This window comes from Cryobacterium breve (assembly GCF_027594785.1).
In the GTDB taxonomy this organism is placed as follows: domain Bacteria; phylum Actinomycetota; class Actinomycetes; order Actinomycetales; family Microbacteriaceae; genus Cryobacterium; species Cryobacterium breve_A.
This window is the reverse complement of sequence record NZ_CP075584.1, coordinates 519,044-749,729: the sequence shown is the minus strand read 5'-3', so window position 1 is coordinate 749,729 and position 230,686 is coordinate 519,044. Positions and strand designations below refer to the sequence as shown.

The following is a 230,686-nucleotide window of genomic DNA, read 5'->3' as shown; positions in this document are numbered from 1 at the left end:
GGTCGGCGACCCCGCCGACCTTGCCGTCTGCGAGACCGACCCGTTCGTCGCGTCCCTCGACGACCTGCGGCGGATGCCCGTCGCCGCGACCCTGCTCGGCGGTCGGTTCACCCACCGCGCGCTCTGAGCCGCCGCGCTGCGGGGGTTTTCCCCGCAGCGATTGGGGCGCAGGCCCGATGGGCCCAGTGCACGATGACGGCGAGGCTGGAGTCATCCACCAAGGAGGACACCATGACCACGACGACACCCGCAACCGTCCCGCACTCCGGGGAATCTGGCAGTCTGGAGACCGTGCAGACAGCTCTGAGCGAAAAGCCCGGCTATCGAGGCCTGTGGCGATCGGTTCCGCGGGAACTCGGCTTCCTCCTGCTCGCCCTTCCCGTCGCTGTGATCGCCCTGAGCGTGCTGAGCACCGTCTTCTTCTCGGGCGTCGGCATGATCGCGATCTTCGTGGGGCTGTTCGTGATCGTCGCCGCCCTCTACACCGCGCGCGGTTTCGGCCTCGTCGAGCTGACCCGCCTGCGCTGGGCCGGCCAGCCGGCCATCCGGCCGCCCCGGTGGGAACGAGACGGCCAGCCGGTCACGCCGCTTCGAACCATGCTCGGCCCGCTGGTCGGCGGCCACTACTGGCTTTACCTCCTGCACGGCATGGTCGTGAACTTCGTCATCTCCCTCGTGAGCTGGACCGTCACCGTCGTGTGGCTCTCGGTCGCCCTCGGTGGGGTCACCTTCTGGCTGTGGGGCTGGTCGGTCCCTCAGGGCGGGGATGGCGGCATGGGCCTGATCGGCCTCGCCGAGCGGATCCTCCCCGGCAGCCAGGCCGTGGACAGCCCCTACCTGGTGGAGAGCCTGCTCGAACTCGCGCTCGGCCTCGCCTTCCTCGCCACCCTGCCATACGTCACCCGCGGGCTCGTGCTGGCGCACCAGTTCATCGGGCAGGGCATGCTCGGCGCCTGGCGCTCCGAGGCGCTCACCCGGGAGGTCGCCGACCTGAGCGCCTCCCGGGGAGCGGCTGTTCTCGCAGAGGACCGCGGCCTCCGCCGGCTCGAACGCGACATCCACGACGGACCGCAACAGCGCCTCGTGCGCCTGCAGATGGACCTCGCGAGCGCCGAACGCAAACTCGACACCGACCCGGCCGCCGCCAGGGCCCTGCTCGCCGAGGCCAGGGAGCAGGCCCACGACACCCTCGAGGAGCTCAGGGCGCTCTCCAGGGGGCTCGTCCCGCCGATCCTCCAGGACCGCGGCCTCACCGTCGCCCTCGAGTCTCTCGCTGCCCGCAGCACCATTCCCGTCGCTCTTGAGTTCCAGCTCGAGCCCGGGCTGCGGCTGCCCTCCGAGATCGAACGGAGCGCGTATTTCATCGCGGCCGAGCTCCTCACGAACGCCGCGAAGCACTCCCGCGCCACCGGCATCCGCCTGCACCTCGCCCTGCGGCGGGTGCCGGACGACGACTCCACCTGGCTCGACGTCTGGGTGATCGACAACGGCATCGGTGGAGCAGTCCTCACAGAGTCGCACGGGTTGTGCGGCCTCGACGAGCGCCTGCGGGGGCTCCGTGGCCTGCTGTCGATCGACAGCCCGGCCGGAGGCCCCACGATTGTCGGGGCGCACATCCCGCTGGCCGAAACCCTGCCCGGTTCGATCGTCGTATCCTGATCGGGTGACCTCGACAGAGCAGACCAGCCCGGAATCCGCGGCTTCGCTCCGGCTCGTTCTCGCGGAGGACTCGCTTCTGCTTCGCGAGGGGCTCGTACGGCTCTTCGACGAGGCCGGCTTCGACTGCGTGGCCGCCTATGGCGACGCGGACGGCCTGCTCGCCGACGTCGATCGTCTCCGGCCCGACGTCGCCGTGCTCGACGTGCGGATGCCGCCGACCTTCCGGGACGAAGGGGTGCGTGCCGCCCTCGAGCTGCGGCGCCGGCTCCCGGGGGTGGGGATCCTGCTCCTCAGCCAGTACGTCGAGGCCACCTACGCGCACGAACTGCTCGCGGCAGGCGACGGAGGGCTCGGCTACCTGCTCAAGGACAGGGTCGCCTCCCTCGAGGAGCTCCAGGACGCGGTGCTGCGGATCCACGCCGGCGGAACCGTGCTCGACCCCCAGGTGGTGCGCGAGGCTCCTCAGCCGGCGCACGGACCCGCTCGAGCGCCTGACGCCGCGGGAACGGGACGTCCTCGGGCTGATGGCCGAGGGCCGGACCAACGTCAGCATCGCCTCCCGGCTCGTGATCGGCGTCGGTGCGGTCGAGAAGAACGTCACCGCGATCTTCCAGAAACTCGGCCTCGACGACTCGGGCACCGACCACCGGAGGGTGCTCGCGGTCCTCGCCTTCCTCCGCCACTGAGTATTCCGCTGCCAAGAGGCGAATTGAACGTAGATAATTCGGTTTAATCTGAAGAAACAGGTGCGAACGCGTCCTGGTGCGGGCAGACTGGAACCATGAGCGCAATCGAGAATTCCAAGCTGGCCATCATCGGAGCGGGCGCCGTCGGCACCTCCCTCGCGTATGCCTCCCTGATCCGGCAGTCGGCCCGCGAAGTGGTGCTCTACGACATCAACGAGCCCAAGGTCGAGGCCGAGGTGCTCGACCTCGCGCACGGCACCCAGTTCACCGGTGCCTCCTGCGTGTCCGGCGGCGCCGACCTTGACATGATCTCGGACGCCAACATGGTCGTGATCACCGCCGGTGCCCGGCAGCACCCCGGGCAGTCCCGCCTCGAAATGTCCGGCGTCAACGTCGGAATCCTCCGCGAACTGATGCCCAAGCTGATCAAGCGCGCGCCGGACGCGATCTACATGATCGTCACCAACCCCTGCGACATCCTCACCTACGCCGCCCTGCACTTCAGCGGACTCCCCTCCACCCGGGTGTTCGGTTCCGGAACGGTCCTCGACTCCTCCCGGCTGCGCTGGCTGCTCGCGCACCGCGTCGGCGTGGCCATTGCCAACGTGCACGCCACGATCGTCGGCGAGCACGGCGACTCGGAATTCCCGCTCTGGTCGCAGGCCAGGGTCGGACCGATCTCCCTGGACCAGTGGGTCGCCGATGACATCTCCCCGGTGACCAACGGACGGGAGAAGTTCTCCGAGGCCGAGTTCGCGGCCATCACCGAGGACGTCAAGACCGCGGCATACCGGGTGATCGCCGGAAAGGGCGCCACCAACTACGCGATCGGGCTCTCCGGCGCCCGGATCGTCGAGGCTGTGCTGCGCGACGAGGGCGCCGTTCTCCCGATCAGCTCGGTGCTGACCGACTACCGCGGCGTGAGCAACGTGGCCCTGTCCGTTCCGACGGTCGTCAACGCCGAGGGGGTCTCCCGGGTGATCGAGGTGCCGTTCTCCGAATCTGAACAGGCCCTGTTCCAGCACTCGGCCGACACCCTGCGGGCCACGCTCGACACCCTCGGCCTGAAATAGGGGCACACCGGCCGGATCGGTTACACCGGCCCGACCGGGGACACCGGCGGCGAGCGGGGCGTCTGCGCCGCTACGGTGGGATGCATGTGGCCTGAAGCACTCGTCATCGTCGCGGCCGGTTTCGCCGCCGGCATGATCAACGTCGTCGTCGGATCCGGCACCCTCATCACGTTCCCGATCCTCGTGCTCCTCGGCTACCCGCCGCTCGTCGCCAACGTCTCCAACAACCTCGGCCTCGTCGCCGGCGGTGTCTCCGGAACGATCGCGTACCGGCGCGAGATCGCGGCCCACCGGAACTTTGCATTCGCCCTGCTGCCGGTCTCCCTGACCGGCGGCCTGGCCGGGGCCGGGCTGCTGCTGGTCCTGCCGAGCAGCGCGTTCAAGGCGATCGTGCCCGTCCTCATCCTCATGGGGATCGTCCTGGTCGCCATCGGACCGTGGATCCAGCGCCGCGTCGCCGCCGGGGCGGCACGCTCCGGCAGAGGTCCTGCCCCAACCGTCACAACCGGTACGACTGCGCCGGCAACCCCTGGCGACCCGGCCGGCAACCGTCCCGCCTCCAGTGGCGGTTGGGGCGCCCTGGGCGGTGCGGGCAAACGAACCGCGATCGTCGTCTGCGTCTTCGTACTCGGTCTGTACGGCGGCTACTTCGGCGCGGCCCAGGGAATCCTGATGATGGGTGTCCTCGGCGCCCTGACATCCGTCTCGCTCGGCTCGCTCAACGCCGTCAAGAACCTCCTCGTCACCGCCGTGAACGTGATGGCCTCGATCGTCTTCATCCTGTTCGCACGCGACTCCATCGACTGGCTCGTCGTCGCCTTCATCACCGTCGGGGCCGGCCTCGGCGGGATCCTCGGTGCGCGCATCGGACGCCGCCTGCCGCCCACGCTCCTGCGTGTGATCATCATCACCGTCGGGATCGTCGCACTGGTCAACCTGCTGCTCCGCTCCTGACTGTTCTACCCGTGGAGGAGCTGTCCGGAGTAGGTTGATCGCGGGGGAATTCACATGACGTCAGCCGCTTCAGCACTGGTCCGCTCCATGAGTCTGATCTGCGCCCTGACCGCGGCATTGGCGCTCGCTGGGTGCACGCAGGGTTCCGGCGGTTCCTCTCCGGGCGCCTCGCCGGAACCCACGGCATCCGCGACGCCGACGTCCCTGCCCGTTGCGCTCGACTGTGGCCTGGTCCTGCCGGTCGACCGGGCCGCGACCGCGCTCGGGCTCCCGGCGAAGAGCCTCTTCGATCCGGCAACCCAGGCAGCAGCCGAACAGCAGCCGAGTAGCGGCGCCACCCGGATCGTCCTGCAGGACGCGGCGGCAGTCCTCGGCGGCCTGGTCGACTGCAGCTGGTCTGCCCCTGACAACGGCACCGGAGCGCTGACCGACGACGGCAGTCGGATGCTCCCGCGAGTGAGCGTCCGTGTCCTCCGGAACGCCGCCGACGAGTTCACCGCCGGCGAACCGGACTCCGATGACGGCCTGCGGGGACTGCACCCGGTCGACCTCGGCGACACGGCGTACGTGGCCTGCCATCCGCCGGAGCACGACTCGTGCCGGGCAGAAATCCTGGTCGGAACCACCTGGGTCAACGCGACGGTCAGCCCGCAACCCACCGAGGAGAGTTTCGTGACCTTCGCCCGCACCGTCGTCGCGGCTGTCCGGACCGCAGACGCCGTTCCGGCCGCGGCGGTCCGTCGTCGTGTCGGTTGTGACGCCCTGCTCGACTCGACGGACCTCGCGAATGCAGTCGACATGACGCAGGCGACATCGACAGACTACGGCACGTCGGAGTCCGGCCGGATGGGCACCCGGGGCGCAGCCGAGCGCCTGGCCGGCCTGGTCACCTGTGGCTGGACGAGCTCCGACACAAGCTCCGCAGCGGGGGCCTCGTCCGGCGGCGTCCTGGTGGACGTCCTGCCCGGCGCCCGGGCGACCTGGCAGGCGACACCTCCGAACCAGGCGAAATCCAGCATCCGCTTCGAGGAAGCGACCGGACTGGGCGACGAGGCATTCGCCGGCTGCGGCGGGGACACCTGCGAGGTCGACGTGCTCTCCGGTGACGTCTGGGTGCTCGTCCAGCAGTACGCGCAGCCGACCGGCAACCTGGACGGTGCGAAGAAGCTCGCGGTCACCGCTCTGGCCAACTACCTCGCGAAGCGATAGCGAAGGTGGAAGAGGCTGACGAGGCCGGGGAATCTGGAGGGGATGACGGGAATCGAACCCGCGCCATCAGTTTGGAAAACTGAGGCTCTACCATTGAGCTACATCCCCATGCGTGCCGAACTGCGCACTCCAATACCTTAGTACAGCCGCGGGGACCTCGCGTACGCGAACCGACCATGGGCATCCGGTCGGTGCAGTAGACTTACCGAGGTCAATCCGCTGTCGCGTGTACCTGCGTGGCGTCAGGCTGACTCCAACGGGTTGAGACAATATCCGGGGCGTAGCTCAGCTTGGTAGAGCGCTCGGTTTGGGGCCGAGAGGTCGCAGGTTCGAATCCTGTCGCCCCGACCATCACCCCCCTCTGAACCAGATCGAACACAGGAGATAACCCACGTGAAGTCCACGGTCGAAAAGCTGAGCCCCACGCGCGCCAAGGTCACCATTTCGGTGACCCCGGAGGAGCCTGAAGCCCAGCATCACCCACGCATATGGTCACATTGCCGAAGACATCAACATCCCCGGCTTCCGCAAGGGCAAGGTTCCGCCGCCCATCATCGACCAGCGCGTCGGTAAGTCGGCCGTCCTCGAGCACGCCGTCAACGAAGGCCTCGACGGTTTCTACCGTGCCGCCGTCGACGAGCACAAGCTCCGCCCGCTCGGCCGCCCCGAGGCCGACATCGTCGAATGGCCGTCCGACAAGGACTTCTCCGGCGACCTCAAGCTCTCGATCGAGGTTGACGTCCGCCCCGAGATCGACCTTCCCGCATACACGGGCCTCAAGCTCGTCGTCGACACGGCCGAGGTCACCGATGAGGACGTCACCGAGGAGCTCGACAAGCTGCGCAGCCGCTTCGGCACGCTCATCACGGTCGACCGCCCCGCCAAGACCGGCGACTTCGTGCAGATCGACCTCGTCGCATCCATCGGCGACGTCGAGGTCGACAACGCGACCGGCATCTCCTACGAGGTCGGCACCGGCGACTTGATCGACGGCATCGACGAGGCACTCGACTCGCTCAGCGCGACCGAGACCACAACCTTCAACTCCACCCTCATGGGCGGCGACCACGAAGGCGAAACCGCGGAGATCACCGTGACGGTCCTCGCCGTCAAGGAGCGCGAGCTTCCCCCGTCGACGACGACTTCGCGCAGATCGCCAGCGAATTCGACACCGTCGCAGAGCTCACCGAAGACCTCAAGGCGCAGGCGCTGCGCTCCAAGATCTTCGGCCAGGGCACCCAGGCCCGCGAACTCCTCATCGAGCAGCCTCCTCGCCTCCGTCGAGGTCCCGATCCCGACCGCGATCATCGAGGACGAGGTGCGTCGTCACCTCGAAGGCGAGAACCGCCTCGAAGACGACGTGCACCGCGCCGAGGTCACCGAGTCGAGCGAGAAGACCTTCCGCCAGCAGATCCTGCTCGACACGATCGCCGAGGCCGAGAAGGTCCAGGTCAGCCAGGACGAGCTCACCCAGTACCTGATCCAGGGCGCAGCCCAGTACGGCATGGACCCGAGCGAGTTCGTCCAGGCGCTCAGCGGAAACGGCCAGATCCCGTCGATGGTCGCAGAGGTCGCCCGCAACAAGGCCCTCGCGATCGCCCTCGGCAAGGCGGAGGTCGTTGATGGCAACGGCGCCGTCGTCGACCTCGCCGAGTTCACCGCGATCGCGGGCGACGAGCCCGAGGCCACGGACGGCACCACCTCCGTCGACGTCGACATCGACTCCGTCACGGTCGACCCCGCCGCGGAAGCGGCAGCCGCCGACTCTGACGACGAGGACGAGGCCGCAGAGGTCCCCGCGAAGCCGAAGAAGAAGGCCGCAGCCAAGAAGTAACACCCGCTGCGCGGCATCCGCTGCCAGCACCCGCTGACTCCAGCGAACAAGGGCCGGGCGTCTCAGGACGCCCGGCCCTTCGGCGTTCCCGGGCTCGGGGAGCCGCGCAATCTGCCGAGGGCGAACACGGCCGTTCTGGCTCTCAGGCTCCTATAGATTCAATCTCAAGCGACAAGTGAAACGGAGCGCGACATGGCCGATATGACCCCAACACCCGGCGTTTTTGACCGACTGCTGAAAGACCGCATCATCTGGCTCGGTTCGGAGGTCCGGGACGAGAACGCCAACGAGATCTGCGCCAAGATCCTGCTGCTCGCAGCAGAGGACTCTGAGCGCGACATCTTCCTGTACATCAACTCTCCCGGTGGCTCGATCACGGCCGGCATGGCCATCTACGACACGATGAAGTTCGTACCGAACGACATCGTCACCGTCGGCATCGGGCTGGCCGCCTCCATGGGCCAGTTCCTGTTGTCCTCCGGCACCAAGGGCAAGCGGTACATCACGCCGAACGCCCGGGTCCTCCTGCACCAGCCGTCCGGCGGCTTCGGCGGCACGGCGGCGGACATCCAGACGCAGGCCAAGGTCATCCTCGACATGAAGAAGCGGATGGCGGAACTCACGGCCGAGCAGACCGGCAAGTCGGTCGAGCAGATCCTGATCGACAACGACCGCGACAACTGGTTCACCGCCCAGGAGGCCGTGACCTACGGCTTCGTCGACCACCTGCGCGGCTCCGCGTCGGAAGTAATCGGCGGCGGCGGCACCGACGACTCAGTGAACAAGATCTAGGACGGGCGTACACGACATGGAATTCACGAATTTTGGTCACCAGGCCGGTGGCCGCGCACCGCAGGCTCCCGAGTCTCGGTACATCCTCCCCACCTTCGAAGAACGCACGGCCTACGGCTACAAGCGCCAGGACCCGTACGCGAAGCTCTTCGAGGACCGCATCATCTTCCTCGGCGTTCAGGTCGACGACGCATCCGCTGACGACGTCATGGCCCAGCTCCTCGTGCTCGAGAGCCAGGACCCTGACCGCGACATCGTGATGTACATCAACTCACCGGGTGGCTCTTTCACAGCGATGACGGCGATCTACGACACGATGCAGTACATCCGTCCGCACATCCAGACGGTCTGCCTCGGCCAGGCGGCTTCCGCCGCCGCCGTGCTGCTGGCCGGAGGAACCCCTGGCAAGCGCCTCGCACTGCCGAACGCGCGCATCCTCATCCACCAGCCCTCCGCCGGCGGACAGGGCGGCGGACAGGCGTCCGACATCGAGATCCAGGCTGCGGAAATCCAGCGGATGCGAGACTGGCTCGAAGAGACCATCGCGCACCACTCCAACCGCACCTCGGAGCAGGTCCACAAGGACATCGACCGCGACAAGATTCTCGGCGCCCCCGAGGCTCTCGAATACGGCCTGATCGACCAGATCCTGACGAGCCGCAAGAACGTTCCGGTCCTCGTCAAGTAGCAGTTCCCTCTCGCGACGGGGCAGGTCCCCGTTCTCCTGTCGCCCGCGCGGCGGCCGGCCGGATGCTCACGCACCGGCCGGCCGCCGCGTTCCGGTTTCCGCCGGTCGGGCACCGCGGCCGGGCCCGCGCGAGGATTGTTACGGGTTTCCACCGATCCGCGTCGCTTGCACCCCAGTGTCACACCCAGAGGCTAGGCTCGGTTCAGCGAGACAAGCATGACCTGCACGACCGATGGAGGAGGCTGACGGATGGCCCGAATAGGCGAAAGCGCCGACCTGCTGAAGTGTTCCTTCTGTGGGAAGAGTCAGAAGCAGGTCCAGCAGCTGATCGCCGGCCCCGGTGTCTACATCTGCGACGAATGCGTCGAGCTGTGCAACGAGATCATCGAAGAGCGCCTGGCCGAGGCCGGCGCCGAAGAAACGACGGGCGAGTTCGAACTGCCCAAGCCCAAGGAGATCTTCGGGTTCCTTGAGGAATACGTCATCGGGCAGGAAGCCGCCAAGCGCGCCCTGGCCGTCGCCGTCTACAACCACTACAAGCGCGTGCGCTCCCGTGCAACGCTCACCGCGGCCGATGCGATCCACGACGACGTGGAAATCGCCAAGTCCAACATCCTCCTGATCGGCCCGACCGGCTGCGGAAAGACCTACCTCGCGCAGACGCTCGCGAAGCGCCTCAACGTTCCCTTCGCCGTGGCGGATGCGACGGCGCTGACCGAGGCAGGCTACGTCGGCGAAGACGTCGAGAACATCCTGCTCAAGCTCATCCAGGCCGCAGACTATGACGTCAAGCGTGCCGAGACGGGCATCATCTACATCGACGAGATCGACAAGATCGCGCGCAAGGCCGAGAACCCCTCCATCACCCGCGACGTCTCCGGTGAAGGCGTGCAGCAGGCACTCCTGAAGATCCTGGAAGGCACCGTAGCCTCGGTTCCCCCGCAGGGCGGGCGCAAGCATCCGCACCAGGAATTCATCCAGATCGACACGACCAACGTGCTCTTCATCGTTGCGGGCGCGTTCGCCGGCCTCGACGACATCATCTCCACCCGCGCAGGCAAAAAGGGCATCGGCTTCGGGGCCCCGCTGCACAGCAAGGGCGACGACGTCAACCTCTTCAGCGAGGTCCTCCCCGAAGACCTGCACAAGTTCGGGCTCATCCCCGAATTCATCGGCCGCCTGCCCGTCGTCACGACGGTCACCCAGCTCGACCAGGTCGCGCTGATGCAGATCCTCACCGTTCCGAAGAACGCCCTCGTGCGCCAGTACCAGCGCATGTTCGAGCTCGACGGCGTCGAACTCGACTTCGAACAGCCCGCACTCGAGGCGATCGCGGACCTCGCCGTGCTGCGCAAGACCGGCGCCCGCGGCCTCCGCGCGATCATGGAAGAGGTCCTCGGGCCGATCATGTTCGAGGTGCCGTCCTCGAGCGAGGTCGCCAGGGTCATCGTGACCAGGGCCGCCGTGCTCGACAACGCGGCGCCGACGATCGTGCTGCACAAGGCCGCCCGCCGCGTCGAGAAGTCCGCCTAGCCCCGAAACCCATCACGACCTGAACCGCCTCCGACCACAGTCGGGGGCGGTTTTTGGTGCAGGCGGGTCCGCGGCGACTTGACAGGGCGCCACGGCCAATATCTAATATATTGCATGCCGGTTCCCGTTCCCGATGCGCTGCATCGCCCAGCCTCCCTGCGCGACTATGCCTACGAGGCACTCCGCACCGCGATCGTCGACGGAACGCTCGCCCCTGGCGAGAAGCTTCGTGACGCCGAGCTCGAGTCCTGGCTCGGGGTCAGTCGCACGCCGATCCGCGAGGCCATCGCCCGGCTCGAAACCGCAGGTCTCGTTCGAACCGAGCGCGCCAGGCAGACCGTCGTCGCGCCGCTGGACGAACGAACTGCAATGAACGCACAGGCGATCGCCGCAGCGCTCCACGAGCTCGCCGCGCGCGAGGCGGTCACCCAGCTCACCGCCGGGGACATCGCCGCGATGAAGGCGGCCAACGACCGGTTCCGGCTCGCCTTGACGACGAACGACGTCGATGCCGCCATCGCGGCGGATGACGATTTCCACGACGTCGCGGTGCGCGCGAGCGCGAACCAGCTGCTTCCGGCGCTGCTCGAGCAGGTCACGCCCACCCTGAGGCGGCTGGAACGCGCCCGGTTCTCCTCGCTCGCGGGGCGGGCATCCGTTGCCGACCACGAGCGCATCATCGGATTCTGCGCGGCCGGGCAAGCCGACCAGGCCGGCACGGCCGTACGCGAGAACTGGCTCACCCTCGGGCGGATGCTGGCCGCGACTGCCAACGTGACCCTGAACCCCTGAACCCCTGAACCCCTGAACCCCTGAACCCCTGAACCCCTGAACCCCTCACCCCGATCCAAAGGACCCCATGGCACTGCGCGATTTTCCCCGTCACCCGCTCACCTTCGGCCCGAGCCCCATTCACCCGCTCGACCGGCTCAGCGCCCACCTCGGTGGCGCCCGTGTCTGGGCCAAGCGTGAGGACGTGAACAGCGGCCTCGCTTTCGGCGGCAACAAGACCCGGAAGCTGGAGTACCTGATTCCGGAGGCCCTTGCCCAGGGTGCGGACACCCTCGTCTCCATCGGCGGCATCCAGTCCAACCACACCCGGCAGGTCGCCGCGGTCGCCGCCCACCTCGGCCTGAAGGCCGTTCTGGTGCAGGAACAGTGGGTGGACTGGCCGGACAGCGTCAACGACCGGGTGGGCAACATCCTGCTCTCCCGGCTCACCGGCGCCGACGTGCGCATCTCATCAGAGGGCTTCGGAATCGGCTTCAAGGACTCGTGGACGCAGGCCATCGCCGACGTCGAGGCCGCGGGAGGAATCCCGTATCCGATCCCGGCCGGTGCCTCCGACCACCGGTTGGGCGGACTCGGCTTCGCGAACTGGGCCCACGAAGTTGCCGCCCAGGAGAAAGACCTCGGTGTGTTCTTCGACACGATCGTGGTCTGCAGCGTCACCGGGTCGACCCACGCGGGCATGATCGCCGGATTCGCCGACCTCGAGGCGAACTTCGGGGGTCGCAAGCGGCGCGTGCTCGGGATCGACGCATCCGCCACGATCGAGGCCACTCGCGACCAGGTCGCCCGCATCGCGCGCAACACGGCGGAACTGATCGGCGTGGGGCGTCCCATCACTGACGAGGAGATCACCGTGCTCGAAGGCTGGGCGGGGAACTTCTACGGGATACCGGTGGAGTCGACGAACGCCGCCATCCGGCTCACGGCGAGCCTCGAGGGCGTCATCATCGACCCCGTCTACGAGGGAAAGTCAATGGCCGGACTGATCGACCTCGTCACGGCCGGCGACATTGCCCGGGACGGAAACGTCCTCTACGCCCACCTCGGCGGCCAGCCGGCGATCAACGCATACAGCGCGCTGTATCACTGAGTCTCTAGGGCCAGCTGTTGCCGTAACGGACAACGGTGGCCCGTACGCCGGCCACAGTTGTCCGCAGCGACCGCATTTGCCGGGCGAGGGGTGAGGGGTGGGTTAGTTCAGGCCGCGCCGGTCGAGCAGCGGCTGGATGAGTGCATCGCGTCCCCGAAAGTCCCGGTACGCCTCGAGAGGGTCGATGCTGCCGCCTCGGGCGAGCAGGCGTTCCCGGAACCGTTCGCCGTTCTCCCGGGTCAGCCCGCCGTGCTCCGCGAACCAGGCGCCCGTGTCCGCGTCCTGCACCTCGCTCCAGATGTACGCGTAGTAGCCCGCGTCGTACCCGCCGGAGAAGGTGTGCGCGAAATAGGTGCTCGCGTACCGGGTCGGCACGGCCGGGTTGTCGAGTCCGGCTGCGGCAAGGCACGCGGCCTCGAAGGCGGCGACATCGGTGACGTCGGTGCCGGCATCCGCTTCGATGCCGTGCCAGGCCTGGTCGAGCAGCGCGGCGGCAAGGTATTCGCTCGTCGGGAAGCCTTCGTTGAAGGTCTCAGACGCGTGGATGCCCGCGACGACCTCCGGGGGCAGCGGTTCGCCGGTCTCCCGGTTGCGGGCGTAGTTCGCGAGCACCTCCGGGTCGAAGCGCCACATCTCGTTGACCTGGCTCGGGAACTCGACGAAGTCCCGGTACACGTTCGTTCCGGCGAATTTCGGGTAGGTGACCCGCGCGAACAGCCCGTGCAGGGCATGCCCGAACTCGTGGAAGAGCGTGGTCACCTCGTCGAGGCTCAGCAGCGTGGCCTCCCCGGCGGACGGCCGCGGCACGTTGAGGTTGTTGCAGACGATCACGGGCGTGCCGAGCAACTCCGATTGCGAGACGAGGGAGTTCATCCACGCGCCGCCGCGCTTGGAATCCCGGGTGTACACGTCGAGGATGTACAGGCCGACGGGGGAGCCGTCCTCCTCGCACACCTCGAACACCCGCGCATCGGGGTGCCAGGCTGCGAGCGAGGGGCGTTCGGTGAAGGTCACCCCGTAGAGCCGCTGGGCGGCGTAGAAGACGCCGTCACGCAGCACGCTCTCGAGCTCGAACCAGGGCCGCAGGGCGGCCGTGTCGACGTCGTACCTGGCCCGGCGCATCCGCTCGGAGTAGAACGCCCAGTCCCAGGCTGCAATGGAGAAGCCCTCGGCGAGAACCCCCGCCGCGACGTCGGCGTCGACGAGGGCCTGCAGTTCGGCCTGCTCGGCGCGCGCATTGCGGGCGGCCGGAATGGCGAGCCGGTGCAGCAGGTCCCCGGCGGCGGCGGGGGTTCTGGCGGTCTCGTCCGCCGTGACCGCGGCCGCGTGGGTCGCGAAGCCGAGCAGCCGGGCACGCTCGGCGCGGAGCCGGGTGATCGACAGCACGAGGGCGCGGTTGTCGTGCTCTCCGCCACGGATGCCCCGGGCGCGGGAGGCGGCGAGCAACCGTTCCCGCACGCCCCGGTTGGTCAGCAGTGCCAGGTAGGGGTGCCCGGTGAAGAGCACCAGGGTGATCACGAAACGGCCGGGCATGCCCCGGTCGGTCGCGGCCTGGGCCGCCGCCGAGAGCTGGCCGGCGGAGAGGCCGTCGAGCTCCGCAGCGTCGTCGACCACGAGCGCGAGGTCGTTGGTGTCGGCGAGGAGGTTCTTCTCGAAGCGGGTGGTGGCGACCGAGAGGCGGGTGTTGAACTCGCGCAGCCGTGCCTTGTCGGCCTCGGACAGTCCGGCCCCGGCGAGCGTGAACTGGGTGAAGTACCGCTCGAGGAGGTACCGGGTCTCCCGGTCGAGCCCGAGCTCGTCTGCGCGCGCGTGCAGCGCCGCGATGCGCGAGAAGAGCTCGGGGCGGAGCCGGATCGCGTCGGAATGCGTCGCGAGCAGGGGAGCGAGCTCCTCCTCGAGGGCGATGGTGAACGGGCTCGAATCGGAGGAACTCCGGTTGAAGAACACCGCGGCGACCCGGTCAAGCAGCCGGCCGCTCCGTTCGAGCGGCAGCAGGGTGTTCTCGACGGAGGGTTCGGCGGCGTCGGAGCAGATCGCCTCCACTTCGGCGAGCTGCTCGACCATGCCCTCGAGGAACGCCGGGCGATAGTGCTCGTCACGGAGGACGGCATACGGCGGGAGCTGGAACGGGAGCGTGCTCGGCCGGGCGAAGGGGTTGTGCTGGTCCATGCCTTAAACCTAGTTCCGAATTCAGGAGTACGACCCGCCGGTGGGGTGCCGGAGCCCGGATCAGTGCGGCGGATGCCGGCCGGCGCTGACCTCCCGGATCCCGACTCCTGAATTCGGTCCAGGTCCTAGGCTGTCAGCATGACCGACGAGCCAACACACTCCCAGCCGGACGACACGGACGCCGACCGGGTCGAGATCGCCCCCGCCCGGCGAGGCGATCCGCGACACCTACACGCACGGACACCACGAGAGCGTGCTCCGCTCGCACACCTGGCGTACCGTCCTGAACTCGGCCGCGTACCTGATCCCGCACCTCACGCCGGGGCTGCGGGTCCTCGACGTCGGCTGCGGGCCGGGAACGATCACGGTCGACCTCGCCCGCCGCGTGTCTCCGGGCACTGTCACCGGCGTCGACGCCTCCGCCGAGATCGTCGCCAGGGCGGCCGGGCTCGCCGTCGACGAGGGCGTGCCCAACGTCGCCTTCCAGGTCGGCGACGTCTATGCCCTCGACTTCGCAGACGACAGCTTCGACCTCGTGCACGCGCACCAGGTGCTCCAGCACCTGGCCAACCCGGTCGCCGCCCTGAAGGAACTCCGCCGCGTGCTGAAGCCCGGCGGAATCCTCGCCGCCCGCGATGTCGACTACGGCGGCGTGGCCTGGTACCCCAAGCTCCCCGGCCTCCAGTCCTGGATGACCGCCTACCGCGCGGTGCACTACTGGAACGGCGGCGACCCCGACGCCGGCCGCGCGCTCAAGGCCTGGGCCAGGCTCGCCGGCTTCGACGCCGTGACGAGCAGCGCGTCCATCTGGTGCTTCGCCACGGATGCCGAGCGCGACTGGTGGGGGGAATCCTGGGCCCTGCGCGCGACCGAGTCCGATTTCGCCGCCCACGCGATCGAATCCGGGGCCGCCGAGCTTTCCGACCTGCGCACCATCGCCGCAGCGTGGCACCAGTGGGCGGGCGACCCCGATGGCTGGTTCGGCATGCCGCACGGCGAGATCATCGCGGTCAAGTAGCACCGTCTCGGTCAGGGGGACCCCGGAAAAAGTAGACTCGAGCGTGCCCTTCCTCGACCGCCTCCAGCACTGGGCCGCCCTGCAGCCGGATGCGAACGCCGTCACGATCGGTGCGGAGCGGCTCAGCTACGCCGAACTCCGCGACCGGGCGAGCATGCGCGCCCGCGAACTGGTCGCCCAGTCGTCCGGCGGTCCGACCGTGCTCTGCCGGCCGAATGGTCTGGACTTCGTCGTGGACTTCGTCGCCGCGGTCGCGGGCACCGGCAGCGTCGCCGTGCTCGACCCGGGTTGGCCGGCCCTGCAGCGTTCCGCCGTCGAGCGGATGCTGCGTGACGCCGCCGCCTCGAGCCCGCCGGACACCCCGCCTGCGCCCGCAGATCTCCGCGACGGCCCACCGGACTCGCTCTTCCTCTACGGCTTCACCTCGGGCACCACCGCGCTGCCCAAGGCCTTCACCCGCAGCAGGGACTCCTGGCAGCGCGCCTTCTCCGCGAGTAGCGCCTGGTTCGACATCGGCGCTGACGACCGGGTCCTTGCCCCCGGACCGCTCTCGGCGAGCCTGACTCTCTACGCCCTCGCCGAAACCCTCTCCGCGGGGGCCGCGTTCCACACCCTGCCGCACTTCGACGTCGGCGATGCCCTCGACTCCGTCGCACACGCCGCCGTGACCCGCATCGTCGCCGTCCCGACCGCTCTCCGCCTGCTCGGTGAACGGGGACTGAGTAACGCGGTGGACGGAAGCGCACTGACCGGCATCGTCAGCGCGGGCGCCCGGCTGGACGGAGCCACTCTCGCCCGTGTCCGCACCTGGGCGCCCCGGGCCACCGTCTACGACTACTACGGCGCCGCGGAACTGAGCTTCGTGACCGCCCGGCGACTCGACCCCGGCGAGCACCGGACCGCGTCGCCGACGGCCGTCGGCCGGCCGTTCCCCGGCGTCGAGGTCCGGGTCCTCGACGACGCGGGCCAGGCATCCGCCCCCGGAGTCACCGGGACCATCTGTGTAAGGAGCCGCCTCGTCAGCGCCGGCTATGCCTGGGGCGACGACGGTTCCGCGTTCGCCCGCGTCGCCGGTGACCACGGGGGCGAGTGGTGCACGGTCGGCGACCAGGGGCACCTCGACGAGGCCGGCGAACTGCACTTCGCCGGTCGCCGGGCCGACATGATCGTCACCTCCGGCCACAACGTCTACCCGCAGGAGGTCGAGGCGACCCTCCTCTCCGGCCTCGGCGTCTCCCCGGGCAGTGCCGTCGCACAGGTCGTCGTGACGGGTGTCGCGGATGCCCGGCGTGGCACGCTGCTCGTCGCTGCTGTCCTCGAGGAAGGCAGCCCCGACGCCCCGGCACTCACCCGTTCCGACCTGAGGACGGCCGCCGCAGACCTCGCCGCCCCGAAACGCCCACGCGGCTACTACCGCCTCAGCGAACTGCCGCTCACCGGGGCGGGAAAGATCAGCCGGCGCCTGCTCGCCGCCTGGATCACCGAAGGAGACCCCCGTGTCGACCGCCTCGACTGAGTCGACCGCCTCGTCTGAGTCGACCGCCTCGTCTGAGGCCGGCGCCGCGACTTCTGCAGCCGACCGCGAGCCCGTCATCGTCTGGGGACGCCGCACGGCCTTCGGCAGGAGGGGCGGAGCCCTGTCCCGGGTCACCGCAGACCGGCTGCTCGCCCCCGTGCTCTCCGCGGTCGTCACCGACCTCGGTCTCGATCCCGCGGACCTCGACGACGTGATCATCGGGAATGCAACGGGTGGCGGCGGAAACCTCGCCCGCCTCGCGCTGCTCGAAGCCGGGTTCCCGGTGGCCGTGCCCGGCCTGACCGTCGACCGGCAGTGCGGGTCCGGGCTGGAGGCGATCCTGCTCGCCTGCCGGCTCGTCGCCGCGGGCGCCGGCGGCCTCTACCTCGCCGGCGGGGTCGAGAGCTGCAGCACTGCGCCGCTGCGCGCGCACCGGATGACGTCGGCGCCCGGGGCACCCGACTTCTTTGACAGGGTGCGGTTCGCGCCGGATTCGGTCGGCGACCCCGACATGGGCGTCGCCGCCGAGAATGTGGCCACGCACTTCGGCATCGGCAGGGAACGCCAGGACGCCTTCGCCGCCCGCAGCCACCGGCTCGCAGTCGCTGCGCAGGGATCGGGTGCGTTCGAAGCCGAGATCGTCGGGATCGTCGGGAGCGATGCGTCAGGCGCGCCCGTCACGACCGACGACGGCCCCCGCCCGAAGCTCGACGCCGCCCTGCTCCGTCGCTTCCCACCGGCCTTCCGTCCGGGCGGCACCGTCACGGCCGGCAACTCCTGCGCCGACGCCGACGGGGCCGTCGTCGTGCTCGTCACGAGCAGTGCCCGCGCCCGGGAGCTCCAGGCCGGCGGCGCGTTCCAGGCCGGAACGGACAGCCCCGGCTTCCTCGCGTTCGTCGACGCCGTCCCTGCCGGAATCGATCCGAACCTCCTCGGCGCCGGCGGCGGCGCGGCGGCCAGCTCCCTGCTCGCTCGCACGGGCGTCCCGGCCGACGGCCTCGCCCGGGTCGAGGTCGTCGAGGCCTTCGCCGCCCAGGTGCTCGCCTCCCTCGACCTGATCGGCGTGCCGGAGGACCGTGCCAACCGGCAGGGCGGCGCACTCGCCCTCGGGCACCCGTTCGGGGCATCCGGCGCCCTGCTCGTGCTGCGGCTTCTGGCGCAGGCCCGCACAGACGGGGTGGAGGGGGCGCACGCACTCGCCATGGTCAGCATCGCCGGCGGTCTCGGGCTCGCCGCGCTCTTCCGTTGGGAGGGCTCGTCTGACTGAGGTCTCGACCGGTTGAGGTCTCGCTCCCGTGCGGGCTCTTCCGCTGGGCGACAGGGCAGGCCAGTATGAAGCTGCGGACGCGGGGCGACGGGAGCACACATGGCCAGGCTGATCTACTCGGGCATCACGTCGCTCGACGGGTACACCGCGGATGCCGCAGGTGACTTCGACTGGGCGACGCCAGACGACGAGGTGCACGCCTTCATCAACGCCCTCGAACGCAAGATCGGCACCTACCTGTACGGCCGGAGGATGTACGAGACGATGGCGTTCTGGGAGACCGCGCGGGAACTCGTCGATCCGCCCGACGTGGTGCGGGAGTACACCGACATCTGGCAGGCCGCCGAAAAGGTCGTCTACTCGCACAACCTCGAGGCGGTCACGACGACGCGGACCCGGGTCGAGCGCTCATTCGACGCCGCCGAGGTGCGTCGCCTGGTGACCGAGAGCAGGCTGAGCGTGTCCGTTGGGGGTCCAGGGCTTGCCGCGCACGCCCTCAAGGCCGGCATCGTCGACGAGATCCACCGGTTCGTGACGCCGATCATCGTCGGCGGCGGTACCCGGTTCCTGCCGGAGCACCTGCGGATGCCGCTCGAGCTCCGCGGCGAACGACGCTTCCGAAACGGAATGGTGTACCTGCGCTATGTTGTGCCGCAGGCCGGATCAGCTCGCCCGGCGGCCTAGTCCCCGCCGCCGGGCTCCGGCGAGCCGGGACCGGCCATGACCGGGCAGAGGCGCCAACGGCTGCTGATCGCACTTGTCCAGGTCCTCGCCATGTCCGCCTGGTTCTCAGCATCCGCCGTCGTCCCTGCGCTCAGCCTGGACTGGAACATCTCGGCGGTCGACGCGGTCTGGCTGACGGCATCCGTGCAACTCGGCTTTGTGGTCGGCGCCGTCGTGTCCGCGGTCCTGAACGCAGCGGACCGGATCCCGCCCCAGCTGTTGATGGCGGGGTGCGCGCTGGGAACGTCCGGATGCATTCTCGCCTTCACCGCGACGGCGACCGACCTCGCGACAGCCCTGCTCCCACGCTTCCTGACCGGTGCGCTGCTGGCAGGCGTGTACCCGGTCGGGATGAAACTCACGGCATCCTGGGCGCCGCCCCGCGCCAGGGGACGGGCCTTCGGCCTCATGATCGCGGCCCTGACCCTCGGCTCCGCCCTGCCGCACCTCATCCGTGGCCTGCCCGACCTCGCCTGGCGGGATGTGATGAACGTCTCCGCGGTGCTCTCGGCGGTCGCCGCGGTCGTCGCTGCGCTCCTGATCCGGTTGGGCCCGCACGGAGCATCCAGCAGCAGCCCGATCAACCCCCGGTACGCCGTGGACATGTTCAGGGACCGACGTTCCCGCCTGGCCAATTTCGGCTACTTCGGCCACATGTGGGAGTTGTTCGCCCTGTGGACCTGGCTGCCCGCGTTCGTCCGCGCCGGACGGTCGATGGCGGGAGAGCCCGTTGCGGCGTGGGACACGCTCGTCATCTTCCTCGTGATCGGAGTGGCCGGCGCGGCCGGCGCCCTGCTGGGCGGGTGGGCGGCCGACCGCTACGGGCGCGGCCCCGCGGGTGCCGGAGCCCTGATCGTGAGCGGCAGTTGTGCCCTCGCGTCGCCGGTGTTCTTCGCGGCGGCGCCGCTGGTACTCGTCATCGCGCTGACGGTGTGGGGCGCATCCGTTATCGCCGATTCCGGCGTGTTCTCCACGTCGCTCAGCGAGTCCGCGGATCCGCGCTACGTGGGCACCGCGTTGACCGTTCAGACCGCAATCGGCTTCCTGATCACGGTCATCACGATCCAGATCGTCCCGGTGCTCGCGGGACTCGTCGGCTGGCAGTTCGCCCTGTTGGTCCTGGTGCCCGGTCCCATCCTGGGCGCCGCAGCGATGATCCGACTCGCCCGCTCGGCGAGAGCGGACCGGCAGGGTGCGACGAACCCAGCGGCCCCGCGGGATTAGAACCCGCGGAACCGCAGGGGCCTAGATCCAGTCCTCGTCGTCCTCGACCTCGATGGACGGCTGCGTGATCGTGGCGCTGTCGTCGACCGGGTCATAGCGGATGACGGTGCCGTCGTCGAGCTCGTCGATCACGGGCTTGGCTTCCAGCCAGGTCAGTGTCCAGCGCCAGGCATCCGTGCCGTCCTTCGGGGCGACCGTGAGGTCCTCCTCGACCGTGCTGACCGCGAGGAGGACGACCTCGGGCAGCCCGGACGGCGCCGTGCCGCCGAACGGCCAGCGGGTTCCCACCTGCATCGGGCTCAGAGCTCGATCTCGTAGGTGACCCAGTCGGTGCGGGTGCCGACGTCGTCGTAGAGACGCTGGGCGGTCTCGTTGTCCGCGGCGGTGATCCACTGCACGGTCGCGAGCTTGTGCCCGGTCGCGTATTCCTTCGCGAACTCGATCAGCGAACGGCCGACCCCGGACGTGCGGTGCTCCGGCGCGACGAACAGGTCGTCGATGAAGAGACCGCGGGTTGCGCTGAGCGTATTCGGCACCTCCCGGTAGTGCGCGAATCCCACGAAGTCGCCGTCGTCACTGACCGCGACCGCGCCGTTCAGCACGTGGTTCCGATCGATGATCCAGCTCCAGACGCGGAGGGCCTTCTCATCGGTCAGTTCGCTCTTGTAGAACTCGCTGTAGCCCTCGAAGAGTCCCAGCCAGGCGAAAAAGTCCTTGTCGCCCAATGTTCGTACGTGTATAGCCATCTGGTTCTCCTTAACTCTCCGACACCGTGGCGAGCACGATTTCCGTGACTGCCAACTCGCCGCCTTCGACAAAAACCAATTCCGAGATCCGGCCGACCGCCTGCAGGTCAGCGGCAGCCTGCGCGAGCAGGGCCACCTCCGCGGCCGTTCCGCTAATTACAGCAGATGCGACGTCGGTTTTCTGGGACGCTTTCGCATCCGTCTTTCCGCGGCGGATGCCGGTGAGTGCCCGACTGGACAGTTCGAGCAGCGCGGGGTTGCCTCCTGCGCCTGCCTCGAGGTCTGCGGCGACGGGCCAGGCCGCCCGGTGAACGGACCCCTCGTTCGACCAGGACCACGCCTCTTCGGTCGCGAACGGCACGAACGGGGCGAACAGACGGAGCAGGGTCGACAGCGCGGTGCGGAGCGCCGCGACGGCTGAGGCCTGCCCGGTGCCGGCTTCGCCGTACGCGCGTTCCTTGACGAGCTCGAGGTAGTCGTCGCAGAAGGTCCAGAAGAAGCTCTCGGTGACCTCGAGGGCGCGGGCGTGATCGTAGCCCTCGAACGCGGTCGTCGCCTGGGCGACGACGCTCGTGAGGCGCGCGAGCATGCTGCGGTCGAGGGGCTCGGTGATCGCGGCATCCGCCGCCCCGTCGAAGCTCAGGATGAACTTCGACGCGTTCAGAATCTTGATCGCGAGGCGACGGCCGATCTTGATCTGGGTCGGGTTCTTGGGGTCGAATGCCGCGTCGGTGCCGAGGCGGGAGGAGGCGGCCCAGTAGCGCACGGCATCCGAACCGTGCTGCACGAGCATGTCCGCGGGGGTGACGACGTTGCCCTTGGACTTGGACATCTTCTTGCGGTCGGGGTCGACGATGAACCCGGACAGGGCCGCGTGCTTCCACGGTGACCGGCCGTCCTCGAGCTCGGCGCGGAGCAGGGTGGAGAACAACCAGGTGCGGATGATGTCCTGGCCCTGAGGGCGCAGCGAGTACGGGTAGACCAGGTCGAAGAGCTGGGGGTCGCGCTCCCAGCCGCCGGCGAGCTGGGGGGTGAGCGAGGACGTCGCCCAGGTGTCCATCACGTCGACCTCGCCGACGAAACCGCCGGCCTGGCCGCGCTGGATGCTTTCGTACCCTGGCGCGGTGTCGGACGAGGGGTCGACCGGGAGCTGGTCCCGGGTGGCGACGATCGGCTGGTCGAAGACCGGGTTCGACTCGGCGTCGAGCGGGTACCAGACCGGGAGCGGCACACCGAAGAAGCGCTGGCGGGACACGAGCCAGTCGCCCGTGAGGCCGTTGACCCAGTTGTCGTAGCGGACCTTCATGAATTCGGGGTGCCACTGCAGGTCGGCGCCGTGCGCGAGCAGTCGGGACCGCAGTGCTTCGTCGCGTGCGCCATTGCGGATGTACCACTGGCGGGTCGAGACGATCTCGAGGGGCTTGTCGCCCTTTTCAAAGAATTTGACCGGGTGCACGATCGGCTTCGGCTCACCGATCATGTCGCCGCTCGCCTTGAGGAGCGCGACGACGGCTTGCTTGGCCGAGAACACGGTCTTTCCGGCGAGCTCGGCGTACGCATTGATTCCGGCTTCGCTCGTGATGACCTCAGGCGCCTCGGCGATGATGCGGCCGTCGAAGCCCATGATCGCGCGGTTCGGCAGGTCGAGTTCCCGCCACCAGACCACGTCGGTCACGTCGCCGAAGGTACAGATCATCGCGATTCCGCTGCCCTTGTCTTTCTGGGCGAGGTGGTGGGCGAGGATCGGAACTTCGACGTCGAAGAGCGGGGTGCGCACCGTGGTGCCGAACAGGTGCTTGTAGCGCTCGTCGTCCGGGTGCGCGACGAGGGCAACGCAGGCCGGCAGCAGCTCGGGCCGGGTGGTCTCGATCTCGATGGTGGAACCGTCGGGCTTCCGGAAGGAGACCCGGTGGTACGCGGCGGGCATGTCCTTGTCCTCGAGCTCGGCCTGCGCGACGGCCGTGCGGAAGGTGACGTCCCAGAGGGTCGGCGCCATCGCCTGGTAGGCCTCTCCGCGGGCGACATTGCCGAGGAAGGCGAGCTGGGAGGATGCGATCGAGTGTGAACCGATCGTGCGGTAGGTCTGGGTCCAGTCGACGCTCAGGCCGAGGTCGCGCCAGAGCGCTTCGAACTGCTTCTCGTCTTCGATGGTGAGGCGTTCGCAGAGTTCGATGAAGTTGCGGCGGCTGATCGGGACCTGGTCGGCGGCCTTGGTGCTCTTGCCGTCGCCGCCCTCGAAGGGCGCGGTGAAGTCGGGGGCGTACGGCAGCGAGGGGTCGCAGCGCACGCCGTAATAGTTCTGCACCCGGCGTTCGGTCGGAAGGCCGTTGTCGTCCCAGCCCATCGGGTAGAACACGTCGCGGCCGCGCATCCGCTGGAAGCGCGCGACGACGTCGGTGTGGGTGTACGAGAACACGTGGCCGATGTGCAGCGAGCCGGACGCGGTCGGCGGGGGAGTGTCGATGGAGAAGATGTTCGCCCGGGTCGTGGAGTCGCGGTCGAAGCGGTAGGTGCCCTCGGTGTCCCAGGTGCCGCCCCACTTGTTCTCGAGGCCCTCGAGGGCTGGCTTATCCGGAACGTTCGGGATCGTCATGTTTCTCCGATTCACTGTCTGCGGCACCGTGTCTGCGGTGAGGTGCCTGAATATTGGCCTAATCCAACCTACCCGATGCCCCGTTCACCGGCGATTCGGGGGCGTCCGCCCTACCACCGTTGCCTGCGGGGCTAACTCAGGAGATCCGATGGGTGCACATGAGTGGACCCTCGGGATTCCGGGGTTTCTTCAGGGGCGCGGGGCAGGTTTCCTGAGTTGGCCCCACCGGGTCTCCGGAGGCAGATCAGGGGGCGGGCAGGCGCGGCACGGCGTCGAGCAGGCGCCGGGTGTACGGATGCGCCGGCGCGGCGAAGACCTGTTCCGTCGGGCCGGACTCGACGACCGCTCCGTTCTCGATGACGACGATCCGGTCGCTGACGTGCTGCACGACGCCGAGGTCGTGCGAGATGAAGACGAGACTCAGGCCGAGGTCGCGCTGGAGTTCGTCGAGGAGGTCGAGCACCTGGGCCTGCACGGTCATGTCGAGCGCGGACACCGGTTCATCGCAGATCAGGATCTGCGGGCGGTTCGCGAGGGCACGGGCGATGCCGACCCGTTGCCGTTGCCCTCCGGAGAGTTCGAGCGGGCGGCGGCCGAGCACGGCGGCGCTGAGCCCGACTCGGTCGAGGAGCTCGAGCGACTGGTCAGCGGAGCCGGCGGCATCGCGGAGGACGGCGCCGACGGTGAGCCGCGGGTCGAAGGAGGCGAGCGCATCCTGGTAGACGGCGCCGACTGCCGCACGTCGGGGTCGTCTGGCGCGCTCGGGGACTCCGCTCCAAGGTTCGCCGAGCATCCTCACGTCGCCTGCGTCCGGGGACTCGAGCGCGAGCAACAGCCGGGCGAGCGTGGTCTTGCCCGAACCGGACTCACCGACGATGCCGAGCGTCGTGCCGCGGTCGAGCGTGAACGAGACGTCGTTGACGGCGAGCAGCCGGCTCCGGTCGGGCATCCGGAAACTCTTGACGAGCCCGGAAGCCTCGAGCACGAAGGGGCTGAGGCCCGCAGGGACGGGCGTGGAAACGGCTGCAGGAGCGACCACAGCTGCCGGCCGGTGCGGGCGGTCCTGCGCCGACAGCCGGGTGCCGCGGGGGCGCCCGGCCGGGACCGCGGCGATCATCTTCCTCGTCTCGGGATGCTGCGGGTCGGCGAGGAGCGCACGGGTCGCGCCGGTCTCGACGATCCGGCCGCCGCTCATCACCGCGACCCGGTCGGCGATCCGGCTCACGACGGCCAGATCGTGGCTGATCAGCACGAGGGCCGTCCCCGCGTGCAGCAGGCTCCTCGAACAGGTCGAGGATCCGCGCCTGCACGGTCACGTCGAGGGCAGTCGTCGGCTCGTCCGCGATGAGCAGCGGCGGGCGCAGGGCGATCGCGGAGGCGATCAGCGCGCGCTGCCGCTGGCCGCCGGAGAGCTGGCCGGAACGCTGACCGACCCTGAGCTCGCCGTCGGGAAGCCCAACCTCGGCCAGGAGCTCGAGGACCCGGCGCGCCCGCGCGGCCGCCGAGAGGTTCGTGTGCAGCCGCAGGCTGTCTGCGATCTCGTGTCCGATCGGCCGCAGCGGGTCGAGCGACACGAGCGCGTCCTGCAGCACGAGTCCGACGTCGCGACCCCGCCTGCGCCGCCAGCCGGCCTCGCCGAGACCGAGCACGGATGCCCCGCCGAGGCTCAGGCTCCTCGGCGCGCAGCCACGAGCCGGGCCCGGCCAGGCCGAGCAGGCTGCGCGCCGTGAGGCTCTTCCCCGAGCCGGATTCGCCGACGATGGCGAGGCATTCCCCGGGCGCGACCTCGAAGGAGACGTCATCGACGAGGGGATTCCGACCGGCGTCGCTGCCGAAGCCGACGCTGAGCCCGCGGACCAGCAGGGCCGGTCCGCCCGTCGGGGCCGCGGCATCCGCTCGACTGACCGCGGAGACTGTTCCCAGCGAGCCCGGCCCGGTCACCTGTGCCCCGGTCATGCGTGCCTCAGTCGTCGTTCGACGGCACGACCGAGGACGGTCGCGGAGATCGAGGTCAGCACGACAAAGAGCCCGGGGAAGAAACTCATCCAGACGGCTGTGCTCAGGTAGGTGCGGCCCGCCGAGAGCATCGCGCCCCATTCGGCGGCCGGCGGTTGGGCCCCGAGGCCGAGGTAACTGAGCGCCGCCGCCCAGATGATGGCCTGGCCGATGCCGAGGGTGCCGAGCACGAGGAGCGGCGCGAGCGTGTTGGGCAGGATGTGCCGCACGAGGATGCGGGCGCGGCTGCGACCGAGAACGGTCGCGGCCTCGACGAAGGCGGAGGACCGCACCGACAGGAGCTGGGCTCGGATGATCCTGGCGTAGCCCGGTGCGGTCGCGAGCCCCACCGCGAAGGTCGCCGTCGCAGGTCCCGGCCCGAAGATCATGATGAACAGCAGGGCGAGTAACAGGCCGGGGAAGGCGAACATGACCTCGAGCAGGCGGTTCACGGTGAAGTCGACGACCGCACCGAGCATGCCGGCCACGGTGCCGAGCACGGCCCCGAGGCCGAGGCCGATCAGGGTCGCCGCCACGCCGATCTGGAGCGAGCTCCCGGTGCCGTGGCTGACCCGGGTGTAGACGTCGCGCCCGGATTCGTCGGTGCCGAACCAGTGCACCCACGAGGGGCCCTGGAACGCCGAGCGCGGGTCGATCGCGAGCGGGTCTCCCGGCGCCACGAGGCCGGGCGCGAAGGCGGCGACGAGCAGGAACAGTACGAAGGCGGCCGCGAGGACCTCGGCGAGGCCGATCTGACCGCCGAACCACTGGCCGAATCTCCGGCCGTCGGATCCGCGGCCGGCGGCGCCCGTCCTCCCGCCAGCAGGACCCGGGCGACCCGCGCCCCGGGGGCGCCGTGCCGCAGCGCCGGCGAGGCCGGCCTGGATCTCGAGATCGCTCATGAGCGTCGCAGCCTCGGGTCGGCGACCCGCTGGGCGAGGTCGGTCAGAAGGGTCATCAGGATGTAGGCGGTGGCGACGAACAGCACGACTCCGATCACGACGGGCACGTCCTGCACGGTGACGGCGTTCAGCAGGGTGCGGCCGAGTCCCGGCCTCGCGAAGATCGTCTCGACGACGACGGCCCCGCTGATCAGCGACCCGAACGCCCACCCGGAGAGACTGATCCCGGGCAGGCTCGCGTGCCGGAGCACGTGCACCCGGCGGATGCCCGCCTCGCTTTCGCCGCGTGCCCGCGCGGAGATGACGAACGGGGCCTCGAGTGCCGTGAGCATCGACTCGCGCATCACCTGGCCGAGGAAACCGGCGAGCGGGAGAGCGAGGGTCAGCACGGGCAGAACGAGTCCGGCAGGGCCGGGCGTGCTGACCGGCGGCAGCAGGCCGAGCCAGCCGCTGAACACCACGATGAGCGCGCTCGCGAGCCAGAAGTGCGGCAGCGCGGCGGCACCGATCTCGAGGCCCGAGCCCAGCATCCGCCCCCCAACGCCCCGCACCGGCCCCGAACAGGGCGAGGCCGATCGCGATCAGCCACGCGAGCACCAGCGAGAGCACGGCGAGAAGGAGCGTGCCGCCGAGCTGCCCGAGCAGGAGTGGTGCGACGGGGACGCGGAGTGCGTATGAGCGGCCGAGGTCACCCGTCACGAGGCGGCCGAGTTCGGCGAGGTACTGCAGGGGGAGCGGCTGGTCGAGGCCGTACTGGGCGCGCACCGCAGCGAGTGCCTCCGGGGAGGTCTGCGAGCCCGGTCCGCCGAGCACGGCCTCAGCCGGGTCACCGGGGACGAGCCTCATCGCGAAGAAGGTGACGGTCGCGACGAGCCAGAGCACGAGAACGGCCCCTCCGAGCCGGGCGGTCGCCCGCAACAGGGCGCGCCGCAGCGCGGCCGGCCGGGAGCGGTCGGCCGGCCTGGACCTCGTTACCGGTTCAGCCACGCGTCGTAGAACGTGGGCGTCGAGACCGTCGGCATCGCCCGGGTGCCGGAAACGACAGAGGAGACCAGGTAGTGGTTCTGCTGGTCGTACAGCGGCAGAATGTAGAAGCCCTCGAGGACCCGGTTCTGCGCCTGCGCGTAGAGTGCGGCGCGCTTGGGTGCGTCAGCCGTCTGGGGAGGCCTCGGTGAGCCAGGCGTCGACCGTTGCGTCGTTCACCTGGGCGTGGTTGGCGAAGTACCCGCTCGGTGCCGGCACGATGCCGGCCGAGTCGAAGAGGGTGCGGAGCACGTCGGGACCGACCTTCGTGTACGGCGCGCTCACGGCGTCGTAGGCGTTCGAACCGAGGGCGGTGTACCAGGCCGACAGGTCGAGCGGCGAGAGCACCACGTCGAAGCCGGCGGTCTTCGCGGTCGCCTGCAGCTGCTCGAACAGGGACTGTTCCGCGGGGATCGACTGGTTGGTGCTCACCGGGAAGACCACGGTGAGGCGCACACCGTCCTTGGTCCGGTAGCCGTCCGCGTCGCGGCCGGTCCAGCCCGCCGAGTCGAGCAGGGTGCCCGCTGCGGCCTGGTCGTAGCCGAACAGGTCCGGCCGGGACACCCCGAGCGGCTCGATGCTCGAGAGCGCAGAGAACGAGCGGGTCGCCGTGCCCTGGAAGAGGCTCGAGACGGCGGAGTCGACGTCGGCGGCACGGACGAAGGCCTCGCGCACGAGCGGGTCGTTGAACGGGGCCCGACCGGAGTTGAGTTCGATCCGGTTGGACGCGCCCGGCCGGGGCGCGTCGAGGTGGCGGATGCTGCTGCTCTTCCCGGCCTGCACGATCGTGTCGGGCTGCGCATTGTCGATCACGTCGACGGCCCCGGACTGCAGGGCGGCGTAGCGGGACGCCGAGTCGGGGATGTACCGCCACACGATGGAGTCGAGGTAGGCGGGCCCGGTGTGGGCGGCGTCGGCAGGCGGGGAGGTGTACGCGTCGTTCCTGACCAGGGTGATCGCATTCTGCTTGGCCCAGGAGGCGACCTCGAACGGACCGGTACCGATGGGGGCCGCGCAGTTCTCGTCCTGGCTGCGGGCGAGGGCCTTCGGCGACTCCATCGCGAGCCACGGCTGGCTGAGCGACTCGAGCAGGGCACTGTCGGGTTCGCTGAGGGTCAGGCGCACGACGGTGGGGGAAACGACGGAGGTCGACACGACCTTCCGCACGGCGAGGTACCCGGTCGACGACCCCGTCTTCGGGTCCTGCACATGCGCGATATTCGCCTGCACGGCCGCGGCGTCGAAGGGGGTCCCGTCTGTGAAGGTCACGTTGCCGCGCAGGGTGAAGTCCCAGGCCAGGCCGTCGGCGCTCTGCGACCAGCTCGACGCGAGCCACGGGATGATCGTGCCCGCGCTGTCGCGGGAGACGAGGGACTCGAGGAACTGGGTGCCGACGAGGGCCTGCGGATAGTTGCCGCCGACGTGCGGGTCGAGGCACGTCGGTTCGGCGTCGCCGGAGGCATAGTTGAGCGTGCCGCCGGAGACGGGAGAGGTGTTCTCCGCGGGTTGCGGGGATGCGCTGCACCCGGTCAGGAGCAGGGCGATGGCGGAGACCACGGCGAGCGAACGCGGCACGTGGGAGTGGTGAACCAGAGGGGTCATGGGGAAGGAATCTCTCTCGGCGTAGCGGGGCCGGGCCGGGTCCCATCGTAAAACATCACGGTCCGGCCCGAAATTCCCGCACTCGCTGCTCCGACGGGATAGAATTGCGCTCGCATGACAGTGATCCGGCCATCACCGGTGAGTCTTCGGAAGAACGGGAATCGTCGCAAGACGGGCCCCTGGTAGAACCGAACGGGTCGGGCCCGTCACAGCCTCTGAACAAGCGGTCGTCACAGCGTTAAGACGGCAAGCGAGGTGGTACCGCGTCGAATCTTCCCGGAGCCGGCGTCCTCGTGGAACAGGGCCTGTCGGCCCCTTTTGTCCAGGAGATGCACGTGTACCCCAAAGCCCCGCCCGTCCCGGCAGCAGACGACCAGCCCGCAGCGCACGACCAGGCCGCGCTCGCCGCATCCGCTCCCATCGTGCCGTCGCCGAACTTCCCGGCCATCGAGACCGAGGTGCTCGCATACTGGGAGGCCGACGGCACCTTCCAGGCGTCGATCGACAACCGCACGGATGCCCCGGAGTGGGTCTTCTACGACGGCCCGCCCTTCGCAAACGGCGTGCCGCACTACGGCCACCTGCTCACCGGGTATGCGAAAGACCTGTTCCCGCGCTTCCAGACCATGCGCGGCAAGCTCGTGCACCGCCGTTTCGGCTGGGACACCCACGGCCTCCCCGCCGAGCTCGAGGCCGAACGGCAGCTCGGCATCACCGACAAGGCCGACATCGAGAAGCTCGGCATCGCCGCCTTCAACAAGGTCGCCCGCGACTCCGTGCTCAGGTACACCGACGACTGGCAGCGTTACGTCAACCGCCAGGCCCGCTGGGTCGACTTCGAGAACGACTACAAGACCCTCGACATCACCTTCATGGAATCGGTGATCTGGGCCTTCAAGACCCTGCACGACAAGGGCCTCGCCTACGAGGGCTACCGGGTGCTGCCGTACTGCTGGCGCGACCAGACTCCTCTCTCCAACCACGAGCTCGGCATGGACGCCGACGTCTACAAGATGCGCCAGGACCAGACCGTCACCGTGACGTTCCCGCTCGTCGGCACGAAGGCGGAAGCCCTCGGCCTGACCGCGGTGCGCGCCCTCGCCTGGACGACGACCCCCTGGACCCTGCCGACCAACCTCGCCCTCGCCGTCGGTCCGGACATCGTCTACGCCGTCGTCCCGGCCGGACCGAACGGCACCCCGGACGCGACCGTGCTCCGCGAGGAGGCCGCCTCCGGCAGTGACGCCGCTCGCGTGGACGTGTCCGTCCTCGGCGCCGAGTACCTGATCGCGATCGACCTCGTCGGCAACTACGCGAAGGACCTCGGCTACGACACGCCCGCGGAGGCCTCCGCTGCCGTGGACCGCACGGTCACGGGACGCGAGCTCGAGGGTGTCGCATACGACCGCCTCTTCGACTACTACGCCGACGCCTCCGTCTGGAACACCCAGAAGGCCTGGACGATCCTGCTCGCCGACTACGTCACGACCGCAGACGGCACCGGCATCGTGCACCAGGCGCCCGCATACGGCGAGGAAGACCAGAAGGCCTGCGAGGCCGCCGGGATCCCCGTGATCATCTCCCTCGACGAGGGCGGCAAGTTCCTCGCCGACGTGCCCGAGGTCGCCGGCCTGCTCTGGTCAGACGCGAACAAGCCGCTCACCCAGATGCTCAAGGCCGAGGGCCGGCTGCTGCGCCAGGCCAGCTACGAGCACTCCTACCCGCACTGCTGGCGCTGCCGCAACCCGCTGATCTACAAGGCGGTGTCGAGCTGGTTCGTGCGCGTCACGGAGTTCCGCGACCGCATGGTCGAACTCAACCAGGACGTCACCTGGGTGCCGGAGAACGTCAAGGACGGCCAGTTCGGCAAGTGGATCGGCAACGCCCGCGACTGGTCGATCAGCCGCAACCGGTACTGGGGATCGCCGATCCCGGTCTGGAAGAGCGACGACCCGAACTACCCCCGCACGGATGTCTACGGCTCGCTCGACGAGTTCGAGGCCGACTTCGGGGTGCGCCCGACCGACCTGCACCGCCCGTACATCGACGAGCTCACCCGGCCGAACCCCGACGACCCCACCGGGAAGTCCACCATGCGCCGGATCACGGACGTGCTCGACGTCTGGTTCGACTCCGGTTCGATGCCCTTCGCCGCCGTGCACTACCCGTTCGAGAACCGGGACTGGTTCGACACCCACAACCCCGCGGACTTCATCGTCGAGTACATCGGCCAGACCCGCGGCTGGTTCTACCTCCTGCACGTGCTCTCGACCGCGCTCTTCGACCGGCCGGCGTTCACCAACGTCGTGAGCCACGGCATCGTGCTCGGCAACGACGGCCAGAAGATGTCGAAGTCGCTGCGCAACTACCCCGACGTCTTCGAGGTCTTCGACCGCGACGGAAGCGACGCGATGCGCTGGTTCCTGATGAGCTCCTCCGTGCTGCGCGGCGGCAACCTCATCGTCACGGAGGAGGGCATCCGGGAGGCCACCCGCCAGGTCATGCTGCCGCTCTGGAGCACCTGGTACTTCTTCTCGCTCTACGCCAACGCCTCGGGGGAGAACGGCTACGACGCCGTCTGGCGCACCGACTCGACCGACGTCCTCGACCGGTACCTGCTCGCGAAGACCCGCGACGTCATCGTCGACGTCACGAGCGACCTCGAGGCCCTCGACTCCACCCAGGCCACCGCCCGGCTCCGCGACTTCGCCGACGTGCTGACCAACTGGTACGTGCGTCGCTCCCGGGACCGGTTCTGGACCGGCGCCGTCGCAGGCGGCACCGCCACAGAAGCCTTCGACACTCTCTACACCGTGCTCGAGACCGTGTGCCGGGTCGCCGCCCCGCTGCTGCCGCTCGTCACCGAAAGAATCTGGCAGGGGCTGACCGCCGGCCGCAGCGTGCACCTGACGGACTGGCCCGACGCCGACCTCTTCCCGTCAGACCACGGCCTCGTCACGGCGATGGACCAGATCCGCACGATCAGGCTCCACCGTGCTGTCGCTGCGGAAGCAGGCCGGCCTGCGCGTGCGGCTGCCGCTCGCGCAGCTCACCGTCGTCACGACCGGAACCGCGGCGCTCGCCCCCTTCGAAGCCATCCTGCGCGACGAGTTCAACGTGAAGAGCGTGAACCTCGTCGAGCTCGCCGAAGACAGCGCGGCGAACTACGGCATCACCTCCCGCCTCACCGTCAACGCCCGCGCGGCCGGGCCCCGGCTCGGCAAGCAGGTGCAGGCCGCGATCAAGGCCGCGCGCAGCGGCGACTGGAGCGAAACCGACGGAATCGTGACCGCGGGCGGCATTGCGCTCGAGGCCGGCGAGTACGAACTCGTGTTGCAGGCGGACACCGGCGCGGGCAGCACCGACGCGGCATCCGCGGAAGGCGCCGCGGCGGGACCCGCCCTCGCCCTGCTCCAGGGCGGCGGCTTCGTGCTGCTCGACACCGTCACCACGCCGGAGCTCGAGGCCGAGGGCTTCGCCCGCGACCTGATCCGCGCCGTTCAGGACACCCGCAAGTCAGCCGGATTCTTCGTGGCCGACCGGATCCGCCTCGACCTCGTCTTCTTCGACCAGGCCGACCTCGACACCCTGCGCCTCGCGCCGGGCGTCGACGTGGCCGCGGAAACGCTCACCGTGCGCTTCGCCGCACACGCCCCGACCGAGGTCGACCCGGTCATCCTCGCGGGCGCCGTGCCCTCCGAATGGCTCGAACACCTCGCCGGCGCCCCCGTCGAGCACTACGTGCGCTTCGAGGCCGGCCACTACGCCAACCGCGGGCCGGTGCTCGTCGCCGTCGCCCGAGAGAACGGAATCGTGAATGTCTGATTCGATGGACCAGAACCTGCCGGAAGACGACGAGTACCGCGACGCGGGCGAGGCCGTCTTCACAGCCCTGCTCGACAGGGTCGGCGAGGCCGCCCCGCGACCGCGCCTCGGCCCGACCCGGCGCGTCGTCGAACTGCTCGGCGACCCGCAGACCACCTACCCGGTGATCCACATCACCGGCACGAACGGCAAGACCAGCACGAGCCGGATCACCGAGAGCATCCTGCGCGCGTACGGGCTGCGCACGGGCATGATGACGAGCCCGCACCTCGTCCGCCTCAACGAACGGATCGTGATCGACGGCGAACCGATCAGCGACCGCGACCTCGCCGCGAACTGGGAGGACATCCAGCCGTACCTCGCGATGGTGGACGCCGAGCTCGCGGAGACGAACGAGGAACCGCTCACCTTCTTCGAGGCACTCACCGTGCTCGCCTTCGCCTGTTTCGCCGACGCCCCCGTCGACGTCGCCGTGATCGAGGTCGGCATGGGCGGAGAGTGGGACTCCACGAACGTCGCAGACGGCCTCGTCGCCGTCGTCACACCGGTCGCCCTCGACCACACCAAACGGCTCGGCAACACCGTCGCGGAGATCGCCCGCACCAAGGCAGGGATCATCAAGCCGGCGGCATCCGTCGTCAGCGCCCGGCAGGTGGAAACCGTGCAGGCCGAACTGGAACGCGCCGTGGAACTGACCGAATCGACCCTCGCGAGCGAGGGCGAGGAATTCGCCCTGCTCGACAGCCAGGTCGGCGTCGGCGGGCAGCTCATCACGGTGCGCGGTCTGGCCGCGACATACTCGGAGCCTGTTCCTGCCGATGTACGGCACCCACCAGGCCCACAACGCGGCCGTCGCGATCGCGGCGGTCGAGTCCTTCCTCGGTGCCGGGACCCGTCCGCTCGACCACGACATCCTCACGGAGGGGCTCGCGACCGCCACCTCACCCGGCCGGCTGCAGCTCATCGGCATCGAACCGACCGTGCTCGTGGATGCCGCGCACAACCCGCACGGGGCGGGCGCCCTGGCCGCGGCGGTCGGCACCTACTTCCACTTCGATGAGGTCGTCGCCGTGATCGGGATCCTCGCCGACAAGGACGCCGCGGGCATCGTCGCGGCGCTCGCCCCCGTCGTGACCCGGTTCCATGTCACCCAGTCGCAGTCCGACCGGGCGATCCCCGTCGACGACCTCGCCGACATCGTTGCCGCCGGAACGAACGAGGATGCCGTCAGTCGCTTCGACGACGTTGCGGACGCCCTCGACGCCGCGAGGACCTGGGCCGCGGACGCTCCGCGCCGCGGCGTGATCGTGACCGGTTCGATCACCCTCGTCGGCGAGGCCCTGTCCCTGGCCGCCGCGAGGGAATGGCTCAAGAAGTGACCGACGCCCCGCGCCCGCGGCGTGCTCGGTCGGTGCGCGAGTCGCTCGCGTCGATCGTCCTCGGCTTCGAGACGATCATCGTGTTTCTCGCGGCGTTGCTCCTCTTCGGGCTCGGCTCGTTGCCGGCCTGGCTCGCACTCGGCGGGGGAGCGCTGCTCTGCCTCGTGATGGTCGCGACGATCGGCCTGCTCCGCTACACCTGGTCATACGCGATCGGCTGGATGGTCCAGGCCGTCATCGTCCTGACCGGGTTCGTCAACCCGGCCATGTTCATCGTCGGCGCACTGTTCACCGGCATGTGGGCATACTGCATGATCACCGGCTCGAGACTAGACAACAACAAGGAGAACTCATGAGCACCCCGGTCCAAGAAACCCTCGTCCTGGTGAAGCCTGACGGCGTCGCCCGCAACCTCTCCGGAGAGATCCTGCGACGCATCGAGCAGAAGGGATATTCCCTCGTCGACATCAAACTCGTCCAGGCCGACCGTTCCCTTCTCGCGGAGCACTACGCGGAGCACGCGGGCAAGCCCTTCTTCGAGCCGCTCGTCGAGTTCATGGAGAGCGGGCCGATCCTCGCGATCCGCATCGCCGGCGAACGCGTCATCGAGGGCTTCCGTTCCCTCGCCGGTACGACAGATCCCACGACCGCAGCGCCCGGCACGATCCGGGGAGACCTCGGCCGCGACTGGGGCGCCAAGGTCCAGCAGAACCTCGTGCACGGCTCGGACTCGCCGGAGTCCGCGGCCCGCGAACTCGCGCTCTGGTTCGACTAGCCCCCGCCAAACCTGCCGAGTGTCGCCGTTTTCGCCGAAAGTAGCCGGCGGAACGGCGACACTCGGCGGTTAAGGCGACAGTCGGCATCCGTTCGGCCGGGCGGATGCCGCGGGTGGGGCGGGTGCCGGGTCAGGTCTAGAGACGGTGCAGGAAGTCCATCTTGAGCCTGGGCGACCGTGGCGGCGACGAGGTAGCACCCGATTGTGATCACGACGATCCACGACGATGCGCCGGCGGCGAAGCGCCGAACCCCCGTCGGAACCGGGAGGGTGCCCGTCCGGAGGTTGTAGAGGGTCACGGCCAGGAACATCGGGATCGTGACGACCCAGGTCACCATGCACCACGGGCACAGCACGTCGAGCACGAAGAAGCTCTGCCCCATCAGCCAGATCACGAAGACGAGCGCGAGCGTCACGCCGGCGTTCAGTCCGATCCAGAACCAGCGGGCGAACCGGGCGCCCGCGAGGATCGCGGATCCGATGGTGATGACGACCGTCCAGGCGATGAGCCCGATCAGCGGATTCGGGAAACCGAACAGCGCACCCTGCCAGGAGCCGAGGTTGGTACTGCAGCCGACGAGCACGCTGAAGTTGCAGGAGAGCTGCGCCTGCGGGTCCTCGAGGATCGCGATCTTGTCCAGGGTCAGTGCGAAGGCGGCGGCGAGGGCGATCGCACCTCCGATGATCATGAAGACGGCGAGCCCGACGGGGCGCTTGGATTGCTCGGTGTGTTGCACCTCAGGATTATGTCATGCGCCTCGCACTCGATCCTGAACAATACATGCGATAATCATCGAGGATGCTTGAGCCGCGCTCGAGCACAGCCAGAGAAGGCTTAATGGGCCGTAACAGCCCAGATTCATTGGTCCCACGACCAAAGGTATTAGCAGCCAGAGCCAAGAGCCGGTTGCGAACGAAGAGGATTCCCGAGGTGGGCGCGCAAGCGTTTTTCTCGCACGAGAGAGTAGCCGGATGGGTGGCGCGGTCGCCCAAAACGGTCAAGGAGCGCACCAGTAATGGTGGAAGACAACGAAAACACCAAAAAACGCAAAGGTCTGTTCGGATCCCGCCGTCGACGGGTAGCCGCCGCGGCGATCGCGCCCGCGGAAGCACCGGCCCCGGCGCCCAGCGCCGCGACCGAGACCGTGGAGCCGCCGACAGCACCATTCCTCGAGGGGGAGCCCGCACCCTGGGCGAACACCGAGACGACCCCAGCCGAACAGGACACCATCGTGGACCAGCCGACTCCGCCCGTCGAACCCGCACAGCCGGTTCGCAGGCCATCGACCTCTCTTCTCTTCCAGGCGCCGAACATCGTGCCGCTTCCGGCCCGTTCCGGGGGCGACGCGACGACTCGCGTGCCTTCGATGACCGTCAGGACGGCAACCGCTCAGACGGAGACCGTCAGGACAACCGTTCGGGCAATCGCCAGGACGGCAATCGATCGGACTCCAACCGCCAGGACAACGGCGCGGACAACCGTCACGACCGCAACCGTTCGGACAACCGTCCCGACGGCCGCTCCGACCGCGATGAGTACCCGGACGAGACGTCGACCGTCCGCCGCCGCGCCCGCCGCCGGCCGGGAGACGAGAACCGTTCCGGTGCGGACGACCCCGCCAACACCGTCGTCCGGGTCCGCGTTCCGCGCGAACCCGAACTCATCACGGAGCCGCAGCGCATCAAGGGCTCGACCCGCCTCGAGGCCAAGAAGCAGCGCCGCCGCGACGGCCGCGACGCCGGTCGCCGCCGTCCCGTCATCACGGAGGCCGAGTTCCTCGCCCGCCGCGAATCGGTCGACCGCGTCATGGTCGTCCGCGCCAAGCACAACAAGATCCAGATCGGCGTCCTCGAGGACGGCGTGCTCGTCGAGCACTATGTCGCCAAGAACCAGGATGCATCCCTGATCGGGAATGTGTATCTCGGCCGCGTGCAGAACGTGCTCCCGAGCATGGAAGCCGCCTTCGTCGACATCGGACGCGGACGTAACGCCGTGCTGTACTCCGGTGAGGTCGACTGGGAAGCTGCCGCGGAACACGCCGCCAACAGCAACCAGGCCCGTCGCATCGAGCTCGCGCTCAAGCCGGGCGACAAGGTGCTCGTGCAGGTCACGAAGGACCCGATCGGCCACAAGGGCGCCCGGCTCACCAGCCAGGTCTCGCTTCCGGGTCGCTACCTCGTCTACGTGCCGAACGGGTCGATGAACGGCATCAGCCGCAAGCTTCCGGACACCGAGCGCGCCCGCCTGAAGAAGATCCTCAAGGAGGTCCTTCCGGACAACACCGGCGTGATCGTGCGTACCGCCGCGGAAGGCGCCACCGACGAGCAGCTGACGCTCGACGTCAACCGGCTCACCGAGCAGTGGGCGTCCATCTCGAAGCTCGTCGACACCGTCCAGGCCCCCGCACTCCTGCACGGTGAGCCCGACCTGCTGATCAAGATCGTGCGCGACGTCTTCAACGAGGACTTCCAGAAGATGGTCATCTCCGGGGACGAAGCCCGCGAGACGATCCAGACGTACCTCGGCCAGGTCGCCCCTGACCTCGTCGACCGGGTCGAGCGTTACGAGGGCGAAAACGACGCCTTCGACGAGTACCGCATCTCCGAGCAGATCGAGAAGGCGCTCGACCGCAAGGTCTGGCTGCCCTCCGGCGGTTCCCTCGTGATCGACCGCACCGAGGCCATGACCGTCGTCGACGTCAACACAGGCAAGTTCGTCGGGTCAGGCGGAAACCTCGAGGAAACCGTCACGAAGAACAACCTCGAGGCCGCAGAGGAGATCGTGCGCCAGGCTCCGGCTGCGCGACATCGGCGGCATCATCGTCGTCGACTTCATCGACATGGTCCTCGAGACCAACCGTGACCTCGTGCTGCGCCGCCTGCTCGAATGCCTGAGCCGCGACCGCACCAAGCACCAGGTCGCCGAGGTCACCTCGCTCGGCCTGGTGCAGATGACCCGCAAGAAGCTCGGACTCGGGCTTCTCGAGTCCTTCAGCGAGAACTGCGAGGCCTGTGCGGGCCGCGGAGTCGTCATCCACCACGACCCCGTCACCAAGCACCGCCAGACGGCCCAGCCGCCCCAGGAGCGACGCCCGCGCAGCAAGGCGGGCAACTCCGGCAACGGCAACGACAACAACGGGAGCAACGGCAACGGTGGCAACAACGGCCACCGCGGCGGCTCCGGCAACAACGGTTCCCAGGCGCCGTCGACCGAGCAGGCGAAGGCCACGTCGGGCACCCACGGGATCACCGAGGATGCCAAGCACGCCCTCGCCCTGATCGCGGCGAGGACCATCCCACGCGCCCTGACCGGGTCCATCCCGATCATCCACGTGCCGGATGCCCCCGTGTCGACCCCCCGCCTCCGCAGAGCCCGAGGCACACGAGGCCACGGCCGAGGCCGCCCCAGCGCCCGTCGCCCCCGTCGAGACGGCGGACATCGCGCACGCCGTCGCGGAGGCCGTCGCCCAGGGCTTCAACCCCGACCCGATCGAGGCGAACACCGGTTCCGTTGAGATCCTCGACATCCCGGTGCGGAAGTCGTCCCGCACGCGCCGCACCGTGAGCAAGCAGGTCACCGACCAGCTGCTCGACTCGGTGCTCGAGTCGCTCCCCGAGCCCAAGCAGCCCGGTCAGGGCCGCTCGCGCAGCCGCCGGGTCACGACGGCAGGCGGCTCGACGTCGAACGCGCAGCCCATCGTGCTTCCGGCACGGGAGACGCAGAACTAGTCCCTCCCGGGAAATGCGGGCGAACGGCGGTCGACTTCGGTCGGCCGCCGTTTTCCGGTCCGCGACACGCCGGGACACGCCGGACTGCTGATGCTTACACGCAGCCGGACCGCTGCTGCTCAGCGGCCCGAACGTTCCCGTCCGGACACGCGGAGCCCGCTCGCGCGCAAGCGCAGCACGAGCTCCCTGTTGCCCACGGGAAGTGCCCCAGCCGCCACGAGGGCCTCGTAGCGGTGCGCGGGCACGTCGTAGTGGTCCAGGTCGAAACCGCGCCGTGGAATGCCGTTCGCGGCGGCGAAATCATGCAATTCTTCGAGCGACACGTCGCTGACGAGGTGCGACCAGACCGTATCGTGCGCGGGCCATGTAGGCTGATCTATCAACACGGTCATCCCATGATTGTATGTTCCCGGCGGCCTTGTGCCGGGGGAGCAGACGATCACCCGGTTGGTCCCAGCCCCAGTTTGACCGGGGGCCGGTCGATCAGCTAGAGTCGACTGTTGGTGTGCGTTGGGCCTGAGTCCGCGCTGACACCTAAGGTTTTCTGACAGAGACGGGCCGACTTGGCCCGTTGACGCAGTAACTTTCCATCATAGGAATCGGGGCCTCGCGGCTCCCCAGAGATAGGTACGTAACGTGGTTTACGCAGTTGTGCGCGCCGGTGGGCGGCAGGAGAAGGTAGAGGTCGGGACCATCGTAACGATGGACCGAATCAAGGCTGACAAGGACGGCAACGTCGAGCTGGCCGCAGTGCTCCTCGTCGATGGCGACAAGATCACCTCTGACTCGCAGTCTTTGGCCAAAGTCACCGTGACCGCCGAGGTCCTCAACGACCTCCGCGGCCCGAAGATCGTCATCCAGAAGTTCAAGAACAAGACCGGTTACAAGAAGCGTCAGGGGCACCGTCAGGAGCTCACTCGCGTTCAGGTCACCGGCATCGCCTAGGCCCGAGGAGCAGAACAAATGGCACACAAAAAAGGTGCGAGTTCCACTCGCAACGGTCGCGACTCCAACGCCCAGCGCCTCGGCGTGAAGCGCTTCGGTGGTCAGGTTGTCGGAGCGGGCGAGATCATCGTCCGCCAGCGCGGCACCCACTTCCACCCCGGCGTGAACGTCGGCCGCGGTGGCGACGACACGCTGTTCGCCCTCGAGGCCGGCTCGGTCGAGTTCGGCGCGAAGGGTGGCCGCAAGGTCGTCAACATCGTGGTGGCTGCCGCCTAGGCATCCACAATCTCTAAGCGTGAGGGCGGGCTTCGGCTCGCCCTCTGCTTGTTTTACGCCACCTGAAAGGGGCACCCCCATGGCCACATTCGTTGACCAGGTCACGCTGCACCTGCGCGCGGGCAACGGCGGCAACGGCTGTGTGTCCGTCAAGCGGGAGAAGTTCAAGCCTCTCGCAGGCCCCGATGGCGGAAACGGCGGAAACGGCGGCGACATCGTCCTCGTCGCCGATCCCCAGGTGACCACGCTCCTCGGCTTCCACCGGTCCCCGCACCGCAGGCTCCGTCAACGGCGGCCCCGGCATGGGCGACCACCGTGCCGGCTTCAGCAGCGAAATCATGGAACTCTCCGTGCCCCTCGGCACCGTCGTCAAGGACGTCGACGGCAACGAGCTCGCCGACATGACCGAACCGGGCTTCCGGATCGTCGTCGCCCCCGGCGGCCAGGGCGGTCTCGGCAACGCCGCACTCGCCTCCTCGAAGCGCAAGGCCCCCGGCTTCGCGCTCCTCGGCACCTACGGCTGGGAAGGCGACGTCCAGCTCGAACTCAAGACCGTTGCCGATGTCGCCTTCGTCGGCTATCCCTCCGCAGGCAAGTCCAGCCTGATCGCGGCCATGTCCGCCGCCCGGCCCAAGATCGCCGACTACCCCTTCACGACCCTGTTCCCGAACCTCGGCGTCGTCGACGCCGGCGAGGTGCGCTACACCGTCGCCGACGTTCCCGGCCTCATCGAGGGCGCGAGCGAGGGCAAGGGCCTCGGCCTCGAATTCCTGCGCCACGTCGAACGCTGCACCGCTCTGCTGCACATCCTCGACTGCGCGACCCTCGACCCCGACCGCGACCCGATCAGCGACCTCGACGTGATCCTCGGAGAACTCGGCGCCTACCCGGTTCCGGAAGGCCAGAAACCTCTCCTCGACCGTCCCCAGCTCGTCGCGCTCAACAAGATCGACGTTCCGGAAGCCCGCGAACTCGCAGACTTCGTCAAGGCGGACCTCGAAGGCCGCGGCTACCGCGTTTTCGAGATCTCGACCGTCAGCCACGAGGGCCTCCGCCAGCTGAACTATGCCCTCGCCGAACTCGTCGAAGCCGGCCGCGTCGAGTCCGCCGCAGCCCTCGCCGCCAAGCCGCGCATCATCATCCGCCCGAAGGCCGTCGACGACAGCGGTTTCATCGTCAAGGTCGAGGGCGGCTCATTCGGCAACATCTACCGCATCATCGGCACCAAGCCCGAGCGCTGGGTGCAGCAGACCGACTTCACCAACGACGAGGCCGTCGGCTTCCTCGCGGACCGCCTGGCCAAGCTGGGCATCGAGAACGAACTGTTCAAGGCCGGAGCCGTCGCCGGCTCGACCGTCATCATCGGCGCCGGAAACGGTGTCGTCTTCGACTGGGAGCCCACGCTCACCTCGACGGCGGAACTCATCACAGCCCCCCGGGGCACGGACACCCGCCTCGACGACTCGAAGCGCCGCACCAGCAGCGAACGCCGCGAAGAATACTTCGGCCGGATGGACGCCAAGGCGGCCGCCCGCGCCGAGCTCATCCGCGAACGCGACGCCGGAATGTGGACGTCCGGCGAGGTCGAGTACAACGGCGAGAGCGCACCGGCCGGCTCCGAAGGCAGCGAGGAAGACTCCGAGTGAGCGTGCTCGAGCGGGATGACATCAAGACGGCCGCACGCATCGTCGTGAAGGTCGGGTCCTCCTCGATCAGCGGTGCGAACGTGTCGCAGATCACCCCGCTCGTCGATGCCCTCGCCGAGGCGCACGCCCGCGGCGCGGAGATCGTGCTGGTGTCCTCCGGTGCGATCGCAACCGGGATGCCGTACCTCAACCTCGAGGAACGGCCCACCGACCTCGCGACCCAGCAGGCCGCCGCCTCTGTCGGGCAGAACCTGCTCATCTTCCGCTACCAGGACAGCCTCCGTCGCTACTCGATCATCGCCGGACAGGTGCTGCTCACCGCAGGCGACCTTGAGAATCCGTCACACCGGTCCAACGCGCGCCGCGCGATGAACCGGCTGCTCGGGCTGCGGATCCTCCCGATCGTGAACGAGAACGACACCGTCGCGACCCACGAAATTCGCTTCGGCGACAACGACCGGCTCGCCGCTCTCGTCGCGACCCTGATCGGAGCCGACCTCCTCGTCCTGCTGAGCGACGTGGACGCGCTGTACACCCGCCCGCCGCACCTGCCGGGGGCGGAACGCATCCCGCACATCGCGGCGGGGGACAGGCTCCCCGGCGTGGAATTCGGCGCGAGCGCCTCCGGCGTCGGCACCGGTGGAGCGGGGACCAAGGTGTCAGCGGCCCGTATCGCCGCGGAGGCCGGAACGGCCGTGCTGGTCACCTCGACCGGGCTCGTCGCCCAAGCCCTGCGCGGCGACCACGTCGGCACCTGGTTCGAACCGACGCCCCAGCCGTAATCCGTCCGGTCCCTGCCCTGCGGGGACCCGCACGGTGCCGTAAACTACCGGCATGTTGCAGTCACCCGTCGACTCCCTCCGGCTCACCCTGACCCTCGATTCGGCACGGCGCGCATCGATCGTCCTCGCGTCCACTCCGACGCTGCAGAAGAACAGGGCGCTCACCGCGATCGCGGACTCCCTGCGCCGCAACACGGCCGACATTCTGGCGGCGAACCGCGACGATCTCACGGCCGGCGCCGCCAACGGGCTCAGCGCGGGCCTCCTCGACCGGCTTACCCTCGACGAGGACCGCGTGGCCGCCCTCGCGGACGCCGTGCTCCAGATCGCTCTCCTGACCGACCCCGTCGGCGAGGTCGTCCGCGGCAGCAGCCTGCCCAACGGCGTGAAGATCAGCCAGATTCGGGTGCCTTTCGGCGTCGTCGGTGTCATCTATGAGGCGAGGCCCAACGTGACCGTCGACATCGCCGCCCTGGCGCTCAAGAGCGGCAACGCCGTCGTCCTCCGCGGGGGATCCGCTGCCGAGAACACGAACCGGGTCCTCGTCGCCCTCCTCCAGACGGCCATCGAATCCGTCGGCCTGCCGGGGGAACTGGTGCAGACCATCGATCCCTTCGGGCGAGAGGGGAGCCACCGAACTCATGCAGGCCCGCGGCCAGGTGGACGTGCTCATCCCGCGCGGAAGCGCCGGCCTGATCGCTGCCGTCGTCACCCAATCCACGGTCCCCGTCATCGAGACCGGCGCCGGTGTCGTGCACATCTTCCTTGACGAGAGCGCCGACCGGGACTGGGCCGTCGAGATCGTGCACAACTCCAAGGTGCAACGCCCGAGCGTCTGCAACGCCGTCGAGACCGTGCTCGTGCACGAGGGCGCCGCCGATCGCCTCCTCCCTGCCGTCCTCGGCCGCCTCGCCGCCTCAGGAGTCACCATCCACGGAGACGCGCGCGTGCAGGCGCTCTTCCCCGACGCCGTCCCCGCGACCGAATTCGACTGGGAAACGGAATATATGAGCCTCGACCTCGCCGTCGCCGTCGTTGGAGGGCTCGACGACGCGCTCGCGCACATCCGCCGGTATTCGACCGGACACACCGAGTCGATCATCACCAACGACATCGTCAACTCCGAACGATTCCTGAACGAGGTGGATTCGGCGGCCGTGATGGTGAACGCGTCGACCCGGTTCACCGACGGCGGCGAATTCGGCTTCGGCGCCGAGGTGGGCATCTCCACCCAGAAGCTGCACGCGCGGGGCCCGATGGGTCTCCAGGAACTCACGAGCACGAAGTGGATCGTGCGCGGCAGCGGGCAGGTGCGGGCCTAGTCCGAACGGCCCCACTAGAATGGTGCGGTACTGCACGTCACGCGTGCCGTCCCGCAGAAATGGAGTGTATATGCCGACGTTCGTCTACGGCCTGATTGCCCTGGCCACCTTCGGCGCCCTCGGCGGGGTCGTCTGGTCCTACCGCGATGTCGCCAACCGCCACGCCGAAAAGGCGCGCGCGTACGCCGCAGCCCACGGCCGCGTCGACCAGCACTAGGGACACCGTCTCCGTGACTGCGCGCCGCCCCCGCATCGGCGTCATGGGCGGCACCTTCGATCCCATCCACCACGGCCACCTCGTCGCCGCGAGTGAGGTGGCTCAGAGCTTCCACCTCGACGAGGTCGTCTTCGTGCCGACCGGGCAGCCGTGGCAGAAGAACGACGTGACGGAAACCGAACACCGGTACCTGATGACCGTGATCGCGACGGCGTCGAACCCCCGCTTCACGGTGAGCCGCGTCGACATCGACAGGGTGGGTCCGACGTACACGATCGACACCCTGCGCGACCTGCACGCGCAGCGTCCGGATGCCGAACTGTTCTTCATCACCGGCGCCGACGCCATCCGCCAGATTCTGAGCTGGAAAGACGTCCAGGAACTCTGGGATCTCGCCCATTTCGTCGCTGTGAGTCGACCGGGACATGAGCTCACCATTTCGGGATTGCCGAACCAGGACGTAAGCTTGCTGGAAGTTCCGGCATTGTCGATATCGTCCACCGACTGCCGTGCACGCGTGAACCGGGGTTTCCCGGTCTGGTATCTGGTTCCCGACGGGGTCGTCCAGTACATCTCAAAGCATCATCTGTATCGGAGTGTGGCATGACGTTGGGTACCAACCCACCGCCACTGACGCGTCGTCAAGCGCGCGAGTTGGCAAACGGGCAGCAGCCCGACGCGCCCTCCGCTGCGCAGAAACACTCCCCGAACCACCCGCAGCCCGCGCAATCTGGCGCCCCGGCGGACCCGTCGGCGGATGCCTCCACCGTCGAGCCGGAGTCCCTTCTGGTCCTGCCGTCAACCGGTGGACCCGCGGCCGAATCCGGACCCGTCATTGTCGCTGAGCTCCTCCCGGAAGCGGAAGCCGAAGCCGAAGCCGAGACCGCAAACGCGACCGCATCCCCGGCCGCGCCGGAATCCGGCGCTGCGACCGATGCCGTCGAGACTCCCGGAGAAACCCGCACCGAGACTCCCGTCGACGTTCCGGTCCGCGAGCACACCCTGACCCGTCGCGAACTCCGCGCCCTGCAGGCCGCCGGTGCGCCTCCGGCAGAGGATTCCCTGCTTGCGGCCGTCGCGACGCTCACCGCTTCCCGCCCCGTCGTTGCACCGGCCGTCCGCACCGAGGTTCCTGACGGCATCCGCCAGCCGGCACGCCCCGTCGAGCCGAAGCCCATCGCCTTCATGGTCGACGCCGTGCCGAGCCCTCTCGGCGAGACCCGTCCCGGCGTCCTGCACCCTCCCGTCGGTCATTGGTCGCTCGACCGCGGCGAAGAGAACGACCTGCTGCCCGGGTTCGACCTGCTTGCCCCGTTCGACCAGTTGATGAACCAGGGCGTGAGCGCCGGCGGCATCCCGACCACGACGAACGCGCTGATCCTCCCGTCGATCCCGCACCAGGGCACCACCTCAGGGCCGCTCACGAGCACCGGCGAAATCATGATCACGGGCTCGATCGACCTGCCGCGCAGCCTCGGCGAAACCGGGGTGCACCCCGACGTCTACGACTCGTCGGAGATGGACCGCATGCTCGACCAGCTCGACGAGGGCGGTCACCGCAGCGGGATCGCCCCGGTCAGCGCGAGCCGCGCCGTGAGCACCCACGCCTCGACCCGTGGCGTCATGGCCCCGCCGAAACAGCGCGGACTCTCCCTGCCCACCGTTCTCACCGTGACCGTCGGCGTGCTCGCCGTCGGCGTGCTGGCCCTGTTCGCGGTCGGCTACTTCCTCCACATCTTCTAATGCCATTTCACTCGCTTTCACTAACACAGGGATTCATTCGATGACCGCTTCTGCCCACGCTCTCGAGCTCCTCAAGCTGGCCGCCGCCGCCGCAGACTCGAAAGCGGGGGAGGACCTCGTCGCGATCGACGTTTCCAGCCCTCTCCCACTGACCGACATCTTCCTCATCGTCACCGGCCGCTCCGAACGCAACGTCGTCGCCATCGCAGGCGAGATCGAGGACCAGCTCACCGCGGCAGGGCACAAGCCGCTGCGCCGCGAAGGCCGTGCCGAGGGCCGCTGGGTTCTCGTCGACTTCGGCGATCTCGTCGTGCACGTCTTCCACGAAGAGGAGCGCGTGTACTATTGCCTCGAGCGGCTCTGGAAAGACTGCCCCGTCATCCCGATCGAACTGCCCGTCCACAAGGTCCAGGACTGACAGTGGTCACAACAGGCTTCCGCGTGTAGTAGCCTAGAGAAGTTGTTTCGGGGGAAAACCTGAAACACAATCTGGGTCCGTGGCGCAGCTGGTAGCGCACCTGCATGGCATGCAGGGGGTCAGGGGTTCGAATCCCCTCGGATCCACCAAAACAGGAAAAGCCCCGACTTCGGTCGGGGCTTTTCCTGTCTCAGGGCCGTTAATCGCGCGACGTGAGTCGCCGACTTTCGGCCGCCGTTGCCCGGCACATCACTCCGGTCTGTCGACGGCGTCGATCGGGGCGAACCGGGGTACCGTCTGGCCGTCGACGGTGACGGATTCCAGGAACATCGCCAGGGGGCGCACCCACAGTCCGTGATCACCGTAGAGGGTCGTGTAGACGACAAGCTCCTCCTCCGTCTCCGAGTGGCGGGCGACGCCGATCACGTCGTACAGATTGCCCTTGTAGTGCCGGTACTGCCCGGGTGTGATCCCTGTCATTTTCGCTCCTGCTTTCCGCACCCAGTATCCGGCATACCGGGCGCAGGCGACCTCACCCGGCCGCACGACAGCCATAGGTAAGGCTTCCCTAACTTCGGCTAGGCTGAGGGTGAGCGCTCCGCACCCTGCGGGGAAGCCGGACGATGCTGAGGAGTACCTGCGGTGAGAATGACCAGCCGGGCTGATGGACCGCGTGCGGCTGTGACACTCCCGTTGCCGGATCCCTGCGGGCTGGAGGCACTCCCGATCGGAGTGCCCGCCCGCATCGTCGACGTAGGGCACAGGGGGACAGCCCCGTATTCCGGCCGCCTCGGCGACCTCGGCTTCGTCACCGGCGCCAGGATCGAACTCCTCCGTCGGGCGCCGCTCGGCGACCCGGCCGTGTACCGGGTGCGTGGCTACGACATCTGCCTCCGCCTGGCCCAGGCTCGCGGTATCCGTGTGACCACGACACTGTGACAGACACATCGAGTGGGGCGGACTGCCACGGCGGTCCGACCGGGGGCACCGTCGTCACCGGTGCTCCCCGCACGGCACTCGTCGGCAGCCCGAACGCAGGCAAGACGAGCATCTTCAACGCACTGACGGGCCTCCGGGCGAAGACCGGCAACTATCCCGGCGTGACCGTGGGCCGGTCCGTCGGCGTCTTCCGCGCTGCCGGCCAGGACTTCATCGTCGAGGACCTCCCGGGTACCTATGGCCTCGAACCGGTGAGCCCGGACGAGCAGATCGTCACCGACCTGCTCCAGGGCAGGCTCACCGGCGTCGAATCACCCGACGCCCTGGTCGTCGTGATCGACGCGACGACCCTCTGGCGATCGCTGCGGCTCGTGTCGCAGGTGCTGCGCCTGCACCGGCCGGTGTGCATCGCCGTGACCCTCACCGACGAACTCGTCACCCGCGGCGGGCGCCTCGACATTCCCGGTCTCGAACGCGCTCTCGGTGTGCCGGTCGTCCGGGTGATCGGCAACCGGCGCGTGGGCATCCCCGAACTCCGCACGAAGATCGCGGGCTGGCGGAGCTGGTCCCGGCCCGTGCTCGATCCACCGACGGACCCTGCCGAGCTCGAAGCCTGGACCGAATCCATCCTCCTGGCGAGTGAGTACCGCCCGGCGCAGCCGGACAAGACCACCCAGCGGATCGACGCGGTGCTGCTGCACCCCGTGTGGGGCACCGCGATCTTCGTCGCGGTCATGGTCGCCTTCTTCCAGATCATCTTCTCCTTCGCGGCGCCCCTGCAGGGACTCGTGGAGACCTTCTTCGGCTGGCTCGCCGACCTGGTCGACGTCTTCGTGCCGGTGCCCTGGCTCGCGGGCCTGCTCGGCGACGCAATCATCGGCGGGGTCGGCGCCGTCGTCGTCTTCATCCCTCAGATCATGCTGATGTTCCTGCTGATCTCCCTGCTCGAGGGCGTCGGCTACATGTGCAGGGCCGCGTTCTTGATGGACCGGATCATGTCGAAGGCCGGGCTCGAGGGCCGGGCGTTCGTCGCGCTGATGAGTTCCTTCGCGTGCGCGGTCCCCGGCATCATGGCGACCCGCACGCTGCCCTCCGCCAAGGACCGCATCGCAACGATGATGGGCGCGCCCCTGATGACCTGCTCGGCACGGCTGCCGGTCTACATCCTCCTGATCGGGATGCTCGTCAGCCCCGAGTCCCGCATCGGCCCGCTGCAGACCCAGGGCGTCATCATGTTCTGCCTCTACTTCCTCGGGGCCGTCTCAGCCATGCTCGCCGCGTGGATCGTGAAGACCGTGCAAGAACGGAACGGCCTCCTGATGCCGTTCTACATGGAGATGCCGCCGTACCGGGTCCCGACGCTGCGGTCCATCTGCCTCACCATGTGGGACTCTTCCCGGGCGTTCCTCCGCAAGTGCGGAACGATCGTGATGCTGACGACGATCGTGCTCTGGCTCCTCCTGAACTTCCCGCTGCACTCGACCGCCGAACTGACGGCCTCCGGCGTCGACGTCACGGACGAGGGCGCGGTGACGTCCTTCGTGATGGACCACAGCGCCGCGGCGTCGATCGGCCGGGCCGTCGAACCGGTCTTCGCGCCGCTCGGCTTCGACTGGCGCGTCAACATCGGCGTCGTCGCCTCCCTCTCGGCGCGGGAGACCTTCGTGGCCACGCTCGGCCAGATCGCGGCCGCCGACGACCCGGACAACCCCTCAGCTGCCCTCGCCGCCATGACATACACGGACGGTGGCCACGCGGGAGAACGAGTCTTCACCGCCCCGACGATCGCCGCTCTCCTGGTGTTCTTCGTCTATGCGCTGCAGTGCATGTCCACGGTGAGCGTGATGAAGCGGGAAACGGGCACCTGGAAGTGGCCGGCCATCGCCTTCGGATACATGTTCGTGCTGGCCTGGGGCTCGGCGTGGGTCGTCCACGGCATCGTCGCACTCGCGACCGGGACGGCCTGAGATGATCCCGCTGCACCCGGAAGCCGTTCATTCCCGCCCCGAGGCGCTCCGCTGGGTGATGCCGCCCGGCACGCTCGCATTCACCGGCGAGGTCCGGTCGGCCCCGGGGGAGCTCGGTCGCCTGGTCGACACCGGTGTGCTCACCGGACTGACGGTCGAGGCAGGGGCCGTCACGACCTGCCTCTCCGCGAGCCTGCAGCTGGGCGTCCCAGGGAGCTTTCGTGAGGAGCGCCTTGCACAACGCCCTCGAGAATCCCGCGGAGTGGGTTCCCGTCCTCCCCGCCACGCCCGGCACGCGTGATGCCGACCTCGCCGCCGCCACCCTGACCGTGCTCACCGGGCGGGTCGGCGACTTCATCCGCTCCCACGGCGGCGTCGTCGAGCTCGTCTCGGCGCATGACGATGTCGTCACGGTGCGTCTCACCGGTTCCTGCAGCGGATGCCCCGCCGTCGGGTTCACCCTGCACGCTCGCGTCGAGCGCGCCCTGCGTGACCTGCACCCGGGTTTGCGCGCACTCGTCGCGGTCTGAACAGGCATTCTCCGCCGTCGCACCCTTGTTCCTCCGGGGCTGCCCGTGCGCCCGGTCCATTCCCGCTGCGGTATGAGTCGGCGTCCGGCCGGGCCCGGCCCGGATCGGCCCTGTTGCGATCCGCCTCACCGGACCATGATGGTGAACGATTCTGCAGTCCAGAGGAGGTGGGGGCGATGGTCCTGTTCAGTGATCGGGTGGATGCCGGCCGGCAGCTGGCCGAGCGGCTCGAGTATCTTCGGGGTACCGACACGATCGTTCTCGGACTGCCGAGGGGCGGGGTGCCCGTCGCCGCAGAGGTCGCGCGGGTGCTGGGCGCGCCGCTCGACGTGATCGTGGTCCGCAAGCTCGGGGTCCCGTTCCAGCCGGAGCTCGCGATGGGGGCGATCGGCGAGGGCGGCGTCCGGGAACTCAACCCGGACATCCTCACGATGGCCAGCATCAGCGACGATGAACTCGCGACCGTCGAACGCCGCGAACGGGGCATTCTCGACTCCCGCGTTGCCGAGCCTGCGCAAGGGCAGGGAACGGATCGACGTGCGCGGTCGCACCGTTGTCATCGTCGACGACGGCATCGCGACCGGAGCGACGGCCCGGGCGGCCGGAGACGTCGCCCGGCTGCACGGCGCCGAGCGGGTGATCCTCGCCGTCCCCGTGGCCTCGGCGGAATCGCTGTTCGACCTCAGCGGCTTCGACGAACTCGTCTGCGTCAATGTCCCGCGGCGGCTCGTGGCCGTCGGCAACCACTACATCGACTTCGCGGCCACGACCGACGACGAAGTCACCGCCCTGCTGGACGCCGCGGCCCGGCGGATCCGCACCGGTCGCCACGCCGGGGGTCGGGCCTGGACCGGGACGTGGAGATCCCGGTCGGCACTGTCGTCCTCGAGGGGCACCTGTACCTCCCGGAGAATGCCCCGGCTGTCGTCGTGTTCGCCCACGGAAGCGGAAGCAGCCGTCACAGCCCCCGGAACCAGTTCGTCGCCGACGTGCTGCATCGCGCCGGCCTCGGCACCCTGCTCCTGGACCTGCTCACGCCCGGGGAGGAATCGGACCGGGCCAACGTCTTCGACGTCGGGCTCCTCGCCGGGAGGCTGGCGGCGGCAACCGAGTGGCTCCTCGGCCGGCCGGACACCCGGTCATGCCGGATCGGCTATTTCGGGGCGAGCACCGGCGCCGGTGCGGCCCTCTGGGCCGCGGCCGACGCCGACGAACGCCTCGCGGCCATCGTGAGTCGCGGCGGGCGCCCTGACCTCGCCGGAGACCGGCTCCCGGAGGTCACGGCCCCGACGCTCCTGATCGTGGGCGGCGCCGACCCGGGAGTGCTCGACCTCAATCGCCGGGCCAGGGCCCGGATGCGGTGCCGCAACCGGCTTGCGGTCGTGGAGGGGGCGACCCATCTCTTCGAGGAACCGGGGGCCCTGGCCACGGCGGCGAACCTCGCGAGCGACTGGTTCGTGTCCTACCTGCTTGCCACGCCGGAGTCCGGTGAAGCCGGAGAGCCCGCCGGACTGCTCGGCGTCGCCGGGGGAGACGATGCCACCGAGCCTGCGCGCCCAACCGGAGTCGGACGTCCAGCACTGAACGGCCGCCCCTGATCCCATTGCCGGAATTCTCCCGCTGTTTTCCGGGAACGGCGATAATGGTGCTGTGCCGAATCCCCGCGACCCCCGCTCCGATCCGGCAGCGCACCGTCCGGAACACTGCCCCTGCCTGAGCGGCGAACGCTATTCCTCCTGCTGCGGTCCGCTGCACGCCGGCGTCACCTCAGCACCGACGGCCGAACGCCTGATGCGCTCGCGCTACTCCGCCTTCGCGATCGGCGACGCAGACTACCTGCTCGACACCTGGCATCCGAGTACCCGGCCTGCGCACTTCGAACTCGACGAGACCCTGCGCTGGACGCGCCTCGACATCGAACGCACCGACAAGGGCGGACCATTCGATTCGGCCGGAGTGGTCGAATTCACCGCACACTGCCGCCAGGGCGGGGTGCGGAGCACCCAACACGAGGCGAGCCGCTTCACCCGCGTCGCCCGGCGGTGGTACTACCTCGACGCCGACGGGTGACCCATCCCGGTCGCTGCCCGGCGGGGGCGTTTCGTCAGGAGTCGCGCGGCGGAAGCTCCTGGAGCGTTCAGTCGCGACGTGGCGGTGAACGACGGATGCTGACACGATAATGCGATCCGGGCGGAATACCAGCGTGGTGCGCCGGGTTCCGGTAGTGAATGCATTTGCATAGACACGTGCAGGATAGATACGTACCCGGTTGGCGCGTGCAGGAATGCGCGGCAGGACCAGACCCGGCACCCCAGGACCGGCAACAGAGGAGCATGGCATGGCACAGGAGATTCAACTCGGACTCGACACCTTCGGAGACGTGACCTGGGACGCCGACGGCGCACCCCTGCACCATGCAGAGGTGCTCCGGAACGTCGTGGCGGAAGGCGTCCTCGCCGAGCAGGTCGGCCTCGACTTCTTCGGCGTGGGAGAGCATCACCGCACGGACTTCGCGGTGTCGGCGCCCGAGGTCGTGCTTGCGGCGATCGCGGGCCAGACCAGTCGCATCCGCCTCGGTTCGGCCGTGACCGTGCTGAGCTCCGACGACCCGGTCCGGGTGTACCAGCGGTTCGCGACCCTCGACGGCGTGTCGAACGGCCGCGCTGAGGTCATTCTCGGCCGCGGCTCCTTCACCGAATCCTTCCCGCTCTTCGGCCTCGACCTCGGCGACTACGAACGGCTCTTCGAGGAGAAACTCCACCTTTTCGCCGAGCTCCTCAAGGAAGAACCGGTGACCTGGGCGGGGGAGACCCGCGCGCCGCTCACCGACCAGACTGTGTACCCGCCGACCGAGTCCGGGTCCATCCGCACCTGGATCGGCGTCGGCGGCAGCCCGCAGTCCGTTGTCCGGGCCGCCCACTACGGCCTCCCGCTCATGCTCGCGATCATCGGCGGCTCGCCGCTCGCCTTCGCGCCCCTCGTCGAGCTCTACCATCGCGCGCTCGGTGAATTCAAGCGCCCGACCCAGCCCATCGGCGAGCACTCCCCGGGGTACATCGCCGCAACGGATGCCCAGGCGCGCGAAGAGATGTGGCCGCACTATGCCGCGATGCAGGAACGTATCGGGCGCGAACGGGGCTGGGGTCCCGTGAGCCGCGAGCAGTTCGAACACGACGCCGGACCGGACGGCGCCCTGTTCGTCGGCTCACCGGAAACCGTCGCGGCGAAGATCGTCGTCATCGCACAGGGACTCGGCCTCTCCCGTTTCGACCTGAAGTACAGCCTCGGCACCCTCAGCCACGAGAAACTCATGACGAGCATCGAGCTGTACGGCACCCGGGTCGCACCGCTGGTTCGGGACGCGCTGCGCTGATCTTCCAGCCAGGGAGGTTCGTGACGCGGTAGCGTACAAGGGGTGTCGCCCGCCCGATGGGGTGAGCGCATCCACCGAAATACAGCATAAGGAGTCCCTTGGAAACCTGGCCAGGCACCGCGTACCCCCTCGGAGCGACGTTCGACGGAACCGGAACGAATTTCGCGATCTACAGCGAAGCGGCTGAACGCGTCGAACTGTGTCTCTTCGACGATGACGGCACCGAGACCCGGGTGGAGGTCATCGAGTCGAGTGCGTTCATCTGGCACTGCTACCTGCCGCTCGTCCAGCCGGGGCAACGCTACGGCTACCGGGTGCACGGGGACTCCAACCCCGCAGCGGGTCACCGGCTGAACGAGAACAAGCTCCTGCTCGATCCGTACGCGAAGGCCACCTCCGGGACGATCGACTGGGACCCGTCCCTGTTCTCCTACAACTTCGGCGATCCCGATTCCCGGAACGACGACGACTCGGCACCGCACATGATGCTCGGCGTCGTGGTCAACCCGTTCTTCGACTGGCTCGGCGACCGACCGCCCCGCACTCCGTACAGCGAATCCTTCATCTACGAGGCCCACGTGAAGGGCCTGACCGAGCTCATGGAGCTCGTCCCCGAGTCCCAGCGCGGCACGTACGCCGGGGTTGCGCACCCCGCGGTCATCGACCACCTGCAGAAACTCGGAGTCACCGCCATCGAGCTGATGCCGGTTCACCAGTTCGTCAACGACGGCACGCTCGAGGAGAAGGGCCTCCGCAACTACTGGGGTTACAACACCATCGGCTTCTTCGCCCCGCACAACGCGTACTCCTCGACGGGCGATCGCGGCCAGCAGGTGCAGGAGTTCAAAGGCATGGTGCGCAGCCTGCACGACGCCGGCATCGAGGTCATCCTCGACGTCGTCTACAACCACACCGCAGAGGGCAACCACCTCGGCCCGACCATCTCGTTCAAGGGCATCGACAACGAGGCCTATTACCGGTTGATGGACGACGACAAGCGGTACTACATGGATTACACGGGGACAGGGAACACCCTCAACGTGCGCCACCCCCACGTCCTCCAGCTGATCATGGACTCGCTGCGGTACTGGGCCATCGAGATGCACGTTGACGGCTTCCGGTTCGACCTCGCCTCGGCCCTCGCCCGGGACCTCTACGACGTCGACAAGCTCTCGACCTTCTTCGAACTCGTCCAGCAGGATCCGATCGTGTCCCAGGTGAAGCTCATCGCCGAGCCGTGGGACGTCGGCCCTGGCGGCTACCAGGTCGGGAACTTCCCCGCCCAATGGACGGAGTGGAACGGGAAGTACCGGGACACCGTCCGCGACTTCTGGCGCGGCGAGCCATCGACGCTCGGCGAGTTCGCCTCGCGGATCACCGGCTCCGCCGATCTCTACGAGCACTCCGGCCGACGCCCGGTGGCCTCGATCAACTTCGTCACGGCCCACGACGGCTTCACGCTCTCCGACCTCGTCTCCTACAACGAGAAACACAACGACGCGAACGGCGAGGGCAACAACGACGGCGAGTCCCACAACCGGTCCTGGAACTCCGGTGCGGAGGGTCCGACGGACGACGCTGCCGTCCTCGCCCTGCGCGCCAGGCAGCACCGCAACTTCCTGACCACCCTGCTCCTGTCCCAGGGCGTGCCGATGCTCCTGCACGGCGACGAACTCGGCCGCACCCAGCAGGGCAACAACAACACCTACGCCCAGGACTCTGAACTCAGCTGGATCCACTGGGACACGGCAGACCAGCCGCTCATCGAATTCACCGCGGCGATCTCCCGGCTGCGCAAGGACCACCCGACCTTCCGCCGCAGCCGATTCTTCGACGGGCACCCCAATGCCCTCGCCGCCGACGGCGATACCCTGAGCGACATCGTCTGGCTGAACAGTGACGGCCAGGAAATGCGCACGGAGGACTGGGACGAGGGCCGGGCAGGCACGGTCGCCATGTACCTCAACGGAGACGGCATCCGCGAACGCGATTCCCGGGGCCAGCCCGTCGTCGACGTCAACTTCCTTGTGTGCTTCAACACGGATGCCGAGGACGTCGAATTCAGGCTGCCCCCGGCGATCTACGCGCCGCAGTGGGAAATCGTGGTCGACACCGCCGGAGAAGGCGCCGACGCGATCCCGCGCCCGGCCGGCGCGATCCAGACCGTCAAGTCCCGGTCCGTCGTCGTGCTGCGCGCATACGAGGCGCCGGAGGTCATCCCAGACCATTCCGTCGCCGCGTCCCTCGCCGGCCTCGCCGGAACGCCTACGGCGCTCGCGCTCAACCCGGACCACCCGGTCGAACCATGAGGATCCCGCATTCGACCTACCGCCTGCAGATCACGGCCGCTTTCGACCTTGCCGCCGCGGAAGGGGTCCTCGACTACGTCGTCGGCCTCGGCGCGGACTGGATCTACCTCTCGCCGCTCCTCACCTCCGCCGACGGCTCAGACCACGGCTACGACGTCGTCGACCACGCGGCCATCGACCCCGCCAGGGGCGGGCCCGAAGGGCTCCGCCGGCTCGCGGCAGCGGTGGCGGATGCCGGGCGCGGCATCCTCGTCGACATCGTGCCCAACCACATGGGCGTCGACGACCCGCACCGCAACGCGTGGTGGTGGGACCTGCTCCGCTTCGGTCAGGACTCCCGCTACGCGGACGCGTTCGACGTCGACTGGGCAGCGGGCGACGGGAAGATCCTGCTGCCGGCCCTCGGCGACGACACGCCGGGAGAGGGCAGCGAACTCGACCGGCTCGAGATCGTCGGCGACGAGCTGCACTACTACGACCACCGGTTCCCGATCCTCCCCGGCACGGCAGACGACGGGGCCGATGGCCGTACGGTGCACTCGCGGCAGCACTACACGCTGGTCAACTGGCGCCGCGCAGACCACGAGCTCAACTACCGTCGCTTCTTCGCCGTGAACAGCCTCGCCGGCATCCGCGTCGAGGTCCCCTGGGTCTTCGAGGAGTCGCACCGCGAGATCGTTCGCTGGGTCAGGGACGACCTCGTCCAGGGCATCCGCGTCGACCACCCCGACGGCCTGGCCGACCCGGGCGGCTACCTCGACCGGCTGCGCCTGGCGACCGACGGAACGTACGTGCTCGTCGAGAAGATCCTCGAGGGCGACGAGACCCTTCCCACGAGCTGGTCGACGAGGGGCACGACGGGCTACGACGCCCTCGCAGACGTCGACCGGATCTTCGTCGACCCGGCGGGCCGGCCGGCCCTCGACGCGCTCGAGAAACGCTTGCAGGACGACTCCCCGGCTCCGGGACAGGGCGGACGCCCGCAGACCTGGGCCGAGCTCGTCTCCGAGCGGAAGCGCGGCATCGCCGACGGCATCTTGAACTCGGAGGTGCGCCGGATCGCCCGCCTCGTCCCCGAGATTCCCGGGCCGGAGGCCATCGACGGCCTTGCAGAACTGCTGACCGCCATGCCGGTGTATCGCTCGTACCTTCCGCTCGGCTTCGAGCCTGCTCGACAAGGCCGCACGGCGCGCATCCGCCCGCAGGCCCGACCTCGCCGGAACGATCGGCAGGCTCCTGACCGTACTGGCCGACCCGCGGAATTCCGCCGCCGTCCGCTTCCAGCAGACCTCCGGCATGGTGATGGCCAAGGGCGTCGAGGACACCGCGTACTACCGTTACAGCCGGCTCACCTCGCTCAACGAGGTCGGAGCAGACCCTTCGGAGTTCTCGATCGATGCTGAGACCTTCCACGCGCGCCAGCAGGCCAGGGCGGCGACCTATCCGGACTCGATGACGACGCTCTCCACCCACGACACGAAACGGGGAGAGGACGTCCGCGCCCGCATCACCGTCATCGCCGAGATCCCCGCGGAGTGGGAGGCGACCCTGGACACACTGCGCACGAACGTGCCACTCGGCGACGGCCCGCTCGAGAACCTGCTCTGGCAGGCGGTCGTGGGGTCCTGGCCCGCCAGCCGCGAACGCCTCGGCGCATACGCGCTCAAGGCCGCCCGCGAGTCCGGAACGTCGACGACCTGGAACGCGCCCGACGCCGTCTTCGAGGCGAAGCTCGACCACCTCATCGACGCGGCCTTCGACGACCCCGCTGTCACGGCCGCCCTCACGGACTTCGTCGAACGGGTGCGGAAGGCCGGCTGGAGCAACTCCCTCTCGGCCAAACTCGTGCAGCTCACCATGCCGGGCGCACCGGACGTCTACCAGGGCAGCGAACTCTGGGAGACGTCCCTGGTCGACCCGGACAACCGGCGCCCCGTCGACTATGCCGTGCGTCGCGGCATCCTCGCCCGCATCGACGACGGATGGCTGCCGCCCGTCGACGAGAGCGGCGCCGCGAAGTTGCTCGTCACGAGTCGGGCCCTGCGCCAGCGCCGGGACGCCCCCGAACGGTTCTTCCGCCATGCGCCCGTTCCGGCATTCGGCGCCGCCGCAGAACACCTGCTCGCCTTCGACCGCGGCGACGCCGTCACGGTCGCCACCCGGCTTCCGCTCGGCCTCGCAGCGGCGGGAGGCTGGCGGGACACCACGATCGTTCTCGCCGCCATCCCGGTGACCGATGTCCTCACCGGGCAGCGGTTCTCCGGCGGCACCCTCCTCGTGAGTGACCTGCTGCGCCGCTACCCGGTGGCCCTCCTCGTCCCGGATCAGGGCCAGGGAATCGAATCACCGATCGTCACGGGTCCGATCGTCACGGGGAAGGCCGACCGATGAGCTCAGCAGAGCCCACTCACGACGCCGGGGACGTCGAGGTCTGGGCGCCGAACGCCCAGGCGGTCGACCTGTTCCTGCGCTCCACCGTCGCCGGCTCCACCGGGGAACCGGTCATCCGGCCCATGGACCGGGCGGACGGCGGCTGGTGGCGCCTGCGCGCGCCCGACGCCGGGGCGGAGCCTCGCGACTACGGATTCGTGATCGACGGCGCCGGCCCGTTCCCCGATCCGCGCTCCCGCCGCCAGCCCGACGGCGTGCACGCCCTGTCCCGCAGCTTCGACCCTGGCGCGCACGCCTGGCAGGACTCGCGGTGGACCGGTCGCCAGCTCGCGGGCGGCACGATCTACGAGCCTGCATCTCGGAACCTTCACCCCGGAGGGCACCCTCGACGCCGCGGCGGCCCGCCTCGGCCATCTGGTGTCCCTCGGGGTCGACTTCGTCGAGCTCCTGCCGGTCAACGCCTTCAACGGAACCCACAACTGGGGTTACGACGGCGTGCTCTGGTACGCCGTGCACGAGGGCTATGGCGGGCCCGCCGCCTACCAGCGCTTCGTCGATGCCTGCCACCAGGCCGGCATCGGAGTGATCCAGGACGTCGTCTACAACCATCTCGGACCGAGCGGAAACTACCTGCCCGAGTTCGGACCGTATCTCAGTGAGGCGGCCGGGAACACCTGGGGTTCCTCGCTGAACCTCGACGGACCGGACTCCGATCCGGTCAGGCGACACATCATCGACAACGCCCTGATGTGGCTCGACGAGTACCACGTCGACGGGCTGCGCCTCGACGCCGTGCACGCCCTCCGCGACGACCGGGCCACCCACCTGCTCGAGGAAATGGCCGGGGAGGTCGCCGCGCTCAGCGCATTCTCCGGTCGTCCGCTGACCCTGATCGCCGAGTCCGACCTCAACGATCCTCGCCTGATCACGCCGGCGGAGGCGGGCGGCTACGGCCTCGACGCGCAGTGGAGCGACGACTTCCACCATGCCGTGCACGTCGCCCTGACCGGGGAGACGACCGGCTACTACGCCGACTTCGCCCCGCTCGGGGCCCTCGCCAAGGTGCTCACGCACGGCTACTTCCACGACGGCACGTTCTCGAGCTTCCGCGGCCGCAGCCACGGCCGTCCGATCGACAGGCAGCGGATGCCGGCCTGGCGTCTCGTCGTCGGCAGCCAGAATCACGATCAGATCGGAAACCGCGCCATCGGCGACCGCCTGACCGGCACGCTCGACGCGGGCCAGCTCGCCATCGCCGCGACCCTGACCCTCCTCGGGCCCTTCACCCCGATGTTGTTCATGGGAGAGGAATGGGGCGCGACCACGCCCTGGCAGTTCTTCACCTCGCACCCGGAACCGGAACTCGGAGCGGCGACCGCGACCGGGCGGATCAGCGAGTTCGCCCGGATGGGCTGGGATCCCGCACTCGTGCCCGACCCGCAGGACCCGGAGACGTTCACGAGGTCCCGGCTGGACTGGGACGAGGCGGAGCGGCCTGGGCCCGCGCGAATGCTCGGCCTCTATCGACGGCTCGCAGAACTGCGCCGCGACGTGCCGTCCTTCACCGAACCGCGCCTCGACCGGGTCGGCGTCGACTTCGACGCAGCAGGGTCCTGGCTGCGCCTCGTCCGTGGTTCCACGGAGATCGTGGTGAACCTTGCAGCGGATGCCCGGCGCATGCCGGTCGGGACCGGCGCCGTGCTGCTCGACTTCGGGACCGACGGGCCTGCGCTCCTCTCCCGCGAGGACGACGGGTCCGTCCTGCTGGCGCCGCACTCCGTCCTCGTCCTCGCCGAGGCGTCCTCGTGAGCAGTGCTGGCCGCTTCCTGTCCGAGGAGACCGGAACGGCCCTGGCCGCACTCGCGGCCCTTGACGTCGCAGCGGACCCGCTCGACCGCGTGCGCGGCATCCGGCGGCTGCTGCTCGCTCTCGATGCCGACCCGGCGACCCTCGCAGCGGTGCGGGACGCCCTCGCCGCCGGTACGGGCTGGGAGGCCATCGCGGAGGCTGCCGGGCTGAAGCCACCGGCGGCCAGATGGCGCTGGAGCGGGTCGGACTCCGAGATCGCAGCCCGCCTCGAGGCCGGCCGGAAGCGATCGGCCCGTCCGAGTTCCGTGCCGACCGAACTGCCCGGATACTCGGTCGCCGAGGCGGCGACGAGACTCGGTCTCACCGTCCAGGCCGTCTACCTCCGGGTGAGCCGGGGTAAACTGGCCAGCCAGACCATCGAGCTGCCGGACGGCCGCTCGTACAAAAGGGTCTTCCTCGATGCAGCGGACGAGGTGCCTGGCCCGCAGGACGCGTCCGGCCAGGCCGACTGAGCCGGATCGGGCGGCTGCCCGCAGCTTCAGACCCACACGGCGCTTCAGAAAAACACAGACGCGCCGAAACCACACACGTGCCGAAACCACAGGGATGACGGAGTACCACCATGACTGACTTTCCGACAGAGAACTTCAACCGCACCACACCGTACAACACGGGGGACAACACGGCCGTGACCCCGGTCGTCGGGACGGAGACCGGGTCCCGGGCCATCTCGGCCCCGCCGGAGAAGCAGCCGCGGCCCGCCCCCGCCGTTTCGGCAAGCGGCAGCGGCGCGTCCCGCACGGCGCTCGTCGTGCTGACCGCCATCGGGATGCTCGGACTCGCGTTCGTCGTGATGATCCTCGTCGGCGTCTCGAGCGAGAGCATCAACGCCCTCGCCGTCTTCGCGACCCCGATCGCGTCGATGGTCGCGGCGTACTACGGAATCACCCTGAGCATCCAGCAGGTCAAGAACGAGCGCGCCGAGAAGGAAACCGCGATCAAGCGGGCCGACGTCGCGGATGCTTCAAGCCGGGAGACCGAGGTCTGGGCGGCCCAGATGGAATCGGGACTCCGCGTGGCGATGGCCAAGCTCACCGCCGCACACATCGGCACCGACGAGGTCACCAAGGCAGCGGGCACGCCGGACGGCTTCTTCTAGGCTGCACTGTCTTCCAGGCCCGGTCTTCTAGGCGCTGAGGAGGCGCCCCGACCTGATCGCTGCGACGAAACCGGAATAGTCCCTCGTCGCCTGCTCGGCGTATGCGACCGCGAAGTCGGCCAACGCCCGGTCGGCCTTGCCGCTCAGGCCCAGGTATGCGGCGATGGGCACCGGGTCGCCCGAGCGTGCGTGGGCCCGGGCGAGCGTCGTTCCGGTCAGCCGGGCATAGGCGAGGAGCCCGGCCGCGGTGAACGTCGCAGGGTCCGGCGACCACTTCATGTCCCGCAGCTGACGCCCGTAGTACTGCCCGCCGAGCGGGGTCGTCGCCCAGCCGAGGAACACGTCTCCGGAGGCCTGCATCAGCCGCTGGCCCTCGACGACGCGCTGGCCGGCGTGGGAGGGCCCACCGGGCGACCCAGGCTCGGAGTCGCTCCGATCGATCACGGACCGCTGGGCCTCCTTGAGCTGGAGCACGAGCACATCGTCAGGTCCGATCCCTTCGAGGAGGGCGACCCAGGAATACAGGCCGACGCTGCCGACCCCGACGACCTTGTGGGCGAAGTCGATGATGTGGAATCGGTCGAGCAGGCGCCTGCGACTGTCGTTGAGCGACTCGCGATAGGCGGCGAAGGTCGTCTCGACGATCTCGGCCGTCGAGCCGGCGAGCGGGATCCTCGTCAGCAGGGGTGGCTGGTCGAGGAACTGCCGGTGCCCGTCCACCACGCGGGTGAGCTTGCGGACGACGGACCACGTGTCGCGGGTCTCCGCCTTGGCGACGCTGTCCCTGACCGCCCGGCGACCGGTCTTGCCCGTCGACGCGGAGATGATGGCCTCCACGTGGCTCGACTCCATCCGGTCGTACCAGACCCGCATGATGGGCATGCTCGCATAGTCCTCGATCGTGCTGCGATAGCTGCGCGCGGCCTCGAGGGCAGCCGCCCTGCCGACGTCGGCCGGCAGTCCGGCATCCGCCGCCGCGAGGACGAACGAGGTTGCCAGGCGCTTCACGTCCCACTCGAAGGGTCCGCGCCAGGTCTCGTCGAAATCGTTGACGTCGAAGACGACACGGCGGTCCTCGCTCGCGAACAGACCGAAGTTGGACAGGTGCGCGTCGCCGCACAGCTGGGTTTCGAGGCCGGTGTCTGGCAGTGCGGCGAGGTCCCGCGCCATCACGAGGGCGGTTCCCCGAAAGAACGTGAACGGCGAAACGCCCATCCGCGCGTGGCGCAGCGGGATCAGGGACGGGTCCCTCGTCTCAGCCTGGCCCAGCAGCAGGCCGACCGGATCCGCGCGATCGGCCGGGGCCTCCCAGGCGGCGAGCGACGAGCGCGGCAGCCGCCGCCGCGCGGCACGGCCGAGCTCTTCGTGCTGCACTGTGGTGGGGCGAACGGTGTCCGTCATGCTGTCCATGGCGAGAGTGTATCGCTCGGCACGGGGGACGCGGGGTCCGGTTCAGCGAACGCGAACCGGGACAGACGACCCGCCGGGGGAGCCGAGGTAGTGGTCGCGCGGCCAGTGCCGGACGCGCCGGGGGAGCAGCGGGTAGAGCCGGGTCGTGAGGCGCAGCATCCGGTCGAAGCGACGCTGCCGGCGGGGGGACCAGGACAGCCCGAACAGGTCGCGCACGGCGGGAGGAAGCAGGCCAACGGTGACCAGCCGGGCCAGGGGCATCACCAGGCGCAGCAGGAACGGCCCACCGTTGGGGTACAGGAGCCGCCTCGCGACCTCCCGCGTGGTCTCGTCCGTCCGGAGTCCCTCGATCCTCCGCTGCCAGTACACCGCGAAGGCCGCCCGATCGCGCGGCCACAGCGCTTCCGGGACCTGGAGCGCCGTGCCGAGCACCGCGTACTCCCGGTACAGGGACTCGGCGGTGGTCTCGTCGAAGGCACCGAACACCTGCTCGTACATGCCGATCGCCGAGTCGTAGAGCGTCGCAGCGACCCAGAGCTGCAGCTCGGGCGTGAAGGCGTTGTATGCGGGCGCTCCGCCCGCCGCCGCGCCGACGACGGGAACGTGGGCTCGGTTCACCCTCCGGACCGCGGTCCTTGCCTGATCGGGAGTGCCGCAGGTCACGGCATAGGCGTAGCTCAGGGTGCCGGCCAGCCGGTCGAGGGGCCGGTTCTCGAAATCGCTGTGGTGGGCGACGCCGTGCCCGATCGCCGGATCCGCGAGCTGGAGCAGGATGGAGCGGCCGCCCGCGAGCAGCATGACGGCCTCGCCCGCGATGTCCCGAAGCTGCAGCATGACCGGCTTCCCCTGTGAAGGCCGAGTGTAGTCCGGCGAAAGTATTTCGGAAGTTTCTCCCCGATCCGGAATAAACCCGCTCTCTATGCGCTTGCATGTATCCGAGGGCGGCGATCCATCCGTCACGCAGACTTGAGGAGCATCATGACCGAAACCACCGCGACGACCATCCCGGGCTACAAGGCCGGAACCTGGACCATCGACCCGACCCACTCCGAGGTCGGCTTCAGCATCCGCCACATCATGATCAGCAAGGTCAAGGGCACGTTCGACAGCTTCGCAGCGACCTTCGTCACCGGCGAGAACCCCCTCGACTCCGTCGTCACCGCCTCGGCAGACGTCGCTTCGATCAACACCAACGAAGCCAACCGCGACGGCCACCTCCGTACCGGCGATTTCTTCGAGGCCGAGACCTACCCGACGATCGACTTCGTCTCCACCGGTGTTCGTGAAGTCAAGGGCGAGTTCCTCGTCGACGGCAACCTCACGATCAAGGGCGTCACCAAGCCCGTCACCTTCGACTTCGAGTTCGGCGGCTTCGGCACCGACCCGTACGGCAACTACAAGGCCGGTGCAACGGCCAAGGCCGAGATCACCCGCGCCGACTTCGGCCTCAACTACAACGCGGCACTTGAGACCGGCGGCTTCCTCCTCGGTGACAAGGTCACCATCACGATCGAACTGCAGGCCGTCCTCAACCAGGCGTAGTCTTCCCGGTTCGTGAAAAGGGGTCCCACTTCGGTGGGGCCCCTTTTTTGAGCCGCTACTCGCCCTTGATCTCTTCGCGAACCCTGCGTAGGTCCTCCATGAGCGAACCGATCAGGATCCAGTGCTGCGGATGCGGCGTCATGATCAGGAGCGGTTCGGTGAGGGCCGGCGGTTCCACCGCGACGGGCAGATGATCCCGGTCGGGATAGTCGGCCTCTGCGGCGAGGAGCCGGAGGTCGTGCGCTGATCGGCTGAGCTCGACGGTGATCGCCAGCACGGTCGGCTCGAGGTGCAGGGAATGGTCGTAGTGGTCCCTGAGCGACCTGGTCATGCCGATCGTACGGGTCACGAGAGAGGTCAGCCGGTTGTAGAACTCCTCATCGACGTCGAGCAGGCGTCGATTCGTCGTATGGCGCGGATTCAGAGTCAGGCTCTCCTCCGCGGACTTGAGCGCCTTCTCCGCCTTGTTCAGCATCGGCCGCAGCAGCCGTGCCTTGATCATCATTTCCTCGATCTGGGTCTGCGTCTGCGGGAAGCGCAGCGCGTCGACGATGCGGTCCAGGGTGTCTGCGACCTCCCGGGCGAGGCGGATGACCGTGTCGTGCGCGGGCGCGAGCAACACCGGCGGCACGATGAGCGCGTTGACGAAAAGTGCTGCCGCAGCGCCGATCATCGTCTCGATGATGCGGTCCCTGGCGTATTCCGGTGTCGTCGCCCCAATGGAGAGCACCATCATGGCGCTGATCGGAATCTGGCTCGCCGAGCTCGGGGCCAGGCGGAGCGCCCAGGCGAGCAGGATGCAGAACACGATCGCGAGCAGCACGATCCAACTCGACTTGCCGAACGCGACGCCGACTCCGTAGGCGACGAGCACCCCGCCGACGACGCCGAGGCTACGCTCGATCGCCCGGCCGAGGGTCTGGTTGATGTTCGGCTGCACAACGAGAAGCGCTGCGATCGCCGCGAAGATCGGGAGGCTCCCGTGTGCAGGAGGCCCTGGGACAGCACCCAGCCGAGCATGACGGCGAGTGAGGTCTTCACAGCCTGGAGCAACGGAATCCGGCTCGAGGATCGAACGCGGGCCGATATTCTCACCCGTTCAGGATATCGTGCCCGCTTCGACGGACGGAGCAAGGGAGGGTCTTATCGTCGCGGGAATCCCGGTGAAGCGTGAATAGTCCCGGATCGCCCGGCCGAAGCCGGTCGATCGCCGTGCGGTGAGGGTCCCGAACGGCGCTGCTTCGACCGCGACGGTCGTTCCGTTCGCCCTCGTGTGCGTCGTTTCCTTCCGCCAGGTGCCGATCACGCGCCCGTCCGCGACGATGAGCGGCAGGAAGATCCCGTTGAGACCGGGGACGACCCGCGGGAAATCGGCGTCGTCCACGACGTACGACCTGTCGCGGTAGCCGAGCAGGTACTCGTCGAAGCCGGGCAGCGCCAGCACGGGGGTGCGCTGTGCCGGCCGTGAGCCGAGGGTGCCGCGTTCCAGCGCCGCGGGCAGGAGCAGGGTCTCGCCGTCCACCTCGAGTTCCTCCAGCCGGTCGCCGGCCTCCGCGAGGGCAACGCGGGCGTCCGTGACCGGGAGCCTGCGACCACGAGGCGAAGTCACGCAGGGAGGCGGGCCCGTGGCCGTCGAGGTAGCGCACCAGGAATTCCGCGAGGCCCTCTGCACGGTCCAGGCGGCGCTGCTCGGGTGCCCACTCGTCGAGCAGGGCAAGGGCAGGCTGGCCGTCCTGGTGGGGACCCCACACCACGAGCCCCGCGAGCGCGAGGGACACGATCAGGTGATAGCCGCGCTGTCCGTCCGGGTCGATTCCGGCCGACCGCAGCCCGGCGAGGAACGGGTTACGGCTGAGGTGTCTGCCGCCGGAGAGGAGGCCGGCGGCCACCTCCGCGGCGGCGGCGATGATGGTGTCGTCGAGCCCGAGCTGTCGCTGCCGCGTGGCCATCGAGGCGACCACCCTCGTGGCGGTGAGGTCCAGCATCCACCGGACGTCGGTCGCGGGGACCAGGTGCAGGGTGCCACGCATCGGATACGAGCGCACGATCGACCCGGCGTCAAGGGCGGCTGTGACGTCTGCGGCGACGGTGCCGGGGGAGCGCACCCCGAGCGCCCAGGTGGCCGCGGGGAGATCCTGGGCCTGGACCGCGAGCATCCGCTCGACCACGGCGAGTGGGCCGGTGAGCGCAGTGCTTTCTGGGGCGGGCGCGGAGAGTCCGTGGCTCACCAGGCGGAGGCGGAGGACGTCGGAACGGGAGGCGTGCGGGGGCATGCGGCCAGTATGACGCGGAGCGGGGACACTCTCGAAGCCGCTGGTCAGTCGAAGGTGCGGAGCAACACCCAGTCGTCGTCCTCAGCCGCGTGCTGCACGTCGAAGACGTGCGTCTCGCCGTCCTCCGATGTCGCCTGGAACCGCCAGCCGGCGATGCAGAGTGGCGGATGCCCGACACCGAAGGTGTGCGGAGCGAAGGGGCGCCACCAGTCCGCCGTGCCGACGAGGGCGGTCGGCGTGTCCGTCACCCGGAACCGTCGCGAGCGCCACACGATCCGGCTGGGCTCTCCCGTGCTGTCCGTCAGGACCGTGACGGGCTCAGGGCGTTGCCCGTCGATCGGCACCATACCTCACCTCGCCTCGTTTTCTCGAACGTATGTTCGAGAAAACTATAACAAGCGGGTCGGCAGAATACTAGACGGGCTCCACGGCGGGCTCCCCACAGACCGCGCGCACCATTTTCGCCGTTTCGCGCCAGGCATGCCTGGCGCGAAACGGCGAAACGGGCGCGTTCCGCTCAGGCGAGGTCGTCGTCGGTGCGGGCGCCGAAGACGATCTCGTCCCAGCTCGGCATCGAGGCGCGCCCGCGCTTGCCCAGGTTGCCGGTGTTGCGCGGCTGCCCGGTGGCCGCCTGGGAGGCCCAGGCGTTGCGGGTCGGGTCCGTACGCGGGGCCTCGACCGGGGTGTCGGCGACGGATGCCTGGGCAGGGTCGTCGATGAGCCGCGGGCCGCCGGGTGCCGGCGTTTCGGTTCGGGGATCCGGGGTCTGCGCACTCGAGCCGAGGATCGCGGCTTCACGTTCGCCGCGACGGCGACGCAGGGACTCGAGCAGGTCGGCGGTCTCGCTGAGGCTCTTGGGCGGTTCTGCGGCCCGCTTGATCGCGGCCTTGGAGACCGCCTCCGTGGTCCCGGCGGACCGGGAATAGGGAATCGGATCCAGCTGCGGCGCGGTGTCGTTCATGAGCTCGTCCGGAAGCGATTCCTTGAACGTGAACGCGCCGCTGTCGAAGCGGGACACGTCGGCGGGGCTCGTCTCCGCGCCGACCGCCCGGAGACGGGGGATGAGGGCGCCCTTGAGCTCGCCTTGCTGGGACAGGGCGATGGCCTCGTTGCCGAGCGGGGAGAGAGCGTTCTTCTTCGGTTCGAAGGACCAACGCGCGTCGTGGTCGATGTCGTCGGCCGTGAACGCGAGCTTGACGATCCAGCCGGCGCCGGGTTCCTTCCAGCTGGCCCAACGCTCATCCGTCGCGCCGAGGGACGCGAGACGCTCGCGGATCACGCCGCCGAAGGTCGCGGAACCCTCACCTGGATCGGGTTCGATCGCGGTGTGCACGGGCACGCCGAGGGCGCACGAAACGATGTACTCGCGTTCGGCCACGACGGGCCCCTCGAAACGGCGCACGAAGTCGATCGGGGCACCCGTCACCGCTGCGACATCTTCCGCAGACATGCCCGCACGGATGTGCGCCTGCACGTCCCGCGGGGACAGCTTCGTTTTCGGGGTGTGTTCTATCTGGGTTTGGCGAAGCCGGGACTGGAGAACCTCGTCGATGGGGATCCGAAAACGGTCACCATCCTCGCTCGCTGCCAGCAGCGCGCCGTTCTCTACTCCGATTACCTTCAAATCCTGCATGGCGAAAGCCCTCTCGCGATCACTGATTCGCCAACACTGTCATGAAACGCCCCTCATTCCGGGGAATACGCCGGGCGTGCCGTAAGTTGACCACTCAGCCGAAGTTAATCAGCGGCGAGAGTTTGCTATTCCTTCGGGATTGTTGCAAACTGTGCCCGCTGATTTTGTTAATCGGCATTAAATGAATGGATGGGCATGGCAACCGATTACGACGCACCCCGAAAGTCCGAAGACGACTCTGAGTCGATTGAGGCCCTCAAGGAGCGCGTACCGGACAAGATGTCTGGCGTCGTGGATGTAGACGACTCAGACAACCCCGGTGGGTTCGATTTACCCGGTGCCGATCTGTCCGACCTCGACCTCGATGTCGTCGTCCTGCCCCCGCAGGCCGATGAATTCACCTGCGTAGAGTGCTTCCTCGTGAAACACCGCTCGCAGATGTCGCACGAGACCAAGCTCGGTCCGGTCTGCCTGGAGTGCGACTCCTAAAAGCGCGTTTTAGTTACTTGATGCCGGCCGTCGTGATCCATTGATCGCGGCGGCCAACGTCGTTGGGTGGCGTGTCGAAACGAGCCAGTACGGCGCCGGATCCTGGGGATCCTCGATCGGTACCCGCACGACGGGACGGATCCAGCCCCTGATCAACAGCCAGGCCCGCGCATCGAGCCTGCGCCCGCGCTCGAGGGTCGCTTCTGCGGCCTCGAAGGGAACGGCCTCCCCGATCAACTCCGTACCTATCCGCGCGCGACCCGCGGTGAACACGCCGTCCTTGACGGAGACGACCGGGGCTGTCAGCAGCAGGGTGAGCACGGCGGCACCGTAGAGCACGACGGCGATGATGATTCCCCAGACCATCGAGATCGGTGCGAAAACGAGGATGCTCGCAGGCATCAGCAGTGCGCTCGCGAGGAATGGGGCTGGTGAGGCCCAGAGTTTTTCACGATATTCAGGCATGGCTCTATTCGATCAGACTTCTGCACTACCCTCGACACGTGGCAGAAAGCGTCGAAGTGTTGATAACCGCATCCATCGTTCCGCGGTACGCGCATCCGGGCGACGCCGGAGCAGATCTGCACTCGGCCGAAGAGCTTGTTCTTGCTCCCGGTGAGCGCGCCCTGGTCGGGACCGGCGTGTCGATCGCCCTTCCCGACGGGTATGCGGCGTTCGTCGTGCCGCGCAGCGGCCTGGCTGCCAAGCACGGCATCACGATCGTGAACTCGCCGGGTACCGTGGACGCCGGCTACCGCGGCGAAATCAAGGTCTCGCTGCTCAACACCGACCAGACCGAATCTTTCGCGATCGCCGTGGGCGATCGCATTGCCCAGATCATCGTCACCCCGGTTTCCCGGGCCGCCTTCATACCCGTCGACCGGCTGCCGGACAGCCAGCGCGGCGAGGGCGGTTTCGGATCGACGGGCGTGCGTGAAACGGGAACCGGCCGGCAGACCGCCGGCTCACCAATGTCAGGAGACACCCCGTGACCGACGTCGCGAATGCGGACCAATTCCCGGAACCACTGCCCAAGTCGGCGCCAGAGGATCGGGAGACCGAGGGACCCCTCGACGAGAGCGAGGCGAACCCGGTACGACCGTACGTCGACCTCGGCGGCGTCAAGGTGCTGCCGCGTGAGGGCCTGCACCTGCGCCTCGAGATCGAAGAAGGCAGCAAGCGGGTCGTGGCCATCGGCCTGGACTACGCCGGCTCCACGCTGCAGGTCCAGCCGTTCGCCGCGCCCCGGTCCAGTGGTCTGTGGCACGAGATCCGCGACCAGATCGCGGACCAGATCAGCAAGCAGGGCGGTACGACGACCCTGCGCGAAGGCCCGTTCGGACCGGAGCTCGTCGCGGAGATCCCCGTCGCGACCGGCCAGGAGGCCTCCGAAACCAGCAGGCTGGCCCGCTTCATCGGTGTCGACGGGCCCCGCTGGTTCCTCCGCGGCGTGATCGCGGGCGAAGGCGCCATCAACCCGGACGCCGCCGCCCAGATCGAGGACCTCTTCCGCAGCATCGTCGTCGTGCGCGGGTCTGCACCGATGCCGCCGCGCGACCTGATTCCGCTGCGGATGCCGGTCACGCCCGCCGGCCCCGCAGAACCCTCCGACGCCTGACCCGACCGCCAGGAAGATCGCCCCGACATGACGGACACCCCAGCCTCCCGCGACGAGCCCGAGACCCCCGACCCGGCGGAGCCGACCCCGAAGGGCGTGTTCGCCGACAGCATGGCCGCTGCGGCCCGACGTGCCGGCTTCTCGCCGGCGGCGGAGGGCGAGCCGATCAGCGGCCACGCGCTGCTCGCAGCGATGGGCGGCATCCGCGGCCTGGTCGAGGCCGTGTTGCCCGGACTCGTCTTCCTCGTGACGTACACCCTGACCCGCGACCTCATTCCCTCCCTCGTCGCCCCGATCGTGATCGGCGTCGTGATGGCCGGGCTGCGCGTCGCGGCCAGGCAGACGGTGACCCAAGCCGTCGGCGGCCTCGTCGGCATCGGCATCAGCGCCGTGCTCGCCCTGCTCTCCGGAAAGGCAGAGGACTTCTACCTCTCCGGGTTCTGGATCAACGGCGTGTACGGGGGAGCCCTCGTGATCTCGATCATCGTGGGGTGGCCGCTCATCGGCCTCGCCGTCGGCTTCCTGGTCGGCGACGGCGTGAACTGGCGGTCCGACCCGTCCAAGCGCCGGGTGCTCTCCCTGCTGACCGGCCTGTGGGCCGGGCTGTTCCTCCTGCGCCTCGCCGTGGAACTCCCGCTCTATTACGCGGGCAACGTCGCCTGGCTCGGCGCGACCAAGCTCCTGATGGGTATTCCGTTGTACGCGCCGCTCCTCATCGTGTCGTGGCTCATGGTGCGTTCGGTCTACCGGCCGAGCACGCCGTCCGTCGGTGAAGCCGAGCTCTGACCCGTGTCTGCCGCAGCGTCGTGACCGGCTCCGAGCAATGAGCGAAACACTGCCGCACGACGGGCTGAGCAGCGCAGAGGTCGCCGAGCGCCTTGCCGACGGCAGGGGCAACGATGCCGGCCAGCCCACCTCGCGCACCGTCGCCGACATCCTGCGCGAGAACGTCTTCACCCTGTTCAACGCGATCCTCACGGTCTGCTTCATCGCGGTCGCCGTGCTCGGCGACTACCGGGACGGCCTGTTCTACATCATCGTCGTCGCCAACGCGCTGATCGGGATCGTGCAGGAAGTGCGGGCCAAGATCGTGCTCGACCGCCTCGCGCTCCTGGCGATCCCCGAAGTCGCGGTCAGGCGTGACGGCCTGGCGCACATCGTCCCGCTCGGACTCGTCGTCCAGGACGACGTGATCATCCTTCGGCCGGGCGACCAGGTCCCCGCGGACGCCGTGGTGCTCCAGGGCGACGACCTCGTCGCTGACGAATCCCTGCTGACCGGGGAGTCGGATCCCGTCGTCAAGGTCGTCGGGGACGAGCTCCTGTCCGGCTCGTACGTCTCGGGCGGCTCCGGGTACGCACGGCTGACGCACGTCGGCGCCGCGTCGTACGCGAACCGGCTCACCGCCGAGATCCGGCGGCACTCCCTCGTACACTCCGAGCCTGCGGGCGGCGACCAACCGCATCCTCGTCGTGCTGTCCTGGCTGCTCGGCCCCGTGATCCTGCTCACACTGATCGGCCGGATCGCGGCATACGGCGGTCTGGACTCCCTCTTCACCGGGATGGACGGGCCGTGGCGGAGTGCCCTGCGGGACTCGGTCGCCGGCGTCGTCGGCATGATCCCCGAAGGGCTCGTCCTGCTGATCAGCCTGGCCTTCGGCCTCGCAGCGGTTCAGCTGGCCCGGCACAAGGTCCTCATCGAGGAGCTCGCCGCCGTCGAGGTGCTCGCGCGGGTGGACGTGCTCTGCCTCGACAAGACCGGCACCCTGACGAGCGGCAGGCTCGAGTTCGACCGGCTCGTCGTGCAGTCCGCTGTCCACGAAGCGGATGCGCGGCTCGTGCTCGGCGTCTTCGGCACGGATGACGCCGCCAACCTCACCGCGCGGGCGCTCGGCTCGCACTTCGACCCGGGCCCGGCCATCGTGAGCGCCCGGCTTCCGTTCAGCTCGGCCCGCAAGTTCAGCGGCCTGACCCTCGCCGGCCCCGGTGCCGCCGCATCCTGGCTGCTCGGCGCTCCCGAGCGGCTGCTCGCGGCGCATCCCGAATCGCTCGCCGCGGCATCCGTCATCGCCGCAGAGGGGCACCGCACCCTCGCACTCGTGCGCCTGGCCGGCACGGCGGCCCTGGACGGCGCGGTGGACCCCGAGGAATGCGCCCTCGACCCGGTCTGCCTCGTCGTGTTCCGGGAATCCGTGCGACCCCACGCGGCGGAGACCCTGCGGTACTTCGCGGCGCAGGGGGTGCGCGTGATCGTGATGAGCGGGGACAACCCCGTGACGGTCGCGGCGATCGCACGCCAGCTCGGTGTCGGCGGTGCGACCGTCAACGCGGCGGAACTCGCCGACGATGAGGCCCTCGCGGCGGCGCTGACGACCGCGAGCCTGTTCGGACGCGTGAGCCCGGAACAGAAACGGACGGCCGTCGCCCTGTTGCAGGGAGAGGGGCGCACGGTCGCCATGACCGGAGACGGCGTCAACGACGCGATGGCGATCAAGGACGCCGATCTCGGCATCGCGATGGGCTCCGCGACGCCGGCGACGAAGGCCGCGTCGCGCCTCGTCCTGCTCGACAATCGTTTCGACCGCCTGCCCGAGGTGCTCGGCCTCGGTCGCCGGGTCATCGCCAACGTCGAACGTGTGGCCAACCTGTTCCTCTCCAAGACCGTCTACGGCATCCTGATCGCGCTCACGACGTCGCTGCTCGCCCTGCCGTTCCCTTTCCTGCCGCGGCAGCTGACCCTCGTCTCCGGCCTCGCGATCGGCATCCCCGCGTTCGTCCTCGCGCTCGCCCCGAACCGGCGGATCTACACCCCGGGGGTCCTGCGCCGCATCGTCCGCTATGCCGTGCCGACCGGGGCCATCGCCGCGGCGACGGCCCTCGTGACCTTCGTCGCCCTGCACGACAGGATCCCACTCGCGGAGGCCAGGAGCGTCACCACCGTTTCCCTCTTCGTCGTGTCGCTCTGGATCCTGTGTGTGCTCGCCCGGCCGCTCACCGGGCCCCGCCTGGCGCTCGTCGCGGGGATGGCGACCGCCATGCTGCTCGCGTGCACGATCCCCTTCTCCCGGGCGTTCTTCGTCATCGACGTGCGCCTCGACCTCCCGTTGCTCGTCGGGATCGGCGTCGGGGCGCTCGGAGCGGCGGGAATCGAGCTCATGTACCGGTACGCGCGGCGCACCGGCCTCGTTTTCGACCGCGAATAGGGCAGGACCGGAGAGGACCTCGCTGGCGCGCCCTGCTAGAGTTATCTCTACGTCAAGATAGTTTGACGGCGACATCGTTCGGTAGCGCCGCCGGTTAGGTAACCCTTGCTGGCCTTGTGCTGGTCCGTTCGTCAGGATTGGGGACTGCGGACGGATTCCCGTCAGTTTCCACAAAGGAGAGGGCATCGTGTCTGCGTTAAACAGTTTTGGAGCCAAGGACACCCTCCGCGTCGGAGCGACAGACTATGAGGTCTTTCGCCTGGACTCGGTGCAGGGTTACGAATTGCTGCCGTTCAGTCTCAAGGTGCTGCTGGAGAACCTCCTCCGCACCGAAGACGGCGCAAACATCACGGCCGATCACATCCGCGCCCTCGGCGCCTGGGTTCCCACGAGCGAACCGGACACCGAGATCCAGTTCACGCCCGCCCGCGTGATCATGCAGGACTTCACGGGCGTGCCCTGCATCGTCGATCTCGCCACGATGCGCGAGGCCGTCGCGGAGCCTCGGCGGCGACCCGAACAAGATCAACCCGCTCGCCCCCGCCGAACTCGTCATCGACCACTCGGTCATCGCCGACCTCTTCGGCAGCGAGAACGCCCTCGAGCGCAACGTCGAGATCGAATACGAGCGCAACGGCGAGCGGTACCAGTTCCTCCGCTGGGGCCAGACCGCCTTCGACGACTTCAAGGTCGTCCCGCCGGGAACCGGCATCGTGCACCAGGTCAACATCGAATACCTCGCCCGCGTCACGATGACCCGTGTCGTCGACGGCGTGCTGCAGGCCTACCCGGACACCTGCGTGGGCACCGACTCGCACACGACCATGGTCAACGGCCTCGGCGTGCTCGGCTGGGGCGTCGGCGGCATCGAGGCCGAGGCGGCCATGCTCGGCCAGCCCGTCTCCATGCTCATCCCCAAGGTCGTCGGCTTCAAGCTCACCGGCTCCATCCCCACCGGCGTCACCGCTACGGATGTCGTCCTCACCATTACCCAGATGCTCCGCAAGCACGGCGTGGTCGGCAAGTTCGTCGAATTCTACGGGGAGGGCGTCGCGGAGGTTCCCCTCGCCAACCGGGCGACCATCGGCAACATGAGCCCCGAGTTCGGGTCGACCGCCGCCATGTTCCCGATCGACGACGTCACCCTCGGCTACCTGCGCCTCACCGGCCGCAGCGAGGAACAGGTCGCCCTCGTCGAGGCATACGCGAAGCTGCAGGGCCTCTGGCACGACCCGGCCCGCGAGCCCGTCTTCAGCGAGTACCTCGAGATCGACCTCGGCACCGTCGTGCCCTCGATCGCCGGCCCCAAGCGTCCGCAGGACCGGGTCGAGCTCAGCCGCGCCAAGGACCAGTTCGAGACCGACCTCCAGAGCTACGCGACGCATGACCTGTCCCAGGTCGATGCCGCCGTTGAGGCGACCTTCCCCGCCTCAGACCCGATCGGGTTCACCGCCCAGGACGAGAGCAGCGCCCACGCGATCTCGCACACCCACGTGAGCCACCCGCCCCGGACCATCTCCTCGCCGGTCGCGATCGAGACAGCTGCGGGGGCGAGCTACACCCTCGACCACGGGGCCGTCGCCGTCGCCGCGATCACCTCGTGCACGAACACGTCCAACCCGAGCGTCATGCTCGCGGCCGGGCTCCTCGCCCGCAACGCCGTCAAGAAGGGCCTCACGAGCAAGCCGTGGGTCAAGACCACCCTCGCACCGGGCTCCAAGGTCGTCACGGACTACTACGAGAAGGCCGGCCTCACCGGTGACCTCGAAGCCCTCGGGTTCTACACCGTCGGCTACGGCTGCACCGTGTGCATCGGCAACACCGGCCCGCTCATCGACGAGGTGTCCGCTGCGATCAACGAGAACGACCTCGCCGTCACGGCCGTGCTCTCGGGCAACCGCAACTTCGAGGGCCGCATCAGCCCCGACGTCAAGATGAACTACCTCGCGAGCCCCCCGCTCGTGATCGCATACGCCCTCGCCGGGTCGATGAACTTCGACTTCGAGACGGATGCTCTCGGTGACGACACCGAGGGCAACCCGGTGTACCTCAGGGACATCTGGCCGGACTCCGCGGAGGTGCAGTCGACGATCGACAGCTCGATCGACACCGGGATGTTCACGAAGGAATACGGCGCCGTCTTCGAGGGCGACGAGCGCTGGCGCTCCCTGCCGACACCCGACAGCGAGGTCTTCGAGTGGGACAGCGAGTCCACCTACGTGCGGAAGCCCCCGTACTTCGACGGCATGACGCTCGAGACCACACCGGTGAGCGACATCGTCGCCGCCCGGGTGCTGGCAAAGCTCGGAGACTCCGTCACGACCGACCACATCAGCCCGGCAGGCAACATCAAGGCGGACAGCCCCGCAGGCGCCTACCTCGTCGAGCACGGCGTCGCCCGCGGCGACTTCAACTCCTACGGATCGCGCCGGGGAAACCACGAGGTCATGATCCGCGGCACCTTCGCCAACATCCGGCTGCGCAACCAGCTCCTGGACGACGTCGAGGGCGGCTACACCCGCGACTTCACGATCGAGGGCGCCCCGCAGTCGTTCATCTACGACGCGAGCCAGAACTACCAGGCCGCCGGTATCCCGCTCGTGATCTTCGGAGGCAAGGAGTACGGCTCCGGGTCCTCACGCGACTGGGCGGCCAAGGGAACCAGCCTCCTCGGCGTCAAGGCGGTCATCACCGAGAGCTTCGAGCGGATCCACCGCTCGAACCTGATCGGAATGGGCGTCGTGCCCCTGCAGTTCCCTGCCGGCGAGAGCTGGGCGTCCCTGGGACTGGACGGCACGGAGATCGTCTCGATCGCCGGACTGACGGAACTCAACGCCGGCGTCACCCCGAAGACGGTGCACGTGACCGCGTCCCCGAGTGAGAACTCGGCAGCGGGCAAGGCGACCATCGAATTCGACGCCGTTGTCCGGATCGACACGCCCGGCGAGGCCGACTACTACCGGAATGGCGGCATCCTGCAGTACGTTCTTCGATCACTGGTCGCGTAACCGTCACGGTTATCGTTCGGGACCGGCGCGTAGACTCAACTCCTGTTGACGCTACGCGCCGGTTCCTTTCTACCCGCGACGTCGTACTCGAAAGGTGTTACCGATGAGCCTGCTGAAGACCATCACGGGTCCACGTGACCTCGACCGCCTCTCGCGGGGCGAACTCGTCCTGCTCGCAGCGGAGATCCGCGGCTTCCTGGTCAGCGAAGTCTCCAAGACCGGCGGGCACCTCGGGCCTAACCTCGGCGTCGTCGAGATGACCATCGCCATCCACCGGATCTTCGAGTCCCCGCGCGACGCGATCGTCTTCGACACCGGGCACCAGTCGTACGTGCACAAGCTCCTGACCGGTCGTCAGGACTTCAGCGGACTCCGCCAGCAGGACGGCCTCGCCGGGTACCCCCAGCGCTCCGAGTCTGTGCACGACATCGTCGAGAGCTCGCACGCCTCGAGCTCGCTGTCCTGGGCGGACGGGATCTCCCGGGCGTTCGAGATGACCGGGCAGAGCGACAGGCACGTGATCGCGGTGGTCGGAGACGGCGCGCTCACGGGCGGCATGACCTGGGAAGCGCTCAACAACATCAGCGACGACAACACGCGCCGCCTGATCATCGTGGTGAACGACAACGGCCGCTCCTATGCGCCGACGATCGGCGGCATGGCACGGTTCCTCAACACGGTGCGCACCCGCAGCAGCTACCACGCGGCGTACCTGAGCAGCCGTCGCGCCTTCGACAACATGGGAGCACCGGCCCGGGCGTTCTTCCGTGGCGTACGCGGCGGCCTGCACGGCTTCCTCGCGCGGTTCTCCAACAATGAGGCGCTCTACTCGAACCTCGACATCAAGTACATCGGCCCGGTCGACGGGCACGACATGGAAGCGATGCTCGAAGCCCTCCAACAGGCCAAGAACTACGGCGCGCCGGTGATCGTCCACACGATCACCCAGAAGGGCAAGGGCTACGACCCCGCCATGCAGGACACCGCCGACCAGTTCCACGCGGTCGGGCAGATCGACCCGGAGACCGGGGAGTCGACGGAGACCCCCGGCGCGCCGTCGTGGACGTCGGTGTTCTCCGACGAGCTCCTGAACCTCGCGACCGGGAATCCGCGGATCGTCGGGATCACCGCGGCCATGCTGCGCCCGACCGGGCTGCACCGGATGGCGGAACGCTTCCCGAACCGGGTGCACGACGTCGGCATCGCCGAACAGCACGCCGTGGCGAGCGCGGCGGGCCTCGCGTTCGGCGGGCTGCACCCCGTCGTCGCCCTGTACGCGACCTTCATCAACCGTGCCTTCGACCAGGTCCTGATGGACGTCGCACTGCACAAGGCCGGGGTGACCTTCGTCCTCGACCGGGCAGGTGTGACGGGCCCGGACGGGCCGAGCCACCACGGCATCTGGGACCTCGCGATCCTGCAGGTCGTTCCCGGCATCCGCCTCGCCGCCCCGCGCGACTCGACCAGGCTCCGCGAGGAGCTCGGCGAGGCCATCGCCGTCGAGGACGCACCGACCGTGCTGCGTTTCCCGAAGGGCAGCACCGGGGTCGAGTTCGACGCCGTGGCGCGCCTCGACGACGGCGTCGACGTTCTGCTCGAATCGGCACAGAAGGACGTGCTCATCGTCACGGTCGGCCCGATGGCTGCCATGGGCCTCGACGTCGCCAGGCGCCTGTCTGCCCAGGGGATCGGCGCGACCGTCATCGACCCGCGCTGGGTCGTGCCCGTTCCCCGAAGCCTGATCGGGCTCGCCGCGGAACACCGCCTCGTCGTGAGCATCGAGGACGGAATCCGGGTCGGGGGAATCGGCACGCGCATCCGCCAGGACCTGCGCGAGGCCGGCGTCGACACGGCCGTCACCGAACTCGGGCTGCCCGACGAATTCCTCGCCCACGGCACCCGCGCCGAGATCCTCGAACGGGTCGGCCTCACGCCGCAGCACATCGCGCGCGACGTCGTGGCGATGGTGCTCGGAAGCAAGCTTCCGCACGCGCGGCCGCTGCCTGCCGATCGGACGGACACGGGATCGATCACGATGCGCGGCGGCCGCGCGGAGTGACAGTCCTGATCGCCGGCTGCGGCGACCTCGGCACCGAGGTCGGGCTGCGCCTCGTGTCCCTCGGTCACCGCGTGGTCGGGCTGCGCAGGTCGCCGGGGGTCCTCCCCGCCGCGATCGAGGGCCAGGCCGTCGATCTCACCCGTGAACGGCCCGCTGTCCCTGCCGACACGGACATCGTGATCGTCGCCATCGCCGCGGCAGGCCCGACAGCGGATGCCTACCGCACCTCGTACGTCGACGGCCTGCGGAATCTCCTTGACGCCCTCGATGCGGCAGGCGTCTCACCGAGCCGCTTCCTGCTCGTGTCCTCGACCGCCGTGTACGGCGTCGACGACGGGAGCTGGATCGACGAGGGAACTCCCGCGCTGCCCTCGTCCGCGACCGGTGCGGTGCTCCTCGAAGCCGAGGACCTGCTGCGCCGCCGGGCCCCCGGTGCCACTGTGCTGCGACTCGCCGGGATCTACGGTCCGGGACGGGAGCGCCTGATCGGCCAGGTCCGCTCGGGGACGGCCTCTGCTGTCGGCTTGTCCAGCCACACCAACCGCATCCATCGGGACGACGCGGCAGCGGCCATCGTCCACCTCGTGACCGGCGACGCCCCGCCCGCGCCGCTCTACCTCGGCGCGGACAGCGTCCCCGCGCGACGTGGGGACGTGCTCGCCTTCCTCGCCGCGGAACTCGGCGTGCCCGATCCGGTCGCGAGCCGCCGGTCGACAGTTGCGGGGGAGTCCGCGGACGATCCGGCACGGCCGATGGGCGGGGCCTCGACCGGACCTCGCGGAGGCGACAAGCGCTGTCGCAACGCCCTCCTGCTCGCCAGCGGGTTCCGCTTCGCCTACCCGAGCTATCGAGAGGGGTACCGGTCCCTGTTGGCCGGCGTCGGCATCCGTCACCCCTGAACCGGGACCGTGCCCGCCGTGGCCTCCCCGCCGCGGGCGCCCGAAACTGCGTGCCTGCTGTGCGAGGACCGTCCCGGCTTGACCTGAACCGCGCTCGAGGTTTTAGGGTTGCACCATGCCCACACCGACAACCCCGCTCTCGATCTCAGAGGTTGCGGACCACACCGGCCTCACCGTCGCGACCCTGCGTTACTACGAACGGGCCGGGCTCATGCTCGCCCCGATCCACCGGGGCAGCTCGACGCACCGCGAATACTCTGCCGAGGACGTGGCGTGGATCGTCTTCCTCACGAAGCTCCGGTCGACGGCACTGCCGATCGCCCGGGTCCGCGACTACGCGGAGCTCGCCAGGCAGGGCGATTCGTCCCGCGCCGACCGCCTCGAACTCCTGCAGCGGCACCGGATCACGGTCGCCGGCCAGCTCGAGTCCATGCGCACGAGCCTCGACGCCATCGACTACAAAATCTCCCTCTACTCAGAATCGGAAAGGCTCTCCCCAGCATGAAGAACATCACTCTCGGCAGCACCGGCCTCATCGTCTCCCGGCTCGGACTCGGCTGCATGGGCATGTCCGCGTTCTATTCCGGAGCCGGAATGGATGAGGCGGAGTCCATCCGCACCATCCACCGGGCGATCGACCTCGGCGTCACGCTCTTCGACACCGCGGAGATCTACGGGCCGTACCTCAATGAGGAACTGCTCGGAAAAGCACTGGCCGACCGGCGCGACCAGGTCGTTGTCGCGACCAAGTTCGGCACCATCCTGCACCGCGGCGACGGCGGGCGCGGCCTCGACGGCAGCCCGGAGAACGTGCGCCTTTCGGTGCATGGCTCGCTCGCCCGGCTCGGCACCGACCGGATCGACCTCTACTACCAGCACCGGATGGACCCGGGCGTCCCGGTCGAGGAGACCGTCGGCGCCCTCGCCGAACTCATCGAAGAGGGCGTCATCGGCCACTACGGGCTCTCGGAGGCCGCACCGGACACCATCCGCCGCGCACACGCCGTGCACCCCGTGACGGCACTGCAGACCGAGTACTCGCTGTGGAGCCGCGACCCGGAGAAGGAGCCTGCTCCCGCTCCTGCGCGAGCTCGGCATCGGCTTCGTGCCGTACTCGCCGCTCGGCCGCGGCTTCCTGACCGGGACCATCCGCTCGCTCGATGAGCTCGACGCGAGCGATTTCCGCCGGTCGAACCCCCGATTCGAGGGCGAGAACCTGGCCGCCAACATCCGCATCGTCGAACAGGTGGATGCCGTCGCCGCCGAACTCGACGCGACCCCGGCCCAGGTGGCGCTCGCCTGGCTGCTGGCCCAGGGTGACGACATCGCGCCGATCCCCGGCACCAAACGGGTCTCCAGGGTCGAGGAGAACGTCGCAGCCGGTGACCTCACCCTCACGGAGGCGCAGCTCGCCACCCTCGGCGCGCTCGACGCCCCCGTCGGCGACCGTTACGCCGACATGTCCCCTGTCAACCGGTAACGTCAGGCGCGTCTCCGCCTGAGTCACGCAAAAAACACCCTCGCCGACTCGACGAGGGTGTTTTTTGCGTAACTCACCGCTGGCAGGGGGCGCTAGAGCGTGACCGGGACCTCCGAGGCGACGCCGCGGATCATCGGCGTGTGGAACGTGCCGCCGAAGACGCGCTCGCTCGCGCCGACCCTGTCGAGGTTGGGGGTTGCCCCGCCCATCTGGAACGGCCAGCCCGCGCCGAGGATCACGCACAGGTCGATGTCCTCCGCAGCGTGAACGACGTCGTCGTCGAGCATCCGCTTGATCTCGTCGGCGAGGCCGTCCTCGATGCGCCGCAGGATCTCCTCGCCCGTCATCGGCGTCGTGCCGCCGGCGACGATCTTCTTCGCGGTCTTGTCGAAGCCCGTGACCTTGCCCTTGCCGTCGCGCTCGAGGATTTTGCCGTGCTCCGCGAGCCTGTGCAGGTTGTCGCTTTCGAAGAACCGGTCCGGGAACGCGGCGTGGTGCGTGTCGAGCACGTGGGCTCCGACCTTGAGCCCGACGAGTTCGAGGAGCTCGAACGGCGTCATCGGCAGTCCGAACGGTGCGATGGCACCGTCGACGACCTCGAAGGGGGTGCCGGTGTCGACGGCGTGCATGGCCTCACCGAGGAGCTTCGCGAGGATCCGGTTGACCACGAAACCGGGGGTGTCGCGCGTGATCACGGCGTTCTTCCGCAGCTTGCCCGCGATCACCATCGCGGTCGAGAGCGTCGTCTCGTTCGTCTGCGGCGTGTTGACGACCTCGATGAGCGGCATCACGGCGACCGGGTTGAAGAAGTGGAAGCCGACGAGACGCTCGGGGTGGGCGAGCTTCGCGCCGATCTTCTCAACGGAGAGCGATGAGGTGTTCGTCGCGAGGATCGCCTCCGGCGACACGTACTTCTCGATCTCGGCGAAGACATCCTGCTTGACTCCGAGTTCTTCGAACACGGCCTCGATGACCCAGTCGGCGTCGGAGAACTGTGACTTGTCCGTCGTTCCCGTCACGAGCGCCCTGAGCCGGTTGCCCTCGTCTGCGGTGATACGGCCCTTGGACTGCAGGGTCGCGATCTCGCCGTGGATGTATGCGACACCCTTGTCGACCCGGGCCTGGTCGAGGTCCGTGATGACGACGGGCACCTGCAGGCGGCGAACGAACAGGAGCGCGAACTGGCTCGCCATCAGGCCGGCACCGATGACGCCGACCTTCGTGATCGGGCGGGCGAGCTTCTTGTCCGGAGAACCGGCCGGGCGCTTGGCCCGCTTCTGCACCAGGTTGAACGCATAGATGCTGGCCTGGAGCTGGTCGCCGGCGATGAGAGCCGCGAGGGAGTCGTCCTCCCGTTCGAAGCCCTCCTCGCGTGTCCCGCTCTTGGCGGCCTTGAGCAGGTCGAGTGCGATGTACGGCGAGAGCGCGACAGAGCCGATCCTGGTCTCGAGCATCCGCCTGGCGATGCCGATCGCGGCGTCCCACTTCACCAGACGCTCGATCTTGCCCGGCTTGTTCGGTCGTGCGACCGTCGTCGTGCCGGCGATGACGCCGTCGGCCCAGGCGATGGAGTGCTCGAGGAACGCGGCAGATCCGAAGAGCACGTCGGCGATGCCGAGTTCGACGGTGTCAGGTGCCTTGAGCACGCGGTTCTTGAGCGGGTTCGAGATGATCACCGTGAGGGCGTTCTCGATGCCGATCAGGTTCGGCAGCAGGTAGGAGCCGCCCCAGCCCGGGATGAGCCCGAGGGAGACCTCTGGCAGGGCGACGGCGGCGACGGATGCGTCGACGGTGCGGTAATCGGCGTTCAGGGCGATCTCCAGACCGCCGCCGAGCGCGAGCCCGTTGATGAAGGCGAAGGAGGGCACACCGAGGGTGGAGAGCTTCCCGAGGGCGTGGTGGCCGAGCTGGCCGAGCAGCTTGCCCGTCGCGAGCGACGGAATCTCGCTGACCTTGCCGAGGTCGGCGCCTGCGGCCAGGATGAACGGCTTGCCGGTCACCGCGACGCCGTGGATCTCCCCGCGCGAAGCGCGCTCGGCGAGGCCGTCGAGGGTCGCCGCGAACTCGAGAAGGGTGACCGGACCGAGGGTGTTCGGCCGGGTGTGGTCCCTGCCGTTGTCGAGGGTGACCAGGGCGAGGGTGCGCGCCCCGGACAGGGGAACGTCGCGCACGAAGGAATGCGTGACGACCTCGTCTCCGGAGAGAGCGACGAGTTCGGAGAAGTCGAGTGCGGAGTAGTCGGTCATCGCTTACTTTGCCTTCCGATTGAAGTGCGGGTTTTCCCAGATGACGGTGCCGCCCTGGCCGAGGCCGATGCACATGGCGGTCAGACCGTAGCGCACCTCAGGGTGCTCCACGAACTGGCGGGCGAGTTGGTTCATCAGGCGAACGCCAGAGGAAGCGAGGGGATGCCCGATCGCGATGGCGCCGCCGTACTCGTTCACCCGGGGGTCGTCGTCGTCGATGCCGAAGTGGTCGAGGAACGAGATGACCTGGACCGCGAACGCCTCATTGAGCCTCGAAGAGCCCGATGTCGGTGATGCTGAGGCCCGCCTTGCGGAGCGCCTTCTCGGTGGACGGCACCGGTCCGAGGCCCATGACCTCTGGTTCGACGCCGGCGAAGGCGAAGCTCACGAGCTTCATCTTGACGCCGAGACCGAGTTCCTTGGCGGCTGCGCCGCTCGCGAGCAGGCACGCGCTCGCCCCGTCGTTGAGCCCGGATGCGTTTCCGGCCGTGATCCGGCCGAAGGGACGGAACGGGGTCTTCAGCGTCGCGAGGCCTTCGAGGGTCGTCTCGGGTCGCGGCGCCTCGTCGCGGGTCGCGAGTCCCCAGCCCTGGTCGCTGCGGATGGCCACGGAGACCAGGTCCGGCTGGATCTTGCCTGCCGCGTACGCCGCGGCGACCTTCTGCTGGCTGCGCAGCGCGTACCGGTCCGACCTGTCCTTGGTGTATTCGGGGAAGCGGTCGTGGATTCGCTCTGCGGTCGACCCCATGTTGAGGGCGTCCTCACTCACGAGCCGCTCGGAGAGGAACCTCGGGTTCGGGTCGACGCCGGAGCCCATCGGGTGCCGCCCCATGTGCTCGACGCCGCCGGCGATGGCGAGGTCATAGGCGCCGAAGCCGATTGCGGCGCCGACCGTGGTCACGGCGGTCATCGCTCCGGCGCACATCCGGTCGATCGCGTATCCGGGCACCGATTTCGGCAGCCCGGCCAGGAGGGCCGCGGTGCGACCGAGGGTCAGCCCCTGGTCTCCCGACTGCGTCGTCGCGGCGATCGCGACCTCGTCGATGCGTTCTCCGGGAACCTCCGGGTTCCGTTCCAGCAGGCCGATCATGGCTTTCACCACGAGATCATCCGCCCGGGTGTTCCAGTACATGCCCTTTTCGCCGGCGCGTCCGAACGGGGTGCGAACCCCATCCACAAACACGACTTCTGCTCTTTCGGCCACGGTGCCTCCATCAATCAGATCAGGTGTCGGTTGATCCTAGGGTGGCACGATTGTCGGGTCGAATCCTTGGACGGATCCTACGAATCGACCTCGACGGACACGGCGATGTTTTGGTTGGCTTCCACAAAGGCATCCGCGATCTGTTGTGCAGTCAGGTCAATCTGCCAGTCGCGGGCGCCGAGGGCGACGAGGGCTTCGCTCACGGACTCCACGTCGATCGGCTCCGGTGGAGTCCAGGCGATCCGGCGCACGAAGTCCGGCGTGACGAGGTTCTCGATCGGGATCGCGAAGGCCTCGGAGATCCGGCCGAGAGCGAGCCTCGCGGCCTTGTACCGCAGGTCGGCCTCGGGGTTCCGGTCGGACCACGCCCGGGGAGGAGGGAGTGCATCGCCGGTCCCGCGCAGCGAAGGAAGGTCCGTCGCTTGGACGCCGTCCTGGATCGCGGTCCACCAGCGGTCGAGTTCGCTGCGGCTCGCCCGTCCACTGAACTCGCGAAGGTCGGCAAGCGCCTGCCTGCTGGCCGGCAATACCCGTGCGGCCGCGACGAGGGATGCGTCGGGCACGAGGCGCCCCGGCGACACGTCGAGGTGCCTGGCGAGGTCGTCGCGCGCGAGCCAGAGGGCCCTCGCCACGGCGAGGTTGCGCTGGGAACGGATCGAATGCACCCCAGACAGCCTTCGCCACGGCTCTGCACTGACCGGCTTGGGTTCGTGGTCGAGCGTCGCCTGGAATTCCTGGGCGGCGATCTGGGTCTTCTCATCGGCGGCGAGCATCTCGACCATGCGGTCGCGCAGGTCGGGGAGGAGTTCGACATCAAGGGCGCCGTAGACGAGCCAGCTCTCGGGGAGAGGCCTGGTCGACCAGTTCGCCGCGGAATGCTCCTTCGCGAGATGGATGCCGAGGAGTTCCTCGACGACCGTGCCGAGGCCGACCCTCGGCAGCCCGAGGAGGCGTGCGGCCAGTTCGGTGTCGAAGATGAGGTGCGGGTCGAGGCCGACCTCCCTGAGGCAGGCGAGATCCTGGCTCGCGGCGTGGAAGATCCATTCGTCCCCGGCGATCGCCGCGTTGAGTTCGGAGAAGTCCCCGATCGCCGGCGGATCGAACAGGAAGGTGCCCGCTCCGCGCCGGTACATCTGGATCAGGTACGCGCGCTGCGAGTATGTGAAACCGGATGCACGTTCGGCGTCGATGCCGATCGGTCCCGTTCCCGCGCTGATGGCCGCGGTAGCCGCCAGATAGGCGTCCCGCGTATCGATCACGTGGTGATCAACCACGACCGGTTCGGCGTGCGGACAACATGCTGACTCCTTCGCCAATGGGGGGAAGACCTGCGAGCATGCAGATCAATTCGCCCCAGCCTTCGACGTGAGCGGTGAGATTGTGGTCCACAGGTGTCCACGAAGCACGCAGCTCTATCTGCGCACCGTCGCCTTGCTTCGCGAGTTCGCCGAAGCCCGACGAAATAATCTTAGTCGCGGTTCCGGATGCCGCGGTGTATCGGGCTCCGTGGGAGTCGAGGGCATCGATCAGCCAGGCCCAGGCGACCTCGGCGAGGAACGGGTCGACACCGATCTCCGTTTCGAGGGGAGCCTGCGCGAAGCAGACCACCCGGAATGCCCCGCCCCAGGCCTCCGGTTCATCGGGGTCGTACAACAGGATGAAACGTCCGGTGCCCAGTTCGGAGTTGCCTCCGTGGCGTGAGGGGGCCACATCCGCGGAGAGGGCGACGGCGTGCGGGGCGAGCTTCCCGGGAGCCGGGATTTCACTGAGGACGAGGTCGGTGCGGGTGTGCGCTCTGCGGATGGCCGCGAGCGCAGCGGCGAACTCCGGGGGAGTGGTTCTTGTGTTTCGGGCACGTCTGCAGACTAGAGTTTTTTCCGGGCGGGTCGGTGAGGCACGCCGGGCAGCCGGAGGTACGCGTGCGGGAAAAATCGAGGTCAGGGACGCCGGGCGGACTGGTCGTCGCAGTCACCGCTCTCCTGGTTTCCGGTGCGGCCACGGTCGTGGTCGCGGGAGTGAGTGTGCTGGCCGCTGTGATGGCGCGCCGCATCGTGACCCCTGCCGTGACACGCTCGGACGACACCGATGTTCTCGGCGTCGACCTCGAGGCCTCGACGATCACGCTCGCGGTGACTCCGGACTCGGTCCTGCCCGGTGACTACAGTTTCTGGTTCGAGCGCGAGTCCGGGCACGCCCGGCTCGGTGAGATCCTCCGCGTGACGAAGACGGCCGTCACCCGCCGGATCGACCGCGTCGACTACGGGGACCTCAGTGAGGCCCGCCGGGGCCGCCTCGGCGGGTATTCCTACCTGGGTCCCTGGGATCTCGGTCTTCCGTTCGAGCAGGTCCAGGTGCAGACGGAGCTCGGTCCGGCTCCGGCCTGGCTGCTCCCCGCCGAGCGGCCGGACGGTCGCTGGGTGATCCAGGTGCACGGGCGCGGGGTGCGGCGGCAGGAGACCCTGCGGGCAGTCCCGGTGTTCCACGACAGCGGATACACCTGCCTCCTCGTCTCGTACCGCAACGACGGCGATGCACCGGAAAGCGGCGACGGACGATACGGGCTCGGGGACACCGAATGGCACGATATCGATGCGGCGGTCGGTTTCGCCGCCGGGCGGGGCGCGACGAGCGTCGTGCTAATGGGATGGTCGATGGGCGGCGCGATCGTGCTGCAGACCGCGACCCGCACGGCATTCCCGCAGCTCGTGTCCGGCATCGTGCTCGATTCGCCCGTGATCGACTGGGCGGATGTCGTCGCGTACCAGGGCAGCACGCTTCGCCTGCCCGGCCTCGTGGCCACGGGGGCCATGCAGGTCCTCGGTCGGCGGTGGGGCGGTCGTCTCACCGGCCAGTCGAGTCCGATCGACTTCCGCAGGCTCGACTTCGTGACCCGCGCGGACGACCTCGAACTCCCCGTGCTCCTGATGCACAGCGACGACGACGGTTACGTGCCGTCGAGCCCGTCGCGTGCCCTCGCCGTGCGCCGCCCAGACATCGTGACCTTTCTCCCGTTCACCGTCGCCCGGCACACCAAGCTCTGGAACTACGACAGGGAAGGCTGGAACGCGGCGATCGAGACGTGGCTCGGCGAGCTCCGAGCCGGGGCGGAACCGGCCGAGCCTGATGATCCGGCCCATCCGGCCGGATAGCGGGGCTCAGGGACGCTCGCGCAGCCTGCGCTTGGTGCGGGCGAGCATCGCGGACATGCCACGGATACGCAGCGGCGACACCGCCTGGGTGAGGCCGATGGTCTGCGGGTAGTCATCCGGAACGTCGAGCACCTCGGCGACCGACAGGCCGTCAAGCCCCTGCGCGAGGATCGAGGCGAATCCCCGCGTCGTCGGGGACTCCCGGGGCGCCGTCGCGTGCAGGTGCACGGCGTCCTGGTCGTCGACGTCGACGAAGATGAAAACGGGGGACTGGCACTCGACGACGCGTTCGAGCAGGTCAGGGTGGTCACGGTACCGGCTCGGAAGCTCGGGGAGCTCATCGGCGAACTCGAGCAGCAGGAGCAAACGGTCCTTCTGCTCGAGTTCGAGGAAGTCTTCCTGGATCTCGGCCAGTTTCGCGGGCAGTGCGGTGGTAGTCATCAACAGGTTCCTGTCCTGGTTCAGCGCGGTTCGGGGGCCTCGCCGGCAGCGGGGCCCGTGACGATCGGGACCCGCACGGCGTTGCCCCATTCCGTCCACGAGCCGTCGTAGTTGCGCACATCCTCGAAGCCCAGCAGGTGCGTGAGCACGAACCAGGTGTGGCTCGAGCGCTCTCCGATCCGGCAGTACGCGATCACGGCGTCGTTCTCGCGGAGTCCGGCCTCGCCCCGGTAGATCGCCTCGAGCTCCTCACGGGTCTTGAACGTCGCATCCGCCGCCGCGGCGCGTGCCCAGGGCACGGACGCCGCCGAGGGGATGTGCCCGCCGCGCAGGGCGCCCTCCTCGGGGTATGCGGGCATCGTGGTCCGTTCCCCGGTGTACTCCTCCGGGGAGCGTACGTCGATGAGCGGGTGGCCGAAGTGTGCGAGCACATCCTCCTTGAAGGCGCGGATCGGCGCGTCGTTGCGGGGGACGATGGGGTACTCCTCGGCAGCGACGTCCGTGGCCTCGCGGGTGAGGGCTCCGCCCTCCGCGATCCACTTGTCCCTGCCGCCGTCGAGCAGGCGCACGTCGGGGTGCCCGTAGAGACTGAACACCCAGAGCGCGTACGCGGCCCACCAGTTGTTCTTGTCGCCATAGATCACGACGGTGGAATCGCGCGTGATGCCCTTTGAACCCAGGACGGCCGCGAAGGCCGCGCTGTCGACGAAGTCGCGCTGCACCTGGTCGTTGAGTTCCGTGTGCCAGTCGATCTTGACGGCGCCGGGGATGTGGCCGCTCTCGTAGAGAAGCACGTCCTCGTCGGACTCGAGGACAATGAGTCCGGCATCGTGCTGGTGTTCGCGCAGCCAGGCCGTGCTGACGAGCCGTTCGGGATGGGCGTATGCGGCGAACTTGGCGTCCGGATCGAGATCGACGGGCATGGGAACCTCCAGTGGGGCCGGGCTGTGCCCCGGGATCATTTGAGCGCGGTTTAGGCTGGTCTTCCGGCCCGCGCTTCGAATGTACGCGGTCCGGCCGGGTCGCGCATTCGTGGTGAAATACTTCAACACGAATGTCCGAAAAGCAGTCCCCATGGCCAACCGAGACAGAAACACGGGTATTCCACGATGGTTCCAGAGGCGCCCCGGGCTCCCAGTCGGCTGCACCGACTGGCGGAACGTTCTCCCGAGATCACGGGGGCCGAAATCGTCGCCGAGCTCGTGCCGCCTCCCCAGTTCGAGCACGCCTCATTCGAGTCGTACCGGCCCGATGTGAACTTCCCCTCCCAGCTCGAGGCCGTCGACCGGCTCACGGCCTTCGCCGAGGCCTGGCGGCCGCAGCGGCCAGGCGGATTCTTCTCGCGTACCCGTAAGGCTCCTGCGCAACTCCCGGGGATCTACCTGGACGGCGGGTTCGGCGTCGGGAAGACCCACCTCCTGGCCGCACTGTGGCACTCCGCGCCAGGGCCCAAGTACTTCGGTACCTTCATCGAATACACCGCACTCGTCGGGGCGCTCGGCTATGCTGCTGCGGTCAGGCAGCTCTCCGGGGCGAAGCTCATCTGCATCGACGAGTTCGAACTCGACGACCCGGGCGACACCATGCTGATGACCCGTCTGCTCGGCGAACTCGTCGCCTCGGGCACCCGCGTCGCCGCGACCTCCAACACGCCGCCGAATTCGCTCGGCGAGGGCCGGTTCGCGGCCATCGATTTCCTCCGTGAGATCCGCGCCATGTCCGCGAACTTCGACATCCTCCGCATCGACGGGCTCGACTATCGTCGGCGCGACATCGAGGGCCACTCCGTCGCCGTCGATGGGCCGGAACTCGACCGCCTCGTCGCGGCCCTCGTCGCGAGAGGAGCGAACGTCACGGAAGACGACTTCGGTTCCCTGATCCGTCACCTCAGCACGGTGCATCCGTCGAAGTACATCAAGCTGATCGCCGGCATCGAGGTCATCGCCCTGACCGACAGCTACCTGCTGACCGATCAGACGGATGCCCTGCGCCTGGTTGCCTTCATCGATCGCGTCTACGACGCCGAAATCCCGATCGTCGCGAGCGGGCTGCCCCTCGCCGAGGTCTTCGACGAGGAGATGCTCGCGGGCGGCTACCGGAAGAAGTACCAGCGCTCCCAGTCGCGGTTGGTCGCACTGACGACGGGTGAGCTCCCCCCGCACGACTGAATCCGGGATCTTTCGCGGCCGAATACCGCTCTGACGGGCCTGTTCGCGGGCGCGGACCGGGTGAATCGGCGTCTGGGTCAAGCCCCGAAACGCGCGGTCGGGGGATACCGGGCGTTAGGAAACACGATGTTAACACCTCCAACAATCGCGTAACCCAGTCGAAACATCCCTGAGCGTGTGCGGAAACGTGTGCACTCCACACTGTGTCTGTACCTGCCGATACACGCTTCACGCTCACCCTGTGCACGTCGGCGGTCATCCCTGTTAGTTAGAGAGAGGTAACCATATCCATGGTTGAACTGTCGGTCCTGCTGGACGATACGACTGATGCACTTACCACAAACATCAATTCCCTGTGGCTCCTCGTCGCGGCAGCCCTCGTCCTCCTGATGACTCCGGGCGTGGCCTTCTTCTACGGCGGCATGGTCAAGGCGAAGAGCGTCATCTCCATGATGATGATGAGCTTCGGCGCCATGGGCCTGATCGGTGTGCTGTGGGTCCTCTATGGTTACGGACTGTCCTTCGGCCCGCCCCTCATCGGCGGCTGGCTCGGAAACCCGTCAGAGCTGATCGGCCTGAACGGGCTGCTCACGAGCGGCGCCGACGGCGGACCAAACCTGAACGCCCTCGCGTTCGCCGGCTTCCAGGCCACCTTCGCGATCATCACCGTCGCCCTCATCTCCGGCGCGATCGCCGACCGCGCCAAGTTCGGCGCGTGGATGATCTTCGCCGGCGTCTGGGCCACCCTGGTCTACTTCCCGGTCGCGTACTGGGTGTTCAACCTCACCGACGGCTGGGCTCCCTTCCTCCTCAAGGTCAACGACTTCGCCGGCGGCACCGCGGTGCACATCAACGCCGGTGCGGCGGGCCTCGCCCTCGCCCTCGTCCTCGGCAAGCGCGTCGGCTTCAAGAAGGGCATCTCCAAGCCGCACAACGTGCCGCTGACCCTCCTCGGCGCCGCACTGCTGTGGTTCGGCTGGTTCGGCTTCAACGCCGGTTCCGAAGCCGCCGTTGACGGTATCGCCGCCATCGCCTGGATCAACACCCTCGCCGCACCTGCCGCCGGTATCCTCGGCTGGCTGATCGTCGAGAAGATCAAGGACGGCAAGCCGACCATGATCGGTGCAGCATCGGGCGCCGTCGCCGGCCTCGTCGCGATCACTCCCGCATGTAACATCCTCACCCCGATGTGGGGCATGCTCCTCGGGCTCATCGTCGGCGCCGTCTGTGCCGTCGCGATCGACCTGAAGTTCAAGCTCGGCTTCGACGACTCCCTCGACGTCGTGGGCATCCACCTCGTCGGCGGCATCATCGGAACGCTCTACGTCGGCCTCGTCGGCAACAACATCGGCCTCCTCCAGACGGGCAGCTTCAACCAGCTCGGCGTGCAGGCCCTCGCGGCCTTCGGCATCGGCATCTACTCCTTCGTGATGGCATACGCCATCGGCTGGATCATCCAGAAGACGATCGGCTTCCGCATCACGAACGAAGACGAAGTAGCCGGCGTCGACACCATCGTGCACGGCGAAGAGGGCTACGCGCTCGACGCCGTCTAAGAAGTCGCACACGCACATCGCACACGCTTCACCCGATTCCCGTTCTACCCTGCGGCCCAGCGTCGCGTGATGATGGGCGTATCCGCTTCCCGCGGATGCGCCCATCTTTCGTGTCTGCCGAGTAGTGTCGGCCCAGTCCTGTGCACGCGTCCTCGTGTCCTCTGGCCGCGCATCTCGGTGGGATATAGTGTGCCTGTGTCCGGCTTCCGTCGTTTCTTCAACGCCCTGCGCAGCCTCTTCGCGCCCGTACGCCGGCCCCCTGACCGGTCGACCACACCCAGCCCCGGCCGCAGCGGCCGTTCGGCTACCGTCGAAGTCGATCCGCGGAACCTGCGGGATGTGCGCCTCGACTACCGGCCGACGCGAAACGCCAGCCCGGACCCCGGGGAAATCGTCTGGACCTGGGTGCCTTTCGAGGAACGTGACGGGCGAGGCAAGGACCGCCCGGTCGTCGTCGTCGCCGCACTCGGTGCGGGCGCAGTCCTCGCCGTCCAGCTGACCAGCAAGGACCGCACAGGTCACCCCGACTACGTCGCTCTCGGCGTCGGCGACTGGGACAGGACCGGTCGATCAAGCTGGGTCAACATCGACAGGATCTTCGCCGTCCAACCGAGTGGCATGCGCCGGGAAGCCGCGCTGGTCGACTCGGCGCGTTACGCACGCATCGCATCCGCACTCCGCGGGCGTTACGGCTGGCGTTGATGACCGAGTTCAGCACCGAGAAGGAAATCGAACGATGACGGATGCCCGGCTCGACCCGATCTCAGGCGTTGCGCCGGCGCTGACCGGCCGTTCGGTGGCGAGCCAGCGCTGGTCTGGATTGTGTTTCCTGCACTGGCGCGTGGACGCGGCCCTCGTGGCGCCGCTCCTGCCTGCCGGACTCGTCCCCGACGAATACGAGGGGAGCAGCTGGGTCGGGCTGATCCCGTTCGTCCTCGACCGCGCCACCGTGCTGGGCAGTCCGCCCATTCCCTATTTCGGAGACTTCGTCGAAGTCAACGTGCGGCTGTACGCCGTCGATGCGCTCGGCAGACGCGGTGTGGTCTTCGTGTCCCTCGAGGCGTCCCGGCTCGCGGCCGTGCTCGTCGCCAGGGGCCTGTTCGCCCTCCCGTACATCTGGTCCAGGACCCGCCTCACCGTCGCGGCGGGAGAGTACCGCTACTCATCCGTTCGCCATGTCAACCGGGCTGCGCGCTCTGAGATCGTGGTGCGCCCGGTCGACCGACGGGTGCTCGACGACCCACTGGCCGATTTCCTCACCGCGCGGTGGGCGCTCTTCACCAGGGTCAGGGGACGTACCGTCTACCTCCGCAACCACCACGAGCCGTGGGACCTGTTCGATGCCGAACTCGTTCGTCTCGACGACACGCTTCTCGAAGCGGGTGGATTTCCCGGACTCGCCGATCGCGCGCCGGATTCGGTTCTCTTCTCACAGGGAGTCACCACGAGGTTCGGCACCGGGGCGTAACGGCCGCGTCCGCGCGCCCCCGCTCGCGTGACGGCAAGGGCGAGGAGCCGCCACCGACCGGCCCGTCGCGGAGGATCAGCCGGCCAGGCCGAGCACCCCGAACGCAACGACGGCGCACCCGACCGTGACGACAAGGAACACACCGACCCAGAGCAGGCCGGGAACATGGGTGAGTCGGGCGAGCTGGTCGGCGTCGGAAGCGGCGCCGGCGCGGCGGGCCCGGCTTTGCTGGAGCTCGAGTACCGTGCGAACGGCCCCGAGCAGGAGGAAAGCAGTGACGAGCAGGGCGAAGACGCTCTGCACGAGGGCAGAGCCGTACCAGGTGATCACGAAGATCACAGCGGATGTCAGGAGCACTGACCACAGGCCGAACCAGTTCCGCACCTGGACAAGGAGAAGGGCGAGTGCGGCGAGCAACAGCCAGAGCAGCCCGGCGGAATAGCCGAGACTCAGCAACCAGGCGGCGCAGAGGCCGAGTACGGCCGGCGCCGTGTAGCCGGCCAGGAGGGTCAGGACCATTCCGATGCCGCGCGGTTTGCCGCGACTGACCGTCAGGCCCGAGGTGTCGGAGTGCAGGCGGATGCCGCCGAGCTGCCGGCCACCGAGCGTTGCGACGAGAGCGTGGCCGCCCTCGTGCGCGATCGTGACGACATTCCGGGACGGATGCCAGAGCACGGGGACGAGAACGATCGCCGCGGCGGCCGCGATCGTCAGCCACGCAATCGGCAGGGGCAGCGGGTCCTGGCGTTCGGTCAGGCGGGCCCACAGAACGAGCAGGAAATCCATCGTTCCAGACTAGCCACTCACCAGAAGGCGACCCGTCCCGGCCGCACGCCGGGTCACGCCGATCAGGCAGGCTGGGTTTCTGCGAGCCCCAGGGTCTCCACACCGCTCTCGAGAATGTAGTCGTGGGTGTGCCCGAGGAACCCCTCACGCTCCAGTTGGCCGGTGAGCACACCGACGGCGATGGCGCCGGAGTTGACGGCGGCCTGCACGTCGGCCACCCTGTCTCCTGCGGCGAGCACGAGGCGCACGTCGAGGACTCCGGTCCTCTCCATGGCCGCCCCGATTCCTGGACCGACCTGCTGGCTGCCGAGTATGCCGGCAAGATCCAGTACTCCACTCCGGGCCAGGCCGGTGACGGCACTGCACTGTTCGTGCTCCTCGAGCACCTGCTGGGCAGCAGGGTGCCGTGGACTACTTCACGGCACTGCAGGCGAACGATGTCGGACCGAGCGCGTCGACCGGGAAGCTCGGCCCGAAGGTGTCCACGGGGGAACTGAGCGTGGCGAACAGTGATGTGCAGATGGCCCTGCAGTCGAGCAGCGCCGACAAGTCCGCCTACGAGATCTTCTCTCCGACCGCCTCAGACGGCACCAGGGCCACGGTCGCCGTTCCGTACGTGATGGGTCTCGCGGCGGGAGCACCGCATAAGGACAACGCCGACAAGCTGATGGGATATCTCCTGTCCCAGAAGGTCCAGGAGACCATCTCAACATCTTCCTCGCGGCCGCGAACACGCTCGTCCTGATCGGCGCGACGCTCACGGAGATGCGCTGAATGCGTCGGTGCACCGACCGGAAAAAAGGCCCCGTCCCGCGGCAGGAGCTCGGGGGACGGGGCCTTGCCGGCGGTGTTACGCCCCGCAGGTCACGGTGACGCCGTTGTTGTCGAAGACGCCGGCGCCGTGCTCGGTGCAGAATGCCGCGAGGTTGACGCCCGCGCTGACCGCGACGGCGATCACGATGCCGACGACGATGATGCCGACGACACTGATGATGATTCCGGCCAGGGCGAAGCCGTTGCCGAGCCCGGACTTCTTGGATTTGACGAGTCCGACGATGCTGACGATGAGCCCGAACGGCTGCAGCGAGATGAGGGAGAGCACGAGACCGACAATTCCGAGGGTCTTGCCTGGGTTGACTGCGGAAGCTACGGGAGTCGTCATGGGACGGCCTTTCTGAGGACGCCGGAACCCGGACGGGTGCGCGGCATATGGGTACGAGGAGATCCCGGCGGCTGATGGAACCGGACGGCGGTCGGGTGCCGATCCGGCTGAACACTGCTCGGGTGACGTGCGGCAGCAGAAGAACGAGCGGCAGCAGGAGGCGTCGTGCGCGCTGAGCCGAGAGGTCGATGCTGGACAAGAAAATGCGCTCTGGCGCACTCATACACCGGAGGGTTCGCTGGGTCAGTCGTCGGGAACTGTAGTTCTTGTCTGGCTTGGGTTGAGCGTTGCACAGCGGACGCTCAGAGTGCAAGGAGGATTTCTGACGCTCGTCGGGGGCCCGGGCGCCGGACATGGAAAACGTCCCGCTCCCCCTGGAGGCCGGGGCCTGAGGGGGAGCGGGACGCGTTGAGCCGTGTGCCTAGGCGCTGGGCGTCGGGTTGGCGGCCGCCACCGAGAAGATGACGACAAGGATGACCACGAAGAGCACGAGGAAGACAGCGCTCAGGATGATGCCGGCCTTGGCGAGGCCCCCTGGGCGCGTCGGCCTTCTTGGCCTGGTTGAAGCCGATAATGCTCACGATGAGGCCGGGAAGCTGGAGGTAGGGGATGAAGGCGAGGATGAACCCGACGATGCCGAGGATCTTGCCGGGGGTGGCCGTTGTGGTTGCGACGGAAGTCATGTGAGGAGCCTTTCTGGCTGACGAACTACTTTGCTGGGGGGAGTACGTGCTGGTGTCTGGAACGGTCGACGCCGGACGCGCAGCGGGCTGCCGCGGCGCTGCTACGGCAGATCGAACGCAGCCGGCTTCGTGCGGCGTTCACGAGTCCCGGGAATCGAACGATGGGACCCGGTTCACGTCACGGAACAGGACGGGAGTGCAGCGCTCTTTCGTGATGAAGACGAAGGAGGGTTCGCTGGGCCGGGGATCCAATGGGATGGTCCTTTGGCTTGAACAAGAGCTTGGCACAGGACGCACTCAGGTTGGCGGGATTGGACCCCCCAGTGCGAGGGTACAAAAAAACCCCGCTCCGGCGGGGTTTTGTCATGCTGTTGTGTGGGCGATACCGGACTCGAACCGATGACCTCTTCCGTGTGAAGGAAGCGCGCTACCAACTGCGCCAATCGCCCGCGGCGAGCGAATAATGTTCGACCGCGACTCTCGATACTAGCCCAGACCCGGCCCCTGTCGCGCACCGACGCGCCATCCCACGCGCAAGTTCCGCTCGGTTTGTATATCCGGAAAACTACCGGTACAGTCTTCAAAGCACGCAGAAATGCGCGCAGTTGCGGATGTGGCGCAGTGGTAGCGCATCACCTTGCCAAGGTGAGGGTCGCGAGTTCGAATCTCGTCATCCGCTCGAATTGAATCGGCCGAAAGGCCGATTCTCTTTGGTATGAACCCGAATACGGTGGATTGGCCGAGAGGCGAGGCAGCGGCCTGCAAAGCCGTATACACGGGTTCGAATCCCGTATCCACCTCCAGTCTTGGAGAACGAAGTTCTTGAAGCACTAGATTTGGGCGATTGGCGCAGCGGTAGCGCGCTTCCCTGACACGGAAGAGGTCACTGGTTCGATCCCAGTATCGCCCACAGATAAACCCCCGGCTCCGGCCGGGGTTTTTTCGTTTAAGCAGGCACCGGGTTTAAACAGGCACCGGGTTCAAGCGTCCACCGGACGGGGGATACCGGTCGGGCGCCGGGTGCAGCACTCTCGAAGGGGAGGTTCGCCATGAGTTCGCACACGCTGTCGCCCGGGATCCGGCCGCTCAGACGGGCAACGGATTTCCCGGCTGCCGTCACCCCGGACATCGCGGAGCTTCCGCGCGCCCAGGCCGCGCCCCCGCCGCGGCGTACCCGCAAGCCGGTACCTGCCACCGCAGGACTGGGACCGCTTGCTCGTCGCGGATGCCGGGGGACTGCCGACCCTGTACCTCGCCGCCGATGCCGGGGCATTGTGGCTGACGGAGCCGAGCACAGGCCGGGTCGTCGCTCTCGGCAACCGTCACCTGCGCGGACTCGGCATCTGGAGCTTCTGGTTGCGTAATGTCGACCCGCGCACGATCGTCGCCCGGGAGGGCCTCCTCCAACCGGGAGCAGTCGTCGGCCTCGTCCGCGAGCAGGCGGGCCGTCCCGGCCCGCGTACGATCGCCGTGCACGCGGCCACCGGACGCCCGGTCGGTCACGTCAGCCCGAGGATCGCGGCCGGACTCGCTTCGCTCCTCGACGACGGAGCCGGACTGCTCGCCGTCACTCTCGCGGCCGACCCGCACCTCGCTCCCGACCGGCCCGGCCTCGTCAAGGTGATCGCCTGCTCACCGGCTGTGATCGCGCATCTCTTCCGCCGGCTGCCTCAGGGTGCACCCGTGCCGCCCCGCGTGGGCGACACCGTCCTCGTGGCCTGAGCCGGGCATCCTCAGGAGCCTGCACGGGGAAACCCGGTCGCGACCGCGCCGCTAAAGTTGGAGGGGTTCGCACAATACTGAGGAGTACCACACGTGGCTGACGGCTTTGCGCTTTTCACCGACCGGTCCGTTGTCGCCATGCGCGTCAACGGTGAACTCAAGGATCTCGCCGCGACGCTGACTCCGACGGACGTCGTGGAACCCGTGACGATCTCGTCCCCGGACGGCCTCAACATCCTTCGGCACTCGGCGGCGCACGTACTCGCCCAGGCCGTGCAGAACGTCAACCCGGCGGCGCGCCTCGGGATCGGGCCGCCAGTGACGGACGGCTTCTACTACGACTTCGACGTCGAAGTGCCCTTCACTCCAGAGGACATCAAGGCCCTCGAGAAGGCGATGGACCGCATCATCCGCCAGGGCCAGCGTTTCGTCCGACGCGTCGTGACCGACGACGACGCCAGGGCCGAATTCGCCGCAGAACCGTACAAGCTCGAACTCATCGGACTCAAGGGCGGCGCGGTCGCGGCAACCGCGGACAACGAATCCGTCGAGGTCGGCGGGGCCGAGCTCACGATCTACGACAATGTCGACCCGAAGTCGGGCGAGACGGTCTGGAAAGACCTCTGCCGCGGCCCGCACCTGCCGAACACCCGCATGATCGGCAACGGCTACTCGCTGACCCGGCTTGCCGCCGCCTACTGGCGTGGTTCGGAGAAGAACCCTCAGCTGCAGCGCATCTACGGGACCGCCTGGCCGACCAAGGACGAACTGCGGGCCTTCCAGGCCCGTCAGGAGGAGGCCGCCAAACGCGACCACCGCAAGCTCGGCCAGGAACTCGACCTGTTCTCGTTCCCGGAGGAAATCGGCTCCGGACTCGCGGTGTTCCACCCCAAGGGTGGGATCATCCGTGCGGAGATCGAGAACTACATGCGCGAGCAGCTGCTCGCGAACGGCTACGACCTCGTCAACACGCCGCACATCACCAAGGCGCACCTCTTCGAGACCAGTGGGCACCTGCAGTGGTACAAGGACGGCATGTTCCCCCCGATGCACCTCGACGAAGAGGTCGACGCTGAGGGGAACATCACCCGGCAGGGTCAGGACTACTACCTCAAGCCGATGAACTGCCCCATGCACAACCTGATCTTCAAGGCCAGGGGCCGCAGCTACCGGGAACTGCCGCTGCGCCTGGCTGAATTCGGCACGGTCTACCGTTACGAGAAGAGCGGAACGCTGTCCGGCCTCACCCGGGTGCGCGGGCTCACCCAGGACGACGCCCACATCTACGTCACAGCGAGCCAGGTGAAGACGGAGGTCGCCAGCCAGCTCGTGTTCGTCTTCGAGACGCTGCGCGGCTACGGGCTCACCGACTTCTACCTCGAACTCTCGACCAAGGACCCGGTGAAGTTCGTCGGCACCGACGAGCAGTGGGACGAGGCGACAGAGACCCTCCGGCAGGTCGCCGTCGAATCAGGGCTCGAACTCGTCAGCGACCCGGGCGGAGCGGCGTTCTACGGACCGAAGATCTCGGTGCAGGCGAGGGACGCGATCGGCAGGACCTGGCAGCTCTCCACGGTCCAGCTCGACTTCAACCAGCCGGAACTCTTCGACCTGGAATACACGGCCTCCGACGGAACCCGCCAGCAGCCCGTGATGATCCACCGTGCCCTGCTCGGCTCCATCGAACGCTTCTTCGCGATCCTGCTCGAGCACTATGCCGGAGCCTTCCCGGTCTGGCTGTCCCCGGTGCAGGTCGTCGGCATCCCCGTCGCCGAGGCCTATGAGGAGTACCTCGGCGACATCATCCGCCAGCTGAAGACACTCGGAGTGCGCGCCGAGCTCGACACCTCGAGTGACCGGATGCCGAAGAAGATCCGCACCCACACCAAGGCGAAGGTGCCGTTCCAGTTGATCGCCGGCGAGGACGACCGGGCTGCCGGATCGGTGAGCTTCCGCTTCCGCGACGGCACCCAGGAGAACGGCATCCCCGTCGCAGACGCGATCGCCCGTATCGTCGACGCGATCGCGACGAAGGCCCAGGTCTGAGATGGACGCCGGAGACGAGACGATCGAATCGTCCGGCGACTTCGCCGCCGTGCCGGATGCCTTCCAGCGGCTGTGGACACCGCACCGGATGGTCTACATCCAGGACGGCACCCAGCCGCACGCCGATGCCTGCCCGTTCTGCCTCGCTCCGGCGATGAGCGACGAAAAGGCGCTCATCGTCGCCCGCGGCGTCCACGCGTACGTGCTGCTCAACCTGTTCCCCTATAACAGCGGCCACCTGCTCGTCTGCCCGTACCGACACATTGCGACCTATGACGAAGCGACGCCAGAGGAGGTCGCCGAGATCGGTAGCCTGACCCAGGTGGCAATGAGGGTTCTCGCGGAGACCTCCAACTGCGACGGCTTCAACATCGGAATGAACCAGGGCCGGGTCGCCGGTGCCGGCATCGCTGAACACCTGCATCAGCACATCGTGCCCCGCTGGGCGACAGACTCGAACTTCTTCCCGATCATCGCAAGGACCAAGGCCATCCCGCAGCTGCTCGGCGACGTACGCCGGATGGTCGCGGATGGCTGGCCACACGACAAAAACTAGCGCCACACTCCCAGTCCGCGCAGCCCTCCGCTGCGGTATTTCACCAACTCGCAAGGAATAGAATTCACGTTATGACTGAAACCACATCCATCGAGCAGTTTGGATCGAGCCGCGTCAAGCGCGGACTCGCCGACATGATGAAGGGCGGCGTCATCATGGACGTCGTCACTGCAGCGCAGGCCCGCATTGCCGAAGATGCCGGAGCCGTCGCCGTCATGGCGCTCGAGCGCGTTCCCGCGGACATCCGCTCCCAGGGCGGCGTCGCGCGGATGAGCGACCCTGACCTGATCGACAGCATCATCGCCGAGGTCTCCATCCCCGTGATGGCGAAGGCCCGCATCGGTCACTTCGTCGAGGCGCAGGTGCTGCAGGCCCTCGGCGTCGACTACATCGACGAGTCCGAAGTTCTCAGCCCCGCCGACTACGTGAACCACATCGACAAGTGGAAGTTCGACGTGCCGTTCGTGTGCGGCGCTACCAACCTCGGTGAGGCGCTCCGTCGCATCAACGAGGGTGCTGCGATGATCCGGTCGAAGGGCGAGGCCGGCACCGGCGACGTCTCAGAAGCCATGAAGCACATCCGCACGATCAAGGGTGAGATCACCCGCCTGTCCTCGCTCAGCAAGGACGAGCTCTACGTCGCGGCCAAGGACCTGCAGGCCCCGTACGAGCTCGTCGTGGAGATCGCCGCGACCGGCAAGCTCCCCGTTGTCCTGTTCGTCGCCGGTGGCGTGGCCACCCCGGCCGATGCCGCCCTGATGATGCAGCTCGGTGCCGACGGCGTCTTCGTCGGCTCCGGCATCTTCAAGTCGGGCAACCCGCAGGCCCGCGCGAACGCGATCGTCAAGGCCGTCACGTTCTACGACGACCCCAGCGTCATCGCATCCGTCTCGCGCGGCCTCGGCGAGGCCATGGTCGGCATCAACGTCTCCGACCTCCCGGCACCGCACCGCCTCTCCGAGCGCGGCTGGTAGCTCGCACAGGTGACGGTTGGAGTACTCGCCCTCCAGGGCGACTTTCGCGAGCATGCGCAGGTACTGCGCACCCTCGGAGCGGATGTCGTCCTGGTGCGCCGCCCGGAAGAACTCGCCCGCGTCGACGGGCTCGTGATTCCGGGCGGGGAATCCAGTGTGATGGACAAGCTCGCCCGGGCCTTCGGCCTCGCCGATCCCTTGCGCGCGGCCGTCAGGGAGGGCCTTCCGGTCTACGGCACGTGCGCGGGACTGATCATGCTCGCGGACACCGTCGTCGACGGCATCCGCGGCCAGGAGAGCATCGGCGGCCTCGATATCAGCGTCCGACGCAATGCCTTCGGCTCGCAGACGCAGTCCTTCGAGACCGACCTCGACGTCCCGGTGCTCGGCGAGGCGCCGGTGCACGCCGTGTTCATCCGCGCGCCGGTCGTCGACACGGTCGGCCCGCGGGCGACGGCGCTGGCCAGGCTCGCCGACGGCCGGTGCGTCGCGGTCGAGCAGGGGCGCCTCCTCGGCACCTCATTCCACCCGGAGATCACGGGGGAGCACCGGTTCCACGAGTATTTCCTCGGCACGGTCTCGGCCGCCCGCTTCCTCGGCTGAACCGGCCGGGTTTCCCGCCTGCCGGCTGCGGGACTAGGGTTCTGGCATGAGTCAACGATGATGAGATACGGAGCCCTGCTCAGGGGAATCAATGTCAACGGCATAACCGTGGCCATGAATGATCTCGTGGCCACCTTCGAGGGCCTCGGCTACTCGGACGTCAAGACGGTGGTCGCGAGCGGCAACGTCGTCTTCACCGTCGATGAGGCGGCCGAGGCTTCGCCGGACGCGATCAAGAGCCGGATCGAGGCTGCGTTGTCGGAGCGCTTCGATTACGAGGCCTGGATCGTGCTGATCGACGAGGCAGAACTCGCCCGCGAGGTGCGGTCATACCCGTTCCCGGAGCGGGAGGGCTGGCACGCCTATGTCATGTTCGGCTCGGACCCCTCTCACCTCGCGGAGCCTCGCCGGCCATGCCAGGGAACTCGACCAGGCGGACGAGCGGATCGAACTCGGCCACGGCGTCCTCTACTGGGAGGTCCGGCGTGCCGTCGGAATCAAGAGCGCCTTCAGCAAGAAGTGCGCCAAGGTGAAATACCGCGCCACGACGACGACCCGCAACCTGAACACCCTGCAGAAGATCATCACGCTCTGATCTTCGGGCTTCGTCAGGGGCGTCCGCCGCGCCTGCCGGACGGCTCCGGCGGGGCGGATCGGGCACCTCGGGTTAGACTGGCCAGCAGCGCATTGGTGCGACGAATTCGCTTTTCTGCCACTGGCGGCAGACGGCCGGCACCACAATCAGACAGCCAAGCACGACAACGGGAGATTCATGTCCGGACATTCCAAGTGGGCGACTACCAAGCACCAGAAGGCGGTCACCGACTCACGGAGGGCCAAGGCCTTCGCCAAGCTGATCAAGAACATCGAGGTCGCCGCCCGGATGGGCGGCGCCGACCTGTCGGGTAACCCGACTCTCGTCGATGCGATCCAGAAGGCCAAGAAGACTTCGGTCCCCAACGAGAACATCGACCGTGCGGTCAAGCGCGGAGCCGGCCTCGCCGGCGTCGTCGTCGACTACACCACGATCATGTACGAGGGCTACGCCGCCAACGGCGTCGCCATCATGATCGAGTGCCTCACCGACAACAAGAACCGCGCGGCGGCAGAAGTCCGCACGACGGTCAGCCGCAACGGCGGCAACATGGCCGACCCGGGCAGTGTCGCATACAACTTCCATCGCAAGGGCATCGTCGTCGTCTCCAAGGCGAACGGCGTGACCGAAGACGACGTTCTCGGAGCGGTCCTCGACGCGGGTGCAGAAGAAGTCGTCGACGAGGGGGAGACCTTCGAGGTCTTCAGCGAGGTCCAGGACCTCGTGGCAACCCGTACGGCACTGCAGGCCGCAGGAATCGACTACAACTCGGCCGACATCGCCTTCGTCCCTCAGCTCACGATCGACGTCGACGCTGAAACCGCCCGCAAGGTATTCAAGCTCATCGACGCGCTCGAGGAACTCGACGACGTGCAGAACATCTACAGCAACTATGCCGTGTCCGCCGCAGTCTCCGCGGAGCTCGAAGCCGAGAACGAGTAGTCGACAGTGGCCGTGCGGGTGCTCGGAATCGATCCCGGGCTCACCCGTTGCGGCGTCGGGGTCGTGGACGTCGCGCCGAATCGCACGGCGACACTCGTCGACGTCACGGTCCTGCGCAGTTCACCCGACCTCCCGCTCGAACAACGTCTGTTGCTGTTGAGCCGTGGACTCGAGGAGATGATGGATCGGCACAAGCCGGCCTTCGTCGCCATCGAGCGCGTCTTCGCCCAGCACAACGTGCGGACGGTGATGGGCACCGCCCAGATCAGCGGGGTCGCACTCCTGCTCGCCGCCCAGCGCGGCCTCACCGTCACCCTGCACACACCGAGCGAGGTCAAGGCCGCGATCACCGGTTACGGATCGGCGGACAAGGCCCAGGTCGGCGCCATGGTCGCCCGGGTCCTCGGCCTCAGCGAGGTGCCGAAACCGGCGGACGCCGCGGACGCGCTCGCACTGGCCATCTGCCACGCCTGGCGAACCGGGGCGTCAGGCGGGACTCTGCCGACGGCAGCCGGAGCGGTCGGGGGCGCACTCACCCCCTGCCCAGGCTGCGTGGCGCGCCGCGGAGCGCGGCGCGGCGGCGTCGGTGGTGCCCCGTAGGCTTTAAGCGATGATCTCTTCCGTACGTGGACTCGTCCTCTCCGCCGTCGGCTCGACGGCGGTGCTCGAGGTCGGGGGAGTCGGGCTCGCCGTTCAGGTGACGCCCACGACCGCCCTCGGCCTCCGGCACGGCACCGAGGCGCGCCTGTTGACCACCCTTCTGGTGAGGGAGGACTCGCTCACCCTCTATGGCTTCGCGACCGGTGACGAACTCGCCGTCTTCGAACTCCTCGTCGGTGTCACGGGAGTCGGCCCGAAGTCCGCACTCGGCGTGCTCGGCGTGCTCACGCCGAACCAGGTGGCCCAGGCCGTCGCCGGTGAAGACGACGCCGTGTTCCGCAAGGTCAGCGGCATCGGGCCGAAGACCGCGAAGCTCATCATCCTGTCGCTGGCAGGCAAGATCGTCGTCTCCGCCGTCGAAGGCGCGCCCCGCACGAAGCGTCCCGCCGCGGCGAGCCCCGCCGCGAGCGTCCAGGGCGCCCTGATCGGCCTCGGCTGGTCCGAACGGGTCGCAGAGGAGGCCGTGAGGGAGACCCTGGCCGAGGCCGCAGAACCCGACCTGATCGGGGTCGCCGCCCTGCTGCGGCTCGTGCTCGCCCGGCTCGGACCGGCGCACCAGGCTTCGGAGGACCGACAGTGAGCGCAGAACCGTTCGCAGGCACTCCTGACCCCGGCGTCGAACTGACGAGCCCGCTCCTCGAGGGTGAGGCCGAGCTCGCCTTTGAGGGCGCGCTCCGGCCGCGCAGCCTCAGGGAATTCGTCGGCCAGCAGAAGGTGCGCGGCCAGTTGCAGCTCATGCTCACCGCAGCAACGATGCAGAATCGTACGCCTGACCACATCCTGCTCGCCGGCCCTCCCGGCCTCGGCAAGACCACCCTCGCGATGATCATCGCCTACGAGGGCAACCGCCCGTTGCGGATGTCGAGCGGCCCCGCCATCCAGCACGCCGGAGACCTCGCTGCGGTGCTGTCCTCCCTCGTGCCGGGCGAGGTGCTTTTCATCGACGAGATCCACCGGATGGCGAGGTCCGCTGAGGAAATGCTCTACCTGGCCATGGAGGACTTCCGGATCGACATCATGGTCGGCAAGGGCGCCGGCGCCACCTCCGTGCCGCTCGACCTCGCGCCGTTCACCCTGGTCGGCGCGACGACCCGGTCCGGGATGCTCCCGAACCCGCTCCGCGACCGCTTCGGGTTCACGGCTCACCTCGAGTTCTATGCGAGCCAGGAGCTGGAACAGGTCCTGGCCCGTGCGGCGACCATGCTCGACCTCGACATCGACAGGGAGGCCATCGCCGAGATCGCCGGCCGCTGCCGGGGAACGCCCCGCATCGCGAACCGGCTCTTGCGCAGAGTGCGCGACTATGCCCTCGTCCACGGCGGTGCAGCGAACCTCGCGGCCGTCCACGCGGCCCTCGAGCTCTACGACGTCGACCCGATCGGCCTCGACCGGCTCGACCGCGAGGTCATGAACATCATCCTGACCCGTTTTGGGGGTGGGCCGGTCGGACTGAACACCCTCGCCGTCTCGGTGGGTGAGGAATCCGAGACCGTCGAGTCTGTCGTGGAGCCGTTCCTGGTACGGATAGGCTTCCTCACGCGCACCCCGCGCGGTCGCCTGGCCACTGCGGCCGCCTGGCGGCACTTCGGGCTCGCTGATCCGAACGACGTCGGCCGCCAACCCGCCCTTCCGCTTGATGACCTATAATTCGATGTGGTTCGCTCCGAGCCGCATGTACGCACACGCTTCGGCCACCGCGCCGCAACTGAAAGGCTTTGCTGCACTATGGATCCGTTGACTCTCGTGATGCTCGCCGTATTGGCGCTGCTGGTGTTCTTTATGTTCCGCAACGGCCGCAAGCGCCAGAAGGAACAGGCATCGCTGCAGTCGCAGATGGTCGCGGGCGCGAACGTCATGACCAACTTCGGTATGTACGGAACCATTCTGTCGATCGACGAGGAAGCAAACAAGGTCGAGCTCGAGATTGCTCCCGGCACCGTCGTGCAGATGCACCGCCAGGCGATCTCCCGTGTCGTCGAGCCCGCCGTCACCGACGAGTCTGCCGACGAAGCGGACGCCGAACTCGAGTCCTCCCTGGACGACTCCCGCACGGCCCGGCTCAACGAAGACGATGCGATCGTCCTGGGCGAACCCGAGTTCGGCGAGCGTGTCGCCGACGAGGCGCCCGCAACCGATTCGACCAAGAGCGACCCCACCAAGGGCGACGCGTAACCAACCCTCGCCCGGCTCGCGTCCTCGTGGCGCCCGCACGCGTATAGAAAGCTGAGTTCCAAGGTGGCAAAGTCGACTCCGGCCAAGAAGGCCTGGCGTTCCCTGACGTGGCTGGGGGTGATCGTCATCGGCCTGATCGCAGTCAACCTCTTCGGTGTCCTCACCGCCGGAGGATCGTGGACGCCCAAGCTGGCTCTCGACCTCGAGGGTGGCACGCAGATCATCCTCGCGCCGAAGCTCGAGTCCGGTCAGTCCGTCTCCCAGGAGCAGCTGAACCAGGCGGTGTCGATCATCCGGCAGCGCATCGACTCCTCCGGTGTGTCCGAGGCGGAGATCAACACGAGCGGCCAGAACATCGTCGTGTCGATCCCGGGAATCCCCGACGACGCAACCATCAACCGGATCGAATCGTCCGCGAAGCTCGAGTTCCGTCCCGTCCTGGTCGCCGCAGCGCCCTCGACGGCCGCGGTCGGCGCCGACGGCACCGCAACGCCGACCCCGGTAGCCACGGTCGACCCGAGCCTGTCGAGCACGCCGACGGCCGTCCCCACCAACGGCAGCGACCTCAGCTGGGTCACCCCGGCGCTCCAGGCGAAGTACGACGCTTTCGATTGCTCGACCATCGACACCTCCAACGTCGCACCGGCCGACCAGCCGCTCGTGACCTGTGAGACAGACGGCTCCGTCAAGTACATCGTCGGCCCGGTGGAGGTCAGCGGCGAGAACGTCTCCGACGCCACCAACGGCCAGAAGACGACCCAGTCCGGTGCCACCACCGGCGAGTGGGTCGTCAACATCAAGTTCGACGAGCAGGGCACCAAGGACTTCGCAACGGTCAGCACCCGGCTGAGCGGGCTCACCGGCGTGCAGAACCAGTTCGCAATCGTGCTCGACGGCAAGGTTATCTCCGCACCGCGCACCCTCGCCGTGATCACGGACGGCAACGCCCAGATCAGCGGTAGTTTCGACCAGGCATCGTCGAAGGTGCTCGCGGACCAGCTGAAATTCGGCGCCCTGCCCCTGAGCTTCACCGTGCAGAGCCAGGACACCATCTCCGCGACCCTCGGTTCGACCCAGCTCGTGAGCGGCCTCATCGCCGGGCTGATCGGACTCATCCTTGTCGTGCTGTACTCGCTCCTGCAGTACCGGCTGCTCGGCTTCGTCACGGTCGCCTCCCTCGTCGTGGCCGCCGTCATCACCTACCTGCTGATCACGATCCTGTCCTGGCGTGAGGGCTACCGGCTCTCGCTCGCCGGTGTGGCGGGGTTGATCGTCGCCATCGGAATCACGGCGGACTCCTTCATCGTGTACTTCGAACGAGTGCGCGACGAGTTGCGCGACGGTCGCGGACTGGAATCGGCAGTGGAAGCGGGCTGGAAGCGTGCCATCCGCACGGTCCTCGCCTCGGACGCGGTCAACTTCCTCGCCGCGGGCGTGCTCTTCATCGTCGCCGTCGGAAACGTCAAGGGCTTCGCCCTGACGCTCGGCCTCACGACGATCGTCGACGTCGCCGTCGTGGCGCTCTTCACCCACCCGACGCTGCAGCTGCTCGCCCAGACCAGATTCTTCAGCGAGGGCCACCGCTTCAGCGGGCTGGACCCGAGAGCTCTCGGAGCCACCTACCGAGGCAGGGCGAAGTTCCGGCCCTCCGACGAGGTCGCTTCGGCCAAGTTGTCTTCCGCGAGTCGTGAGGCCGCCAAGCGGCAGACCATCGCCGAGCGCAAGGCATCAGAACTCGTCGGATCCTCCACGGATCGGTCGACCGACGGGAAGGATTCCTAATGGCCAGCTTCTCCCAGTTCGGCAACGACCTGCACACCGGCAAGCGCTCCTTCAACATCATCGGGCGTCGTAAGCTCTGGTATTCCCTCGCCGGTATCGCGATCCTGATCGCCCTCGTCGTACCCCAGCTTCGCGGCGGTTTCGTCTTCGGAATCGAATTCACCGGCGGCTCCGAATTCGTCGTGAGCGACGTCGCGAACCAGGACCAGTCCCTCGCCGTCAAGGCCGTGACGAGCATCGAGCCGTCCGCCGTTCCGAAGGTGTCGAACGTCAGCACCACCGGCGTCCGCATCCAGACGGACCAGCTGTCGAGCGACGCGACCCGGCAGATGCGCACAGCACTCGCCGACGCATATGGCGTACCTGCCGAGCAGGTCACCGCATCGTTCATCGGCCCGTCGTGGGGCGCGGACATCACCGGCCAGGCCCTCAGGGGCCTCGGGATCTTCCTTGTGCTCGCCGCGATCGGCATGGCCCTGTACTTCCGCACCTGGAAGATGTCGCTCGCCGCGATGGTCGCGCTGCTGCACGACCTCATCATCACCGCCGGGTTCTACGGCATCACCGGGTTCGAGATCACACCGGCCGCCGTGATCGGGTTCCTGACGATTCTCGGCTACTCCCTCTACGACACCGTCGTGGTCTTCGACAAGATCCGCGAGAACACCCGCGAAGACGGCCCGGAGTCGCGCAGGACCTTCGCCGATTCGGTCAACCTCGCGGTGAACCAGACCCTGGTGCGCTCCATCAACACATCCGTCGTCGCGATCCTCCCGGTCGGATCGATCCTCTTCATCGGGGCGTTCGTCCTCGGCGCCGGGACCCTGCGCGACATTTCACTCGCCCTGCTGATCGGTATCGTGGCCGGCGCGTACTCGACCATCTTCATCGCCTCCCCGCTCTACGCCCAGGCTCCGCACCAGGGAGCCCGCCGTGCGGAAGCGTGACAAGAAGGCGCTTGCTCTCCGCGCCAAGGCGTCCTCCGCGCCGAAGACGGACGTCCGCGTCACCGTCTAGCCCCGCCGAAATGCGGTCAACCGTGCCGCCCCACGGCGAAATACCCGGGTGCGGCACGGAACGGTCGAAAAAGGCGCGATAATTGCTGGATGCCCGGGATTGGCCGGGCGCTCGCGAACGAGGTGTGAGATGACGGAAACGACGACACCGCCACCGAACGCGCCGCTGCCCGCCGCTTCCCTCCGGCGACTCGTGCCGAGGATCTTCTCCCGCGCCCAGCCCGTCGGCGCCGTGGACACCCTCCTCCGGACTGTGCGGATGCACCACCCGAAGGTCGACCTGTCGATTATCGAACGCGCGTACACCGCCGCAGAACACGCCCACGAGGGCCAGGTGCGACGCAGCGGCGAACCGTACATCACGCATCCGGTGGCCGTCGCCCAGATTCTCGCCGATCTCGGCATCGGGCCGAAGACCGTCGCAGCCGCCCTCCTGCACGACACCGTCGAGGACACCGAATACACCCTCGATCAGCTGCGCGCGGACTTCGGCGACGAGATCGCCATGCTCGTCGACGGAGTGACCAAGCTCGACAAGGTCAAGTACGGCGACAGCACCCAGGCAGAGACCGTGCGCAAGATGATCGTCGCGATGTCCAAGGACATCCGGGTGCTGATCATCAAGCTCGCCGACCGCCTGCACAATGCGCGTACCTGGGGCTTCGTCCCCGCCGAGTCCGCAGTGCGCAAGGCGACGGAGACGCTCGAGATCTATGCGCCGCTCGCGCACCGCCTCGGGATCCAGACCATCAAGTGGGAGGCTCGAGGACCTGTCCTTCGCGGTCCTGTACCCGAAGCTCTACGCCGAGATCGAAAGCCTCGTCAAGCAGCGCACCCCACAGCGCGAGGAATTCGTGCAGCACGTCATCGACGCGATCGTCGAGGACCTCAAGGCCGCACGCATCCGCGGGAAGGTGGCCGGTCGGCCCAAGCAGTACTACTCCATCTACCAGAAGATGGTCGTGCGGGGACGTGAGTTCGACGAGATCTACGACCTCGTCGGCATCCGCGTGCTCGTGAACTCGGTGCGCGACTGCTACGCCGTGCTCGGAGCGATCCACGCCCGCTGGACGCCGCTGCCCGGCCGGTTCAAGGACTACATCGCGACACCCAAGTTCAACCTCTACCAGTCCCTGCACACGACGGTGCTCGGCCCGAGCGGTCGCGCCGTCGAGATCCAGATCCGCACCCAGGAGATGCACCAGCGCGCCGAGTTCGGCGTCGCGTCGCACTGGAAGTACAAGGAACAGACCACGGGAAAGAGTTCCGGGCCCGGCCCGCAGAGCGACACGGACATGGCCTGGCTCGCGCACATCTCAGACTGGCAGGCAGAGACCGCGGACCCCGGCGAGTTCCTCGACTCCCTGCGCTATGAGATCGGCGCCAAGGAGGTCTACGTCTTCACTCCGAAGGGCCGGGTGATCGGCCTGCCGACGGGCGCGACCCCTGTCGACTTCGCCTACGCCGTGCACACGGAGGTCGGCCACCGCACCATGGGCGCAAAGGTCAACGGGCGACTGGTTCCGCTCGAGAGCCCGCTGGTCACGGGCGACGTCGTCGAGGTGTTCACCTCGAAGAACCCGGACTCCGGGCCGAGCAAGGACTGGCTCAACTTCGTCAAGAGCCCGAGGGCACGGAACAAGATCCGGCAGTGGTTCACCAAGGAACGTCGCGACGAGGCCATCGAACAGGGCAGGGACGCGATCGCCCGTGCGATGCGCAAGCAGAACCTTCCCCTCCAGAAACTGATGAACCAGGACTCCTTCGCCGAGGTTGCGGCGGTGATGAAGATACGAAGATGTCTCCGCGCTGTACGCCGCCGTCGGCGAGGGGCACATCAGCACGCAGTCTGTGCTGGAGAAGGTCGTCGCGACCCTGCAGAGCGTCGAGGAGAGCGATGCGACCGACCTGCCGTTCGCACCGAACGGACGCACGCAGACGCTGCGCAACAGCGACTCCGGGATCCTCGTCCGCGGCGCCCCGGACATCCTGGTCAAGCTCGCCCGCTGCTGCACTCCGGTTCCCGGCGACAAGGTCGTCGGTTTCATCACGCGCGGCGCCGGAGTGTCCGTGCACCAGGCATCCTGTCGCAACGTGCAGTCGCTGCTCAAGGAACCGGAGCGGATGATCGAGGTCGACTGGGCTCCGACGTCGAAGAGCCTGTTCCTGGTCCAGATCCAGATCGAGGCCCTCGACCGCTCCGGGCTGCTGTCGGATGTGACCAGGGTGCTCTCAGAGCACCACGTCAACATCCTCTCTGCGACGGTGCACACCTCGAGCGATCGGCTGGCGATCAGTCGTTTCGTCTTCGAGATGGGCGACACGACCCACCTCGACCGGGTGCTCAACGCCGTGCGTCGCATCGACGCCGTCTACGACGTCTACCGCGTCAACGACGGCTAGGACCCGGCAGCCCAGGGCCAGGCACGCACCCCATGGCGGTTTCCGCGGCCTGGAGGTGGACCAGCGCCCTGTGGGTGTACGGCAGACTGTCGACCGCGCACGCGAGCCTTGCCGCCGAGGTGTCCGGGTGGCCGGCCAGGCGGAGCAGTGCCGCGATCAGCGGAGCCGGGGCAGGGAGCTCAGGGGGAGGCCAGCGCGCGAGGTCGAGTGCCGTGCGCAGTGGCCGGGTGACGAGAAGACCGCCCGCCCGGGCGCCGGTCCGGCTCACGGGGCGGGCACCGAGGCGGACGATGTGCTCTGGGTCACAGACGACCTCGCGCACGCCGAAGCGCGGTGACGGCGGGAAATAGGCCCGGGCCGTGATGGGCACGCAGAACTGGTGACGCTGCGGCTCGGGAGCGAGGCCATGGATCCACGCGGCGGTCAGCCGTTCCGCTATCGCGCGAACCGGGACAAGCCAGGCCAGGGACCGCGCCCGCTGGTCCCGGTCTTCCGCTACGTCCAGCGGGCTCCAGCAATCACCGACCCGGAACAGTTCGCCGTCCAGGCACAGGCTTGAGAGTTCGGCGATGGGGAGATCGCCGGGGGAGAGGGCGTCGGGGAGCCGGTCGGACACCTGGACAGGATGCGCCTGGAGGAAACACGGAAGCGACGGGGCGCCGTGATCTGTGGACAGATACCGAGCCCCGTCGCCTGTGGACGGACTGTATGGTCGGCTACTGGCCGATGGCCTTCAGCCATGCCTTGCGGGCCTCGAGCGCTTCGCGGGCGTCCTTGATCGCGCGGGCGTCCGTTCCTGCCTCGGCGGTCGCGAGTTCGGCCTCGAGCTTGGCGATCGCGTCGTGCAGCTGGCCGGCGAGGCCCTCCGTACGAGCCTTGGTCTCCGGGTTGTTGCGTACCCAGTGATCGTCGTCGAGCTTGCGGACGGCGGCTTCGACCTTGCGCATGCGATCTTCGACGAGCTTGACGGAGTCGCGCGGAACCTTTCCGATCGCGTCCCAGCGGCGCTGCACGGAGCCTGAGGGTCGTGCGAGCCTTGGTGCGGTCGGTTTCGGTGAGGAGGGTTTCGGCTTCAGTGAGGAGCGCGAGCTTCTCGACGAGGTTCCCGGCGAATTCCTCGTCGTCCTGGGCGTCGATCTCCGACTTCCACGGAATAGAGCACGTCGCCCGCCGCCTTGAACTTCGCCCACATGGCGTCGTCCTGCTTCTTGCCGCTGCGGCCCGCGAGCTTCCACTCGTCGAGCAGCGTGCGGTAGGCGGGGATCCCGTCCGCGCCCTTCGGCGCAAGCGCTTCCGCCTGCTCGATGAGCTGCTGCTTGCGGTTGCGAACGTCCTTGTGGGCCGTGTCGAGCTCGGCGAAGAACGCCTTGCGGTTCTGCTCGATGGTCGTGCGTGCCGCGCGGAAACGCTTCCAGAGCTCGTTGGCCTCACCCTTGGGGATGCGGGGGGCATCGTGCTGGTGTGCCTGCCACTTGGCGAACAGGGCGTCGAGGGCGGCGCTCGTCTGCTTCCACTGCGTCTTGGCGGGGTCTTCCGCTGCGAGCGCCTCGGCCTCCTCGACGATCGCGGCGCGTTCGGCGACCGCGGCGACGGCGGCGGCCTTGGATTCGGCACCCTGCTGCTCCGTGAGTTCGCTGACGGCGCCGCCGAGGGCGCCGAGACGCTCAACGAGGGCAGCGAGGTTACCGACGGCGTTGGCCGTCGCAACGGTCTTCGCGAGGTGCGAAACCGATTTTGCGATGTCCGCAGCCGGAGCGCCGCCCTTGGCGCGCTGCTCGAGAAGGGTGACCTGTCCGTTGAGTTCGACGTACTTGCGCTCGAAGTAGGCCAGGGCTTCCTCCGGCGTCGCGTCAGGATACTGGCCGACCGCGCGTTCGCCCGACGCTTCGCGCACGAAAACCGTGCCGGATTCGTCTACGCGACCCCATGGTTGCTGATCTGTCGTAGTCAAGAGTCTCACCTTAGATGTCGATGTGTGTGTGCCCACACTGGGCCAATACCCGGTCAAGCCTATTGCAAGGCCCGGACGGCTGGAACTACTGCACGCTGAAGGCGCTGATTAAGGTCGTGACCTTGGGGGTGCCGTCCGTCGAACCGTCGGCGACTCCGGCATCCGTGATCTGGGCCTTCACCTGGTCGAGCCCGCTCGTGACATGGCCGATCACGGTGTAGCCGCCCGCGGCATCCGCAGGGATGGTCGAATCCTGATAGAGGATGAAGAACTGGCTGCCCTGGCTGAACCCGTTGGCGCTCTGCCGCGCCATCGCGATCGTTCCGGCCGGGTAGACGTTGTCGGCAGGCGCGTTCTCGACGGGGCCGTAGCTGTAGCCCGGGCCGCCGGAGCCGTCGCCCTTCGGGTCTCCGCACTGGAGCACGAAGATGCCAGAGGTGGTCAGTCGGTGGCAGGTCAGGTCGGAGTAGAAGTCGGCCTGCACCAGGCTGATCGTGGACGAGACCGCCTGCGGGGCCGCTGCGCCGTCGAGTGTGATTCCGAGGTCGATGCCGTTGAGGCCGAGGGTTCCCGTCCAGGTGCGACCCTCGGCGAGCGTGCTCGGTGGGACGGTTCCGGTGTTCGCGCCGGCGGCCGGGGTGGCCGTCGGTGTGGCGGCGGGCGTTGCGGTTGCGGAGGAGCTCGGCGCCGGGGTGCCCGGACCGCCGTTGAAGAAGTAGACCTGGGCGACGACGGCGAGCACGGCGACGACGACGACGGCGATGCCTGCCACGACGTTGTCCCTGCGGCGGCGAGACTGCTGGTGTTCGTGCACAGCCCGGCGTGCCTGGTACCCGCGAACCCGGATGCGGGCCTCGCGCTCGTCGCGATCCTGCTTCTTGTTCGCTGCCACGGCTGTCCTCCAGGAATTCACGCGGACTTGTTCCGCAACCAGCTTGAACTCTACAACGCGAGCACTGCCGCCCGAACGCCGGTGTCAGCGGTGCGAACTACGCTGGAGGGATGGTCGATGGACAACCCGGACTGCGCAGCGGCGCAACTCCCCTCGCGGTACGGATGCGCCCGACGACTCTCGCTGAAGTCGCCGGCCAGCGGCACCTCCTCACCCCCGGTTCCCCCTGGTCAGCCTCGCGAGCGACAAGTCGGGGGCGCGCGGTGCGGTTTCGGTGATTCTCTGGGGTCCGCCCGGCACCGGAAAGACCACCCTGGCCCAGGCGATCGCGCACAGGCTCCCGGCCGCCGCTTCGTCGAACTCTCCGCGGTCTCCGCCGGCGTGCGCGACGTGCGGCAGGTCATGGAGGAGGCGCGCACGAGCCGCGACCTCTACGGACTGTCGACCGTGCTCTTCCTCGACGAGATCCACCGATTCAGCAAGGCCCAACAGGACGCGTTGCTGCCCGGCGTCGAGAACGGGGTCATCATCCTCGTCGCCGCAACGACCGAGAACCCTTCCTTCTCCGTGATCGCACCCCTCCTTTCCCGGTCCCTCCTGCTCACCCTCGAGACGCTCAGCGACGAAGACCTCGGGGTCGTGATCGACAGGGCAGTGACGGATCCCCGGGGTCTCGCCGATCGCTTCGTGCTCGAACCCGACGCCCGCGCCACGATCATCAGGCTCGCTTCTGGCGACGCCCGCCGTGCCCTCACGGCGCTCGAGGCGGCATCCGTCTCTGCAGCTTCAGGGGCTGCTGCTTCGGGGGCTGCCGCTTCACGGGCTGAGGCATCGAGCGCTGGGGACGATGCCGCGGGCGAGCCCGATGCCCGCCCCGTCATCACGAGCGACACGGTCGCCCTCGCCGTCGACAGGGCCCTCCTGCGCTACGACCGAAACGGCGACGAGCACTACGACGTGATCAGCGCCTTCATCAAGTCGGTACGCGGCTCGGACGTCGATGCGTCCCTGCACTACCTCGCGAGGATGATCGAGGCCGGTGAAGATCCGCGGTTCATCGCGCGCCGCATCATCGTCCTGGCCTCGGAAGACATCGGCATGGCAGATCCCCAGTCCCTCGTGATCGCCGTGGCGGCCGCTGACGCCGTGCAGCTGATCGGGATGCCGGAAGGGCGGATCCCACTCGCCCAGGCGGTTGTGCACCTCGCGACCGCACCCAAGTCCAACGCCGCATATATGGCGCTCGATGCGGCCATCGCTGATGTCCGCGCGGGCAAGACCGGCCGGGTGCCGAAGCACCTGCGCGACGCCCACTATGCGGGCGCGAAACGACTCGGGCACGGCAAGGGCTACAGCTACCCGCACGACGACACCCTCGGCGTCGTGCAGCAGCAGTATCCGCCGGACGAGCTCAAGGCCGTTCGCTACTACGAACCCACAGAACACGGCAACGAACGAGAAGTGTCGGCACGCCTGGTCAAGCTGCGCCGGATCATCCGCGGCGAGTGACTGCGGGCCCCCGCACTCAGCGCCGGCACGGCCGCTCGAGTTCGGTGTGGTAATCTGTTGAGGCCTACAACTGGCATCGGCATGCGGCTGCGTCCGATTCCAGGTTGGAGTGGGAGCCCTGTAGCCGGGCGCCCCGTGGCACACCCCTCTGATCTCCCATGACGCCGGCGCACGCGCGGACGCCCTGGATTCCACTTTTTCTGTTGCTCGTTCCATTGAAAGGACACCGTGTCTACCAAGTCACGTACCCGCAGTAAGACCCGCCTCTCGCGGGCCCTGGGCATCGCCCTGACCCCGAAGGCCGCCCGCTACCTCGAGAAGCGTCCGTACGCTCCGGGCGAGCACGGCCGCACCAAGCGCAAGACCGATTCCGACTATGCCGTGCGTCTCCGCGAAAAGCAGCGCTTAAGGGCCCAGTACGGCATCCGCGAAGCCCAGCTCAAGATCGCATTCGAAGAGGCCCGTCGCGCCCAGGGCCTGACCGGTGAAAACCTCGTCGAGATCCTCGAGACCCGTCTTGACGCCCTTCTCGTTCGCGCGGCAATCGCCCGCACGACCGCGCAGGCCCGCCAGATGGTCGTGCACCGTCACATCCTCGTCGACGGCCAGCTCGTCGACCGCCCCTCCTTCCGCGTGAAGCCGGGCCAGCTCATCCACGTCAAGGCGCGCAGCGAGGGCATGGAGCCGTTCCAGGTCGCCGCTGCCGGCGGACACGTCGACGTGCTCCCGAAGCTCCCGCCGTACCTCGAGGTCGAGATCGACAAGCTGCAGGCCCGCCTCGTGCGTCGCCCGAAGCGCATCGAAATCCCCGTGACGTGTGAAGTCCAGCTCGTCGTCGAGTACTACGCAGCCCGCTAGGTTCCCCTGCCCGTCGTCTGGCGGCATCTGAACTACGCTGGAGAGCGGATCACCCCAAGGGGTGGTCCGCTTCGTGCGTTAACCGGTGTTGAACGCCGGGTGCCAATGCATGCCCCTCTCGGAATGGATGGAGTCACCAGTGTCAGGTGGAGATATCGCGGGCCTCGCCGCCGCCGTCGTGTTTGCCGTTCTCGTCGGGCTCCTCGCCGTCCCGCTGCTCAAGCTCGGCCGGGTGTTCGACGAGACGACCCTGGCCATCCATGAGCTGAGCGAAAACGTCACGCCGCTTCTCTCCGAAACCACGACGACCCTGCAGGAAACCAACAAACAGCTGGCCAGGGTCGACACGATCACCGGAAACGTCGCGGATGTGACGGGTAATGTCTCGGCACTCGTTGCACTGTTCGCCGCGACCGTCGGCGGACCGCTCATCAAACTCGCAGGCTTCTCCGCCGCCGTCAGGGCGGGTTTCCGCGCCGCATCCCCGACGCGCGCAGGCCGTCGTCGCGGGTAGTCGGCTACGCTGGAAAGAGGCTGGTCGAGTCCGGGATACGCCGGCCGCACCACACGCGCGGCCATCGCGCATTTCTTATCAGGGTCTCCACACCGTTCAGGGAGCATTTGTCATGAAGAATTTCATCTGGTTGGTCATCGGGGTCGGCGTCGGATTCTTGATCGCGCATGAAGCCAACAACACTCGTCAGGGCAAGTTGTTCTTCAGTGACCTCGACACGAAGGCCCGCGAGTTCGGCGAAGCCATCTCCGACGGTTACCGCAAGCGCGAGGCCGAGCTTCGTGACGCCCTCGGCGACGTCGCCGACGCCGGAACGGACACACTCGGCGGAACGACCCGCCCCTGAGCATCCGCTCGACCCTCGAAACTTTTTCGCCTATTCATTCTTCAACGAACTACGGAACCCATGCAGACTGCTGAAATTCGCGGGCGCTGGCTCGACTTCTTTGCCGACCGCGGACACACCGTCGTACCGTCGGCGTCGCTCGTCAGCGACGACCCCACCCTGTTGTTCACCGTCGCCGGGATGGTGCCCTTCGTGCCCTATCTCACCGGCCTCGTCCCCGCGCCGTATCCCCGGGCCACGAGCGTGCAGAAATGCATCAGGACCAACGACATCGAAGAAGTGGGCAAGACGCCGCGCCACGGCACGTTCTTCCAGATGAACGGAAACTTCTCCTTCGGGGACTACTTCAAGGAACAGGCCATCGGCTACGCCTGGGAGCTCCTGACGACGTCGGAGGCCGACGGCGGCTACGGATTCCAGGAGAAGGACCTCTGGGTCACCGTCTACCAGGACGACGACGAGGCGTTCCGCTACTGGCGCGCACTCGGCCTCCCTGAAGACCGTATCCAGCGCCTCGGAATGGACAGCAACTACTGGTCGACCGGCCAGCCGGGACCCGCGGGCCCCTGCTCCGAGATCTTCTTCGACCGCGGCCCCGCCTACGGAGCCGACGGCGGGCCCGCAACGGACGACGACCGGTACGTCGAAATCTGGAACCTCGTCTTCATGCAGTACCTGAGGGGCGAGGGCACCGGCAAGAACGACTTCGTCATCCTCGGCGACCTGCCGAAGAAGAACATCGACACGGGCATGGGTCTCGAACGCGTCGCCTTCCTCAAGCAGGGCGTCGAGAACATGTACGAGATCGACCAGGTCCGCCCGGTCCTCGACCGCGCGGCCGCGCTCTCCGGACGCCGCTACGGCGCCGTCAACGACGACGACGTGCGGATGCGCATCGTCGCAGACCACGTGCGCTCCTCCCTCATGCTGATGAGCGATGGCGTGACGCCGTCCAACGAGGGTCGCGGTTACATCCTCCGTCGCCTGATGCGCCGCACCGTGCGCGCCATGCGCCTGCTCGGCGTGGACGTGGCGACCTTCCCCGAACTGTTCCCCGCCGCGCGGGACGCCATGATGAGCGCATACCCCGAGGTCCACGGCGACTACGCCAGGATCAGCCAGGGCGCATACGCGGAGGAGGAGACCTTCCTCCGCACCCTCGCGAGCGGCAGCACCGTGCTCGACGTCGCGGTCGCGAAGACGATCAAGGCGCAGAAGACGGAACTGCCGGGGGACACCGCGTTCCTGCTGCACGACACCTACGGATTCCCGATCGAGATCACCCTCGAGATGGCGGAGGAAGCCGGGCTCAGCGTCAACCGGTCCGCATTCGACGCACTGATGGCCAGGCAGCGCTCACTGGCGAAGGCCGACGCGAAGGCCAAGAAGACCCACCTCGCCGACCTCTCCGTCTACAGCGCCTTCCGTGCCACCGGCGAGACCGTGTTCACCGGATACGAGGAACTGCAGACCGAATCCAGCGTGCTCGGAATCATCGTCGACGGCGCATCCGTCACGAAGGCGGTCGCCGGCGACATCGCCGAAGTGATCCTCGGCGAGACCGCGCTCTACGCGGAGTCCGGCGGCCAGGAAGCCGACGCCGGAATCATCGTCGGTCGCGGCTACGAGCTCGAGGTCCTCGACGTCCAGAAGCCTGTCAAGGGCCTGATCAGTCACAAGGTGCATGTCACGAGCGGGGAGGTCGGTGTCGGAGACCCCGCGACGAGCGTCGTCGACCCTGACTGGCGCCGCGGCGCCCGCCAGGCCCACTCTGGAACCCACGTGCTGCACGCAGCACTCCGCCAGGTCCTCGGCCCGAATGCGCACCAGTCCGGCTCGTACAACAAGGCCGGCTTCTTCCGACTGGACTTCTCCTGGAACCAGGCGCTCTCTGCCGCGACCCGCAGCGAGATCGAGGAGATCTCCAACAACGCGATCCGCGACAACCTGCCCGTCGTCACCCGTGAGCTTCCCCTCGCAGAAGCGAAGGCCCTTGGGGCCATGGCTCTCTTCAGCGAGAAGTATGGCGACAGGGTCCGCGTCGTCGACATCGGCGGACCCTGGTCCAGGGAACTCTGCGCGGGCACCCACGTCGGTTCGAGCGCCGAGATCGGAATGATCAATCTCGTCAGCGAGGCCTCCGTCGGGTCCACGAACCGCCGCGTCGAGTCCCTCGTGGGCCTCGAGGCCTTCCGCGACCTCGCGGCGGAGAGGGCGATCGTCTCCCAGCTGACCGCCAACCTCAAGACGCCGAAGGAACAGCTGCCCGAACGCATCGGTGAGCTGCTCACGAGCCTCAAGGCCGCGGAGAAGAAGATCGCGGCCTTCGAGGCGAAGGCACTCACGGAACGCGTCCCCGCGCTCGTCGCGACAGCCCAGCGCGCAGGCGCGGTACGCCTCGTCGCCGAGAACCTCGGCACCCTGCACTCTCCCGATGAGGTGCGGATGCTGGTCACGGCCACCCGGGCGCAACTCGGCTCCGACCCCGCGGTCGTCGCACTCGCCGCCGTGGTCGACGACAAACCCGTCATCATCGTGGCGACCAACGCGGCAGCACGGGAGTCCGGCCAGCGCGCCGGCGCCCTCGCGAAGCTTGTCGCGGGAATCCTCGGCGGCGGCGGCGGTGGCAAGGACGACCTCGCCCAGGGCGGCGGAACCGACGTCGACAAGATCGCGGGCGCCCTCGTGGCCGTCCGCACCACGATCGCGGGCTGAAGAATGCGGCATGGCGTGCGGGTCGGAGTCGACGTCGGCAAGGCCAGGATCGGCCTCGCGATGAGTGACCCGCACGGCATGCTCGCGACCCCCGTCGAGACCGTGCCCCGGGACGGGAACGGAGTCGCCGACATCGCGCGCATCGGTGCGGTCGTCCGGGACCTCGGCGCCATGGAGGTCATCGTCGGCCTGCCCCTCGCCCTCTCCGGAAACCACACCGCGTCGACGAATGACGCCGTCGGCTTCGCGGAGGTTCTCGCCCTGGCCGTTCCCGTCCCCGTGCGCCTCGTCGACGAACGACTCTCGACCGTCGCGGCCCAGAGCGTCCTCCGCACCGCCGGCCGCAAGACAAAAACGCAGCGCCCCGTGATCGACCAGGTCGCGGCGACCATCATCCTGCAGCACGCTCTCGACACGGAACGCGCCCTCGGGCGTCCGCCCGGTTCGGCCGTCGTGCCGGCCGTTCCCCCCGTGACCACGTCGCCCGCCGCCCCGACCGAAGGGTCCTGATCGTGTCCCACCCCTCGCTCGACCCCCGGGACGACCCGGCACGTCTGAGTTCACCGCCGTCCCAGCCGCACGGTACCCACGCGACCCCGGCGCCCGGCGCGGAAACCCCGGTCAATCCCTGGGCTGGCCTGCTGACTCCGCATGACGAGACACCGGCCGCCGTCGACGCCGGCCGCTCAGGAGCCGCCGCCGACGGAGCTTTCCCCACCCGCCGGTCCCTCCGAACCACGACGGAGGCTCCGCCGACGTCGCGGTCGGCCCGTCGCTCCCAACTCGGCTCCGAGCCACCGCGACCGACCAAACGGCGCCGCAGGGGCGCCTGGGGCTGCCTGATCGCGTTCGTCGTGCTGGTGGCGCTCGTGGCAGGCGCCGTCTTTGCCCTCCAGGGCCCCATCTCCCAGCTGCAGGCGACCCTCGCGGGTCCCGCCGACTATTCCGGGTCTGGCGAGACGAAGGTCGTGGTCATGATCCACGACGGTGAGACGGGGTCCGACGTGGCGAACACGTTGGTGTCCCAGGACGTCGTCAAGAGCTACGAGGCCTTCTACAAGCTCCTCCTGAAGGTCACCCCCGCTCCGGTCTTCCAGCCCGGCGCGTACCAGCTCATGACCAAGATGAGCGCGAGCGCGGCGCTCACCGCGCTCCAGGACCCCGCGAGCAGGCTCGAACAGACCGTCGTGATCCCGGAGGGAACGGCGGAGGCGGACATCCTGCAACTCGTGAGCGAGGGGACGAACCTCCCGCTCGCCGACCTCCAGGCGGCGTCGAAGGATGTCGCGGCCTTCGGCCTTCCCGCCGAGGCCACCAAGCTCGAGGGGTTCCTGTTCCCCGCGACGTATACCTTCGCTCCGGGCGTCACCGCGAAGGACGCACTCAAGACCCTCGTCGACCGGCAGTTCCAGGCCCTGGACTCCGCCGGGGTCGCGGCAGCCGACCGGTGGAAGACCGTCGTTCTCGCCGCCCTCATCCAGAAAGAGGCCGGCCTCGCCGCCGACTACCCCAAGGTGGCCCGGGTGTTCCTGAACCGGCTCGACCCCGCCCAGTGGCAAAGCGGGCTGCTGCAGTCCGACGCGACGGTGGCATACGGCACCGGGCACACGAACGTCGTCACGACGACGGATGCCGAACGCGCAGACGCAGGCAACGCATACAACACCTATGTGCACCCCGGTCTCCCGGTCGGCCCGATCTCGAACCCGGGGGACCTCGCGATCAACGCCGCCCTGCACCCCGCCGACGGGACCTGGCTGTACTTCGTGACCTGGAACCTCGACACCGGCGAGACCATCTTCTCGACCACCGCAGCAGAACACGAAGCCGGCGTCGCCCAGTGGCAGGCCTGGATGAAGGACCACCCCGAATATGGTTGAGCGCATGACACGGACACCGCTACTGCCACTGCCTGAGCGCCTGAGCCAGGGAAAGCCTGTGGAAGGATAGTGGGCATGCTTCGTTGGCTCACCGCAGGAGAGTCCCACGGCCCCGAACTCGTCGCCATTGTCGAGGGTTTGCCCGCAGGGATCCCGATCACACTCGATTCGATCCGCCTCGATCTCGCGCGCCGCAAACTCGGCTACGGCCGGGGTGCCCGGATGACGTTCGAACAGGACGAGCTCACCATTTCCGGCGGCGTCCGGCACGGGTTCACCCTCGGCGGGCCTGTCGCGCTGCGGATCGGCAACACCGAATGGCCCAAATGGTCAGAGGTCATGAGTGCGGATCCCGTCGAGACCGCTCCGGGAGAGGCGCAGAGCACCCGCGGCCGCGGCGCCCCGCTCACCCGGCCCAGGCCGGGACACGCCGACCTGGTCGGCATGCAGAAGTACGGCTTCGACGAAGCCAGGCCCGTCCTCGAGCGAGCCAGCGCCCGCGAGACCGCCGCCCGGGTCGCCCTCGGCGCCGTCGCCCGGTCGTTCCTGGCCGAACTCGGCATCCGCCTCGTCAGCCACACCCTCGCGATCGGTCCCGTGCGCGTGCCGGAGGACGCCCTGCTGCCGCATCCGGACGACGTCGAGACCCTCGACGCCGACCCGCTGCGCTGCTTCGATGCTGCGACGAGCGCGCTGATGGTGGCCGAGGTCGACCAGGCCCATAAGGACGGCGACACCCTCGGCGGTGTCGTCGAGGTGCTGGCGTACAACCTGCCGCCCGGTCTCGGTTCGTTCGTGCACTGGGACCGGCGACTCGACTCCCAGCTCGCGGCGGCGCTGATGGGCATCCAGGCGATCAAGGGCGTCGAGGTCGGGGACGGGTTCCTCACCACGACCCGCCGCGGCTCGCACGCCCACGATGAGCTCGTGCAGTCCGACGGCCGCATCCAGAGGGTCAGCGACCGCGCTGGCGGCACGGAGGGCGGCATGAGCACGGGAACCGTGCTGCGGGTGCGGGCGGGCATGAAGCCGATCGCTACGATCCCGCGGGCACTGCGCACCGTCGACGTCACGACGAGCGAGGCCGCCCCGGCCCACCACCAGCGGTCGGATGTCTGTGCCGTTCCGGCGGCCGGCGTCGTCGCCGAGGCCATGGTCGCGCTCGTCCTCGCCAACTCGGTGCTGGAGAAGTTCGGCGGAGACTCGATCGACGAGACCAGGCGCAACCTGGAGTCCTACCTCGCGCACATCCCCGCCAACCTCAAGACGGGCGCGTCGAGCGACGCTTCGCTGTGATCACGGCGGCACTGTGACGCCGGACCTGCCCGCCGTGCCGGAACCGGCAGGGGACAGCGACCGGCCCGAGTTCCCGCTCGTGTTGATCGGGCCGATGGCTGCGGGAAAGACCAGGGTCGGCAAGCGGGTGGCACGGGTCCTCGGTGTTCCATTCGTGGACACGGATGCGCTCGTCGTCTCCGGGCACGGTTCCATCGCGAACCTCTTCAGCAGGTACGGCGAAGAGCACTTCCGTGCGCTGGAACGGATTGCCGTCGGCCAGGCCCTCGCCACCCGGGCCGTCGTCTCCCTCGGCGGGGGAGCCTGTGCTCGATCCGGGCACCCGTGCCGACCTCGCCCGGTGCCGGGTGGTCTACCTGAGCGTGACCGAGCAGGCCGTTGCCGGGCGGATCAACGGTGGAAAACGGCCGCTGCTTGCCGGCGGGCTCTCCGACTGGACCCGCATCTACGAACTTCGCCGCCCGCTCTACGAAGAGCTCGCCGGCCTCCACATCGACACCTCGAATCGCCCGATGGACTCCATCGCCGACGATGTCGTGGCCTGGACCCTGAGAGGGCAGAACACGCATGACTGACGTTCCTGACAACACCGTGAGCACAGAGACCGCAGAGAAGACCGAGACAGCGGAGACGACCGTCATCACGGTGTCGGGAGTCGACAGCTACCCGGTCATCATCGGTCGCGGCCTGCTCTCCGAGGTCGCGGAACAGCTCGGCCCGAAGGTCGCCAAGGTGCTCATCGTGCACACCTCCACGCTCGGCGCGCGCGCCGTTGCCCTCCGAGAGGGCCTGCTCGCCCACTACGAGGTGCTCATTGCCGAGGTCCCGGATGCCGAGGCCGCCAAACGGGTCGAGGTCGCCGCATTCTGCTGGCAGGTGATGGGCCAGGCCGACTTCAGCCGGACCGACGCCGTGATCGGGTTCGGCGGCGGAGCCGCGACCGACCTCGCCGGTTTCGTCGCTGCCACCTGGCTCCGCGGCGTTCGCCTCGTCCAGCTTCCGACGAGCGTGCTCGGCATGGTCGATGCGGCCGTCGGCGGCAAGAACGGCATCAACACCGCGGAGGGCAAGAACCTCGTCGGCACCTTCTACGCACCCGCCGCCGTGATCTGCGACCTCGACGTGCTCGACGACCTGCCCCGCAACGAGGTCCTCGCCGGCTTCGCCGAGATCGTGAAGGCCGGCTTCATCCAGGTGCCCGAGATCCTCGACATCGTCGAGGCGGATGTCTCGGCCGTGACGGACCCGAAGACACCGCAGTTCCGCCGCGTGCTCGAACTCTCGATCGAAATGAAGGCCCGCGTCGTCGGCGCCGACTTCAAGGAATCCGGGCTGCGCGAGATCCTCAACTACGGGCACACCCTTGGCCACGCCGTCGAGCACGCCGAACGGTACGGCTGGCGGCACGGCGCAGCCGTCTCGGTGGGCATGATGTTCGCCGCAGAGCTCGCGCGGCTGAGCGGCCGGCTGTCCGACGAGGCGGCCGACCGGCACCGCAGTATCCTCGAGTCACTCACCCTGCCGACGAGCTACCCGGTCGGCCGGTGGAACACCCTGCTCGCGACGATGCAGCGCGACAAGAAGACCCGCAGTGGCATGCTCCGCTTCATCGTGCTCGACGACATCGGGAAGCCGACGGTGCTCGAAGGCCCGGACTCGTCCCTGCTCTTCGCCGCGTACCAGGAAATCGGGTCCTGACGCCGTCGTCGAGGAATGGGTCTTAGAATGATGGACTGAGCGGGCAGGCGCCCGGTCGCCGACCAGAGCCGATCGGAGAACAGGGTGAACCAATGGACCGTGGGGTCGACAGGTGAACCCGCTCGGGACGTCGTGCTGAAACTCGCCAGGGCGCACGAGTCCGCGTTGGGCTCGGCATTCGCTGCCGGCGCCGGTCCGGGGCCGGCCCGCCTCCTTCCCGCCTTCGGTGCAGGCGCCCTCGCCGATTCGAACCTGATCGCGGATGCCCGCGGCGGCGTGCGCAGGCTCGTCCAGGAATCCTGGGAACGGTCCTTGTCACTGCACATCGATCCCGCCCGCCCGGCACCCGAGCCGGAATTGTCGTCCGACGAGCTCAGGGAGCTGCGCGACCGGCATCCGCTCTCCGCCGTGCTCCCTGTCGTCCAGAGCCTTCTGATCCGGCATTCCCTCGAGTCCGGTCTCATCGTCGCCATCGGGGACGAGTCCGGCAGGCTTCTCTGGATCGACGGCGACCGCACCGTGCGTCGCCGTGCCGAGGGCATGTTGTTCGTCGAGGGAGCCGACTGGTCGGAACGCCGGGTCGGCACAAGCGCCCCGGGCACGGCCCTTGCGCTCGACCACGGCATCCAGATCCAGCGCGCGGAGCACTTCAACCGGCTCGCGCACTCGTGGAGCCTGCACGGCCGTGCCGATCCACGACCCGGACTCCGGCACGATCCTCGGCGTCATCGACGTCACGGGCGGCGACGATGCCGTCGGCCCCCAGACGCTTCCGCTCGTCGAGGCGGCAGCCTGGGCGGTGGAGGCCGAACTGCGCATCCAGCGGCTGCGCGATCGAAGCGGCAACGGACCAGGACACAGCGGCTCGTTCGAACGCGCGGTCGTACGTGTCGCCGGATTCGCGCAGGCGCCGGCGGTCCCGACCCAGAGGCGCCCGACGAATGCCCGGGTCTCTGTGCTCGGGCGCGACACCGGTCTCCTCGAGAACGGTCTCGGTACCTTTGAGCTCAGCCCGCGCCACGCAGAGATCCTCACTCTGCTCGCGTGGTACCGGGACGGCCTGACCGCCGACCGGCTGTCCCAGCTGCTGAGCGACCAGTCGAACTCCGTCGACAACCTGCGCGCGGAGATGGTCCGCCTGCGGAAGGTCCTCGACGGAACGACGCCGCCCCTCTCGATCGCCTCCCGGCCATACCGGCTCGGTTCGCCGGTCGAACTGGACGCGCAGCGCGTGCTCGCCCTCCTCGAGCGCGGCGCCCACCGGGTGGCGCTCGGCACCTATCGCGGGCCGCTGCTGCCCGCCTCCGTCGCCCCCGGTATCGTCGAAATCCGATCGGAGATCAGTTCCCGGCTGCGGCAGGCGCTGCTGAGCGACGCGAGCCCCGACCTGCTCCTCGAGTACGCCCGCAGCGACGAGGCCGCCTGGGACGAGGAGGTCTGGCGCGCGTGCCTGGAACTGCTGCCGCCCCGGTCGCCGAAACGGGCAGCCGTCGTCGCTCGCCTCGCGAAGATCGAGGCAGACCTGGCCGACGCCGGCCCCCCGGGTGCCGGGCGCAACCTCCCGCAACCCTGACGCAACGGTCTCTCACCGTACGCTCGGCCCAGGTCCGCAGCAGGCGGACCCCACCGACACCGTCGTCGACGAGGAGAGAAATGACCGTCTATGCCAACCCCGGAACCCCGGGCGCCAAAGTCACCTTCAAGCCCCGCTATGAGAACTGGATCAACGGAGGCTGGGTCAAGCCCGTCAAGGGCCAGTACTTCGAGGACATCTCCCCGGTGAACGGCAAGCCCTTCGCCGAGGTCGCCCGCGGAACGGCGGAGGACATCGAACTCGCCCTCGACGCCGCCCACCGGGCAGCGCCCGCCTGGGGCAAGACCACGGCGACTGAGCGCGCCGCCGTGCTCAACAAGATCGCCGACGTCATCGACGCCAACAAGGAACTGCTCGCCGTCGCTGAGACCTGGGACAACGGCAAGCCCATCCGCGAACCGCTGAACGCCGACCTTCCGCTCGCGAGTGACCACTTCCGCTACTTCGCCGCGGCGATCCGCTCGCAGGACGGCGACCACGCCGAACTCGACAACGACACCGTCTCCTACCAGTTCCACGAGCCGCTCGGCGTCGTCGGCCAGATCATCCCGTGGAACTTCCCGATCCTGATGGCCGTCTGGAAGCTCGCTCCCGCCCTCGCGGCCGGGAACGCGATCGTGATGAAGCCGGCAGAGCAGACCCCGGTGTCGATCATGGTGCTGATCGAACTGATCGGCGACATCCTGCCGCCCGGCGTGCTCAACATCGTCAACGGGTTCGGCCTCGAAGCAGGCAAGCCGCTCGCCTCTTCCCCCAGGATCCGCAAGATCGCGTTCACGGGGGAGACCACGACCGGCCGTCTCATCCTGCAGTACGCGAGTGCCAACATCATCCCTGCCACCGTCGAACTCGGCGGCAAGAGCGCGAACATCTTCTTCAGTGACGTCGCCCAGGAGCAGGACAGCTTCTACGACAAGGCCCAGGAAGGTTTTGTGCTCTTCGCCTTCAACCAGGGCGAGGTTTGCACGGCACCGAGCCGGGCGCTCCTGCAGAAGCCGATCTACGAGAGCTTCCTCGGCAGTGCGATCGAACGTACCCGCAAGGCGATCCAGGGGAACCCGCTCGACACTGACACCCAGGTCGGGGCGCAGGCGAGCAACGACCAGCTCGAGAAGATCCTGTCGTACATCGACATCGGCAAGCAGGAGGGCGCCCGTCTCGCCCTCGGCGGCGAGCGCGTCGATCTCGGCGGCGAGCTGAGCGGCGGCTACTACGTGCAGCCGACCATCTTCGAGGGCAACAACAAGATGCGCATCTTCCAGGAAGAGATCTTCGGACCGGTCCTGGCTGTGACGAGCTTCTCCGACTATGAGGACGCCATCTCGATCGCCAACGACAACCTCTACGGCCTCGGCGCCGGAGTCTGGTCCCGCAACGGCAACGTGGCCTACCGGGCCGGCCGCGACATCCACGCCGGCCGGGTGTGGGTGAACAACTACCACCACTACCCCGCTGGTGCTGCCTTCGGCGGCTACAAGAGCTCGGGCATCGGCCGCGAGAACAACAAGCTCGCCCTCGGGCACTACCAGCAGACCAAGAACCTGCTCGTGTCCTACTCGGAGAAGCCGCTCGGCTTCTTCTAAACCAGCATCGAATCGACAGGGGTCGCCGGCATCGACCGGCGGCCCCTTTCGACCGAACCGCACCCCGAGTACCGTTGGTGCACATCCCGCCCGATGACCATCGAGTGTGAATCGAATCTGAAAGGCCAGGCAATGTCGCCAGCAGCGCCCGCACTCACCACGGTCATCGCCGCCGTCACCATTCCGGGGGAGACGACCCCGCGAGTCGAATTCACGCCGGCCGCGGTCGGCACCCTGCGTGAGCTCTGGTCCGAGGTCGGACCGCTCATGTTCCACCAGTCCGGCGGATGCTGCGACGGCAGTTCCCCGATGTGCTTTCCGGCAGGGGAGTTCATCACCTCCGACCGCGACGTGCTGCTGGGCCGGCTCGACATCGCGCCGGCCGGCGAAACCGCCCAGGTCGTCGACTTCTGGATGTCCGCAGAGCAGTTCGAATACTGGAGTCACACCTTCCTCACGGTCGACCTCGTCCCCGGCCGGGGCAGTGGCTTCTCCCTCGAAGCTCCGCGCGGCGTGCGTTTTCTGATCCGGTCCCGTCTGATGGACAGCTTCGGCTGACTCCTTCGGCGGCCCATCCTCAACAGGCCGGCTGCCGGCATCCGCCTGTGGACAACCGCCGCGGAGCGAGCCCGCCCGGGCATTCTGTCCGGCATGACTTCTTCTTCCCTCTCCATCGAAGACCAGCCGCCCGTCACCTCCCGCGAGGAGGCACGCGAACGTGTCGCCGACCTCGTCGGCCACGCCATCAGCCACCAGCTGTGGCTGATGCTCTTCGACGCCGACGGCAGGCAACTGCCGGTGCTCATCCCCGTCGGGGGCCTGCCGCTGCGTCCGGAGCCCGGCGACGGCGCCGGCATGGCCGCCACCCTCACCGCGGTGCTTGCGGATTTCGCGCCTGGCGGGAGCATCGTGCTGACCCTCGAGCGCCCAGGCTCCGCAGAGCTCACCGCACCGGACCAGGCCTGGGCCCGAGAGCCTGAGAGCCTCGTTCGGAAAGGTCCTGCCGATCCTCGGCCTGTTCGTCGCCCATGACACCGGGGTGTCCGAGCTCGCGGAGTGACGGTGGCGTGGGAGCGACCGGGATCAGAACGGCACAGCACCAGCCTTTGGCTGTGAGCTCCCGGGCAACTACACTCGTTTGAGGCCGATTCGGCCGCGCACCTTCCTAACTGAACTGAATGAACGGAAACGCTTTCCATGGCATCAACCGCCGATATCCGAAATGGCGTCGTCCTCAACATGGACGGCCAGCTTTGGGCCGTCACCGACTTCCAGCACGTCAAGCCGGGCAAGGGCGGCGCTTTCGTTCGCACCAAACTGAAGAACGTCGTCACGGGCAAGACCGTCGACCGCACCTTCAACGCCGGAGCCAAGATCGAGACCGAGAACGTCGACCGCCAGGACTTCCAGTACCTGTACGCGGACGGCGACTCCTACGTCTTCATGGACGTGTCCGACTTCGACCAGCTCACCGTCTCCAGCGTCGTCGTCGGCGAAGCCTCGAACTTCCTGCTCGAGAACCAGAACGTGACCATCGCGCTCCACAACGGCAACCCGCTGTATGTCGAGCTGCCGGCATCCGTCGTGCTCGAAATCACGTACACGGAGCCCGGCCTGCAGGGCGACCGCTCCACCGGCGGAACCAAGCCCGCCACCGTGGAGACCGGCTTCCAGATCCAGGTCCCGCTGTTCCTGGAGCAGGGCACCAAGGTCAAGGTCGACACCCGCACCGGTGACTACCTCGGCCGCGTCAACTAGTGAGCGCACGCACGAAGGCGCGTAAGCGCGCCCTCGACATCCTGTACGCCGCCGATGTGCGGCAGACGACGATCCCGGAGTCTCTCGCCGCCGAGGCGCAGCGGGCCGCGAGCGAACCCGCCCGGATGGCCTCCTGGCTGTACGCACGCGAGATCGTGGACGGTGTCGTCGATCACCGCGAGGAGATCGACGAACTCATCGAGACGTATTCACAGGGCTGGACGCTCAAGCGGATGCCGGTCGTCGACCGGGCCATCCTGCGGATCGGGATCTGGGAGATCCTGTTCAACGATGCCGTCCCGCACGCCGTCGCGATCGACGAGGCCGTCGAGGCCGCGAAGATCCTGTCGACGGATGATTCCGCCGGGTTCGTCAACGGATTGCTCGGCAGGATCGCGCAGACGGCACCGCCGGCGCCGGCTGCTCCCGCAGCGTCCTAGGCTCGTCCCGCACCGTTCCGTTCGTCCAGGGGAAGATCATGAGCAACGACAGGCCAGAGCCGTTCCCGTTCTACCCGGACCAGTCCGGGCTGCCGGCGTCCCCCGAGCACGCGACCGGGCACCAGGAGCCGCTCCAGCCGGCCCCGCAGCAGGAGTACCCCCAGGTGCCGCGCACGAACACGCTCGCGATCGTCTCGCTCGTGTCCGCGTTCGTCGTGTCCCTCGTGGCCGTGATCACCGGGCACATCGCGCTCGGCCAGATCGCTCGCCGCGGTGAGCGGGGGCGCGGCCTCGCGATCGCGGGGCTCGTGCTCGGCTATGTCGGTCTCGCGTCCACCGTGGTGCTCGTCGTCGTCTCGATCCTGTTCGCGGCGGCCTTCGGTCGCGTCTTCCTGAACATGGCGCAGCACGGCGGCTTCGGCGGGCCGGTCACCTCTGCGACGAGCGAACCGGATGCCTCGGGCGGTGCCCTGCCGAGCGGCACGCTCGGTGCTGCCCACTTCGACGACGGGTACCTCTCGGTCGGCACCGGGAGCACGATCGTGGACGAATACATCGACCCGATGTGCCCGTACTGCGGCCAGTTCGAGGCGACCAACGGCGCGCTGCTCGCGAGCCGCGTCGACGACGGTTCGATCACACTGCGCATCCACGCGCTGACCTTCCTCGACCAGGCCTCCCAGGGCACGTACTACTCGAGCAGGGCATCCGCTGCCCTCACCTGCGTCGCAACCCTCGAACCGGCATCGACCCTCGACTACCTCGCGGCACTGTTCGCGAACCAGCCGCAGGAGAACACCGAGGGCCTGACCGACGACCACCTCGCCGCGCTTGCGCCGGCGGGAACCGACATCTCCGCCTGCATCGCCCAGGGCGACTACCAGCTGTGGTCGGAAGCGAACACGGATGCCGCCCTCAACGGGCCGATTCCCGGTGCGGAAATCGATTCGATCCAGGGAACACCGACCGTACTCGTCGACGGAGCCCAGTACCCGGGCGGACTCACCGACAGCAGCGAGTTCCAGGCATTCCTCGACTCCGGTTCCGGTTCCGGATCCGGCCAGCCGACGACCCAGGGGTCGTCCGGCGCCTGAGCGTCATCCGGCCCGGCTACAGAACGGCGTAGAGGCCTTCGAGGGCACTGGGGATCGAGTCGAAACTGCCGATGCGCTGGCCGTCCTCGTCGACCAGCAGGAACCCGCGCGGCGTGCGTTCGAGGATGCCCGCGAGTTCGTCTGTCACATCGTGACGGACCTCCCAGCGTGCCGGGCCGGCGTCGACGACGGAAAACAACTGAATGAGGTCCGTCCGGTCCATTCAAATCCTTTATCTGTGCGTGCTTTCGCCAGCGGATGCCTGCCGCGGGACAATACTGACGTGTGCCGGGCGTGGCCGCAACTGCTGTCCGGTAAACACCGTGTGAAGTCCGGCAACCGAGACTGTTTCCTCAGAGTGCGACGGCCAGGGCCAGGATCCTCGGTTGCGGCTGGTCGGGCCAGGTGCCGGAGAGATGCTCAGGGACGCCGCCGGCGGTCGTCCGGGCCGCGACCACGATCGTCTCCGCCGCAGGGTCGCCGGGCACCCGGAGCACGACGAGGCGGAGCGAACCGGCCTCGATAACCGTCGAACCAGACTCGTCCCTGGTCGAGGGAGCGGTCACCGGCGGCAGGGACGGGGTGTGCGCATCCGCAGTGCCGCTGCCCGAGAACCTTGCCGTGGACTCGCGGAAGACGAGTGTTCCGTCGACGTCGACGAACTCGTCGGCCTGGGTGCCGCCGCGGAGGATGGTCGTTGCGAGCGCGGCGAGGTATGCGGGGTCTCCGGTGGCGTCGTAGGTCCAGCGACGGCCCAGGACCGAGTGTTCCATCGTGCCGATCAACCAGGCGTCTCCGCCCTCGAGGGGTGCATCGCGATACGTCAGCGGCAGCTGGAGCACCGGGCCGTCGCCGGAGCGAACGAGGAGAGTCTCGATGCCGACCTCACCATCCGGATCGTCGAAACGGTAGGCCCCGACGGCGGACAGGGCGGCGGGAGTGCCGGAGAACCACGACTGCGTGCGCAGCCAGGGTTCGACGAGTTCAAGCTTGGACGGCCGCAGCTGGGCGCGGTGGATGAGTGCCATGTCCTCGATGCTAGGGCACGGCCGTGTCGCAGAAACGGCTGTCAGACTGGGGAGATGTCGAGAGCAGCAGAGAAGTCCGTGTCGGTCCGCAGGTCGTCTACGCCCACATCCATACCCCGAACGATCGGCCGGATCGTGCTCGGTGCCTTCCTGGTGTTCGCCGGCATCAGCCACCTCACCTGGAGTCGCTCGGAATTTCTCGCCCAGGTGCCCGCGTGGGTGCCGCTCAAACGGGACACCGTCGTGCTTCTCTCCGGTGTCGCCGAGGTCGGTCTTGGCGGTGCACTCGTCGGGCTGCCCGGCCGGCGGATCACGGTCGGGTGGCTTGTCGCCCTGTTCTTCGTGGCCGTCTTCCCCGGCAATATCGCGCAGTTCGTGACCAGGACGGATGCCTTCGGCCTCGACTCGGACCGGGCCCGCGGCATCCGACTCCTCTTCCAGCCCCTTCTCGTGGTCTGGGCGCTCTGGTCGGCGGGGACCCTGCACCGTCGGCGGCGTTGAGGCCGCTCCGCCACTGTTGGCGTGAGTCGTCGGCTGGGAGACTGGGGGCGTGAGTCCAGAGCCGATCCCGTCGTCCGCTGCACCAGAAGGTCCGCACGCGCCGTCGCCCGCGCCTCGAGTCGACCACTACGCCAACGGTCAGACCAAGGCACGCGGGGAGCACCCTCGATGGGAAACTGCACGGTGCGTGGGAATGGTTCCGCACGGACGGTACGCTGATGCGTACGGGAGAATTCGACCGCGGTCGTCAGGTCGGCGTCTGGCGCACCTGGGCCAGGGACGGCCGCCTGGTCAAGGAGACCAGCTTCCGCTGAATCGCCCAGTGACTCGATTCCGCGCCCTCCTTAGCCGGTGGGGACGCTCTCGCACGCGAGCAGCGCGCCGCGCGCTGTCCAGCGCGACGGCGAGCGTGGCTAACTCAGGAGATTCCTGGTGTCGGGTCGGATCGGCCGCACTGATCCGCGGGCAGGTGTCGCTCACCCGGGCGCATCTCCCGAGAAAGCCACACAGTCCTGTCGCGCGCACTTAAAATGTCTGAAACTCGAGATGATCAGCCATAAATTAGGTGAGCAAGCCTCGTATTCGTGTTCGATTCGGGGTAGAATCGGGGTATGGCAGGAGCTTCGGATCCCCAGTCACACACCCCGCAGACACCCGGTTCCGGGACTGCGGGGGATCAGCCCATCACGGTGGGCCTCGCATCCACCGAATCGTCGGATGGGCAAGGCCAGTCGGCGCATCCGGTTGCGGTTGCCGAGGGTTTCGAAGGCGCTGAAGGGCTGGCGGGCTCGGTTCCGTCGGTGCAGGCGGATGCTGTCGCCCGGCTCGCCGAGATCCAGGTGGCTCTCGCAGACGCTCTCGAGGCGATCCCGGTCGGGTTACTCAGCGATGCGGAAGCCGTCACTGCGCTGAAAGAAGTCGAGGCGATCGGCCGAACGGTGGATGCGGCCCGGGTGACCACCGCAACCGACGTCGACCGGCGGGCACGGGTGCTCGGCCGGGAGGGTCTGGCGTGGCGGATGGGGTGCCGGGGCCCGTGGGACGTACTGACGCGGGTGACCCGGGTGTCGGCCCGGGAGGTCAAGCGGCGAACGAAGCTCGGGGATGCGGTGTTGCCCCGCCGGGCGGGCCTGGCGGTGTTGCCGCCGTTGTTCCCGGTCGTCGGGGCCGCGCTGGCGGCGGGGGATATCGGTGTGGAGGCGGCCGAGCTGATCACCACGGGGCTCGGGTCGGTCAGTCACCGGGCGGTCCCGGCGGAGGTGGAGGTCGCCGAGCGGGCCCTGGTCGCCACGGCGGCCGGGTGGATCACCCCGGAAACCGAGATCCTCGCCGGCGCCGGGGTGCCCGCGGCTGCGGACCTGATCCGCGGGATGGTGTTGCAGTGGCAGGCCATCCTGGACCCCGACGGGATGCTCCCGCAGGAGGACCTGTTCGAGGCGAAGTCGAACATCGGCTTCGGCCAGTTGAAGAACGGGCTGTACCCGGTCAAGGGCGGGGTGACGCCGGAGCCTGTACGGGATGATGAACACCCTCTTTGACGCCTTTCTGAGCTTCCATTCCCGGCCCGCGTTCCCCACCGAGGAGGAGCAGGCGCTGATGGATTCCGGGCAGATGATCCCCGGCGCCGAGACCGCGGGCACCACTGACGGCGCCGGAGCGGGCACTGACGCCGGTACGGGCCCGGAGCTGGACGTGACCGAGGCCGAACTGCGAGAGCGCGGCGCGGACACCCGCACCGGCGGGGAGAAACGCGCCGACATCCTTCGGGCCCTGTTCGAGCACGCCGCCCGGGACGAAGACACCCCGTCGATGGGCGGGTCAGCCCCGACCGTGATGGTTCACGTGAACGCCGCCGACCTCGCGAGCGGCGTCGGCGTCGGGTGGATCGACGGCGTCGAGGCCCCGGTGTCGCTCAAGACCGTGCATCAGCGGATCTGCGACGGCGGCTTCCAAGGCGTCCTGTTCGGGGAGAACAACCAGGTCCTCAAACTCGGTCCAGAGCGACGGTACTTCAACCGGGCGCAGCGCCGGGCGATCACCGCCCGCGACGGCGGCTGCATCATCCCCGGCTGCAAAGCCCCCGCACACTGGGCCGAAGTGCACCACGTGAAGCCGTGGGCGAAGGACGGACCCACCACGGTCGACAACGGTGTCCTGCTCTGTTGGTTCCATCACCACACGATCGACACCTCCGGGTGGGAGATCCGCATGGTGAACGGCTCACCACAAGTGCGGGCCCCGGGGCTCATCGACCCGCAACGGCTCTGGCGGCCACCGAACCGGCACCGCGCCCACCAGGTCCTCACCGGACCACCCAACCGCGACTGAACACGACTGACCGGGCCTGGCCGGGGCTGCTGCTAGTCTGGACAGTGGTAACAGCCATCCTTTTAACAACCGTCCGGTGAGGCGGGGAAGGAGGCCTTAGTTTTGTCACGCATCGTGCTCAACCAGGCTGAAATAACCCGGGCTTTGACTCGGATCTCCCACGAGATCCTGGAGTCCAACCGGGGACCGGACAACCTCGTCATCCTCGGCATCCCGACCAGGGGCGTTGCCCTCGCCCGGAGGATCGCCGACATCATCGAGCGGATCGAACCGGCCGCGGCACCCGTGAGTTCGGGTTCCCTCGACGTCACGATGTACCGCGACGACCTCGCCCACACGCGCACGCGCACGCCCTCCCGCACCCTCGTGCCCGCGAGCATTGACGGTGCAACCGTGGTGCTCGTCGACGACGTGCTCTACTCCGGCCGCACCATCCGCGCGGCCCTCGACGCCCTCGGCGACCACGGCCGTCCCGCGATCGTACGCCTTGCGGTCCTCGTCGACCGCGGCCACCGGGCGCTGCCGATCCGTGCGGACTTCGTCGGCAAGAACCTCCCGAGCTCCACGGAGGAACGCATCAACGTGCACCTCCTCGAGGTCGACGGCGACGAATTCGTGAGCATCGACGGGGGAGCGCCGAATGAAGCACCTCCTCTCCACCAAAGACCTCAGTCGCGACGACGCCATCACGCTCCTCGACATCGCTGAAGACATGGCGGATGTCTCCACGCGCGAGGTGCGCAAGCTCCCGACGCTCCGCGGCAAAACCGTCGTGAACCTCTTCTTCGAAGACAGCACCCGCACCCGGATCTCCTTCGAAGCCGCCGCGAAGCGTCTGAGTGCTGACGTGATCAACTTCAGCGCCAAGGGCTCGAGCGTCTCCAAGGGCGAAAGCCTCAAGGACACCGCCCAGACCCTCGCCGCGATCGGCGCGGACGGCGTCGTGATCCGGCACCCGGCATCCGGCGCCCCCAGGTGCTCGCAACGAGCGGCTGGATCGACGCCGGCATCATCAACGCCGGAGACGGCACTCACGAACACCCGACCCAGGCGCTTCTCGACGCGTTCACCATCCGCCGTCGGCTGCACAAGGCCGCTTCCCGCGGCAAGGGCCTCGACGGCGTCACGGTGACCATCGTCGGTGACGTGCTGCACTCCCGGGTCGCGCGCTCCAACCTCTGGCTGCTCACGACACTCGGAGCCGAAGTCACGATGGTCGCACCGCCCACCCTGTTCCCGATGGACATGACCGGCTGGCCGGCAGCGGTGAGCTTCGATCTCGACGACGCGATCGACTCAGGGCCGGACGTGATCATGATGCTCAGGATCCAGCAGGAACGAATGAATGCGGCCTTCTTCCCCAACAGCCGGGAGTACTCCCGGCGCTGGGGACTCGACGATGAGCGCTTCGCCCGTCTCGCGCCGACTAGCATTGTCATGCACCCCGGCCCGATGAACCGCGGCCTGGAGATTTCCTCAGCCGCTGCAGATTCGGCCGCATCGACCGTGCTCGAGCAGGTCGCGAACGGTGTTTCGATACGTATGGCGGCACTGTACCTGCTCATGTCGGGCGACCGGGAGGAAAGCTAAATGGACAACACGGCCACCCGCTACCTGATCCGCAACGCGAGCCTCGCCGACGGCACCCGCACCGACCTGCTGCTCTTCGGTGGTCGCATTCAGGAACTCGGCACCGCACTCTCTCACGCCGGCGCCACGGTGATCGACGCCGACGGCCTCATCGCCCTTCCCGGCCTCGTCGACCTGCACACCCACCTGCGTGAACCGGGCTACGAGCAGAGCGAGACCATTCTCACCGGCAGCCAGGCCGCCGCCGTCGGCGGCTTCACGAGCGTCTTCGCGATGGCCAACACCTCTCCGGTGCAGGACACCGCCGGCGTCGTCGAGCAGGTACTCGCCCTCGGCGAACGGGCCGGGTATGTCACGGTCCAGCCGATCGGCGCCGTCACCCTCGGCCTCGCGGGGGAGCGCCTCGCCGAACTGGGGGCCATGGCGACGAGCCGCGCCCGCGTCCGGGTCTTCTCCGATGACGGATTCTGCGTCTCGGACCCCCTCCTGATGCGTCGCGCCCTCGAATACGTCAAGGCCTTCGACGGCGTCATCGCCCAGCACTCCCAGGACCCGCGACTCACCGAGAAGGCCCAGATGAACGAGGGTGCGCTCTCGAGCGAACTCGGCCTCGCCGGCTGGCCCGCCGTCGCTGAGGAATCCATCATCGCGCGCGACGTGCTGCTCGCCGAGCACGTCGGGAGCCGCCTGCACGTCTGCCACGTCTCGACGGCCGGCGCCGTCGACGTGATCCGCTGGGCCAAGGCGCGTGGCATCAACGTGACGGCGGAAGCCACCCCACACCACCTGCTCCTCACCGAGGACCTGGTCCGCGGTTACGACGCCCGCTACAAGGTCAATCCGCCGCTGCGCCGTCGCGAAGACGTCGACGCGCTTCGCGCCGGCCTCGCAGACGGCACGATCGACATCGTCGCGACCGATCACGCGCCGCACCCCGTCGAGTCCAAGGACTGTGAATGGGATGCAGCCGCCAACGGGATGGTCGGACTCGAATCCGCCCTCTCGGTCGTGCAGGCATCCGTCGTCGACACCGGACTGCTCGACTGGAGGGACGTCTCGCGGGTGCTCTCAGCGGCCCCGGCGCGGATCGGGCGCCTCGCGAGTCAGGGCCGGGCACTCGAGGTCGGCGCCCCCGCCAACGTCACCCTCTACGACCCGGCAGCGAGCCGGGAGTTCGGCAGGGACAAGCTCGCGGGAAAGAGCACCAACTCGCCCTACCTCGCGATGACCCTGCCCGGACGGGTCGTCGCCGTCTTCCACCGCGGCACGGCGACCGTACTCGACGGGGTCCTCAGGGCCCCCGCCGAACTCGGCGGACGAGAGGAACCCCACCATGGATAGCACCATCCCCGCCATCCTGATCGGCCTGGTCCTGGTCGCCGTGCTCGCGCTCATGCTCCGCAGCTGGCGTGCGCGCACCCGTCGCGACCAAGCGCTGACCGCAGGGTACCCACTCCCCGGGGCGGACGCGCCCGCCGCGGTGCTCGCAACGGCCGAAGCGTTCTACGTCGCGACCACACGGGAAGGCCGACAGCTCGAACGTCTTAACATCCGCGGCCTCGGCTTCCGGGCCCGCGCCCTGATCACCGTGACGACTGCCGGCGTGCTCCTCGACCTGGTCGGCGAGAACCCGGTCTTCATCCCCACAGAAGCCGTGACGGCTCTCGAAGACGCCACCTGGACCATCGACCGCGCCGTCGAGACCGGCGGCCTGCTCCTGCTCCGCTGGCGCCTCCAGCCGCACGCGGATGCCGCGGGCCAGGTCGTCGACAGCTACTTCCGCATCCTTGACCCCACCGAGCGCGCCCGCGTGAGCGCGTCGATCCGAACCGAAGCGGCGGGTGCCCTGCGCCCGGCCGCGCACGACGAAAGCGAGGCGTAGCGTGAGCGACACCGAGGCCCAGGCCCAGGCGACACCCGACGAGACGACACCCAGCACACCCACCACGCCGACCACGGCCCCCGCCGTGCTCGTCCTGGAGGACGGCAGGCGCTTCGTCGGCCGCGCATACGGCAGCCGCGGACAGACTCTCGGCGAGATCGTCTTCGCGACCGGGATGACCGGCTACCAGGAAACCCTGACCGACCCGTCATACGCCGGCCAGATCGTCCTGATGACCGCCCCGCACATCGGCAATACCGGGGCCAACGACGAGGACATGGAGTCCTCCCGGATCTGGGTCGCCGGATTCATCGTGCGCGAACCGGCCAGGATCGCCTCGAACTTCCGCTCGACGCGCACCCTCGACGAGGACCTCACGAACAATGAGGTCGTCGGGATCAGTGGCATCGACACCCGGGCGATCACCCGGCACATCCGCTCCGCCGGCGCCATGAAGAGCGGCATATTCTCCGGCCCCGCCTTCGACCTGTCGGCGGGGGAACAGCTCGAACTCGTCCGCGGCGGCGCCGCGATGCGCGGCCGCAACCTGTCGGACCAGGTCTCAACGGTCGAACCCTTCCAGATTCCGGCGAAGGGCGAGCGGATCGGCTCCGTTGCCGTGCTTGACCTCGGCGTCAAGACCTCGACGCTGAACTACCTCGCCGAACGCGGCTTCGAAGTACTCGTCCTGCCCCAGTCGGTCACGGCGGAGCACGTGCTCTCGCTGGGCCCGACCGCGCTGTTCTTCTCCAACGGACCAGGCGACCCCGCCGCGTCCGACGCGCACGTCACCCTGCTGCAGGAAGTGCTCCGGGCCGGGGTGCCGTACTTCGGCATCTGCTTCGGCAACCAGCTCCTCGGCAGGGCGCTCGGTTTCCGCACCTACAAGCTTCCCTTCGGCCACCGCGGAATCAACCAGCCGGTGCTCGACAAGACCACCGGCCGCGTCGAGATCACGTCGCAGAACCACGGCTTCGCCGTCGACATGCCGATCGAAGGCGTCAGTGACTCCCGAACCGGTTTCGGACGGGTCGAGGTCAGCCACTACAGCCTGAACGACCAGGTCGTCGAAGGCATCCGCTGCCTCGACATCCCGGCGTTCTCCGTGCAGTACCACCCCGAGTCTGCGGCAGGCCCGCACGACGCCAACTACCTCTTTGATCGGTTCAGGGACATGGTGACCGCCCACACGGCGGCCGCCGGAGCAGGAGACGCCAAGTAATGCCCAAGCGCGACGATATCAACAGCGTCCTGGTCATCGGAAGCGGGCCGATTGTGATCGGCCAGGCCTGCGAATTCGACTACTCCGGAACCCAGGCCTGCCGCGTGCTCCGCGCCGAGGGCGTCAGGGTGATCCTGGTCAACTCGAACCCGGCCACGATCATGACGGACCCCGACTTCGCGGATGCGACGTACATCGAGCCGATCACCCCGGAGATCCTCGAGACGATCATCGCCAAGGAACGCCCGGACGCGATCCTGCCGACCCTCGGCGGCCAGACCGCGCTCAACGCGGCCATCCAGCTGCACGAGCGCGGCATCCTCGAGAAGTACGACGTCGAACTGATCGGCGCATCCTTCGAGGCGATCCAGAAGGGCGAAGACCGCCAGATCTTCAAGCAGCTCGTACTGGACGCCGGCGCGGACGTCGCCCGTTCGCACATCGCGCACACCGTCGACGAGGCCATCGGCTTCGCCGAAGACCTCGGCTACCCGCTCGTGGTGCGCCCGTCGTTCACAATGGGCGGCCTCGGTTCCGGCTTCGCGTACACCGAAGAGGAACTGCGCCGCATCGTCGGCGACGGCCTGCACCAGAGCCCGACAACCGAGGTCCTCCTCGAGGAATCCATCCTCGGCTGGAAGGAATACGAACTCGAGATGATGCGCGACACGGCCGACAACACGGTCGTCGTCTGCTCGATCGAGAACGTCGACCCGGTCGGCGTACACACCGGCGACTCGATCACCGTCGCCCCCGCGCTCACGCTCACCGACCGCGAATACCAGAAGCTCCGCGACATCGGCATCGACATCATCCGCGCCGTCGGCGTCGACACCGGCGGCTGTAACATCCAGTTCGCGATCGACCCGGCCGACGGGCGCATCATCGTGATCGAGATGAACCCCCGGGTGTCCAGGTCATCCGCCCTCGCGAGCAAGGCCACCGGCTTCCCGATCGCGAAGATCGCCGCGAAGCTCGCCCTCGGCTACCGGCTCGACGAGATCCCGAACGACATCACCCAGGTCACCCCCGCAAGCTTCGAGCCGACCCTCGACTACGTCGTGGTCAAGGTGCCACGTTTCGCGTTCGAGAAATTCCCCGCCGCAGACCCGCGCCTCACCACGACCATGAAGTCCGTCGGCGAGGCCATGGCGATCGGCCGCACCTTCGCATCCGCCCTGCAAAAGGCACTGCGCTCGCTCGAGAAGCGTGGATCGTCGTTCCACTGGGGCGAGGAGACCCGCACGCTCGAGGAGCCTGCTCGAGGTCGCGTCGATCCCGACGGACGGACGAATCGTCACCGTGCAGCAGGCCCTCCGCAAGGGCGCCACGATCGACCAGGTCTTCGAAGCCACCAAGATCGACCCGTGGTTCATCGACCAGATCGTGCTCATCAACGAGATCGCCGACGAGGTCGCGGCCTCCGAACGGCTCGACACGGACATCCTCCGCACCGCGAAGGACCACGGTTTCTCCGACGCCCAGATCGGCGAACTCCGCGGCTTCGGTGAAGCGGATGTCCGCAAGGTCCGGCACATCCTCGGCGTGCGCCCGGTCTACAAGACCGTCGACACCTGCGCGGGGGAGTTCCCGGCCCTGACCCCGTACCACTACTCGAGCTACGACGAGGAGACCGAGGTCGTCCCGAGCGACCGCCGCAAGGTCGTCATCCTCGGCTCCGGTCCGAACCGCATCGGCCAGGGCGTCGAGTTCGACTACTCCTGCGTGCACGCCTCGTTCGCCCTCTCCGAGGCCGGCTACGAGACCATCATGATCAACTGCAACCCTGAGACCGTCTCGACGGACTACGACACGAGCGACCGGCTCTACTTCGAGCCGCTCACCCTCGAAGACGTGCTCGAGGTCATCCACGCGGAGAGCCAGAGCGGCGAACTCGTGGGCGTCGTCGTGCAGCTCGGCGGCCAGACGGCCCTCGGACTCGCGAAGGGACTCGAGGCGGAGGGCATTCCGATCCTCGGCACCTCGCCCACCGCGATCGACCTCGCGGAGGAGCGCGGCCTGTTCTCGAAGATCCTCGACGAGGCCGGCCTGCTCGCTCCCCGCAACGGCGTCGCCACCGACTTCACCGGTGCGGTCGTCGTCGCAGAGGAGATCGGTTACCCCGTCCTCGTCCGCCCGAGCTACGTGCTCGGCGGACGCGGCATGGAGATCATCTACGATTCCCTGTCGCTCGCGGACTACTTCGAGCGCATGCAGGGTCAGGGCATCATCGGCCCGTCGCACCCTGTGCTCGTCGACCGGTTCCTGGACGACGCGATCGAGATCGACGTCGACGCGATCTACGACGGGACCGAGCTCTACATCGGCGGCGTCATGGAGCACATCGAGGAAGCCGGCATCCACTCCGGGGACTCGAGCCTGCACCCTGCCGCCAGTGACCCTCGGCCGTGCCGAGATCAACCGGGTCCGCGAGGCCACCCTCGGCATCGCGCAGGGCATCGGCGTGCGCGGCCTGCTCAACGTGCAGTTCGCCATCGGCGCCGGTGTGCTCTACGTGCTCGAGGCCAACCCGCGGGCCTCCCGCACGGTGCCCTTCGTCGCCAAGGCGCTCGGGATCACCCTCGCCAAGGCCGCCGCGCTCATCATGGTCGGAACCAGCATCGCCGAGCTCAAGGCGAGTGGAAAGCTGCCGCTCATCGACGGCTCCCGTGTCCCGATGGAATCGCCGGTCGCCGTGAAGGAGGCCGTGCTGCCCTTCAACCGGTTCCGCACCCCGGAGGGTCACGTCGTCGATTCCGTGCTCGGCCCGGAGATGCGCTCGACCGGCGAGGTCATGGGTATCGACCGCGACTTCCCCCGCGCCTTCGCCAAGAGCCAGCTCGCCGCGTACGGCGGAATCCCGCTCAGCGGAACCGTGTTCGTCTCGGTCTCCGACCGCGACAAGCGTGCGATCATCCTGCCGATGCTGCGCCTGCAGCAGCTCGGCTACGAGATCGCCGCGACCGAGGGCACCGCGGAGGTGTTGCAGCGCAACGGAATCCGGGCGCGTGTCGTCACGAAGTTCAGCGAGAAGCAGGACGAGGAAGACACGTCGATCGTCGAATTGATTCGCAGGGAAGAGGTGCAGATCGTCATCAACACCCCCGGCGGTCGGACCGCCCGCGCAGACGGCTACGAGATCCGGGCGGCGGCCGTCGCCGCCGACCTGCCGCTGTTCACCACGATCGCGGAGCTCAGCGCCGCGGTCGCCTCCATCGACGCGATTCGAGGCGGGTTCGAGGTGACATCGCTCCAGGAGTATGCCCTCACGCGGGAAGCCCTGCTGTGACCGGCGCCACGTTCGGCGACCGCCTCGACGACGCCTTCGGCCGGTGGGGCCAGCTCTGCGTGGGTATCGATCCGCACGCCTGGCTGCTGTCGGACTGGAACCTGCCGGACACCGCTGACGGCGCCGAGACCTTCGGGCGTCTCGTCGTCGCCGCGTGCGCGGGCCGGGTCGGCCTCGTCAAGCCCCAGCTCGCCTTCTACGAGCGGTTCGGGTCGCGGGGCTACCTCGCCTTCGAACGCGTGCTCGCGGACGCCCACGCCGCAGAACTGCTCGTGATCGCGGACGTCAAGCGCGGCGACCTCGGAACGAGCGTCGCGGCATACGGCGAGGCCTGGCTCACCCCCGGGTCCCCGCTCGAAGTGGACGCGATCACCGTCAACGCGTACATGGGCGTCGGTTCTCTCGAGCCGGTCTTCGAACTGGCCGCCGCTGCGGGCAAGGGGCTCTTCGTGCTCTCCGCGACCTCGAATCCGGAGGCGAGCGCTGTCCAGCGCGCCCGAGTCCCCGATGGTCCCTATGCCGGGGGCACGGTGGCCCGCGCCGTCTTCGACGACGTCGCCGAGCGCAACCTGGGGGCGGGGGCAACCGGCAGGCTCGGCTCCATCGGCGTCGTGCTCGGCGCGACCCTCGACCTTGCCGATTTCGGCCTCGACCTCTCTGCGGCACCCCCTTTCGGAGCCACTCCGATCCTCGCTCCCGGATTTGGTCACCAGGGTGCGCATGTCGCTGATCTGGGAAACCTCTTTGGGGGGTACGCTCAAACCGTAATAGTGAGTGAATCTCGTAGCGTATTGTCGGCAGGCCCGGAACGAATCGGACAGGCGATCGCACGCCGAGTACTTGAAGCAGGAGCGGCCCGTGGCTGAGAATCGCCCTACCCCACCAGACGTCGATCGAGTTGCCGCATCGCGCGCAGCCGTCGCAGCGCGCCGAGCGCGCGCAGCGGTCAAGGCCGAGATCGCGGCAGGGAAGCGCACACCGCTTGCCGTGCTCGCCACCGCCATCGATCATCCGGACGGCGTCGAAGGACGCCTGCGCGCGACGGAGTTCCTCGTCAGCATCCCGGCCATCGGAGTCACGAAGATGCGCCGGATCATGACCCAGCTCAAGATCTCGCCGTCCAAACGGCTCGGCGGCCTCGGCAAGCACCAGCGCGACCGTTTGCGTGAGTTCCTCGCCACCCGGACCGTCTCCCGTCGTGGGTCCTCCGACGCACACCTCGTCGTGCTCGCAGGGCCGACGGCGGTCGGCAAGGGTGCCGTCGCCGGCTACATCCGGGAGAACTACCCCGATGTGCTGCTCTCCGTGTCGGCAACGACCCGCGCCCCTCGGCCTGGCGAAGTCGAAGGAAAGAGCTATTTCTTCGTCACCGATGAGGAATTCGACCGCATGGTCGCGTCGGGGGAGCTCCTCGAGTGGGCCGTCGTCCACAATGCCTTCCGCTACGGAACCCCGCGCGAACCCGTGGAACAGGCGCTCGCGAGCGGCCACAGCGTCCTCCTCGAAATCGATCTGCAGGGGGCACGCTCCGTCCGCGCGGCCATGCCGGAAGCGCGAATGGTCTTCCTGCTTCCGCCGAGCTGGGACGAACTGGTGCGCCGACTGATCGGCCGCGGCACCGAAAGCCCCGCGGAACAGGCCCGCCGCCTGGAGACCGCGAAGCTCGAACTGGCCGCCCAGGACGAGTTCGATTTCCGCGTGGTCAACCAGGAGGTCAATGTAGCGGCCCGGGAAGTCGTAGACTTGATGAATCTGCGTAAAGCGCCCTCGCTGCTTTGACGCACCCCGACTTATCCGTCTACTCGCCGCAAACGCTCTGAAGGAGTGCCACCTTGGCCAACAAGCCCACCGGTATCATTGACCCGCCCATCGACGACCTGCTCACCAAGGTCGACTCCAAGTACGCGCTCGTGATCTTCGCGTCCAAGCGCGCCCGCCAGATCAACGACTACTACGCCGACCTGCACGAAGGCAGCCTCTTCGACAACGTCGGTCCGCTCGTCGACTCCACCGTCGACGACAAGCCGCTCTCCGTGGCACTTCGCGAAATCAACGAAGACAAGCTCGTCTCCCGCCCGATCGTCGAGTAGCGCCCCGCGAAGCGCGCAGGATGTCGCACGGACGCACGATCGTCGTCGGAATCACCGGCGGCATCGCCGCGTACAAAGCGGTCAACATCGTGCGCGCTTTTGTGCTGCTCGGGGACTCCGTGCACGTGGTGGCGACGCCCGCGGCGTTGCGCTTCGTCGGCAGGCCGACACTCGAGGCGATCTCACGGAACCCCGTGCACACCGATCTCTACGAAGGTGTCGCTGAAGTGCGCCACGTCGCCATCGGCCAGTCCGCGGACCTGATCGTCGTGGCTCCTGCGACGGCGAACACGATCGCCAAGCTCGCGGCCGGCCTCGCCGACGACCTGCTCGGCAACACGATCCTCGCGAGCACCGCGCCACTCGTGATCGCCCCGGCGATGCATACCGAGATGTGGAACAATCCGGCGACGGTGCACAACGTGCAGACCCTTCGAAACCGCGGCGTCATCGTCGTCGGCCCCGGCGTTGGGCGCCTGACCGGATCGGATTCCGGTGCCGGCCGGATGGAGGAACCGGACGTCATCGTCTCTGCGGCCCTCGCGGCCCTGCACCCGGCCGGCCCGGCCAGGGACCTCTCCGGCAGGCGCATCGTCATCACCGCGGGCGGCACCAGGGAACCCCTCGACCCCGTCCGCTTCCTCGGCAACCGATCGAGCGGCAAGCAGGGCGTCCGCCTCGCCGAGGCCGCCACGGCGCGGGGAGCGTCGGTCGTACTGGTCGCCGCGAACCTCGAGATTCCGGTGCCGGCGGGCATCGAGACGCGCCTCGTCGGCACAGCACTCGAACTCCAGTCCGCCGTGACCGAGGCGGCCGTCGGCGCGGACGCCGTCATCATGGCCGCAGCCGTGGCCGACTACCGCCCGGCGACGGTCCGGGGCGACAAGATCAAGAAAGAGGATGTGGGGGACACCCTCACTCTCGAACTCGTCCGGAACCCGGACATCCTCGCCGGCCTCGCGGCGGCGAAGACGGCGGGTCAGCTCGTGATCGGTTTCGCGGCGGAGACGGAGGCCGACCCTGACCGGCTCCTCTCCCTCGGCCGGGAGAAGCTCGCGCGCAAGGGCTGCGACTACCTCGTTCTCAACAGGGTCGGCTGGACAGAAGGCTTCGCCGCGGAACGTAACGAGGTTCGGATCATCGATTCGGCCGGAGTTATAGTGGCGGAGGCCGCGGGGACGAAAATGTCGGTGGCCGGCCGCATCCTTGATGTCGTGGTCACCGGACTCGGCTGACACCTTCGTGCATACTTCTTTTCCATCATCAACACAGAGACAGGCCAGATGAGCGATCTTCGCCTCTTCACTTCCGAATCCGTCACCGAGGGTCACCCGGACAAGATCTGCGACCAGATCTCCGACAGCATCCTCGACGCCCTCCTCACCGAGGATCCGAACAGCCGCGTGGCCGTCGAGACCCTGGTCACGACCGGCCTCGTGCACGTCGCGGGAGAAGTGTCGACGGAAGCGTACGTCGAGATCCCGTCGATCGTGCGCAAGTGCATCACCGACATCGGGTACGACTCCTCGGACGTCTGGTTCGACGGTCGCTCCTGCGGGGTCGAAATCTCGATCGGCGGCCAGTCTCCGGACATCGCACAGGGCGTCGACGACGCATTCGAGCACCGCGAACAGGCCAGTGTCGAAGACTACGACCGCCAGGGTGCAGGCGACCAGGGCATCATGTTCGGCTATGCCACCCGGGAGACTCCCGAGCTCATGCCGATCCCGATCTGGATCGCGCACCGCCTCGCCGAACGCCTCGCCGAGGTTCGCAAGTCCGGCGAACTCGACTACCTCCGCCCCGACGGCAAGACCCAGGTCACGATCGGCTATGACGGCATCATCCCGCGCACCGTCGAGACCGTCGTCCTGTCCACCCAGCACGCCCCCTCCGTCACGACGGAGCGTCTCCGCGCCGAGATCGAAGAGCTCGTGATCCGCCCGGTGCTGTCTCGCGTCGAACTCGATTCGTCGAGCCTGACCATGCTGATCAACCCGACCGGTCGCTTCGAGATCGGCGGGCCGCAGGGCGACGCCGGACTCACCGGCCGCAAGATCATCATCGACACCTACGGCGGATCGAGCCGTCACGGCGGTGGCGCCTTCAGCGGTAAGGACCCGTCCAAGGTCGACCGTTCCGCCGCATACGCGATGCGCTGGGTCGCCAAGAACGCCGTCGCCGCCGGGCTTGCCGAACGACTCGAGATCCAGGTCGCGTACGCGATCGGCAAAGCTGCGCCGGTCGGGCTCTACGTCGAGACCTTCGGAACCGGGGCACTGCCCGACAAGGAGATCACCGCGGCGATCCGCGAGGTCTTCGACCTGCGCCCCGCCGCGATCATCCACCACCTCGACCTGCTCCGCCCGATCTACCAGAAGACGGCGACCTACGGTCATTTCGGTCGCGAACTGCCCGAGTTCACCTGGGAGAGGCTGGACCGCGTCGACGAACTGAGAAGCGCCTCCGGGATTTGATCGTGGGACGCACGGGCCTCGTGGCACGCGTCCTGATCGAGTCGACGCTGCCCCAGCTCGACCATCTCTTCGACTACGGCATCCCGGACGAGCTCGCCGCCGCTGCGCGGCCAGGGGTGCGGGTCCGGGTGCCGTTGCGCTCGGCCGGGCGCGTCGCCGACGCGTACCTGATCGAGGTGCTCGATGCCGGGGGATCCGTCGTCTCCACCCTGAACGCACCGGCGGGCGATACCGAGCCCCCGAAGGGTGCCGGTGCCGACTTCCACGGCGCCCTGAGCCCGATCGAGGCCATCGTGTCCGCGGCGCCCGTGCTCACGGCGGAGGTCTGGCGTCTCGCCCGCCGGGTCGCCGATCGCGCGGCCGGCAACGCGAGCGATGTGCTCCGGCTCGCGATCCCCCCTCGCGCGGTGCGGGTCGAGAAGGCGTGGCTCGCCGCGCAGGAGCAGGACGCGGGCGAGCAGGCCGCGCAGGACCAGGCCGAACCCGATTCGGAAACCGAGCCGGCGTCAGCCTCCGGTTTCCCGGACTACCCGGCCGGTCTGCTCGACGCGGCCCTCGCCGAGCAGAAGCGGCTCAGCGTGGCCGCAGTACCCGCCCTCGTCGCCCTGCCGGACGGGCGCACCGTCGGCCACTGGGCGACCACGATGGCCGAACTCGCCGCAGCAACCGTACGGAGCGGGCGAAGCGCCATCCTCTGTGTTCCCGACTACCGCGACCAGGACCAGCTCCAGGCCGCCCTCGACGTCTGCGCGCCGGCAGGCACGGTGAGCAGGGTCGACGCCCGCCAGCCCAACCCCGAGCGCTACCGGGCCTTCCTCTCCTGCCTGGAACCCACTCCGCGGATCATTCTCGGCAACCGGTCCGCGGTCTATGCGCCCGCTCACAACCTCGGGGCGATCCTGCTCTGGGACGACGGGGACCCGCTGCACTCCGAACCGCTCAGTCCGTACGTCAACGCCCGCGACGCCGCACTGGTCCGCCAGGCCCTGAGCGGCTGCGCACTGATGTTCGTCGGGTACACCCGCAGCGTGCCCGTGCAGCGGTTGCTCGAACTGGGCTTCCTCGGCGAGGCGCATCCCCTGAGCCCGCGTCATCCTCGGGTGATCCCCACCGAATTCCAGCTCAGCCCCGACCGTCAGGAGCGGACCAACCGGATCCCCTCCGCCGCCTGGCAGGTGGCCAGAGCCGCCCTCGCCGAAGGACCTGTGCTCGTGCAGGTCGCAAGCCCGGGGTACGCGCCGACCCTCGCGTGCCAGACCTGCAAGAAATCGGCCCGCTGCACGCACTGCCAGGGACCGCTCGCCCTCGCGAGCGCGAACGCCGTGCCCTCCTGCCGCTGGTGCGGCAAGCTCGCCGCCGGCTGGAGCCTGCCTGCACTGCGAGGGCACGTCCCTGCGGGTCGTGTCGCTCGGAACCGGGCGCACCGCAGAGGAACTGGGCCGCGCTTTTCCCGGCTCGCTCGTCCTCGTCGCCGACGGGGAGCATCCGCTGCAGCAGATCGGGGCGGCCCCCGCCCTCGTCGTCGCGACGCGCGGGGCCGAGCCGATCCCCGCGGGCGGCTACCGGGCGATCCTCCTCCTCGACGGTGAGAAGATGCTCGCCCGCGAGTCCCTCGGCGTCGCAGAGGACTGCCTCCGGTGGTGGAGCAATGCAGCTGCCCTTGCAGCGCCCGGCGCGTCCGTCATGCTCGCCGGGGTCGGCGGGGCCCTCGCGACGGCGCTCAACGCGTGGCAGCCCGGCGCCTTCGCGGCGGCAGAACTCGCGGACCGCAGGCAGTTGCGCTTCCCGCCCGCCGTGCGCGTCGCCTCGGTCACGGGGACAGCGGCCGACGTCGCCGCAGCGGTCGAGGGCCTCGCGGACGTGGCAGGCCTCGACGTGCTCGGTCCGGTCACGACCGACGATCCGCTTGTCCGGGCCGTCGTGCGATTCAACTACGCGGACGGCGACGAGGTGGCCAGGCTCGTGAAGGCCGCGATCGTGCGCAATGCAGCCCGCCGCCGCCGGCCGAAAGGCGCCGCCTTCCGCCCGGCACCTACACTCAAAGTACGATTCGACGACCCGGAGCCTGCTCTAAATGAAACTCGTATTCGCGGGCACGCCCCAGGTGGCGGTGCCCAGTCTCCAGGCCCTTGCCGACTCGCCGCACTCCATCGCGGCCGTCATCACCCGGGCGGATGCCCCCTCGGCCGGAAGCGCGTGCTCACCCCGTCGCCCCTCGCGCAGGCCGCTGCCGGGCTCGGGCTACCTCTGCTCAAGACCAATCGCCTCGACGCTGCGGCGACGGAACAAATCGACGCCCTCGCACCAGACCTCGGCGTCATCGTCGCATACGGCGGGCTCGTCCGGGAGCCCCTGCTCTCGGTTCCGCGCCTCGGCTGGATCAACCTGCACTTCTCCCTGTTGCCGCGCTGGCGCGGTGCCGCGCCGGTGCAGCGCGCCATCATGGCCGGCGACGAACGGACCGGAGCGGCCGTCTTCCAGCTCGTCGCCGAGCTCGACGCCGGTGCCGTGTTCGCGAGCTTCTCCGAACCGATCTCCCGGCACGCGACCGCGGGCGGGCTCCTCGAGTCCCTGAGCCACAGCGGTGCCGTGCTGCTCAGGAACGTCGTCGACCAGCTCGAGGCCGGCACGATCGAGGCAGTGCCCCAAGTGGGCGAGCCGACCACCGCCGCCAAGCTCGGCCTCGCCGATGCCAGGATCGACTGGGTCGCATCCGCTGACACCGTCTACAACCGGGTGCGCGGCGTGACGCCGGAACCCGGAGCCTTCACCATGCTCGGCGACGCGCGCCTCAAGGTCCTCGACCTCGCGCCGACCCACGGCGCCCAGCCGCTTCCGGCGGGCGTGATTCGCGAATTCGACAAGAAAGTGCTGGTAGGAACCGGGACGGAGCCGCTCGAGCTCGTCACGGTGCAACCGGCTGGAAAGACACAGATGAAGGCAATCGACTGGTGGCGCGGCATGGCAGCGACGGACGTGGTCGCCTCATGAGCGTCCAGCAGCACCAGGGCTTCGTCCAGCCCGCCCGCCGGGTCGCATACGAGGTCATCGCCGCTGTCCGCGAGTCGGATGCCTACGCGAACCTGCTGCTGCCGACCCGCATCCAGCGGGCCGCACTCAGCACGGCGGATGCCGCCCTCGCGACCGAACTGACCTACGGCACCCTGCGCATGCAGGGCTACTACGACCTCGTGATCGCGGAAGCGGCGGGCCGGCCGGTCACCGCGATCGACCCGGCCATCCTCGACGTGCTGCGCCTCGGCGCCCACCAGCTGCTCGCGACGCGCGTGGCGACCCACGCCGCCGTCAACGAATCCGTCGAACTGGCCCGGCAGGTCGGCTCCCGCGCCGCCACGGGCTTCACCAACGGCGTGCTCCGCACCATCTCCCGCTCGACCCCGGAGGAGTGGCGCGAACGGGTCCTCGCCGGAGCAAGCTCCGCAGACGACCGGCTCGCCGCCGAACACTCGCACCCGGTCTGGGTCGTGCGCGCCTTTCGGCAGTCGCTGCGCCTCGAGGGTCGTGAGGCCGAACTCGAAGACCTGCTCATCGCCGACAACGCCGCACCCCGGGTCAACATGGTCGCGCTGCCGGGCATCACGACGGCGGAGGAGACCGCGGGCCTCGGCCGCCCCAACGAGTATTCCCCGGTCGGGTTCATGCTCGCGGGCGGGGATCCCGTGCACCTCGTCAACGATCATGACGGCCGCATCCGGGTGCAGGACGAGGGCTCCCAGCTCGCGGCGCTCACCCTGAGCCGGGCCCGCCCCATCACACCTGGCGAACGCTGGCTCGACCTGTGCGCCGGACCCGGCGGCAAGGCCGCACTGCTCGCCGCCGAAGCACGCGCGGGCGGCGCCGAACTCGTCGCGAACGAGCTCGTTCCGGCCAGGGCCACGCTCGTGCGCCGCGCCCTCGCCGCGGTTCCCGGCACCGTGCCGGTCTGGGAACTCGACGGGACCCGCATCGCCGTCAATCACGCAGAGGAATTCGACCGGATCCTGCTCGACGCCCCGTGCACGGGCCTCGGTGCCCTGCGACGCCGGCCCGAGGCGCGCTGGCGCAAGCTCCCGCGCGACGTCGCCGAACTCTCCGACCTGCAGTCCGGCCTCATCGACGCCGCTCTCGGCGCCCTGAAGCCCGGCGGCCTCCTCGCGTACGTCACGTGTTCCCCGCATATCGCGGAGAGCCGCGGTATCGTCGCGACGGCGCTGAAGAAGTGGGGAGACCGCGTGCGGGCCGTCGACACGGCCGCGGTCGTCCAGGGATTCAGCGGTACCCCGCTCGACCTGCCGGGCGACGGAACGAGTGTGCAACTGTGGCCGCACCGCCACGGCACCGACGCGATGTTCATCACCCTGCTCGAGCGCACCGCTGGGCAATACTCCTGAGGTGTCGCATATCGACGTTCGCCGGGCGAATGAAGGTCGATGTGCGACACCTCACGGAGCGGGGCGGCGTGCCCGCGGCGCTAGGGTGAAGGCATGCCGATCAGGATCAGCCCCAGCATTCTCGCCGCCGACTTCGCGAACCTGGAACGCGACCTCGGCCGCATCCGCACAGCGGACCTCGTGCACGTCGACGTGATGGACAACCATTTCGTGCCGAACCTGACCTTCGGACTCCCCGTCGCCGAGCGCATCATGCAGGTCTCCAGACTGCCCGTCGACGCGCACCTCATGATCGAGGAGCCGGAACGGTGGGCACCGCAATTCGCAAGCGCCGGTGCATTCTCTGTGACGTTCCACGGCGAGGCGACGACAAACCCCGTCCAGCTCGCCCGCAAGCTCCGCGCAGCCGGCGCACGCGCGGGCATCGCCCTGAAACCAGGCACCGCCGTCGAGCCCTATCTCGAATTCCTCGCCGAATTCGACCAGATCCTCGTGATGACGGTCGAGCCCGGTTTCGGGGGCCAGTCCTTCCTGCCGTCGACGATGCGCAAGCTCCGCACGGTGGCGGATGCCGTCAGCGCCAGTGGCAGGGACATCTGGCTTCAGGTCGACGGCGGCATCACCGAGGAGACCATCGTTGTGGCCGCAGAGGCGGGAGCCTGACACCTTCGTCGCCGGCTCGAGCGTCTTCGGCTATCCCGATCCCGAGGCCAGGATCGCACTCCTGAGAACCGCCGCGACCGCGCACTCGCACGCGCACTAGTAACCTAGGGGAGTGAAAACATTCGACGACCTCTTCGCTGAACTGGGCGAAAAAGCACTCAACCGGCCGGAAGGCTCCGGAACCGTCCGTGAACTCGACGCGGGAGTGCATGCCATCGGCAAGAAGATCGTCGAGGAAGCCGCCGAAGTCTGGATGGCCGCGGAGTTCCAGAGCGACGAGGAAACCGCTGCCGAGATGAGCCAGCTGCTGTACCACGTGCAGGTCATGATGCTGGCGAAGGGGCTCACCCTCGCCGACGTCTACAAGCACCTCTGAACCGTCGCTGCGGCGGCCGGTTCCGCCGTTCCCGAGACGCTACCCCCAAGAACTGACCTGTTGAGAGTGTTGAGATGCTGAGAATTGCCGTGCCCAACAAGGGCTCCCTGTCCGAAACCGCGGCGCAGATGCTGCACGAGGCCGGGTACACCGGGCGTCGCGACCCGCGCGACCTCGTCGTGTCCGACCCGCGCAACGGCGTCGAGTTCTTCTACCTGCGTCCGCGGGACATCGCCACCTACGTCGGCAGCGGGGCGCTCGACGTCGGAATCACCGGCCGGGACCTTCTGCTTGATTCCGGCTCCCCGGCACGAGAGATCGCGAGCCTCGACTTCGGCGACTCGACCTTCCGCTTCGCGGGCCCCGCCGGACGCTTCGGCGAGCTGAGCGACCTCGAAGGGCTCCGCGTCGCGACGAGCTACCCCGGTCTCGTCGAAGCCTTCCTGGCCCGTCACTCCGTCACGGTCACCCTCGTGACCCTCGACGGCGCCGTCGAGTCCGCCGTGCAGCTCGGTGTCGCGGATGCCGTCGCCGACGTCGTCTCGACCGGAACGACCCTGCGCAAGGCCGGCCTCGAGATCTTCGGCCCCGTGATCCTCGAATCGACGGCGGTCCTGATCACCTCCGAAAATGAGAACACCGGGATCCACACGCTCCTCCGTCGCCTGCAGGGCGTGCTCGTCGCACGCCAGTACGTGCTGATGGACTACGACATCCCCCTCGTCAAACTCGACGCGGCCTGCCTGCTGGCTCCCGGAATCGAGTCGCCGACGGTGTCGAGCCTGCACGACCCCGATTGGGTCGCCGTGCGAGTGATGGTCCCGCGCCACGACAGCAACCACATCATGGACGCCCTCTACGAACTCGGCGCCCGGGCCATCCTGATCAGCGCCATCCACAACGCCCGCCTCTAGGGCCCGATCGTGGGCAGAATAGCAGCGGAGGTGCAATCGTGAGTCTTGCCGTGCGGGTCATCCCGTGCCTCGACGTGGCCAACGGCCGGGTCGTCAAGGGCGTCAACTTCCAGAACCTCAGGGATGCGGGCGACCCGGTCGAACTGGCCCGCCGGTACTACGAGCAGGGCGCAGACGAACTCACGTTCCTCGACGTCACCGCGACCGTCGACAACCGGGCGACGACGTACGACGTCGTGCGCGCCACCGCAGAACAGGTCTTCATCCCGCTCACCGTCGGCGGCGGCATCCGGGGTGTCGAGGACGTCTCCCGGCTGCAGGCGAGCGGGGCCGACAAGGTCGGCGTCAACAGCGCCGCGATCCTCCGCCCAGCCCTGATCGGCGAGATCGCCGACCGCTTCGGCTCCCAGGTGCTCGTGCTCTCGCTCGATGTGAAGCGCAGCGGCCGCACGGAGTCCGGCTTCGTCGTGACGACCCACGGCGGTCGCACCGAGACCGACCTCGACGCCCTCGCCTGGGCGCGGCTCGCGATCGAACTCGGCGCGGGGGAACTGCTCGTGAACTCCATCGACGCGGACGGCACCAAGGCCGGGTTCGACCTCGAACTCATCGGCCTGATGCGCGATCTGAGCACCGTTCCGGTGATCGCCTCGGGCGGCGCCGGGCGGGTCGAAGACTTTCCGCCCGCCATCCGGGCGGGCGCGGACGCCGTTCTTGCGGCATCCGTCTTCCACAACGGCGAGCTCAGCATCGGAGACGTCAAACACGAACTCGCCAGGGAAGGACTCGTGGTGCGCTGATGACACCCCTGCAGACCATGGAGGACGCCCTCGGGTGCGCCGTCTTCAATGCGGACGGCCTCCTGCCCGCCGTGATCCAGCAGTGGGACACCCGTGAGGTGCTCATGCTCGGCTGGATGGACGAGGAAGCCCTCCGGCGGACCTTCTCAGAGGGCCGCGTGACGTTCTGGTCGCGCTCGCGCCAGGAATACTGGCGCAAGGGTGACACGTCCGGGCACGCCCAGTACGTGCACGGCGCCGCGTTCGACTGTGACTCAGACACCCTGCTCGTGCAGGTCGACCAGGTGGGCGGCGCCTGCCACACCGGAACCCGCACGTGCTTCGACGGGCGGGACATCGACGTCGCCCACGGCGTAACGCCCGCTGCCACCCCCGACGCCCCGGACGGAGAACACGCATGACGACGGATGCCCCCACGACGACGGCAGGCACGACAACCGCTGGTACCACAACGGCAGGCACGACGACGGCGGCGCAGTTCGACGAGCTCGTGGCCGGGCACCGCGTCATCCCCGTGATTCGCGAACTCTTCGCCGACGGTGAGACCCCCGTCGGCATCTACCGCAAGCTCGCGGCCGGGCAGCCGGGCAGCTTCCTGCTCGAATCGGCGGAACAGGGCGGGATCTGGTCCCGGTTCTCCTTCGTCGGGGTGTCTTCGTTCGGCGTCCTCACCCAGGAGGGTTCGGAAACCCGGTGGATCCCGTACGGCGTCGACGCCGCACGCGTCCTCGGCCCTGCGGCGGCCCAGCCGCCGCTCGAGGCCCCTCGCCACCCTGTACGCCCGCTGGCAGACTCCCCGGCTCCCCGAGCACCCGCCCCTGACCGGTGGTCTCGTCGGCTTCATCGGCTGGGAGGCCGTTCGCCAGCTGGAGCGGCTGCCCAACCAGCCCACCGCCGACTACGACGTACCCGGCCAGGCCTTCAGCTTCGTGGCCGACCTCGTCGCGATCGACCACAAGTTCGGCACCGTCCAGCTGATCGCCAACGTCCTGAACGACGGGATCGATGCCGCAGACACCCTGTGGGCGAGCGCCCAGGCCAGGCTCGATTCGATGCAGGCCCGGCTCGCCGTGCCCGCGGAGGCCTGGCTCGCCGAGGTCGACATGTCGGCCCCCGCGACCATGCGCGCCAGGACCACCCGCGACGACTTCCTCGCCTCCGTCGACACCGCCAAGCAGCACATCGTCGATGGGGACATCTTCCAGGTCGTCATCTCCCAGCGTTTCGACCAGGACTGCACCGCGGACCCGATCGACGTCTACCGGGTGCTTCGCAGCCTCAACCCCAGCCCGTACATGTATCTGCTCGGCCTCGAATCCGCCGCGGGGGAGCCGTACTGGATCGTCGGATCCTCCCCTGAGGCCCTCGTCAAGGTGCAGAACGGACGCGTGTTCACCCACCCGATCGCCGGATCCAAGCCGCGCGGCGCAACCCCGGAGCAGGACGCCGACTTCGAGACCGAGCTCGCCGGGGACCCCAAGGAGGGTGCTGAACACCTGATGCTCGTCGACCTCGCGAGGAACGACCTGCTCAAGGTCTGCGCACCCGGCTCCGTCGAGGTCACCGAGTTCAAGCGCATCGAACGCTTCCAGCCACATCATGCACCTCGTCTCCTCCGTCGAGGGCAACCTGCTGCCTCGGAAGACGGCCATCGACGTGTTCCGGGCGACCTTTCCCGCCGGAACGCTGTCCGGGGCCCCGAAGCCACGGGCGCTTGAAATCATCGACGACCTCGAACCCACCCAGCGCGGTGTCTACGGGGGCGTGGTCGGCTACTTCGGGTTTGCCGGAGACGCCGACCTGGCCATTGCCATCCGTACGGCGACGATCAGCAACGGCGTCGCCAGGGTGCAGGCCGGGGGAGGCCTCGTCGCGGACTCCGATCCCGCGAGTGAGTTCCAGGAATCGGTCAACAAGGCCACGGCGCCGCTGCGCGCCGTGGCGATCGCCAACGCCATGAAGCGGGTGCACTAGGTGAAGCGAACCGGCCGCACCCTCAAGCTCCGGCTGGTGCTCCTCGTGATCGCCGCCAGCGGACTCGCACTCCTCGCCTGGAGCCAGGTCTGGGTCGACGTGCGCGTCGTGCAGGGATCCTCGACCGTCCAGCTCCCGATCAGCGGTTCGACTGCCGCGGGCGCGCTGAGCGCCCTCTCCCTGGCCGGCATCGCCCTTGCCGGCGCGCTCACGATCGCGGGCCCCGTGATCCGGGTGGTGCTCGGCGCGCTCGAGGTGCTGCTCGGCTTCTCGGTCTCGCTCGGCGCCGGCCTCGCCATCGGAAACCCCGCGGCCGCGAGCGCGGCCGCCATCACCAAGGCGACCGGCATCGCCGGCAACGCCTCGATCCAGGACGGCGTGACGGCTGCGGCCCTGACGCCCTGGGCCTTCGCCGGTTTCGCGGCCGGCGTCGTGATGGTCGCCGCCGGTGTCGGCATCCTCGTGACGGGTCCCCGCTGGCCCGGCACGACGAGCAGATACCAGGCCGTGCGTTTCGAGTCCGCAGACGGTGCCCCCGGCGCCCTCGGTGCAGCGGCCGTCGCCCCCGGCACGACGGCGGGTGCGGACGATCGCGAGGATGCCGTCATCACCTGGGACGGGCTGACCCGCGGCGACGACCCCACCGATACGGCCGGTGACCGGTGACCTGTGATCGACGCCGCCGCTAGACTTGAGCAGCACCAGGACCCACATTCCACGCGTTCGCAGAGGACGCCCCTCCGTACGCAGTTGACGCCCAAAAGGAGAACCATGAGCTTCGAGTCGGTAGACCCAGGCGAAGGCCACTCGATCGCGGCCTGGACGGCCGTCGTCGTCATGCTCGTTGCGATCACGATCGGCACCGTCGCTTTCTTCCTCAACGTGCCATGGCTGGTGTGGGCCTCTGCGGTGCTCCTCGTCCTCGGCCCCATCGTCGGCTTCGTTCTGAGCCGGCTGGGCTACGGCGTCGCCGACGCCGCGCCGCACGAGAGTCATTAGCCGAGTGCTTTCCGAACTCCTCGCCGGGGCACTGTCCGACGCCGCAGAACGGCGCCTGACCCGCCCGTATGCCGCCGTTGAATCGGCGGCCCTCGATCGCTCCCCCGCCATAGACGCCCTGCACGCCCTCACACCGGCCGAGAGGGTGAAGATCATCGCGGAGGTGAAGCGGGCGAGTCCGTCCCGTGGCACCCTCGCCGAAATCTCCGATCCGGCGGCCCTCGCCGTCTCCTACGAGTTCGGTGGGGCGAGCGCCATCAGCGTGCTCACCGAAGGACGCCGGTTCCTCGGGTCCCTCGCCGACCTCGAACAGGTGCGCGCCGCCGTGTCCGTCCCCGTGCTCCGGAAGGACTTCATCGGCGAGCCGTACCAGGTCCTCGAAGCGAGGGCCGCAGGAGCCGACCTCGTGCTCCTCATCGTCGCCGCGCTCGACCAGGCCACCCTGGGATCCCTTCAGGCCCTCGTGCGCGAACTCGGCATGACGGCTCTCGTCGAGACCCACAGTGCCGAAGAGGTCGACCGCGCACTCGACGTCGGTGCGAGCCTCGTCGGGGTCAACGCCCGCGACCTGTCGACGTTCCAGCTCGACCAGGAGCTCTTCGGCCGCCTCGCCGACCGCATCCCCTCCGGCGTCGTCCGCGTCGCCGAATCAGCGGTCAAGACGGCCGCGGACGTCGCCCACTACCGTGCCGCCGGCGCCGACGTCGTCCTTGTCGGCGAAGCGCTCGTCACGAACGATCCCATCCTCACCCTTACCGAATTTCTGGCGGTTTTAAATGTCAACGTCCCTTCGAACCGAAACAGGCCCCTACTTCGGCGACTTCGGAGGCCGGTTCGTCCCGGAGTCGCTCGTGGCAGCCCTCGACGAGCTCACGAAAGAATATTCGCTGGCAAAGGTCGACCCGGCCTTCGCGGCCGAGCTGATGGAACTCCACAAGAGCTACACGGGACGCCCGTCGATCATCACGGAGGTGCCGCGGTTCGCCGCGCACGCCGGTGGCGCCCGGGTGATCCTCAAGCGGGAAGACCTCAACCACACCGGGTCACACAAGATCAACAACGCCCTCGGCCAGGCGCTCCTCACCAAGCGCATCGGCAAGACCCGGGTCATCGCCGAGACCGGCGCCGGCCAGCACGGCGTCGCGACCGCGACCGTCGCCGCCCTGTTCGGGCTCGACTGCGTGGTCTACATGGGCGAGGTCGACACCGAACGGCAAGCCCTCAACGTCGCACGGATGCGCCTCCTCGGCGCAGAGGTCGTCTCCGTCCGCACCGGGTCACGCACCCTCAAGGACGCGATCAACGACGCCATGCGCGACTGGGTCACGAACGTCGAGACCACCAACTACATCTTCGGCACCGTCGCAGGTCCGCATCCGTTCCCCGCCATGGTGCGCGACTTCCAGAAGATCATCGGAGAAGAAGCCCGCGCCCAGGTACTCGAGCTCACCGGGCGCCTCCCCGACGCCGTCACGGCCTGCGTCGGCGGCGGCTCCAACGCCATCGGAATCTTCTGACGCCTTCCTGGACGACCCCGACGTCGCCCTCTACGGGTATGAGGCAGGCGGAGAGGGCGTCGAGACCCCTCGCCACGCCGCGACCCTGACCAAGGGCCGCCCGGGGATCCTGCACGGGGCACGCAGCCTCATGCTCCAGGACGAGGACGGCCAGACCGTCGAGTCGCACTCCATTTCGGCCGGGCTCGACTACCCGGGCGTCGGACCCGAGCACTCCTGGCTCTCGACCATCGGACGGGCCACCTACCTGCCGGTCACAGACGCAGCGGCGATGGACGCGTTCCGCCTCCTCAGCCGCACGGAGGGCATCATCCCGGCAATCGAGTCGGCCCACGCCCTCGCCGGAACCCTCGAGCTCGGCAAACGTCTCGGACCGGAGGCGACCATCCTGGTGAGCCTCAGCGGCCGCGGGGACAAGGACATGGAAACGGCCGGCCGATACTTCGACCTGCTCGACGAAGGTGCACAGCAGCTATGACCGCAACGACGAACACCACCACAACCGTGACACCCAACCGCACGAGCCGGGTCGAGGCGACGATCGCCCGCCGCAGGGCCGAGGGTGGCGGCGCCCTGATCGGCTACCTTCCCGTGGGATTCCCGACCCTCGCGGAGAGCATCGAGGCCGCGGTGGCCCTCGCCGAGAACGGTGTCGACATCATCGAGCTCGGGCTGCCGTACTCCGATCCCGTGATGGACGGCCCCGTGATTCAGGCTGCGACCCAGCAGGCGCTCGCGAACGGGTTCCGGCTGCGTGACGGCATCGAAGCCGTCGCGGCCATCACGGCCCGCGTCGACGCCCCTGTCCTCGTGATGACCTACTGGAACCCGATCCTGCAGTACGGGGTCGACCGCTTCGCCGAGGACCTGCTCGCCGCGGGCGGCGCAGGCCTGATCACCCCCGACCTCATCCCCGATGACGCCGCGGACTGGTTCGCCGCGAGCGAGCGCACCGGGCTCGACCGGGTCTTCCTCGCAGCGCCGTCGTCCTCGGACGCCAGGCTCGCCCACGCCGTCGAGGTCAGCCGGGGTTTCGTGTATGCCGTCTCCACCATGGGTATCACCGGGGCGCGTTCAGACGTCGACTCCGCCGCCCGCATCCTGATCGACCGGCTGCGCCTCGCCGGCGCGACGAGCGCGTGCGTCGGCCTCGGGATCTCGACGCCGGAGCAGGTGCGCGAAATCCTCGGCTATGCGGACGGCGCAATCGTCGGTTCCGCGCTGGTCAAGGCTCTGTCCGACGGGGGAGTTCCCGCACTCGGGGAGCTCGCTGCCCGGCTCGCCGCCGGGGCGACCGGGATCCGCGCCGCCGTTTAGGGCGTGCGCCCGTTTAGGGTAAGTTGACCGAGGCGAGCTCCCACGCTTCCCCGCTACGAAAGGTAATACCCAGGTGTCTTTTCTGCTGAGCATTCCGAGCCCAGGCCCCGAGTGGAGCTACTTCGACCTCGGCATGTTCCGGGTGCACGCGTACGCGTTGTGCATCCTGGCCGGCATCATCGCGGCGACGGTCATGACGAGCAGGCGCCTCAGCAACCGCGGCGGCGAGCCGGGAGTCGTACTCGACATCATCCTCTGGGCCGTTCCGCTCGGCATCGTCGGCGCCAGGGCGTACCACGTACTCACCCACCCCGCCGACTACTTCTTCGCCGGTGCGAACCCCTGGGAAGTCTTCGCAATCTGGAACGGCGGAAACGCCATCTTCGGAGCGCTCATCGGCGGAGCCGTCGGCGCATACATCGGCTGCCGGATCTCCGGGGTGAAATTCTGGTCCTTCGCGGACGCCCTCGCCCCCGGAATGCTCATCGCCCAGGCCATGGGACGCCTCGGCAACTGGTTCAACACCGAACTGTTCGGCCTGCCGACGACCCTGCCCTGGGGGCTCGAGGTGCCGTCGACGAACGCGGCATTCCCCGTCGGGCTGCCGGCAGGCACCCTGTTCCACCCGACCTTCCTCTACGAGATGATCTGGAACACGATCGGCGTCATCCTCATCCTCCTGATCGAACGCCGGATCACGCTCCGCTGGGGACGCGCCTTCGGCGTCTACCTGGTCTGGTACGGCCTCGGCCGCACCTTCTTCGAGTCGATCCGCATCGACCCGAGCGAGATCTTCTTCGGCATCCGCACCAACGTCTGGGCCGCGATCATCGCCGTGGTCCTCGGCATCATCCTGATCGTCGTGCAGGGCCGCAGGCACCCCGGACTCGAAGTCAGCGTGTATCGCACAGGTCGGGAATGGAAGCGCCCCGTGCCTGAGGTAGAATCTGAAGAGTTTGATACGGATTTCGAGGACCACGGTGATGAGGCCGTCGAACCCGCCGCATCGGGCGACGTTGCAGCCACAAGCACCAGCAACCCGCGCCTCCAGGCCTGAGACCGTACACCCGGCTCCCGCCTCCCTCCCGGTACGACGGGTCGGCGCCCACTGTACGCAGATGATCTCCACCCCCGCGGGCCAGCGTCGTCCCCACTTGCCAGCTACCTCTGAGGACGGTCCCATGCCGCAGTCACCCCTCTTTTCCCGCTTCAGCACCGTTCCCCAGCCCCAGGGGCTGTACAACCCCTGCCGACGAACGGGACGCCTGTGGGCTCGCCATGGTCGCGACACTCCGCGGAACCGCCGGGCACGACATCATCACGATCGCCCTCGACGCCCTCCGCAACCTCGAACACCGCGGCGCGGTCGGTTCCGACGCCGGCACCGGCGACGGTGCAGGCATCATCACCCAGATCCCGCACGACTTCCTGAGTGAGGTCGTCGAATTCGAGCTTCCCGGCGCCGGACGCTACGCGGTCGGCAACGTGTTCCTCCCGACAGACCCGACCGAACGCAGCGCCGTGAAACGCCAGATCGGCCGGATCGCCCAGGAGGAGTGCCTCGAGATCCTCGGCTGGCGCGAGGTCCCCGTGCGTCCAGACGAGGTCGGGAACCTCGCGAGGGCGGCCATGCCCGCCATCCAGCAGCTCTTCGTCCAGAGCACGCGCATCGACGACGACGGAGAGCGCCTCGCCGACATCGCGCTCGACCGCCAGACGGTTCGCCTCCGGAAGCGCGCGGAGCGGGAGCTCGAGACGTACTTCGCGTCGCTCTCCTGCCGCACCCTGGTTTACAAGGGCATGGTCACGACCCTCCAGCTCGAGCCCTTCTACCCGGACCTGTCCGACCCGCGCTTCGTGTCGAAGCTCGCGCTCGTGCACTCCCGGTATTCGACGAACACCTTCCCGTCCTGGCCGCTCGCGCAGCCGTTCCGCATGATCGCCCACAACGGCGAGATCAACACCGTGCAGGGCAACCGCAACTGGATGCGCGCGCGCCAGTCCCAGCTCGAATCCTCCCTGCTCGGAGACCTGGCACCCCTGCTGCCGATCGTCACCCCTGGCGGCAGCGACTCCGCGTCCTTCGACGAGGTCGTCGAGCTCCTCAGCCTCTCCGGCCGCTCCCTGCCGCACGCCGTCATGATGATGGTTCCGGAGGCCTGGGAGAACCAGACCGCGCTCGACGAGGAACGTCGCGCGTTCTACGAGTACCACTCGATGTTGATGGAGCCGTGGGACGGACCCGCCGCGATCGTCTTCACAGACGGTTCCCTCGTCGGTGCGACCCTCGACCGCAACGGACTCCGCCCCGGCAGGTACCTGATCACCGACGACGGCCTCGTCGTGCTCGCGAGCGAGATCGGCGTCCTCGACATCGACCCCGCCCGGGTCGTCCGCAAGGGCCGGCTCCGCCCCGGCAAGATGTTCCTCGTCGACACCGTCGAGGGACGGCTGATCGAGGACGACGAGATCAAGGCCGAACTCGCCGCCAAGGAACCGTGGGGAGACTGGCTCGACGCCGGTCGGATCAACCTCAAGGACCTGCCTGAGCGCGAGCACATCGTGCACCCGCCGGCATCCGTCGTGCGCCGCCAGCGCACCTTCGGCTACACCGAGGAAGAAGTGCGCATCCTGCTCGCGCCGATGGCGCGCACCGGTGCGGAACCCCTCGGTGCCATGGGCAGCGACACACCCATCGCCGTGCTGAGCGACCGGCCCCGGCTGATCTTCGACTACTTCACCCAGCAGTTCGCCCAGGTGACCAACCCGCCGCTCGACTCGATCCGCGAAGAGGTCGTCACCTCCCTCAAGCTCGGCCTCGGGCCGGAGCGGAACCTGCTGTCCGTCGGACCGGAACACGCCCGCCAGGTGGTCCTGGACTTCCCGGTCATCGACAACGACGAACTCGCCAAGATCCAGCACATCGACCCGGCACCCGGCAGCCGGACGACCTCGACCATCCGCGGCCTGTACCGCTTCGACGACGGTCCGGACGCCCTCGCCGACCGCATCGACGCGATGTGCCTCGAAGTCGACGACGCGATCGAGGCCGGAGCCCGCTTCATCGTGCTCTCCGACCGCGATTCCAACAAGGACCTCGCACCGATCCCATCGCTCCTGATGATCGCGGCCGTGCACCACCACCTGATCCGGACCGAGAACCGGATGAAGGTCGGCATCGTCGTCGAGGCCGGTGACGTGCGCGAGGTGCACCACGTCGCGCTCCTGATCGGCTATGGCGCCTCAGCGGTCAACCCCTACCTCGCCATGGAGACCTGCGAGGACCTGGTCCGCAGCGGGTACATCACGAACGTCTCACCCGAGAAGGCCGTGCGCAACGTCATCAAGGCCCTCGGCAAGGGCGTCCTCAAGATCATGTCCAAGATGGGCATTTCGACGGTCTCGTCCTATGCCGGAGCCCAGACCTTCGAGGCCGTCGGCCTCAGCCAGGGATTCGTCGCCCAGTACTTCACCGGAACGACGAGCAAGCTCGGCGGCATCGGCATCGACGTCATCGCCGCCGAAAACGAAGCGCGGCACGCCTCCGCCTATCCGGAGGACGCGGCGGTCACGGCCCACGAACGCCTCAGCACCGGCGGCGAGTACCAGTGGCGCCGCGACGGTTCGCCGCACCTGTTCAACCCGGAAACGATCTTCCGGCTCCAGCACGCGACCAGGACCGGCCGCTACGACATCTTCCGCGAGTACACCAAGCTCGTCGACGACCAGGCCGAGAGCCTCATGACGCTCCGCGGCATGTTCACCTTCGACAAGCACAAGCGGCACCCCGTGCCCCTCGACGAGGTCGAATCCGTCGCGTCGATCGTCACGCGCTTCGCGACCGGTGCGATGAGCTACGGCTCGATCTCCCCGGAGGCCCACGAAACCCTCGCGATCGCCATGAACCGGATCGGCGGCAAGTCGAACACCGGCGAGGGCGGCGAGGACCTCGACCGGCTGATCGACCCGCAGCGCCGCAGCGCCGTCAAGCAGGTCGCGTCCGGGCGGTTCGGCGTGACGAGCATGTACCTGTCGCACGCGGACGACATCCAGATCAAGCTGGCGCAGGGCGCCAAGCCCGGTGAGGGCGGCCAGCTGCCGCCGACCAAGGTGTACCCCTGGATCGCGCGCACCCGGCACGCCACAGCGGGTGTCGGCCTGATCTCACCGCCCCCGCACCACGACATCTACTCGATCGAAGACCTCAAACAGCTCATCTTCGACCTCAAACGGGCGAACCCGGATGCACGCATCCACACGAAGCTCGTCAGCCAGTCCGGCATCGGAGCGGTCGCCGCCGGCGTCGCCAAGGCGCTGTCCGACGTCATCCTGATCTCAGGCCACGACGGCGGCACCGGGGCGAGCCCGCTCAACTCGCTCAAGCACGCGGGCACGCCGTGGGAACTCGGACTCGCCGAAACACAGCAGACCCTGATGCTCAACGGTCTGCGCGACCGCGTCGTCCTGCAGGTCGACGGCCAGCTCAAGACCGGCAGGGACGTCATCATCGGCGCCCTGCTCGGAGCGGAGGAGTTCGGCTTCGCGACCGCGCCCCTGATCGTCGAGGGCTGCGTCATGATGCGGGTCTGCCACCTCGACACCTGTCCGGTCGGCGTCGCCACCCAGAACCCTGAACTGCGGAAGCGGTTCACCGGCAAGGCGGACCACGTCGTGAACTTCTTCGAGTTCATCGCCCAGGAGGTACGCGAGTACCTCGCCGAACTCGGCTTCCGCAGCCTCCAGGAGGCCGTCGGCCACCACGAGATCCTCGATGTCGACGGGGCGCTCGAACACTGGAAGACGGCGGGCCTCGACCTCGCGCCCATCCTCGACGGACCGGACTTCCCGGACTCCGAGCCGAGACAGTCCGGCCGGCCCCAGGAACACGAACTCGACAAGCACTTCGACAACGAACTGATCCGACGCGCGGGAAGCGTGCTCGAACACGGCGGCCGGGTCGAGATCGCCCTGCCGATCCGCAACACCGAACGGGCCGTCGGCACGATGCTCGGCCACGAGGTGACGATCCGTCACGGCGAGAACGGCCTTCCGGCCGGCTCGATCGACGTGACGCTCACCGGGTCGGCCGGACAGTCCTTCGGGGCCTTCCTGCCTGGCGGGATCACGCTCAGGCTGGAAGGCGACTCGAACGACTACGTCGGGAAGGGTCTCTCCGGCGGACAGATCGTCGTTCGCCCCGATCGCACGAGCGTCTTCTCTGCAGAGGACAACGTCATCGCCGGCAACGTGATCGGCTACGGCGCCACCCAGGGCAGCATGTTCATCCGCGGCATCGTCGGCGAACGGTTCCTGGTGCGCAACTCCGGAGCGACCGCGGTCGTCGAAGGCGTCGGCGACCACGCCCTCGAATACATGACCGGTGGGCTCGCCCTGATCCTCGGCCAGACAGGGCGCAATCTCGGTGCGGGCATGAGCGGCGGCACCGCATACGTGTACGGACTCCGCACGGAGGACGTCAACAGCCAGGCGCTCGAGTCAGGGGAGCTCACGCTCCTCCCGCTCGGCAGCGCCGACAGGGCGATCGTCAGCGATCTCCTCGAGCAGCACCGTGACCAGACGGATTCCGTGCTCGCCGCGGCTCTCCTCGCGGATCTCGAAACAACCATGTCCACATTCGTCAAGGTGCTGCCGCGGGATTACGCCGCCGTCCTGGCGACCAGGCAGAGCGCCGTCGACGAGGGTCTTGACCCCGACGGCGACATCGTCTGGAACCGTATCCTGGAGGTTACCAATGGCTGATCCGAAGGGATTCCTCAAGACGACGGCGCGCGAACTGCCGCCGCGCCGCCCGGTGTCCGTGCGCCTGATGGACTGGAAAGAGGTCTACGAACAGGGAGACGCCGCCGTTCTCAAACGCCAGGCCGGCCGCTGCATGGACTGCGGTGTTCCGTTCTGCCACCAGGGCTGCCCCCTCGGCAACCTGATCCCCGAATGGAACGACCTGACCTGGCGCGAGGAAGGCAGGCAGGCCATCGAGCGCCTGCACTCCACGAACAACTTCCCCGAGTTCACCGGGCGCCTCTGCCCCGCCCCGTGCGAGTCGGCGTGCGTCCTCGCGATCAGCCAGCCGGCCGTGACGATCAAGCAGGTCGAGGTCTCGATCATCGACCAGGCCTTCGCCAAGGGCTGGGTGCAGCCGCAGCCGCCGGGGCGCCTGACCGGCAAGACGGTCGCCGTGGTCGGGTCTGGTCCCGCGGGTCTCGCAGCGGCCCAGCAGCTCACTCGTGCCGGCCACACCGTCGCCGTGTTCGAACGCGACGACCGGATCGGCGGCCTGCTCCGTTACGGCATCCCCGACTTCCAAGATGGAAAAGAAGCACCTCGACCTGCGCCTCGCCCAGATGACGGCGGAGGGAACCCGGTTCCGGGCCGGCGTCAACATCGGCGTCGACATCACCTGGGACGACCTCCGTGCCCGGTACGACGCCGTCGTCGTTGCGACCGGCGCGCTCGTGCCCCGCGACCTGCCCGTCCCCGGGCGTGACCTCCCCGGCGTGCACTTCGCCATGGAATACCTCGTGCAGCAGAACCGCACGGGCGCGGGCGACGCGGTCGACAGCCAGATCACCGCGGAGGGCAAGCACGTCGTCGTCCTGGGCGGTGGAGACACCGGTGCCGACTGCATCGGGACGGCGCACCGCCAGCTCGCGGCATCCGTCACAAACCTCGCGATCGGCAGGCAGCCGGGCACCGAACGGCCCGAACACCAGCCGTGGCCGATGAACGCGACGCTGTTCGAGGTCTCGAGCGCCCACGAAGAGGGCGGTACCCGCGAATACCTCGCCTCGACGATCGAGTTCCTCTCCAACGAGGCTGGCGAGGTTCGCGCCATCCGCGTCGCCGAAACCGAGTACCTCGATGGCCGGCGCGTGCCCAAGGCGGGTACGGAACGTGAAATCCCCGCGGACCTCGTACTCCTCGCACTCGGATTCACCGGCCCGGAATCGACGGAGCTCACCAGCCAGCTGCACGTGCCGCTCGATGGGCGGAGTAATGTCGTTAGAGACGGTAACTACCAAACCAGCCACGAAGGCGTGTTCGTCGCCGGCGATGCCGGTCGCGGACAGTCCCTCATTGTCTGGGCGATCGCTGAAGGTCGTGCTGCTGCAGCCGCCGTCGATCGATTCCTCGAAGGTGAGACACAACTACCTGCTCCGGTCAAACCGACCGACCATGCCTTCGCCATCTAACGGTCCCTGTGAAGCGAACGATTAGCCGGAGGACGCCACCAAGCGGCCTCCAGAACCACAGATCAAGAATGCGCCTACCCGGCGCGGAAAACGGAGCACTTTCAGAATGAGACGCGCCAAAATTGTCGCTACCCTCGGGCCGGCAGCCGCCAGTTACGATCAAATTCGAGCCCTGATCGACGCGGGTGTCGATGTCTGCCGGATGAACCTGAGCCATGGTGACTACACCGTGCACGAGTCCGTCTACGCAAACATCCGCAAGGCAGCGAATGATTCCGGTCGTGCGGTCGCCGTCCTGGTGGACCTGCAGGGCCCGAAGATCCGGCTCGGCAAGTTCGAAGGCGGCCCTTATGAATTGGCCGTCGGCGACATCTTTAAGATCACCACGGATGACGTGCTCGGCACGAGGGAACTCTCCGGCACGACGTACAAGGGCCTGCCCAACGACGTCAAGCCCGGTGACTTCCTCCTCATCGACGACGGCAAGGTCAAGGTCGAGGTCGTCGCGACCAACGGGATCGTCGTCACGACGCGGGTCATCGTCGCCGGCCCGGTCTCGAACAACAAGGGCATCAACCTGCCCGGTGTTGCCGTCAACGTTCCCGCACTGTCCGAGAAGGATGAAGCAGACCTGCGCTGGGGCCTCCGCCTCGGCACCGACCTGATCGCCCTCTCCTTCGTGCGCGATGCGGCCGACATCACCCGCGTGCACGAGATCATGGCGGAGGAGGGCCGCAAGGTCCCCGTCATCGCCAAGATCGAGAAGCCGCAGGCCGTCGAGCACCTCGAAGAGATCATCGACGCCTTCGACTCGATCATGGTCGCCCGTGGCGACCTCGGCGTCGAGCTTCCGCTCGAAGCCGTCCCGATCGTGCAGAAGCACGCCGTCGAGCTCGCCCGACGGATGGCCAAGCCGGTCATCGTCGCGACGCAGATGCTCGAATCGATGATCCACAGCCCGGTCCCGACGCGCGCGGAAACGTCCGACGTCGCGAACGCCGTTCTCGACGGCGCGGACGCGGTCATGCTCAGCGGCGAGACCAGCGTCGGCGAATACCCCGTCGTCACGGTTCAGACCATGGCGCGGATTGTCGCATCCACCGAAGACCACGGTCTGGAGCGCATCGCGCCGCTCACGAACAAGCCGCGCACCCAGGGCGGGGCGATCACCCTCGCCGCGATCGAGGTCGCGGAGTTCGTCGACGCGAAGTTCCTCTGCATCTTCACCGAATCCGGAGACTCCGCCCGCCGGATGTCCCGCCTGCGGTCGAAGATCCCGATGCTCGCCTTCACGCCCGAGCCCGGCATCCGCCGCCGCCTCGCGCTCACCTGGGGCGTACAGACGTTCCTCGTGGACCGGGTCACGCACACGGACTCCATGTTCGGCCAGGTCGATGACATCCTGCTCGGCCAGGGCCTGGCCCAGCTCGGTGATAAGGTCGTCGTCATCAGCGGTTCCCCTCCCGGAATCGCCGGCTCGACGAACGACATCCGGGTGCACCGCATCGGCGACGCCCACAACGAGGTTGCTCCGGCATACGTCAAGCAGTAGTCCCGTTGAAAGGAAAGCCCCGTCGACCGTTCCGGTCGGCGGGGCTTTTCCTGTGTCGGGCGGGATCAGCCCGTCGCGCCCAGGAACGCGATGGCCGCGTCGCGGAAGGCGCGGGAAGTCGGCGCGTTGAAGTGGTTGCGGCCGGGGATCTCGAAGAAGGACCCGGCAGGCGTGGCCTCCGCGAGGGCCCGCGAAGCCTCGAGGATGCGATCCTCGCTCCCGGTCGCGAACAGGAGCGGCTGGGGCGGGGCATTGTCGGCTCCGGGCTGGGGTCCGCCGCGCATGCCCTCGACGAGTGCGACGAGCGCCCCGAGGTCGTTGCCGGGCAGGGCCTTCGCCATGGTCAGGTACGCGCCGGTGAGCCGGTCGCCCACCTCGGCGCCGTGCTCGATGTGCGCGCGGGCATCCGCGACCTGGAACCGCGTGAGCGGATCGCCGTCGGGAATCCCGCCGAGAACCGCCCGCACGATGCGCCCCTCGAGTTCCCTGGCTGCCTGCCAGCCGACCCTCGCTCCCAACGAATAGCCCGCGTACACCACTTCGTCGAGCAGGTAGGCGTCGAGCACCTGCTGCACGTCCGCGACGAGCGTGTCCATCGAGTACGCGGAGGGGGAGTGCGGCTTGTCGCTGAGGCCGTGGCCGCGCTGGTCGATGGCGATCACGTGGAATCCGGCGCGGAGGAGGTCCCTGGTCCAGCCGGTGGCGTGCCAGTTCGCCACGGCGCTCGACGCGAAGCCGTGCACGGCGAGCACGGTCGGGTGAGCCGGATCGCCGAATTCGTAGGTCGCGAGGTTCACCCCGTCCGCGGAATAGACGTAGCGATGGTCGGGCGCTGTTCGTGTGTTCATCAGTCACCATTTGACCACGGTGGAGTGGTGGGGACGGTCGCCGCAGCGGAGTCGGCGGGGTCAGACGTAATCTGGCGACATGAAGACGTATACCGCTGCCCAGCAGCGCGAGGCAGAGCAGCCTTACCTCGCCGCCGGTATTCCGCTGATGCAGCGGGCATCGACCGCGCTGGCCGCGGAGACGGCGGCGCTGCTCGTGGCGCGCCGCGGTACGGTGCGAGGCGCCGGGCTGCTTGTCCTCGCGGGAACGGGAAACAACGGTGGAGACGCGCTGTTCGCGGCGGCGTCGCTCGCGGCGGAGGGTGCCAGGGTCATCGTGGCGCCGACAGCGCGGACGATGCACGAGGAGGGCCTCGCCGCCGCGGTGGCGGCCGGTGCGCGGGCGCTCGGTCCTGAGGAGTCGCCCGCGCTTGTCGCACGGGAAGCGGCGTCGTGCGACGTGATCCTCGACGGCATCCTCGGAACGGGCACGAGCACGGACCCAGCACTCCGCGGCAGGGCCAGGGAAGTCGTGGCTGCGATCCTGGCCGTGCTGCACCCCGGTGCCGCGCAGGCGTCTGACGGAACCGGCAGGGAGCCGGTCGTCGTCGCCGTTGACCTGCCGAGCGGTGTCGGCGTGGATGACGGTGCCGTGCCGGATCCGACGGTGCTGCCCGCGACGGTGACCGTGACCTTCGGCGGCTGCAAACCGGGACTGCTCCGCTGGCCGGCCGCCGGGCTGGCCGGGCGGGTCGTCGTTGCCGATATCGGAATCGCACCTGAGCTCGAGCGAATCGCGGCCAGGGACCGCGCCGCTACTCTAGACGGGTGAGTGAACTGACAGTGAAATCCGATGCCGTGCAGCCCCCCGAATTCGTGGATGCGGTGCGCCCGGCCCGGTCGCAGGCCCTGCTCGACACGATGAAGGAACGGGTCGTCATCGCCGACGGTGCGATGGGCACGATGCTGCAGGAGCATAACCCGACGCTCGACGACTACCAGCAGGCTCGAGGGCTGCAACGAGATCCTGAACGTCAGCCGTCCCGACATGATCGAGGCGATCCATGGCGCGTACCTTGATACCGGCATCGACGCCGTCGAGAGCAACACCTTCGGAGCCAACTGGTCGAACCTCTCCGACTACGACATCGAGGACCGCATCGAGGAACTCGCGAGGCTCGGCGCGGCCATCGCCAGGAAAAGTGTCGAGGACTACGAGGCGAGGGACGGCCGGGTGCGCTGGGTGCTCGGTTCGATGGGGCCGGGCACCAAGCTCCCGAGCCTCGGCCACACCACATACGCTCACCTCAAGGCGACCTTCGCCGAGCAGGCCGTCGGACTGATCCGCGGGGGCGCAGACGCCTTCCTGATCGAGACCTCCCAGGATCTGTTGCAGACCAAGTCAGCGGTGAACGGGTGCAAGCAGGCGATCGCGGAGACCGGCATCCGCCTGCCGATCTTCGTCGAGGTGACCGTGGAGACGACCGGCACCATGCTGATGGGCAGTGAGATCGGAGCGGCGCTCACGGCGCTCGAGCCGCTCGGCATCGATGCGATCGGGCTGAACTGCGCCACCGGCCCCACCGAGATGAGCGAACACCTGCGTCATCTGGCCCGGTACTCGCACGTGCCGGTGATGTGCATGCCGAACGCCGGCCTGCCGATGCTCACGGCAACCGGGGCAAGCTACCCGCTCACGCCGGACCAGCTCGCCACGGCGCACGAACAGTTCGTCAAGGAGTTCGGGCTGGGCCTCGTCGGCGGATGCTGCGGGACCACTCCCGCGCACATGCAGGCGGTCGTCGACCGCCTGCGCGGCGCCTCCGTCAGTGAGCGCGCGATCGAAGAGGACCCCGGGGTCGCGAGCCTGTACCAGCACGTCAGCTTCGATCAGGACAGTGCCTTCCTCGCGATCGGGGAGCGCACGAACGCCAACGGGTCGCGCGCCTTCCGCGACGCGATGCTCGAGGAACGCTGGGACGACTGTGTCGACATCGCCCGCGCCCAGGTCCGCGACGGCGCCCACCTGCTCGACGTCTGCATCGACTATGTCGGGCGCGACGGCGTCGCGGACATCCGGCAGGTCGTCTCCCGGCTCGCGAGCGCCTCGACGCTGCCTCTCGTCGTCGACTCCACCGAACCGGCCGTGCTGCAGGCGGGCATGGAACTCATCGGCGGGCGCCCGGTGGTGAACTCGGTCAACTTCGAGGACGGCGAGGGCCCCGGCAGCCGCTTCGGCCGGATCATGCCGCTCGTGAAGGAACACGGGGCCGCCGTGATCGCCCTGACCATCGACGAGGAGGGTCAGGCCCGCACCGCGGAGCACAAGGTGCGCATCGCGACCCGGCTCGTCGAGACCCTCGTCACCGAGTGGGGGATGCGGGTCGAGGACATCATCGTCGACGCGCTGACCTTCCCGATCGCCACCGGCCAGGAGGAGACCCGCAGGGACGGCATCGAGACGATCGAGGCGATCCGGCAGATCAAGGCGAAGTACCCCGGCATCCACACGACGCTCGGGGTCTCGAACGTGTCCTTCGGACTGAACCCCGCGGCCAGGTCAGTGCTCAACTCCGTGTTCCTGCACGAGGCGACTGCGGCAGGGCTCGACTCCGCCATCGTCAACTCGGCCAAGATCGTGCCGCTCGCCTCGGTGCCGGACGACCGGCGCAAGGTGGCGCTCGACCTGGTCTGGGATCGTCGCGAGTACGACGTCGACGGCAACCTCACCTACGACCCGCTTGCCGCTCTCCTCGACCTGTTCGCCGGAGTCGACTCCGCCGCACTGAAGGACGAGCGCGCCGCTGAGCTCGCGGCCCTGCCGGTCGGTGAGCGTCTCGAACGTCGCATCATCGACGGAGAGGCCAAGGGGCTCGAGGCCGACCTCGACCTCGCCCGCGCCGGCGGGATGAGCGCCCTCGACATCGTCAACGTGCACCTGCTCGCCGGCATGCAGATCGTCGGGGCCCGGTTCGGCAGCGGAGAGATGCAGCTGCCGTTCGTGCTGCAGTCCGCCGAGGTGATGAAGGCCGCCGTCGCGCTCCTCGAGCCGCACATGGAGAAGTCGGAAGCGGCGGGCAAGGGCACGATGGTGCTCGCGACTGTGCGCGGAGACGTGCACGACATCGGCAAGAACCTCGTCGACATCATTCTGACCAACAACGGTTACGACGTCGTCAACATCGGGATCAAGAAGACGATCAACGAGATCATCGCGGCAGCGGAGGAGCACAACGCCGACGTGATCGGCATGAGCGGGCTGCTCGTCAAGTCAACGGTCGTCATGAAGGAGAACCTGCTCGAACTGAACAACCGGGGGCTCGCCACGAAGTGGCCCGTCATCCTCGGCGGCGCAGCACTTACCCGCGCCTACGTCGAGGAAGACCTTGCCGGCCTGTTCGACGGGCAGGTCCGGTATGCGCGGGACGCTTTCGAGGGCCTGAAGCTGATGGAGCCGCTCGTGGCCATCGCCCGCGGCGCCGACCCGGCATCCGTCGGGCTGCCGCCCCTGAAACAACGCATTCACAAGCGCAGCCTGCTCACCGTCACCGAGCCGGACGCCATGCCGGTGCGCAGCGACGTTGCCGCGGACAACCCGGTGCCGGTGCCGCCGTTCTGGGGGACCCGGATCGTCAAGGGCGTCGCCCTCGCCGAGTACTCGGCGTTCCTCGACGAACGGGCGACCTTCATGGGCCAGTGGGGCCTCAAGCCCAGCCGGGCCGAAGATGGCGCCAGTTACCAGGAACTCGTCGACACCGAGGGCAGGCCGCGGCTGCGCTACTGGCTCGACCGGATCCTCGCAGAGGGCATGCTCGACGCCTCCGTCGCGTACGGCTACTTCCCCGCATACAGCGAGGGCAACGATCTCGTGGTGCTGCACCACGGCGACGACCCGGACGGAAGCCTCGGCACGCCGGGCCTGCGCGCGCCGGACGGCGGTTCCGGCGGACCGGTCGGCACCGAACGGCTGCGGTTCTCCTTCCCGCGCCAGAGACGGGACCGGCACCTGTGCCTCGCCGACTTCGTCCGCCCGCGCGAGTCCGGCCAGGTGGACGTCGTCGCGCTCCAGCTCGTCACGGCCGGCGCCAATGTCGACAGCGTGACCGCGAAGCTCTTCGCCGCGAACAAATACCGCGACTACCTGGAGCTCAACGGCCTCACCATGCAGCTCACCGAGTCCCTCGCCGAGTACTGGCACGCCCGCGTGCGCGCGGAGCTCGGCCTTGGCGCCGAGGACCCGACCGACGTGGCCGGCATGTTCAAGCTCGTGTACCGCGGCGCCCGCTTCTCGCTCGGCTACCCGGCCTGCCCCGAGATGGAGGACCGCCGCAAGGTCGTCGAACTGCTCAGGCCCGAGCGGATGGGTGTCGTGCTGTCCGAGGAGCCTGCAACTTCATCCGGAGCAGTCGACGGATGCCTTCGTGTTCCATCACCCGGAAGCGAAGTACTTCTCGGTCTAGGGTCGCGCCGCGCGCCGGGCAGTTTGGCCCGGCGCAGGGCGGCGAGGGCCGCCGGTCCGACCAGGCAGATGCCGAGCACTGTCGTCACGGCTCGCACCGTGTCCCACGTGAGCGTCGACGTAACGAGCGAGTAGAGGCCGAAGGAAGCCAGGTTCGTGCCCAGGGACGCACCGGGGGAGTAGGAGATGCCGGTCCCCGAGCCAACGGCGAACGGCCAGAACCACAGGTTCATCACGAGCCCGAACAGGTAGGACGCAACGACGCCGTAGCACGCGAGCATGGCGATCTCGACGCGCGCGCCCGCGCGCGGTCCCATCCGGCCGACCCGACCTTCGCTCCCGAGCCGCGGCAGCAGGGCAGGCTCCGGCGCCCACCCAGCCGCAGGCGAACATCTGGAACGGGGTCCACGGCCCGAACCCGCCCCAGAGCACCGAAGACACCGCGATGGTCAGCAGTCCGAGCAGCAGGCCGAACCGTGCGCCGTAGACCCGACCGGCCAGGATCAACAGGATGAACACGGCCTCGACACCGCCGACGCCCGTGCCCGCGATCCGGACCGCAGGCTCCGACGGCCGCGAGCACCCCGAGGAGGGCCACCGTCTTCGCGGTGTACATTTCGCGGTCCACCACGAGGGCGAGCGCGACGATCACGGCAGGCACGAGAGCGAACGCGATGAACGGAACGGCGTCCTGCGCGTCCCGGGGTACGGCGGCGGCGAACAGCGGCCAGGCGAATCCCGCGGCGGCGAGCAGGCTGCCGCCCCACAAAACGGCGGATGTCCAGCGACCGCTTCTGCGCTTCACTGGGTCACCCGCGGGTCAGGGCCGGTGGTGCAGACAGCGCCGAGAGTTCCTGCGGCTGGGGCCGTGCCCGTCGTCGTTCCCGTCTTCGTTCCCGTTGTCGTGCGCGTCGTCGAGCGCGGTTCCGTTGAGGACTCGCCGCCGGTTTCCGCGCCGCCGTACTCAGCGCCGGTCACCCGTCCGGCCTCGAGGTGAAGTGCCCGGGTGGCGAAGTGCCGGGCGAAGTCGCGGTCGTGTGTCGCGAACAGCACCGCGCATTCCCGGTTGGACGCGCGCTGCAGCGCCGCTCCCACGAGCGCGCGGGCGGCGGCGTCGAGGCCGCGGGTGGGCTCGTCGATGAGCAGCACCCGAGGTGCGGCTGCGAGCTGGATCGCGATCGCGAGGCAGAGCCGCTGGCCCGCCGACAGGTCCCGCGGGTGGCGCTCGAGAAGCGGTGCCGCTGTGGCGGAGTCGTGGCCGAGAAGCCGCGCGAACGTCCCGGCGGTGGAGCCCGGGTCGGACATCGCGCTTCGCCCGCCACGCCGGCCCGCCCTTCTCCCGGTCCTTCGGTCCGCCGTCGACCGGTCGCTGCGGCGGCACTCGTCCGCGACGGTCGTGGCGAAGAACAGGTCGTCGAAATTCTCCGGTACGAGTGCGACGGCCCGGCGCCGGGTCTTCCGGGGCAGCAGAGCGACGTCCTGCCCGGCGACGATCACGGTCCCGCGGGCCGGGGGCAGCGCGAGCGCGTTCAGAAGGCTGCTCTTGCCCGCGCCGTTCCGGCCTTCCAGGGCGACGATCTCGCCGGCCGCGAGTTCGAGGGACACCCCGTCCACGACGGTCCGGTCACCGTGTCGAACCGTCAGGCCGTGGATGCCGGCGAGCGGCCCTGCGTTGGCCGGCACCTCGTTGGCCGGCACCTCGTCGGCAGGCACCTCGGCGGGCGGTCCGTAGCCAGCGCCCGGCGTCGCGAGGCCGTGGTCGCCGACCCGGCCGGGCGGGAGCTCACCGGGCAGCAGCATGCGCGCGCGGTGCCCCTCGAGCACGAGCCAGGCATCCGTGATCGAACCGAATTCGCGGGTGTTGTGCTCGGCAACCACGACGCAGACCCCGGCTTCGTGGGCCAGCCGGTCGAGCGCCACGTAGACCCTGTCCTTCGCGATGAGGTCGAGTTCGGCGAGCGGTTCGTCGATGAGCAGGAGCACCGGACGCCGGATCAGGGCGCCACCGAGGGAGACGAGGGTGGCCTCTCCTGCTGAGAGCGCCGAGACGGGGCGGGCAAGCAACTGCGTGATGCCGAGTTGCTCCGCCACCTCCCGCACCCGCTGCTCCACGATCACCGCGGCGAGGCCGCGGACGGCGAGAGCGAAACCGATCTCCTCCGTAACGGTCTCGGCGACGAAGGACAGCCGCACGTTCTGGGGCACCAGGCCGACGAAGCCGGCCGTGTCGCGCGGGGGAGTCTCGGCCCGGTCGGCGCCGCCGATCTCGATCCGGCCGGCCTGGTGACCATTGTGGAAGTGCTGGAACAGTCCGCTCATCGCCTGGAGCAGGCCGGACTTGCCAGAACCGGTCGGCCCGACGATGACCGTGAGCGTGCCGGGGGCGAGCGCGAGGTCGAGGTGCTCGAGGCGCCAGTCCCCGTCGAAATCGAGCGCGGCATCCGTCATGAGCACGGGCACCTCACAGGCACCGTCCACCGCCCTGGTCGACGCGAATCCGCGGGTCTCCATCGATGCGGCGAGGGACAGGGCACGCTCGATGGTCTGCTCGAAAACCGGGACCAGCAGCGCTGCCACGGTCCGCTCACCACGGAGTGCGGCGGCCAGGCGGACCCGCCTGACCGAGTCGAGCAGCGCGGGAAACGTGGCCCACGCGATCACGAGAGCGCGGGACACCGTGCGCAGCGGCCCGCGGCGAGCGCCGCGGGCAAACAGGCGGCTCACGTCGACGACCGCGTTGAGCGCCCCGAAGAAGACGATCACCGCGGCGACCGGGAGCGCGCTGAGTGCCGCGTTCCAGATTCCGCCCGTCGTGACGGTTCCGAACAGCGCCACGTGGCTGAATGGGCCGGCGAGCGGGATGCGGGGCAGGTCGAGCAGCACCGCGCCGCCGCCGCCTCCTCCGCCGAAGAGCAACCGATAGCCCACCCGCAGACCGATGAATCCGAGCGCGAGCAGCATGGCCGCGCGCAGGGGAGCCGGACGGAAGCGGAACACCGGGGTCGGAGCCTTAGCTGCCGGGTGTCGGGGTCTCGGTGCCCGTGGTGAACACGAGGCCGAGGGACTGTCCCGGCGTCACCTGGAGGCTGCCGAGGCCCTCCTGGGCGTATTCCCAGGCCGCCCCCGGGGTGGGCTGGATCCACAGCGCCCAGTAGGCGTATGCGGGTGCCATCGACTGGCACGATTCGACGAACGAGGCCTGGCCCGTGACCGTGACTGTTTCGTCGGCGGCGGGGCGCCCGTTCACGCGGCAGACGACCTGGTCGCCGTACTGGACGGTTCCCTCGGTCGAGACCGCGGCGGTCTTCATCACGTCGCTCGCGGCGATCGTGGTCGCCGTCGCCACGCAGTCGGTGATCTTCGGTGCGGCGAGGGTTCCGAAATCGACGACAACCCTGACACCGGAGCAGGCCTCCGGCGAGGCAGACTCCGTGGGAGCGGCCGCTGCGGCGGTTCCGGGCGTGGCGGTCGCGCCGGTCGAGGTGGACGAGCCGGTGGCGCAACCGCTGAGCGCCAGCGCTCCGAGCAGGGTGAGCGTAACGAGTGCTGGCATCTTCATGCCCCCCAGAATACTGAGCGGCAAGCCGGAATCGGAATTCGTCAGACGCGCAGGGTCACCGTGCTGGAGCAGGCCGGCGACACCGGTGCCGGGCCTGCATCACAGCGCAGGCACTCGCTCGGCCGGGAGGGGAAGCGCGGGCGCGGTCCCGTCGCCGAACGGACGCCCGCCCAGGGCCTCGCGACCCGACGGTTCGAGCCAGCCGCGCGCATCCGGCCCTTTCGGGACGATGCCACTCGGATTGATGTCACTGTGGGTGACGTAGTAGTGGCGTTTGATCTGATCGAAGTCGATGGTGTCGCCGAATCCCGGCGTCTGGAACAGGTCCCTCGCGTATGCCCACAGCACGGGCATCTCGCTGAGCTTGTTGCGGTTGCACTTGAAGTGCCCGTGGTACACGGCGTCGAAGCGTGCGAGCGTTGTGAAGAGTCGGATGTCGGCCTCGGTGATGGTGTCGCCGACGAGGTAGCGCTGGGTCGTGAGGCGGTCTTCCAACCAGTCCAGCCTGGCGAACAGAGTGTCGTATGCCCGCTCGTAGGACTTCTGGCTGCCGGCAAAACCGCACTTGTAGACGCCGTTGTTGACATCGTGGAAGATCAGGTCGGCGACCTCGTCGATTTCGGCGCGATGCTCGACGGGATACAGATCGGGAGCACCGGGACGGTGATACTCGACCCATTCGGTTTCGAAGTCGATCGTGATCTGCGGGTAGTTGTTGGTGACGACCCGTCCGCTCGGAACGTCCACGATCGCGGGAACCGTGATGCCGCGCGGGTAGTCCGGGAATCTCGCGAAATAGGCCTGCTGGAGCCGTTCAATGCCGAGCACCGGGTCGACGGCGCCGGGGTCGAGGTCGAAGGTCCAGCTGTTCTTGTCGTGTGTCGGTCCGGGAAGGCCCAGCGAGATGACCTCCTCCAGCCCGAGCAGGCGCCGGACGATCGCCGTTCGGTTCGCCCACGGACAGGCCCGCGCGGCCACGAGCCGGTACCTGCCGGGCTCAACGGGCCAGCCGTCGCGAGCGTCGCGGGTGATGCGGTCCTCAATATAGTGAGTGTCGCGATCGAAGGGCTGTCCCGGTTCGATGTAGCTCGGCTTCAGGTCTGCGCCCTCGGGCATTGGGGTGGTCATTCCTCAACGGTAGCGGTGGCGCGAGATGACACAGCGCGAGAATTTACCTCGCGGTAACGGAGTCGCGTCATTCTGGATGATGTGCAGCGGCTACTCTCCGAGGAAGGCATTCAGAGGAGATACTGCATGATCGGTCGCGTTGACCCGTTTATCGGCACCGAGGTAACGGACCTTCCTCCCCAGACCGGTCTCGCCGCGACGTGGTGGTGGCCGAAGCCGCAGATCGGGAACACGCACCCTGGCGCCACCTACCCTCTCGGGATGGTGTCGGCCTGCGCCTATTCGGGCGCCTATCCGACGGGGTACGGCCGGTACGACCTCTCGCTCGAGGGCATCCCGCCCCTCCTGCATGAGCGTCACCTCGCTTCGGGATTCGCGCATTTCCAGCAGTCCGGTACCGGCGCCATCCGCAAGTACTACAACTATTTCCGCGTCACGCCGATGATCGAACCCCTCGACGTGCTCGGCCGTACCTGGGAGCTGACCGACGAACAGGCCGAGCCGGGCTGGTATTCCGGAACCCTCGACTCGGGCATCACCGCGGAGCTCACCGTCGGGCCGAAGAGCGCGGTGCACCGGTACACCTTCCCCGCACACTCCAAGGCGCGGGTCGTCATCGACTTCTCGCACGGCGGCCTGTCGATCCCGTACGGCGCCACGATCCCGGTGCGGGCCCACCTCGAGTGCCTCGAGCCCGGAGTCGCGAGTGGCGAGATCGTCGTGGAGGGCGCCCCTCTCTCGGTGTACATCGAGTGCGACAACCCCCAGTGGCGTCAGATGCTCTGGTACGACAGGCGCCTGATGCCCGGTGGGACCCGGCTCGACTTCGACCATATCCGGCCGACGACCTTGCGTCCGTTCGGCCTGATGTGGGCCGGTCCGAGCGAGGAGGGCCAGACGATCGAGCTGCGGATCGGATTCTCCCTGCGGGGCGTCGAGCAGGCCAAGCGCAACCTCGAGGCGGACTGCGGAACCGGACCGGCGCAATTCACGCCTCGCCGCGAGCAGACCCAGAAGGTCTGGCGCAAGAAGCTCAAGGGCATCACGGTGAGGACACCGTCTGCCGCTCGCCAGACGGTGTTCTCGACGGCGCTGTACCACGCCCTGATCAAGCCCTGCCTGGCCCCGTCGGAGAGCCCGTTCTGGCCGACGGACGGGCCGTTCGTGTTCGACATCAGCACGATGTGGGACATCTACCGCACCCAGCTGCCGCTGATCACCGCACTGATGCCGGAACGGGCCGTCGAGCTGGCGAACGCGATGATCACCATCTCGGAGGAGGAGGGCAACTTCCCCATCGGGTACCGGATGGCCCGGGGAGCGACCGTTTCTCGCGGCAGGCGAGTGCTCTGGCCCACACCTTCCTCTCCGACCTGTGCCAGCTCGGCCTGCCCGGTATCGACTGGGACTGGGCCCTGGTGCACATGTCCGACGACCTGCGCCGCACCTACGGTGAGGAGTTCCTGGTGCACGGGGAGGCGCATCCGATCAGCCACACCCTCGACCTCGCGTTCGGATACTGGTGCACCGCGAAGGTCGCCGGGCATGTCGGCGACAGGGCCCTCGTCGAGCAGTTCGTCGCCCTGGCCGAGCGCTGGGTGAACGCCTACGACCCGGTCACCGGCCTCCTGAAGGACTCCACGTACTACGAGGGCACCCGGCACAACTACTCGTTCCGGCTGGTGCACGACATGGATGCCCGCATCGCCCTGAGTGGAGGGGCCGAGCGGTTCATCGCGCAGGCTCGACGAGTTCTTCGGCTACGGCGCCGAGCCGGTGAAGCAGCTCGTCCGGGGCTCCGGCCCGGAGGAAATCATTGCCGGCTATCGCCTTGGCCGATTCGAGGGGCTGAACAACGAACCCGACATGGAAGCGCCGTGGTCGTACCACTACGTGGGTCGGCCGGACCGCACGGCCGAGATCGTGCACAACATCGTGCACCAGCAGTTCGGCACCGGGCGGGGCGGGCTCCCGGGCAACGACGACTCCGGTGGACTGAGTTCCTGGTTCGTGTGGGCCTCACTCGGGCTGTTCCCCGTCGCCGGCCAGAACATCTTCCTCGTCAATGCGCCATCGTTCGAGAAGTCGACGTTCTCTGTCGGTAAGCACTCGTTCACCATCCGTACTCGTGGATTCATTGAACCGACACCCGGCGGACCCGTACAGTATGTGCAGGCTATTGAATTCAACGGGGAACCGCTCGAGCGCACGTGGCTCAGCGGAAACGAATTCCACGCGGGTGGCGACCTCGTCGTGGACTTAGGGCCTGAGCCGAGCAGCTGGGGAACGACGGACCTCCCACCCTCGACGCCATCATCCTTGTCACCATCACGAGCGTCACGATCCACGGGAGAGACACCATGAATTCTGTTGAGAACCGGCTTGTCATCGTGGTCCGGGCCGATCCGGTCATCTGCGGCCACTCCGTCGAAGCGCGCAACCTCGCGGAGACCGCGCTCGAGCGCGGCTTCGACGAGGTGCGGATCGTCACGTGGCCGATCGACAAGCTCCAGGCCTCCGGGCTGCCGCTCAAGCCGCTCGACTCCGTGCTGCCGTACAGCAAGGGAATCTTTGTCGACCGGCCTGCTCCGGTCGGCGACTACAAGGTGCTCGATGGCCGCCACCTCGCCGGGGTCACCGGTCGGCTGATCGAGCTCTTCACCGACGGTGTGCCGACGGTGTGCCTGTCGCTCTACCTGACCCCTCACACGCTCGCGGTCTCCGATGCAGTCCGGGCCGCGTGGGGGACCGGGCTGCCGGTCAACGTCACGACGATTGCAGAGGCGGTCGGTTCGGATGTCACGAACGTGGTGCGTACCGCCGTCGAGGAGGGACGGTTCGGCGCCGCAGCGCACATCCTGTCGAGCTACCTGGGCCAGGACTACTGTGTCGCCGTCTCCGAATACACCCGTCAGCTCATCATCACCGAGGCGGAGCTCGTCGACGAGCACCATGGCACCCGGTACGCGGCCCAGTGCCGCGAGCGGATCACGATCTCCTACCCGGCGATCGACGCCGACTCGTACCTGCACCTCGACGAGAGTGTCGTCGAGGATGTGCTGACCGCCCGCGGTCTCGAACGCGACGGGTACATCCTGTTCCTTTCCCGTCTCACCGCGGCGAAGGGCGTCGACGATCTCATCGCCGGGTACGCGATCAGCGCGGCCAGCCAGAGCAAGATCCTCGTGATCGCGGGCCGTGGCCCGCAGTCCGAGGCGCTCCGGGCGATAGCAGCGGCCTCACCGCTCGCTGACCGCATCCGGTTCCTCGATGACGTCGGTGATGCGGAGAAGCCGTACCTGATGGCCGGATGTGCCGCCTTCGTGCTTCCGAGCAAACCACGGCCGGAGTTCGTGGAGACGTTCGGCATCGCTTTGGCCGAGAAGATGCTGGCCGGCGGCGGTCCCGTGATCACGACGGTCACAGGCGGCATCGGCGAAGCGGTGGGCGACCACGCCCTGATCATCCCCGTCGAGGACCCGCAGGCGATCGCCGAGGCGATCGACCACGCAATTCTCGAAACCACGGCGGATGAACGCAGGGACTGGGCAGACCGAGCGCGCGAGTACGCGATGCAGTTCGACCGGCGCAACGTCTTCGACAAGATGTTCGCCCCGTTGCGCGACACCGCCGAGGTCCCGCACCAGTAGGAGCCGCAGCAGTAGGAGCGGAGCCGGGGGTCAGACCAGACGCGGGCCAGACGGCGGGTCTGAAACCGCGAAGTCTGAAGCGGTGGCGTCTGAAGCGGTGAAGTCTGAAGCGCCGATGTCTGAACTGCCGGGGTCCGAAATGCGCAGTTTCGAACGCCGATAGTGCGCAACACGGTGGCTAAGCCGCTGCTGCTGGAGTTGCCGCCGTCCCCGGTACACCGCCGATCTTCCTCGTCAGTCGTCGTCCCGGAGGATCGGGCTTGTGCTGGTGAGGAGGAGGGGTCTCTGTTCGGGGTCGAGTCCGGGTGGTGGGGTGAGCCAGTAACGGCCCCTGTCGTCGCGAGTGATTCGCCAGTGTTCGTTGTGGAGCCGCAGGTGGTCGGACCGGCAGAGCAGGATGCCGTCGTCGAGGTTGGTCTGGCCGGTGTCGTCTGTCCAGTGCTGGATGTGGTGGGTCTCGGTCCAGGAGGGTGGTCGGTCGCAGCCGGGCCACCTGCAGCCGCCGTCGCGGATGGCGAGGGCGGCGCGTTGGGCGGGGCTGAAGGTGCGTTGTTCGCGGCCGAGGTTGATGCCGCTGCCGTGGTCGTCGAAGGTGACGTCGAGGAGCCCGGTGTCGCAGAGGTTGCGTTCCAGGGTTTCGGTGGAGACGGTGACCGCGGTCCCCTCGATGACACCGGGCTGGAGTGCGGGTGCCTCGGTCTCGAGGCCGGCCCCGGCAACAACCACGGGTTCGACCACGGCATCGGGAGTCGGCCTGCCCGGTTCAGTCCCACCGGCCGCGGTCCGGACAGACGCGGTCCCGGTGGGTGTGGTTTCGGACTGTGAGGCGCCCGTGAGTGCGGTCCCGGTCGGTCCGGCGGCGCTTGACGCTGGCCCGGCGGGCAACGAGCCGGTCGGCGCCGCCCCAGTCGGCGATGTGCCGGTCGGTGTGGTCCCGGTCTGAGCGGTGCTGGTTGACGTTGACCGAGTGGGTGCCGTACTGGTCGATGAGGCACCGGTCGATACCGCCCCGGTCGGTGCGGTGCCGCTCGGGGCCGTGCCACTCGGTGCGGTGTTACCGGGGCGGATGGTGACCATGCGCACGGCGGGGCTGCGGCCCCCGGCGATGCGCTTTGGGTCGGCTTTCACGCCGAGTTTGGTCAGGGCGACGAACGCGTCCGCGGTGAGCTGCTCGGTCGTGCGCGGGTCATCCTGCACCCGCTTCGCCCAGGCAGCCTGCTCCTTGTCGACAAACCGCACCCCGCCCCGACGCGGGCTCGTGATGGCGTCGTAGGTCTGCATCAGGTATTCGCCGTCTTCCGGGGCGAACAGGCCGACCAGGCGCACCTGCCCCGTGTGGAGCCGGTAGAACCGCAGGGACCGGTCGTCGTAGGCGGCTTTCTCGCGGGCGGCGATGCCGGCCTCATCGAGTACGTCCCGCACCCTTCGGGCCCGTTTGAACAGCTGGTCCGCGTTCAGGGTGCGTGCTTCGGTCAGGAGTCGGGCGAGGGCGGTGGCGAGTTTCTCCGCGGTGATCGCCCGGTCCAGGTCACCGAGACCTTTGCGGAGCGCGTCTGCCTTCTCGACGCTGAGCCAGCCCTCGGCGAGGGCCCGGCCGATCGGCGTGTGCCACGGCGGCACCACGGCCGGCGGCACCGGATGCTCGATCGGTCGCCGGTCGGGAGCGGCCCCGTCGAGGGGCGGAGTCTCGTCGAGCAGCTTCTCGGCCTCGGCGGCCTCCCGGGCGGCTTTCTCGGCGGCGTCGGCTTCGGCTAGCAAACGGCCGACCGCGAGCAGCTTGGCCGCGTCGCCCTTGCTCGACCCGGAAACGTCCTGGAGCAGGTCTTCCGGGGAACGGTAGCCCTTCCGGGCGGCGAGGCCCTTCCCGCCGAGTTCGGGCCGGGACCGGCGGGCGAGGGTCGCGGCGAACCAGGCCGCCTGTGTGTCGAGGGCCCGCCGGGCCCCGGCGATGAGCACCTGTCCTTCCAGCACGGCCTCGTCGGTGAGCGCGTCGACAATCGTCGACGAGCCACCGAGCCCGGCGATGACATCCGCCAGCGACCGTAACCCGGCGAGTACACCGCCGCCCTGCGCCGACTCGCGGACCACCCGATCGCGATACGGCTGATCGGGCGAAGCGGGCGACTCCGGGAGGGTGGTCATGCCCCCACGGTACGACCGACCACCGACACTCTCTGAGTATCGCTCAGGTCTGTGGAAACTAACTCTGACCAGCAAACTGTTGAGGACAGGTCGTCACTCAAATGCTTCGAAAAAATGGTCACGGAACTCGTCCATCCGCCATTCGGGTGCCGTGCGATCCGGCAGCATTCCCGGTTGCCAGTGCCAGGGAGCGATCCGACTCATGACACCGGGGTCCTGGGAGATGATGCTGATCGGCACAGTGTGGTTCGCGCCTTCGCCACTGACAACGGTCGCCGGTTGGTGGTCGCCGAGTACGACGAGGACGAGGTTCGGGTTGCCGTAGGTGGTGAGGAACGAGATGAGCGTGCTGAGCGTGTATTCAACTGATTGTCCGTAGAGCCTGCTGCACCAGATGCGGGTTCTGCCAGACCTCGCTCGGAGACAGCCCCTGGTCCGGCTGGGGGTCGTAGATCGAGCCGTCCCCGACCGCGGTCCACGGCACCTCGTGGGGCAGGGGAGTCCACGGGGTGTGCGAGGACACCAGGTCGATCTCCGCCATCAGCGGACGGTGCGGTCCTGCCAGCTCGTGCTTCTGAAAGTATGCCCAGGTGTACTGGTCGGGTATCAGGGCATAGCTGAACGGAGGACCCTGATATCCGACGTTCTGGGAGGTGAGTTCTGTGCCGAAATGATAGAACGATCGGCCGATCGGCCACGGCCCGGTGTCGGAGGGCACGTCACTGATGGTGTCCCAGCCCGCCTCGGAGAATGCCCTGCTGAGGGTGAGCCGGTTTCCAGCGGTGACCTGATCGTATTTCTGTTGTGAATCGATCCAGAGCCCGGTCTGCAGGGTGGAGTGGGCGAGCCAGCTGATTCCGCCAAACGTCGGCGAGGTGAGAAAGGCGCTGCGTTCCTGGTAACCCCTGGCTGCGAGCGCTGCGTTTCCCCTGCGCAAGACGTCGTCGACGCCGACGGAGAAGAACGCGTCCTGAACGGCGACCTGGCCATAACTTTCGATGAACGCGACGATGACGTCCTTTCCCTTCAGTCCGGTGAGGAGAGCGGATGACGGCAGTCGGGCGTATTCGTCGGTTGCGCTCGCGCGCGCGAAGCTGGCCTGGTCGGCATCCGCGATCCTGACCTGCTCGGCTTTCTCGACGACCGTGTGGATCGTGTCCGCAGCGGCGACGGATTCGCCGGGCACGACCTGGGCGCCGCTGAGTCCGAGCACGATCCAACTCGCTGCCATCACGACCCCACCGATCGCTGCCGGGCGGCGGTGCCGACGCAGGGCGTCCGTGATCCGAAGGAATACGCGAGCGAGTAATAGAGAGACAGCCAGGAAGGCGAGCGGGATCAGGACGAGTAGCGCGACCGATGCGACCGGGCCGGCAGAATCCCGGAGGACACCGTAGGCATCCCGCACCGCCGGCCAGCCGGTCACGACGTTGAATGGCTGACCGACCGTCGATCTGAACCCACGATCGAGAGCCGCGAGGGCGATGGTTGCGACGAAGACCAGGGCGGCGAGGATCGAGACGCTCCGGCGAGCGAACGGACGCCGCAGTCCCGCCAGGATCACGACGACGACGACCGCTTCCAGGGGAACGCGAACCAGGGCCAGCACCGACCCCGTGCTGATCCATCCAGGAGCGAGGACGGCGACCAAGGCCAGGACGAGGGCGGCGACCAGGCCCACCCGTCGTCGAACCGTCGGCGGACGGTTGGCGCTCACCGCATTCCCACCATGACCGGCGTCGTGACCACAGCCGGGTGGGCGTCCGCGTCGTGCTCGGTGAACCGATCTGAGAGCGCGTAGCGCATCAGGACCATGTCGCCGATCGGCCTGGCTTCTGCGAGGTGAGCCCGCCGCTCACTGGTCCAGGGAAACACGGCGTCGCCGACGAATCGGGCACCCCCGGCCGAGCCGACGAAGAACGGCGCCACGCACAACTGGAGCTCGTCGACAAGATTCGCGGCCAGAAACTGCGTGTGGACTATCGCTCCTCCCTCGACCATGAGCCTGCCGATCCCGCGCCGGCCCAGGTCGGCCAGGAGGTCGGACATTCTCACGCCACCGTCCAGTCCGACGACAACGGCGGCGGGTTCGAGCCGTCGCCGGAGGCCACCGGCCAGCGGTGCGGGGCAGTACACGAGCCGAGTGGTGTCGCCGGAGGTGAAGAATGCCGCGTTCGGATCGAGATCGCCCGTCGCCGTCACCGTGACCTTCCACGGTGAGCGCGGCAGGCCGGCTGCCTCTCGACGGTTCTGCCGTGCGGCGCTCCTCACCAGCAATCGCGGGTTGTCGGCTCGCACGGTTCGTGCACCGACCAGGATGGCGTCGTGGCGTGCCCGCACGGCGTCAACGCGATCGAGGTCGGCCGCATTCGACAGGGTGAGCCGCGGTGGACGCGCTGTGTCGAGATACCCGTCGAGCGAGATGGCGCTGCTCAGGGTGACGTATGGCGTGAGTGTCACGATGTCTCCTCTTGGTCGAGAGCGTGGTCGAGAGCGTGGTCGAGAGCGTGCGGAACCAGAATGGACTCCGGTCGGCGCAGACGAGCGACGACAGCGGCGGCGACGAGCGCGCCCGGCGCGATCGAGAGGATCGTGAGCACACCGAACAGGGTGGATGCCGCCACCCCCGCCGGCGCGCCTGAACCCGCGATTGCGAATGCCCAGCCGGCGATGCCCTCGCGAGGTCCCCAGCCGCCGATGTTCAGCGGGATCGAGGCGCCGAGCAGGATCACGAGAGCGAGAGTGATCATCCGCACCCCGGACATCCTCTCGCCAACGGCCAGTGTTGCGAGCGTGAGTGTCGCGACATGGCAGCCGACGACGATGACCGACGCGAGCGCGACCTGAAGGGAGGTGCGCAGTGATCCGAGGCCGGCCCGGAGTTCGTGCGCCTCGCTGAGCAGCACCGCACGGGCGCGTGCGCTCAGCGCTATCGCAGCGGCAAGCCCGGCGACGACAATGCCGAATCCGAACCCGAGCGCCGGCAGCAGGTAGCCCTCGAACTCGGTTCCGAAGCACGCCAGCACGACCAGCGCCAGGGCGAGCTGCACCACCTGCCCCGACACGCGTTCTACTGCGACCGCGCGCGCGGCGGGCCTGACGCTTGTACCGCTCGGGCCGCTGTCGACTGCTCGGCGGATGTCCCCGACGATTCCGCCGGGAAGGATCGTGTTCAGGAACTGGGACTGGTAGTACATTCCGACGGCGGTCGACAAGCGGAGCGGAACTCCCAGGCGCGTCGCGATGAGCTGCCACCGCCACGAGGCAGCCACCGTCGCAACGGCAGCAAGGAGCAGGGCCGCACCGATCGTCGGTCCGTCCAGGCTGAGGATTCCCCGCAGGAACGGGCCCGTGCCCACCTGGCCGATGACGCCGACGAGGACGACGGCGCCGAGGACCGGACGGAGGGCACGGCGGAAACCCGCCGACCGTAACGCCTGGCGAATCCGGGTTCGGACGCGGAGGGTCATCCGCGCGGCCAGGCCAGCAGGTCGACGTGGCGGATGCGCGCTGCCAGCTCCCCGCGTCCGATCTGGGACATCCGAAGTCGCCGGTAGCGCCCGGCCTCAGCGCTCAGCCGAGGATCCTGCTCGACGGCGGCGTCCACCCATCCGCTGAACCAGTCGACGAGCAGGCGGTGCCTGCTGTGGTCGAGCAGCCATTCCGTGACGGTCTGGCGCACATCCCAGCCGGCCTGTGTGAACAGACCGCGCGCAATCGCCGCGCCATACGGACCGAGCTGCCTGCGATTGTCTGCGAGTCGGAGTTGATGTGCGTTGAAGGCGTCCTCGAATGCCGCGTCGAGGTCGTCCCGGGGTCGCAGGCGCACCCGGCCCGTCACGCTGAGAGTCAGAAGAGCGGGGCAGCGGGCTCCGACGCAGGCGTCCACGATGGTGTGGGTCTCGTGGGAGGTCAGCACATCGAGCAGAGCGGATGCGGTAACCAGGGACGCTCCCGCCAGGTCGGATGCCCGCAGGTCGGCGAGATTTCCCGGTCGGGCCACAACGGAGATCGATGCCGAGTTCCTGTCCTGCGGACGGATCCGATTGATGGCCGATTCGATCAGGTCCGGATTCCAGTCGTGCAGGATCCACGTCTGGGGTCCGGGAAGCAGGGGAGCGAGCCAGCGCATCATCGAACCGGTCCCGCTGCCGAGATCGTGAACGATGACGGGTCCCTCAGGGACCTTCGTCGCGGCGGCGAGCGCAAGGTCGTGTGAGCGCGCAACGGCGTCCTCCGGCTCACGCAGCGCCAGCCATTCCTGACTGACGAGGGGAATACTCGTCATGGGCAAACCGCCGTTTCGCTGAGTGCCACCTCGGTGAGCGTCGACGCAATAGTGGCGACCGTCGCGCTCCAGGGCCTGGCCCGTCTGCTGGCCGCCACGGCGGCTCCCTTGAGCCTGCGACCTCAGTACCCCACTCGCGAACCAGTGGCGCAGCGCGACTTCGAGCGCCCGCGGGTCCTCCGGCGCGACGAGGATCCCGGCCGATTCGTTCGAGAGCGCTTCCGGTATCCCACCGACACGGGAGGCCAGGACGGGGATGCCGCGGGCCAGGGCCTCTGTGACGACCATCCCGAAGCTCTCGTACCGGGACGGCACGACGACAAGGTCGGTCCCGGCGTATGCGTTGTCCAACTGTGGTCCGACCAGCGCACTCGTGAACGGTGCCCTCGCGGTGAGGCGAGTCCGGCGGCGGGCGCGCGTCAGCTCGTCGACAAAACCGGGGGCACCGTCGAGTGATCCGACGAAGGTGCACGTCCACCCGGAAACGTCGGTGAGGTGCGCCAACGCGTCCAGCAGCAGGTCCTGGCCTTTGTGCGGGGCGACCACGCCGACGCACAGCAGCCGGTCGCCTGCTGGTGAAGCAATCGTCGTGGCGGCGGGATCCGTCCCCGGGTAGGCGACGACGACGTCGCCGGGCTCTGAGCCGTGACGCGTGACGATCTCAGACCGGGTCCATCCGCTCGTGGCGATGATGCGTTTCGCAGCCCGGAATGCGTCTCGTTCACGGCTGTCGTCAGTGACCATGTGCGCGAGGACTACCAACCGGAGCCGGGTGGCCTGGAGGCCCAATGCCACCGATTCGCGGGCGGCGACCAGGCCGTCGACCAGGGCGAGCGCACCGTCCGGCAGCCTCGACAGGGTCTGGGCCGCGAGCGTGCCGTCATCCGGCGGGATCGGAACCATGTGCACCTCCCAGCCGCGGCGTCGGAGCCCATCGCGAACGTGCTGGTCGTAGACGTTGCCGCCGCTGACCCTGGCGGGGTCGTCGATCGCTGCGGGCACGAAGAAGGAGACCCGACTTTCGGCGGACACGCTCATGGCGTCCTCGTGTAGCTTGCCCACGCGATGTGTGACTCATGGAGCGTGACCGTGATGGAGTCCAGCTTCTGAACGGGGCCGAGCGACCCTGCCTGCACCTCTTCGGCCAGCCGATCCGCGATCGCTGTGCAGAGCACTTCCGTGGTTGTGTTCCGGCCCCGGAACCGCGGGTCTTCGTCGAGGTTGCGGTACGTGAGCGACCCCGTGATCTCCGCGAGCGCGCTCGCGAGTCTGCCGATGTCCACCACGACGCCGTTGGCGTCGAGGCCGCCCGCAGCGACGGTTGCGTCGACGATGAATGTGGCTCCGTGGAGTCGCTGGGCAGCGCCGAAGGCGTCGCCCGTGAGACTGTGGGCGATCATCAGATGGTCCCGGACCGTAACCGTGTACGTCATTCTGGTTCTCCCCACACGATGGTGTGACACAGGACATCCGGAGCCCCCCGGGCGAGGGTCGCCATCACCTCGGGAAGATCGCGCCACGAGGATTCACCGGTCAGCACGGCATCGTAGGCCGGGTCGTGCAGGAGCCGCAGGGCCAACTCAAGGCGTTCGCGCGTCGACCGGTTTCCCCGGCGACTCGCTGCGACCGCTCCGACCTGGCTCGACCGGATCGTCAGTCGTCGCGAGTGGAAATCGGCACCCAGCATGAGCGTGACCGGTCGATCGCCGTACCAGCTCGCCTCCACGACCTCACCATCGGTGACCACTGTTTCGAGGGAGAGCTGCAAGCCGGCGGCCGAGCCGCTCGTGTTGATGACGATGTCCCGGTCACCGGGCGGCCGCGCGGCGTCGGCGAAGCCAACGCCCAATCGATCGGCCACCGCCTGGCGCGCCGGGTTGACGTCGATCAAAACGACTTCGACTCCGGGGATGCCGCGGAGCAGTCGTGCGACACAGCATCCGATCATGCCCGCGCCGATGACGGACACGCGGTCGCCGACGAGAGGACGGGCATCCCAGAGCACATTGACGGCCGTTTCGACCGCGCCTGCGAGCACGGCGCGGCGTGCCGGGATCCCGGCGGGAACCGGCACGACCGCATCGGCAGGGACGACGAATGCTGACTGGTGGGGGAAAAGCGTGAACACGATCCGGCCTCGGAGGGATTCGGGTCCCCGATCCACGACGCCGACATTCAGGTACCCGTACTTGACCGGCCCCGGAAAGTCGCCGTCCTGGTAGGGGGCGCGCATCCGCTCGAACTCGCTGACCGGGACCTGTCCGCTGAAGACCGAAGCCTCGGTGCCTCGGCTGACTCCGGTATAGAGCGTCCTCACGAGCACCTCTCCCTCGCCGGGTTGCGGCAAGGGTTCCCGCCGGAGAACCCCGACGTTGGGCGATTCCACCCAGAAAGCGGAAGACTCGAGCACAGTCCCTCCCGTTCGTGAACGATTGATGCCGGAGCGCCGTCTTAACAGATGGGTTAACACAGAAACGAGACAGGGATGCATAGAGTTCAATTCGCTCCGATTTCGTCGGTGATCGCCGGGACCGCCGCCGCGACGTTCCTCGGCCTGGCCGCTGGGTCCTGGGGCCGGTCGTGGGTGCCTGCCGTCGGCTGGCTGGTGGCCCTCGGCTACCTCGTGATTTCGAATGCGCTGCTTCTGCGCGAGCTCCAGCGGAGACACGCGACTCGTTTCGGGCCCGCGAACATGGTCACGGCGGCGCGGTCGACGCTCGTCGGGGTCATTAGCGGGATCGTCGTCGTGTCGTTCCTCGCGCCGATACCCGTCGCACTGATGGTGGCCCTGGTCGTGCCTGCCCTCGTTCTGGACGCCGTCGACGGCTGGGTCGCACGGCGTACGAATTCCGCGAGCGAGCTCGGCGCGCGGTTCGACATGGAAGTCGACGCGTTCCTGTTGCTCGTGCTGAGCGTTTACGTGGCGAAGGACCTGGGTACCTGGGTCCTCTGGATCGGCACCATGCGGTACCTCTTCGTCGTTGCCGGGTGGATCTTCCCCTGGCTCTGCCGGCAGCTGCCCTACCGTTATTGGCGGAAGGTCGTCACGGCCGTGCAGGGCATCGCCCTGGCGACGGCCGCGACACGGCTTCTCCCCGGTGTTGATGCGCTGCTCGTCGCGCTGGCGCTCGTCCTGCTGGTCGAATCCTTCGGGCGCGACGTGGTCTGGCTCGCCGCACGACGGTCAGAGAGTGGCGATGAACGGTTGGCGGAGCGCGCCTAGGCCGACGAATTCTGTCCCCGATCAGGAATGGCGAGCGGCGGAGCTTCAGGCGTGGTCCGTGAAGGCCCCCCGGTAGTCATGGACGAACGTCGCCAGGGAGCGTGGTGCCCGACCGAGCACGTTCGCGACGGTGGGCGTGACGGTGGAGGCGTAGCCAGCCCGGAAGATTTCAAACAGCGCGAGGATGTCCTCGACCTGCCCGGCTGGCAGTCCGAATCCCAGCAGGTTCTTGCGGGTGACCTCCGGTGGCGTGTCGACGTAGTGGACGTCATGGCCGAGCTCCGCGGCGAAGGCGGCTGCGGCGTCGCCATACGTGAAGGCCTCGCCTCCGGTCAGCACGAGCGACTCTCCGGTGTGCCCGCCCGTGGTGAGGACGGCTGCGGCGACCTCGGCAATGTCGCGTGCGTCGATCATCGAGACATGCCCGTCTCCGGCCGAGGCGTAGATGGCCCCTGCCTTGATCGTCTCGGCGCTACTGAGCAGATTCTGCATGAAACCGTTCGGCTGCAGGATCGTCCAGCTCAGGGCCGACGCCTTGAGGTGCTCGTCCAGTGAGAAGTGCCCGCGCCCGAAGCTCGTCGTGGCGTCGGGCGCGGCTCCGAGCACCGACAGCCGCACGAGCTGTTCGACGCCGGCAGCCTCAGCGGCGTCGATGAGCGGCCGCTGCAGGTCGAAGAACCCTTCGGGTGACGGCGAGTTCAGGAAGACCCTCTCGGCGCCCGTGAGCGCGGCGCTCACTGAGGAGGCGTCACGCAGATCACCGGACACGATGTCGACGCTGTCCCCGAATGCGGCCCGGGCCTTGTTTGCGTCGCGTACCAGGACTCGGACAGGGGCGTCCTGGTCGAGCAAAGTTGCAACCAGATGAGAGCCGATGTTGCCTGTGGCACCGGTCACCAGAATCATGAGATGAACCTCTCAGTCGGCTCGGGAGGAGCAGGGCACAGAGCAATCTACAGCCTGCGCCCACATTTCGGAACTGCGGGCGACACGCGCGACAACACGATCCTGAAGCAAGAGACGCGCTGGCTCGCCGTCGAGATTGTGGGTTGTCGCCCGTGCATGAGGCGCACAGGAACTGTTGCTCTACTGGTGGTTCTGATCAGGGCGTGCAGTTGCGTGCTCGTTGTAGGGGGAACCGCGTGTCAACGAAGAAGAAGCTTGGGAACGTCGGATGGGTCGTGATCCTGGGAGTCATCGCGGCGATGGCTCCGGCGGCTGGACAAGCGTTGTCGATGACCGTCAGTAATCTCGCCGGGTTGTGGCGGAGCGTCCGTGCGCGGATCTCCTTCGGCCGCAACAATGCCGCATCCCGGTAGACAAGTCCGCATCCCGGCAGAGGATGCCACTCTATGGCCGACCTGTGTTGGTAGCGGTAGCGGGTCTTCACACGGAGGAGGATACCGGCCGCTTCGACGCAAGGTGCCGCTGCACCCATCCCGCGTGATCACCCTGGCGACTGCGCTCAAACCACGGCTATCTTGTTACCCGACCGGTTGATACCGCTACGCGAGCCAGGGGAGGATCTTCATGGCTAGGAATCTGGTCATCTGTCTTGATGGCACGGGCGCCCAACCGCGAGCACGGGGCGACTCGAACGTCATCAAGGTGTTCGGAATGCTCGACCTCACCGACCCGACGAAACAGATCGCCTACTACGACCCGGGGGTGGGCACATTCTCGTCGTCCGCCTCGTGGGGTCCGCTCGCACGTTGGCTTTCGCGTGTCGGCGGGCTTGCCTTCGGGAACGGGCTCCGCCAGAACCTGGGCGAGGCATACACCTGGCTGATGCAGGAGTGGGATCCGGGTGACCGCATCTTCGTGTTCGGATTCAGCCGCGGCGCCTACACCGCCCGCGCATTATCAGGCATGCTGCGCACGATCGGCCTTCTTCACGCCGGCTCTGAGAACCTCGTGCCCTATGCGGTTTCCGAGTTCACCAAGCGCAGCAAGGATGACCGCCCCAGGGGACAGGACGGCGACGCTATCCCGAGCGGGAAGACCCCCCACCCGCGCCGCGCCTCGCACCCCGCAGACCGTCGCGTCGAGGGCATTCTGGGCCGGAATCGACGAGTTCTCCGAGAACTTCGCCCGCAAAGTCAACGGGCGGAGTACCGTGCCCGTCGCGTACCTCGGCGCATTCGACACGGTGAAGGCGGCGGGGTTCCTCAAGTGGGATATCAAATGGCCCTATACGCGCAAGCTGGACAACGATGTGCGCGTGCGTCATGCCGTGTCGATCGATGAGAAGCGCCGACCCTTCCGCGAATACCTCGTCACGCCGTCGCCTCAGTCCCAGCTTGAGGAGGTCTGGTTCGCGGGTGTGCACACGGATGTCGGGGGTACCTTCGAGGACGACCCGCGCCTCTCGAACATCACCCTCAAGTGGATCATCGAGGGCGCCCTTGAGGAAGGAATGCTCGTTGAACCTGGTCAGTACGCGAAAGCGTGCACGGTCACTCAGCTGAGCTCCGACGGAACCGTGCACTCGAATAGCTGGATTTGGAAGATCTTTGTCGACCGAACACGCCCGATCCCGGCGAACGCGATCATCCACTCGAGCGTCAGGCCCCGCACGGAGGCCACGGGACTCTATCGAACGCGGATCCCGTCGGGCGTGAAGTGGGCTGACCCGAATTGGAGAGACCTCGCGCCAATCCCCGTCCAAGCCGCCAATCCGATCGAGTCCGCGCTCGCGCCTCCGGAGCACCCGGCGCCAACGGCCGTAGCGACCCGACCTGTTACACCGTGAAGGTCACCTGACTCCACAGCAGTCCCGGGTCGACCTCTACCGCGGGTGGCGCGGCGACTGGCGCATCCGCTCGAACCACATGCGTGTTGAGTTGAGCCAGGGCCGTGAGAAGTTCTGCCTTCGGAATGGTGTTCTCCCACTGTTTCACCAGTCCCCAGGGCAGCATCGCATAGGCCCCGTGCCCGAGCACGGATTCAACGAACGGCTTCGGAGTCGCGTTGTGCGATCCATGGTGCCCGATCTTGTAGAACGCGACACTGCTGACGAGTGCCTTCGACACGGGGTCGTCGAGCACGTGCTCCCAGGCCCCTTCCTGCGAGTCGCCCACGAACAGCAACCGCGTCCCGGATACGTCGAGCACGAAGTACACGCTCGTGTTGTTGACGGAACGTTCGAGTACGGCTGCTGCGTCGAGCAGCGCGTCGTCGTCGGTGCCGAGCCTGAGTCAGGCGCAGGGATGCGCGCGCGTCCCTCAGGCTCCGAAGGGATCGACTGGACGTCCTCATCCGCCACGACATAGATCGGATCGAAGATGGTCGGTGTTTCGTCGTCGTCGGGGTTCTGGTCGGAGTCGAGTTGCAGCCACTGTGCTGACGCCGGCGGGTCCATCAACGCCAGCTGCTTCGGATCGCGCGACGGGCCGAGCAGGTGGATACTCACCCCCTCGATGGGCACGGCGATCACGTTCTTCGCGGGGTCCCGGTTGGGTACGAACTTGACCGGCGGCGTGTTCTTGAACTGGGTGCCGTTGCGACTGAGCAGCCGGTCGGTTGCTTTCGCGTTGCCCATCGAGTTCGCTGCCAGGGAGCTGGCCAATGCCAGCGGAGCCGGCAGGTCCCCTGAGCTCGCCTGGGCCTTCGCCTCGATGAAACCGTGGATCTGGGTCGCCGTCGACACGAGCGAATTGCGCAGCGCCTGGGCCGCCGGATCGCTCGTGTCCTCCACGAACGGGACCAGCACCTGGCCGACGTCGACGCTGGTCCACTCGTCGACTGCGAAGCCGCTGATGTGGTCCTGGTGGTGGTGGGTGGCGACGACAACGTCGAGGTGCGGGGGAGAGCCGGCAGGGGCAACCGCTGTGAGGTCCGCGATGACCGTGTGGACCACATCGGAAATGTCCCGTGTCACACCGTTGATCGTCGCGCGGCCCTGACTGTGCACACCGCAATCGACGAGCATCCGCCACACCTGCAGCCCGCGTGTGATCGTGACTCGGAAGCAGTCACCAAAGCCAACGTTGTACATCCGCACGGCAACGGTCGTTTGGTCAGGCATGGGGCACGACTTTCGGCATCGGGACCTCCTCTGCGGCATGCAGAGCCGCGAACGTCATGCGAAGCAGCGAGGGCTGGTCGGTCCAGGCCGCGAGCGCATCCGCCGACGTTACTTGGTCGCTCCACGCCTGCAACGCTTTCGCGCGCTTCGCACCGATCGCAGCGCACGATTCCGCGAACGCTCGCACCGCATCCGGTTTCCCGGTGAATGTCTCCGGTTTCGTCAACGCGTCAGGGTTCGACAAAGGAAGTGGCTTCACCACCACGTGTACGACTTGCCCGTCGACGCGGGCGATCACCGTCGTTCCTGCTCGGATAGCCAGTCGTTTACCCGCGGACAGGGACTGGTCTTCGAGCTCCTGATGGCGTTGCGCGAACTGCGCCACCACGATCGGCCGAGGCTGCAGGTCGGATGCTTGCACGAACACCGCGTGCACGCCCACCAATTCCAGAGGGAGGTCCGGATCCAGGCCGAGTTCGTACGCGTGATATCTGCCCCAGTCGATGAGCGCCACGACCGTCGCGGAATTCGCTGTCGCCGCCGAGGCCGGTTTCAGGGTTCCCGGCTTTGCCGCAGGATCCGTCGGCTCCACAGGTCTCGCACGAGTGGATACCCGTGGCGGTGCATCCGAGGTATCCGGCCCCTCGATCTCCGGGTCCGCGTCTGCGCCGGTGATGGTCGTCGACGCCTCGCCGCCCAAGTCGAGGTTCTGCGTCGCCTCCAGAATGAGGGGCGCCAAATCGACACTGTGTGCCCCGCGGGTCAGGCTGAGTTCCGGATCCGCCGGTCCGGGCCAGGTCAATGCTTCCTCTGTCAGCGAGGACACCGACGGCGGATAGATCCCGCGCCGCCGCAGAGCCTCAACGAGGTTCGTCCTCAAACGCATCACATCATCCGGGTAGAGTGCCCGGTCGGCCGTCACGATACCGCGGACCACATCTCCGAACGTCACGTCGACCACCGGCAGGTATTGGAAAGCCCGCACGACCATCCCGAGGATACGGTCTGCATTCCGGATCGCCTCGACCGTCACCCGTTTCACAAGGTCGGTTGGCAAGGCGCCTGGCGGGAGAACTCCGGTTCCGCCGGTAGCCAGCCGGCGCAGATCGTTGATCTGTTTCAAATAGGTGTCGAGGTAGGCGTCGAAGACCGCCGCCACGAAGCACGCCCCCCGCGCGTGCGGCTCTGTCGCCGCCAGGAACGCGTCCGGCGTGCGCGGCGACCCGATGGCCGACCGCAGCGCCGCACCGCGGCCCGTCGACACCCCGAATTCAAGCGCGAGGTCGAGCAACGCCGACCCTTCCCGGAGGTCTGTGCTCGAGTTGGCGACCGCCTCAGCCACCACGTCCGGGAAGAGAAAGTGGTGAAACAGCGCCACCAGGTCGGCGAAGGCCTCGTGCCACGCGAACACATCCGGATTCGATGCCTCCGAGAAGTACTTGCGGATGCGATGGACGATCGCGTGCGTCACTTCGTGCGCCACAACATCGACGCTCAGGCAGGTGAACATCACCTGCCCGGGCAGATTCGATCCCGGATCGCGTTCGTCGGCCTTGTAGTAGCCGAAGAGCACCGCACGCCGCGTTGGATCAAAGAACGCATTGCGGCCTTCAAACGCGTGCGGCACGATCCGCAACTCCCGACCGCCCCGCCAACGGAAACGCTGCCCACCGAAACGTTCGAACCGTTCGATCACGCTCATCGTGACGGCGTAGACAACCTGCTGGTGGGTGCGCGGGTCGCTTTCGGACGGACGAAGCCCGCCCTGGGCCAGGATCGCCGGATCATTCAGATCGACCGGCCGATACCAGACATCGCGGACCGCGTCGTAGTCCACCACCTGCACAAGCCGGCCCGATGGTCCCGGCTCCAAATCGCGCTCGAACGGCACATCGACCGTCAAAAATCGGCCGCTCAATCGCGTTGACATCGGATCGAACGCGTAAACCGGCAACGGCCGCCTGGCGGGCAGCCGCACCGGCGGATCGTTACGTGGTCCCGGCCGCGCCGGCGGCTGGTCTTGTGGCTTGGCGACCCCCATCGGTGCCTTCTTCCTGCGCAACAATGTCAAACGGTGAGTGTTCGCGCTCGAGGTGTTGGCTCGATCATCCCCCGTGCTGTTCCGATTGGGAACCCCGGACGAGGTTGACCACTGGAGGAGCTTTGCCAGACCCGTCGTGGACGCGGCAGGATTTCACAGTCGGAACCGACCTCCTTTCGCGCGCAGGGGATCGGCGTCCGGATCCGGTTAGCAGACCCTCAATTGCGCGGGGAAGTGGTCCGGCGTAAATTTAGTGTCTTCGGGGGATGTGCAAATTGGTGCACCTCGTCAGGTTCGATTTCCTGAATCCTCCACATAGCTTTGGGAAGTGTGCAGCTCTCGTAGGTGATGCGCCATTTCTGATCGTCGGCGTCCAGACTTGACGGGGCACCATCGAAGTGAGCGCCATCCCGGCGCGACCCTCGAGGCCCAGGGTCTCGTCGAAGACGATATCCACTCGCTCGATGTGCTCTGCGCTCCAGACCTGCTCGAACAAGCGGATGGCGAATCGGAGGCCGAGCAGGACTCGACGACTTGATGCAGAAGACCTCTTCGACGACGACGACGACCTGGACGCTGTAGCAGACCGGCTCGATCACGCAATCACTGCTTCACGTGTGCGCCATCGGCGCCTGATTCGCCCTAGTTCCGCGTCATGACTGACCTGTGTTGGTACCGGTGGTGGGACTCGAACCCACACGTCCTCTCGAACAAAGCATTTTGAGTGCTCCGCGTCTGCCATTCCGCCACACCGGCTCACAACACCTGGTTCAGAATACCGTAGGCTTTGACCCGTGACCGACCAAGATTCCACCCCAGTACCTCCTCGCCGTGTTGTCGTGGCAGAGGATGAGTCCCTCATTCGTCTCGACATCGTCGAAATCCTTCGTGACGCCGGATTCGAGGTGGTCGGCGAGGCTGGCGACGGCGAAACCGCTGTCGCCCTGGCGACCGAGCTGCGACCCGACCTGGTGATCATGGACGTCAAGATGCCGCACCTCGACGGCATTTCCGCCGCAGAGCGCATCACCAAGGCCCACATCGCTCCGGTTGTGCTCCTCACCGCGTTCAGCCAGAAGGAACTGGTCGAACGGGCGACGGAGGCCGGCGCGCTCGCGTACGTCGTCAAGCCGTTCACTCCGAATGACCTGCTGCCCGCGATCGAGATCGCGCTGTCCCGATACAGCCAGATCATCACCCTCGAGGCCGAGGTCGCCGACCTGGTCGAGCGCTTCGAGACCCGCAAGCTCGTCGACCGGGCCAAGGGCCTGCTCAACGAGAAGATGGGCCTCACCGAGCCGGAGTCGTTCCGCTGGATCCAGAAGGCGTCGATGGACCGCCGCCTCACGATGCACGATGTCGCCCAGGCGATCATCGAGCAGCTCTCCGCCAAGAAGTAGCACCACAGCGAAGTAGCACAACAGCACAAACGAAAGGCGGGCCCGGTCAATGGCGACCGGACCCGCCTTTTCTTGTATCTGCGCGGCGTGCGTGTCCGGTCAGGCCATGCCGGGGCGGTCCGTGATCAGGTTGGTGATCCGGATCGTGGAGCAGCGCCTGCCCTGATCGTCGTCGATCTCGATCGAGTGCGTCGTCAGGGTGCGCCCGAGGTGGATCGGCGTGCAGACGCCGGTGACCCAGCCGCTCGTCGCCGAGCGGGTGTGCGTCGCGTTGATCTCGATGCCGACCGCGAGCTTCCCCGGCCCCGCGTGCAGGTTCGCCGACATCGAACCGAGGCTCTCACCGAGCACCACGAACGCGCCCCCGTGCAGGAGCATCGCCGGCTGGGTGTTGCCGAACACCGGCATCCGTGCCACCGCCCGCTCGAGGCTGAACTCGAGGAATTCGATGCCCATCTTGTCGGCGAGGGCTCCGCCGCCGCGCTGCTGCACCCAGGCAAGGGCGTCTTCGGTCTTCTGCGTCATGGTCACCTTGGATAGAGCCCAGCGCCGTCGGACGACGCTTGTAGGCTGTCTGTGTGTCGGATTCCGAAAAGCCTACCCTGATGATCATCGACGGCCATTCCCTGGCCTACCGGGCGTTCCATGCCCTCCCGGTCGACAGTTTCCAGACCCGGGACGGCCAGCACACCAACGGCATCCACGGGTTCATCTCGATGCTGCTGAGCCTGCTGCGTACCGAGAACCCTTCCCATATCGCCGTCGCCTTCGACATCTCGCGGGCCTCGTTCCGCACCCGGGAGTACCCCGAATACAAGGGCACCCGGGCGAGCACCCCGCCGGAATTCAAGGGTCAGGTCCCGCTGCTGCAGGAGGCCCTCGCGGCCATGAACATCACGACCATCACGAAGGAAGACTTCGAGGCGGACGACATCCTCGCGACCCTGTCCGTCCGCGGAACCGCGGAGGGGTACCACGTCTTCGTCGTCTCCGGCGACCGGGATTCGATCCAGCTCGTCAACGACAACGTGACCCTGCTCTACCCGGCGAGCCAGGGCGTCTCGGCCCTCACCCGGTACGACCCCGCCCGCGTGCGGGAGAAGTACGGCATCGACCCGGCCCAGTATCCCGACGTCGCCGCGCTCGTCGGCGAGACGAGCGACAACCTGATCGGCATCAGCAAGGTCGGCGAGAAGACCGCCGTCAAGTGGCTCGGCCTCTACGGCAGCCTGGACGGCATCCTCGAACACGCGGACGAGATCAAGGGCGTCGTCGGCAACAACCTGCGCGAGCAGAAGGAGAACGCGATCCGCAATCGCCGCCTCAACCGGCTCGTGACCGACCTCGAACTCCCCGTCGAACTGCCCGACCTCGTCCGAGCCCCGGTCAACGAAGCCGCCGTGCGCGAGGTCTTCGGCCGCCTCGAGTTCAAGAACCTGCTCGAGCGCGTGATCAAGCTCGAGGGCGGTGCGGACGAGTCAGGCGCGACCGTCGTGCCGGTCGAGCGCGACGATGTGCCCACCGCACCGGTGGCCAAGGATCTTCTCGACGAAGAGCTGGACGCCTGGCTCACCCGGGTGATCGCGACCAACCCGGGCGGACTCGGTCTCCAGATCGAGGTGCAGGACGGCAAGGCGATCGGCTTCGGCGTGTCCGGGCTCGAGGAATCCGTGAACCTTCCGTGGCAGCCGGGACGCACCGATTACCTGCCCTTCGAGGACTGGCTCGCGAGCGACGCGCCCAAGATCATGCACGACGCAAAGCACCAGCTCAAGGCACTGCGCCGCAGCGGCCTCGGCTTCGGTGGGCTCGTCACCGACACCCTCGTAGCCGCCTGGCTGCTGCGACCGGGCGGGCCCGACAAGACCCTCGCCGACCTCGTCACCCGCTACCTCGACGAAACGCTCCCGGTCGCCGATCCCAACCAGCTGGTGCCGGACGAGTCAGAGTCCGGCGGCGTGCCCACCGAGGCCTGGTACGCCTACCGGCTCTCCGCCGCGCTCGGGGCCTTGCTCGACCCGGGATCCCAGTCCGTGCTCACCGACATCGAAATGCCGACCCTGCTGACCCTCGTCGACATGGAACTCACCGGCGTCGCCGTCTCGCACGAGGAACTCTCCGTCCTGTCTGGCCAGCTCGGCGAGCGGGCGGCTGAGTACGCGGCGGGCGCCTATGCCGAGATCGGCCGGGAGGTCAACCTCGGCTCGCCCAAGCAGGCTCCAGGAGGTCCTGTTCGAGCAACTGGGCATGCCGAAGACCCGCGCGAACAAGACCGGGTACACGACGGATGCCGGCGCCCTCGCCGATCTCCAGGCGAGCAACCCGCATCCCTTCCTCGGTCTCCTTCTGCAGCACAGGGACGCGACCAAGCTCCGCCAGATCGTCGAGACGCTCGACAAGGCGATCGACGCGACCGGACGCATCCACACCACCTACGTGCAGATCGGCACCGCGACCGGGCGCATCTCCTCGGCCGATCCGAACCTGCAGAACATCCCGGTGCGCACGGAGGAGGGCCGTCGAATCCGCGCGGCCTTCCACTCCGGTCCGGAAGCCGAGTGCCTCCTGACGGCCGACTACTCCCAGATCGAGATGCGCATCATGGCGCACCTGTCCGAGGACGCCGGGCTGATCGAGGCGTTCAACGCGGGAGAGGACCTGCACCGCTTCGTCGGCGCATCCGTTTTCGGGGTCACTCCGGAGGACGTCACCAACGAGATGCGCAGCAAGGTCAAGGCGATGTCCTACGGCCTCGCGTACGGGCTGAGCGCCTTCGGCCTCTCCAAGCAGGCTCCGGATCGACCAGAAGGAAGCCCGCCAGCTCATCACGGACTACTTCGCCCGGTTCGGCGCCGTGCGCGACTACCTGCGGCACGTCGTTGAACAGGCCAAGGTCGACGGCTACACCGCGACGATCTTCGGCCGTCGACGCCCGTTCCCCGAACTCCACAGTTCCAACCGCGTGCTCAGGGAGAACGCGGAGCGGCGCTGCGCTCAACGCACCGATCCAGGGCTCGGCCGCCGACATCATGAAGATCGCGATGAACAACATCGCGGAAGACATGCTCGAGGAGGGCCTGGAGTCCCGGATGATGCTCCAGGTGCACGACGAATTGATCTTCGAGGTCGCGCCAGGCGAGTGGGACGCCCTCCGCACCGTCGTCACTCACCGGATGGAGACCGCAGCCGCTCTGCTCGTCCCGCTCGACGTTCAGGTCGGCAGGGGCGCTAACTGGGACGCCGCCGCGCACTGAGGCCACGGCTGTCTCGCCGCGCCGCCGCGGGTGCGGTGTTCTAGGCTCGGTCCATGAGCCCAGACACCGCGCGTACCCCCACAGCGATCGATGCGATTGCCGAAGACTGGGTCGACACCCTCGTCGACCTCGACCCCACGATCGGCACTTACATCGGCCGCACCGGGGGCGGCGACCGCTACGGCGACTACTCTCCGATCGGCCTCGAGCGGCACCGCAGTGCGTCCCTCGCCACGATCGCCCGCCTCGATGCCGCGGCCGTCGTCGACGCCGTCGACGAGGTCACCCGCACCGACCTGCGCAGCGAACTCGCCCTCGGCCTCGAGAGCGCCGACGCCGGCCTGCCCCTGCGGGACCTGAACAATCTCGCCTCGTCGGCGCAGGACATCCGTGCGGCCTTCGACCTGATGCCGACGGACACCATCGAAGACTGGCGCACCATCTCCACGCGGCTCGGAGCCGTTCCGGACGCCGTCGCCGGCTACATCGAGACCCTGCGCCTGGGCATCAGGGAAGGCATCATGCCCGCGAAGCGCCAGGTGCGCGAGGTCGCCGTGCAGGCGCGCCGGCACGCGGCGAAGACGGGTTTCTTCGCCACGCTCGCCGCAGAAGCGAGCCCGGCGACCGGCAGCCTGCCTGCGAGTCTCGCGACCGACCTCGGCGCAGGCGCCCGCCGCGCCGCCGCCGCATACTCCGGCCTGGCCGCCTTCCTCGGTGACGAGCTCGAACGCGTCGCGCCAGAGGCGGATGCCGTCGGCCGGGAGATCTACGCCCTCCAGTCCCGCCGTTTCCTCGGTGCCGCTGTCGACCTCGACGAAACGTACGAGTGGGGAATCGAGGAACTCGCCCGGATGGTCGCGGAGCAGGAGGGCATCGCCAGGCAGATCCTCCCCGGGGCGAGCGTGCAGGAGGCCATCGCCCACCTCGACGCCGACCAGAGCCGCACCCTCCACGGCACGGCCGCCCTCCAGCGCTGGATGCAGGAGACGAGCGACCGCGCCGTCGCCGAGTTGTCGGTCGACCACTTCGACATCCCGCAGGAGATCCGCGCCCTCGAGTGCCTGATCGCCCCCACCCAGGACGGCGGCGTGTACTACACCGGGCCGAGCGACGACTTCTCCCGGCCCGGCCGGATGTGGTGGTCGGTACCGGCAGGCGTCACCGAATTCTCCACCTGGCGCGAATTGTCGACGGTCTACCACGAGGGCGTCCCCGGCCACCACCTGCAGATCGGACAGGCGGTACACAATCGCGGCATCCTGAACACCTGGCGTCGCCAGCTCGCGGGCACGTCGGGGCACGCGGAGGGCTGGGCGCTCTACGCCGAACGCCTGATGAGCGAACTCGGCTACCTCGACGACCCGGCCGACCGCCTGGGCATGCTCGACGGCCAGCGGATGCGCGCCGCCCGCGTCGTGATCGACATCGGCGTGCACCTCGGAAAGACCCTGCCGGACGGAAGCGGCCCCTGGACCGCCGAGCACGCCTTCGACTTCTTCCGCCGAAACGCGAACGTCGACGAGAGCACGGTCCAGTTCGAAGTCAACCGGTATCTCGGCTGGCCCGGACAGGCGCCCTCGTACAAGATCGGCCAGCGCATCTGGGAGGAACTCCGCGACGCGAGCAAGGCCAGGGAGGGTGCAGCGTTCTCGATCAAGGACTTCCACAGGCGCGCCCTCGACCTCGGCGGTGTCGGCCTCGACACCCTCCGCGCGGCACTGCTGTCCTGACCCAGACCCGAGCCCTCGGGGCTTGAGCGGATGTTGCCGGTCGCCCCTGCAAACCGCTAAGCTTGACTGTCACGTTTGTGACGAACTATCCGCTGCCATGCGCGGAGTCCACAATCCACACCCGTTCGCGTATGGCCCGATTTATGTCCATCCTGGAGCAACTACTACATGACAATCGCAACGACCGATAGGGCACCTAAGCAGGTCGCCATCAACGACATTGGATCTGCTGAAGACTTTCTTGCCGCGGTCGAAAAGACTCTGAAATTCTTCAACGACGGAGACCTCATCGAGGGCACCGTTGTGAAGATCGACCGCGACGAGGTCCTCCTCGACGTGGGTTACAAGACCGAGGGCGTCATTCCCTCCCGCGAACTTTCCATCAAGCACGACGTTGACCCTTCCGAGGTTGTCAAGGTCGGCGACCTGGTCGAGGCACTTGTTCTCCAGAAGGAAGACAAAGAAGGCCGCCTCATCCTCTCGAAGAAGCGCGCCCAGTACGAACGTGCGTGGGGCGACGTCGAGAAGATCAAGGAATCCGATGGCGTTGTCACCGGTTCGGTCATCGAGGTCGTCAAGGGCGGGCTCATCGTCGACATCGGCCTCCGTGGCTTCCTGCCGGCATCGCTCATCGAACTTCGCCGCGTTCGCGACCTGACCCCGTACCTGGGCCAGGAGATCGAAGCGAAGATCCTCGAACTCGACAAGAACCGCAACAACGTTGTGCTGTCCCGTCGTGCCCTGCTCGAGCAGACGCAGTCCGAGAGCCGCACCACCTTCCTCAACAACCTCCAGAAGGGACAGGTCCGCAAGGGCGTTGTCTCCTCGATCGTCAACTTCGGTGCGTTCGTCGACCTCGGTGGCGTTGACGGCCTGGTTCACGTCTCCGAACTCAGCTGGAAGCACATCGAGCACGCCAGCGAGGTCGTCGAGGTCGGTCAGGAAGTCACCGTCGAGATCCTCGAGGTCGACCTCGAGCGCGAGCGCGTGTCGCTGTCGCTCAAGGCCACCCAGGAAGACCCGTGGCAGGTCTTCGCCCGCACCCACGCCATCGGCCAGGTTGCACCGGGCAAGGTCACCAAGCTCGTCCCCTTCGGCGCGTTCGTTCGCGTCGCAGAGGGCATCGAGGGCCTGGTTCACATCTCCGAGCTCTCCGGCAAGCACGTCGAGCTCGCCGAGCAGGTCGTTTCGGTCGGCGACGAGGTCTTCGTCAAGGTCATCGACATCGACCTCGAGCGTCGCCGCATCTCGCTGAGCCTCAAGCAGGCCAACGAGGGTGTCGACCCCGAGGGCACCGAGTTCGACCCGGCGCTCTACGGAATGCTCACCGAGTACGACGACCAGGGCAACTACAAGTACCCCGAGGGCTTCGACCCGGAGACCAACGAGTGGCGCGAAGGCTTCGAGAACCAGCGCGAGAAGTGGGAGCAGGACTACGCTGCAGCCCAGGCTCGCTGGGAAGCCCACAAGAAGCAGGTTGCTTCCGCGAACGACGAGATCATCGCCGTCGGCGACGTTCCCTCCGCAGCGGGCAACTCGTTCTCGAGCGAGACGGCCGGAGCCGGAACGCTTGCTGACGACGAGGCACTCGCCGCACTGCGCGAGAAGCTCAGCAGCAACAACTAGCACGCAGGCTCCACCGCAACACCAGAACCGGCCGGACCCTTCGGGGCCCGGCCGGTTTTCTGCGCCCTGGCCGCATCGGTAGCATTGCCGGGGTGTACCTCATTGGACTGACCGGCGGGATCGCATCAGGCAAGAGCACCGTCGCGAGCGCCCTCGCCGACCTCGGCGCCGTCGTCATCGATGCGGATCGCCTCGCCCGCGAGGTCGTCGAACCCGGCAGCCCCGTCCTGGCGAATATCGCGACCGAATTCGGCGCCGACCTCGTCGGACCGCAGGGTGCGCTGGACCGGCCGAAGCTCGGAGCGATCGTCTTCGGCGACGCGGCGGCACTGGCCCGGCTCAACGCGATCGTGCACCCCGCCGTCCGTGCGCTGACGAACGCACGCATCCGTGCGGCGGGGCTCGCGGACCCCTCGGCCGTGGTCGTCTACGACGTTCCCCTGCTGGTCGAGGCGGCCGTCGAACATCCGTTCGACCTCGTCGTCGTCACCCAGGCGACCCCGGACACCCGAATGCAACGGATGGTCGGGCTCCGGGGGATGAGCCAGGATGACGCGGCCCGGCGCATCCGGTCCCAGGCGGACGACGCCGACCGGCTCGCGATCGCCGACGTCGTGATCGACACCGACGGTACCCTCGAGCACACCCTGCGGCAGGTCGACGAGCTCTGGGAACGCGTGCGGGGCGACGGAAACGCTGCCGGAACGAAGAGTGTCGGTGGTCGAATCTAGACTGGACAGATGGAACCCACGCGATCCGTACATCCCTTTGAGGTCGTGAGCGAATACACGCCGAGCGGCGACCAGCCGACCGCGATCAAAGACCTCGCCGAGCGCATCAACGCCGGTGAAACCGACATCGTGCTCCTCGGTGCCACCGGAACCGGCAAGTCCGCGACGACGGCCTGGCTGATCGAACAGGTGCAGCGCCCGACGCTCGTGCTTGCGCACAACAAGACCCTCGCCGCGCAACTCGTGAACGAGTTCCGCGAGTTGATGCCGAACAACGCCATCGAGTACTTCGTGTCGTACTACGACTACTACCAGCCGGAGGCGTACGTCCCGCAGACGGACACCTTCATCGAGAAGGACTCCTCGATCAACGCCGAGGTCGAGCGGCTCAGGCACTCCACCACGAATTCACTCCTGAGCAGACGTGACGTCGTCGTCGTCTCCACCGTGTCCTGCATCTACGGCCTCGGCACGCCGGAGGGTTACATGGAGGCCATGATCGCCCTCCAGATCGGCCAGAAGGTCGACCGCGACTGGCTGATCCGCAAGTTCGTGGCGATGCAGTACCAGCGCAACGACGTCGACTTCTCCCGCGGTCACTTCCGGGTGCGCGGCGACACCATCGAGATCATCCCCATGTACGAAGAACTCGCCATCCGGATCGAGATGTTCGGCGACGAGATCGAAGCGCTCTACAGCCTGCACCCGCTCACGGGCGACATCGTCCGCAAGCTCGACTCCGTGTCCGTCTTCCCCGGCTCGCACTACGTCGCGAGCACCGAGACCATGCAACGCGCCATCGTCACCATCCAGGAAGAACTCGCCGAACGGCTCGGCCAGCTGGAACGGGAGGGCAAACTGCTCGAGGCGCAGCGGCTGCGGATGCGCACGACCTTCGACCTCGAGATGATGGAACAGATCGGCTTCTGCTCCGGCATCGAGAACTACTCCCGCCACATCGACCAGAGGTCACCGGGGGAGGCCCCGCACTGCCTCCTCGACTACTTCCCGGACGACTTCCTGATGGTCATCGACGAGTCCCACGTCACCGTCCCGCAGATCGGCGCGATGTACGAAGGAGACTCCTCCCGCAAGCGCACCCTCGTCGAGCACGGTTTCCGGCTCCCGAGCGCCCTCGACAACCGCCCGCTCAAATTCAACGAATTCAAGGACCGGGTCGGCCAGACCGTGTACCTGTCCGCAACGCCCGGAAAATACGAGATGGGCATCGCCGACGGCATCGTCGAGCAGATCATCCGCCCGACCGGGCTCATCGACCCGCAGATCGTCGTGAAGCCCTCCAAGGGGCAGATCGACGACCTCCTCGAGGAGATCCACAAGCGCGTCGCACTCAACGAGCGGGTGCTCGTCACGACCCTCACCAAGAAGATGGCCGAGGAACTCACGGACTTCCTCACCGAGGCCGGCGTCCGCGTGCGCTACCTGCACTCCGACGTCGACACGCTGCGGAGGGTCGAGCTCCTCACTGAACTCCGCGCGGGCGTTTACGACGTGCTCGTCGGAATCAACCTCCTGCGGGAGGGCCTCGACCTGCCGGAGGTGTCGCTCGTCGCGATCCTCGACGCGGACAAGGAAGGATTCCTGCGCTCCGCGACGTCCCTCATCCAGACCATCGGCCGTGCCGCCCGGAACGTCTCCGGCGAGGTGCACATGTACGCCGACCGGATGACTGCATCGATGGAACGCGCGATCGACGAGACCGACCGCCGCCGCGAGAAGCAGGTCGCCTACAACACCCTGCACGGCATCGACCCCACTCCGCTCCGCAAGCGGATCGCCGACATCACCGACATCCTCGCCCGCGAGCAGGCGGACACCGCCGAGCTCCTCTCCGGTCGCGACGCGCGGCGCAAGGTCGCGGCGACCCCGCTCCGCACCGGCATCGCCGCGAACGGCGCCAACGACCTCGAATCGATCATCGCCGACCTCAGCGGGCAGATGCTCGAGGCCGCGGGAGAGCCTGAAGTTCGAACTCGCCGCCCGGCTCAGGGACGAGGTCTCCGAACTCAAGCGTGAACTCCGGCAAATGGAGAAGGCCGGGCACATCTGATCCGTTCCCGACCGCTCTCGATCGGAATTCGAACGTTTGTTCGCTTAGGGCGTGCCCCGGCGGCACGAGTGTGTCGGTGGCACTGAATAGACTCGAACGGTGTCAATTTCGAAGGTAACGTCCGGGTCCAAGCTCAGTGTCCGCGGTGCGCGCGTGCACAATCTGCACAACGTCGATTTGGAGATCCCCCGGGATTCCCTGGTCGTCTTCACCGGATTGTCCGGCTCGGGCAAGTCCTCGCTCGCGTTCGACACCATCTTCGCCGAGGGCCAACGCCGCTACGTCGAGTCGCTCTCGGCGTATGCGCGCCAGTTCCTCGGCCAGGTCGACCGGCCGGACGTCGACTTCATCGAGGGCCTCAGCCCCGCCGTCTCGATCGACCAGAAGTCCACCAACCGCAACCCGCGGTCCACGGTCGGCACGATCACCGAGGTCTACGACTACATGCGCCTGCTCTGGGCCCGTATCGGAGTGCCGCACTGCGCGGTCTGCGGCGAGGTCATCCAGGCGCAGACCGTGCAGCAGATCGCCGACCAGCTCATGGAACTTCCGCAGGGCACCCGGTACCAGATCCTGAGCCCGGTCGTCTCCCAGAAAAAGGGCGAATTCGTCGACCTGTTCAAGGAGCTCGCCGCTGGGGGATACTCCCGTGCCATGGTCGACGGCACGCAGATCCAGCTCAGCGAACCGCCGACGCTCAAGAAGCAGCTCAAGCACGATATCTCCGTCGTCGTCGACCGCCTCGTGGCGGCGCCGGAGCCTCCTCAGTCGCCTGACCGACTCCCTCGAGACAGCACTCAAGCTCACCGACGGCATCGTCCAGATCAACTACGTCGACGGGGAGGGCGACGCGGCCTGGCAGAGCTACTCCGAAAAGCTCTCGTGCCCGAACAACCACCCCGTGCAGCTGACCGAGATCGAACCGCGCACCTTCTCGTTCAACGCGCCGTTCGGTGCCTGCCCCGAGTGCTCCGGGCTCGGCACTCGGATGTCCGTCGACCAGGATCTCCTCCTCGGCGACCCTGAGCCTGAGCATCGCGGAGGGCGTGGTCCTGCCCTGGACCACCCAGGGCAAGGGCCTCTTCCGGTACTACGAGAAGCTGCTCGACGGCCTCGCCCACGACCTCGACTTCTCCCTCGACACCCCGTGGGGCGACCTCAGCCTCGATGTTCAGAATGCCGTTCTCCGCGGGGACAACTTCGAGGTCCGGGTGAAGTGGAAGAACCGCTACGGCCGCGAGATGAGCTACACCTCCGGCTTCGAAGGCGTCGTGCCGTACATCGAACGCCAGTACCTCCAGGCGGAGTCCGACACCCAGCGCGCCCGCTGGGGCGAGTACCTCCGTGAGATCGACTGCCCGGTCTGCTCGGGCACCCGGCTCAAGCCCGAGGTCCTCGCCGTGCTGATCCACGGCTCCAGCATCGCGGATGTCTGCAACCTGAGCCTCGCCGACGCCCGGTCCTTCATGGACCTGCTCGAACTGACCGACCGGGAGGCCATGATCGCCGCCCAGGTGCTGCGCGAGATCAAGGCACGCCTGGACTTCCTCATCCGGGTCGGGCTCAACTACCTCAACCTCGCCCGCGCCGCCGCGAGCCTCTCCGGCGGCGAGGCCCAGCGTATCCGCCTGGCCACCCAGATCGGCTCCGGACTGACCGGGGTGCTCTACGTCCTCGACGAACCGAGCATCGGCCTGCACCAGCGGGACAACCGCCGGCTCATCGAGACCCTCGTCGCCCTCCGCGACCTCGGCAACACCCTCATCGTCGTCGAACACGACGAGGACACCATCAAGATGGCCGACTGGATCGTCGACATCGGGCCCGGTGCAGGCGTCAACGGAGGCCACGTCGTGCACTCCGGCTCGTACGCGAGCCTGCTGGAGAACCGCGAGTCGCTCACGGGCGACTACCTCGCCGGCCGCAAGTCGATCGAGACTCCCGAGACCCGCCGCCCGATCGACCCGGACCGCCAGATCAGCGTCATCGGAGCCGAGGCGAACAACCTCAAGAAGGTGTCCGTCACGTTCCCCCTCGGCACCTTCACCGCGGTGACCGGGGTGAGCGGCTCAGGCAAGTCCTCCCTCGTCAACGACATCCTCTACCGCGTGCTCGCCAACCGGTTGAACGGCGCCCGCAAGCTTCCCGGCAAGCACACCCGGGTCACCGGGCTCGAACAGCTCGACAAGGTCATCCACGTCGACCAGGCCCCGATCGGGCGCACCCCGCGCTCCAACCCGGCCACGTACACGGGCGTGTTCGACAAGATCCGCACCCTGTTCTCCGAGACGATCGAGGCGAAGGCCCGCGGCTATCTCCCCGGCCGGTTCAGCTTCAACGTCAAGGGCGGTCGCTGCGAAGCCTGCTCCGGCGACGGCACGATCAAGATCGAGATGAACTTCCTCCCCGACGTGTACGTCGCGTGCGAGGTCTGCGGGGGAGCGCGGTACAACCGCGACACCCTGACCGTGCACTACAAGGGCAAGAACATCGCCGAAGTCCTCGATATGCCGATCAGCGAGGCCGCCGATTTCTTCGAACCCATCTCGGCGATCCACCGCTTCCTGAAGACCCTCGTCGAGGTCGGCCTCGGCTACGTGCGCCTCGGCCAGAGCGCGACGACGCTCTCCGGAGGTGAGGCGCAGCGCGTCAAGCTCGCCACCGAGCTCCAGCGGCGCTCGAACGGCCGCAGCGTCTACGTCCTCGACGAGCCCACGACCGGGCTGCACTTCGAGGACGTGCGCAAGCTCCTGCTCGTGTTGAACAGCCTCGTCGACAAGGGCAACACCGTGATCGTGATCGAGCACAACCTCGACGTGATCAAGTCGGCCGACTGGGTGATCGACCTCGGACCGGAAGGCGGCTCCGGCGGCGGTCGCGTCCTCGCGACCGGCACGCCGGAGCACATCGCGACGGTCAAGAAGAGCCACACGGGCACCTTCCTCAAGGAGATCCTGGCGGGGCGCTAAAATTCTTCTCGGCCAGAACAAGGATCAGGAGAGTTCATGTCGGACGCGTTGAGCTATCGGCCGAAGGCGGGGGAGATCCCCACCGTCCCCGGCGTGTACCGCTTTCGCGACGACACCGGGCGGGTGCTGTACGTCGGCAAGGCGAAGAACCTGCGCGCGCGACTCAGCAACTACTTCGCGCCGCTCAGCAGCCTGCACGAGCGCACCCGGCGGATGGTCACGACCGCAGCGTCCGTCGAATGGACCACCGTCGGCACCGAGGTCGAGGCTCTCCAGCTGGAGTGGACCTGGATCAACGAGTTCGACCCGCCGTTCAACGTGCAGTTCAAGGACGACAAGTCCTATCCCTACCTCGCAGTGACCCTCGCCGACGAGGCGCCGCGCGCACTCGTCACCCGCACCACCGGCATCCGCGGCGCCCGCTATTTCGGCCCGTACCCGAAGGTCTGGGCCGTGCACGAGACCATCGACCTGATGCTCAAGGCCTTCCCGATCCGCACCTGCAACAACGCCAACTACAAACGCGCCATGCAATCGGGAAAGCCGTGTTTCGCCGGCCAGATCGGCCGTTGCTTCGGCCCGTGCTCCCAGAAGGTGTCCATCGAGGAACACCGGGTCATCGTCGACGAGTTCGTGAGCTTCATGGCCAGCCAGGACCGCACCATGATCAACCGGCTGACCAACGAGATGAAGGCCGCAGCACTCAGCCAGCAGTATGAGCTCGCGGCGAAACGGCGTGACCAGGTCAAGGCCCTCACGAACGTGCTCGAGAAGAGCGCGGTCGTCCTGCGCGACAACGTCGACATCGACCTGTTCGCCGTCGAGGAGGACGGAGCTCGCAGCGGCCGTGCAGCTGTTCATCGTGCGCGGCGGCCGGATCCGCGGTGTCCGCGGCTGGGTCGTCGACAAGGAACTCGACCTGACCACGGGGGAGCTCATCGATTCCCTGCTGCAGACCGCATATTCCGGCGATGCCGTTCCGCCCCGCGAAGTCGTCGTCCCGCTGCTTCCCGAAGATTCCGCAGCGCTCGAGCAATGGCTCGGCGGCATCGCCGGGCGCAAGGTGCACCTCGCCGCCGCCCAGCGCGGCGAGAAGGCCGCCCTGCTCGCGACGGCCACGCAGAACGCGCGCCAGGCGTTGATGCTCTACAAGACCCGCCGCAGGCTCCGACTTCGTCGCACGGTCCAAGGCGCTCGAAGACATCCAGGAGGCGCTCGGGATGGAGTCGGCCCCGCTCCGGATGGAGTGTTACGACGTCTCGCACCTGAGCGGCACGAACATCGTCGCCTCCATGGTCGTCTTCGAAGACGGACTTCCGCGCACCGACGAGTACCGGCGCTTCAGCATTCCGGAGTCCACAGACGACACCGACTCGATCTACCGCACCCTGACCAGGCGCCTCGCCTACCTCGTGCCCGACGACGGTCCGGCGGCGGACGCCGGCACCGAGTCGCCCACGGATGCCCCCACGGACGTCCCCACGGATTCGGCGGGTGAGTCCGCAGATACCCCCGCCAAGCGGAAGAAGTTCCGGTACCAGCCGAACCTCCTCATCGTCGACGGTGGTCAGCCCCAGGTCACCGCGGCTGCCAGGGCGCTCCGCGAATCCGGGGTCACCGGCATCCAGCTGTGCGGTATCGCCAAGCGGCTCGAAGAGATCTGGCTGCCCGACTCGGACTATCCCGTCATCCTGCCCCGCAACAGCGACGCCCTCTTCCTCATCCAGCGGATCCGTGACGAGGCCCACCGCTTCGCGATCACCCACCAGCGCGCCCGCCGCAAGCGCGACATCGCGACGGTCCTCGGCGAGATCGCCGGACTCGGCCCGGCACGGGTCAAAGTGCTGCTGCAGCATTTCGGATCCGTCGCCCGGCTCAAAGAGGCCCCCATCGAGGCAATCGCCGAGGTCCGCGGCATCGGACCCGGCCTCGCTGCGACGATCCACCAGCACTTTCGCGCCTGAAAGCGATCTCGGTCGGTAGGCTGGACTGACAGGCCCACCACCGACAGAAGGCGCACCCCCAGGATGACGACGGAGAACGACAAGCAGGAAATGCTTATCGTCACGGGAATGTCCGGGGCCGGGCGTTCGACAGTGGCCAACGCCCTCGAGGATCTCGGCTGGTACGTCGTCGACAACCTTCCGCCCCAGATGCTGCGCCCCCTCGTCGAACTCGCAGGCAAGGCAGGGACGAGCCTCCCCCAAGATCGCCGCCGTCGTGGACATCCGCGGCCGTGATTTCTTCGCGGACTTCCAGGAGATCGTGCAGTCCCTCCGCAACGGCTCCCAGCTCCGCGTGATCTTCCTCGAGGCCAGGGACGACGTCCTCGTGCGGCGCTTCGAGTCCGTGCGCCGACCGCATCCGCTGCAGGGGGACGGCACCATCCTCGACGGCATCGACGCCGAACGCACCCGGTTGCGTGCCGTCCGTGAGTCGTGCGACATGGTCATCGACACGTCCGACCTCAACATCCACCAGCTCGCGACGACCATCAGCGAACGCTTCGCCGCAGAAGACGCCGCAGGCGTGCACGTCACCGTCATGAGCTTCGGCTTCAAGTACGGTCTTCCCACCGACGTCGACATGGTCGCCGATGTCCGCTTCCTGCCGAACCCGTTCTGGGTGCCGGAACTCCGTTCCCACACCGGACAGGACCCCGAAGTGCGGGACTTCGTGCTCGCCCAGCAGGGTGCCCTGGAATTCATCGAGCACTACTCCCTGGCCCTCGCCCCGGTGCTGGCCGGCTACCAGCGCGAGAACAAGCGCCACGCCACCATCGCCATCGGCTGCACGGGGGGCAAACACCGCTCGGTCACGATGGCCCGCGAACTCGCCCATCGGATCGAGGACCTTCCCGGTGTCGCGATCAGCCTGAAGAATCGCGACCTCGGCCGGGAGTAAGACCCGCCCGGTGCGCCACCAGCGAGCCTGCGCCGGGCCACACAGACCACAAACCGGCCCATTTGGGGCCAGTACGACAGAATGGACAAGCGATTGGCACTCACGGCCGACGTCAAAGATGAACTTGCACGGGTTGACGTGTCGAAGACAACGGTCCGGGCGGCGGAGCTCGCGACGATCCTGCGGTTCTCCGGCGGCCTGCACATGATCAACAGCCGGATCGCGATCGAATCGGAACTCGACACCGCGCTGCTCGCCCGCCGGGTGCGCAAGGACCTCGCCGAACTCTACGGCGTCCGCAGCGAAGTCTCCGTGATCTCGGCCTCCGGGCTGCGCCGGACGAGCCACTTCCTCGTGCGCGTGCTCGACGGGGGCGAGACCCTGGCCAGGCAGACCGGCCTGCTCGACGCGCGGCGTCGCCCCATTCGCGGCCTGCCCAACCGGCTGACCACCGGCTCCAAGGAGGAGATCGCCGCCGTCTGGCGTGGAGCGTTCCTCGCGAACGGCTCCCTCACCGACCCTGGCCGCTCGGCGGCCCTCGAAGTGACCTGCCCGGGCAACGAGGCCGCGATGGCTCTCGTCGGCACGGCCGGGCGGCTCGGCGTCGTCGCCAAGGCCCGAGAAGTGCGAGGGGTGCACCGGGTCGTGATCCGCGACGGCGACGCCATCGGCGTCATGCTCGTGCACATGGGCGCGGCGGAGACCGTGCTCAACTGGGAAGCGCTCCGGCAGCGCCGTGAGGTGCGAGCCACCGCGAACCGACTCGTCAACTTCGACGACGCCAACCTCCGCCGCAGCGCACAGGCCGCAGTCGCGGCATGCGCCCGCGTGCAGCGTGCCATGGAAATCCTCGGCAGCGACATACCGGAGCACCTCCGCTACGCGGGCGAGCCTGCGACTGTCCTTCCGCGACTCGAGCCTCGACGAACTGGGCCATCACGCCGATCCGCCCATGACGAAGGACGCCGTCGCCGGACGCATCCGCCGTTTGCTCGCCATGGCGGACAAGAAGGCCGTCGACCAGGGGATCCCTGGAACAGACGCGAACCTTCCCGCCGATCTCGACGATGTTTGAGGCCCCTCGTCAGCGGGACACCCTGACCTGAGTAGACTTGAAACGTCGCTTACACACTCGTGGCGGAGCACTTCGCGCCAACTCGACAGAGGAGATATGAATGGCTGAATACACTTTGCCCGCTCTCGCCTATGACTACTCGGCACTTGCGCCGAGCATCAGCGGCACCATCATGGAACTTCACCACAGCAAGCACCACCAGGCATACGTTACCGGCGCGAACACCGCCCTCGCGCAGCTTGCGGAAGCTCGCGACTCCGGCCAGCTGGCCAACGTCAACAAGCTTGAAAAGGACCTCGCCTTCAACCTCGGCGGTCACGTCAACCACTCCATCTTCTGGACCAACCTCTCCCCGGACGGCGGCGACAAGCCCACCGGCGAGCTGGCGAGCGCCATCGAGGACTTCTTCGGTTCCTTCGACAAGTTCCAGGCGCACTTCACCGCGGCAGCCCTCGGCGTGCAGGGTTCCGGCTGGGCGGTTCTCGCCTGGGACTCGATCGGGCAGCGCCTGATCGTCCAGCAGTTCTTCGACCAGCAGTCCAACTTCGCCGCGGGCACGATTCCCGTGCTCATGCTCGACGTCTGGGAGCACGCCTACTACCTCGACTACCGCAACGTGCGTGCGGACTACGTGAAGGCATTCTGGAACATCGTCAACTGGGCCAACGTCCAGGAGCGTTTCACGATCGCCCGCGAAAAGACCAACGGGCTTCTGCTTCTTTCCTAGCAGGCAGCGGAGCGGGCCCCGACAGGGGCCCGCTCCCCACCCGTGCATTTCACCCACAAGAAACCGCGCTTCGGCGCACAAGATTAGGAGACATTCGTGTCTGTAAAGATCGGTATTAATGGCTTTGGCCGCATTGGCCGCAATTATCTTCGCGCCGCCCTGGCGCAGGGCAGCGACATTGAGATCGTCGCCGTCAACGACCTCACCGACACGAAGACGCTGGCTCACCTTCTTAAATATGACTCCATCACCGGCCGTCTGAACGCCACCGTTTCCGTCGAGGGCGACTCCATCCTCGTCAACGGCAAGCCGATTAAGGTTCTCGCCGAGCGCGACCCGGCCAACCTCCCCTGGGGAGCCCTCGGCGTCGACATCGTCATCGAGTCCACCGGTCGCTTCACCAAGGCAGAGGATGCGCGCAAGCACATCACCGCCGGCGCCAAGAAGGTCATCGTCTCCGCTCCCGCCTCAGGCGACGCAGCCACGATCGTCATGGGCGTCAACGAGCAGGACTACGACCCGGCCAAGTTCGACATCATCTCCAACGCGTCCTGCACCACGAACTGCCTCGCGCCGCTGGCCAAGGTCTTCAACGACAACTTCGGCATCAAGTCCGGCCTCATGACGACGATCCACGCGTACACCGCGGACCAGAACCTCCAGGACGGCCCGCACTCCGACCTGCGTCGCGCCCGCGCCGCCGCCATCAACATCATCCCGACCTCGACCGGTGCGGCCAAGGCCCTCGGCATCGTCCTCCCCGAGCTCAAGGGCAAGCTTGACGGCTTCGCGCTGCGCGTTCCGGTTCCCACCGGTTCCATCACCGACCTCACCGTCATCGCCGAGCGCCCCGTCACGATCGAAGCGATCAAGGCTGCCTACAAGGCCGCTGCGGAGTCCGGTCCCCTCAAGGGCATCCTGATGTACACCGAAGACGAGATCGTCTCCAGCGACATCGTCACCGACCCGCACTCCTCGATCTTCGATGCCGGCCTGCTGCGCGTCATCGGCGACCAGGTCAAGCTGTCGTCCTGGTACGACAACGAGTGGGGCTACTCCAACCGCATGGTTGACCTCACCGCGCTCGTCGCCAAGAGCCTGTAACCGGGGCCCGCAGTGACGCTTCGTACAATCGAATCGCTGGGGCTGCTCACCGGAAAGCGCGTCATCGTCCGCTGTGATCTGAATGTGCCGTTGAAAGACGGCGAGATCACGGACGATGGTCGCGTTCGCGCGTCCCTCCCGACCATCAAGGCACTGCTCGAACAGGGCGCCCGCGTGGTCATCGTCTCGCACCTCGGACGACCGAAGGGTGCGCCGGAGGACAAGTACAGCCTGGCGCCCGTCGCGGTCCGTCTGGCGCAGCTGCTCGGCCACGACGTCGCCTTCGCCGGCGACACCGTGGGTGACGCCGCCAAGGCCGCTGTCGCGGCCCTCAAGAATGGCGACGTCGTCGTGCTCGAAAACCTCCGGTTCAACCCGGGGGAGACGAGCAAGGTCGACGCAGAGCGCGTTGCCTTCGCAACCGAGCTCGCCGCCCTCGGCGACGTCCTCGTTTCCGACGGTTTCGGCGTTGTCCACCGCAAGCAGGCAAGCGTGTACGACCTGGCAGCAATCCTGCCGAGCGCTGCCGGCCTGCTGATCGCCGCCGAACTCGACGTGCTCGACCGCCTCACCGAGAAGCCGGAGGCGCCGTACACGGTCGTCCTCGGCGGCTCGAAGGTCTCGGACAAGCTCGGCGTGATCGGTCACCTGCTGCCGCGGGTCAACTCGCTGCTCATCGGTGGCGGAATGCTCTTCACGTTCCTTGCAGCCCAGGGCCACAAGGTGGGCGCAAGCCTGCTCGAGGCCGACCAGATCGAAACCGTCCGCGGTTACCTGGTCGAGGCTGAGCGCCTGGGCGTGAAGATCGTCCTGCCGACGGATGTCGTCGTCGCCTCGAAGTTCGGGGCAGACGCCGAGCACGTGATCACCGCTGCTGACTCGATCGAGGACACCGCATTCGGTGCCACCGGTCTGGGCCTCGACATCGGACCGGACACGGCAGCGGCATTCGCCGCGATCATCCGCTCCTCGAAGACGGTGTTCTGGAACGGCCCGATGGGCGTGTTCGAGCTCGCACCGTTCGCAGAGGGCACCCGTGTGGTGGCCGCAGCGCTCACAGAGGTTGACGGCCTGAGCGTCGTCGGAGGTGGCGATTCCGCCGCCGCCGTGCGCACGCTCGGCTTCACGGACGACCAGTTCGGTCACATTTCTACCGGTGGCGGCGCGAGCCTCGAGTTCCTCGAAGGCAAGCGTCTCCCAGGACTGGAGGTCCTCGGATGGCAGTAAACACTCAGCGCACCCCGCTGATTGCAGGCAATTGGAAGATGAACCTGGACCACCTCCAGGCCATCGCGTTCGTGCAGAAGCTGGCCTGGAACCTCAAGGACGCCAAGCACGACTTCGCGTCCGTCGAGGTTGCGGTGTTCCCGCCGTTCACCGACCTTCGATCCGTGCAGACGCTCGTGTCGGCCGACAAGCTGCCCGTCGTCTTCGGCGCACAGGATGTCTCCGCTCACGATTCCGGCGCCTTCACGGGTGAGATCTCCGGTGCGTTCCTCGCCCAGCTCGAGTGCACCTACGTGCTCATCGGGCATTCAGAGCGTCGTACGCTGCACGGCGAGAATGACGAGGAGGTGGCCGCCAAGGTCACCGCCGCCGTCAAGCACGGCCTCGTTCCGATCATCTGCGTCGGCGAGACCGCCGCGGACCTGGAACTGCATGGTCCGAGCGCCGTTCCCGTCGCCCAGCTGCGCACCGCACTGTCCGGCATCGACAGTGCCGCGGACATCGTGGTCGCATACGAGCCCGTGTGGGCCATCGGCTCCGGCCAGGCGGCGACGCCTGAGCAGGCCGAACAGGTCGCGGCCCAGGCTGCGTCTGGTCCTCAGCGAAACTCTCGGACAGGATGTGGCCGACAAGACGCGCATCCTCTACGGCGGTTCCGTGAAGGGCGTCAACATCGCGGGCTACATGCGCGAGCCCAACGTCGACGGAGCACTCGTCGGCGGAGCAAGCCTGGACATCGACGAGTTCTCCAGCATCGTCCGATTCCAGAAACACGTGGGCGTCTAGCCCGAAGTTCCACCTGATATCACCGCTCCAGCCCGCCACCCCGCCAGGGGAGGCGGGCTGGTTCGTCAGTCAGGCTATGATGATCACTGATCCCGGTGGAGAAACTCCACCACTCTGAAAGGTTTCGCGTGCAGATTCTCCAGGTCGTGTTGCAGGTTGTCCTCGGACTGACGAGCCTCCTGCTCACCATGCTCATCCTCCTGCACAAGGGCCGCGGTGGTGGCCTCTCCGACATGTTCGGTGGTGGCGTCACGTCGAACCTCGGCGCCTCGGGCGTCGCGGAGCGAAACCTCAATCGCATCACCGTCATCCTTGCCGTCCTCTGGATCGCGTGCATCGTCGTCCTGGGCCTCATCACCAAGTTCGACACGGCACTGTAACTCCCTCACCCTTTCGCTTTTTCCCACAACCGTGGCCGTGCGGCCGCAAGCACAATCGCCTTTCATGGAGGAACACAATGGCATCTGGTGGTAGCGCAATTCGTGGATCCAGGGTCGGAGCCGGCCCCATGGGGGAGCAGGACCGCGGTTTCCAGGCTGACCGGATCCGGGTCTCCTACTGGGACGCACTCGGCAACGAGACGGTCCGCTTCTTCGCGGCGAACCTGCCGGACGAGGAAATCCCCGAGACGATCGACTGCCCGTCTTCCGGGCTGCCCGCGGGCCGCGACAAGGAGAACCCGCCGTCCGTCGTCAAGCTCGAGCCGTACAAGACCCACCTCGCCTATGTGAAGGAGCGCCGCACGGAAGAGGAAGCCGACTCGCTTCTCGAGGAAGCCCTGCTGCAGTTGCGCATTCGCCGCGGCAAGCTCTCCGCCACCAACTAGCTCCGGTCCATTCGTCCCCCGGACGCGAAAAAGCCCCGACCTCGGTCGGGGCTTTTTCGTGTGCGAACGGTGTCAGAACGAGGACGCGGTCAGGTTCTCCGGGACCTCGGCGGCCGCTTCCCGGTCCACGAAGAAGTTCGTGTACCGGCGGCCCTTGATCCCGGCAACCGGCACCTCGTCCCTGCTGGCGCCGGCGAGGGCGAGCCCGAGGGCGGATGCCTTGTCCGGTCCTGCGAGGACCAGCCAGATGCAGCGAGACGAGTTCAGGGCGGGACGGCTCAGGGTGAGCCGTTCGGCCGGGGGCTTGGGCGAGTTGAGCACCGTCAGCACGTTCGCGGTGTCCTCGCGGATGCCTGGCAGGTGCGGGAACAGCGAGGCGATGTGCCCGTCCGGGCCGACGCCGAGGAAGGTGATGTCGAAGCGCGGCAGCACGGTGCCGTCGTTCGACGCCGCCTCGAGTTCCTCCGCGTATGCTGCGGCTGCTGCGTCCAGGTCGAGCGGTCCGTCGGAGGACGCGAACGGGTGGATGTTCTCCGCGGGGATGTCGAGGTCGTCGAGGAGCGCGGTCCGGGCCTGGAGCTCATTGCGTTCCGGGTCGGAGTATGGCAACCAGCGTTCGTCACCCCACCAGATATTCACGTGCTGCCAGTCGACGGTGTCCCTGGCCGCGGAGGCGTTGACCGCTTCGAGCACCTCGGTCGCGACGCTTCCGCCGGTGAGGACGACATGGATGTCGCCCTCCTCATGCAGGAGGTCGACCGCGGTCGTGATGAATCGTGCAGCGACCGAGGCGGCAAGGGCCGCCCGGTCGGCATGCACTAGTACGCGTCGTTCGTGGGTCACGGTCGTCCTCCGGTTTTTTCGGCAACCGCGTCCAGATTCGGCAGTCCGCGGGTGATCACTTCACCATACAACTCGTCGGGGTCGAGCCGACGGAGCTCGTCGCTGAGGCAGTCCCGAAGGCTGCGGCGCTTGAGGGTGAGGTCCTGCACAGGCTGGCCTGGCTGGGTGAGGGTTGCGATGCCCGGCAGCTCCCGTTCGAGTGAGATGACACCGGATGCCCGGGTGAAGTGCACCCCGTGGATTCCGCTCGCCTTGGCTCCTCCGGTGAACTCGTAGTCGACGTTCACGGCGAGCTGGAGCTGCAGCCAGGCGGCGAGGAGCGTCGTCGAGGGGAGTCGGCCGCGCCGGAGACCTGCACGGCCGTGACGGCCTCGTAGGGCGGCTGGTCGAGGACCGCGGCGAGCTGGGCCCGCCAGAGCGTCAGCCGGGTCCAGGCGAAGTCGGTGTCGCCGGGGCGGTAGGAGGAGCACAGCCGGTGCAGGGCGGCCTGCGGGTCCGGCTGGGCGGACGAGTCCGTGATCCGTCGGTACGCGAGGCGCCCGAGCGGAGAGTCCGCCGGGATCACAGGGGCGACTCCCGGCCACCACGTGACGACGGGGGCGTCAGGCAGCAGGAGGCCCGTGACGAGGCTCTCGGGGTCGCTCGCGGCGTCGCCGTACGCGCGCAGCACGATGACTTCGCTCGCTCCGGCGTCTCCGCCGACGCGGATCTCCGCGTCAACCTTGGCGTCCACGGGGGTCTTCGAGTCGGTTTCCTCCTGGGTGGAGACCACGATGACGCGCATCGGATGCTCACGGGACGCGTCGTTGGCGGCCTCGATGGCCTCCTCCTCGCGTCCCATGGTCGACGCGATGATGAGGGTCAGCACCCGGCCGAGGGCCACGGCGCCGCCCTCTTCACGGATGCGCACGAGAGCCTTCGAAATCTTCGAGGTGTTCGTGTCTGGCAGATCGACGATCATGGGCGCCTCCATTGACGGCCGTCCCTGGCCAGTAGTTCGTCCGCGGACGAGGGTCCCCAGGTTCCGGGGCGGTACTGTTCCGGCTGGCCCTGTTCTGACCAGAATTTTTCGACCGGATCGAGGATCTTCCACGAGAGTTCGACCTCTTCGTGGCGGGGGAACAGTGGGGGGTCTCCGAGGAGCACGTCGAGGATCAAACGTTCGTACGCCTCCGGGCTTGCCTCGGTGAAAGCGTGGCCGTAACCGAAGTCCATCGTGACGTCGCGCACCTGCATTCCGACGCCGGGAACCTTGGAGCCGAAGCGGATCGTGACACCCTCGTCGGGCTGCACCCGGATCACGAGGGCGTTCGCCCCGAGGGCGGCCGTGTTCTCTTTCGCGAACAGGTGCTGCGGGGCGCGCTTGAACACGACGGCGATCTCGGTCACCCTGCGGCCGAGGCGCTTGCCCGCCCGCAGGTAGAACGGCACGCCGGACCAGCGGCGCGTTTCGATGGTGAGGCGAAGCGCAGCGTAGGTTTCGGTGAGCGACTCCGGGTCCATGCCGTCTTCCTCGAGGAAGCCGAGAACCTTCTCACCACCCTGCCAGCCGCCGGCGTACTGGCCGCGTGCGGTCCCGGTCGCGAGGTTGTCCGGGAGCCGAACGGAGGCGAGGACCTTCTCCTTCTCGGTGCGCAGGTCCGCCGCGTCGAAGGAGATGGGCTCCTCCATGGCCGTGAGGGCGAGGAGCCTGCAGGAGGTGATTCTGGATCACGTCCCTGGCGGCGCCGATTCCGTCGTAGTAGCCGGCGCGTCCTCCGACGCCGATGTCCTCGGCCATCGTGATCTGCACGTGGTCGACGTTGTTCGAATTCCAGATCGGTTCGTAGAGCTGGTTCGCGAAGCGCAACGCAAGAATGTTCTGGACCGTTTCCTTGCCCAGGTAGTGGTCGATCCGGAACACAGAATCCGGCGGGAAGACGGATTCGACGACGTCGTTGAGCTCACGGGCGGTCTTGAGATCGCTGCCGAAGGGCTTCTCGATCACGACACGACGCCACTGGCCGTCCTTCTGCTCGGCGAGGCCGGACCGGCGCAACTGGCCGACGACCTGCGGGAACGCCTTCGGCGGGATTGACAGGTAGAACGCGTGGTTGCCCATCGTGCCGCGCTCGCGGTCGAGTTCGGCAATCGTGTCCTTCCAGCCGTTCGAAGGAGTCGTCGTCGTCGAAGGTGCCCTGCACGAAGCGGATGCCCTCAGAGAGCTGGGCCCAGACATCCTCGTTGAACTCGGTGCGTGCATACTGTTTGACCGAGTCATGGACGACCTGCGAGAAGTCCTCGTCGTCCCAGTCGCGCCTGGCGAAGCCGACGAGGGCGAAGCCGGGCGGAAGGAGTCCGCGGTTGGCGAGGTCATAGACCGCGGGCATGAGTTTCTTCCGGGACAGGTCGCCGGTTACGCCGAAGATCACGAGGCTCGAGGGCCCCGCGATGCGATTCAGACGGTAATCGGAGGACGACCGCAGCGGATTGAACTCCGGGGTGATTTCCACCGGGGACATGCAACTCCTTTTCAGTGGCGTTGAGGCCCGCCGAAGCGAACCCCGCAACAGGGGACGACTTCTACTTCAGGGCGCCGAACAGTGCGGCGATGTTCGCCGCGGGGTCGGTGAGGGTGAGGGTGAGCACCGGACGGCCGTGCTCGGCGAGAACACTCGCGTCGCCGCTGGCCTGTGCCTGGATCAGTTCGCCGAAGGTGAACGGACGGTCAGGAATCGAAAGGTCCTCGTGTGCGGTCGCGAGGATCTGCAGGAACACACCGGTCGGCTGGCCGCCCTTGTGGAGCCTGGCCGGTCGAGTGCAGGAACCGGGGGCCCCAGCCGAAGGTGACCGGCCGCTTCGCGAGTTTCGCGAGCAGGTCACGGACCTCGGCGAGTTGTGGGAGGCTCGAGGCGGTTCACGTAGGCCTGGACGGAGACGTACCCGTCGGGGCCGAGCTCCTCGAGGAGCGCGTCGATCGCCGAGGCCAGGTCACTGGCCGCGCCGATGACGTGTGCGGTGCCGCGCACCTCGATGCCGTCGGAGATGAACGCTGCGGGCGCCGGTTCAGGTCGACCGTCGAGAAGTGCGCGGGTGGCGACCTTGGCGGCCTCTACGTCTGGCTGGTCGAAGGGGTTGATCCCGAGTAGGCGTCCAGCGACCACGGTGGCGTATTCCCAGACCAGGAACTGTGCACCGAGGGTGCCGCTCACGCGGATCTCGTCGGTGCCGTCCGCGGGGAAGATCGTCGTGCCGGCATCGTCGACGAGGCGGAGGACCTGCACGTCCGGGAGTTTCTGGGTGAGTTCGGTCGCGCCGGCCTCGAGGACCACCGGGAGGATACCGGTGCCGCTCTTGCCGGTCGACTCCGCGATGAGCTGTTCCGCCCAGTCGGGGAACCCGACGATGTGGGTGCCGTCTGCGACGAGCGCGAGCTTGTCGCGCCGTGGCTCTGTGGCAGCGATCGCGGCGCCGAGGATGAGTCCGGGGTTCTCCGGGCTGTTGACGGCGAGGGCGAGCGAGACGGCCTCGGCCTCGTCGAGCAGCTCACCGATGTCAACCCCGGCGAGCCCGGACGGGACGAGCCCGAACGCGGTGAGAACGGAGAAACGTCCACCGACGGTCGGGTCCGCGTTGAAGACCCGATAGCCGGCCGCGCGAGCGGAGGTGTCGAGCGGCGACCCGGGATCGGTCACGACGATGATGCGGCCGACGGGGTCGATGCCTGCTTCCCGGAAGGCGCGTTCGAACACCCGACGCTGGCTGTCGGTCTCCGCGGTCGACCCGGACTTCGAGGAGACGACGAGCGCCGTCTCCGCGAGGCGGTCGCCGAGGGCCGCGAGGACCTGGCCGGGGTCGGTCGAGTCGAGGACGGTGAGCGCGACGCCGGCCGTGCGGGTGATGACCTCCGGTGCGAGTGAGGAACCGCCCATGCCTGCGAGCGCGATCCGGGTGACCCCGGCCGAGGCCAGGGTCGCCCGGAGGGCGAGGATCTCGGGGACGAGCGGGCGTGAAACGGCAACGGACTCGGTCCAGCCGAGACGCTTGGCCGCCTCGGATTCGGCCTCAGGACCCCACAATGCGGGGTCGAGGGCCGTGATTCCCGAGGCGACCAGGTCGGACACCAGGGTGGGAACGGTGCGGCGTGCCGCGTCGGCCGCCGCCCCGGTCACCGCGATGCGGAAACTCACAGTGCCGACGGGGCTTCCGTGTTGCTCTTGGCTGCGTCCAGGGCAACCGTCACGGTGTCGAGGAGTTCGTTCCAGGAGATGATGAACTTCGCGACGCCTTCGGCTTCGAGGACCTGGGTGACGTCGACGTAGGAGACGCCTTCGTTGGCCAGGGCGTCGAGAACAGCGTTCGCCTCGTCGTACGCGCCCGTGATCGAGTCCGCCGGGATGACCCCGTGGTCGAACGTCGCGTCGAGGGTCTTCTCGGGCATGGTGTTGACGACCTCGGGGGCGACGAGGTTCGTCACGTAGAGGGTGTCGGGCAGAGCGGCGTCCTTGACGCCGGTGGACGCCCAGAGCGGACGCTGCTTGTTGGCGCCGGCGGCGAGGAGGCCGAGGGCGCGCTCGGTGGAGAACGCCTGCTGGAAGACCTCGTAGGCGAGCTGCGCGTTCGCGACGCCGGCCTTGCTCTTGAGAGCGATCGCGGTCTCGGTGCCGATGGCCTCGAGGCGCTGGTTGATCTCGGTGTCCACGCGGGAGACGAAAAACGACGCGACGGAGTGGATCGTGCTGAGGTCGATGCCGGCGGCCTTGGCCTTCTCGAGGCCGGACAGGTACGCGTTGATGACCTCACGGTGGCGCTGCAGGCTGAAGATCAGGGTGACGTTGACGCTGATGCCGAGGGCGATCGTCGCGGTGATGGCCTCGAGGCCTTCGATGGTCGCGGGGATCTTGATCATGGCGTTGGGGCGGTTGACCTTGGCCCACAGGCTCCCTGGGCCTGGGCGACGGTTCCTGCGGCGTCGTGGGCGAGGCCGGGTTCGACCTCGATGGAGACGCGGCCGTCGACGCCGTTGGTGCGGTCGTAGACGGGACGGAAGATGTCGCTCGCTGCGGTGACGTCGTCGGTCGTGATCTCGAACACGGCCTCCTGCACGGTCGCGCCGGACGCGGCCAGGGCGGCGACCTGCTCGACGTAGGCTTCGCCCTTGCTGAGTGCGCCGGCGAAGATGGTCGGGTTCGTCGTGACGCCGACGATGTTCTTGGTGTCGATGAGGTCCTGCAGCCCGCCGGAGGCGATGCGCTGGCGGGAGAGGTCGTCAAGCCAGATGCTGACGCCGGCGGCGGAGAGCTCGGCTGTGGGGGTGGTATCGGTCATGGGGACAATCTCCTTGTGATACGTGGGGTGTGACGTGTGCGGGAGTTGGGCGGGGAGCTCAGCAGCGTTGCCGCAGGCTCCCCGCCCGGCGGGGAGCTCAGTGAGCGGCGAGCGAGTCCTTCGCGGCGGCGACGACGGCCTCGGTGGTGATTCCGAATTCACGGAACAGCGTCTTGTAGTCTGCGGAGGCGCCGAAGTGCTCGATCGAGATGCTGCGGCCGCGGTCGCCGACGTAGCGGTCCCACGTCAGCGCGATGCCGGCCTCGACGGACACGCGGGCGGTGATGCCCGCGGGCAACACGGATTCGCGGTATTCCGCCGTCTGCTCCCGGAACCACTCGAGGCTCGGGGCGGACACGACGCGGGCGTTGATGCCATCCGCCTTGAGCGCCGCACGGGCGTCGACGGCGAGCTGGACCTCGGAACCCGTGGCGATCAGGATCACGTCCGGGGTACCGTTCGGCGCTTCGGCGAGGATGTACGCGCCCTTGGCGACGTTCCGGGCCGAGGCGAAGACCTCGCCGCTCGCGTCGCCGTCGCCGCGCTCGAACACGGGAATGTTCTGGCGGGTGAGGACGATGCCCGCCGGGCCTTCGCGGCGCTCGAGGATCGTCTTCCACGCCCAGGAGACCTCGTTCGCGTCGCCGGGGCGCACGACGTCGAGTCCGGGGATGGCGCGGAGCGTCGCGAGCCTGCTCGACCGGCTGGTGCGTCGGGCCGTCCTCGCCGAGGGCGACGGAGTCGTGGGTCCAGACGAAGATCGACGGCGCCTTCATCAGCGCGGCGAGGCGAACGGCCGGGCGCATGTAGTCGCTGAAGATCAGGAAGGTGCCGCCGAACGGGCGGGTGTTGCCGTGCAGCACGATGCCGTTCAGGATCGCGGCCATCGCGTGCTCGCGGATCCCGAAGTGCAGGACGCGGCCGTACGGGGTGCCGGTCCACTCGTGGGTCGAGTGCTCGGCGGGGATGAAGGAGCGCGCACCGCCGATGGTGGTGTTGTTCGACTCGGCGAGGTCGGCGGAACCGCCCCAGATCTCGGGGATGACGGCGCCGAGCGCGGTGAGGACCTTGCCGGAAGCGGCGCGGGTGGAGACCTCGGTGCCGGCCTCGAAGACGGGCAGCGCGGCATCCACGCCCTCGGGCAGGTCGCCGGCCAGGATCCGGTCGAGGAGGACCTTGCGGTCGGGGTTGGCGGCGGCCCAGGCGTCGAACTGCACCGTCCACCTGGCGTGCTCGTCCGCGCCGCGGGTGAGTGCCTCGCGGGTGTGCTCGATCACGTCGGGGGCGACGAAGAAGCTCTCCGCCGGGTCGAAGCCGAGGACCTCTTTCACGGCGGCGAGTTCGGCGGCGCCGAGCGCCGAGCCGTGGATCTTGCCGGTGTTCTGCTTCTTCGGGCTCGGCCAGCCGATGATCGTCTTCAGGATGATCAGCGAGGGCTTGTCCGTGACGGCCTGGGCCGCCTCGATCGCGTCATTGAGCGCGTGGAGGTCTTCGACGTATTCGCCGGTCTTCTTCCAGTCGACGGTCTGCACATGCCAGTGGTAGGCCTCGTACCGGGCGGCGACGTCTTCGGTGAAGGCGATGTTGGTGTCGTCTTCGATCGAGATCTGGTTGGAGTCGTAGATGGCGATCAGGTTGCCGAGCTGCTGGTGGCCGGCGAGCGAGGATGCCTCGCTCGTGATGCCCTCCTGCATGTCGCCGTCGCCGGCGATGACGTAGACGAAGTGGTCGAACGGGCTCTCGCCCGTGGTGGTCTCCGGGTCGAACAGTCCGCGTTCGAAACGGGACGCGTATGCGAAGCCGACGGCGGATGCGAGACCCTGGCCGAGCGGGCCCGTCGTGATCTCGACACCGTCGGTGTGGCCGTACTCCGGGTGACCGGGGGTCTTGGAGCCCCAGGTGCGGAGAGCCTTGAGGTCGTCGAGCTCGAGGCCGTAGCCGCCCAGGTAGAGCTGGACGTACTGGGTCAGGGAGCTGTGGCCGACGGAGAGAATGAAGCGGTCGCGGCCGATCCATTCATTGTCAGTGGGATCGCGGCGCATGACCTTCTGGAAGAGGAGGTAGGCGACGGGGGCGAGGCTCATCGCCGTGCCCGGGTGGCCGTTCCCGACCTTCTCGACGGCGTCCGCCGCGAGAATGCGAGCCGTGTCGACCGCCCTGTTGTCAATCGAATCCCACTGCAGTGCTGCCACTTCGTAGTTACCCTTCGTCAAGCTAGGGCAGGCCTTGGAAACCCGCACCCGTTGGATTGAGCGCGCCCGTGGACATCGACGTCATCCGGCGCGGCAGGCGACTGCCCATTTTCAGGACGCACCAGCACGCGCCATGATTGGCGAGCACCCCCAAGTATAGGCAGTCGGCACGGCGGGGTGAGGTTGGCCGACGTGAAGCTGAACGATCCTCGATTGAGCTTCCACCCTGCCGGGACTGGTTAGACTCAATCCACTATGCAGATCTCCCAGGACGCGACCCCCGCGGGCGTGCAGGCGCCCGGCGGCAGGGGAGCAAGAGGCTTCCGTCGCACCTTCCTCGCCTACCTGTCGCTGACCAAGCCGCGTGTCGTCGAACTGTTGCTCGTTGTGACCGCGCCGACCATGCTGCTCGCCGAACGCGGGATCCCGAGCCTGTGGCTCGTGCTCGCGACCCTGATCGGTGGGGCGTTCAGCGCGGGATCCGCCGGCGCGTTCAACTGCTACATCGACCGCGACATCGACCGCGTGATGAAGCGAACGATGAACCGGCCGCTCGTCACCGGCGAGCTCAGCGACCGCGAGGCTCTTGTCTTCGCCTGGGCACTCGGCGCCGCCTCGATCGTCTGGCTGCTGGTCTTCACGAACTGGGTCGCCGCGGCCCTGTCGCTCGGGGCGATCCTGCTCTACGTCGTCTTCTACACGATCATCCTCAAGCGCCGCACCGCGCAGAACATCGTCTGGGGCGGAATCGCCGGCTGCATGCCCGTGCTGATCGGCTGGGCGGCCGTCACCGGCGATCTCTCCTGGCCGCCGCTGATCCTGTTCACGATCATCTTCCTGTGGACCCCGCCGCACTACTGGCCGCTGTCCATGAAATACCGGGCCGAGTACCAGGCCGCCGGCGTCCCGATGCTCGCCGTCGTGCGCGGGCGCGCCCAGGTCGGCCTTCAGGTCATCCTGTACGCGTGGGCGACCGTCGCGTGCTCGCTGCTGCTGATCCCGGTCGCTTCGATGGGCCTGCTCTATACCGGAGTCGCACTCGTCACCGGCGGCTGGTTCATCTACGAGACCCACCGCTTGTACAACCTCGCGATCCGCCACGAGGTGGTCTCGCCGATGCGAGTGTTCCACGGTTCGATCACCTATTTGACGCTGCTCTTCGTCGCCGTCGGCGTCGACCCGCTACTGCCCTTCTAGGCCGCACGGAGGCTTCCGAGCCCAGCCGAACCGAGCCCAGCCGAACCCAGCCCTGCAGATCCGAGGCGAGCCGGGTCGGTCAGCGGGCGGCTGCCTGCTGCGGCACAGGGGGAGTGCCGGCGACGTTCAGCGCCACCGGTTCCTTGAGGTGCAGCACGACGGCGGTCATCGCGGCCGCGAGCACGCAGGAGAGCACCATGTGGATGCCGACGAGGCCGGCCGGAAGGCCCGTGTTGGCCTGCACCAGGCCCACGACGACCTGTGCTGCTTCGACTGCGAGCAGGGCGAGGGTCCAGGTGCGGAGCGACCGCCCCACGCGCCAGGAGCCGATGACGAGGGCGATGGTGAGGGCGACGGTCAGGTACGCGGGCCAGCTGTGGACGTGCTGCAGGAACTCCGAGTCCAGCCCGTTTCGCGGCGCGTTCTCGTCGCCGGCGTGCGGTCCGGAACCGGTCGTGAGAATGCCGACGATGATCGTGATCGCGACAACTGCGCTCGTCACATGGGCGAGGATCGCGTACCAGCGGGGAACCACCGTCGCCCGCTCGCCGTTG

The 230,686-nt window shown here is 68.0% G+C and carries 167 protein-coding genes, 8 tRNA genes and 51 pseudogenes (2 of these 226 cut by a window edge); 160 read left to right on the top strand and 66 right to left on the bottom strand.

The window, feature by feature from the left end; translation table 11 throughout:
* The 6 genes and pseudogenes from KIV56_RS03635 to KIV56_RS03610 form a co-directional block, all read left to right on the top strand.
* On the top strand, positions 1-127 hold the end of the coding sequence (locus KIV56_RS03635; RefSeq protein ID WP_281535183.1) for an amidohydrolase. 1,355 nt of this gene lie to the left of the window's left edge; only the last 127 of its 1,482 coding nucleotides appear in the window; the start codon falls outside the window, past its left edge; the stop codon is at positions 125-127.
* Positions 128-231: 104 nt separating this feature from the next.
* Positions 232-1,659: a sensor histidine kinase gene (locus tag KIV56_RS03630; RefSeq protein ID WP_281535182.1), complete on the top strand. Its 1,428-nt coding sequence runs from the start codon at positions 232-234 to the stop codon at positions 1,657-1,659.
* Positions 1,660-1,663: 4 nt separating this feature from the next.
* Positions 1,664-2,345, top strand: a pseudogene (locus KIV56_RS03625) (response regulator).
* Positions 2,346-2,440: 95 nt separating this feature from the next.
* Entirely contained in the window at positions 2,441-3,418 is a 978-nt protein-coding gene (locus KIV56_RS03620) for an L-lactate dehydrogenase (RefSeq protein WP_281535181.1), read from the top strand.
* Between the two features lie 84 nt (positions 3,419-3,502).
* Positions 3,503-4,372, top strand: a complete 870-nt coding sequence (locus tag KIV56_RS03615) for a sulfite exporter TauE/SafE family protein (protein WP_281535180.1) — start codon at positions 3,503-3,505, stop codon at positions 4,370-4,372.
* 87 nt (positions 4,373-4,459) lie between these two features.
* A complete protein-coding gene (locus tag KIV56_RS03610; RefSeq protein ID WP_281535179.1) occupies positions 4,460-5,581 on the top strand; it encodes a hypothetical protein in 1,122 nt (373 codons plus the stop codon).
* A 34-nt stretch (positions 5,582-5,615) separates the two neighbouring features.
* Here KIV56_RS03610 and KIV56_RS03605 read toward each other — a convergent pair.
* Positions 5,616-5,689 (bottom strand) — tRNA-Gly (locus KIV56_RS03605).
* A 166-nt stretch (positions 5,690-5,855) separates the two neighbouring features.
* Here KIV56_RS03605 and KIV56_RS03600 point away from each other — a divergent pair.
* The 7 genes from KIV56_RS03600 (at position 5,856) to KIV56_RS03570 (ending at position 12,310) form a co-directional block, all read left to right on the top strand.
* Positions 5,856-5,932: transfer RNA gene (locus tag KIV56_RS03600), tRNA-Pro, on the top strand.
* 112 nt (positions 5,933-6,044) lie between these two features.
* The gene (gene tig / locus KIV56_RS03595) at positions 6,045-7,415 is read left to right on the top strand and encodes a trigger factor (RefSeq protein ID WP_348648538.1); all 1,371 of its coding nucleotides are present in this window, start codon (positions 6,045-6,047) and stop codon (positions 7,413-7,415) included.
* Positions 7,416-7,607: 192 nt separating this feature from the next.
* The gene (locus KIV56_RS03590) at positions 7,608-8,207 is read left to right on the top strand and encodes an ATP-dependent Clp protease proteolytic subunit (RefSeq protein WP_134447888.1); all 600 of its coding nucleotides are present in this window, start codon (positions 7,608-7,610) and stop codon (positions 8,205-8,207) included.
* 16 nt (positions 8,208-8,223) lie between these two features.
* The gene (locus tag KIV56_RS03585) at positions 8,224-8,895 is read left to right on the top strand and encodes an ATP-dependent Clp protease proteolytic subunit (RefSeq protein ID WP_281535178.1); all 672 of its coding nucleotides are present in this window, start codon (positions 8,224-8,226) and stop codon (positions 8,893-8,895) included.
* A gap of 249 nt (positions 8,896-9,144) precedes the next feature.
* Positions 9,145-10,428 carry an ATP-dependent Clp protease ATP-binding subunit ClpX gene (gene clpX / locus KIV56_RS03580; protein WP_134447892.1) on the top strand — a complete coding sequence of 428 codons (1,284 nt, stop codon included), beginning with the start codon at positions 9,145-9,147 and terminating at the stop codon, positions 10,426-10,428.
* A 114-nt stretch (positions 10,429-10,542) separates the two neighbouring features.
* The gene (locus tag KIV56_RS03575) at positions 10,543-11,220 is read left to right on the top strand and encodes a GntR family transcriptional regulator (protein WP_281535177.1); all 678 of its coding nucleotides are present in this window, start codon (positions 10,543-10,545) and stop codon (positions 11,218-11,220) included.
* Positions 11,221-11,287: 67 nt separating this feature from the next.
* Complete coding sequence (locus KIV56_RS03570; RefSeq protein ID WP_281535176.1) at positions 11,288-12,310, top strand: 1-aminocyclopropane-1-carboxylate deaminase; 1,023 nt, start codon at positions 11,288-11,290, stop codon at positions 12,308-12,310.
* A gap of 102 nt (positions 12,311-12,412) precedes the next feature.
* Here the strand turns inward: KIV56_RS03570 and KIV56_RS03565 are convergent, their stop codons facing one another.
* On the bottom strand, positions 12,413-14,479 hold the full coding sequence (locus KIV56_RS03565; RefSeq protein WP_281535175.1) for a M3 family metallopeptidase: 2,067 nt from the start codon (positions 14,477-14,479) through the stop codon (positions 12,413-12,415).
* A 253-nt stretch (positions 14,480-14,732) separates the two neighbouring features.
* Here KIV56_RS03565 and KIV56_RS03560 point away from each other — a divergent pair, with 253 nt between their 5' ends.
* From KIV56_RS03560 to KIV56_RS03540, 5 genes are all read left to right on the top strand, one after another.
* Positions 14,733-15,497: a methyltransferase domain-containing protein gene (locus KIV56_RS03560; protein ID WP_281535174.1), complete on the top strand. Its 765-nt coding sequence runs from the start codon at positions 14,733-14,735 to the stop codon at positions 15,495-15,497.
* Between the two features lie 43 nt (positions 15,498-15,540).
* Positions 15,541-17,013, top strand: a complete 1,473-nt coding sequence (locus KIV56_RS03555) for a class I adenylate-forming enzyme family protein (protein WP_281535173.1) — start codon at positions 15,541-15,543, stop codon at positions 17,011-17,013.
* Positions 16,994-18,280: a thiolase family protein gene (locus tag KIV56_RS03550; RefSeq protein ID WP_348648457.1), complete on the top strand. Its 1,287-nt coding sequence runs from the start codon at positions 16,994-16,996 to the stop codon at positions 18,278-18,280. Before KIV56_RS03555 ends, KIV56_RS03550 begins: the two co-directional genes overlap by 20 nt.
* Positions 18,281-18,379: 99 nt before the next feature.
* Positions 18,380-18,964 (top strand): dihydrofolate reductase family protein, encoded by a 585-nt coding sequence (locus KIV56_RS03545; protein ID WP_281535172.1) that lies wholly within the window; start codon positions 18,380-18,382, stop codon positions 18,962-18,964.
* 36 nt (positions 18,965-19,000) lie between these two features.
* Positions 19,001-20,227, top strand: a complete 1,227-nt coding sequence (locus tag KIV56_RS03540; RefSeq protein WP_281535171.1) for an MFS transporter — start codon at positions 19,001-19,003, stop codon at positions 20,225-20,227.
* Between the two features lie 21 nt (positions 20,228-20,248).
* Here KIV56_RS03540 and KIV56_RS03535 read toward each other — a convergent pair whose 3' ends face one another.
* From KIV56_RS03535 to KIV56_RS03505, 10 genes and pseudogenes are all read right to left on the bottom strand, one after another.
* On the bottom strand, positions 20,249-20,521 hold the full coding sequence (locus tag KIV56_RS03535) for a hypothetical protein (RefSeq protein WP_281535170.1): 273 nt from the start codon (positions 20,519-20,521) through the stop codon (positions 20,249-20,251).
* A gap of 5 nt (positions 20,522-20,526) precedes the next feature.
* Complete coding sequence (locus KIV56_RS03530; protein WP_281535169.1) at positions 20,527-20,973, bottom strand: GNAT family N-acetyltransferase; 447 nt, start codon at positions 20,971-20,973, stop codon at positions 20,527-20,529.
* Positions 20,974-20,983: 10 nt separating this feature from the next.
* Positions 20,984-23,566: a valine--tRNA ligase gene (gene valS / locus KIV56_RS03525; protein WP_281535168.1), complete on the bottom strand. Its 2,583-nt coding sequence runs from the start codon at positions 23,564-23,566 to the stop codon at positions 20,984-20,986.
* A gap of 244 nt (positions 23,567-23,810) precedes the next feature.
* Positions 23,811-24,761 carry an ABC transporter ATP-binding protein gene (locus KIV56_RS19415; RefSeq protein WP_348648537.1) on the bottom strand — a complete coding sequence of 317 codons (951 nt, stop codon included), beginning with the start codon at positions 24,759-24,761 and terminating at the stop codon, positions 23,811-23,813.
* A gap of 190 nt (positions 24,762-24,951) precedes the next feature.
* Positions 24,952-25,368, bottom strand: a pseudogene (locus KIV56_RS19410) (ABC transporter ATP-binding protein); the annotation flags it as partial.
* Positions 25,310-25,522 (bottom strand): annotated as a pseudogene (locus tag KIV56_RS19405) (ABC transporter ATP-binding protein); the annotation flags it as partial. The pseudogenes KIV56_RS19410 and KIV56_RS19405, both read right to left, overlap by 59 nt.
* Entirely contained in the window at positions 25,519-26,463 is a 945-nt protein-coding gene (locus KIV56_RS03515) for an ABC transporter permease (RefSeq protein ID WP_281535167.1), read from the bottom strand. The pseudogene KIV56_RS19405 and the gene KIV56_RS03515, both read right to left, overlap by 4 nt.
* Entirely contained in the window at positions 26,460-26,993 is a 534-nt protein-coding gene (locus KIV56_RS19400) for an ABC transporter permease (RefSeq protein ID WP_348648536.1), read from the bottom strand. The genes KIV56_RS03515 and KIV56_RS19400 overlap by 4 nt, the downstream gene beginning before the upstream one ends.
* Positions 26,994-27,210: 217 nt before the next feature.
* Positions 27,211-27,309: pseudogene (locus tag KIV56_RS19395) on the bottom strand (ABC transporter permease); the annotation flags it as partial.
* A 125-nt stretch (positions 27,310-27,434) separates the two neighbouring features.
* Positions 27,435-29,088: pseudogene (locus KIV56_RS03505) on the bottom strand (ABC transporter substrate-binding protein).
* Between the two features lie 329 nt (positions 29,089-29,417).
* On the opposite strand from KIV56_RS03505, the pseudogene ileS reads away from it, so the two are divergent.
* The 4 genes and pseudogenes from ileS (at position 29,418) to ndk (ending at position 35,067) form a co-directional block, all read left to right on the top strand.
* A pseudogene (ileS, locus tag KIV56_RS03500) lies at positions 29,418-32,913 on the top strand (isoleucine--tRNA ligase).
* A 4-nt stretch (positions 32,914-32,917) separates the two neighbouring features.
* A pseudogene (locus KIV56_RS03495) lies at positions 32,918-34,292 on the top strand (bifunctional folylpolyglutamate synthase/dihydrofolate synthase).
* Positions 34,289-34,648 carry a DUF4233 domain-containing protein gene (locus KIV56_RS03490; protein ID WP_281535166.1) on the top strand — a complete coding sequence of 120 codons (360 nt, stop codon included), beginning with the start codon at positions 34,289-34,291 and terminating at the stop codon, positions 34,646-34,648. Before KIV56_RS03495 ends, KIV56_RS03490 begins: the two are co-directional and overlap by 4 nt.
* Positions 34,645-35,067, top strand: a complete 423-nt coding sequence (gene ndk / locus KIV56_RS03485) for a nucleoside-diphosphate kinase (RefSeq protein WP_281535165.1) — start codon at positions 34,645-34,647, stop codon at positions 35,065-35,067. Before KIV56_RS03490 ends, ndk begins: the two co-directional genes overlap by 4 nt.
* Here ndk and KIV56_RS03480 read toward each other — a convergent pair.
* Positions 35,064-35,804, bottom strand: coding sequence for a vitamin K epoxide reductase family protein (locus tag KIV56_RS03480; RefSeq protein WP_281535164.1), 741 nt, complete (start codon positions 35,802-35,804; stop codon positions 35,064-35,066). The genes ndk and KIV56_RS03480 overlap by 4 nt on opposite strands.
* Before the next feature lie 818 nt (positions 35,805-36,622).
* Between KIV56_RS03480 and KIV56_RS03475 the strand changes: the two are divergent.
* Positions 36,623-38,736, top strand: a pseudogene (locus KIV56_RS03475) (Rne/Rng family ribonuclease); the annotation flags it as partial.
* A 179-nt stretch (positions 38,737-38,915) separates the two neighbouring features.
* Here KIV56_RS03475 and KIV56_RS03465 read toward each other — a convergent pair.
* Positions 38,916-39,188, bottom strand: a complete 273-nt coding sequence (locus KIV56_RS03465) for a DUF4031 domain-containing protein (protein ID WP_281535162.1) — start codon at positions 39,186-39,188, stop codon at positions 38,916-38,918.
* Between the two features lie 244 nt (positions 39,189-39,432).
* Between KIV56_RS03465 and rplU the strand changes: the two genes are divergently transcribed.
* The 10 genes and pseudogenes from rplU to KIV56_RS03415 all read left to right on the top strand — a co-directional run bounded on the left by rplU (position 39,433) and on the right by KIV56_RS03415 (position 46,294).
* The gene (gene rplU, locus KIV56_RS03460; protein ID WP_281535161.1) at positions 39,433-39,741 is read left to right on the top strand and encodes a 50S ribosomal protein L21; all 309 of its coding nucleotides are present in this window, start codon (positions 39,433-39,435) and stop codon (positions 39,739-39,741) included.
* An 18-nt stretch (positions 39,742-39,759) separates the two neighbouring features.
* Positions 39,760-40,017 carry a 50S ribosomal protein L27 gene (gene rpmA, locus KIV56_RS03455; RefSeq protein ID WP_066595878.1) on the top strand — a complete coding sequence of 86 codons (258 nt, stop codon included), beginning with the start codon at positions 39,760-39,762 and terminating at the stop codon, positions 40,015-40,017.
* A 79-nt stretch (positions 40,018-40,096) separates the two neighbouring features.
* Positions 40,097-41,663, top strand: a pseudogene (gene obgE, locus KIV56_RS03450) (GTPase ObgE).
* Positions 41,660-42,445 (top strand): glutamate 5-kinase, encoded by a 786-nt coding sequence (gene proB, locus KIV56_RS03445; RefSeq protein ID WP_281535160.1) that lies wholly within the window; start codon positions 41,660-41,662, stop codon positions 42,443-42,445. The pseudogene obgE and the gene proB overlap by 4 nt, the downstream one beginning before the upstream one ends.
* Positions 42,446-42,497: 52 nt before the next feature.
* Positions 42,498-43,767, top strand: a pseudogene (locus KIV56_RS03440) (glutamate-5-semialdehyde dehydrogenase).
* A gap of 70 nt (positions 43,768-43,837) precedes the next feature.
* Positions 43,838-43,984 carry a hypothetical protein gene (locus tag KIV56_RS03435; protein ID WP_281535159.1) on the top strand — a complete coding sequence of 49 codons (147 nt, stop codon included), beginning with the start codon at positions 43,838-43,840 and terminating at the stop codon, positions 43,982-43,984.
* A gap of 13 nt (positions 43,985-43,997) precedes the next feature.
* On the top strand, positions 43,998-44,591 hold the full coding sequence (gene nadD / locus KIV56_RS03430) for a nicotinate-nucleotide adenylyltransferase (protein WP_281535158.1): 594 nt from the start codon (positions 43,998-44,000) through the stop codon (positions 44,589-44,591).
* 47 nt (positions 44,592-44,638) lie between these two features.
* Positions 44,639-45,727: a hypothetical protein gene (locus KIV56_RS03425; RefSeq protein WP_281535157.1), complete on the top strand. Its 1,089-nt coding sequence runs from the start codon at positions 44,639-44,641 to the stop codon at positions 45,725-45,727.
* A gap of 40 nt (positions 45,728-45,767) precedes the next feature.
* Positions 45,768-46,145, top strand: a complete 378-nt coding sequence (rsfS, locus tag KIV56_RS03420; RefSeq protein WP_281535156.1) for a ribosome silencing factor — start codon at positions 45,768-45,770, stop codon at positions 46,143-46,145.
* A 73-nt stretch (positions 46,146-46,218) separates the two neighbouring features.
* A tRNA-Ala gene (locus KIV56_RS03415) sits at positions 46,219-46,294 on the top strand.
* Between the two features lie 100 nt (positions 46,295-46,394).
* On the opposite strand, the gene KIV56_RS03410 is transcribed toward KIV56_RS03415, so the two are convergent.
* Positions 46,395-46,625: a DUF1653 domain-containing protein gene (locus tag KIV56_RS03410; protein ID WP_281535155.1), complete on the bottom strand. Its 231-nt coding sequence runs from the start codon at positions 46,623-46,625 to the stop codon at positions 46,395-46,397.
* Between the two features lie 201 nt (positions 46,626-46,826).
* Between KIV56_RS03410 and KIV56_RS03405 the strand changes: the two genes are divergently transcribed.
* The 12 genes and pseudogenes from KIV56_RS03405 (at position 46,827) to KIV56_RS03345 (ending at position 60,622) form a co-directional block, all read left to right on the top strand.
* A complete protein-coding gene (locus KIV56_RS03405) occupies positions 46,827-47,084 on the top strand; it encodes a FeoA family protein (protein WP_281535154.1) in 258 nt (85 codons plus the stop codon).
* The gene (feoB, locus tag KIV56_RS03400; RefSeq protein WP_281535153.1) at positions 47,081-49,051 is read left to right on the top strand and encodes a ferrous iron transporter B; all 1,971 of its coding nucleotides are present in this window, start codon (positions 47,081-47,083) and stop codon (positions 49,049-49,051) included. Before KIV56_RS03405 ends, feoB begins: the two co-directional genes overlap by 4 nt.
* Before the next feature lie 221 nt (positions 49,052-49,272).
* Positions 49,273-49,581, top strand: coding sequence for a NifU family protein (locus tag KIV56_RS03395; protein ID WP_281535152.1), 309 nt, complete (start codon positions 49,273-49,275; stop codon positions 49,579-49,581).
* 450 nt (positions 49,582-50,031) lie between these two features.
* A pseudogene (locus KIV56_RS03385) lies at positions 50,032-50,196 on the top strand (phosphoribosyltransferase family protein); the annotation flags it as partial.
* A 242-nt stretch (positions 50,197-50,438) separates the two neighbouring features.
* Positions 50,439-51,179 carry a dienelactone hydrolase family protein gene (locus KIV56_RS03380; RefSeq protein WP_281536052.1) on the top strand — a complete coding sequence of 247 codons (741 nt, stop codon included), beginning with the start codon at positions 50,439-50,441 and terminating at the stop codon, positions 51,177-51,179.
* A gap of 52 nt (positions 51,180-51,231) precedes the next feature.
* Positions 51,232-51,651: a YchJ family protein gene (locus KIV56_RS03375; protein WP_281535151.1), complete on the top strand. Its 420-nt coding sequence runs from the start codon at positions 51,232-51,234 to the stop codon at positions 51,649-51,651.
* Positions 51,652-51,919: 268 nt separating this feature from the next.
* Positions 51,920-52,954 carry an LLM class flavin-dependent oxidoreductase gene (locus KIV56_RS03370; protein ID WP_281535150.1) on the top strand — a complete coding sequence of 345 codons (1,035 nt, stop codon included), beginning with the start codon at positions 51,920-51,922 and terminating at the stop codon, positions 52,952-52,954.
* 98 nt (positions 52,955-53,052) lie between these two features.
* Positions 53,053-55,263 (top strand): glycogen debranching protein GlgX, encoded by a 2,211-nt coding sequence (gene glgX / locus KIV56_RS03365; protein WP_281535149.1) that lies wholly within the window; start codon positions 53,053-53,055, stop codon positions 55,261-55,263.
* A pseudogene (gene treY / locus KIV56_RS03360) lies at positions 55,260-57,654 on the top strand (malto-oligosyltrehalose synthase). The gene glgX and the pseudogene treY overlap by 4 nt, the downstream one beginning before the upstream one ends.
* Positions 57,651-59,463 (top strand): annotated as a pseudogene (gene treZ / locus KIV56_RS03355) (malto-oligosyltrehalose trehalohydrolase). The pseudogenes treY and treZ overlap by 4 nt, the downstream one beginning before the upstream one ends.
* Entirely contained in the window at positions 59,460-59,975 is a 516-nt protein-coding gene (locus KIV56_RS03350; RefSeq protein ID WP_281535148.1) for a hypothetical protein, read from the top strand. The pseudogene treZ and the gene KIV56_RS03350 overlap by 4 nt, the downstream one beginning before the upstream one ends.
* 110 nt (positions 59,976-60,085) lie before the next feature.
* Entirely contained in the window at positions 60,086-60,622 is a 537-nt protein-coding gene (locus KIV56_RS03345; protein WP_281535147.1) for a hypothetical protein, read from the top strand.
* Between the two features lie 27 nt (positions 60,623-60,649).
* On the opposite strand, the gene KIV56_RS03340 is transcribed toward KIV56_RS03345, so the two are convergent.
* Both KIV56_RS03340 and KIV56_RS03335 read right to left on the bottom strand, forming a co-directional pair.
* The gene (locus tag KIV56_RS03340) at positions 60,650-62,032 is read right to left on the bottom strand and encodes a DUF2252 domain-containing protein (protein ID WP_281535146.1); all 1,383 of its coding nucleotides are present in this window, start codon (positions 62,030-62,032) and stop codon (positions 60,650-60,652) included.
* Between the two features lie 42 nt (positions 62,033-62,074).
* Complete coding sequence (locus KIV56_RS03335) at positions 62,075-62,866, bottom strand: oxygenase MpaB family protein (RefSeq protein WP_281535145.1); 792 nt, start codon at positions 62,864-62,866, stop codon at positions 62,075-62,077.
* Between the two features lie 144 nt (positions 62,867-63,010).
* Here KIV56_RS03335 and KIV56_RS03330 point away from each other — a divergent pair, with 144 nt between their 5' ends.
* The gene (locus KIV56_RS03330) at positions 63,011-63,574 is read left to right on the top strand and encodes a YceI family protein (protein WP_134532076.1); all 564 of its coding nucleotides are present in this window, start codon (positions 63,011-63,013) and stop codon (positions 63,572-63,574) included.
* Positions 63,575-63,629: 55 nt separating this feature from the next.
* Here the strand turns inward: KIV56_RS03330 and KIV56_RS03325 are convergent, their stop codons facing one another.
* From KIV56_RS03325 to sepH, 5 genes and pseudogenes are all read right to left on the bottom strand, one after another.
* Positions 63,630-64,514 (bottom strand): FUSC family protein, encoded by an 885-nt coding sequence (locus KIV56_RS03325; protein ID WP_281535144.1) that lies wholly within the window; start codon positions 64,512-64,514, stop codon positions 63,630-63,632.
* Between the two features lie 159 nt (positions 64,515-64,673).
* On the bottom strand, positions 64,674-65,183 hold the full coding sequence (locus tag KIV56_RS20170; RefSeq protein ID WP_432432628.1) for a DNA glycosylase AlkZ-like family protein: 510 nt from the start codon (positions 65,181-65,183) through the stop codon (positions 64,674-64,676).
* Positions 65,176-65,730, bottom strand: a pseudogene (locus tag KIV56_RS20165) (DNA glycosylase AlkZ-like family protein); the annotation flags it as partial. The pseudogene KIV56_RS20165 and the gene KIV56_RS20170, both read right to left, overlap by 8 nt.
* Positions 65,731-65,891: 161 nt before the next feature.
* The gene (locus KIV56_RS03315; RefSeq protein WP_281535142.1) at positions 65,892-66,194 is read right to left on the bottom strand and encodes a hypothetical protein; all 303 of its coding nucleotides are present in this window, start codon (positions 66,192-66,194) and stop codon (positions 65,892-65,894) included.
* Positions 66,195-66,364: 170 nt separating this feature from the next.
* Positions 66,365-67,480 carry a septation protein SepH gene (gene sepH, locus KIV56_RS03310; protein WP_281535141.1) on the bottom strand — a complete coding sequence of 372 codons (1,116 nt, stop codon included), beginning with the start codon at positions 67,478-67,480 and terminating at the stop codon, positions 66,365-66,367.
* Between the two features lie 195 nt (positions 67,481-67,675).
* On the opposite strand from sepH, the gene KIV56_RS03305 reads away from it, so the two are divergent.
* Positions 67,676-67,969, top strand: a complete 294-nt coding sequence (locus KIV56_RS03305; RefSeq protein WP_134447980.1) for a DUF4193 domain-containing protein — start codon at positions 67,676-67,678, stop codon at positions 67,967-67,969.
* Positions 67,970-67,978: 9 nt separating this feature from the next.
* Here the strand turns inward: KIV56_RS03305 and KIV56_RS03300 are convergent, their stop codons facing one another.
* Positions 67,979-68,434: a DUF3093 domain-containing protein gene (locus KIV56_RS03300; RefSeq protein WP_281535140.1), complete on the bottom strand. Its 456-nt coding sequence runs from the start codon at positions 68,432-68,434 to the stop codon at positions 67,979-67,981.
* Positions 68,435-68,472: 38 nt separating this feature from the next.
* On the opposite strand from KIV56_RS03300, the gene dut reads away from it, so the two are divergent.
* From dut to KIV56_RS03250, 10 genes and pseudogenes are all read left to right on the top strand, one after another.
* A complete protein-coding gene (dut, locus tag KIV56_RS03295; RefSeq protein ID WP_281535139.1) occupies positions 68,473-68,961 on the top strand; it encodes a dUTP diphosphatase in 489 nt (162 codons plus the stop codon).
* The gene (locus tag KIV56_RS03290; protein WP_281535138.1) at positions 68,958-69,587 is read left to right on the top strand and encodes a DUF3710 domain-containing protein; all 630 of its coding nucleotides are present in this window, start codon (positions 68,958-68,960) and stop codon (positions 69,585-69,587) included. The genes dut and KIV56_RS03290 overlap by 4 nt, the downstream gene beginning before the upstream one ends.
* Before the next feature lie 27 nt (positions 69,588-69,614).
* Positions 69,615-70,373 (top strand): DUF3159 domain-containing protein, encoded by a 759-nt coding sequence (locus KIV56_RS03285; protein WP_281535137.1) that lies wholly within the window; start codon positions 69,615-69,617, stop codon positions 70,371-70,373.
* Between the two features lie 37 nt (positions 70,374-70,410).
* A pseudogene (locus KIV56_RS03280) lies at positions 70,411-70,953 on the top strand (ATPase); the annotation flags it as partial.
* Positions 70,954-71,203: 250 nt separating this feature from the next.
* Positions 71,204-72,790: an HAD-IC family P-type ATPase gene (locus KIV56_RS03275; RefSeq protein ID WP_281535136.1), complete on the top strand. Its 1,587-nt coding sequence runs from the start codon at positions 71,204-71,206 to the stop codon at positions 72,788-72,790.
* 187 nt (positions 72,791-72,977) lie between these two features.
* Positions 72,978-75,798: pseudogene (gene acnA, locus KIV56_RS03270) on the top strand (aconitate hydratase AcnA).
* 103 nt (positions 75,799-75,901) lie between these two features.
* Positions 75,902-77,857 (top strand): 1-deoxy-D-xylulose-5-phosphate synthase, encoded by a 1,956-nt coding sequence (dxs, locus tag KIV56_RS03265; protein WP_281535135.1) that lies wholly within the window; start codon positions 75,902-75,904, stop codon positions 77,855-77,857.
* A complete protein-coding gene (locus KIV56_RS03260) occupies positions 77,854-78,756 on the top strand; it encodes an NAD-dependent epimerase/dehydratase family protein (protein ID WP_281535134.1) in 903 nt (300 codons plus the stop codon). The genes dxs and KIV56_RS03260 overlap by 4 nt, the downstream gene beginning before the upstream one ends.
* A gap of 115 nt (positions 78,757-78,871) precedes the next feature.
* The gene (locus KIV56_RS03255; protein WP_281535133.1) at positions 78,872-79,261 is read left to right on the top strand and encodes a MerR family transcriptional regulator; all 390 of its coding nucleotides are present in this window, start codon (positions 78,872-78,874) and stop codon (positions 79,259-79,261) included.
* Positions 79,258-80,236: pseudogene (locus KIV56_RS03250) on the top strand (aldo/keto reductase). Before KIV56_RS03255 ends, KIV56_RS03250 begins: the two are co-directional and overlap by 4 nt.
* Before the next feature lie 92 nt (positions 80,237-80,328).
* Here KIV56_RS03250 and KIV56_RS03245 read toward each other — a convergent pair.
* The 4 genes and pseudogenes from KIV56_RS03245 to KIV56_RS03230 all read right to left on the bottom strand — a co-directional run.
* A complete protein-coding gene (locus KIV56_RS03245; RefSeq protein WP_281535132.1) occupies positions 80,329-82,482 on the bottom strand; it encodes a 3-hydroxyacyl-CoA dehydrogenase NAD-binding domain-containing protein in 2,154 nt (717 codons plus the stop codon).
* Between the two features lie 3 nt (positions 82,483-82,485).
* A pseudogene (locus KIV56_RS03240) lies at positions 82,486-83,686 on the bottom strand (thiolase family protein).
* A 77-nt stretch (positions 83,687-83,763) separates the two neighbouring features.
* Positions 83,764-84,960, bottom strand: coding sequence for an HRDC domain-containing protein (locus tag KIV56_RS03235; protein WP_281535131.1), 1,197 nt, complete (start codon positions 84,958-84,960; stop codon positions 83,764-83,766).
* Positions 84,953-85,522: pseudogene (locus tag KIV56_RS03230) on the bottom strand (DUF3000 domain-containing protein); the annotation flags it as partial. The pseudogene KIV56_RS03230 and the gene KIV56_RS03235, both read right to left, overlap by 8 nt.
* Positions 85,523-85,605: 83 nt before the next feature.
* Here KIV56_RS03230 and KIV56_RS03225 point away from each other — a divergent pair.
* Positions 85,606-86,835 carry an alpha/beta hydrolase family protein gene (locus KIV56_RS03225; RefSeq protein WP_281535130.1) on the top strand — a complete coding sequence of 410 codons (1,230 nt, stop codon included), beginning with the start codon at positions 85,606-85,608 and terminating at the stop codon, positions 86,833-86,835.
* 6 nt (positions 86,836-86,841) lie between these two features.
* On the opposite strand, the gene KIV56_RS03220 is transcribed toward KIV56_RS03225, so the two are convergent.
* Both KIV56_RS03220 and KIV56_RS03215 read right to left on the bottom strand, forming a co-directional pair.
* On the bottom strand, positions 86,842-87,276 hold the full coding sequence (locus tag KIV56_RS03220) for a SufE family protein (RefSeq protein WP_281535129.1): 435 nt from the start codon (positions 87,274-87,276) through the stop codon (positions 86,842-86,844).
* Positions 87,277-87,296: 20 nt separating this feature from the next.
* Positions 87,297-88,199: a sulfurtransferase gene (locus KIV56_RS03215; RefSeq protein WP_281535128.1), complete on the bottom strand. Its 903-nt coding sequence runs from the start codon at positions 88,197-88,199 to the stop codon at positions 87,297-87,299.
* Positions 88,200-88,385: 186 nt separating this feature from the next.
* On the opposite strand from KIV56_RS03215, the gene zapE reads away from it, so the two are divergent.
* The 4 genes from zapE (at position 88,386) to KIV56_RS03195 (ending at position 92,468) form a co-directional block, all read left to right on the top strand.
* Complete coding sequence (zapE, locus tag KIV56_RS03210) at positions 88,386-89,444, top strand: cell division protein ZapE (protein ID WP_281535127.1); 1,059 nt, start codon at positions 88,386-88,388, stop codon at positions 89,442-89,444.
* Between the two features lie 290 nt (positions 89,445-89,734).
* Positions 89,735-91,000, top strand: coding sequence for an ammonium transporter (locus KIV56_RS03205; protein ID WP_134532035.1), 1,266 nt, complete (start codon positions 89,735-89,737; stop codon positions 90,998-91,000).
* Between the two features lie 195 nt (positions 91,001-91,195).
* On the top strand, positions 91,196-91,702 hold the full coding sequence (locus tag KIV56_RS03200) for a type II toxin-antitoxin system PemK/MazF family toxin (RefSeq protein ID WP_281535126.1): 507 nt from the start codon (positions 91,196-91,198) through the stop codon (positions 91,700-91,702).
* Between the two features lie 34 nt (positions 91,703-91,736).
* Positions 91,737-92,468 carry a YqjF family protein gene (locus KIV56_RS03195; RefSeq protein WP_281535125.1) on the top strand — a complete coding sequence of 244 codons (732 nt, stop codon included), beginning with the start codon at positions 91,737-91,739 and terminating at the stop codon, positions 92,466-92,468.
* A gap of 75 nt (positions 92,469-92,543) precedes the next feature.
* Here the strand turns inward: KIV56_RS03195 and KIV56_RS03190 are convergent, their stop codons facing one another.
* On the bottom strand, positions 92,544-93,254 hold the full coding sequence (locus KIV56_RS03190) for a M50 family metallopeptidase (protein WP_281535124.1): 711 nt from the start codon (positions 93,252-93,254) through the stop codon (positions 92,544-92,546).
* 62 nt (positions 93,255-93,316) lie between these two features.
* The gene (locus tag KIV56_RS03185; protein ID WP_281535123.1) at positions 93,317-93,640 is read right to left on the bottom strand and encodes an HAD family hydrolase; all 324 of its coding nucleotides are present in this window, start codon (positions 93,638-93,640) and stop codon (positions 93,317-93,319) included.
* Between the two features lie 20 nt (positions 93,641-93,660).
* Here KIV56_RS03185 and KIV56_RS03180 point away from each other — a divergent pair, with 20 nt between their 5' ends.
* Positions 93,661-93,999, top strand: a complete 339-nt coding sequence (locus KIV56_RS03180) for a hypothetical protein (RefSeq protein ID WP_281535122.1) — start codon at positions 93,661-93,663, stop codon at positions 93,997-93,999.
* A 105-nt stretch (positions 94,000-94,104) separates the two neighbouring features.
* Here the strand turns inward: KIV56_RS03180 and KIV56_RS03175 are convergent, their stop codons facing one another.
* From KIV56_RS03175 to KIV56_RS03165, 3 genes are all read right to left on the bottom strand, one after another.
* The gene (locus tag KIV56_RS03175) at positions 94,105-94,416 is read right to left on the bottom strand and encodes a hypothetical protein (protein WP_281535121.1); all 312 of its coding nucleotides are present in this window, start codon (positions 94,414-94,416) and stop codon (positions 94,105-94,107) included.
* Between the two features lie 302 nt (positions 94,417-94,718).
* On the bottom strand, positions 94,719-95,099 hold the full coding sequence (locus KIV56_RS03170) for a hypothetical protein (RefSeq protein ID WP_281535120.1): 381 nt from the start codon (positions 95,097-95,099) through the stop codon (positions 94,719-94,721).
* A gap of 376 nt (positions 95,100-95,475) precedes the next feature.
* Positions 95,476-95,548, bottom strand: a tRNA-Val gene (locus tag KIV56_RS03165).
* 158 nt (positions 95,549-95,706) lie between these two features.
* On the opposite strand from KIV56_RS03165, the gene KIV56_RS03160 reads away from it, so the two are divergent.
* From KIV56_RS03160 to KIV56_RS20155, 19 genes and pseudogenes are all read left to right on the top strand, one after another.
* Positions 95,707-95,778: transfer RNA gene (locus KIV56_RS03160), tRNA-Gly, on the top strand.
* A 50-nt stretch (positions 95,779-95,828) separates the two neighbouring features.
* Positions 95,829-95,902 (top strand) — tRNA-Cys (locus tag KIV56_RS03155).
* Positions 95,903-95,937: 35 nt separating this feature from the next.
* A tRNA-Val gene (locus KIV56_RS03150) sits at positions 95,938-96,009 on the top strand.
* Between the two features lie 302 nt (positions 96,010-96,311).
* Positions 96,312-96,821, top strand: coding sequence for a hypothetical protein (locus KIV56_RS03145; protein WP_281535119.1), 510 nt, complete (start codon positions 96,312-96,314; stop codon positions 96,819-96,821).
* Between the two features lie 93 nt (positions 96,822-96,914).
* Positions 96,915-98,867, top strand: coding sequence for a threonine--tRNA ligase (gene thrS, locus KIV56_RS03140; protein WP_281535118.1), 1,953 nt, complete (start codon positions 96,915-96,917; stop codon positions 98,865-98,867).
* A 1-nt stretch (position 98,868) separates the two neighbouring features.
* Positions 98,869-99,423: an HIT family protein gene (locus tag KIV56_RS03135; protein WP_281535117.1), complete on the top strand. Its 555-nt coding sequence runs from the start codon at positions 98,869-98,871 to the stop codon at positions 99,421-99,423.
* A 71-nt stretch (positions 99,424-99,494) separates the two neighbouring features.
* Entirely contained in the window at positions 99,495-100,397 is a 903-nt protein-coding gene (gene pdxS / locus KIV56_RS03130; RefSeq protein ID WP_281535116.1) for a pyridoxal 5'-phosphate synthase lyase subunit PdxS, read from the top strand.
* Positions 100,398-100,406: 9 nt separating this feature from the next.
* Positions 100,407-101,000, top strand: coding sequence for a pyridoxal 5'-phosphate synthase glutaminase subunit PdxT (gene pdxT / locus KIV56_RS03125; protein ID WP_281535115.1), 594 nt, complete (start codon positions 100,407-100,409; stop codon positions 100,998-101,000).
* Positions 101,001-101,057: 57 nt separating this feature from the next.
* Positions 101,058-101,330 (top strand): annotated as a pseudogene (locus tag KIV56_RS20160) (DUF1697 domain-containing protein); the annotation flags it as partial.
* 34 nt (positions 101,331-101,364) lie between these two features.
* The gene (locus tag KIV56_RS03120) at positions 101,365-101,595 is read left to right on the top strand and encodes a hypothetical protein (protein ID WP_281535114.1); all 231 of its coding nucleotides are present in this window, start codon (positions 101,365-101,367) and stop codon (positions 101,593-101,595) included.
* Positions 101,596-101,772: 177 nt separating this feature from the next.
* Positions 101,773-102,537, top strand: coding sequence for a YebC/PmpR family DNA-binding transcriptional regulator (locus tag KIV56_RS03115; RefSeq protein ID WP_134449445.1), 765 nt, complete (start codon positions 101,773-101,775; stop codon positions 102,535-102,537).
* A 12-nt stretch (positions 102,538-102,549) separates the two neighbouring features.
* A pseudogene (gene ruvC, locus KIV56_RS03110) lies at positions 102,550-103,144 on the top strand (crossover junction endodeoxyribonuclease RuvC).
* A 3-nt stretch (positions 103,145-103,147) separates the two neighbouring features.
* Entirely contained in the window at positions 103,148-103,777 is a 630-nt protein-coding gene (gene ruvA, locus KIV56_RS03105; protein ID WP_281535113.1) for a Holliday junction branch migration protein RuvA, read from the top strand.
* A gap of 41 nt (positions 103,778-103,818) precedes the next feature.
* A complete protein-coding gene (gene ruvB / locus KIV56_RS03100; protein ID WP_281536051.1) occupies positions 103,819-104,844 on the top strand; it encodes a Holliday junction branch migration DNA helicase RuvB in 1,026 nt (341 codons plus the stop codon).
* Positions 104,845-104,943: 99 nt separating this feature from the next.
* Positions 104,944-105,369 (top strand): preprotein translocase subunit YajC, encoded by a 426-nt coding sequence (yajC, locus tag KIV56_RS03095; protein ID WP_281536050.1) that lies wholly within the window; start codon positions 104,944-104,946, stop codon positions 105,367-105,369.
* A 63-nt stretch (positions 105,370-105,432) separates the two neighbouring features.
* Entirely contained in the window at positions 105,433-107,151 is a 1,719-nt protein-coding gene (gene secD, locus KIV56_RS03090) for a protein translocase subunit SecD (protein WP_281535112.1), read from the top strand.
* Positions 107,151-108,168, top strand: a pseudogene (gene secF / locus KIV56_RS03085) (protein translocase subunit SecF). Before secD ends, secF begins: the two are co-directional and overlap by 1 nt.
* A 129-nt stretch (positions 108,169-108,297) precedes the next feature.
* A pseudogene (locus tag KIV56_RS03080) lies at positions 108,298-110,043 on the top strand (RelA/SpoT family protein); the annotation flags it as partial.
* Positions 110,019-110,570 (top strand): ACT domain-containing protein, encoded by a 552-nt coding sequence (locus KIV56_RS20155; protein WP_432432627.1) that lies wholly within the window; start codon positions 110,019-110,021, stop codon positions 110,568-110,570. The pseudogene KIV56_RS03080 and the gene KIV56_RS20155, both read left to right, overlap by 25 nt.
* On the opposite strand, the gene KIV56_RS03075 is transcribed toward KIV56_RS20155, so the two are convergent.
* From KIV56_RS03075 to KIV56_RS03060, 3 genes and pseudogenes are all read right to left on the bottom strand, one after another.
* Positions 110,557-111,186 (bottom strand): type IV toxin-antitoxin system AbiEi family antitoxin, encoded by a 630-nt coding sequence (locus KIV56_RS03075; RefSeq protein ID WP_281535111.1) that lies wholly within the window; start codon positions 111,184-111,186, stop codon positions 110,557-110,559. The two genes, KIV56_RS20155 and KIV56_RS03075, sit on opposite strands and share 14 nt — an antisense overlap.
* 100 nt (positions 111,187-111,286) lie before the next feature.
* A pseudogene (locus tag KIV56_RS03065) lies at positions 111,287-112,521 on the bottom strand (DUF349 domain-containing protein).
* 85 nt (positions 112,522-112,606) lie between these two features.
* Positions 112,607-113,413, bottom strand: coding sequence for a peptidylprolyl isomerase (locus KIV56_RS03060; RefSeq protein WP_281535108.1), 807 nt, complete (start codon positions 113,411-113,413; stop codon positions 112,607-112,609).
* A gap of 110 nt (positions 113,414-113,523) precedes the next feature.
* On the opposite strand from KIV56_RS03060, the pseudogene KIV56_RS03045 reads away from it, so the two are divergent.
* From KIV56_RS03045 to aroC, 8 genes and pseudogenes are all read left to right on the top strand, one after another.
* Positions 113,524-114,922: pseudogene (locus KIV56_RS03045) on the top strand (replication-associated recombination protein A).
* Positions 114,923-115,150: 228 nt separating this feature from the next.
* Positions 115,151-115,780 carry a 30S ribosomal protein S4 gene (gene rpsD, locus KIV56_RS03040; protein ID WP_134449457.1) on the top strand — a complete coding sequence of 210 codons (630 nt, stop codon included), beginning with the start codon at positions 115,151-115,153 and terminating at the stop codon, positions 115,778-115,780.
* Positions 115,781-115,919: 139 nt separating this feature from the next.
* A complete protein-coding gene (locus tag KIV56_RS03035; protein WP_281535107.1) occupies positions 115,920-116,294 on the top strand; it encodes a DUF948 domain-containing protein in 375 nt (124 codons plus the stop codon).
* A gap of 112 nt (positions 116,295-116,406) precedes the next feature.
* Positions 116,407-116,640 carry a hypothetical protein gene (locus KIV56_RS03030; protein WP_281535106.1) on the top strand — a complete coding sequence of 78 codons (234 nt, stop codon included), beginning with the start codon at positions 116,407-116,409 and terminating at the stop codon, positions 116,638-116,640.
* 60 nt (positions 116,641-116,700) lie between these two features.
* Entirely contained in the window at positions 116,701-119,355 is a 2,655-nt protein-coding gene (gene alaS / locus KIV56_RS03025) for an alanine--tRNA ligase (RefSeq protein WP_281535105.1), read from the top strand.
* Between the two features lie 3 nt (positions 119,356-119,358).
* On the top strand, positions 119,359-119,865 hold the full coding sequence (gene ruvX / locus KIV56_RS03020) for a Holliday junction resolvase RuvX (protein ID WP_281535104.1): 507 nt from the start codon (positions 119,359-119,361) through the stop codon (positions 119,863-119,865).
* A 2-nt stretch (positions 119,866-119,867) separates the two neighbouring features.
* Positions 119,868-121,235, top strand: coding sequence for an endolytic transglycosylase MltG (gene mltG, locus KIV56_RS03015; RefSeq protein WP_281535103.1), 1,368 nt, complete (start codon positions 119,868-119,870; stop codon positions 121,233-121,235).
* A gap of 75 nt (positions 121,236-121,310) precedes the next feature.
* Positions 121,311-122,531 (top strand): chorismate synthase, encoded by a 1,221-nt coding sequence (aroC, locus tag KIV56_RS03010; RefSeq protein ID WP_281535102.1) that lies wholly within the window; start codon positions 121,311-121,313, stop codon positions 122,529-122,531.
* Here the strand turns inward: aroC and KIV56_RS03005 are convergent, their stop codons facing one another.
* On the bottom strand, positions 122,532-122,726 hold the full coding sequence (locus KIV56_RS03005) for a hypothetical protein (protein ID WP_281536267.1): 195 nt from the start codon (positions 122,724-122,726) through the stop codon (positions 122,532-122,534).
* Between KIV56_RS03005 and KIV56_RS19390 the strand changes: the two are divergent.
* From KIV56_RS19390 to aroB, 3 genes and pseudogenes are all read left to right on the top strand, one after another.
* Positions 122,686-122,784: pseudogene (locus KIV56_RS19390) on the top strand (shikimate kinase); the annotation flags it as partial. The gene KIV56_RS03005 and the pseudogene KIV56_RS19390 overlap by 41 nt on opposite strands.
* The gene (locus tag KIV56_RS03000) at positions 122,765-123,106 is read left to right on the top strand and encodes a shikimate kinase (RefSeq protein WP_348648455.1); all 342 of its coding nucleotides are present in this window, start codon (positions 122,765-122,767) and stop codon (positions 123,104-123,106) included. The pseudogene KIV56_RS19390 and the gene KIV56_RS03000, both read left to right, overlap by 20 nt.
* Entirely contained in the window at positions 123,099-124,229 is a 1,131-nt protein-coding gene (aroB, locus tag KIV56_RS02995; protein ID WP_281535101.1) for a 3-dehydroquinate synthase, read from the top strand. Before KIV56_RS03000 ends, aroB begins: the two co-directional genes overlap by 8 nt.
* Before the next feature lie 315 nt (positions 124,230-124,544).
* On the opposite strand, the gene KIV56_RS02990 is transcribed toward aroB, so the two are convergent.
* Positions 124,545-124,943 carry a hypothetical protein gene (locus KIV56_RS02990; RefSeq protein ID WP_281535100.1) on the bottom strand — a complete coding sequence of 133 codons (399 nt, stop codon included), beginning with the start codon at positions 124,941-124,943 and terminating at the stop codon, positions 124,545-124,547.
* Between KIV56_RS02990 and KIV56_RS02985 the strand changes: the two genes are divergently transcribed.
* From KIV56_RS02985 to KIV56_RS02955, 7 genes are all read left to right on the top strand, one after another.
* Entirely contained in the window at positions 124,915-125,802 is an 888-nt protein-coding gene (locus KIV56_RS02985) for a hypothetical protein (RefSeq protein ID WP_281535099.1), read from the top strand. The genes KIV56_RS02990 and KIV56_RS02985 overlap by 29 nt on opposite strands.
* 80 nt (positions 125,803-125,882) lie before the next feature.
* Positions 125,883-127,406, top strand: a complete 1,524-nt coding sequence (gene exaC / locus KIV56_RS02980; RefSeq protein WP_281535098.1) for an acetaldehyde dehydrogenase ExaC — start codon at positions 125,883-125,885, stop codon at positions 127,404-127,406.
* 132 nt (positions 127,407-127,538) lie between these two features.
* On the top strand, positions 127,539-127,964 hold the full coding sequence (locus KIV56_RS02975) for a DUF779 domain-containing protein (RefSeq protein ID WP_281535097.1): 426 nt from the start codon (positions 127,539-127,541) through the stop codon (positions 127,962-127,964).
* A 93-nt stretch (positions 127,965-128,057) separates the two neighbouring features.
* Positions 128,058-128,438, top strand: coding sequence for a hypothetical protein (locus KIV56_RS02970; protein ID WP_281535096.1), 381 nt, complete (start codon positions 128,058-128,060; stop codon positions 128,436-128,438).
* Between the two features lie 165 nt (positions 128,439-128,603).
* Positions 128,604-129,164, top strand: a complete 561-nt coding sequence (efp, locus tag KIV56_RS02965) for an elongation factor P (RefSeq protein WP_281535095.1) — start codon at positions 128,604-128,606, stop codon at positions 129,162-129,164.
* Positions 129,164-129,604 carry a transcription antitermination factor NusB gene (nusB, locus tag KIV56_RS02960; protein ID WP_134531971.1) on the top strand — a complete coding sequence of 147 codons (441 nt, stop codon included), beginning with the start codon at positions 129,164-129,166 and terminating at the stop codon, positions 129,602-129,604. The genes efp and nusB overlap by 1 nt, the downstream gene beginning before the upstream one ends.
* A 38-nt stretch (positions 129,605-129,642) precedes the next feature.
* Positions 129,643-130,698, top strand: coding sequence for a DUF4190 domain-containing protein (locus tag KIV56_RS02955; RefSeq protein ID WP_281535094.1), 1,056 nt, complete (start codon positions 129,643-129,645; stop codon positions 130,696-130,698).
* 16 nt (positions 130,699-130,714) lie between these two features.
* Here KIV56_RS02955 and KIV56_RS02950 read toward each other — a convergent pair whose 3' ends face one another.
* The gene (locus KIV56_RS02950) at positions 130,715-130,921 is read right to left on the bottom strand and encodes a hypothetical protein (protein ID WP_281535093.1); all 207 of its coding nucleotides are present in this window, start codon (positions 130,919-130,921) and stop codon (positions 130,715-130,717) included.
* 130 nt (positions 130,922-131,051) lie between these two features.
* Positions 131,052-131,726: a CG0192-related protein gene (locus KIV56_RS02945; protein ID WP_281535092.1), complete on the bottom strand. Its 675-nt coding sequence runs from the start codon at positions 131,724-131,726 to the stop codon at positions 131,052-131,054.
* A 54-nt stretch (positions 131,727-131,780) separates the two neighbouring features.
* On the opposite strand from KIV56_RS02945, the gene KIV56_RS02940 reads away from it, so the two are divergent.
* The 32 genes and pseudogenes from KIV56_RS02940 (at position 131,781) to pyk (ending at position 168,819) form a co-directional block, all read left to right on the top strand.
* A complete protein-coding gene (locus KIV56_RS02940) occupies positions 131,781-132,227 on the top strand; it encodes a DoxX family protein (protein WP_281535091.1) in 447 nt (148 codons plus the stop codon).
* Between the two features lie 611 nt (positions 132,228-132,838).
* Complete coding sequence (locus KIV56_RS02935) at positions 132,839-133,765, top strand: DUF222 domain-containing protein (protein WP_281535090.1); 927 nt, start codon at positions 132,839-132,841, stop codon at positions 133,763-133,765.
* Positions 133,746-134,555 (top strand): HNH endonuclease signature motif containing protein, encoded by an 810-nt coding sequence (locus KIV56_RS02930; RefSeq protein ID WP_281535089.1) that lies wholly within the window; start codon positions 133,746-133,748, stop codon positions 134,553-134,555. The genes KIV56_RS02935 and KIV56_RS02930 overlap by 20 nt, the downstream gene beginning before the upstream one ends.
* Before the next feature lie 102 nt (positions 134,556-134,657).
* A complete protein-coding gene (pyrR, locus tag KIV56_RS02925) occupies positions 134,658-135,263 on the top strand; it encodes a bifunctional pyr operon transcriptional regulator/uracil phosphoribosyltransferase PyrR (RefSeq protein ID WP_281535088.1) in 606 nt (201 codons plus the stop codon).
* Positions 135,196-136,145 (top strand): annotated as a pseudogene (locus tag KIV56_RS02920) (aspartate carbamoyltransferase catalytic subunit). The gene pyrR and the pseudogene KIV56_RS02920 overlap by 68 nt, the downstream one beginning before the upstream one ends.
* The gene (locus KIV56_RS02915) at positions 136,146-137,486 is read left to right on the top strand and encodes a dihydroorotase (protein ID WP_281535087.1); all 1,341 of its coding nucleotides are present in this window, start codon (positions 136,146-136,148) and stop codon (positions 137,484-137,486) included.
* The gene (locus KIV56_RS02910) at positions 137,479-138,027 is read left to right on the top strand and encodes a hypothetical protein (RefSeq protein WP_281535086.1); all 549 of its coding nucleotides are present in this window, start codon (positions 137,479-137,481) and stop codon (positions 138,025-138,027) included. The genes KIV56_RS02915 and KIV56_RS02910 overlap by 8 nt, the downstream gene beginning before the upstream one ends.
* An 85-nt stretch (positions 138,028-138,112) precedes the next feature.
* On the top strand, positions 138,113-139,249 hold the full coding sequence (gene carA / locus KIV56_RS02905; protein ID WP_281536047.1) for a glutamine-hydrolyzing carbamoyl-phosphate synthase small subunit: 1,137 nt from the start codon (positions 138,113-138,115) through the stop codon (positions 139,247-139,249).
* A pseudogene (gene carB, locus KIV56_RS02900) lies at positions 139,249-142,538 on the top strand (carbamoyl-phosphate synthase large subunit). Before carA ends, carB begins: the two are co-directional and overlap by 1 nt.
* Positions 142,535-143,404 (top strand): orotidine-5'-phosphate decarboxylase, encoded by an 870-nt coding sequence (gene pyrF / locus KIV56_RS02895; RefSeq protein WP_281535085.1) that lies wholly within the window; start codon positions 142,535-142,537, stop codon positions 143,402-143,404. Before carB ends, pyrF begins: the two are co-directional and overlap by 4 nt.
* Entirely contained in the window at positions 143,397-144,317 is a 921-nt protein-coding gene (gmk, locus tag KIV56_RS02890) for a guanylate kinase (protein WP_281535084.1), read from the top strand. The genes pyrF and gmk overlap by 8 nt, the downstream gene beginning before the upstream one ends.
* A gap of 53 nt (positions 144,318-144,370) precedes the next feature.
* The gene (rpoZ, locus tag KIV56_RS02885; protein ID WP_134448746.1) at positions 144,371-144,628 is read left to right on the top strand and encodes a DNA-directed RNA polymerase subunit omega; all 258 of its coding nucleotides are present in this window, start codon (positions 144,371-144,373) and stop codon (positions 144,626-144,628) included.
* Positions 144,629-144,648: 20 nt separating this feature from the next.
* Positions 144,649-145,863, top strand: coding sequence for a bifunctional phosphopantothenoylcysteine decarboxylase/phosphopantothenate--cysteine ligase CoaBC (gene coaBC / locus KIV56_RS02880; protein ID WP_281535083.1), 1,215 nt, complete (start codon positions 144,649-144,651; stop codon positions 145,861-145,863).
* 48 nt (positions 145,864-145,911) lie between these two features.
* Positions 145,912-147,105 (top strand): methionine adenosyltransferase, encoded by a 1,194-nt coding sequence (gene metK, locus KIV56_RS02875; RefSeq protein WP_281535082.1) that lies wholly within the window; start codon positions 145,912-145,914, stop codon positions 147,103-147,105.
* A gap of 2 nt (positions 147,106-147,107) precedes the next feature.
* The gene (locus tag KIV56_RS02870) at positions 147,108-148,694 is read left to right on the top strand and encodes a hypothetical protein (protein ID WP_348648454.1); all 1,587 of its coding nucleotides are present in this window, start codon (positions 147,108-147,110) and stop codon (positions 148,692-148,694) included.
* Positions 148,695-149,179: 485 nt separating this feature from the next.
* A pseudogene (fmt, locus tag KIV56_RS02865) lies at positions 149,180-150,096 on the top strand (methionyl-tRNA formyltransferase).
* The gene (locus KIV56_RS02860; RefSeq protein ID WP_281535081.1) at positions 150,093-151,496 is read left to right on the top strand and encodes an RsmB/NOP family class I SAM-dependent RNA methyltransferase; all 1,404 of its coding nucleotides are present in this window, start codon (positions 150,093-150,095) and stop codon (positions 151,494-151,496) included. Before fmt ends, KIV56_RS02860 begins: the two are co-directional and overlap by 4 nt.
* Before the next feature lie 93 nt (positions 151,497-151,589).
* A pseudogene (rpe, locus tag KIV56_RS02855) lies at positions 151,590-152,259 on the top strand (ribulose-phosphate 3-epimerase).
* Between the two features lie 12 nt (positions 152,260-152,271).
* A complete protein-coding gene (locus KIV56_RS02850; RefSeq protein WP_134531947.1) occupies positions 152,272-152,535 on the top strand; it encodes a phosphoribosyl-ATP diphosphatase in 264 nt (87 codons plus the stop codon).
* Between the two features lie 74 nt (positions 152,536-152,609).
* Positions 152,610-153,449, top strand: a complete 840-nt coding sequence (gene hisG / locus KIV56_RS02845; protein ID WP_281535080.1) for an ATP phosphoribosyltransferase — start codon at positions 152,610-152,612, stop codon at positions 153,447-153,449.
* A 38-nt stretch (positions 153,450-153,487) separates the two neighbouring features.
* On the top strand, positions 153,488-154,249 hold the full coding sequence (gene hisF / locus KIV56_RS02840; protein WP_281535079.1) for an imidazole glycerol phosphate synthase subunit HisF: 762 nt from the start codon (positions 153,488-153,490) through the stop codon (positions 154,247-154,249).
* Positions 154,249-154,650 carry a phosphoribosyl-AMP cyclohydrolase gene (gene hisI / locus KIV56_RS02835; RefSeq protein WP_281535078.1) on the top strand — a complete coding sequence of 134 codons (402 nt, stop codon included), beginning with the start codon at positions 154,249-154,251 and terminating at the stop codon, positions 154,648-154,650. The genes hisF and hisI overlap by 1 nt, the downstream gene beginning before the upstream one ends.
* Positions 154,647-156,223: pseudogene (locus KIV56_RS02830) on the top strand (anthranilate synthase component I). Before hisI ends, KIV56_RS02830 begins: the two are co-directional and overlap by 4 nt.
* Positions 156,224-156,889 carry a Trp biosynthesis-associated membrane protein gene (locus KIV56_RS02825; RefSeq protein ID WP_281535077.1) on the top strand — a complete coding sequence of 222 codons (666 nt, stop codon included), beginning with the start codon at positions 156,224-156,226 and terminating at the stop codon, positions 156,887-156,889.
* 105 nt (positions 156,890-156,994) lie between these two features.
* Positions 156,995-157,222: a DUF6704 family protein gene (locus KIV56_RS02820; RefSeq protein WP_281535076.1), complete on the top strand. Its 228-nt coding sequence runs from the start codon at positions 156,995-156,997 to the stop codon at positions 157,220-157,222.
* Between the two features lie 4 nt (positions 157,223-157,226).
* Positions 157,227-157,994: pseudogene (gene trpC / locus KIV56_RS02815) on the top strand (indole-3-glycerol phosphate synthase TrpC); the annotation flags it as partial.
* A gap of 4 nt (positions 157,995-157,998) precedes the next feature.
* A pseudogene (gene trpB, locus KIV56_RS02810) lies at positions 157,999-159,217 on the top strand (tryptophan synthase subunit beta).
* Positions 159,214-160,056 (top strand): tryptophan synthase subunit alpha, encoded by an 843-nt coding sequence (gene trpA, locus KIV56_RS02805; RefSeq protein ID WP_281535075.1) that lies wholly within the window; start codon positions 159,214-159,216, stop codon positions 160,054-160,056. The pseudogene trpB and the gene trpA overlap by 4 nt, the downstream one beginning before the upstream one ends.
* Before the next feature lie 73 nt (positions 160,057-160,129).
* Positions 160,130-161,113 carry a prolipoprotein diacylglyceryl transferase gene (gene lgt, locus KIV56_RS02800; protein WP_281535074.1) on the top strand — a complete coding sequence of 328 codons (984 nt, stop codon included), beginning with the start codon at positions 160,130-160,132 and terminating at the stop codon, positions 161,111-161,113.
* A 221-nt stretch (positions 161,114-161,334) separates the two neighbouring features.
* Positions 161,335-165,816, top strand: coding sequence for a glutamate synthase large subunit (gltB, locus tag KIV56_RS02795; RefSeq protein WP_281535073.1), 4,482 nt, complete (start codon positions 161,335-161,337; stop codon positions 165,814-165,816).
* A pseudogene (locus KIV56_RS02790) lies at positions 165,809-167,267 on the top strand (glutamate synthase subunit beta). The gene gltB and the pseudogene KIV56_RS02790 overlap by 8 nt, the downstream one beginning before the upstream one ends.
* Before the next feature lie 106 nt (positions 167,268-167,373).
* Positions 167,374-168,819, top strand: coding sequence for a pyruvate kinase (pyk, locus tag KIV56_RS02785; protein ID WP_281535072.1), 1,446 nt, complete (start codon positions 167,374-167,376; stop codon positions 168,817-168,819).
* Between the two features lie 65 nt (positions 168,820-168,884).
* On the opposite strand, the gene KIV56_RS02780 is transcribed toward pyk, so the two are convergent.
* A complete protein-coding gene (locus KIV56_RS02780; RefSeq protein ID WP_281535071.1) occupies positions 168,885-169,667 on the bottom strand; it encodes an alpha/beta fold hydrolase in 783 nt (260 codons plus the stop codon).
* A gap of 79 nt (positions 169,668-169,746) precedes the next feature.
* Between KIV56_RS02780 and KIV56_RS02775 the strand changes: the two genes are divergently transcribed.
* The gene (locus tag KIV56_RS02775) at positions 169,747-170,478 is read left to right on the top strand and encodes an NAD(P)H-hydrate epimerase (protein ID WP_281535070.1); all 732 of its coding nucleotides are present in this window, start codon (positions 169,747-169,749) and stop codon (positions 170,476-170,478) included.
* A gap of 89 nt (positions 170,479-170,567) precedes the next feature.
* Positions 170,568-174,106 (top strand): annotated as a pseudogene (metH, locus tag KIV56_RS02770) (methionine synthase).
* Between the two features lie 800 nt (positions 174,107-174,906).
* Here the strand turns inward: metH and KIV56_RS02765 are convergent.
* The 3 genes from KIV56_RS02765 to KIV56_RS02755 all read right to left on the bottom strand — a co-directional run bounded on the left by KIV56_RS02765 (position 174,907) and on the right by KIV56_RS02755 (position 178,792).
* Positions 174,907-177,102, bottom strand: a complete 2,196-nt coding sequence (locus tag KIV56_RS02765) for an ATP-binding cassette domain-containing protein (RefSeq protein WP_281535069.1) — start codon at positions 177,100-177,102, stop codon at positions 174,907-174,909.
* Between the two features lie 13 nt (positions 177,103-177,115).
* On the bottom strand, positions 177,116-177,658 hold the full coding sequence (locus tag KIV56_RS02760; protein ID WP_281535068.1) for a hypothetical protein: 543 nt from the start codon (positions 177,656-177,658) through the stop codon (positions 177,116-177,118).
* A gap of 105 nt (positions 177,659-177,763) precedes the next feature.
* Positions 177,764-178,792: a glutathione S-transferase family protein gene (locus KIV56_RS02755; protein ID WP_281535067.1), complete on the bottom strand. Its 1,029-nt coding sequence runs from the start codon at positions 178,790-178,792 to the stop codon at positions 177,764-177,766.
* A 126-nt stretch (positions 178,793-178,918) separates the two neighbouring features.
* On the opposite strand from KIV56_RS02755, the gene KIV56_RS02750 reads away from it, so the two are divergent.
* The 4 genes and pseudogenes from KIV56_RS02750 (at position 178,919) to KIV56_RS02735 (ending at position 182,442) form a co-directional block, all read left to right on the top strand.
* Entirely contained in the window at positions 178,919-180,394 is a 1,476-nt protein-coding gene (locus KIV56_RS02750) for a glycoside hydrolase domain-containing protein (RefSeq protein ID WP_281535066.1), read from the top strand.
* Positions 180,328-180,483: pseudogene (locus tag KIV56_RS02745) on the top strand (hypothetical protein); the annotation flags it as partial. The gene KIV56_RS02750 and the pseudogene KIV56_RS02745, both read left to right, overlap by 67 nt.
* 22 nt (positions 180,484-180,505) lie before the next feature.
* Positions 180,506-181,156 carry a glycoside hydrolase domain-containing protein gene (locus KIV56_RS02740; protein WP_281535065.1) on the top strand — a complete coding sequence of 217 codons (651 nt, stop codon included), beginning with the start codon at positions 180,506-180,508 and terminating at the stop codon, positions 181,154-181,156.
* The gene (locus tag KIV56_RS02735) at positions 181,153-182,442 is read left to right on the top strand and encodes a glycosyltransferase (protein ID WP_281535064.1); all 1,290 of its coding nucleotides are present in this window, start codon (positions 181,153-181,155) and stop codon (positions 182,440-182,442) included. Before KIV56_RS02740 ends, KIV56_RS02735 begins: the two co-directional genes overlap by 4 nt.
* A gap of 234 nt (positions 182,443-182,676) precedes the next feature.
* Here the strand turns inward: KIV56_RS02735 and KIV56_RS02730 are convergent, their stop codons facing one another.
* From KIV56_RS02730 to KIV56_RS02695, 8 genes are all read right to left on the bottom strand, one after another.
* Positions 182,677-184,584 (bottom strand): HNH endonuclease signature motif containing protein, encoded by a 1,908-nt coding sequence (locus KIV56_RS02730; RefSeq protein ID WP_281535063.1) that lies wholly within the window; start codon positions 184,582-184,584, stop codon positions 182,677-182,679.
* A gap of 93 nt (positions 184,585-184,677) precedes the next feature.
* Positions 184,678-184,824 (bottom strand): hypothetical protein, encoded by a 147-nt coding sequence (locus KIV56_RS02725; RefSeq protein ID WP_281535062.1) that lies wholly within the window; start codon positions 184,822-184,824, stop codon positions 184,678-184,680.
* A 121-nt stretch (positions 184,825-184,945) separates the two neighbouring features.
* On the bottom strand, positions 184,946-186,301 hold the full coding sequence (locus KIV56_RS02720) for a CDP-alcohol phosphatidyltransferase (RefSeq protein WP_281535061.1): 1,356 nt from the start codon (positions 186,299-186,301) through the stop codon (positions 184,946-184,948).
* On the bottom strand, positions 186,298-187,044 hold the full coding sequence (locus tag KIV56_RS02715) for a RibD family protein (RefSeq protein WP_281535060.1): 747 nt from the start codon (positions 187,042-187,044) through the stop codon (positions 186,298-186,300). Before KIV56_RS02715 ends, KIV56_RS02720 begins: the two co-directional genes overlap by 4 nt.
* The gene (locus KIV56_RS02710) at positions 187,041-188,054 is read right to left on the bottom strand and encodes a lysylphosphatidylglycerol synthase transmembrane domain-containing protein (RefSeq protein ID WP_281535059.1); all 1,014 of its coding nucleotides are present in this window, start codon (positions 188,052-188,054) and stop codon (positions 187,041-187,043) included. Before KIV56_RS02710 ends, KIV56_RS02715 begins: the two co-directional genes overlap by 4 nt.
* A complete protein-coding gene (locus KIV56_RS02705; RefSeq protein WP_281535058.1) occupies positions 188,051-189,904 on the bottom strand; it encodes a glycosyltransferase family 4 protein in 1,854 nt (617 codons plus the stop codon). Before KIV56_RS02705 ends, KIV56_RS02710 begins: the two co-directional genes overlap by 4 nt.
* Positions 189,905-189,906: 2 nt before the next feature.
* Positions 189,907-190,305 (bottom strand): 6-pyruvoyl trahydropterin synthase family protein, encoded by a 399-nt coding sequence (locus KIV56_RS02700; protein ID WP_281535057.1) that lies wholly within the window; start codon positions 190,303-190,305, stop codon positions 189,907-189,909.
* Positions 190,302-191,342 carry a zinc-dependent alcohol dehydrogenase gene (locus KIV56_RS02695; RefSeq protein WP_281535056.1) on the bottom strand — a complete coding sequence of 347 codons (1,041 nt, stop codon included), beginning with the start codon at positions 191,340-191,342 and terminating at the stop codon, positions 190,302-190,304. Before KIV56_RS02695 ends, KIV56_RS02700 begins: the two co-directional genes overlap by 4 nt.
* Positions 191,343-191,390: 48 nt before the next feature.
* Between KIV56_RS02695 and KIV56_RS02690 the strand changes: the two genes are divergently transcribed.
* Positions 191,391-192,095: a CDP-alcohol phosphatidyltransferase family protein gene (locus KIV56_RS02690; protein WP_281535055.1), complete on the top strand. Its 705-nt coding sequence runs from the start codon at positions 191,391-191,393 to the stop codon at positions 192,093-192,095.
* Positions 192,096-192,140: 45 nt separating this feature from the next.
* Here KIV56_RS02690 and KIV56_RS02685 read toward each other — a convergent pair whose 3' ends face one another.
* Entirely contained in the window at positions 192,141-193,001 is an 861-nt protein-coding gene (locus KIV56_RS02685; protein WP_281535054.1) for an SDR family oxidoreductase, read from the bottom strand.
* A gap of 236 nt (positions 193,002-193,237) precedes the next feature.
* On the opposite strand from KIV56_RS02685, the gene KIV56_RS02680 reads away from it, so the two are divergent.
* From KIV56_RS02680 to KIV56_RS02675, 3 genes and pseudogenes are all read left to right on the top strand, one after another.
* Complete coding sequence (locus KIV56_RS02680) at positions 193,238-193,414, top strand: hypothetical protein (RefSeq protein ID WP_281535053.1); 177 nt, start codon at positions 193,238-193,240, stop codon at positions 193,412-193,414.
* Between the two features lie 211 nt (positions 193,415-193,625).
* Positions 193,626-194,012: pseudogene (locus tag KIV56_RS20150) on the top strand (T6SS phospholipase effector Tle1-like catalytic domain-containing protein); the annotation flags it as partial.
* A 37-nt stretch (positions 194,013-194,049) separates the two neighbouring features.
* Positions 194,050-194,847, top strand: coding sequence for a phospholipase effector Tle1 domain-containing protein (locus KIV56_RS02675; RefSeq protein ID WP_281535052.1), 798 nt, complete (start codon positions 194,050-194,052; stop codon positions 194,845-194,847).
* Here KIV56_RS02675 and KIV56_RS02670 read toward each other — a convergent pair.
* Entirely contained in the window at positions 194,837-195,217 is a 381-nt protein-coding gene (locus KIV56_RS02670) for a hypothetical protein (protein WP_281535051.1), read from the bottom strand. The two genes, KIV56_RS02675 and KIV56_RS02670, sit on opposite strands and share 11 nt — an antisense overlap.
* A 411-nt stretch (positions 195,218-195,628) precedes the next feature.
* Between KIV56_RS02670 and KIV56_RS02665 the strand changes: the two genes are divergently transcribed.
* A complete protein-coding gene (locus tag KIV56_RS02665; protein WP_281535050.1) occupies positions 195,629-196,000 on the top strand; it encodes a hypothetical protein in 372 nt (123 codons plus the stop codon).
* A gap of 114 nt (positions 196,001-196,114) precedes the next feature.
* Here the strand turns inward: KIV56_RS02665 and KIV56_RS02660 are convergent, their stop codons facing one another.
* The 3 genes and pseudogenes from KIV56_RS02660 to KIV56_RS02650 form a co-directional block, all read right to left on the bottom strand.
* A complete protein-coding gene (locus KIV56_RS02660; RefSeq protein WP_281535049.1) occupies positions 196,115-198,163 on the bottom strand; it encodes a hypothetical protein in 2,049 nt (682 codons plus the stop codon).
* Between the two features lie 409 nt (positions 198,164-198,572).
* Positions 198,573-198,686, bottom strand: a pseudogene (locus tag KIV56_RS02655) (hypothetical protein); the annotation flags it as partial.
* 147 nt (positions 198,687-198,833) lie between these two features.
* Positions 198,834-198,919: transfer RNA gene (locus KIV56_RS02650), tRNA-Leu, on the bottom strand.
* A gap of 38 nt (positions 198,920-198,957) precedes the next feature.
* Between KIV56_RS02650 and KIV56_RS02645 the strand changes: the two genes are divergently transcribed.
* On the top strand, positions 198,958-199,563 hold the full coding sequence (locus tag KIV56_RS02645) for an ANTAR domain-containing response regulator (RefSeq protein WP_134366651.1): 606 nt from the start codon (positions 198,958-198,960) through the stop codon (positions 199,561-199,563).
* A gap of 99 nt (positions 199,564-199,662) precedes the next feature.
* Here KIV56_RS02645 and KIV56_RS02640 read toward each other — a convergent pair whose 3' ends face one another.
* Positions 199,663-200,088, bottom strand: coding sequence for a hotdog fold thioesterase (locus KIV56_RS02640; protein WP_281535048.1), 426 nt, complete (start codon positions 200,086-200,088; stop codon positions 199,663-199,665).
* Positions 200,089-200,141: 53 nt separating this feature from the next.
* Here KIV56_RS02640 and polA point away from each other — a divergent pair.
* From polA to KIV56_RS02550, 15 genes and pseudogenes are all read left to right on the top strand, one after another.
* Positions 200,142-202,817, top strand: a pseudogene (polA, locus tag KIV56_RS20145) (DNA polymerase I).
* Positions 202,818-202,870: 53 nt separating this feature from the next.
* Positions 202,871-204,547 (top strand): DUF885 domain-containing protein, encoded by a 1,677-nt coding sequence (locus KIV56_RS02615; protein WP_281535047.1) that lies wholly within the window; start codon positions 202,871-202,873, stop codon positions 204,545-204,547.
* A 168-nt stretch (positions 204,548-204,715) separates the two neighbouring features.
* On the top strand, positions 204,716-206,173 hold the full coding sequence (gene rpsA / locus KIV56_RS02610) for a 30S ribosomal protein S1 (protein WP_134448701.1): 1,458 nt from the start codon (positions 204,716-204,718) through the stop codon (positions 206,171-206,173).
* Between the two features lie 92 nt (positions 206,174-206,265).
* Positions 206,266-206,904, top strand: coding sequence for a dephospho-CoA kinase (gene coaE / locus KIV56_RS02605; protein ID WP_281535046.1), 639 nt, complete (start codon positions 206,266-206,268; stop codon positions 206,902-206,904).
* Positions 206,905-206,913: 9 nt separating this feature from the next.
* Positions 206,914-208,975: pseudogene (gene uvrB, locus KIV56_RS02600) on the top strand (excinuclease ABC subunit UvrB).
* Between the two features lie 99 nt (positions 208,976-209,074).
* Positions 209,075-211,944: pseudogene (gene uvrA / locus KIV56_RS02595) on the top strand (excinuclease ABC subunit UvrA).
* Positions 211,945-211,980: 36 nt separating this feature from the next.
* Positions 211,981-213,908 (top strand): annotated as a pseudogene (gene uvrC / locus KIV56_RS02590) (excinuclease ABC subunit UvrC).
* A gap of 63 nt (positions 213,909-213,971) precedes the next feature.
* A pseudogene (gene rapZ, locus KIV56_RS02585) lies at positions 213,972-214,848 on the top strand (RNase adapter RapZ).
* A 93-nt stretch (positions 214,849-214,941) separates the two neighbouring features.
* Positions 214,942-215,923 (top strand): annotated as a pseudogene (gene whiA / locus KIV56_RS02580) (DNA-binding protein WhiA).
* Positions 215,924-216,023: 100 nt separating this feature from the next.
* Positions 216,024-216,650 (top strand): superoxide dismutase, encoded by a 627-nt coding sequence (locus KIV56_RS02575; protein ID WP_281535044.1) that lies wholly within the window; start codon positions 216,024-216,026, stop codon positions 216,648-216,650.
* Between the two features lie 96 nt (positions 216,651-216,746).
* Complete coding sequence (gene gap / locus KIV56_RS02570; RefSeq protein ID WP_134448694.1) at positions 216,747-217,754, top strand: type I glyceraldehyde-3-phosphate dehydrogenase; 1,008 nt, start codon at positions 216,747-216,749, stop codon at positions 217,752-217,754.
* 12 nt (positions 217,755-217,766) lie between these two features.
* Positions 217,767-218,981, top strand: a complete 1,215-nt coding sequence (locus tag KIV56_RS02565) for a phosphoglycerate kinase (protein ID WP_281535043.1) — start codon at positions 217,767-217,769, stop codon at positions 218,979-218,981.
* Positions 218,972-219,767: pseudogene (gene tpiA, locus KIV56_RS02560) on the top strand (triose-phosphate isomerase). The gene KIV56_RS02565 and the pseudogene tpiA overlap by 10 nt, the downstream one beginning before the upstream one ends.
* A 128-nt stretch (positions 219,768-219,895) precedes the next feature.
* The gene (secG, locus tag KIV56_RS02555) at positions 219,896-220,147 is read left to right on the top strand and encodes a preprotein translocase subunit SecG (protein ID WP_134448691.1); all 252 of its coding nucleotides are present in this window, start codon (positions 219,896-219,898) and stop codon (positions 220,145-220,147) included.
* A gap of 77 nt (positions 220,148-220,224) precedes the next feature.
* Positions 220,225-220,593, top strand: coding sequence for an RNA polymerase-binding protein RbpA (locus KIV56_RS02550; RefSeq protein ID WP_281535042.1), 369 nt, complete (start codon positions 220,225-220,227; stop codon positions 220,591-220,593).
* A gap of 72 nt (positions 220,594-220,665) precedes the next feature.
* Here KIV56_RS02550 and pgl read toward each other — a convergent pair whose 3' ends face one another.
* The 6 genes and pseudogenes from pgl to tkt all read right to left on the bottom strand — a co-directional run bounded on the left by pgl (position 220,666) and on the right by tkt (position 228,935).
* On the bottom strand, positions 220,666-221,436 hold the full coding sequence (gene pgl, locus KIV56_RS02545; protein WP_281535041.1) for a 6-phosphogluconolactonase: 771 nt from the start codon (positions 221,434-221,436) through the stop codon (positions 220,666-220,668).
* Positions 221,433-222,397: pseudogene (locus KIV56_RS02540) on the bottom strand (glucose-6-phosphate dehydrogenase assembly protein OpcA). The gene pgl and the pseudogene KIV56_RS02540 overlap by 4 nt, the downstream one beginning before the upstream one ends.
* Positions 222,394-223,937 (bottom strand): annotated as a pseudogene (zwf, locus tag KIV56_RS02535) (glucose-6-phosphate dehydrogenase). Before zwf ends, KIV56_RS02540 begins: the two co-directional pseudogenes overlap by 4 nt.
* Before the next feature lie 61 nt (positions 223,938-223,998).
* Positions 223,999-225,605, bottom strand: a pseudogene (locus tag KIV56_RS02530) (glucose-6-phosphate isomerase).
* Positions 225,602-226,743 (bottom strand): annotated as a pseudogene (gene tal / locus KIV56_RS02525) (transaldolase). The pseudogenes KIV56_RS02530 and tal overlap by 4 nt, the downstream one beginning before the upstream one ends.
* 97 nt (positions 226,744-226,840) lie before the next feature.
* Positions 226,841-228,935 (bottom strand): annotated as a pseudogene (gene tkt, locus KIV56_RS02520) (transketolase).
* A 255-nt stretch (positions 228,936-229,190) separates the two neighbouring features.
* On the opposite strand from tkt, the gene KIV56_RS02515 reads away from it, so the two are divergent.
* Positions 229,191-230,132, top strand: a complete 942-nt coding sequence (locus KIV56_RS02515) for a heme o synthase (RefSeq protein ID WP_281535040.1) — start codon at positions 229,191-229,193, stop codon at positions 230,130-230,132.
* 79 nt (positions 230,133-230,211) lie between these two features.
* Here KIV56_RS02515 and KIV56_RS02510 read toward each other — a convergent pair.
* Positions 230,212-230,686, bottom strand: a pseudogene (locus KIV56_RS02510) (COX15/CtaA family protein) (it continues 498 nt past the right edge of the window).

What these genes read in the sequence shown, in the direction of transcription:
- KIV56_RS02970 (WP_281535096.1), top strand. Translation starts at nt 128,058, where the DNA reads ATGACTTCTTCTTCCCTCTCCATCGAAGACCAGCCGCCCGTCACCTCC.
- KIV56_RS02930 (WP_281535089.1), top strand. Translation starts at nt 133,746, where the DNA reads ATGATGAACACCCTCTTTGACGCCTTTCTGAGCTTCCATTCCCGGCCC.
- KIV56_RS03285 (WP_281535137.1), top strand. Translation starts at nt 69,615, where the DNA reads ATGACGGACACCCCAGCCTCCCGCGACGAGCCCGAGACCCCCGACCCG.
- rpmA (WP_066595878.1), top strand. Translation starts at nt 39,760, where the DNA reads ATGGCACACAAAAAAGGTGCGAGTTCCACTCGCAACGGTCGCGACTCC.
- KIV56_RS03530 (WP_281535169.1), bottom strand. Translation starts at nt 20,973, where the DNA reads ATGGCTATACACGTACGAACATTGGGCGACAAGGACTTTTTCGCCTGG.
- ruvA (WP_281535113.1), top strand. Translation starts at nt 103,148, where the DNA reads ATGATCTCTTCCGTACGTGGACTCGTCCTCTCCGCCGTCGGCTCGACG.
- KIV56_RS02860 (WP_281535081.1), top strand. Translation starts at nt 150,093, where the DNA reads ATGAGCGTCCAGCAGCACCAGGGCTTCGTCCAGCCCGCCCGCCGGGTC.
- KIV56_RS03175 (WP_281535121.1), bottom strand. Translation starts at nt 94,416, where the DNA reads ATGACGACTCCCGTAGCTTCCGCAGTCAACCCAGGCAAGACCCTCGGA.
- aroC (WP_281535102.1), top strand. Translation starts at nt 121,311, where the DNA reads ATGCTTCGTTGGCTCACCGCAGGAGAGTCCCACGGCCCCGAACTCGTC.
- alaS (WP_281535105.1), top strand. Translation starts at nt 116,701, where the DNA reads ATGCAGACTGCTGAAATTCGCGGGCGCTGGCTCGACTTCTTTGCCGAC.
- KIV56_RS02820 (WP_281535076.1), top strand. Translation starts at nt 156,995, where the DNA reads ATGAGCTTCGAGTCGGTAGACCCAGGCGAAGGCCACTCGATCGCGGCC.
- ruvX (WP_281535104.1), top strand. Translation starts at nt 119,359, where the DNA reads ATGCGGCATGGCGTGCGGGTCGGAGTCGACGTCGGCAAGGCCAGGATC.
- KIV56_RS03305 (WP_134447980.1), top strand. Translation starts at nt 67,676, where the DNA reads ATGGCAACCGATTACGACGCACCCCGAAAGTCCGAAGACGACTCTGAG.
- KIV56_RS02955 (WP_281535094.1), top strand. Translation starts at nt 129,643, where the DNA reads ATGAGCAACGACAGGCCAGAGCCGTTCCCGTTCTACCCGGACCAGTCC.
- KIV56_RS03215 (WP_281535128.1), bottom strand. Translation starts at nt 88,199, where the DNA reads ATGCCCGTCGATCTCGATCCGGACGCCAAGTTCGCCGCATACGCCCAT.
- KIV56_RS02935 (WP_281535090.1), top strand. Translation starts at nt 132,839, where the DNA reads ATGGCAGGAGCTTCGGATCCCCAGTCACACACCCCGCAGACACCCGGT.
- yajC (WP_281536050.1), top strand. Translation starts at nt 104,944, where the DNA reads ATGCTCGCCGTATTGGCGCTGCTGGTGTTCTTTATGTTCCGCAACGGC.
- rpsA (WP_134448701.1), top strand. Translation starts at nt 204,716, where the DNA reads ATGACAATCGCAACGACCGATAGGGCACCTAAGCAGGTCGCCATCAAC.
- KIV56_RS02710 (WP_281535059.1), bottom strand. Translation starts at nt 188,054, where the DNA reads ATGACCCTCCGCGTCCGAACCCGGATTCGCCAGGCGTTACGGTCGGCG.
- KIV56_RS19415 (WP_348648537.1), bottom strand. Translation starts at nt 24,761, where the DNA reads ATGAGCGGCGGCCGGATCGTCGAGACCGGCGCGACCCGTGCGCTCCTC.
- KIV56_RS02615 (WP_281535047.1), top strand. Translation starts at nt 202,871, where the DNA reads ATGAGCCCAGACACCGCGCGTACCCCCACAGCGATCGATGCGATTGCC.
- KIV56_RS03590 (WP_134447888.1), top strand. Translation starts at nt 7,608, where the DNA reads ATGGCCGATATGACCCCAACACCCGGCGTTTTTGACCGACTGCTGAAA.
- KIV56_RS03410 (WP_281535155.1), bottom strand. Translation starts at nt 46,625, where the DNA reads ATGACAGGGATCACACCCGGGCAGTACCGGCACTACAAGGGCAATCTG.
- metK (WP_281535082.1), top strand. Translation starts at nt 145,912, where the DNA reads ATGAGCGATCTTCGCCTCTTCACTTCCGAATCCGTCACCGAGGGTCAC.
- gltB (WP_281535073.1), top strand. Translation starts at nt 161,335, where the DNA reads ATGGTCGCGACACTCCGCGGAACCGCCGGGCACGACATCATCACGATC.
- KIV56_RS03465 (WP_281535162.1), bottom strand. Translation starts at nt 39,188, where the DNA reads ATGACCGTGTTGATAGATCAGCCTACATGGCCCGCGCACGATACGGTC.
- KIV56_RS03300 (WP_281535140.1), bottom strand. Translation starts at nt 68,434, where the DNA reads ATGCCTGAATATCGTGAAAAACTCTGGGCCTCACCAGCCCCATTCCTC.
- KIV56_RS03620 (WP_281535181.1), top strand. Translation starts at nt 2,441, where the DNA reads ATGAGCGCAATCGAGAATTCCAAGCTGGCCATCATCGGAGCGGGCGCC.
- KIV56_RS03435 (WP_281535159.1), top strand. Translation starts at nt 43,838, where the DNA reads ATGCCGACGTTCGTCTACGGCCTGATTGCCCTGGCCACCTTCGGCGCC.
- KIV56_RS03205 (WP_134532035.1), top strand. Translation starts at nt 89,735, where the DNA reads ATGGTTGAACTGTCGGTCCTGCTGGACGATACGACTGATGCACTTACC.
- pyk (WP_281535072.1), top strand. Translation starts at nt 167,374, where the DNA reads ATGAGACGCGCCAAAATTGTCGCTACCCTCGGGCCGGCAGCCGCCAGT.
- efp (WP_281535095.1), top strand. Translation starts at nt 128,604, where the DNA reads ATGGCATCAACCGCCGATATCCGAAATGGCGTCGTCCTCAACATGGAC.
- KIV56_RS03330 (WP_134532076.1), top strand. Translation starts at nt 63,011, where the DNA reads ATGACCGAAACCACCGCGACGACCATCCCGGGCTACAAGGCCGGAACC.
- rsfS (WP_281535156.1), top strand. Translation starts at nt 45,768, where the DNA reads ATGACCGCTTCTGCCCACGCTCTCGAGCTCCTCAAGCTGGCCGCCGCC.
- KIV56_RS02945 (WP_281535092.1), bottom strand. Translation starts at nt 131,726, where the DNA reads ATGGCACTCATCCACCGCGCCCAGCTGCGGCCGTCCAAGCTTGAACTC.
- KIV56_RS02735 (WP_281535064.1), top strand. Translation starts at nt 181,153, where the DNA reads ATGAATTCTGTTGAGAACCGGCTTGTCATCGTGGTCCGGGCCGATCCG.
- dxs (WP_281535135.1), top strand. Translation starts at nt 75,902, where the DNA reads ATGAGCCTGCTGAAGACCATCACGGGTCCACGTGACCTCGACCGCCTC.
- ndk (WP_281535165.1), top strand. Translation starts at nt 34,645, where the DNA reads ATGAGCACCCCGGTCCAAGAAACCCTCGTCCTGGTGAAGCCTGACGGC.
- KIV56_RS02660 (WP_281535049.1), bottom strand. Translation starts at nt 198,163, where the DNA reads ATGGGGGTCGCCAAGCCACAAGACCAGCCGCCGGCGCGGCCGGGACCA.
- KIV56_RS03315 (WP_281535142.1), bottom strand. Translation starts at nt 66,194, where the DNA reads ATGGTGCCGATCGACGGGCAACGCCCTGAGCCCGTCACGGTCCTGACG.
- KIV56_RS02640 (WP_281535048.1), bottom strand. Translation starts at nt 200,088, where the DNA reads ATGACGCAGAAGACCGAAGACGCCCTTGCCTGGGTGCAGCAGCGCGGC.
- KIV56_RS02755 (WP_281535067.1), bottom strand. Translation starts at nt 178,792, where the DNA reads ATGACCACCCCAATGCCCGAGGGCGCAGACCTGAAGCCGAGCTACATC.
- KIV56_RS03135 (WP_281535117.1), top strand. Translation starts at nt 98,869, where the DNA reads ATGGACGCCGGAGACGAGACGATCGAATCGTCCGGCGACTTCGCCGCC.
- KIV56_RS02750 (WP_281535066.1), top strand. Translation starts at nt 178,919, where the DNA reads ATGATCGGTCGCGTTGACCCGTTTATCGGCACCGAGGTAACGGACCTT.
- KIV56_RS02760 (WP_281535068.1), bottom strand. Translation starts at nt 177,658, where the DNA reads ATGCCAGCACTCGTTACGCTCACCCTGCTCGGAGCGCTGGCGCTCAGC.
- KIV56_RS03540 (WP_281535171.1), top strand. Translation starts at nt 19,001, where the DNA reads ATGACCGGGCAGAGGCGCCAACGGCTGCTGATCGCACTTGTCCAGGTC.
- exaC (WP_281535098.1), top strand. Translation starts at nt 125,883, where the DNA reads ATGACCGTCTATGCCAACCCCGGAACCCCGGGCGCCAAAGTCACCTTC.
- KIV56_RS02550 (WP_281535042.1), top strand. Translation starts at nt 220,225, where the DNA reads ATGGCATCTGGTGGTAGCGCAATTCGTGGATCCAGGGTCGGAGCCGGC.
- KIV56_RS03005 (WP_281536267.1), bottom strand. Translation starts at nt 122,726, where the DNA reads ATGGAACCGTGCCCGGAGACGACGAGCGCATCCGTGTCCACGAATGGA.
- clpX (WP_134447892.1), top strand. Translation starts at nt 9,145, where the DNA reads ATGGCCCGAATAGGCGAAAGCGCCGACCTGCTGAAGTGTTCCTTCTGT.
- KIV56_RS02780 (WP_281535071.1), bottom strand. Translation starts at nt 169,667, where the DNA reads ATGAACACACGAACAGCGCCCGACCATCGCTACGTCTATTCCGCGGAC.
- valS (WP_281535168.1), bottom strand. Translation starts at nt 23,566, where the DNA reads ATGACGATCCCGAACGTTCCGGATAAGCCAGCCCTCGAGGGCCTCGAG.
- hisG (WP_281535080.1), top strand. Translation starts at nt 152,610, where the DNA reads ATGCTGAGAATTGCCGTGCCCAACAAGGGCTCCCTGTCCGAAACCGCG.
- KIV56_RS02515 (WP_281535040.1), top strand. Translation starts at nt 229,191, where the DNA reads ATGCAGATCTCCCAGGACGCGACCCCCGCGGGCGTGCAGGCGCCCGGC.
- KIV56_RS03120 (WP_281535114.1), top strand. Translation starts at nt 101,365, where the DNA reads ATGTCATGTTCGGCTCGGACCCCTCTCACCTCGCGGAGCCTCGCCGGC.
- coaBC (WP_281535083.1), top strand. Translation starts at nt 144,649, where the DNA reads ATGTCGCACGGACGCACGATCGTCGTCGGAATCACCGGCGGCATCGCC.
- KIV56_RS03570 (WP_281535176.1), top strand. Translation starts at nt 11,288, where the DNA reads ATGGCACTGCGCGATTTTCCCCGTCACCCGCTCACCTTCGGCCCGAGC.
- KIV56_RS03030 (WP_281535106.1), top strand. Translation starts at nt 116,407, where the DNA reads ATGAAGAATTTCATCTGGTTGGTCATCGGGGTCGGCGTCGGATTCTTG.
- KIV56_RS02685 (WP_281535054.1), bottom strand. Translation starts at nt 193,001, where the DNA reads ATGATTCTGGTGACCGGTGCCACAGGCAACATCGGCTCTCATCTGGTT.
- KIV56_RS02940 (WP_281535091.1), top strand. Translation starts at nt 131,781, where the DNA reads ATGTCGAGAGCAGCAGAGAAGTCCGTGTCGGTCCGCAGGTCGTCTACG.
- KIV56_RS03195 (WP_281535125.1), top strand. Translation starts at nt 91,737, where the DNA reads ATGACGGATGCCCGGCTCGACCCGATCTCAGGCGTTGCGCCGGCGCTG.
- KIV56_RS03335 (WP_281535145.1), bottom strand. Translation starts at nt 62,866, where the DNA reads ATGCTGCAGCTTCGGGACATCGCGGGCGAGGCCGTCATGCTGCTCGCG.
- KIV56_RS02700 (WP_281535057.1), bottom strand. Translation starts at nt 190,305, where the DNA reads ATGACGTACACGGTTACGGTCCGGGACCATCTGATGATCGCCCACAGT.
- KIV56_RS03630 (WP_281535182.1), top strand. Translation starts at nt 232, where the DNA reads ATGACCACGACGACACCCGCAACCGTCCCGCACTCCGGGGAATCTGGC.
- aroB (WP_281535101.1), top strand. Translation starts at nt 123,099, where the DNA reads ATGACTGACGTTCCTGACAACACCGTGAGCACAGAGACCGCAGAGAAG.
- KIV56_RS02950 (WP_281535093.1), bottom strand. Translation starts at nt 130,921, where the DNA reads ATGGACCGGACGGACCTCATTCAGTTGTTTTCCGTCGTCGACGCCGGC.
- KIV56_RS03610 (WP_281535179.1), top strand. Translation starts at nt 4,460, where the DNA reads ATGAGTCTGATCTGCGCCCTGACCGCGGCATTGGCGCTCGCTGGGTGC.
- KIV56_RS03565 (WP_281535175.1), bottom strand. Translation starts at nt 14,479, where the DNA reads ATGGACCAGCACAACCCCTTCGCCCGGCCGAGCACGCTCCCGTTCCAG.
- KIV56_RS02775 (WP_281535070.1), top strand. Translation starts at nt 169,747, where the DNA reads ATGAAGACGTATACCGCTGCCCAGCAGCGCGAGGCAGAGCAGCCTTAC.
- KIV56_RS03615 (WP_281535180.1), top strand. Translation starts at nt 3,503, where the DNA reads ATGTGGCCTGAAGCACTCGTCATCGTCGCGGCCGGTTTCGCCGCCGGC.
- KIV56_RS02575 (WP_281535044.1), top strand. Translation starts at nt 216,024, where the DNA reads ATGGCTGAATACACTTTGCCCGCTCTCGCCTATGACTACTCGGCACTT.
- KIV56_RS03245 (WP_281535132.1), bottom strand. Translation starts at nt 82,482, where the DNA reads ATGACCGACTACTCCGCACTCGACTTCTCCGAACTCGTCGCTCTCTCC.
- KIV56_RS03275 (WP_281535136.1), top strand. Translation starts at nt 71,204, where the DNA reads ATGATCCCCGAAGGGCTCGTCCTGCTGATCAGCCTGGCCTTCGGCCTC.
- KIV56_RS03340 (WP_281535146.1), bottom strand. Translation starts at nt 62,032, where the DNA reads ATGGACAGCATGACGGACACCGTTCGCCCCACCACAGTGCAGCACGAA.
- KIV56_RS03170 (WP_281535120.1), bottom strand. Translation starts at nt 95,099, where the DNA reads ATGACTTCCGTCGCAACCACAACGGCCACCCCCGGCAAGATCCTCGGC.
- zapE (WP_281535127.1), top strand. Translation starts at nt 88,386, where the DNA reads ATGGTTCCAGAGGCGCCCCGGGCTCCCAGTCGGCTGCACCGACTGGCG.
- KIV56_RS03190 (WP_281535124.1), bottom strand. Translation starts at nt 93,254, where the DNA reads ATGGATTTCCTGCTCGTTCTGTGGGCCCGCCTGACCGAACGCCAGGAC.
- KIV56_RS19400 (WP_348648536.1), bottom strand. Translation starts at nt 26,993, where the DNA reads ATGCTGGGCTCGGGCCTCGAGATCGGTGCCGCCGCGCTGCCGCACTTC.
- KIV56_RS03515 (WP_281535167.1), bottom strand. Translation starts at nt 26,463, where the DNA reads ATGAGCGATCTCGAGATCCAGGCCGGCCTCGCCGGCGCTGCGGCACGG.
- KIV56_RS03220 (WP_281535129.1), bottom strand. Translation starts at nt 87,276, where the DNA reads ATGACTACCACCGCACTGCCCGCGAAACTGGCCGAGATCCAGGAAGAC.
- KIV56_RS03585 (WP_281535178.1), top strand. Translation starts at nt 8,224, where the DNA reads ATGGAATTCACGAATTTTGGTCACCAGGCCGGTGGCCGCGCACCGCAG.
- KIV56_RS02915 (WP_281535087.1), top strand. Translation starts at nt 136,146, where the DNA reads ATGGACAACACGGCCACCCGCTACCTGATCCGCAACGCGAGCCTCGCC.
- hisI (WP_281535078.1), top strand. Translation starts at nt 154,249, where the DNA reads ATGACACCCCTGCAGACCATGGAGGACGCCCTCGGGTGCGCCGTCTTC.
- sepH (WP_281535141.1), bottom strand. Translation starts at nt 67,480, where the DNA reads ATGCAGGATTTGAAGGTAATCGGAGTAGAGAACGGCGCGCTGCTGGCA.
- KIV56_RS03370 (WP_281535150.1), top strand. Translation starts at nt 51,920, where the DNA reads ATGGCACAGGAGATTCAACTCGGACTCGACACCTTCGGAGACGTGACC.
- KIV56_RS03345 (WP_281535147.1), top strand. Translation starts at nt 60,086, where the DNA reads ATGACTGACTTTCCGACAGAGAACTTCAACCGCACCACACCGTACAAC.
- KIV56_RS02675 (WP_281535052.1), top strand. Translation starts at nt 194,050, where the DNA reads ATGACCGCCCCAGGGGACAGGACGGCGACGCTATCCCGAGCGGGAAGA.
- KIV56_RS02975 (WP_281535097.1), top strand. Translation starts at nt 127,539, where the DNA reads ATGTCGCCAGCAGCGCCCGCACTCACCACGGTCATCGCCGCCGTCACC.
- trpA (WP_281535075.1), top strand. Translation starts at nt 159,214, where the DNA reads ATGACCGCAACGACGAACACCACCACAACCGTGACACCCAACCGCACG.
- KIV56_RS03255 (WP_281535133.1), top strand. Translation starts at nt 78,872, where the DNA reads ATGCCCACACCGACAACCCCGCTCTCGATCTCAGAGGTTGCGGACCAC.
- KIV56_RS03115 (WP_134449445.1), top strand. Translation starts at nt 101,773, where the DNA reads ATGTCCGGACATTCCAAGTGGGCGACTACCAAGCACCAGAAGGCGGTC.
- KIV56_RS03545 (WP_281535172.1), top strand. Translation starts at nt 18,380, where the DNA reads ATGGCCAGGCTGATCTACTCGGGCATCACGTCGCTCGACGGGTACACC.
- pdxS (WP_281535116.1), top strand. Translation starts at nt 99,495, where the DNA reads ATGACTGAAACCACATCCATCGAGCAGTTTGGATCGAGCCGCGTCAAG.
- KIV56_RS02910 (WP_281535086.1), top strand. Translation starts at nt 137,479, where the DNA reads ATGGATAGCACCATCCCCGCCATCCTGATCGGCCTGGTCCTGGTCGCC.
- KIV56_RS03535 (WP_281535170.1), bottom strand. Translation starts at nt 20,521, where the DNA reads ATGCAGGTGGGAACCCGCTGGCCGTTCGGCGGCACGGCGCCGTCCGGG.
- KIV56_RS02730 (WP_281535063.1), bottom strand. Translation starts at nt 184,584, where the DNA reads ATGACCACCCTCCCGGAGTCGCCCGCTTCGCCCGATCAGCCGTATCGC.
- KIV56_RS03575 (WP_281535177.1), top strand. Translation starts at nt 10,543, where the DNA reads ATGCCGGTTCCCGTTCCCGATGCGCTGCATCGCCCAGCCTCCCTGCGC.